This is a genomic window from Lacipirellula parvula, from assembly GCF_009177095.1.
Lineage (GTDB): Bacteria > Planctomycetota > Planctomycetia > Pirellulales > Lacipirellulaceae > Lacipirellula > Lacipirellula parvula.
The window spans coordinates 2822469-3053154 of the sequence record NZ_AP021861.1; the positions used below are offsets into that span (position 1 = coordinate 2822469).

The 230686-nt window shown below is 62.5% G+C and carries 189 protein-coding genes, 1 tRNA gene, 1 pseudogene and 1 riboswitch (2 of these 192 only partly in view); of the genes and pseudogenes, 98 read left to right on the forward strand and 93 right to left on the reverse strand.

Annotation, left to right across the window (positions count from 1 at the left end):
* The 4 genes from PLANPX_RS11100 to PLANPX_RS11110 form a co-directional block, all read left to right on the forward strand.
* Positions 1-193 carry the 3' portion of a hypothetical protein gene (locus PLANPX_RS11100; protein ID WP_152098796.1) on the forward strand. The gene continues 5 nt to the left of window position 1, outside the view, so the window shows 193 of its 198 coding nt (coding positions 6-198); its start codon lies off the left edge, out of view; its stop codon occupies positions 191-193.
* Between the two features lie 116 nt (positions 194-309).
* Positions 310-1125 carry a hypothetical protein gene (locus PLANPX_RS11105; RefSeq protein WP_152098797.1) on the forward strand — a complete coding sequence of 272 codons (816 nt, stop codon included), beginning with the start codon at positions 310-312 and terminating at the stop codon, positions 1123-1125.
* A 39-nt stretch (positions 1126-1164) separates the two neighbouring features.
* Entirely contained in the window at positions 1165-1401 is a 237-nt protein-coding gene (locus PLANPX_RS27970; protein ID WP_232536376.1) for a hypothetical protein, read from the forward strand.
* Between the two features lie 155 nt (positions 1402-1556).
* Complete coding sequence (locus PLANPX_RS11110) at positions 1557-2129, forward strand: hypothetical protein (RefSeq protein ID WP_152098798.1); 573 nt, start codon at positions 1557-1559, stop codon at positions 2127-2129.
* An 826-nt stretch (positions 2130-2955) separates the two neighbouring features.
* Here the strand turns inward: PLANPX_RS11110 and PLANPX_RS11115 are convergent.
* Together PLANPX_RS11115 and PLANPX_RS11120 are read right to left on the reverse strand one after the other, a co-directional pair.
* Positions 2956-3741, reverse strand: a complete 786-nt coding sequence (locus PLANPX_RS11115; RefSeq protein ID WP_152098799.1) for a PEP-CTERM sorting domain-containing protein — start codon at positions 3739-3741, stop codon at positions 2956-2958.
* 244 nt (positions 3742-3985) lie between these two features.
* Complete coding sequence (locus tag PLANPX_RS11120; protein WP_172991988.1) at positions 3986-4468, reverse strand: PEP-CTERM sorting domain-containing protein; 483 nt, start codon at positions 4466-4468, stop codon at positions 3986-3988.
* 562 nt (positions 4469-5030) lie between these two features.
* Here PLANPX_RS11120 and PLANPX_RS11125 point away from each other — a divergent pair.
* From PLANPX_RS11125 to PLANPX_RS11135, 3 genes are all read left to right on the forward strand, one after another.
* Positions 5031-5294 (forward strand): hypothetical protein, encoded by a 264-nt coding sequence (locus tag PLANPX_RS11125; protein ID WP_152098801.1) that lies wholly within the window; start codon positions 5031-5033, stop codon positions 5292-5294.
* Positions 5295-5331: 37 nt separating this feature from the next.
* Complete coding sequence (locus PLANPX_RS11130) at positions 5332-5556, forward strand: hypothetical protein (protein ID WP_152098802.1); 225 nt, start codon at positions 5332-5334, stop codon at positions 5554-5556.
* A gap of 246 nt (positions 5557-5802) precedes the next feature.
* A complete protein-coding gene (locus PLANPX_RS11135) occupies positions 5803-6489 on the forward strand; it encodes a PEP-CTERM sorting domain-containing protein (protein WP_152098803.1) in 687 nt (228 codons plus the stop codon).
* 173 nt (positions 6490-6662) lie between these two features.
* On the opposite strand, the gene PLANPX_RS11140 is transcribed toward PLANPX_RS11135, so the two are convergent.
* Both PLANPX_RS11140 and PLANPX_RS11145 read right to left on the reverse strand, forming a co-directional pair.
* Positions 6663-7265, reverse strand: coding sequence for a Dps family protein (locus tag PLANPX_RS11140; protein WP_152098804.1), 603 nt, complete (start codon positions 7263-7265; stop codon positions 6663-6665).
* Positions 7266-7354: 89 nt separating this feature from the next.
* Positions 7355-8485: a cupin domain-containing protein gene (locus PLANPX_RS11145; protein WP_152098805.1), complete on the reverse strand. Its 1131-nt coding sequence runs from the start codon at positions 8483-8485 to the stop codon at positions 7355-7357.
* A 735-nt stretch (positions 8486-9220) separates the two neighbouring features.
* Between PLANPX_RS11145 and PLANPX_RS11150 the strand changes: the two genes are divergently transcribed.
* The 6 genes from PLANPX_RS11150 (at position 9221) to PLANPX_RS11175 (ending at position 20561) form a co-directional block, all read left to right on the forward strand.
* The gene (locus PLANPX_RS11150) at positions 9221-10525 is read left to right on the forward strand and encodes a DUF1501 domain-containing protein (RefSeq protein ID WP_152098806.1); all 1305 of its coding nucleotides are present in this window, start codon (positions 9221-9223) and stop codon (positions 10523-10525) included.
* A 69-nt stretch (positions 10526-10594) separates the two neighbouring features.
* Positions 10595-12937, forward strand: a complete 2343-nt coding sequence (locus PLANPX_RS11155) for a PPC domain-containing protein (protein ID WP_152098807.1) — start codon at positions 10595-10597, stop codon at positions 12935-12937.
* Complete coding sequence (locus tag PLANPX_RS11160; RefSeq protein ID WP_152098808.1) at positions 12934-15411, forward strand: DUF1549 and DUF1553 domain-containing protein; 2478 nt, start codon at positions 12934-12936, stop codon at positions 15409-15411. Before PLANPX_RS11155 ends, PLANPX_RS11160 begins: the two co-directional genes overlap by 4 nt.
* Before the next feature lie 287 nt (positions 15412-15698).
* Positions 15699-17705 carry a c-type cytochrome domain-containing protein gene (locus PLANPX_RS11165; RefSeq protein WP_172991989.1) on the forward strand — a complete coding sequence of 669 codons (2007 nt, stop codon included), beginning with the start codon at positions 15699-15701 and terminating at the stop codon, positions 17703-17705.
* Positions 17706-17876: 171 nt separating this feature from the next.
* The gene (locus PLANPX_RS11170) at positions 17877-19058 is read left to right on the forward strand and encodes a xylose operon transcription regulator XylR (RefSeq protein WP_172991990.1); all 1182 of its coding nucleotides are present in this window, start codon (positions 17877-17879) and stop codon (positions 19056-19058) included.
* A 192-nt stretch (positions 19059-19250) separates the two neighbouring features.
* Positions 19251-20561, forward strand: a complete 1311-nt coding sequence (locus tag PLANPX_RS11175; protein ID WP_152098811.1) for an aspartate aminotransferase family protein — start codon at positions 19251-19253, stop codon at positions 20559-20561.
* A gap of 202 nt (positions 20562-20763) precedes the next feature.
* On the opposite strand, the gene PLANPX_RS11180 is transcribed toward PLANPX_RS11175, so the two are convergent.
* The 9 genes from PLANPX_RS11180 to PLANPX_RS11220 all read right to left on the reverse strand — a co-directional run bounded on the left by PLANPX_RS11180 (position 20764) and on the right by PLANPX_RS11220 (position 39945).
* Complete coding sequence (locus PLANPX_RS11180) at positions 20764-21897, reverse strand: DUF1559 domain-containing protein (RefSeq protein WP_152098812.1); 1134 nt, start codon at positions 21895-21897, stop codon at positions 20764-20766.
* A 126-nt stretch (positions 21898-22023) separates the two neighbouring features.
* Positions 22024-26253: a PEP-CTERM sorting domain-containing protein gene (locus PLANPX_RS11185; RefSeq protein WP_172991992.1), complete on the reverse strand. Its 4230-nt coding sequence runs from the start codon at positions 26251-26253 to the stop codon at positions 22024-22026.
* Between the two features lie 320 nt (positions 26254-26573).
* The gene (locus PLANPX_RS11190; RefSeq protein WP_172991993.1) at positions 26574-28316 is read right to left on the reverse strand and encodes a PEP-CTERM sorting domain-containing protein; all 1743 of its coding nucleotides are present in this window, start codon (positions 28314-28316) and stop codon (positions 26574-26576) included.
* A 503-nt stretch (positions 28317-28819) separates the two neighbouring features.
* The gene (phnX, locus tag PLANPX_RS11195) at positions 28820-29653 is read right to left on the reverse strand and encodes a phosphonoacetaldehyde hydrolase (RefSeq protein WP_152098815.1); all 834 of its coding nucleotides are present in this window, start codon (positions 29651-29653) and stop codon (positions 28820-28822) included.
* Between the two features lie 105 nt (positions 29654-29758).
* A complete protein-coding gene (locus tag PLANPX_RS11200) occupies positions 29759-30988 on the reverse strand; it encodes a TIGR03364 family FAD-dependent oxidoreductase (protein WP_232536377.1) in 1230 nt (409 codons plus the stop codon).
* A complete protein-coding gene (locus PLANPX_RS11205) occupies positions 30985-31563 on the reverse strand; it encodes a phosphonate degradation HD-domain oxygenase (RefSeq protein ID WP_152098816.1) in 579 nt (192 codons plus the stop codon). Before PLANPX_RS11205 ends, PLANPX_RS11200 begins: the two co-directional genes overlap by 4 nt.
* Positions 31564-31802: 239 nt before the next feature.
* A complete protein-coding gene (locus tag PLANPX_RS11210; protein ID WP_152098817.1) occupies positions 31803-32609 on the reverse strand; it encodes a phosphatidylinositol-specific phospholipase C/glycerophosphodiester phosphodiesterase family protein in 807 nt (268 codons plus the stop codon).
* Positions 32610-32665: 56 nt separating this feature from the next.
* The gene (locus tag PLANPX_RS11215) at positions 32666-36688 is read right to left on the reverse strand and encodes a LamG-like jellyroll fold domain-containing protein (RefSeq protein ID WP_152098818.1); all 4023 of its coding nucleotides are present in this window, start codon (positions 36686-36688) and stop codon (positions 32666-32668) included.
* Between the two features lie 68 nt (positions 36689-36756).
* Complete coding sequence (locus tag PLANPX_RS11220; protein ID WP_152098819.1) at positions 36757-39945, reverse strand: PVC-type heme-binding CxxCH protein; 3189 nt, start codon at positions 39943-39945, stop codon at positions 36757-36759.
* Positions 39946-40220: 275 nt separating this feature from the next.
* Here PLANPX_RS11220 and PLANPX_RS11225 point away from each other — a divergent pair, with 275 nt between their 5' ends.
* From PLANPX_RS11225 to PLANPX_RS11255, 7 genes are all read left to right on the forward strand, one after another.
* The gene (locus tag PLANPX_RS11225; RefSeq protein ID WP_152098820.1) at positions 40221-40919 is read left to right on the forward strand and encodes an orotidine 5'-phosphate decarboxylase / HUMPS family protein; all 699 of its coding nucleotides are present in this window, start codon (positions 40221-40223) and stop codon (positions 40917-40919) included.
* 20 nt (positions 40920-40939) lie between these two features.
* Positions 40940-41965, forward strand: coding sequence for a zinc-binding dehydrogenase (locus PLANPX_RS11230; protein ID WP_152098821.1), 1026 nt, complete (start codon positions 40940-40942; stop codon positions 41963-41965).
* A 94-nt stretch (positions 41966-42059) separates the two neighbouring features.
* The gene (locus PLANPX_RS11235; protein WP_152098822.1) at positions 42060-42836 is read left to right on the forward strand and encodes an SDR family oxidoreductase; all 777 of its coding nucleotides are present in this window, start codon (positions 42060-42062) and stop codon (positions 42834-42836) included.
* On the forward strand, positions 42836-43726 hold the full coding sequence (locus tag PLANPX_RS11240) for a sugar phosphate isomerase/epimerase family protein (RefSeq protein WP_152098823.1): 891 nt from the start codon (positions 42836-42838) through the stop codon (positions 43724-43726). The genes PLANPX_RS11235 and PLANPX_RS11240 overlap by 1 nt, the downstream gene beginning before the upstream one ends.
* 82 nt (positions 43727-43808) lie before the next feature.
* Positions 43809-44762 carry a PfkB family carbohydrate kinase gene (locus PLANPX_RS11245; RefSeq protein WP_152098824.1) on the forward strand — a complete coding sequence of 318 codons (954 nt, stop codon included), beginning with the start codon at positions 43809-43811 and terminating at the stop codon, positions 44760-44762.
* A gap of 176 nt (positions 44763-44938) precedes the next feature.
* On the forward strand, positions 44939-46252 hold the full coding sequence (locus PLANPX_RS11250) for an efflux RND transporter periplasmic adaptor subunit (RefSeq protein WP_152098825.1): 1314 nt from the start codon (positions 44939-44941) through the stop codon (positions 46250-46252).
* Between the two features lie 105 nt (positions 46253-46357).
* Positions 46358-49789, forward strand: coding sequence for an efflux RND transporter permease subunit (locus tag PLANPX_RS11255; protein ID WP_152098826.1), 3432 nt, complete (start codon positions 46358-46360; stop codon positions 49787-49789).
* A 56-nt stretch (positions 49790-49845) separates the two neighbouring features.
* Here PLANPX_RS11255 and PLANPX_RS11260 read toward each other — a convergent pair whose 3' ends face one another.
* Complete coding sequence (locus PLANPX_RS11260; RefSeq protein WP_172991994.1) at positions 49846-51450, reverse strand: efflux transporter outer membrane subunit; 1605 nt, start codon at positions 51448-51450, stop codon at positions 49846-49848.
* Positions 51451-51931: 481 nt separating this feature from the next.
* Between PLANPX_RS11260 and PLANPX_RS11265 the strand changes: the two genes are divergently transcribed.
* Both PLANPX_RS11265 and PLANPX_RS11270 read left to right on the forward strand, forming a co-directional pair.
* The gene (locus tag PLANPX_RS11265; protein WP_152098828.1) at positions 51932-53296 is read left to right on the forward strand and encodes an MFS transporter; all 1365 of its coding nucleotides are present in this window, start codon (positions 51932-51934) and stop codon (positions 53294-53296) included.
* Between the two features lie 345 nt (positions 53297-53641).
* Positions 53642-54292 carry a PEP-CTERM sorting domain-containing protein gene (locus tag PLANPX_RS11270; RefSeq protein ID WP_172991995.1) on the forward strand — a complete coding sequence of 217 codons (651 nt, stop codon included), beginning with the start codon at positions 53642-53644 and terminating at the stop codon, positions 54290-54292.
* Between the two features lie 157 nt (positions 54293-54449).
* Here PLANPX_RS11270 and PLANPX_RS11275 read toward each other — a convergent pair whose 3' ends face one another.
* From PLANPX_RS11275 to PLANPX_RS11310, 8 genes are all read right to left on the reverse strand, one after another.
* Positions 54450-55430 carry a type II secretion system F family protein gene (locus PLANPX_RS11275; protein ID WP_152098830.1) on the reverse strand — a complete coding sequence of 327 codons (981 nt, stop codon included), beginning with the start codon at positions 55428-55430 and terminating at the stop codon, positions 54450-54452.
* Between the two features lie 2 nt (positions 55431-55432).
* On the reverse strand, positions 55433-56395 hold the full coding sequence (locus tag PLANPX_RS11280) for a type II secretion system F family protein (protein ID WP_152098831.1): 963 nt from the start codon (positions 56393-56395) through the stop codon (positions 55433-55435).
* 45 nt (positions 56396-56440) lie between these two features.
* On the reverse strand, positions 56441-57769 hold the full coding sequence (locus PLANPX_RS11285) for a CpaF family protein (protein ID WP_152098832.1): 1329 nt from the start codon (positions 57767-57769) through the stop codon (positions 56441-56443).
* Between the two features lie 309 nt (positions 57770-58078).
* Positions 58079-59284 carry an AAA family ATPase gene (locus PLANPX_RS11290; protein WP_152098833.1) on the reverse strand — a complete coding sequence of 402 codons (1206 nt, stop codon included), beginning with the start codon at positions 59282-59284 and terminating at the stop codon, positions 58079-58081.
* Positions 59285-59404: 120 nt separating this feature from the next.
* Positions 59405-61135 (reverse strand): type II and III secretion system protein family protein, encoded by a 1731-nt coding sequence (locus PLANPX_RS11295; RefSeq protein WP_172991996.1) that lies wholly within the window; start codon positions 61133-61135, stop codon positions 59405-59407.
* Positions 61136-61323: 188 nt separating this feature from the next.
* The gene (gene cpaB, locus PLANPX_RS11300; RefSeq protein ID WP_152098835.1) at positions 61324-62424 is read right to left on the reverse strand and encodes a Flp pilus assembly protein CpaB; all 1101 of its coding nucleotides are present in this window, start codon (positions 62422-62424) and stop codon (positions 61324-61326) included.
* Positions 62425-62603: 179 nt separating this feature from the next.
* Positions 62604-63179, reverse strand: coding sequence for an A24 family peptidase (locus tag PLANPX_RS11305; RefSeq protein WP_152098836.1), 576 nt, complete (start codon positions 63177-63179; stop codon positions 62604-62606).
* Between the two features lie 400 nt (positions 63180-63579).
* Positions 63580-63759, reverse strand: a complete 180-nt coding sequence (locus tag PLANPX_RS11310) for a Flp family type IVb pilin (protein ID WP_152098837.1) — start codon at positions 63757-63759, stop codon at positions 63580-63582.
* A 232-nt stretch (positions 63760-63991) separates the two neighbouring features.
* Positions 63992-64083, reverse strand: a riboswitch (cyclic di-GMP riboswitch).
* A 425-nt stretch (positions 64084-64508) separates the two neighbouring features.
* On the opposite strand from PLANPX_RS11310, the gene PLANPX_RS11315 reads away from it, so the two are divergent.
* The 3 genes from PLANPX_RS11315 (at position 64509) to PLANPX_RS11325 (ending at position 67216) form a co-directional block, all read left to right on the forward strand.
* Complete coding sequence (locus PLANPX_RS11315; protein WP_152098838.1) at positions 64509-65339, forward strand: phosphatase PAP2 family protein; 831 nt, start codon at positions 64509-64511, stop codon at positions 65337-65339.
* A gap of 236 nt (positions 65340-65575) precedes the next feature.
* On the forward strand, positions 65576-66151 hold the full coding sequence (locus PLANPX_RS11320) for a hypothetical protein (protein WP_152098839.1): 576 nt from the start codon (positions 65576-65578) through the stop codon (positions 66149-66151).
* Between the two features lie 60 nt (positions 66152-66211).
* Positions 66212-67216 carry a tetratricopeptide repeat protein gene (locus PLANPX_RS11325; RefSeq protein ID WP_152098840.1) on the forward strand — a complete coding sequence of 335 codons (1005 nt, stop codon included), beginning with the start codon at positions 66212-66214 and terminating at the stop codon, positions 67214-67216.
* Positions 67217-67360: 144 nt separating this feature from the next.
* Here the strand turns inward: PLANPX_RS11325 and PLANPX_RS11330 are convergent, their stop codons facing one another.
* The 3 genes from PLANPX_RS11330 to PLANPX_RS11340 form a co-directional block, all read right to left on the reverse strand.
* Positions 67361-67669, reverse strand: a complete 309-nt coding sequence (locus tag PLANPX_RS11330) for a hypothetical protein (protein WP_152098841.1) — start codon at positions 67667-67669, stop codon at positions 67361-67363.
* Positions 67670-67700: 31 nt separating this feature from the next.
* A complete protein-coding gene (rsmH, locus tag PLANPX_RS11335; protein WP_152098842.1) occupies positions 67701-68585 on the reverse strand; it encodes a 16S rRNA (cytosine(1402)-N(4))-methyltransferase RsmH in 885 nt (294 codons plus the stop codon).
* A 253-nt stretch (positions 68586-68838) separates the two neighbouring features.
* Positions 68839-69357: a division/cell wall cluster transcriptional repressor MraZ gene (locus PLANPX_RS11340; RefSeq protein WP_152098843.1), complete on the reverse strand. Its 519-nt coding sequence runs from the start codon at positions 69355-69357 to the stop codon at positions 68839-68841.
* A 314-nt stretch (positions 69358-69671) separates the two neighbouring features.
* Here PLANPX_RS11340 and queA point away from each other — a divergent pair, with 314 nt between their 5' ends.
* On the forward strand, positions 69672-70733 hold the full coding sequence (queA, locus tag PLANPX_RS11345) for a tRNA preQ1(34) S-adenosylmethionine ribosyltransferase-isomerase QueA (RefSeq protein WP_152098844.1): 1062 nt from the start codon (positions 69672-69674) through the stop codon (positions 70731-70733).
* Between the two features lie 73 nt (positions 70734-70806).
* Here queA and PLANPX_RS11350 read toward each other — a convergent pair whose 3' ends face one another.
* The 4 genes from PLANPX_RS11350 to PLANPX_RS11365 form a co-directional block, all read right to left on the reverse strand.
* Positions 70807-70986, reverse strand: coding sequence for a Flp family type IVb pilin (locus PLANPX_RS11350; protein WP_152098845.1), 180 nt, complete (start codon positions 70984-70986; stop codon positions 70807-70809).
* 305 nt (positions 70987-71291) lie between these two features.
* Positions 71292-71621, reverse strand: a complete 330-nt coding sequence (locus tag PLANPX_RS11355) for a HesB/IscA family protein (protein ID WP_152098846.1) — start codon at positions 71619-71621, stop codon at positions 71292-71294.
* A gap of 142 nt (positions 71622-71763) precedes the next feature.
* The gene (locus PLANPX_RS11360; protein ID WP_152098847.1) at positions 71764-72966 is read right to left on the reverse strand and encodes a cysteine desulfurase family protein; all 1203 of its coding nucleotides are present in this window, start codon (positions 72964-72966) and stop codon (positions 71764-71766) included.
* A gap of 70 nt (positions 72967-73036) precedes the next feature.
* A complete protein-coding gene (locus PLANPX_RS11365; protein ID WP_152098848.1) occupies positions 73037-73660 on the reverse strand; it encodes a phosphoesterase in 624 nt (207 codons plus the stop codon).
* Between the two features lie 307 nt (positions 73661-73967).
* Here PLANPX_RS11365 and PLANPX_RS11370 point away from each other — a divergent pair, with 307 nt between their 5' ends.
* Together PLANPX_RS11370 and PLANPX_RS11375 are read left to right on the forward strand one after the other, a co-directional pair.
* Entirely contained in the window at positions 73968-74354 is a 387-nt protein-coding gene (locus tag PLANPX_RS11370; RefSeq protein WP_152098849.1) for a BlaI/MecI/CopY family transcriptional regulator, read from the forward strand.
* Entirely contained in the window at positions 74355-77147 is a 2793-nt protein-coding gene (locus PLANPX_RS11375; RefSeq protein WP_152098850.1) for a M56 family metallopeptidase, read from the forward strand.
* A gap of 128 nt (positions 77148-77275) precedes the next feature.
* Here the strand turns inward: PLANPX_RS11375 and PLANPX_RS11380 are convergent, their stop codons facing one another.
* The 4 genes from PLANPX_RS11380 to PLANPX_RS11395 form a co-directional block, all read right to left on the reverse strand.
* The gene (locus PLANPX_RS11380; protein WP_152098851.1) at positions 77276-77698 is read right to left on the reverse strand and encodes an aspartyl protease family protein; all 423 of its coding nucleotides are present in this window, start codon (positions 77696-77698) and stop codon (positions 77276-77278) included.
* A complete protein-coding gene (locus tag PLANPX_RS11385; RefSeq protein WP_152098852.1) occupies positions 77695-77898 on the reverse strand; it encodes a hypothetical protein in 204 nt (67 codons plus the stop codon). Before PLANPX_RS11385 ends, PLANPX_RS11380 begins: the two co-directional genes overlap by 4 nt.
* Before the next feature lie 121 nt (positions 77899-78019).
* Entirely contained in the window at positions 78020-78679 is a 660-nt protein-coding gene (locus PLANPX_RS11390; RefSeq protein WP_152098853.1) for a hypothetical protein, read from the reverse strand.
* 101 nt (positions 78680-78780) lie between these two features.
* Entirely contained in the window at positions 78781-85098 is a 6318-nt protein-coding gene (locus PLANPX_RS11395) for an alpha-2-macroglobulin family protein (protein WP_152098854.1), read from the reverse strand.
* 408 nt (positions 85099-85506) lie between these two features.
* Between PLANPX_RS11395 and PLANPX_RS11400 the strand changes: the two genes are divergently transcribed.
* The gene (locus PLANPX_RS11400; RefSeq protein ID WP_232536378.1) at positions 85507-86919 is read left to right on the forward strand and encodes an undecaprenyl-phosphate glucose phosphotransferase; all 1413 of its coding nucleotides are present in this window, start codon (positions 85507-85509) and stop codon (positions 86917-86919) included.
* A gap of 396 nt (positions 86920-87315) precedes the next feature.
* The gene (locus tag PLANPX_RS11405) at positions 87316-87936 is read left to right on the forward strand and encodes a helix-hairpin-helix domain-containing protein (RefSeq protein WP_152098855.1); all 621 of its coding nucleotides are present in this window, start codon (positions 87316-87318) and stop codon (positions 87934-87936) included.
* Positions 87937-88002: 66 nt separating this feature from the next.
* On the opposite strand, the gene PLANPX_RS11410 is transcribed toward PLANPX_RS11405, so the two are convergent.
* The 7 genes from PLANPX_RS11410 to PLANPX_RS11440 all read right to left on the reverse strand — a co-directional run bounded on the left by PLANPX_RS11410 (position 88003) and on the right by PLANPX_RS11440 (position 92702).
* Positions 88003-88362: a hypothetical protein gene (locus PLANPX_RS11410; RefSeq protein ID WP_152098856.1), complete on the reverse strand. Its 360-nt coding sequence runs from the start codon at positions 88360-88362 to the stop codon at positions 88003-88005.
* Between the two features lie 179 nt (positions 88363-88541).
* Positions 88542-88916, reverse strand: coding sequence for a DoxX family protein (locus PLANPX_RS11415; protein WP_152098857.1), 375 nt, complete (start codon positions 88914-88916; stop codon positions 88542-88544).
* Between the two features lie 172 nt (positions 88917-89088).
* Positions 89089-89727: a TlpA family protein disulfide reductase gene (locus PLANPX_RS11420; protein WP_172991997.1), complete on the reverse strand. Its 639-nt coding sequence runs from the start codon at positions 89725-89727 to the stop codon at positions 89089-89091.
* On the reverse strand, positions 89720-90361 hold the full coding sequence (locus PLANPX_RS11425; RefSeq protein ID WP_152098859.1) for a thioredoxin family protein: 642 nt from the start codon (positions 90359-90361) through the stop codon (positions 89720-89722). Before PLANPX_RS11425 ends, PLANPX_RS11420 begins: the two co-directional genes overlap by 8 nt.
* Positions 90362-90639: 278 nt before the next feature.
* A complete protein-coding gene (locus tag PLANPX_RS27975) occupies positions 90640-91116 on the reverse strand; it encodes a four-helix bundle copper-binding protein (RefSeq protein WP_152098860.1) in 477 nt (158 codons plus the stop codon).
* 161 nt (positions 91117-91277) lie between these two features.
* On the reverse strand, positions 91278-92093 hold the full coding sequence (locus PLANPX_RS11435) for a hypothetical protein (RefSeq protein ID WP_152098861.1): 816 nt from the start codon (positions 92091-92093) through the stop codon (positions 91278-91280).
* Positions 92094-92357: 264 nt separating this feature from the next.
* On the reverse strand, positions 92358-92702 hold the full coding sequence (locus PLANPX_RS11440; RefSeq protein WP_152098862.1) for a hypothetical protein: 345 nt from the start codon (positions 92700-92702) through the stop codon (positions 92358-92360).
* A gap of 297 nt (positions 92703-92999) precedes the next feature.
* On the opposite strand from PLANPX_RS11440, the gene PLANPX_RS11445 reads away from it, so the two are divergent.
* Both PLANPX_RS11445 and PLANPX_RS11450 read left to right on the forward strand, forming a co-directional pair.
* Positions 93000-94112, forward strand: coding sequence for a lipid-binding SYLF domain-containing protein (locus PLANPX_RS11445; RefSeq protein ID WP_152098863.1), 1113 nt, complete (start codon positions 93000-93002; stop codon positions 94110-94112).
* 192 nt (positions 94113-94304) lie between these two features.
* A complete protein-coding gene (locus PLANPX_RS11450; protein WP_152098864.1) occupies positions 94305-95030 on the forward strand; it encodes an NAD(P)-dependent oxidoreductase in 726 nt (241 codons plus the stop codon).
* Between the two features lie 61 nt (positions 95031-95091).
* On the opposite strand, the gene PLANPX_RS11455 is transcribed toward PLANPX_RS11450, so the two are convergent.
* The 5 genes from PLANPX_RS11455 to PLANPX_RS11475 all read right to left on the reverse strand — a co-directional run bounded on the left by PLANPX_RS11455 (position 95092) and on the right by PLANPX_RS11475 (position 99735).
* The gene (locus tag PLANPX_RS11455; RefSeq protein ID WP_198421879.1) at positions 95092-95625 is read right to left on the reverse strand and encodes a hypothetical protein; all 534 of its coding nucleotides are present in this window, start codon (positions 95623-95625) and stop codon (positions 95092-95094) included.
* A gap of 524 nt (positions 95626-96149) precedes the next feature.
* Positions 96150-97136 carry an ABC transporter substrate-binding protein gene (locus tag PLANPX_RS11460; RefSeq protein ID WP_152098865.1) on the reverse strand — a complete coding sequence of 329 codons (987 nt, stop codon included), beginning with the start codon at positions 97134-97136 and terminating at the stop codon, positions 96150-96152.
* Between the two features lie 54 nt (positions 97137-97190).
* Positions 97191-97982, reverse strand: a complete 792-nt coding sequence (locus PLANPX_RS11465; RefSeq protein ID WP_152098866.1) for an ABC transporter permease — start codon at positions 97980-97982, stop codon at positions 97191-97193.
* Entirely contained in the window at positions 97979-98797 is an 819-nt protein-coding gene (locus tag PLANPX_RS11470; protein ID WP_152098867.1) for an ABC transporter ATP-binding protein, read from the reverse strand. The genes PLANPX_RS11465 and PLANPX_RS11470 overlap by 4 nt, the downstream gene beginning before the upstream one ends.
* A 71-nt stretch (positions 98798-98868) precedes the next feature.
* A complete protein-coding gene (locus PLANPX_RS11475; protein ID WP_172991998.1) occupies positions 98869-99735 on the reverse strand; it encodes a GGDEF domain-containing protein in 867 nt (288 codons plus the stop codon).
* A 546-nt stretch (positions 99736-100281) separates the two neighbouring features.
* Here PLANPX_RS11475 and PLANPX_RS11480 point away from each other — a divergent pair.
* From PLANPX_RS11480 to PLANPX_RS11560, 17 genes are all read left to right on the forward strand, one after another.
* Positions 100282-101394 carry a sugar transferase gene (locus tag PLANPX_RS11480; RefSeq protein ID WP_152098869.1) on the forward strand — a complete coding sequence of 371 codons (1113 nt, stop codon included), beginning with the start codon at positions 100282-100284 and terminating at the stop codon, positions 101392-101394.
* 30 nt (positions 101395-101424) lie between these two features.
* Positions 101425-102753 carry a glycosyltransferase family 4 protein gene (locus tag PLANPX_RS11485; protein WP_152098870.1) on the forward strand — a complete coding sequence of 443 codons (1329 nt, stop codon included), beginning with the start codon at positions 101425-101427 and terminating at the stop codon, positions 102751-102753.
* A complete protein-coding gene (locus PLANPX_RS11490) occupies positions 102750-104324 on the forward strand; it encodes a GumC family protein (RefSeq protein WP_152098871.1) in 1575 nt (524 codons plus the stop codon). Before PLANPX_RS11485 ends, PLANPX_RS11490 begins: the two co-directional genes overlap by 4 nt.
* Before the next feature lie 54 nt (positions 104325-104378).
* Positions 104379-105806: an O-antigen ligase family protein gene (locus PLANPX_RS11495; protein WP_152098872.1), complete on the forward strand. Its 1428-nt coding sequence runs from the start codon at positions 104379-104381 to the stop codon at positions 105804-105806.
* 16 nt (positions 105807-105822) lie between these two features.
* Positions 105823-106734 carry a glycosyltransferase family 2 protein gene (locus PLANPX_RS11500; RefSeq protein WP_172991999.1) on the forward strand — a complete coding sequence of 304 codons (912 nt, stop codon included), beginning with the start codon at positions 105823-105825 and terminating at the stop codon, positions 106732-106734.
* Positions 106735-106821: 87 nt separating this feature from the next.
* Positions 106822-108165 (forward strand): lipopolysaccharide biosynthesis protein, encoded by a 1344-nt coding sequence (locus tag PLANPX_RS11505; RefSeq protein ID WP_152098874.1) that lies wholly within the window; start codon positions 106822-106824, stop codon positions 108163-108165.
* The gene (locus tag PLANPX_RS11510; RefSeq protein WP_152098875.1) at positions 108162-109442 is read left to right on the forward strand and encodes a glycosyltransferase; all 1281 of its coding nucleotides are present in this window, start codon (positions 108162-108164) and stop codon (positions 109440-109442) included. The genes PLANPX_RS11505 and PLANPX_RS11510 overlap by 4 nt, the downstream gene beginning before the upstream one ends.
* 59 nt (positions 109443-109501) lie before the next feature.
* Positions 109502-110581 carry an NAD-dependent epimerase/dehydratase family protein gene (locus PLANPX_RS11515; RefSeq protein ID WP_152098876.1) on the forward strand — a complete coding sequence of 360 codons (1080 nt, stop codon included), beginning with the start codon at positions 109502-109504 and terminating at the stop codon, positions 110579-110581.
* Positions 110578-111384, forward strand: coding sequence for a WecB/TagA/CpsF family glycosyltransferase (locus tag PLANPX_RS11520; protein WP_152098877.1), 807 nt, complete (start codon positions 110578-110580; stop codon positions 111382-111384). Before PLANPX_RS11515 ends, PLANPX_RS11520 begins: the two co-directional genes overlap by 4 nt.
* Positions 111385-111431: 47 nt before the next feature.
* Positions 111432-112301 (forward strand): glycosyltransferase family 2 protein, encoded by an 870-nt coding sequence (locus tag PLANPX_RS11525; RefSeq protein WP_152098878.1) that lies wholly within the window; start codon positions 111432-111434, stop codon positions 112299-112301.
* A gap of 58 nt (positions 112302-112359) precedes the next feature.
* Positions 112360-113595: a DegT/DnrJ/EryC1/StrS family aminotransferase gene (locus PLANPX_RS11530; RefSeq protein ID WP_232536379.1), complete on the forward strand. Its 1236-nt coding sequence runs from the start codon at positions 112360-112362 to the stop codon at positions 113593-113595.
* A 5-nt stretch (positions 113596-113600) separates the two neighbouring features.
* On the forward strand, positions 113601-114614 hold the full coding sequence (locus tag PLANPX_RS11535; RefSeq protein WP_152098879.1) for a Gfo/Idh/MocA family protein: 1014 nt from the start codon (positions 113601-113603) through the stop codon (positions 114612-114614).
* A gap of 234 nt (positions 114615-114848) precedes the next feature.
* A complete protein-coding gene (locus tag PLANPX_RS11540) occupies positions 114849-115502 on the forward strand; it encodes an acyltransferase (RefSeq protein ID WP_152098880.1) in 654 nt (217 codons plus the stop codon).
* A complete protein-coding gene (locus tag PLANPX_RS11545; protein WP_152098881.1) occupies positions 115499-116998 on the forward strand; it encodes an NAD(P)/FAD-dependent oxidoreductase in 1500 nt (499 codons plus the stop codon). Before PLANPX_RS11540 ends, PLANPX_RS11545 begins: the two co-directional genes overlap by 4 nt.
* Complete coding sequence (locus tag PLANPX_RS11550; RefSeq protein WP_152098882.1) at positions 116995-117987, forward strand: polysaccharide deacetylase family protein; 993 nt, start codon at positions 116995-116997, stop codon at positions 117985-117987. The genes PLANPX_RS11545 and PLANPX_RS11550 overlap by 4 nt, the downstream gene beginning before the upstream one ends.
* 21 nt (positions 117988-118008) lie before the next feature.
* On the forward strand, positions 118009-119025 hold the full coding sequence (locus PLANPX_RS11555; protein WP_152098883.1) for a sulfotransferase: 1017 nt from the start codon (positions 118009-118011) through the stop codon (positions 119023-119025).
* 30 nt (positions 119026-119055) lie between these two features.
* A complete protein-coding gene (locus PLANPX_RS11560; RefSeq protein WP_152098884.1) occupies positions 119056-120570 on the forward strand; it encodes a glycosyltransferase family 39 protein in 1515 nt (504 codons plus the stop codon).
* Here the strand turns inward: PLANPX_RS11560 and PLANPX_RS11565 are convergent.
* Positions 120549-121613, reverse strand: a complete 1065-nt coding sequence (locus tag PLANPX_RS11565) for an FAD:protein FMN transferase (RefSeq protein ID WP_172992000.1) — start codon at positions 121611-121613, stop codon at positions 120549-120551. The two genes, PLANPX_RS11560 and PLANPX_RS11565, sit on opposite strands and share 22 nt — an antisense overlap.
* A 120-nt stretch (positions 121614-121733) precedes the next feature.
* Between PLANPX_RS11565 and sucC the strand changes: the two genes are divergently transcribed.
* The 3 genes from sucC to PLANPX_RS11580 all read left to right on the forward strand — a co-directional run bounded on the left by sucC (position 121734) and on the right by PLANPX_RS11580 (position 126159).
* Positions 121734-122924: an ADP-forming succinate--CoA ligase subunit beta gene (gene sucC, locus PLANPX_RS11570; protein ID WP_152098886.1), complete on the forward strand. Its 1191-nt coding sequence runs from the start codon at positions 121734-121736 to the stop codon at positions 122922-122924.
* Between the two features lie 141 nt (positions 122925-123065).
* Positions 123066-123953 carry a succinate--CoA ligase subunit alpha gene (gene sucD, locus PLANPX_RS11575; RefSeq protein ID WP_152098887.1) on the forward strand — a complete coding sequence of 296 codons (888 nt, stop codon included), beginning with the start codon at positions 123066-123068 and terminating at the stop codon, positions 123951-123953.
* Positions 123954-124569: 616 nt separating this feature from the next.
* Positions 124570-126159 carry an alpha/beta hydrolase gene (locus PLANPX_RS11580; protein WP_152098888.1) on the forward strand — a complete coding sequence of 530 codons (1590 nt, stop codon included), beginning with the start codon at positions 124570-124572 and terminating at the stop codon, positions 126157-126159.
* A gap of 120 nt (positions 126160-126279) precedes the next feature.
* Here PLANPX_RS11580 and PLANPX_RS11585 read toward each other — a convergent pair whose 3' ends face one another.
* Positions 126280-126645, reverse strand: coding sequence for a rhodanese-like domain-containing protein (locus PLANPX_RS11585; RefSeq protein ID WP_152098889.1), 366 nt, complete (start codon positions 126643-126645; stop codon positions 126280-126282).
* Between the two features lie 440 nt (positions 126646-127085).
* Here PLANPX_RS11585 and PLANPX_RS11590 point away from each other — a divergent pair, with 440 nt between their 5' ends.
* Together PLANPX_RS11590 and PLANPX_RS11595 are read left to right on the forward strand one after the other, a co-directional pair.
* Complete coding sequence (locus PLANPX_RS11590; RefSeq protein ID WP_152098890.1) at positions 127086-127598, forward strand: hypothetical protein; 513 nt, start codon at positions 127086-127088, stop codon at positions 127596-127598.
* A gap of 46 nt (positions 127599-127644) precedes the next feature.
* Positions 127645-128178 carry a putative signal transducing protein gene (locus PLANPX_RS11595; RefSeq protein WP_152098891.1) on the forward strand — a complete coding sequence of 178 codons (534 nt, stop codon included), beginning with the start codon at positions 127645-127647 and terminating at the stop codon, positions 128176-128178.
* 29 nt (positions 128179-128207) lie between these two features.
* Here the strand turns inward: PLANPX_RS11595 and PLANPX_RS11600 are convergent, their stop codons facing one another.
* The 3 genes from PLANPX_RS11600 to PLANPX_RS11610 all read right to left on the reverse strand — a co-directional run bounded on the left by PLANPX_RS11600 (position 128208) and on the right by PLANPX_RS11610 (position 132153).
* Positions 128208-129332 (reverse strand): DUF6268 family outer membrane beta-barrel protein, encoded by a 1125-nt coding sequence (locus PLANPX_RS11600; RefSeq protein ID WP_152098892.1) that lies wholly within the window; start codon positions 129330-129332, stop codon positions 128208-128210.
* Between the two features lie 125 nt (positions 129333-129457).
* Entirely contained in the window at positions 129458-130678 is a 1221-nt protein-coding gene (locus tag PLANPX_RS11605; protein WP_152098893.1) for a hypothetical protein, read from the reverse strand.
* Between the two features lie 263 nt (positions 130679-130941).
* The gene (locus PLANPX_RS11610; protein ID WP_172992001.1) at positions 130942-132153 is read right to left on the reverse strand and encodes an SAM-dependent methyltransferase; all 1212 of its coding nucleotides are present in this window, start codon (positions 132151-132153) and stop codon (positions 130942-130944) included.
* 198 nt (positions 132154-132351) lie between these two features.
* Between PLANPX_RS11610 and msrB the strand changes: the two genes are divergently transcribed.
* A complete protein-coding gene (gene msrB, locus PLANPX_RS11615) occupies positions 132352-132744 on the forward strand; it encodes a peptide-methionine (R)-S-oxide reductase MsrB (protein ID WP_152098895.1) in 393 nt (130 codons plus the stop codon).
* A gap of 226 nt (positions 132745-132970) precedes the next feature.
* Here msrB and PLANPX_RS11620 read toward each other — a convergent pair whose 3' ends face one another.
* On the reverse strand, positions 132971-135313 hold the full coding sequence (locus tag PLANPX_RS11620; protein WP_152098896.1) for an ATP-dependent helicase: 2343 nt from the start codon (positions 135311-135313) through the stop codon (positions 132971-132973).
* 587 nt (positions 135314-135900) lie between these two features.
* Here PLANPX_RS11620 and PLANPX_RS11625 point away from each other — a divergent pair.
* Positions 135901-136170 (forward strand): DNA-directed RNA polymerase subunit alpha C-terminal domain-containing protein, encoded by a 270-nt coding sequence (locus PLANPX_RS11625; RefSeq protein WP_152098897.1) that lies wholly within the window; start codon positions 135901-135903, stop codon positions 136168-136170.
* An 836-nt stretch (positions 136171-137006) separates the two neighbouring features.
* Positions 137007-138158: a hypothetical protein gene (locus PLANPX_RS11630; protein ID WP_152098898.1), complete on the forward strand. Its 1152-nt coding sequence runs from the start codon at positions 137007-137009 to the stop codon at positions 138156-138158.
* A gap of 420 nt (positions 138159-138578) precedes the next feature.
* Here the strand turns inward: PLANPX_RS11630 and PLANPX_RS11635 are convergent, their stop codons facing one another.
* Positions 138579-138902 carry a hypothetical protein gene (locus PLANPX_RS11635; RefSeq protein WP_152098899.1) on the reverse strand — a complete coding sequence of 108 codons (324 nt, stop codon included), beginning with the start codon at positions 138900-138902 and terminating at the stop codon, positions 138579-138581.
* 170 nt (positions 138903-139072) lie between these two features.
* On the opposite strand from PLANPX_RS11635, the gene polX reads away from it, so the two are divergent.
* On the forward strand, positions 139073-140806 hold the full coding sequence (gene polX / locus PLANPX_RS11640) for a DNA polymerase/3'-5' exonuclease PolX (protein ID WP_152098900.1): 1734 nt from the start codon (positions 139073-139075) through the stop codon (positions 140804-140806).
* A gap of 194 nt (positions 140807-141000) precedes the next feature.
* Here the strand turns inward: polX and PLANPX_RS11645 are convergent, their stop codons facing one another.
* From PLANPX_RS11645 to PLANPX_RS11655, 3 genes are all read right to left on the reverse strand, one after another.
* The gene (locus PLANPX_RS11645; RefSeq protein WP_198421880.1) at positions 141001-141300 is read right to left on the reverse strand and encodes a DUF167 domain-containing protein; all 300 of its coding nucleotides are present in this window, start codon (positions 141298-141300) and stop codon (positions 141001-141003) included.
* Between the two features lie 3 nt (positions 141301-141303).
* Entirely contained in the window at positions 141304-142008 is a 705-nt protein-coding gene (locus tag PLANPX_RS11650; RefSeq protein ID WP_152098901.1) for a YggS family pyridoxal phosphate-dependent enzyme, read from the reverse strand.
* A 117-nt stretch (positions 142009-142125) separates the two neighbouring features.
* Complete coding sequence (locus PLANPX_RS11655) at positions 142126-144009, reverse strand: hypothetical protein (RefSeq protein WP_152098902.1); 1884 nt, start codon at positions 144007-144009, stop codon at positions 142126-142128.
* Between the two features lie 282 nt (positions 144010-144291).
* On the opposite strand from PLANPX_RS11655, the gene PLANPX_RS11660 reads away from it, so the two are divergent.
* Positions 144292-145059: a YdjY domain-containing protein gene (locus tag PLANPX_RS11660; RefSeq protein ID WP_152098903.1), complete on the forward strand. Its 768-nt coding sequence runs from the start codon at positions 144292-144294 to the stop codon at positions 145057-145059.
* A gap of 281 nt (positions 145060-145340) precedes the next feature.
* Here PLANPX_RS11660 and PLANPX_RS11665 read toward each other — a convergent pair whose 3' ends face one another.
* Entirely contained in the window at positions 145341-146612 is a 1272-nt protein-coding gene (locus PLANPX_RS11665; protein WP_152098904.1) for a PQQ-binding-like beta-propeller repeat protein, read from the reverse strand.
* A 256-nt stretch (positions 146613-146868) separates the two neighbouring features.
* On the opposite strand from PLANPX_RS11665, the gene PLANPX_RS11670 reads away from it, so the two are divergent.
* Together PLANPX_RS11670 and PLANPX_RS11675 are read left to right on the forward strand one after the other, a co-directional pair.
* Positions 146869-147156 (forward strand): DUF5076 domain-containing protein, encoded by a 288-nt coding sequence (locus tag PLANPX_RS11670; protein ID WP_152098905.1) that lies wholly within the window; start codon positions 146869-146871, stop codon positions 147154-147156.
* Positions 147157-147409: 253 nt separating this feature from the next.
* A complete protein-coding gene (locus PLANPX_RS11675; RefSeq protein WP_152098906.1) occupies positions 147410-148666 on the forward strand; it encodes an MFS transporter in 1257 nt (418 codons plus the stop codon).
* Between the two features lie 87 nt (positions 148667-148753).
* On the opposite strand, the gene PLANPX_RS11680 is transcribed toward PLANPX_RS11675, so the two are convergent.
* From PLANPX_RS11680 to PLANPX_RS11700, 5 genes are all read right to left on the reverse strand, one after another.
* Entirely contained in the window at positions 148754-149485 is a 732-nt protein-coding gene (locus PLANPX_RS11680) for a Bax inhibitor-1 family protein (RefSeq protein WP_152098907.1), read from the reverse strand.
* Between the two features lie 191 nt (positions 149486-149676).
* The gene (locus tag PLANPX_RS11685; protein ID WP_152098908.1) at positions 149677-150603 is read right to left on the reverse strand and encodes a DUF1338 domain-containing protein; all 927 of its coding nucleotides are present in this window, start codon (positions 150601-150603) and stop codon (positions 149677-149679) included.
* A 298-nt stretch (positions 150604-150901) separates the two neighbouring features.
* Positions 150902-152383, reverse strand: coding sequence for a matrixin family metalloprotease (locus PLANPX_RS11690; RefSeq protein ID WP_172992002.1), 1482 nt, complete (start codon positions 152381-152383; stop codon positions 150902-150904).
* A 196-nt stretch (positions 152384-152579) separates the two neighbouring features.
* A complete protein-coding gene (locus PLANPX_RS11695) occupies positions 152580-153368 on the reverse strand; it encodes a hypothetical protein (protein WP_152098910.1) in 789 nt (262 codons plus the stop codon).
* Between the two features lie 109 nt (positions 153369-153477).
* Positions 153478-154413, reverse strand: coding sequence for a hypothetical protein (locus tag PLANPX_RS11700; protein WP_152098911.1), 936 nt, complete (start codon positions 154411-154413; stop codon positions 153478-153480).
* A gap of 500 nt (positions 154414-154913) precedes the next feature.
* Here PLANPX_RS11700 and PLANPX_RS11705 point away from each other — a divergent pair, with 500 nt between their 5' ends.
* From PLANPX_RS11705 to PLANPX_RS11715, 3 genes are read left to right on the forward strand one after another with little or no spacing between them, the layout of a single operon-like run.
* Positions 154914-155588, forward strand: a complete 675-nt coding sequence (locus PLANPX_RS11705) for a sigma-70 family RNA polymerase sigma factor (protein WP_152098912.1) — start codon at positions 154914-154916, stop codon at positions 155586-155588.
* Entirely contained in the window at positions 155578-158532 is a 2955-nt protein-coding gene (locus PLANPX_RS11710) for a serine/threonine-protein kinase (protein WP_152098913.1), read from the forward strand. Before PLANPX_RS11705 ends, PLANPX_RS11710 begins: the two co-directional genes overlap by 11 nt.
* A gap of 9 nt (positions 158533-158541) precedes the next feature.
* The gene (locus PLANPX_RS11715; protein WP_152098914.1) at positions 158542-159984 is read left to right on the forward strand and encodes a hypothetical protein; all 1443 of its coding nucleotides are present in this window, start codon (positions 158542-158544) and stop codon (positions 159982-159984) included.
* 99 nt (positions 159985-160083) lie between these two features.
* Here PLANPX_RS11715 and PLANPX_RS11720 read toward each other — a convergent pair whose 3' ends face one another.
* Positions 160084-160710: a hypothetical protein gene (locus tag PLANPX_RS11720; protein ID WP_152098915.1), complete on the reverse strand. Its 627-nt coding sequence runs from the start codon at positions 160708-160710 to the stop codon at positions 160084-160086.
* Between the two features lie 658 nt (positions 160711-161368).
* Between PLANPX_RS11720 and PLANPX_RS28420 the strand changes: the two genes are divergently transcribed.
* From PLANPX_RS28420 to PLANPX_RS11735, 3 genes are read left to right on the forward strand one after another with little or no spacing between them, the layout of a single operon-like run.
* Positions 161369-161575 carry a helix-turn-helix domain-containing protein gene (locus PLANPX_RS28420; protein ID WP_152098916.1) on the forward strand — a complete coding sequence of 69 codons (207 nt, stop codon included), beginning with the start codon at positions 161369-161371 and terminating at the stop codon, positions 161573-161575.
* Entirely contained in the window at positions 161572-161763 is a 192-nt protein-coding gene (locus tag PLANPX_RS11730) for a helix-turn-helix domain-containing protein (protein ID WP_152098917.1), read from the forward strand. Before PLANPX_RS28420 ends, PLANPX_RS11730 begins: the two co-directional genes overlap by 4 nt.
* A gap of 49 nt (positions 161764-161812) precedes the next feature.
* Entirely contained in the window at positions 161813-162592 is a 780-nt protein-coding gene (locus tag PLANPX_RS11735; protein WP_152098918.1) for a hypothetical protein, read from the forward strand.
* 131 nt (positions 162593-162723) lie between these two features.
* Here PLANPX_RS11735 and PLANPX_RS11740 read toward each other — a convergent pair whose 3' ends face one another.
* Positions 162724-162981: a hypothetical protein gene (locus tag PLANPX_RS11740; RefSeq protein WP_152098919.1), complete on the reverse strand. Its 258-nt coding sequence runs from the start codon at positions 162979-162981 to the stop codon at positions 162724-162726.
* A gap of 231 nt (positions 162982-163212) precedes the next feature.
* Between PLANPX_RS11740 and PLANPX_RS11745 the strand changes: the two genes are divergently transcribed.
* The 6 genes from PLANPX_RS11745 to PLANPX_RS11770 all read left to right on the forward strand — a co-directional run bounded on the left by PLANPX_RS11745 (position 163213) and on the right by PLANPX_RS11770 (position 166098).
* On the forward strand, positions 163213-163407 hold the full coding sequence (locus PLANPX_RS11745) for a hypothetical protein (protein ID WP_152098920.1): 195 nt from the start codon (positions 163213-163215) through the stop codon (positions 163405-163407).
* A gap of 59 nt (positions 163408-163466) precedes the next feature.
* Positions 163467-163679: a hypothetical protein gene (locus PLANPX_RS11750; RefSeq protein WP_152098921.1), complete on the forward strand. Its 213-nt coding sequence runs from the start codon at positions 163467-163469 to the stop codon at positions 163677-163679.
* 213 nt (positions 163680-163892) lie between these two features.
* Positions 163893-164099 carry a helix-turn-helix domain-containing protein gene (locus tag PLANPX_RS11755; RefSeq protein ID WP_152098922.1) on the forward strand — a complete coding sequence of 69 codons (207 nt, stop codon included), beginning with the start codon at positions 163893-163895 and terminating at the stop codon, positions 164097-164099.
* A 286-nt stretch (positions 164100-164385) separates the two neighbouring features.
* A complete protein-coding gene (locus PLANPX_RS11760) occupies positions 164386-164715 on the forward strand; it encodes a hypothetical protein (protein ID WP_152098923.1) in 330 nt (109 codons plus the stop codon).
* Positions 164716-164986: 271 nt separating this feature from the next.
* Positions 164987-165622, forward strand: coding sequence for a hypothetical protein (locus PLANPX_RS11765; RefSeq protein ID WP_152098924.1), 636 nt, complete (start codon positions 164987-164989; stop codon positions 165620-165622).
* Positions 165623-165636: 14 nt separating this feature from the next.
* A complete protein-coding gene (locus PLANPX_RS11770; RefSeq protein WP_152098454.1) occupies positions 165637-166098 on the forward strand; it encodes a hypothetical protein in 462 nt (153 codons plus the stop codon).
* Between the two features lie 698 nt (positions 166099-166796).
* On the opposite strand, the gene PLANPX_RS11775 is transcribed toward PLANPX_RS11770, so the two are convergent.
* Complete coding sequence (locus PLANPX_RS11775; RefSeq protein WP_152098453.1) at positions 166797-167030, reverse strand: hypothetical protein; 234 nt, start codon at positions 167028-167030, stop codon at positions 166797-166799.
* Positions 167031-168391: 1361 nt separating this feature from the next.
* Here PLANPX_RS11775 and PLANPX_RS11780 point away from each other — a divergent pair.
* Genes PLANPX_RS11780 through PLANPX_RS11790 form a run of 3 tightly spaced genes read left to right on the forward strand, consistent with a single transcriptional unit; the run spans position 168392 to position 169509 of the window.
* Complete coding sequence (locus tag PLANPX_RS11780) at positions 168392-168688, forward strand: hypothetical protein (protein ID WP_152098925.1); 297 nt, start codon at positions 168392-168394, stop codon at positions 168686-168688.
* Positions 168655-168906 carry a hypothetical protein gene (locus PLANPX_RS11785; protein WP_152098926.1) on the forward strand — a complete coding sequence of 84 codons (252 nt, stop codon included), beginning with the start codon at positions 168655-168657 and terminating at the stop codon, positions 168904-168906. The genes PLANPX_RS11780 and PLANPX_RS11785 overlap by 34 nt, the downstream gene beginning before the upstream one ends.
* A 3-nt stretch (positions 168907-168909) precedes the next feature.
* Complete coding sequence (locus tag PLANPX_RS11790) at positions 168910-169509, forward strand: tyrosine-type recombinase/integrase (protein WP_152098927.1); 600 nt, start codon at positions 168910-168912, stop codon at positions 169507-169509.
* A gap of 218 nt (positions 169510-169727) precedes the next feature.
* On the opposite strand, the gene PLANPX_RS11795 is transcribed toward PLANPX_RS11790, so the two are convergent.
* Positions 169728-169801, reverse strand: a tRNA-Arg gene (locus PLANPX_RS11795).
* Between the two features lie 227 nt (positions 169802-170028).
* Complete coding sequence (locus tag PLANPX_RS11800) at positions 170029-171333, reverse strand: MFS transporter (RefSeq protein WP_172992004.1); 1305 nt, start codon at positions 171331-171333, stop codon at positions 170029-170031.
* A 433-nt stretch (positions 171334-171766) separates the two neighbouring features.
* Here PLANPX_RS11800 and PLANPX_RS11805 point away from each other — a divergent pair, with 433 nt between their 5' ends.
* A complete protein-coding gene (locus tag PLANPX_RS11805; protein ID WP_172992005.1) occupies positions 171767-173962 on the forward strand; it encodes a S9 family peptidase in 2196 nt (731 codons plus the stop codon).
* 18 nt (positions 173963-173980) lie between these two features.
* On the opposite strand, the gene PLANPX_RS11810 is transcribed toward PLANPX_RS11805, so the two are convergent.
* From PLANPX_RS11810 to PLANPX_RS11850, 9 genes are all read right to left on the reverse strand, one after another.
* On the reverse strand, positions 173981-176092 hold the full coding sequence (locus tag PLANPX_RS11810; RefSeq protein WP_152098930.1) for a hypothetical protein: 2112 nt from the start codon (positions 176090-176092) through the stop codon (positions 173981-173983).
* A 151-nt stretch (positions 176093-176243) separates the two neighbouring features.
* Positions 176244-177941, reverse strand: a complete 1698-nt coding sequence (locus tag PLANPX_RS11815; protein WP_152098931.1) for a TadE/TadG family type IV pilus assembly protein — start codon at positions 177939-177941, stop codon at positions 176244-176246.
* Between the two features lie 16 nt (positions 177942-177957).
* Positions 177958-178425, reverse strand: a complete 468-nt coding sequence (locus PLANPX_RS11820; RefSeq protein ID WP_152098932.1) for a TadE family protein — start codon at positions 178423-178425, stop codon at positions 177958-177960.
* Between the two features lie 10 nt (positions 178426-178435).
* The gene (locus PLANPX_RS11825) at positions 178436-178858 is read right to left on the reverse strand and encodes a TadE family protein (protein WP_152098933.1); all 423 of its coding nucleotides are present in this window, start codon (positions 178856-178858) and stop codon (positions 178436-178438) included.
* The gene (locus PLANPX_RS11830) at positions 178855-179784 is read right to left on the reverse strand and encodes a type II secretion system F family protein (protein ID WP_152098934.1); all 930 of its coding nucleotides are present in this window, start codon (positions 179782-179784) and stop codon (positions 178855-178857) included. Before PLANPX_RS11830 ends, PLANPX_RS11825 begins: the two co-directional genes overlap by 4 nt.
* Positions 179785-179802: 18 nt before the next feature.
* The gene (locus PLANPX_RS11835) at positions 179803-180744 is read right to left on the reverse strand and encodes a type II secretion system F family protein (protein ID WP_152098935.1); all 942 of its coding nucleotides are present in this window, start codon (positions 180742-180744) and stop codon (positions 179803-179805) included.
* Positions 180744-182093, reverse strand: a complete 1350-nt coding sequence (locus PLANPX_RS11840; RefSeq protein ID WP_152098936.1) for a CpaF family protein — start codon at positions 182091-182093, stop codon at positions 180744-180746. Before PLANPX_RS11840 ends, PLANPX_RS11835 begins: the two co-directional genes overlap by 1 nt.
* A gap of 39 nt (positions 182094-182132) precedes the next feature.
* Positions 182133-183332, reverse strand: a complete 1200-nt coding sequence (locus PLANPX_RS11845; RefSeq protein ID WP_152098937.1) for an AAA family ATPase — start codon at positions 183330-183332, stop codon at positions 182133-182135.
* A gap of 337 nt (positions 183333-183669) precedes the next feature.
* Positions 183670-184725, reverse strand: coding sequence for a LacI family DNA-binding transcriptional regulator (locus PLANPX_RS11850; protein WP_152098938.1), 1056 nt, complete (start codon positions 184723-184725; stop codon positions 183670-183672).
* Positions 184726-185132: 407 nt separating this feature from the next.
* On the opposite strand from PLANPX_RS11850, the gene PLANPX_RS11855 reads away from it, so the two are divergent.
* The 6 genes from PLANPX_RS11855 to PLANPX_RS11880 all read left to right on the forward strand — a co-directional run bounded on the left by PLANPX_RS11855 (position 185133) and on the right by PLANPX_RS11880 (position 193615).
* The gene (locus tag PLANPX_RS11855) at positions 185133-186365 is read left to right on the forward strand and encodes a hypothetical protein (RefSeq protein ID WP_152098939.1); all 1233 of its coding nucleotides are present in this window, start codon (positions 185133-185135) and stop codon (positions 186363-186365) included.
* A 163-nt stretch (positions 186366-186528) separates the two neighbouring features.
* The gene (locus tag PLANPX_RS27675) at positions 186529-187608 is read left to right on the forward strand and encodes a DUF1559 domain-containing protein (RefSeq protein WP_152101857.1); all 1080 of its coding nucleotides are present in this window, start codon (positions 186529-186531) and stop codon (positions 187606-187608) included.
* Positions 187609-187692: 84 nt separating this feature from the next.
* Positions 187693-188133, forward strand: a complete 441-nt coding sequence (locus PLANPX_RS11865; protein WP_152098940.1) for a hypothetical protein — start codon at positions 187693-187695, stop codon at positions 188131-188133.
* Between the two features lie 53 nt (positions 188134-188186).
* A complete protein-coding gene (locus PLANPX_RS11870) occupies positions 188187-189842 on the forward strand; it encodes a family 16 glycosylhydrolase (RefSeq protein WP_172992007.1) in 1656 nt (551 codons plus the stop codon).
* Positions 189839-192331, forward strand: a complete 2493-nt coding sequence (gene bglX, locus PLANPX_RS11875; protein ID WP_152098942.1) for a beta-glucosidase BglX — start codon at positions 189839-189841, stop codon at positions 192329-192331. Before PLANPX_RS11870 ends, bglX begins: the two co-directional genes overlap by 4 nt.
* Before the next feature lie 159 nt (positions 192332-192490).
* Positions 192491-193615: a hypothetical protein gene (locus PLANPX_RS11880; RefSeq protein WP_194175123.1), complete on the forward strand. Its 1125-nt coding sequence runs from the start codon at positions 192491-192493 to the stop codon at positions 193613-193615.
* Between the two features lie 62 nt (positions 193616-193677).
* Here the strand turns inward: PLANPX_RS11880 and PLANPX_RS11885 are convergent, their stop codons facing one another.
* Positions 193678-195225 (reverse strand): hypothetical protein, encoded by a 1548-nt coding sequence (locus tag PLANPX_RS11885; RefSeq protein WP_152098943.1) that lies wholly within the window; start codon positions 195223-195225, stop codon positions 193678-193680.
* 90 nt (positions 195226-195315) lie between these two features.
* The gene (rnc, locus tag PLANPX_RS11890) at positions 195316-196089 is read right to left on the reverse strand and encodes a ribonuclease III (protein ID WP_152098944.1); all 774 of its coding nucleotides are present in this window, start codon (positions 196087-196089) and stop codon (positions 195316-195318) included.
* A gap of 269 nt (positions 196090-196358) precedes the next feature.
* On the opposite strand from rnc, the gene mgtE reads away from it, so the two are divergent.
* Positions 196359-197720, forward strand: a complete 1362-nt coding sequence (mgtE, locus tag PLANPX_RS11895; RefSeq protein ID WP_152098945.1) for a magnesium transporter — start codon at positions 196359-196361, stop codon at positions 197718-197720.
* An 18-nt stretch (positions 197721-197738) separates the two neighbouring features.
* Here mgtE and PLANPX_RS11900 read toward each other — a convergent pair whose 3' ends face one another.
* Positions 197739-198074 carry a hypothetical protein gene (locus tag PLANPX_RS11900; protein WP_152098946.1) on the reverse strand — a complete coding sequence of 112 codons (336 nt, stop codon included), beginning with the start codon at positions 198072-198074 and terminating at the stop codon, positions 197739-197741.
* 352 nt (positions 198075-198426) lie between these two features.
* Between PLANPX_RS11900 and PLANPX_RS11905 the strand changes: the two genes are divergently transcribed.
* Positions 198427-199149 carry a pyridoxine 5'-phosphate synthase gene (locus PLANPX_RS11905; RefSeq protein ID WP_152098947.1) on the forward strand — a complete coding sequence of 241 codons (723 nt, stop codon included), beginning with the start codon at positions 198427-198429 and terminating at the stop codon, positions 199147-199149.
* A 346-nt stretch (positions 199150-199495) separates the two neighbouring features.
* Positions 199496-201346 carry a SulP family inorganic anion transporter gene (locus tag PLANPX_RS11910; protein ID WP_152098948.1) on the forward strand — a complete coding sequence of 617 codons (1851 nt, stop codon included), beginning with the start codon at positions 199496-199498 and terminating at the stop codon, positions 201344-201346.
* A 240-nt stretch (positions 201347-201586) separates the two neighbouring features.
* On the opposite strand, the gene PLANPX_RS11915 is transcribed toward PLANPX_RS11910, so the two are convergent.
* Entirely contained in the window at positions 201587-201895 is a 309-nt protein-coding gene (locus PLANPX_RS11915) for a hypothetical protein (protein ID WP_152098949.1), read from the reverse strand.
* Between the two features lie 561 nt (positions 201896-202456).
* On the opposite strand from PLANPX_RS11915, the gene PLANPX_RS11920 reads away from it, so the two are divergent.
* The 3 genes from PLANPX_RS11920 (at position 202457) to dapA (ending at position 204931) form a co-directional block, all read left to right on the forward strand.
* Positions 202457-203221: a hypothetical protein gene (locus PLANPX_RS11920; RefSeq protein ID WP_152098950.1), complete on the forward strand. Its 765-nt coding sequence runs from the start codon at positions 202457-202459 to the stop codon at positions 203219-203221.
* Between the two features lie 57 nt (positions 203222-203278).
* On the forward strand, positions 203279-203800 hold the full coding sequence (locus PLANPX_RS11925) for a DUF4112 domain-containing protein (protein ID WP_172992008.1): 522 nt from the start codon (positions 203279-203281) through the stop codon (positions 203798-203800).
* Positions 203801-204043: 243 nt separating this feature from the next.
* A complete protein-coding gene (gene dapA, locus PLANPX_RS11930) occupies positions 204044-204931 on the forward strand; it encodes a 4-hydroxy-tetrahydrodipicolinate synthase (RefSeq protein WP_152098952.1) in 888 nt (295 codons plus the stop codon).
* 31 nt (positions 204932-204962) lie between these two features.
* Here the strand turns inward: dapA and PLANPX_RS11935 are convergent, their stop codons facing one another.
* The 6 genes and pseudogenes from PLANPX_RS11935 to PLANPX_RS11960 all read right to left on the reverse strand — a co-directional run bounded on the left by PLANPX_RS11935 (position 204963) and on the right by PLANPX_RS11960 (position 211033).
* A complete protein-coding gene (locus tag PLANPX_RS11935) occupies positions 204963-205946 on the reverse strand; it encodes a beta-ribofuranosylaminobenzene 5'-phosphate synthase family protein (RefSeq protein WP_172992009.1) in 984 nt (327 codons plus the stop codon).
* 2 nt (positions 205947-205948) lie between these two features.
* Positions 205949-206581 carry a DUF447 domain-containing protein gene (locus PLANPX_RS11940; RefSeq protein WP_152098954.1) on the reverse strand — a complete coding sequence of 211 codons (633 nt, stop codon included), beginning with the start codon at positions 206579-206581 and terminating at the stop codon, positions 205949-205951.
* Positions 206582-206680: 99 nt separating this feature from the next.
* Positions 206681-207253, reverse strand: a pseudogene (locus PLANPX_RS11945) (anthranilate synthase component II); the annotation flags it as partial.
* A gap of 1 nt (position 207254) precedes the next feature.
* On the reverse strand, positions 207255-208703 hold the full coding sequence (locus tag PLANPX_RS11950; protein WP_152098956.1) for an anthranilate synthase component I family protein: 1449 nt from the start codon (positions 208701-208703) through the stop codon (positions 207255-207257).
* The gene (locus PLANPX_RS11955; protein WP_152098957.1) at positions 208700-210151 is read right to left on the reverse strand and encodes a DUF6513 domain-containing protein; all 1452 of its coding nucleotides are present in this window, start codon (positions 210149-210151) and stop codon (positions 208700-208702) included. The genes PLANPX_RS11950 and PLANPX_RS11955 overlap by 4 nt, the downstream gene beginning before the upstream one ends.
* A gap of 123 nt (positions 210152-210274) precedes the next feature.
* Entirely contained in the window at positions 210275-211033 is a 759-nt protein-coding gene (locus PLANPX_RS11960) for an SDR family NAD(P)-dependent oxidoreductase (RefSeq protein WP_152098958.1), read from the reverse strand.
* A gap of 294 nt (positions 211034-211327) precedes the next feature.
* Here PLANPX_RS11960 and PLANPX_RS11965 point away from each other — a divergent pair, with 294 nt between their 5' ends.
* On the forward strand, positions 211328-212935 hold the full coding sequence (locus PLANPX_RS11965; RefSeq protein WP_172992010.1) for a PQQ-binding-like beta-propeller repeat protein: 1608 nt from the start codon (positions 211328-211330) through the stop codon (positions 212933-212935).
* A gap of 107 nt (positions 212936-213042) precedes the next feature.
* Here PLANPX_RS11965 and PLANPX_RS11970 read toward each other — a convergent pair whose 3' ends face one another.
* The gene (locus PLANPX_RS11970) at positions 213043-215703 is read right to left on the reverse strand and encodes a hypothetical protein (protein WP_152098960.1); all 2661 of its coding nucleotides are present in this window, start codon (positions 215701-215703) and stop codon (positions 213043-213045) included.
* A 220-nt stretch (positions 215704-215923) separates the two neighbouring features.
* On the opposite strand from PLANPX_RS11970, the gene PLANPX_RS11975 reads away from it, so the two are divergent.
* From PLANPX_RS11975 to PLANPX_RS11990, 4 genes are read left to right on the forward strand one after another with little or no spacing between them, the layout of a single operon-like run.
* The gene (locus tag PLANPX_RS11975; protein WP_152098961.1) at positions 215924-216223 is read left to right on the forward strand and encodes a hypothetical protein; all 300 of its coding nucleotides are present in this window, start codon (positions 215924-215926) and stop codon (positions 216221-216223) included.
* Between the two features lie 11 nt (positions 216224-216234).
* Entirely contained in the window at positions 216235-218529 is a 2295-nt protein-coding gene (locus tag PLANPX_RS11980; protein ID WP_152098962.1) for a hypothetical protein, read from the forward strand.
* Positions 218530-218531: 2 nt separating this feature from the next.
* A complete protein-coding gene (locus tag PLANPX_RS11985; protein ID WP_152098963.1) occupies positions 218532-219479 on the forward strand; it encodes an ABC transporter ATP-binding protein in 948 nt (315 codons plus the stop codon).
* Entirely contained in the window at positions 219476-221176 is a 1701-nt protein-coding gene (locus PLANPX_RS11990; protein ID WP_152098964.1) for an ABC transporter permease, read from the forward strand. The genes PLANPX_RS11985 and PLANPX_RS11990 overlap by 4 nt, the downstream gene beginning before the upstream one ends.
* Positions 221177-221317: 141 nt before the next feature.
* Here the strand turns inward: PLANPX_RS11990 and PLANPX_RS11995 are convergent, their stop codons facing one another.
* On the reverse strand, positions 221318-221638 hold the full coding sequence (locus PLANPX_RS11995) for a type IV pilin protein (RefSeq protein ID WP_152098965.1): 321 nt from the start codon (positions 221636-221638) through the stop codon (positions 221318-221320).
* Positions 221639-221839: 201 nt separating this feature from the next.
* The gene (locus tag PLANPX_RS12000) at positions 221840-222241 is read right to left on the reverse strand and encodes an HPP family protein (protein ID WP_152098966.1); all 402 of its coding nucleotides are present in this window, start codon (positions 222239-222241) and stop codon (positions 221840-221842) included.
* A 319-nt stretch (positions 222242-222560) separates the two neighbouring features.
* Between PLANPX_RS12000 and PLANPX_RS12005 the strand changes: the two genes are divergently transcribed.
* On the forward strand, positions 222561-223709 hold the full coding sequence (locus PLANPX_RS12005) for an ACP S-malonyltransferase (RefSeq protein ID WP_152098967.1): 1149 nt from the start codon (positions 222561-222563) through the stop codon (positions 223707-223709).
* A gap of 131 nt (positions 223710-223840) precedes the next feature.
* Here the strand turns inward: PLANPX_RS12005 and lipA are convergent, their stop codons facing one another.
* The 4 genes from lipA to PLANPX_RS12025 all read right to left on the reverse strand — a co-directional run bounded on the left by lipA (position 223841) and on the right by PLANPX_RS12025 (position 228378).
* Complete coding sequence (lipA, locus tag PLANPX_RS12010; RefSeq protein ID WP_152098968.1) at positions 223841-224839, reverse strand: lipoyl synthase; 999 nt, start codon at positions 224837-224839, stop codon at positions 223841-223843.
* An 89-nt stretch (positions 224840-224928) separates the two neighbouring features.
* Positions 224929-225870 (reverse strand): cysteine synthase A, encoded by a 942-nt coding sequence (cysK, locus tag PLANPX_RS12015; protein ID WP_152098969.1) that lies wholly within the window; start codon positions 225868-225870, stop codon positions 224929-224931.
* Between the two features lie 288 nt (positions 225871-226158).
* Positions 226159-227283: a pyridoxal phosphate-dependent aminotransferase gene (locus PLANPX_RS12020; protein ID WP_152098970.1), complete on the reverse strand. Its 1125-nt coding sequence runs from the start codon at positions 227281-227283 to the stop codon at positions 226159-226161.
* Positions 227284-227472: 189 nt separating this feature from the next.
* On the reverse strand, positions 227473-228378 hold the full coding sequence (locus tag PLANPX_RS12025) for an alpha/beta fold hydrolase (RefSeq protein ID WP_152101858.1): 906 nt from the start codon (positions 228376-228378) through the stop codon (positions 227473-227475).
* A 341-nt stretch (positions 228379-228719) separates the two neighbouring features.
* Between PLANPX_RS12025 and PLANPX_RS27275 the strand changes: the two genes are divergently transcribed.
* Entirely contained in the window at positions 228720-229007 is a 288-nt protein-coding gene (locus PLANPX_RS27275; RefSeq protein ID WP_172992011.1) for a zinc ribbon domain-containing protein, read from the forward strand.
* Here PLANPX_RS27275 and PLANPX_RS12035 read toward each other — a convergent pair.
* Positions 229004-229645 carry a DUF502 domain-containing protein gene (locus PLANPX_RS12035; protein WP_152098972.1) on the reverse strand — a complete coding sequence of 214 codons (642 nt, stop codon included), beginning with the start codon at positions 229643-229645 and terminating at the stop codon, positions 229004-229006. The genes PLANPX_RS27275 and PLANPX_RS12035 overlap by 4 nt on opposite strands.
* A 394-nt stretch (positions 229646-230039) precedes the next feature.
* Here PLANPX_RS12035 and PLANPX_RS12040 point away from each other — a divergent pair, with 394 nt between their 5' ends.
* On the forward strand, positions 230040-230402 hold the full coding sequence (locus PLANPX_RS12040) for an STAS/SEC14 domain-containing protein (protein ID WP_152098973.1): 363 nt from the start codon (positions 230040-230042) through the stop codon (positions 230400-230402).
* A gap of 81 nt (positions 230403-230483) precedes the next feature.
* On the forward strand, positions 230484-230686 hold the 5' portion of the coding sequence (locus PLANPX_RS12045; RefSeq protein ID WP_152098974.1) for a hypothetical protein. The gene runs 7 nt beyond the window's last position; 203 of the gene's 210 nt are visible here — the first part of the coding sequence; it begins with the start codon at positions 230484-230486; its stop codon lies off the right edge, out of view.

Consider the following 230686-nt stretch of genomic DNA (forward strand, 5'->3'; position numbering starts at 1 on the left):
TGGCCGATTAATACTATCGGGAATGCCGCTGGCGACCGCTGCCATTGGCTTGTGGTTGGCGGGCCGATTTCGCGGCCGCCAACGCAAGGCGACCAAGGAAGAGAAAACTCTCGCGGCGGTCGTGTTGGCGTGGTCTGCTTTGCCGCTACTCATTTATTGCGGACTGTACTGGCTGTCGATTGAAGGCGGCTAGGTCTGCTTTTGCTGGGGAACGGCGGGTTGTGCCGCTACTCCCCTCGCAGCCGACTAGTCTGGCCGATTACAATACTTCCGATGTAGTCCGCCATGCGATTGCTCCAGAGACGTCACATGACTCGATCGCTCTTCTCGCTAATCTGGGCTCTGTCGTCAACGAGCTGTTTTGCAGCGCTCTCGACTGGATTCGAAGACTTGCAGCTGACAACGCCGACAACGCGTTACGCAACCGGAAGTTCTTTTAACTCTCAGGGAATTAAGTTTACGGTCGTCCCCTATCCGGAAAAATTGCAAGTGTCAGTAACGGGCAATAATTATGCGAAGGGCGGCGGTAAGGAACTATACATGGGAGGCGGAGTTGGCGTCGCGATATCAATTCCCCCGCAAACCACAAGCATCGGTTTTAAATTCGGTCAGTACAATTCATATAACGGCCTCACGATTAACGGTCAATCAACGTCAAGGCAGTTGTCGATTAAGTACATGAACGGCATTTCTGTCGGGGGAGTCGCCGTCTCAGTGGTAAGCTCGCCGTCTCTCGCCTATGGCACGGTGACCCTGACGGGAGCAATCGAAACGCTCACGATTGGCGGAACAGAGTTCGCCATCGACGACTTGTCAATCACGGCGCCTGTCGCCGACCCTGCGTTTGCCGATTTCAATGGGGACATGGTCGTGGACGGCACTGACTTCCTGCGATGGCAACGCAACCTCGGTAAAGCGAGCGCGACGCGCTCCGACGGCGATGCCGACAACGACCAGGACGTGGACAGAGCGGATCTCCTTGCATGGCGGTACCACTACAGCAGCGCGGTTTCGGCTGCTGAAGCAGTGGCGGTTGTCCCGGAACCCGCGGCGATCATTATGGCGATGATGGCGACGATCCCTATTGTCGCACTTTCCGGCGTTCGCCGCCCGCGGCTTGCGTAGCTTTTGCCCCGCCCGTCGCCAGCGGATATCGTGGCGGGCATGGAACGACTTGAACGCATACTCCGTTGGGTTGCATTGTTTTCCTGGGGAGTCGCTTTTGTCGTCTTAATTTTCTTCCTGCGCGATCGATCGGGCTTTCCGCTTGGATTGTCGATGAGCTTCGTCGCGGCGTTCGCCGTCGCCCTCACGCTATCGTTTGCTAGTTTCGTCGTCGAACGGGTGGCTCGCCGAAGCTGCACCAAACAGACCACAGGAAACGTCGACGATGATCGCTAAGCTTTGGTTTTCCGCTTTGTTCTGCTGGGGAACGTCATCTACCTGTGGGGTAAGGCAGCTGCTAAGTAGGCGTGATGCCGCGGAACAATTTGCGGCCGGGGAGCGGGGGCGGTAGAGTGGCCGGCTCTGAATCTCACTTGTCGAATAAAGTTCATATGGCAGATGACTTCGATCGAATCGTCGGCGCTCTCGATAGGTTCGATGAATCGCGTCTTCTTGCAGTCTGTTATTTCTGTGTTGGCGCAGTGTCGCCAGTTGTTCACAAGTGGGGCGCGCGTGAGACTACTGCCGCATTTGACGAGATCGTCGACATCTTTGGAGTCGGTGACGAAAAGATTCTTAACGAGAACTACTTAGCGAAACTAGAATCGCTTCCCGAATCAGAGCAAGATGATTCGCATAAACCTGCTTACTACGTAATGAGAGCAATCGGCGTCGCGAGTTATTGCGTGGGTGCGTCGAGCGATCGCACGCGTTTGGATAGAACAAAATCGGCGTGCGTGAGCGTCTTTAATTTAGCACGCGATTTTGACTTCGAGTGCAAAGACGACTGCGATGCAGCCGTGGTGACTGCCTGCTGCACTCTGGAGCTGGATGCCGTTGTCAAACTACTCAGTGGCTCGATGGACGATTCACAGGCTCGACGCCTCGCACGGAATCATTCAAACGCTCTGGCGAAAGCCTTTGATGATGCGTTGCCTGGAGTGGTGCGCAATCACAACTGGTAGCAGGGCGCGCCGGAGGAGCGAGTCGCCCGCAGGAGGCCATTAACGATGAACCTCTCGCCGCCGGCCGGTCGGCTAAGCTAATTGCCGCCAGCCGCTTCCGCGTATCCTCCCGAGCGGCAGTCATCGCTTTCCCGGCCGCGTTGAACGAGGCCTTCGCCATTGCCTTGATCGCCGCCGGCTCGGTGGCGTCGATCGGCCCGTTGAGCGCTACGACTCTACGGGGTCGAGCACATCGGCCGCCGCCTGGGCCTCTGGGCTAATGGTGACGGCGTCGTTGGGCGACGACTGCGGAGTCGAGCGTGGATCTGGGAAGGGGCTAGTCGGGGAAAAGAGTAGTCCATCCTCTGGGTTTGAGAGTGTTGTCGGCGGGCCAGTAATATATCGGTCACGCGCCGAATCCGCGTAATCCGCTGAGGGAATTGGATTTCCGGTTCCGCCCATGACAAGTGCTACGGCCATGTTTGCTGCCACGCGAAAAGAATGAGAGAAGAGGGACAATTGTATAGAAGCCTACTGTGCAAAATGATGCCAAGAAGCAACCGCGGGACGTTGCAAATCGTCACCGCGGAGGTCTGAAAAGATGGGTCGCACAGATTGCGCGGCGGTGCGGCTACGGCGATTGGCGCACAGAATCAGGCCAGCCGCCGGCGGGTTGCGCGAGGGGCGGCGCTGCGGGGTAGCGCTATGAGGCTCAGTCGCGGGCATTCACTCTGCGGTGCGTCAATCCCATCGCGATCGCTGCTGCGGGAGCCAGCGAAAACAGCGATGGTTCGGGGACGGCAGTCACGAAGGAACGCACCGTGAAGGAGGGCGAGCCGCGGCGGGGTTATTGGCGGCGGCGGAGGGCGGCGAAGCTCACGATAGCAACGCTGGCCAGTCCGATTGACGCGGGCTCGGGGACGGCCTCTCGTGAAATACCACTGATGGTGAAACGGGCGCCATCAAGACTGCCTTCTCTCATCGATACCGTTACCTGAGTAACGTCGCTGAAATCGACGCCAGCGTAACCGAGTTCATTGAAGGCGAAAGCGAAGTCGCCGGCAGCAGTGAACGTTTTCGTAATAGAGCCGGTGCGGATCGTGCCACCTGCATGGTCGCCGCTCTCGAATGCGACTGTTAGGTATCCAGTTGAGACAGCGGGAAAGTTGTTGGAGCGGGCGAATGTGACGCCGACTGTCACATTGTCCCACTGGGCATCGAAGTCGATTCCGCCCAAACCGTCAGTCAGGGGGGTAGTGCGGCCATAATCCAACAAGAAAACGCTCGCTTCTTTGAAGCCCAAGCGGCTCGCTGAGGAAAAGGAGATCGAATGCTCACCGCTTTGCTTCCGAACTGTGGGGAGATCCAAAAATCCTCCGCCCGAGATCGAGATGAAGCGTTCTCCGCCGAGCGTAACGGCAGGATCAATTCCGTCGGCAGCAGTTTGGTTGAGGGTGACGGGAATATTCAGCCCAGAAGGGGTCGTCGAAGTCGGGCTTAGATTGAAGCTTGTCGCGTCATCAAAGGTGTCGATTTGATCGGCGCGGAGACTTGAGGCTCCGAAGTCAGTGGACGTGATCACGGCCAGTAGGAGAGCCGTTCCCAAGCGACGATTGATAGTGGAGTGCAGCATGGAGCAGTTCCTTAGAGCGCATCAAAGGGTGCCGAAGTACGACTGAAAAGTCGTCTCCCCGTTCCGGCAGGGAGCCATGACGTCAGAATAGCGGCGGCGAGAGTTCTCCGCAAACTAATATCCTGAAATCCCGAGAATCGTGTAGAGAAACTGGGATTGAATTAGCCCATTTTCATTAACGTCGAGCAGGGAAGCCTTCGAGAGGCCCGCGATGTGAGCGGGACCCGGAGACAGACGAAGGACGCTACGCGCGACCGCGGAGGGCGGCGAGGGCGAGCAGGCCAACGCCAAGAATTGCGATCGTCGACGGCTCAGGGACAACGCGAAGTTCGCGTAGTAAAAGTCCGCGATCGCCCGAGAAGCGTGTGGCGAATTGCAGTTCGTTCAAGTGCGGAGTGAATGGCTGAACGGCGTGCAAGATCGTCAGCGAGTCGAAATTCAACTGTGTCTCACCCGGCGACGGCGTCCACCGAAGGATGTAGCCCGGCCCATTAACGTAAGCGTCGCTGACAACCGGCGCCACGGCATTGGTCGGCGAGTAGTGTGGCGATTGTCCGGCAATCGTCTTGTTGAGTAATCCGTTCTTCGAGTTGAACTGGAATTCGAAGAGGCCGTTGAGTTCTTTCAGAGTTACGTCACCAGTCGCTGGATTGTACTCAGCATACGGTGTCGCAAAGGCCGCCGACGACAAAAGGGCCACTAAGAGAACGAAGAGTAGTTGTCGCATTGCCTCTGTAGCTCCCGTGTTGTTCCCCCACGGTCTACTGCAGCTGAGCATATGCGGTCTGAAATGTCGAGTCAACAGAATTCGGACCATCTCGTGTTTGTTTCTCTTTAACCCCTGGAGGCCCGCCAATGGCACCGCGCGGCGACGACTACATCAATTTCCAAAACGTAAAATTCCGGTTTGCGAATGATACCACAGACTCCACTTCCGCTATTGCCCCGAGAAGCAGCGAAATGGCGTGCAATGGTTTGCAAACGGGGCAGGGGGCTGTAGAATGCCGTAAAGCCAAATTAAAACGCCTAAAAACAGGTTCGCGGAATTCGTCTAGCAGCCAAAAGGTCATCGGTTCGAACCCGTTATCCTCCGCTTCGACGTAAGTCGTGAATCTGTAACGCAACCAAGGCCGCTTGCCCGGACGGGGCAAAGCGGCCTTTACGCTTAACTGGCCGCAATCGATTCCGTCTTTTCTCGTTTGTAGTGCACTCTCGTGGCAGTCGAGCCGGGGCGGCGAGGCTCGTGGTCGACTTGTCGGAGCAGCCTCGCCAGCCGTTAGAATCTGGACATGCCTGAAGAACCTACTCCTGAAATCGAGCTCACCTTCGAGCCGATCCCTCAAGCTCTGGCAGATCTTGGCATCTCTGCGCAGGAGTTCGAGGCGGCTTTGGCCGTCGCGCTCGAAGCGTTCGACGACGATTCGTCGATCGAAGAGGCGCCGATTATCATCAACGGCGTCGAGCACGAACTTGTGAACGTCGCTCGCATCTTCGTGCGGGGCGAGATCCAAACGCTGCGTGAGATGTTCTCGCCTACCGACGTTGCCGATTGACCGACGCGCCGCTTGCCTTCAATGGAGGTCGTTTGCCATGAACCGACGAGCTGCCGGTATCTCGATGTGCGCGCTGGCGCTGTTTTCATTTCTTTCGCGATACGCATTCGCACTCTGGTATCCCGGCGACACTCCGACCCGCTGGGGGGCCGACGATTTCGCGACCCATGTCGGATATGTCGGTCTTGGGCCGTGGTTTGTTGCCGCGGCGCTCTTGCTGGCTGGCATCGCCTTCCTGGCGAGTGCGGAGCGAGAGTCGTAAGTTTTCACCGCGGACCAACGCCAGTCGCGAGAAAACGCGGCCCCACCAAGGCCGGATCGTACTGAACAGTTGCACCCTCGAGTTGTAAAACGGGGCGCCAAGCAACGGCGGGCAGGATTTGTTTAATCACCGACTGTTTTTGTCTGGTTTCTCTTGAGAAAAAGGAGAGTTGAAAACGATCGTCAAATCCACTACTATCTGGGCTGTCTGGTGATCCGCTTTTCAGGAATAGGAAAGGGCCGCTCCATGAGAACTGCAGCTTTGAGTCTTCTTCTCGCGTTGGCATCGACGAACGCCTTCGCAGCGCTCGTGCTCGACCAGGAATACAATCCGGGAGCGCTCGGCAAGGTCGGATCGATGACCTTTATTACTGGCGGGCAGTATAAATCACAGCAAGCTCAGACATTTACGGTCGGCGTGGCGGGCCAATTGAAGGCAGTCGAGATGTATCTCGTGAACACATCCGCCACGCAACCGCTGCAGGTGGAGTTGCGAACGACGGCTGCGGGAAAGCCGACGAGCACCGTGCTGGCTTCCGCCTCCTTGCTCCCCTCGCAGGTTCCCACGATCAGTCAAATCCCGGGAATCATCGGCGACTACACCCCCTGGGGCGGCCCGATGACTCGGTTCGAGTTTCCCGGCGTTGCCGTGACGCCGGGCGACGTGCTGGCCGTGTCGGTCAGAACCACTGATCCGCAAGTCGCTTACCAGTGGATCGTGCCGTCGATGCTGCACATCAGCGATCCGCCCTATCCCAAGTACATGGGCGGCAGCCTGTGGGAAACAAGCACGTTGGATCCCGATTGGGTGACTTCGCCGACGACCAGCGGCGTATTCCGCACGTTCGTCGACGTCGTGCCGGAGCCGGCGTCGCTGGCGCTGCTGCTGCCTGCCGCGATGGGGCTCGCTTTCGCTCGCCGTCGGACCGCCTAGCCTTGGCGGAATCGGTTGGCACGTTTCTAGTCGCCGAGGCAAATGTTTGGTCTCGGTCGGCGTCGTGATTAAAACAAAAAAGGACCGGCGAGCTTAGCTCGCCGGTCCTTATTTTCTTGTCGGCGCGGTTCAAGCGGCCGTCGGCGGGCTGCTTGCTGTAACTTTCCCTTAGATCAACCCCCGCTGTCGGCAACCGCCAGCGGCATGTTGACGAGGTGTTCCGCCAGGAACCAAGCTTGCAGTTCGTTCGGCCGGATCACGCCGCCGACGACCATATCGTTCGTGCCGTCGTCGCCGGCGTCGGCCGCTTCCTTCGCGATCGTATGGCTGAGCTGTAGCACGATCTCGTGGGCCTGCAGCAGCCGCGAGATCTGGACTGGGGCCTCTTCGCGACCTTTCGGCGGACGCGGAATCGTCGTCGTTTCGGCCACATCGTGAGCCATTGCAACGCTCAAGCCGCCGAGCGTCATGATCCGCTCGGCAATCGTGTCGACGATCTCCGACTGTTCCCCGAAGTGCTTATCGAACAGCAGATGGAGTTGGTAGAACGTCGGCCCTGAGACCTGCCAGTGGTGCTTCTTGTACATGTCTCGCAGCGTCATCGTATCGGCGAGCAACTGGTTAAGGTTGTCGACGCTTTGCTTGCGGACTTTCTCGCTCAGTGCGAGCGGCATCGCCACGACGTGGCCGAAGGCTTGGATTTCGTGGGCCTTCTGGTTGGTGATCGGGGTGGCGCGGTTGCCGGCCGTCGGGGCGTTTTTCGTAGCCGTGGTCATATTGAGTCACTCCTGAAACAAGTGATAGAGAACATTGAGCAGTTGCTAAGCATATCAGATGCCAATCTCCCCCTCGGCGTCCCTGCTAATTACGGCTTCGTAATGGCGGGCGAACGACCGGCGATGAACACGTCGCCTTGCGGGAACTTGGCGAAGAATTCCGGCGGCTTGCCAAAGTGGTCGGCTAGCAAGTACGCCGGGTTGCCCGACATCCATTGCGAAATACTGATCGCCGCGTAGACGCCTGTATTGAATGCGATCAACAGCCGCGCGGGAGTCGTCCCGGTGTTCTCGATCGAGTGGCCGTACCCTTGCGGGATGTAACCGACGTCGCCTCCTTGGAGCGTCTCCGTGCGGAAGCGACCATGGGAGCCGAACATGGTGACGCTCACCTCGCCCGAGATGACGTACTGCCATTCGTCGGCGGTCGGATGCCAGTGGAGTTCGCGGAGCGCACCCGGATCGAGATCGAGCACGACGCCGGTGATCGTTTGCGAGATCGGGAACTTATCGGCGCCGAGCCGCCACTCGCGACCCCCTTCGTGCACCGAGTGGGGCGGTTCAGAGAGCAGCGCGTACTTGTGCGTCGACTTGCTAACATTCGCTGCCGCTTGCAGCGGCGGAGCGGGCGTCGCCGGCGGTTGCTGGCCGTGGATAAAGTAAACTTCGGTGGACGGAATGCCGGCGAAGTCCTGCGCGTCGAGGCCGAGGTTTTTGGCCAGCAGTTCCTTCGGCGCGTGGCCGAGCCAGTCGGTGATACTAAACGTGCCGAACTCGCTGAAGTAGCCGTTGTCGAAAATGAGAATGAAGTGGCACGGCTTGTCGCCGAGGCACTCGATCGAGTGGGCATGCCCGCGTGGGAAGTACCAGACGTCGCCTGCCGCGAAGTCGTCAGTCTCGGAGTTGCCCGCGGGATCGACGAGCGTCGTGCGGCAGCGACCTTCCAACACGAAGGCCCACTCCGCTGCGGTGGCGTGCCAGTGGAGTTCGCGCGTCACGCCCGGCTCCAGCCGCATCGAGACGCCAGCGATCCCCTTCGAGATCGGCAGCTGCTCGACGGTCGCTTCTTTGCCGAAGCTGCCGTTATCGACGCGGCCCGTCGTCGCTTCGAGTTCAAACTTGAACGTCGGCAGCGTCTTTCCTGAAAGAAGCGGATCGGGCGTGTTGTTGCGAAATAAAAAGTCGGCGGTGGCTCGCGGCGGAATTCCGAAGTCGGTCATAGCGATTGAAATGAGCGGAAGGGGAGACTAGTTCGCCCGCGATTGGTCGCGCTGCTCGGGTTCGCGGAGGCGACCTGCTGTCGATATCGAATCGCGACGCGGTGCGAATGGAGGGGTTTTAGGTGAAGTCTACCGCTTCCGCGCGGCGGCTGGCGACACATCTGGTTTGAACGGAGCAAACGGCCAGTTGCTGCATCGTCTCGCTGGAGTTACCAGCAAACTCGTTGTTGGCGTCGCGCGGCGCGGCACTGCAGCGCTGATTCGTCTGCGTGCATGCGCAAATCGACAGAGGCTGCCAATCGCTATCGCCTCAAATCGCAACAGCTATACAGATATCGCTAAAATCTAACGATCGTTCCTGCTATGCGTTCGCGCCTCGGCCATCTTCGCCGCTGGAGATGATCTTGCAACACCGCGGAATCTCCGACTGGCGACCACGAGGAACCTGCACAGTTCGCGGCGTTTGCGCTCCATGGGTTCTTTGACAGCCCCAAATCGATTCATTAAGCTGCCAGCTGATTTGTATTATTGGAAACGCCCGCCACTCATCGCGAGCGTCGCTCCCGCCACATCACCTCGCCCATTCCAGGTACTTACCGCGTCGTCTGCAAAGTCTCCACTGGCAAACGTCACTGCTGACTTCCCGCAACGACTGCCTGAACTCTACAGCTCACCAGTGATGGATTCTGCGTGAGTTCTTTTTTGCCCCAGCCGTCCCCAATGGAGGGTGTTCGTATGGCGCTTCTCAGGTCTCCGCTTCGCCGTCGCAGTTTTCTGGCCGTCGGCGTCGCTGGATTCGGATTGGATCTCGTCGACTTCTTCGCGATTCGCAAAGCCCAGGCGGCTGAGAATCAATTCGAGACGCCGCCCGTCGTCGCTGAGAGCATCATTCACATCAACCTGCCGGGCGGCATCGCCGCGCAGGAATCGTTCGACCCCAAGCCCTTCGCCCCGCTGGAGTACCGCGGCGAGCTGAAGGCCATCCCGACCAAAATCGCCGGCGAGTCGTTCAGCGAACTGCTGCCGCTGACGGCCAACATCGCCGACCGACTGACGGTCGTTCGCTCGCTCACCCACGGCGAAGCGGCCCACGAGCGCGGCGAACATAACATGTTCACCGGCTACCGTCCGAGCCCCGCGCTCCTCTACCCCAGCATGGGTAGCGTGGTGAGCCACGAGTTTGGCCCCCGCAACGATTTGCCGCCGTACATCTGCGTGCCGAATGCGGTGACGCCGTACGCGGGGCCTGGTTACTTGAGCTCGTCGTACGCGCCGTTCAGTTTGGGCGACGACCCCGCGCGTGCCGGTTTCAAAGTGCGCGATTTGAATCTGCCCGGAGGCGTCGATCAGGCTCGCTACCAGCGTCGGCTCTCCGCGCTCGAGTCGATCAACGAACACTTCGCCAAGAAGACGCAGGCCGACAACGTCGCCGCGATGAGCACCTTCTACGAGCGGGCGTTCGATCTCATCGGCTCGCCGAAAGCGCAAGAGGCGTTCAACATCGACGCCGAAACGCCGGAGATGCGCGATCGCTACGGTCGCCACGAAGCGGGGCAGCGGATGCTGATCTCGCGCCGCTTGGTTGAAGCCGGCGCCCGTTTCGTTTCGCTCACGTACGGCGGTTGGGATCACCACGTCAACATCATGGCCGGCGTGCGCGGATCGCTGCCCGCGTTCGACCAAGGCTATGCCGCGCTGATCACCGATCTCGACGAACGCGGCTTGCTCGACAAGACGCTCGTGCTCGTGACCACTGAATTCGGCCGCACGCCGAAGATCAACGGCACGGCCGGTCGCGATCACTGGTCGAAGGTGTTTAGCGTCGTGCTGGCCGGCGGCGGCACGAAGCGTGGCGCCGTCATTGGTTCGTCGGGCCCGACGGCGATGGAGCCGGAAGATTGCCCAATCTCGCCTGAAGATTTGGCGACGACCGTCTACAACCAACTCGGCATCGCAGCCGCGAAGGAACTGATGGCGCCAGGCGATCGACCAATCGAAATCGTCGACGGCGGCAAAGTCCGCAAAGAACTGTTGGCCTAGCATCGAACCGCGCGGCGGCTCGTTCGATGCATTGCCGCGCGAGTTCGTCCTTTTGTATTGAGGGCGAGCATGACCAAGTCTGTGGGTTTTATCGTCGCGGTCTGCGGCATTGCGACGGCGACGGCTGTGAATGCGGCTTCGCCGCGGCTTGACCACCTGCAACCGCAGGGGGGGCAGCGCGGCACGGAGGTCGCCGTCACGCTCATCGGCGGCCGCGTCGGGCAAGAGCCGCAGCAGGTGTTGTTTTACGATCCGGGCATCGAGCTGAAGTCGATCGAACGGATCGACGACAACCAAGCGAAGGCGACGTTTGCGATCGCGGCCGATTGCCAGCCCGGCATCCACGGCATTCGCGTTCGCACGGCCACGGGGCTGACTAACCTCCGCACGTTCCATGTTGGGACGCTGCCGGAAATCAACGAGACCGAGCCGAACACCGAGTTCGAAAAACCGCAGCCGATTGCCCTCGGCTCGGTGGTGAACGGCGTCATCACAAATGAAGACGTCGACTACTTCGTCGTCGAAGCGAAAGAGGGCGAGCGGATTTCGGTCGAGGTCGAAGGCCTCCGGCTCGGCAGAACCTTCTTCGACCCGGCGATTGCGATTCTCGATGAAGAACGATTTGAAGTCGCGGCCAGCGACGACGCACCGCTGCTCTTGCAAGATGGCTTTTGCAGCGTCATCGCGCCGAAGACCGGTAAGTACATCGTCGAGATGCGCGAAACTTCCTACCGCGGCGACGATGCGTCGACCTACCGCCTGCATGTGGGCAAATTTCCGCGGCCGACCGTCGCCTTTCCCGGCGGCGGCAAGCCGGGCGAGGAAGTGGAACTCAAACTGCTCGGCGATCCGCTCGGCGAGAAGGTTGCCAAGGTAAAGCTGCCGGAGACGCCGCCGCTCGATTTCCGTTTCGCTGCCGAGGACGAGAATGGCGCCGCCGCGACCGGGCTGCCGCTGCGAGTCGTCGACCTGCCGAACGTTGTCGAAGCCGAGCCGAATCACGAGCTCGACAGCGCGACGCGCGGCGAACTCCCGGCTGCGTTCTGCGGCGTGATCGGCGAGGCAGGCGACCTCGATCGGTTCCGCTTTGCTGCGAAGAAGGGTGAAGTGTGGGACATGAACATCGTCGCCCGCGAGATTCGGTCGCCCCTCGACGCGATTCTCCGCGTGCGGAAAGCGAGCGGCGAAGAACTCGCCGGTTCCGACGACAACGCTGGACGGCCCGACAGCTACATTCGTTTCACTGCCCCTGAGGATGGCGAGTACGTCGCCGACGTCGTCGACCAACTTAACCAAGGCGGCTCGACGTACGCTTACCGCCTGGAAATCACGAAGCCGCGGCTCGCCGTCGACATCGTGCTTGAGGAGCGGAGTCAGTTTGAAACAACCGAAGTCGTCGTCCCGCAAGGAGGCCGCGCGGCGGTGATGGTCACGGCCAATCGCGCGGAGTTCGGCGGCGATCTCAACGTGGCCTTCGGCGCTCTGCCCGAGGGAGTGACGCACGAGACGGTGATGCTCACCGGCGACTACAACCGCCTACCGGTGCTGCTCAAGGCGACGCCCGAAGCGCCCCTCGCGGGCCAGCTGACGACCGTCACCGCCGAACTCACCGACAAGTCGCAGCCGGTGCTCAACCGCTTCCGTCAGCAGACGTGGCTGATTCGCGGCTCGAACAATGTGAACGTTTGGAGCCACTACGCTACGCAAGGCGCCGTCGCGGTGGCGCAGCCGCTGCCGTTCTCGATCAAGATCGTCGAGCCGAAGGCGCCGCTCGTGCAAAGCGGCTCGAAAGACTTGAAGGTCATTGCGGAAAAGAAGGACGGCTTTGACGGCCGCATCGCCGTTCGGATGCTCTACGATCCGCCGGGACTATCGTCGCATCAGGGGATCGGCATCGAGCCAGGCCAAACTGAAGCGGTGATTCCGCTCACCACCAACCCGCAAGCTTGGCCGCGCGACTGGAAGATCATCGTCGTCGCCGAGGCCGACGTGAATGGCACGGTCCGCACGGCGTCGGAATTTGCCACGCTGAAGATCGCGCCGCAGTATCTCGCGATGGCTTATCCGACCGTAGCGACGGAACAGGGCAAGTCGCTTGATTATGCCATCGGCATCACGCAGGCGACGCCATTCAACGGCGCCGCGAAGGTGGAACTCGTCGGCCTCCCGCCGGGCGTGACGACGCAGCCGCAGGAAATCACGAAGGATTCGACCGAAGTGAAGTTCCCGCTGCAAGTCGCCGCCGATGCGCGGGTCGGCCATCACAAGCAACTTTACTGCGTCGTCACCGTCATGGAGAACGACGAACCAGTGGTCCACACGGTCGGCACCGGCGAACTGCGGATCGACGCCCCGCTGCCGCCGCCGCAAACCGCTCAAGAAGGAACTCCTGCGACAGGAGAAGCGTCATGAAGATTCCAGCGACGTTCTTAATTTGTGGGCTCATCACGGCGATGGCGAGCTTTGCCGTCGGCGCGAAGACCTCGTCCCCGCCGAGCGATTTGGCGCCTGCCGGCAAGCCTGCGCTCGTGAACGACGTCGTCAGCCTCGCTGTCTATCCTCCCGAAATCGTGCTCGACGACGGCGACGATTACCAAGGCGTGATCGCCGTCGCCACGCGCGCCAACGGCGTGACGCTCGATGTGAGCGATCAAGTCGACTGGGCGGTCGATGGCGCCGCTCGGTTGGAAGGCAAGCGGCTGCTGCCGGTCGCCGACGGAGCGACTGTGCTCCGCGCCGCCTACGGCACGCACCAAGCCGAGGCGCCGGTGAAGGTGGCCGGCGTCGCCGAGCATCCCGCGGTCAGCTTCCGTCATGATGTGATGCCGATCTTCCTGCGCGGCGGTTGCAACGCCGGCGGTTGCCATGGTTCGTCCCGCGGTAAGGACGGCTTTCGGCTCAGCTTGTTCGGCTTCGATCCGGCCGGCGATCATTTCCGTATCACGCGCGAGCAGGCCGTGCGCCGCGTCAGCGTGAGCATCCCGGAGGAGAGCTTGCTGATCACCAAGGTTGTCGGGCAAGTGCCTCACACCGGCGGCAAGCTATTTGAGCCCGATAGCGTCTATGCCAAGACGCTCCGCGATTGGGTCGCCGCCGGCGCCCAGAGCGACGTTGCCGCCGCGCCGACGGTGACGCGCGTCGACATCTTCCCGCCCCGAGTCGTCATGGAAGGGGAGGGCGTCAAGCAGCAATACATCGCCGTGGCCCACTACTCCGACGGCAAATCGCGAGATGTCGGCGACCTCGCGTTGTTCATGTCGAACAACGAATCGTCCGCGGCGATCGACGCCAATGGCCTCGCGACTGCCGGCGCTCGCGGCGAGGCGTTCGTCATGGCACGCTTCGATACGCACACCGTCGGCAGCCAAACGCTGGTGCTCCCGCAAGGGGTGGAGTTTGTCCCGAAGGAGGAGGCGCCGGCCAACTACATCGACGAACTCGTCGGGGCCAAACTCCGTACGATGCGGATCAACCCAAGTGATCTCTGCAGCGACGAAGAATTTCTCCGCCGCGTCTCGCTCGACGTCGCTGGCCAGCTGCCGACCCGCGCCGAGTACGAGCACTTCATGAACGACTCCAGCCCCCAAAAACGGGCGGCAAAAATCGACGAACTGCTCGAACGCAAAGAGTTCGCCGAGATTTGGGCGCTCAAGTGGTCGGAACTGTTGATGGTCAAAACAGTGCCGAACCGCATCGAGTACAAGCCGATGTTCCTCTACTCGCAGTGGATCACGCGGCAGATTGCCAACGGCGTGCCGCTCGACGAGATGGTGCGCAACCTGCTCGGCGCCAGCGGCGGCTCGTTTTCTAGCCCCGCGGTCAATTTCTACCAAATTGAAGAAACGACGCAGAAGACTGCCGAAAACGTCGCGCAGATTTTCCTTGGCACGCGGTTGCAATGCGCCCAATGCCATAACCATCCGTTCGATCGTTGGACGATGGACGATTACTACTCGTTCACGGCGTTCTTCGCGCAGATCGGTCGTAAGACGGCGGAAGATTACCGCGAGACGATCATTTTCGACCAGCGCGGCGGCGAGGCGACGCACCTTGTCGACGGTCGGCCGATGAAGCCGAAGTTTCTCGGCGCCGCCGAGCCCGACGTTTCGACGCGCGACCGCCGTGTTGTGCTCGCCGAGTGGATCACTTCGCCCGAGAACCCCTACTTCGCGGTGAACGTCGCGAACCGCGTCTGGGCCCACTTCATGGGCGTCGGCGTCGTCGAACCGGTCGACGACGTGCGCGTGAGCAACCCGGCGAGCAACCCGGAGCTGCACGCGAAGCTTGGCGCCAAGCTGGTGGAGTACAAGTACGACCTTCGCCAGTTGATTCGCGACATTTGCAACAGCCACGCGTACCAGCGTTCGTCGCAACCGAACGAGACGAACGACACGGATAGCCGGAACTTTGCCCGCTCGCAGGTGCGCCGCATTCCGGCGGAGGTGCTGCTCGATTGCCTTTGCGCCGTGACTGAAGCCCCCGAAAAGTATCCCGGCCTGCCGATGGGCGCCCGTGCGGTGCAAATCGCCGACGGCGGTCTGAGCACCTACTTCCTCACGACGTTTGGTCGAGCGCCGCGGGTGACTGTGTGCGCGTGCGAGGCCAAAAGCGAGCCGACCCTCTCGCAAGCCCTCCATCTGTTAAACGGCTCGGCCGTGCAAGACAAAATCGTGCAAGGCAAGCTGGTGGAGACGATGCTCGACGGCGGCAAGCAGCCAAACGAAGTAGTCGACGAGATTTACCTCCGCTGTCTCGGCCGCAAGCCGACGGCGGCGGAGGCGACGCGGCTGGCAGAACTTTACGGCGCCGGCGAGAAGCCCGTGGGCGAGTTGCAGGACGTGTTTTGGGCGGTGCTTAATTCACGCGAGTTTTTGTTTAACAAGTAATTAGTAGAAGACCAACCGCCAAGGACGCCAAGAGCGCCAAGGGGATGCCGTTGAATTCAATCACGACGGCACGACGGACACGGCGGATAGACTTAGTGAATATAGGAACCACGAATCACGCGAATTGACGCGAATCGAGAAAGAGCGGAAGAAACAGGCTGACGTTATTCGCGGAGATTCGCGCGATTCGCGGTCAACTCCCCGTACTTCCTTGGCGTCCTTGGCGGTTCAAAAGCACCTCCGCAACTGATCGACCGCTACGAGCAACTAAAGTCATGAGTTTACGAATGAATCTGTTTTTGAACCGCGGACGAAAAGCTGTCGTTAGCGCGATCGCCCTCGGCTGTTGCACTGCTTTTGCTAGCCTTTCGCAGGCCGACGATGCCGCGGAGAAGATCACCTATGCCGATCACATTCAGCCGATTTTCCGCCAGCACTGCTTCGCCTGCCACGGGCCCGATACGAAGAAGAACGACCTCGGGCTCGATTCGTACGCCAACGCGATGACCGGCGGGGCCAGCGGCGAGGTGCTCTTCGCTGAAGATCTCAGCAGCTCGCAACTCTGGCTGATGGTAACTCACGAGATTTCCCCCTCGATGCCGCCCGGCGGCGCGAAGCTCCCCGACGCCGAGTTGGACATGATTCGTAAGTGGATCGAAGGGGGCCTCCTGGAAAAGGGCGATTCGCAAAAGCGGGCGCCGAAGAAAAACGCCGTCGCTGCGTTCACGCCTTCGGCCGACAATCGTCCCACCGGTGAGCCAGCGATGCCGCAAGGCCTGCTGCGCGAGCCGGTGCTTCATGCCGACCATCGCGGCGCGGCAACTTCGCTCGCCGTCAGTCCGTGGGCGCCCGTCGCGGCCGTTGGCGCTCCGTTCCAAATTTCGCTCTACAACACCGACTCAGGCGAGCACCTCGGCGTGCTGCCGTTCGTCGAGGGGATGCCGTTCGTCCTGCAGTTCAGTCGCGACGGAAGCATGTTGCTTGCCGCCGGCGGCGAATCGGCCGCTCGTGGCTTGGCCGTCCTCTATGACGTGAAAACTGGCAAGCGGCTGACCGCCGTCGGCGACGAACTCGACGCCGTGATTGCCGCCGACCTTCGCGCCGACCACGGTCTCATTGCGATCGGCGGACCGCGCAAGGTAGTTCGCGTCTACCGCGTTGCCGACGGTTCGCTCGCTTACGAGATCACGAAGCATACCGACTGGATCACGGCCCTCGAATTCAGCCCCGACGGCAAATTCCTTGTCACCGGCGACCGTAGCGGCGGCCTGCTGCTGTGGGACGCCGAGACCGGCCGCGAGCGCGGCGACCTCCGCGGTCACGCCGAGCAAATCACCAGTGTTTCCTGGCGCGGCGATAGCGCTGTCGTTGCGTCGTCCAGCGAGGACGACACCGTGCGGCTCTGGCAACTCGACGCTCAGCAGATCAAAAGCTGGGCGGCTAACGGCGGCGGCGTTGCTTCAGTCCGTTTCTCGGCAGCAGGCGATCTGACGACGACTGGCCGCGATCAGGTCGTAAAACTCTGGAAGGCCGATGGCGCCCATATTCGCGACCTGACGACGCTCGAGGATCTCGGCCTCGCCGCGCGGTTTACGCACGACGGCGCCCGCGTCGTCGCTTCCGACTGGCGCGGCAATGTGCGGGTGCTCAATGCTGCTGACGGAGCCCAAGTGGCGGCGTTCGATCCCAATCCGCCGACCGTCGCAACTCGCTTGGCAGCCGTCGAAACCGAGGTCGGCCAGCTGCGCACTGAAGCGCAAGCCGCGAGCGAAGGGCTCGTATCCGTCCAATCGCAAGTTGCCGCTGCCGAAGCGGCGCTCGCCAACGCCCGCGCAGCAGCTGAAAGCCAAACCAAATTGCAAGCCGAGAAGGCCGCCCAGCTAGTCGATGCCGAACAGCGTTTGGCCGCCGTAGCCGCGGAGAAAGCTGCAGTCGACAAAGCAGCGACGGCGATGATCGAACAGCTTAGCGCCGCCCAGCAGGAACTCGTCGTCGCTGAAACGGGCGCCGGCGCCGTTCGCGAGACGGTGAAGGCAACCCAGGCCGACGTTGCCAAGCAAGAAGGCGTCGCCGCCGCCGCTGCCGAGCAACTCGCCGCCATCCAGAAGCAAGTCGCCGAGGCTCAGGCGGCGCTCAAGACCCTCAGCGACTCGCTTGCCGCCCAAAGCCAAGGCGCCGCCGAGGCCGACGCGAAGGTTGCCGAAGTCCAGGGAAAAATCGACGACCTCGAACGTCAGAATGCCGAACTCGAAGCGATCCGCAAGCTGCGGGAAGAGCACGCCACGGCCAAGTGACGCCGCTGGCGAGGCCGCTCGACGGCGAAGATTCCATGAAGCTCCTCTCTCGACGAGTTTCAGGCAAAAAGCGTCGCCCTGCTGTTGAAAACAGACGTTCCGCGTTAGATGATGGGAGGGCGGCGGTTTTCTTCTCCCATGGGCGACGCAGGATCGCGTCGTAGTTCGCCGATGAGTAAGCGTGCCAAAGTTGCGCTGCTGATTGACACCGCCACGACGTGGGGCTCCGGCCTCATCGAGGGGATCGCGGAGTACGCCCACGCTCACGAGGATTGGCAGTGCTTCCTCGGCCCGCGCGGCAAATACGACCGCTCGATTCTCCCCGACAATTGGGACGGCGACGGGGTGATCGCCCGCGTCACCAACCAGGAACTGGCCGACCAGCTGATTGCCAAACGGATTCCGGCGGTGAACGTTTCTTGGTACCGCTACGGCGAAGGGCAGATCGCCCGCTGCACCTGTGACGAGGAGAATATCGCCGAGTTGGCGGCCAACTACTTCATCGATCGCGGCTTTCGGCAATTTGCGTACTGCCCGTCGACCACTCGGCCGAATTACGTCGATCGCTTCGGTCAGGCGTTCATCGAATCCCTGCGGCGCCGCACCTTCCCGTGCCATGCCTTCGTGCCGGAGCCGGGGATTGATAATTTCTTCCCAACCGCCTCGGAACTGGCGCGGATGGTGGAGTGGCTGCAATTGCTGCCGAAGCCGGTCGGCCTGCTGGCGTTCGATAGCGTTCAAGCGCGGCAAGTCACCGAATCGTGCCACTTGGCGAAGATCGATGTGCCGCATGAAGTGGCGGTTCTCGGCGGCGAGCACGATTTGCTGAGCTGTACGATCTCCAGCCCGCAGCTGTCGAGCATCGACCACTCGCCGCGTCAGGTAGGCTGGGCCGCCGCCCAACTGCTCTCGCGATTGATTGCCGGCGAAGAAGCCCCGCGCGAGCCGATTTACGTCCCGGCGACGCGCGTCATTACCCGCCAATCGACCGACACTGTCGCGGTGAACGACGATCTTTTGGCGCTGGCCCTCGATTTCATTAAGCAGCACAGCCATCGCCACATTCAGGTGACCGACATTCTCCGCGAGGTGCCGATCAGCCGCCGGGCACTGGAGAAGGGCTTCCGAAAATGCCTGGGGCGTTCGCCCGCTCAGGAGATCCGCCGAGTTCGCGTCGACCACGCGGTTCAGCTCCTGTGCGACACCTCTTGGGCGATGCCGCGAATCGCCGTCGCGTGCGGATTCGAGCGGTCGGAGCTGCTCACGCGGGCCTTCCGTCGCGAATTGAAAACGACGCCGTCGGAGTTCCGCAAACAGCATCGCAAAGACCGCCAGGAACAGGCGGCCCGCTAGGCCGGTTTGCGGCGGCGCGCAGGGGCGTTTGCGGCGCGAACTGTCTCCCCGCGAGACGAACTTCATGCGGCGGTTGCTTGCAGCCGCAAAGCGTCGCAGGCGCTGCGCGTTGTCCTGTCAATTGCCGCGACGATTGCGGCTACTCTGGGGAGAAATTGACGCATTTCGCATGTCACCCCCGGTGAGTTCGCCATGTCGATCCCTTCCGCCGTCGAGCGTTCACTTTCCGTCTTTCCCGCCGGCTGCAACGGCGAGTTCAATCTCCCGCCTCGCCTGTCGAAAGTGATCGTCCGAGGCGCCGGGTGCGAGCTGTGGACCAGCGACGGCGAGCGAATGATCGACTTCTCAATGGGATGGGGATCCGTGCTGCCAGGCCACGCTCACCCGGAGGTCGTCGAGGCCGTTCGCGAGCAAGTCGGCCGCGGAACCAATTTTTCTTACGTAACGGACGCTTCGCTCCAACTCGCTGAAGAGATTCTGGCGGTCAGTCCGGCCTGCGATCAGATTCGCTTCGCCGCCTCGGGGACCGAAGCGACGATGTACTGTTTGCGGCTTGCGCGAGCGTTCACAGGCCGGCCGAAGATTCTCAAATTCGAAGGCGCTTACCACGGGTCGCACGACGTCGGCGTCGTCAGCCTGTTTCCGAGCGATCCCCCTGAGTTTCCGCAGTCCGTCAGCTCATCGGCTGGCATCGAGCCGGGTGCGGGCGAAAACACGCTGGTGGCTCCGTTCAACGACCTAGAGAAGGTCGCAGAAATTCTAGAACGCCACGGCCATGAAATCGCCGGCGTCATCGCCGAGCCGTTTCAACGCTGCATTTCGCCGCTGCCAGGCTTTCTCGCAGGGCTGAAGCAATTGGTGCACCGTGCCGGAGCGTTGCTGATCTTCGACGAAGTAGTGACCGGGTTTCGACTCGCCTACGGCGGCGCCCAGGAGTACTACGGCGTCATTCCCGACCTGGTTGCTTACGGCAAAGCGCTTGGCGGCGGGCTGCCGATCGGGGCCTACGGCGGCCGACGCCAGATCATGGAGCAAGTTTGCGAGGACCAACTCGGCCAGTCGGGCTACGTGTGGACTGCGTCAACGCTGGGCGGCAATCCGGTCTCGACGGCGGCGGCCAGCGCGGCGTTGTCGCTCTATCGCAGCGAAGGCGTCTACGCTCGCCTGCATCGCCTGGGAGCCTATCTGCGGCGAAATATGGCGTCGGTGCTGGCCGAGCAGGGCGTGAAGGCTCAGATTCTCGGCGACGGTCCGATCGCCCAGGTCGCGTTCACCGACGTGACGCCCCGCGACTATCGCACGAGCCGCCATCTCGACGCCCGCATCGGTCGCAAGCTGATGCTTGAGCTCTTCGAGCGCGGCGTGTTCCTCAATCCGATGGGAACGAAACTCTACTTGTCGATGGCGCACACCGAAGCGACCTGCGACGAGTTCTGCGAGCGGTTCGCCCAAGCGCTCAGCGTCGTCACGCGCGACGGGGCGACTGCCACGGCTCTTGCGTAGCGGCCGTAGCGGTGCATTGAACGCCGCGCGGTTGACGCCGGCGGTTGCATGCAAGATGCAATCGGACGCAACGTGGCGGAAGTTCGCACGCGCGTCGCTATGTATCTTGGCAACTGGCAGCCTAAGAGATTCGGTTCAACAAAAAAACGCCCCCGGAGATTCCGGGGGCGTTTTCGTTGAGAGTCGCCATGCTAACGTCTGACTAGCGGCGGATGGCACCGGTATCCAGAACCTGACTGGCCCGCGAGCCGTAGTTGCTCCAGACCAGGGCGTCGACGCTATCCTGAATTTGCTCGACATGCCCGTCGACGAACACCATCTGCACGATGCCGGTATGTTCGCTGCCGAACGCTAGTTGCAGCGATTGGCACTTCGTCGACTCTTCGTTGGTGCACCATTGCTGATGCTCTTCGGGAGTTCCGCGTTGGTAGTTGGGCGCGACTCCCGTTGAGCCGAGAAACTCTGACAGGTCCGATCCTGGGGTGGTGTCAATGTCATCGCTACCCCCCCACCAGTGATCTTTGCGATTCCCGGCCCTCTTCTCGGCGACTCCGCCATTAGCTTCCTGCGTGACGTAGTCGTGAACCGCTTCGCCCACCATCACCGTGTTGGACGTGCCGTCTTCGATCCACGAGTACTTGACGCCTTTGTCAGCGACGTCGTCCTTGTCGATGCCGTAGAGCACGCCGTCGGCGCCGTCATAGAAATCGTTGCCGTCGCCACCCGAGCCCTGGTCGTCTCCTTTTTTAGGATGCCCTTTCAGGAAGTAGACGGAGCCGCCGGCATACTGCTGGGTGACGAGTCCCGACGCGACGCCGATGTAAGAGACAGGCGAACGCTTCATGATCCAGTACTGGTCGGCAGTCACGTCCAGCTGGTGTTCCGGCAAGGCCACTGACGGACAGCGATAAGCCGGCACCACGCTTTCGATAACTGCAACATTGCGTTCGTCCTCAGGCAGCGTCGACGCATCGGTATAGGGACCGCCCTGATGGCCCCACTGCATATTGAAGTTTTTATTGTCGCCGATTTTAAGATTCTTGAAGGCATTGCCGCCCTCGAGGAATGGCAAGGAGTATGCCGACCAGGCGCTGCCTTCGTTCATCAACGCACCAGGCGGTAAATGCTTTTGCGTCCCTTCATAGTTGTTCATCGCCAAGCCAACCTGCTTGAGGTTGTTCATGCATTGGCTCCGTCGCGCGGCCTCGCGAGCAGCTTGCACTGCCGGCAGTAGTAGGGCGACCAAGACGCCGATGATGGCGATCACCACCAATAACTCGACCAGGGTGAAACCTGTCGACCGCCGACGGCGAGGCGAGGGGGAGAAGGAAACCATGTCAGACGCTCCGTGTCGAAACGAGTGTGTTGAAGCTGTTGACGGTAAGTGGACGAATCCAAGCAACGTTTCCGGTAGCTAGTTGTAGTAACTTCGCTGCGCGGACCCCAGTATTTCGTGCGCAGATCAGCAGACGACTTGCGGCCGACGCCGACGGCAATCAGACGGATTGCGCCGCCGGACCGTCGCGACGAGTCCTGCTAGCGAAATCGCCCCCAGCAAGCAGGCGGCCGGCTCCGGTACGCTTTGAATGAGAGCCATCGCTGCGGCGCCCATCGCCGGGTTCGCCTGATTCAAGATCGCCCAATCGGAAAGGTTGACCCGACCGTCGTAATTCAGGTCGCCGATCATCCGTGTGCTCAGATCGCCGACCACAAGCTCGCGGGGATTGCCCGCTTGGCTCCAGGTTAGCTTCTTTTCGTCAAGCCAGTGATTAGCAAAGATCGTCACGTCGGCCATCGTGATCGCGTTGTCGCCAGTCAGGTCGGCGACGTGGGTTGGCTTGAAGAACGCGGCGTACTTGTTGTCGCGCTCGAACTTGAACTCGCCGCGATCTGAAGTCGTGTTGAGGCCCATCACGAACATTTCCAAGTCGTCGACGATGCCGCGATAGTAGCTGTTGTTGGCCAAGCTGAGGGGGGATTCGCTCGTGTTGGCGCCAACGACCAGCGGGCTGTTGTCCTGCTTCGTCGCATCGACTTCGTCATTCGGGGCGTCTTCGCCGAAATAAAGGCCGGTGGCAGCCGCCTCGGCCACGCCGTTGACGTACAGGATCGAGCCGCCGCCCGGACCCGTCGGGCGGACCACCATCAGGTGGTACCAGGTGTTCGGCACGACGGTGGTTTGGCCTACGTAGTCGAGGTTTGAATACCTCATTGAAAACTTGCCGGCCGCGTTGATCAGGACGCCGTGGTTGTTCGTGTCCATCACGATGTGCTGCACCGCGGCCGACACCGCCGGCTGCACCCATAGCTGGAAGCCGCGATCGTTGATGTAGGCGTAGTCGAGCGTGCCGTTGGGAAGCGTGCCGTCCAACGACGACGGCGACTTTTCTGGGAAGTTGAGCGCTTCGTCCGGCGCCGTACGCAGGAAGTTGCGATCAGTCGCCAACGCATTGAGGCGGATGCCCAGGCCAGTGCCGCCGTCAGGGCGTCCGCTAATGGTGACGTAAGTCGGCTTCACGGCCGTCTTGCTCAACGCGGTCATATCGATGAGCTGGTTCTGGCCCGAGGCGCCAGCGCTGTCGTAGGTGACGTTCACCGTACCGCCGTTGGCGGCGCCTGGTTCCACGTCGCCCATCCGATAGTTGCGATCGACGAATGGCGCCGGCACGACTTGGGCTTCGGCGGCCGATGGCGTCAGCGCGACCGTCGAGATCGTCGCCGCTGCGGCGACGGCGGCCGGAGCCAACCGCCGGTTCAAGCGGCGTCGAACGGAGACGACTAAGCCGAGGGCAGCGCCCAGCAACGTGATGCTGGCCGGCTCGGGAACGGCCGCCGTCGCCCCGGTCGCGAGACCGGTCATGCCATACTGCGTCTTCCAGATCGCGAGATCGTCCGCGTCCACGTCGCTGTCTCCATCTGCGTTGCCTTGGGCCAAAGTCGTCCCGGTGCCGAAGCCGCGCTGCCAGCGGAGGAAGTCGGCGCCGTCGACGTCGCCGTCCGCGTCGAAGTCGGCGTTCGCCGGCGTCGAGACGTATTGCACGATGCCGTTGATCACGTCGCCGAAAATCGTCGTGTAGGTAAACTGCAGATCTCGATTCGCCGGGGCCGTGGCGGTGTTAAAGATTTTTCCCAGCGATTCGGTGCGGCTCGACGTGAAGGCGGAGTTGCCGTCGAGGAAGAACTCGGCAAACTGGTTCGGGTTGGCGGCGCCGAGTTGCCACGTTTCATTAATGGAGTTGCCGACGGTCGAATCGGGGTCGGAACCGTCGATCGAGTTCGGCTTCGTGAAGCTCAACCCAACGTTCCCGGTCGGGGCCAGATTGCCGTTGGCGCTGGAGACGTCGAAGCTCGTGATCGACGTACTGATGACGTCGCCACCGACGATCGACGCCGTCCCCGTCGCGGTGTTTACGCGGAGGATGGAAGGTTCGGCGGGAACGAAGACGCGAACGTTGTCGATCGCCCACCACCAGTTGTTCCACGACTTGCCGAGACCGAACTCAAGCTGCACGGAAGTCGCCGTGCCGTTGTAGTTCAGGTCGAGCAGGATCGCTTCGTTCATCGTGTTGGGGTTGCTATCCGGCGCTTCGGGGCCGTGGTAAACGCCCGACGCCGGCGTTGAATCCCACGTCAGCACGGGAGCAAACGCGCCGGCGCCGTACTTTACACGGATGGTCGCGGTTTGATTGTGGAGCGTGCCGATCGGGGCGCCGTAGTCGAGCCCCGCGGGGTTTTCCGGCAGCCAACTCGAATCGAAGGCGAGCTTGATCTTGCCCGCCGGAGTTCCCGCTGGGATCGGAATGACGGGAGTCGTAACGAACGTGTCATAGAAATCCTTCGGCGCTACGTTCTTGTCTTGCCATTCGTCCGAATCGGCAATCATCACGGTGCCGCTGCCGCGGGTGAAGTTGGCGCGGCCTTGGTCGCCCGATGCATTGACCCAAAAATCCTTATCAGCGAACGCCCAGCCCGCCCAATCGGTGACGCCGTCGTTTTCGGGATTGCCAACGCCGGGGACGCCGGTGCGGTCGACGGTCCAACCCGCGGGGCCGCTGCCGTTCCAAACGGCGAGCTTGCTGGGATCTTCGTCAGGGCTCGGACCGAGAACGACTCCTTCAAAATTTTCTACGAGCAGCGGCAAGTTGGCGGACGCCGGCGTCGCAGCGCTGGCGATCAGTACGCCGACGGCCACGGCCGCTGCAGAGGAAAGCCGACGACGGCGCCGACGACCGGCGAAGAGCCCCACCGCTCCGCAGATCATGCCAAGCGCCGCCGTCGACGGCTCAGGAACCGCCGCCAGCGCCGCGGCGAACGCCCCGGCGCCGAGCGCCGCATCGTATTGTCTCTTGAAAATCAAGAAGTCCTTTACCGTGTGCTTTTTATCGCCGTCCAAATCGCCGAGATTGTATTGCTGAGCCACGGTCTTTCCTGTGAGCGAGACGTTGTATCCGGCCAGGAACGCTGCATAGTCGCCGATTTCGATCGATCCGTTGAAATTCAAGTCGAGAGGATTAAACGTTTGGCTGCTATTGCCGACGAATTCGATGATGCCGGTTTGCGGCGTGTTGTTGCCGGCAATCAAGTATTGGAACGAAATGTCGCTAATGTCTTCGTGGAACTTGCGCCATGACGTCCCCAGGTTGATTTTGCCGAGGGTAGGATTCGACGCGAACGTCGGCATGGCGTACTGGTCCGGGATGTAGCCTTCGCTCAGTTCCGAGTGTTCAGGGCTGTCGAAAATCGTCCAATTCGGATTGGCGTCGCCCAGGAAGGTCGCGGCGACTTCGTCGAGGGTTCCCTTGCTTGACTGGATCGAGTAACCCCGCAAGTTCACCACGCCGTTTGTATTGTTAGCGATGCTCACCTGCCCGGTTCCCCGGTCGATGGTGAGCCGCAGCGCGCCATCCTGAGCGGGCGAAGCTCCAGTGAACATATTGAGGTTGTCGATCGCCCACCACCAGTTGTTGTCCGCATCCCACAAACGGAACTCCAGCGACGCCGTCGTGGCGCCGGCTGGATTGAGCATGTTGATGCTCACCGCCTCGTTGACGGCGTCGGGCTTAAAGTTGGGGTCGGATTCGACCGACGCCCACTTGAACAGCTCAATGACGGTGGCGCCGGGATCGTTGTACTTCACCGTCAGCGACGCCTTTTGGTTGTCTTCAGGTCGCCACGACGAGTGAAAGAAGAGCTTGGCGGTGTTCGCCGCGACGCCTTGCAGCGGGATGGCGGAAATCTTGAGCGTGGAATCGTAATCCCGATCAGCGGCCGGCAGGCTATCCAACGTCCCCGTGCCGAAGTCGTCCCATTCGTCTGAGTCGGCGACCGCGATCTTACCGCTGGCGCTGACGAACTTGGCCCGGTCCTGGTCCCCGGCCGTATTAATCCACCAATCGCGATCGACGAACGTCCAGCCTTCGAATTCGGTGACGCCGACCAGCGGGTTGCCCAGCGAGCCCGCCGGCATGCCGGTGTCGTCGATCGACCAGGTTCCCTCGGTTCCTGGACCTGTGGGGACCGATTTCGTCCACGCGGCCCGGCTGCGAATTTCCGTGTCGAACGTGACGATCGGATTGAGCGTCAGGCCTTCGAAATTCTCCGTGAGCAAGTCGACGGCGAAGGAGATGTTGGGGAAGAGCGCCACGCAGGCGATCGGTGCAATGGCTAGATGGCGAATCGTTCGGCGAACCATGGCATTCATCGGAGATTGGCTCATTGAATTAGGGGAGGCCTACGAACAAGCGCGGCTTGTCGATAGGCGGGTGGTGGTGACGCGGCCTCGACGAGCGTGACGCGCGAAATCGAACCGACGACGATCGACGCAGAAGCGTGCGACGACCCCAGAATCCTCCTTGTGACTGAACCGCGTAACCACAATGCACGGGACACAAGTCGCATCCCCGCCGGCGTATTCCAGCCGGGATGCCGATGAACTGCTCAACATGCAGACAAGCGATACCGCATGCGCTGCATCACGCCAAGCAGCGTGATGCAGCGGCATGTCGGCGAACTTTAGCGGCGGCGCCGAGCGGTCGCGCCAGCGACGGCCAACCCGAGTGCTACCAAGCCTAATGAAGCAGGCTCAGGCACGGCGGCCCCGATCTGCACGTTATCGAGGGCCCAGAACCAGTTGTTGCCGCCGGTATACTTGAACCGGACCTTGGCCGTGGTCGCTCCCGCGGGATTGTCGAGATCGACGAGGACCGTTTCATCCAGGTTCGTCCCATGGAACAACGGATCTCCGGAGATCGAGTTCCAATTCAGAACGATCACTTCACCGGCGCCGTAATCGACGGTGATGGCGGCGAGTTGCCCTTCTTCATCCTGCCAGCTCGAATCGAATTGCAGTGCCAACGTTCCCGCAGCCAGGCTGGAGATGTCGATGATCGGCGATTCGAGCACGGTCGTGATCGGCTTGGTGACGCCGTCGGCGCCGGCCAAGTCGTCAAACTCATCCGAGTCGGCGATAACGATGTTGCCGCTGCCCTTGGTGAAGTTGTTGAGGCTTGTCTGCGACGCGAACGCCGAGAAGGCGCGAGTCGTGACGCTCCAACCTTCCCATTCAAACACGCCGATGTTGTTGTCGCCGATCGCAGCGGCAGGAATGCCGGAGTTGTCGATGTTCCAGCCTGCCGGCACGGTGTGCGAGAAGGCGTTCGGATAGGGCGTCGATCCGGCGTCGGTATTAAGGCCAGTGACTTTGGCGAAGGCCGCCACCGTCGAGACCCGCTCGTTGGTGCTCGGGCCGAGCGTCACCGATTCAAAACCTTCCGTCCAGAAAGCCGGATTGGCGCCTTGCGCCAGCGAGAGATTGTCGACCGCCCACCACCAGTCGTTCGCCGCGTTGATGAAGCCGAAGGCGAATTGAACATTCGTCGTGCCGACTGGGATGGCTAGGTTGTACGACAGATTCTCATTGAGCGCATCCGGCTTGTAGTAGTCGGAGGCGGGGCGATCGGGAATTGTGTCGCCCGCGTTCGAATTGCCGGCGTCCGAATCCCAGAAATCAATCGGTTCCGGCGAGCCGCCGTCGTAAATGGCGTAGACGATCGCCGTTTGATTGTTGTCGGGACGGCCCAAGGTGACGTGGTCGTCGTCAAAGCTTTCGGCGCGCCAGCTCGAATCGAACTTGAACGTCAGGTTTTGACCAGCGTAGGCGGAGACGTTCACCGCAGCCGAGGTCATGCCGGTGTTGTAGTAGTTCCCGCCCAAGCCGTCGCCCAAGTCATCGTATTCGTCGGCGTCAGCAACGGCGACGTTGCCAATGGCGCTGGTGAACGCCGATCGGCTTTGATCGTCGACGCTGGCCCAAAATGTTTTGTCGGCGAAGCTCCAGCCTTCCCATTCGTCGACGCCGTGCGCGGCCGAACCTTTGTTGCCGACGCCCTTGTTGCCGACGACGTAGCCGAGATTCGGAACGCGGTAGAGCAGCGCGGGCACGGGATCGGTGCTGATCACGCTCGTGCCGAGAGCGTTCGTCGGGTCAAACAGGCCGTAGTTGTCGAAATCGTTGTCGACGCTCCAGCCGACGGGACCGGTGTGCGTATAGGCGTTGGGACGCGGAGCGGAATTCGGGTCGGTGGCAAGCGCCGTGAGATTGGCGAAGCTCAACGGACCGCGACGCTCGTTGACGCTGTCGCCGAGCGCGATGCTGTCGAAGTTTTCTTGATAGAGAATCGTTCCAATTTGGGCATAGGTAGGACACGCTGCGCCCATTGAACCAGCAACTGCCAAGACTGCCAGATGTCGTCTCATTGTCGACTCCCAGGAGCATCTCAAAGGATTGCTGGGGCCATCGGCTTCGCGGCGCGTTGGATCCGCTCCAACCCAATCAGGCGCCGGCCTCTTCTCATGCAGTTCCTTGCCTGCGGTTGTTCCGTCCGCAAGCAATTCCGATGGGGGTTCGCACCATGCGAACCAATTCCAGGCTGCTGAACGGATTGTAATGACGATATTTGAAGAAACGAAACAAACTTTCCCCGCGACCCGCGCAAAGATTAAGCCGAATTGCGTCGATCGCAAAAGCCTCTCGCACATTGCGCACGCCGGCCCCACGAGAAGCGGGCAAAAGCAGCGCGCATGACCGGAATCGCTATCCGAAATGTGTTGAGATTAACTCTCAACGCAATTCGACGTCCACTCATGAGAGCCACCGGCTCCGCCGGTGAACGAAGTGCGAGTTCGTGTTGTTTTTGTCGCGTCAACGCAGACCGTTGGCGGCTTCCATTGTTGCGAATCGCGATCGTCTTTCGCTTCGCCTATGGGGTTTCGCCGGCTGCAAGCAACTTCTCGATCTGGTCGAGAACCTGCGGCAATTCAGCCACCGAATCAATCACGAAGTGGGCGCCGCTCGCTTCCATTCGTTCCACGGCGGCGCGCCGTTTAGCCGCCAATTCCGCGGCTGGCAGGGCCGCCGTTTCCGCTTCGTTGAGCCCGATCATATTGCCTGATACGGAAAGTCCCACCGACCACATCCCCGCGTTGAGACCCTCCTCGACGCCGACGATCGTGTCGTCGACTTTGACGATCGCCGCCATGGGGTAGACCCCCAGCGTGCGGGCGTTCTCAAAACTCATCCACGGCGCCGGCCGCCCCTCGGCGAAGTCGCTCGCGCAGTACATCGCATCGACTTCCAAGCCCTGTGCACGCGCGGCGGGAACGATCACTTCCATCAGTTCGCGGATGTAGCCGGTCGTCGAACCGATCCGCATGCCGCGCCGGCGACAATCGGCGACGGCCTCCAACGCGCCCGGAATGAGCTGGGCATGATCTGCGAGAAACGTTTTCTGGGTCTCGAGGAAGCGAGCGTAGAGTTTGTCGATCGCGGCTTCGTCGGCTGGCGCGCGATGGATTTCTTGCCAGGCCGCGGCGATCCGCGGCATCTCGAGCATCGTCCGCAGGTGGTCTCGCTTGGCCATTCCCATCGGGCCGCGCGCTTCCTCAATCGAAACGGGGACGTCGAACGAGCGAAAGACGCTCACCACCGCCAGTACCGGCGCCTGGCTGCCGTAGTCGAGCAGCGTCCCCGCCCAATCGAAAACGACCGCTTTTAAGGGACCGACGTGCCGGCGGACTGTGTTGAGGGTGCTCATTCCGCGGAAGATCCTATGCAAAGGGGCAAATCGCTCGCGCCCGCCAGTTGAATTGGCAGCGGCGATTGTTGTCGGGAGAGTGGGCGAACCGAACGTCCGCCGCGATTAGGCCGGTGATTCTACCGTGCCGTTCGCCGTCGTGCGCAGCCGCGCATCGAGCGGATCCCAGCGATCCCACAGTCGATGGGCGAAGCCGAACGACATCGTCATCCCGCATCCGCCGGAGGCGATCACCACCTCGACGTTCGGCTCCGGTTGATTCTCATACTGAATCAGCCCCGGCGACTTCGGATAGATGCCGTGCCACCGCTGTTCGATGGTCCAGTCGGGCAGATCGATCATCCGCCGTAATTCGCGGAGCATCAGCTCGTCGATGTCGCGTTTGTCGAACGGCGTGATCTCGGCGTCGTATTCGTGCGAATCGCCCAGCACGACCTCTCCGAGCCCGTTCTGCGACGCCATCACATGGATGCCGTACTTGTCGAGCTCGGGCGTCTCCGCGGCCACGCGCGCCTTCAGGGCCGGCAGCGAGGGACATTCGGCGAACGCCTCGTAGTGCCGCAGCGTCAGCCCGCCGGCGAGCATCGGCCCCAGCGTCCAGCCGCGCGGCTGGACTGGCGTCCGCATCATTTGCAATTTGCATTGCCGGAAATTAGCTTCGGCGAACAAGTCGGGATAGAGCAACCGGAAATCGGTTCCCGCCGCCACGACAACGCGATCGGCAGCCACCCGACCGCCGTCGGCCAGTGCCACGCCATGCCGATCGACCTTCTCGACCGGCGAATCGAAGCGGAGCTCGACGTTCCAGCGCTGCTCGAGCCAACTCGGCATCTCGCGGATAATTTCGCGCGGATCGACGCAGACTTCGGTCGGGCTCCAGAGCGCGGCGAGCAAGCCTTCCGCCTTGGCTGCCGCCGACATTTTGAGCGCTTCTTGCGGCGGAATGAGCCGACAGTCGTAGTCGAACGCCGGCGCCATCTGGGCGAACTCGTCGAGTACGGCGAGTTCGTCGTCGCGGTAAGCAAGGTGCAAGGCGCCGCACGGGCGCGCCCACAGGCCAGTCTCTCGCGCCAATTCAAGCCAGTATCCACGGCTTTCCACGGCCGTTCGGTAGAGCTGGCCATGCTCTTGGCCAATCGGCCAAACCATCCCGAAATTGCGAATCGAGGCGCCCTGGGCCTGTCGATTTCGCTCGATGAGGATGACTTCCCACCCCCGCTTCGCCGCCGCCCAGGCGTGAGCAAGGCCCACAATCCCGGCGCCCACCACGGCGACGCGCGGACGCTGGCCATTGAAACGCGGAACCGAGTTCAGCGAATGGTTGAGCGCAGTCACGGAATCGCCTCGGCCGCCATCGGCGTGGTTAAGACTTCGCGAAGAATGGGAAGGTAGTGGGCTAGCGGCGGGGTTTGCCGCTCGGGATCTTTCGCCAAATCGTCCCACTTCCGCACGACCAGGCTTTGTTTGTAAAACGGCTCCGTTTCGTATTCCGCCACCTCGCTCGGCGACATCGGTCCGCCCTGGAGCGCTAGACTTTGCACCGAGGGAGGACTCAGCGTTTCAAAGTAGCCGGGTTCCATCGCGCACAGGTAACGCTTGGCCTCGACATGCATGCGGACCGGTTCGGAAACTTCCGGGCCGAACCAGCGGTGCAGGAAGTTGTAGCCAAGCCGCTCGTGAACGTCGTCGACTCCCTCATCGGGGGCGTCGTCCGGCAGACTGTGCAGCAGGTGGCCGACGTCGTGCAGCAGGGCCGCCGCGATCAGCGCGGACGAGGCGCCGCTCTCTTCGGCCAGATGCGCGGCTTGCAGGGCGTGCTGCTCTTGGGTGACCGCTTCGCCCCCGTAGAGCGAGCTTCCCTTGCGCTCGAAGACTTGCTGAATTTTGTCGATGACGTGGAGGCGGGGCATGGCGGGATCACTCCGTGAACCGAAGGCGTGTTCTCAGCATACGCGGGCCGACAAAATAGGGGCGTCGGGCGAAAGCGCAAACTATTGGACTGTTTGCGCAGCATCGAGCCGTCCACACACACTTTGCGTCGCGCCACTCGCCCGCGTGTCGAACCAACCGCTACCCGACTCGCTCCCCACCGTCACCGGACTGGTCGCTTCAGCGACCAGTCGATCGGCTTCCCACTGCGCGAACGAGCTTAGTCACGATCCAAATATCGCTGCAGCGCCCCAAGATCATCGGTTCCAATGACATCGACGCCCGCCCCTTGCAGCACGCCCCAGAACTCCGGCGTATCAGGAGTTCCCCAGAATCGCAGCCGCCGCCCTTGGCCGTGGGCCTTCGTGACAAACGTCTTCAATCGTTCGCGTTCCACCGCAGGAAAGTCCCCTTCGCCGCGCCATTTGAAATGCGATGACCAATTGTCGCTCACCAGCGGCATGGCCTCGGAGCCGTTGGCATCGTCGAGATCGCTTACCCGGCCATCGAGTCCTGCCAATCGCTGCTTGTCGTTCGCTACAAGTTCGATTGGCCGATTGCCGCTGATGATCACGTCAATTTGTCGCGGCGTCCACTTGCCGTCGTGCATGCCGGAAATGAGGTCTTCGTACTTTTTGAGAGTCGCCGCTAGGACGGGATAAGTTTTCTCGCCGTCCGATTTGAAGTCGATGAGCAGCGTCAGCCGTTGATCGCCGGGGAAGAGCTTCCCGCCGTTTTTCTCGACCTGTTCCTTGAGTGGTTCGAGGTAGAGGGCTTCGAGCGTGCGCTGCGGACGCAAATCGATCCAATCGTGGGCAACGAGCAACTTGCCGTCAACGAGGTAGACGTCAGCCTCGACGTTGCAAAACCCGCGGTCCAATGCATCGAGCAGCGGCCGGTCGTGCTCGTAGTCGTTGTGCGAATGAGCCTGCGGCAACGGGCGGGGCGGGGCAGGGGCCTCGCCGCGGCAGAGGCTTGTCGCCAAGGAGAGGACGAAGATGCAAGGCAATGCAATGGTGGAACGCATCGGCAGTGTCGAGCGAAGAGACGAGAAGGGAGTCAATTTTTAACGCGTCGCGCAGATTACAGCGTCTTACGATGCCGGCGCCGAAGCAGACAAGCCACGCCGCCAACGGCCATGAGCGCCGCACCGCACGGTTCCGGCACAGCCGTCACAGGAGACAGGTTCACATACTGAACGAAGCCCGTCGCCTTCTCACCGGCAAGCGTGGTATAGACGAACTGCAAGTCGCGGGCGCCTTGCACCGCATCATAACCGGAGCCGATCGCGCGATCACTCGCAAATGTGGAACTACCCAACAGGTATGATTCGATGAGCTTTGAGTCGTTGGCGAGCAGCGTGAGCCACGTCGAAGCGGGATCGCTCGTCTGACCGAATTGGCGCTGCCAGCGCAAGAAGTCGGCGCCGTCGGTTTTACCATCGCCGTTCGCATCGCCGCCCGCGGAGGCGCCGAACGCGGTTTTCCAAATCGCAAGGTCCGCGGCGTTGACGCCGCCGGCGCCGTTGAAGTCGGCGCTACTTGGCACGGGCGTGCCGACGTTCTGGGCGTCGAGATTGCCGTTCTTCCAACCCGTGGGGTTAAGCGAACCGCTCGGACTGGAAATCTCGTACGCGGTGAGCGCGACGCTGGAATCGCCGAGGATTTTCATCGCGCCCGACTGGGCGTCGACCTGCAGCGTCAGCGGCGTGAAGACTGCGAGATTGTCAACGGCCCACCACCAATTGTTTCCGGCGTTCGTCATGCCGAACGACAACTGCATGCTCGTTGCACCCGCCGGATTGTTGAGCGGAACGACGACGGTTTCATTCGTGTTGGCCTGCTTGTAAAACGCTTGGTTGCCCCCTTCTGATTCCCAACGCAACACCTCCGACGGCGCCCCGCCGTTGTAGGCGACCGTGATCGTCGCGGTCTGCACTCCTTCCGGCATCCAACTGCTGTCGAAGCGGAGCCGCGCCGCGCCGGCGCCCGCCCCGGCGAGCGAAATCGAGGGCGTCTTCAAGAACGAGTTATACGTCCCGGCGGCGTGCGCGATGTCGTCCCACTCGTCAGGGTCGGCGACGGCGATGGCGCCGGTCCCCTTCGTGAACTGCGAACGCCCCTGATCCTCAGCCGCGGCGGCCCACCAACTCGGGCTCGCGAACGACCAACCGCGCCATTCCGTCACTCCGCCCGTCGCCGGCATGCCGGTGTCGTCGATCGACCAACCCACAGGAGGCGTCTTGCTCCACACATTCGTCCCGGCGAGCGTTTCGTCAACCTTCGGCCCCAGCGCCACGCCATTGAAGTCTTGCTGCAGGTAGACGGTCGCCTGAGCAGGGTTCATCGCGAGCATGCACATCGCGACGCTGGCGGCCGCTGCGGCCCCGCGCACGCGGCTTCGCAGGGGCCGCTTGCGGCCAACTCCCAGGAAGATTGTCGCACCGATAGCCAGCAACCCGAGTCCAGTCGGTTCGGGAACTCCCGCCACCATCGCTGCAAAGGCGCCGACGCCATTGGCAGCGTCGAAGTCGAGCCGAAACTGCAGCACGTCGTCAATCGTGAAGGCCCCGTCAGCGTTGAGATCGCCCGAGCGATACCGCTGCGCCGTCGACTTGCCGGCGAAGTTCGAGCCGGAGAGACTTGCAAGCGTCGACCAATCCATCGAATCGAGCCGCCCGTCGAAATTGACGTCGCCACGCACATACGCCGAGCCGCCGTTGCCGACGAATTCGACAATTCCCTCCAGCGGGTTGTCGCCGACGCCGTCAGCGTACAGGAATTTCACATCGCTGTTTTCTTGGTGGTACTTCGCCCACAACCCGTTGCCGAGCGAGATTGACGCGCCGTTGACGAGCGCCCCGACGCCAAGCGACGCCTCGCTAAAGTCCGACACCGAGTTCGCGGCGGTCAACACGACCCAATCATCGTCGACGTCGACGGTGCCGTTGCCCGAATCATCGAGTCGCCCGGCAATTGGCGTCCAGCCTGCTCGGTTAAAGGCGCCGGCGTCGGAGGTGATCTGGTAGCCGATAATCGGCTGCGTGGCTCCCATGTTGTTCTTAATCGTCATCTGGCCGCTGTTGCGATCGATCACCAACCGCAGCCTCGAATCGACCACCTGCGCGCCGAGGTCGATTCCCGCGCCGGTATTCCAAAGTTGGCTCGCCTCGCCCGGCGAGAGTGCACGCCGCCAAATCGCCAACTCGTCGACGGCGCCGGTGAATTCGGGGCCGTAGTTGCCGGTCCCATCCTGCCCGACGTTCCAAGGGAGGCCGCTTTGAAAGGTTCCTTGGGACGAAAGGTTGATTGTGCCCGTGTTGACGCCGTTGATGTAAAGCTTCGTCGGCCCGTCGCGATCGATGGTCATCAGTACGTGGCTCCAGACGCCGACGCCGAGCGGGGCGCTGTTTTGCGCTGTATCGAGGTCGAGCCGATTGCCGCCGCTTGCGCGGGTATTCAGGTCGAAGACCCCGTTCCCTTTGACGGCCCAGTTAATCCCAACGTTGTCGCCGGTCGCCCAGTTCTTGTTGCTGAAGACGGCCGGATCGCTCACGAAGTCGTCCTGTCGAACCCACATCGAAACGGAAAAGTCGGTCGTCGTGCCGAAATTGAGTTCCGTCAGCGTCGCCGGGTTGAGCGACATGTAGTCTTTCACTCCCGGCAGCCACATCGCTTGGCCGATTTTGCCGGCAGTGAACTGGGGGCCGTTGACCGGCGTCCCGTTGCTGAGAAACGGCGATCCGGAACTATCGAGAAAGTTGCCGTCGAATTCGTACAGCGCGACCAGATTGTCGGTGAGCGCCGCCGACGCCGCGATCGGCGTAGCCGCCGTTGCTGCGAGCACCGCAGCGCCCGACAGTCGGCTGGCACGACGGAGTTTGCGGCGCCACGCGGCAAGCGCCGCCACGGCGAAAGCCGCCAGTCCGCAACTGGCGGGCTCCGGAACGCCGCGAATGCTCGCGAGCGCGGCCGACGCCATCGCCGGGTTGAGACGATTAAGAATGATCCAATCCTTCAGGTCGGTGACGCGGTCGAGGTTCAAGTCGCCGCTGCGGTAAGACTCGAGCACCGAGGGATGGTTGCGGGTCAGCCAACCTTGTACGAACGCGGTAACGTCGTCGCTCGCCGCGGGGCCTTTGCCGTTGCCGGCGATGATGCCGTCTTGGTTGACGTCGCCGACAATCCCGTTCGGCGCCCCGAACGTCAGCCCCACGACCTTTCCGTCGACGGGCGTGCTAAACGGATCGACCCCCATGTGCCACAGCGCCGTCGGCACCACGTCCCGCAGCGTCCCTTGCGGCAGTACGGCGCCGTCGGGGATGGCCGGGCCGCTAATCACGAACGGAACGTGCCAGTTAATCGTCCCCTGGCTCGCGTAGTGAGACAGTCCCTGCCCGCCGTGGTCCGCCGTCACCATCACCAGCCACGATTCCGTGCCGTTGACGACGCCGGGCCGGGCGTTGAGCGCGCCCATCACGTTCCCGATAAGACCATCGACAGTTTGCAGTGCTGTGTAGTACGTGCCGGTTCCCCAGCCGATGCTGTGCCCAGCGTGATCGACCTGGTCGAAGTGAAGAAAAATCGCGTCGGGATCGCCGTTGGTGAGCAGGTTGACCGCGGTGCTGGCGACCGTGGCGTCGTCGACCCCTTGCACGGAAAGGTCCGCGGTCGACTTGTCGAGAATCACGTCGTTGATCGGCGCCCAATCAACGATCGACGCCGTGTATAGCGACGGATCTTTCTGCTTGAGATACTCGAAGAAGAAGGGGTATTGATCGAAATGGCTGCCGCCAAAGCTGTTGTCAATGACGCCGTGATGGGCCGCGGAAGCTCCGGTAGTGATCGTCGACCAATTAACCCCGCTGGCGCCGTACCCTTCGGGCGGATTCTCGTAGAGGGCGCCCTCGTTCAACCAGTCGTAACGAGCCCCGCCCGCCGCGGCGAGGGCGTCGAGATTCGGCATGTTCGCGGTTTGCGTGTAGCTGCCGCCCGCCCCGTCGACGCCGATGATGAGAACGCGTTTGCTGACAGCGGCGGAAGAGGCGTCGATGCACAGAGCGAGGGAGAGCAGCGCGAGGCAGAGGCTCAATCGATGGCTACGCATGCTGGTTTCCAGGGGGAGCTTGTCGTCGATGGGTCTGTTCGAGGAAGCCGTTGGATCCGCGTGAAGTTTTACTTGGCGTTCTTTAAGAATGCGACAAGATCGGCAAGTTCTTGGACGGTGAGCTGTTTGTCGAGGCCGGCAGGCATCACGGAGATCGTGTTGGGCTGCACTTCTTCGACGATGTCGCGCGGTAAGCGGACTTCTTCATTCGGGCCGGTGGCGATGACGTACTCGTGCTCAGTTTCGTTGCGAATAACGCCGGAGACAGCGCGGCCGTCGCTCGTGACGAGCAGCATCGGTTCGTAGCTGCGGACGAAGCTGAGGCTGGGGAAAAGGATCGATTCGAGCAGGTCGCGCTCGGTGCGGATTTCGCCGATTTTGGAGAGTTCGGGGCCGGTGACGCCGCCTCCGTAGCCCATGCGATGGCAGGCGGAGCAAGAGGCTTTCGCGCTGTTGAAGACAGCGTGGCCGCGGCGCACGTCGCCCGAAGCCATCGCCGGGAGCAACTCTTCGATGCGGGCCCGCTGCGCGGCGGCGTCGACGTTCACCAGCGCTTCGATCGCAGCGATGCGGTCGGTGACCGCGGCGTCGTAGTCCTTGAGCGTGATTCGCAACAGATCGAGGCGAAGCGAGGAGAGGGCAGGGGAGTCTTCGAGCGCGTCGAGCAAGGCGCGGCCGATGGCGGCGTCGTTGGTTTTGGCGAAGGCGCCGACGAGTTTGTTCAGCTCCAGCGGCCCCGCCGCGGCGATGGCCGCGACGAGCTGGGCGAACTGATCGGGGTTGAGGGGCGCAGCGGCGAGGGCGTCGGCGGCTGCGGTGCGATCGGTGTTGGGCGAATCTTCGTTGAGGGCGCCGGTGAGGAACGCGAACTGCGGGGCGCTGAGCGACGGGAGCGTCGGCGCGACGAGGGCCGCGGCGGCGAGGCGTTCAGAGGCGGCGGCCCCTGGATTGTTAAAAAGTTCGACTAGAGCAACGTGCAGCGGCGAATCGTTCGGCGACTGCGGGGCCTGCCGACGCGCGGCGGCGAGGGCTGCGGCGTGGAACGCGTGCTCGTCGCTGCTGAGGATGGCCGCAAGGGCGGCGGACCACGCGGCGGCATCGGCGGGCGGGGCTTGTTGCATCGCCATCAAAGAGATGAGGCGTGCAGGCTGAGGCGCGGTGGCGTCTTGAGCCGTGGCGGCGATGAGCGCTTGGATGTTTGCATCGCCGCTCAGAGCGGCGAGCATTTTTACCAGCAGCGAGAAATTATCTCTGTCCGAGGTATTGTCGTTGGCCGCTCGCGGAGCAGAGTCGCTGGGAGTCGTGGCTAGCACGCGGCGGAACCAATCAGCGAGTTGGCTTCCCCATTCAGGATGGTGAGTGACGATCCAATTCGCGGCGACACTGAGCTGCGGGTTCTGGGCGTCAAGCTGGGCGAGGGCGTAGCCGGCGTCGAGGTTACCGCCAGGCATTTGGTCGAGCGCGAGTAGCGCAATGGCGATGGTGCTAGGAGCATCGCTGACGATGCCGATACTGGTGGCCTCTGCGTCGCCCAGCTCGATGAGAGCATAGGTAATTGAATGCTGCAAAACGCGATCATCAGCCTTCGCGGCGGCGTTCAACAAGTGGGGAATGGCCATGGGATCCGCGAGCCTGCCGCTCGCTTCGGCGGCCGTGCGGCGGACGGCGGGGTCTGAATCGGTGAGGAGTGCAAAGACTTGCGGCGCCGCGGCGCCGTCGCGATGGAGACTGACGCCGTGGAGAGCGGCCTGTCGAACGCGCGGATGGGGATGGTTCAGTAAAACGCGGACCAGTTGCTGAGCTGCGGGGCGTTCGACTTGGATGAGCGCCCAAGTGCGGGCGAGGTCGGCGATGAGTTGGTCGCAGTCGTCGGCGATGTTCCCGCCCAGCGGTTCGTCTTCGGGGCGGCTGGCGAGGAAGTTGGCGACGCCGGCCGAATCGCGTTGCCGGGCGAACGAGCGTGCCGCCCGATGGCGTACCGCTGGGCGGGCGTCGCCGAGAAGTTTCCAAAGCTCGGCAGGCGTTTGCTGGTTCCAGTCGATAGCGAGGCCGCGCGGGTCTTCAACCGACTGACCATCGTCACGGCGAACGCGGTAGATGCCGCCGAGCACGTCGGGCTTCCACAGCTGCGACGTCGGGCAACAAAGCTTGTACCAACCGCCGGTGTCGACGACCAGCAGCGTGCCGTCGGCGTCCATCAGCACGTCGGTCGGGTGGAAGTCGACGCTGTCGCCCCAGACGAAGTCGCTGCTGGCGGCGGCGAACGTGCTGCCCGCCGGGGTGAGCGCCTGTCGCGAGACTTTGCGGGTGTTGAATTCGGCGACGAAGAGGTTGTCGCGGTAGTCGTCGCCAAAATGGTTCGACTCGTAACTTTCCAAGCCCGCAGGGGCGGCGGAGTTCATCAGCAACAGCGCTGGCATCAGTTCGCCGGTGCGGGGATGGCCGTCGAGAACGCCGTGGTTCTTGCCGTAGACGCCGCCGTAAATGGCGTGGGCGAGCCCGTCGCGACGGCCGTCGCTTTCGAGAAACGTGGCGGAGAAGATCCGCTCGCCACTGGGGGTGAACACCACGTCGACGGGGTTGTCCATGCCGCCGGTCATCACCGGTTCGAGGCCGCTGCCATCGGGGCGGCTGCGCCAGATGTGGGCGGCGCGGCTGCGGAACTCGCGGCCGTTCACCTGGTGAACCTGCTCGGCGAAGGCGCCTTTGCACCAGTAGATCCAGCCGTCGCGGCCGGCGTAGGGGCCGTGGAGGTCGTTCGCGCAGCCGGTGAGGGTTCCCTTGAACCACTCCTCGCGCTGTTCGGCGACGCCATCGCCATCGGCGTCGGTCAGCTTCCAGATACTCGGCGGGGCCGAAACGTAGAGCGAACCATCGAGAAACATCGTGCCTTCGGGAAACATCATCCGGTCGGCGAAAACGACGCGCTTGTCGTAGCGGCCGTCGCCGTCGGTATCGGTGAGGCGGACGATGCGGTGAGGCTTCTCGGCGAGTTGTTGCTCGACGGGATCGTTTGAGCCGGAGGACTCGGCGACGTAGAGGTGGCCGGCGTCGTCGAAGGCGGCGGTGATGGGGCGCTCGACCAGTGGCGGGCCGGCGACGAGCTCAATGGAGAAGCCGTCGGCGACGTGGATGGTCGGTGGAGCGTCGGCGGAAGGTGACGCTGCGGGGGGCGCCTGCGCGCGGGCGCGAATGGGCGAAACGGCGAGAGACGCAACAAGCGCGAGCAGCCAAAGCCAACGAGCGGTGAGTCGCATGCTGCCAACGCCGAGGAGTGGGGTGACCGCGGCGCGCCCCCGGCCGCGGATCTGGCGCGTAGTATAGCGACCCAACGCTCAAAACCAAAAAACCGCCACAACGCGGACGCAAAGACGCTGCGCGCGAACGCAAACGACCATTGTTGTCTGAAACCGGAGCATGGCGCGGGCTTCTCGCGGAGCCCAAGTAGCAGTGCGACGCTCGCACGTAGCGCTTCGTTTGACGCCGCTGCGGCGAAGTTGACATCGAGCAATGCCCCCCGTACCTTCCGGTGATGCGCGCCACCGTTCAAATCTCGCTTGATGTACTCTCGATTGACGAAGCTCTCGCGACCGCCGAGATGGCGATCCGCGCGGGCGTCGATTGGCTGGAAGCAGGCACCCCGCTGATCATCGCCGAAGGCATGCACGGCGTGCGAGCGCTGCGATCTGCGTTCCCGGACGTGCCGATCGTCGCTGATCTCAAGACGATGGATGGGGGGTACCTCGAAGCCGAGGTGATGGCCAAGGCAGGGGCGACCCACGTTGTCGTCATGGCTCGCGCGCACGAAGAGACGATCCACATGGTGGTGAAGGCTGGCCGTGACCTGGGCATCAAAGTGATGGGCGACAATCTCGGCTGCGAGGATATGGTCGCCGGAGCGCGCCGTCTGGAAGACCTCGGCTGCGACTACGTCATCCATCACATCGGCTACGACGAACGCCGCGGCATTGCCGCGCGCGGCCTGCCGATGCCGAGCCCGCTCGACCAACTCCGCGAAGTCGTCGCCGCCTGCAGCGTGCCGGTGCAGGCAGTAGGAGGGCTGACGCTGGAGCAAGCGGTGCGGACTCCCGAGTATGGCGCGCCCCTGGTGGTGCTCGGCGCCCCGCTGACGATCGACGCCGATGCGTTCAAAACGGCTAGCGGCGATCTCGAATCATCGCTGCGACTTATCTGCGAAAAAGTGCACGCCTACGGCGATGTTGCCAAGTAGGCAGTAACCCAGGCTAGATCATGCAAGATCTCGGACTCGTCAACTTCTCGCCCGAGCCCCATAGCGTCGAACTTCGCGACATCCCCCGCGCGACGATCGCCGACGATCAGGTGCTGCTCGAAGTGCAAGCCGTCGGCGTCTGCGGCAGCGACCTCCATATGTGGACCGCTCAGCAGAGCTGGCAAGTCAACTACCCGGTGGTCTTGGGCCACGAGTTCTGCGGTGTCATCCGCGAAGTCGGTCGCAATGTGAGCGGTTGGCAAGAAGGCGATCGGGTCGTCAGCGAGACGGCGGCGGTGATCGACCCGACGAGCCCGCTGAGTCGCCAAGGACTCTACAATCTCGACCCGAACCGTCGCGGTTACGGGGCGATGATCGACGGCGCCATGCGGAGCTTCGTGCCGGTGCCGGCGCGGATTCTGCACCGCATGCCCGACGGCATGGCCTTCGAGCAGGCGGCGCTCACCGAACCTTGCTGCGTGGCGTTCAACGCCGTGGTGAACAACGTGCGGATCCGCCCTGGCGATCGCGTCGTGGTGCTTGGCCCGGGGCCGATTGGCATTTTGGCCGCGGCGATGGCTCGCCTCTGCGGAGCGAGCGTGGCGATCGTCGGCTTGGAGAACGATCGCACGCGCTTGGAAGTCGCCCGTGCGTATGGCTGCGAGCCAATTGTCGGTAACCCTGCGGCTTGGGCGCGAGAAGTTGACGGCCTCGGCGCCGACGGCGTCGTCGACGCGACCGGCGTTTCGGTCGCGCTGGCGACGGCGCTCGACGTCGTGCGTCCCGGCGGCTGGATCAGCAAAGTCGGCTGGGGCCCGCAGCCGGTCGGTTTTTCGCTCGATCCGCTCGTGCAAAAGAACGTGACGCTACAGGGGAGCTTCAGCCACAACTGGCCGGTTTGGGAGCGCGTGATCCACCTCATCGCCAGCGGCACGCTCGACGTGCGGCCCATCACCGGCGGCGTCTGGAAGCTCGCCGATTGGCACGAAGCGTTCGAAATGATGCACTCGGGGCGGATCGTCAAGGCGGTGCTGACGCCGCAGTAGCGGTCAGCTGTCAGCGTTCGGCGAGCAGCTAAGTGCGGGAACCGAACACGCTAGCTCCCCACCTACTCACTTAAACACCTACTCACCTCCTCTCATGCGACTCCAAAACAAATCCATCATCGTCACCGGCAGCACGACCGGCATCGGCGAAGCGATTGCACGGCGGGCGATTGCCGAGGGAGCTCGGGTACTCATTCATGGTCGTGATGAGGAACGAGGCCGAGCGCTCGTCACGAAACTCGGCGACCGCGCCACGCTCGCCATCGCCGATTTAGCTGATCCCGCCGCAGCGCCGCAGCTCATCGATGCCGCCATCGAGGCTTATGGGCAGTTAGACGCCATCGTCAACAACGCCGCGTGGGTTGTTCGCAGCGAACTAAAAAACACCGACGCCGCGATGTTCGACAAGGTGATGGCGATCAACGTCCGCGCCCCGATGCTGCTCGTGCAGGCGGCGTACCCGCACCTGAAAAAGTCGCGTGGCGCTGTGCTCAACATCGGGTCGATCAATGCCTACACGGGCGAAGGGAACTTGCTCGCGTACAGCGTCTCGAAGGGGGCGCTGATGACCCTCTCCCGCAACCTGGCCGACTACCTCTGCTACGACCACATCCGCGTGAACCACTTCAACGTCGGCTGGGTGCTCACCCCCAACGAATACGAAACGAAGATCAAAGACGGTTTGCCCGAGAATTGGCCGAACGAGGTCGAGCCGCAGTTCGCGCCGTCGGGACGGATCTTGAAGCCCGAGGAAATCGCCGCCGCGTCGGTCTACTGGCTGAGCGACGAGAGTCGCCCCATTAGCGGCAGCGTCGTCGAGTTGGAGCAGTATCCGATCATCGGCCGCAACCCGACGAAGCGAGGCGATTGATGCCCCAACTCGCTGCATTTCCAAAAGCGTTCATGGACGAACTCTGTTTGTCTGGCGCCATGACGATCCGCCAATGGATTGAATTGGCGGCAACGCTCGAAGTCCCCGGCCTCGAGTTCTACAGCGGATTTCTCGAGTTGCGCGAGCGCGCGGCCTGGGTCGAGTCGCGCCGCATTGCCGCTGACTTGGGGATGACGATTCCCATGCTCTGCTGCTCGCCCGATTTTACGCACCCCGACGCGGCTTTTCGCCAGCGGCAGATCGAACAGCAACGCGGCTGGATCGAGATGTGCGCGGAACTCGGCGGCGGGTACTGCCGCGTGCTGAGCGGCCAGCGCCGGCCCGAAGTCAGCCGTGCGGACGGCTTGCGTTACGCCGCCGACTGCATCAAGGCGTGCCTCCCCGCAGCGGCGGAGCGGGGCGTGACGCTGATCATCGAGAACCACTACAAGGACAACTACTGGGAGTTCCCGGAGTTTGCCCAGCGGATGGACGACTTCTGCGACTTGGTGGCGATGATCGACTCGCCCCACTTCGGCGTGAACTACGACCCCAGCAACGCCCTGCTGGCGGGCGACGACCCGCTCGAACTGCTGCGCCGAGTGAAGCATCGCGTCGTCACGATGCACGCGAGCGATCGCTATCTGGCCGAGGGAACGCTCGCCGATCTGCAGCGCGAGGAGGGCTCGGTCGGCTACGCCAAACGCCTGCGGCATGGCGTCATCGGCCGGGGCATGATCGACTACGACGGCGTCTTCAGTGAACTGAGCGGCGTCGGCTTCGATGGATGGATTAGCATCGAAGACGGCGTCGACGGCATGGAGCAGCTTCACGAGAGTGTGGCATTCCTTCGCAGAAAGATTGCACAACATTGGGGAGCGGACCGCTGAGCCCCACGCTCAAGTAGCCCCTAGCCGGAGGGCCACGCCTTCCGGGTGGCGTTGCGACTGAATTTCCACACAATGGGCGGGCATGACGAACTCTTCTCCACGCACGCCTCCCCTGATTCTCGGTTTTGGCGAGGCCCTGTTCGACGTCGTCGACGGCGTCGCGATCCTCGGTGGCGCCCCGTGCAATTTTGCCGTCCATGCGCAGCAGTTGTTGGCAGCCGACGGCGGCGACAGTTCCGCAGGCCGTGCGATGCCGGTCAGCCGGGTCGGCAACGACGCACTGGGGCAACGGCTGCGCGGCGAAGTCGCGGAGCGAGGCGTTGCGGTCGATCAGCTTCAGGTTGATTCCGCGCTGCCGACGGGGACGGTCGAGGTCGAACTCAACTCCGAGGGGCACCCCGCCTACGACATCCGCCAAGGCGTCGCTTGGGACAACATCGAGCTGACGCCCGCGCTCGCTGAACTCGGTTCCCGCGCTGCTGCCATCTGCTACGGAACGCTCGTGCAACGGACCGCCGCGAGTCGGACGGCACTCCGACAATTGCTCGAAGTCACGCCGCAGGCGCTCCGCGTCTGCGATCTCAATCTGCGGGCGCCCCACTACACGCCGGAAACGATCGAAACGTCAGTTCGTCTGGCGACGGTGCTCAAACTGAACGGCGACGAGCTCGTGATCGTGGCTGAAGTGCTCGGGCTCAACGTCGCGAGCGGGGCCTCGAGCGACTTGCCGGCCCTCATCGAAGCCGTCGCCGCACGGTTCCCGCACCTGACGACGATCGCAGTGACCGAAGGAGCCGCCGGCGCGCGATTGTGGCAACAAGGCCGCCACGAAACTGCCGCTCCGCCGCGCTGCGCAGTCGTCGCGGGGGCCGATTCCATCGGCGCCGGCGATTCGTGGTGCGCGGCGCTGGTCATCGGGTTGCTGCGCGGTTTGCCGCCGCTCGCCATTCTCAACTGGGCGAACCGCGTCGCGTCGTTTGTCGCCTCGCAGCGGGGCGCCACTCCCGTGCTGCCGCGTGAATTGCGTACGCCCTAACTGCGTATTGGGGCCACGAGCCTATGCGTCGTAACGGTTGCGCCGATCGCAGCGCTTGCGCCCATCGCGTCATCTAGGCATTCTTGTGAAGAGGTTCCCGTGGGGCGCCTTGCGCGGGTTATATTTTTGCCGACCCGCGATGTTTACAAAACTCCCCATCGGTTAGCGCACGAGCCATGACTGCTCGCATTTTTACGTTCGTTTTGCTGACGCTGGTCTTGGCCGGATGTCGCGAAAAAGCAACGCCCCCGTCGGCGGCGCCCCCGGTCGTCCGGACCGAAACGCCGTTCAGTCGCGAGGTGGGCGACTATGTCTACTTCACCGGCCGTTTGGAAGCGGTCGAGTCGGTGGAAGTCCGTTCGCGCGTCACCGGTTACTTGGTGAACATCGACTTCCAGTCGGGAAAGCCGGTGAAAGCGGGCGACCGGTTGTTCAAGATCGATCCGCGACCCTATCAGGCGCAGCTTGACGAAGCGAACGGCCAGGTGGCGCTAGCCAAGGCGAAGCTGCAACTCGCAGTGGCTGACAACGCTCGCGCGAAAGAAGTCGCCAAGACGCCTGGCGCCATCAGCCAACAAGACGTCGACAAATACCAGGCGGCGGAAGAAGCCGCGGCCGCCCAAGTGACTGCCGCTGAAGCCGCATCCGAAGTGGCTGCCCTCAATCTCAGCTTCACCGACGTCGTGTCGGCCGTCGACGGCATCGTCAGCCGCAACCTGCTAACGATCGGCAACCTCGTCACGCAAGACCAGACGCTGCTGACCACCGTCGTTTCGCAAGACCCGATCTACGCCTACTTCGATGTCGACGAACTTACCCTATTGCGGGCCGAGCGGCTGATCCAGCAGAAGAAGATCCAATCGACTTCCCAAGGCGCTGTGCTGCCGGTGGAATTCGGCCTCGCGAACGAAGGGAACGACTTCCCCCACGCGGGTACGGTCGACTTCATTAACAACCAGATCGATCCCTCGACGGGAACCCTGGAACTACGCGGCATTTTTGCGAACCCGCTGCTCACGGCGGTCGGCCCGCGGATGTTCAAGCCGGGCGAGTTCGTGCGAATTCGCCTGCCGCTAGGACCGAAGTACGACGCGTTGATCGTCTCGCAAGCCGCGATCGGCAGCGATCAGGGCAAGAAGTACCTGCTCACGGTGAACAAAGAAAACGTCGTCGAGTACTCGCCAGTGACGCTCGGGCCGCAGCAGCCGAACGGTTTGGTGGTAGTTAACCCGGTGAACATCCAACGAACTCCGGCCGGCGTGCGGTTCGCGCTCGAAGGCGAACCAAGCGAACCCAGCATCACCGCCGACAGTGTGATCATCGCCGAGGGGCTGCAACGGGTCCGCCCCGGTGCGAAGGTAACGCCGAAGCCGATGGAGCGAGACACGCTCCTAACGCTCCCTGCCGAAAAGCCCGCGGAGACGTCCGCTGCGAAGCCTGAAGCGAAGGCCGCGGCGCCGCCAGCGACGAAGCCCGCCGCCGCGAAATAACCTGAGGCAAGCTTGCCTCAGGCTAGCAGTTCACAAGACTCGCAGATTGTTTTGACGCACCGCCAGTTCTAAGTCCGTTCTCCCCACCCTCGCGACCTGTTTGCCATGTTAGCCCGATTCTTCATCGAGCGGCCGATCTTCGCCTGGGTGCTGTCGATCGTCATTTTATTGGCGGGCGGCGTTTCGGTGGTTACGCTGCCGGTGGCGCAGTACCCCGACATCACGCCGCCGACGGTGCAGGTGACGGCGTCGTACCCTGGCGCCAGCGCGCAAGTCGTGTGCGACGCGGTCGCCGCTCCGATCGAAGAGCAGGTCAACGGCGTCGAAGGCCTGCTCTACATGTCGTCGCAATGCACCAACGACGGCGCGTACAACTTGACGCTCACGTTCGAGCTTGGCACCGACCTCGACATGGCGACGGTGCTCGTGCAGAACCGCGTGTCGTGGGCGATGGCGCAACTGCCGGTGCAGGTGCAGATGCAAGGCATCAACACGAAGAAGAAGTCGCCGAGCATTTTGCTCGCGATCAATCTGATTTCGCCCGGCGGCACCTACGACGACATCTACCTGAGCAACTACGCCACGATCCAGGTGAAAGACGAAATCTTCCGCCTCGACGGCGTCGGCGACATCACCTATCTCGGCGAGCGCGACTACAGCATGCGGGCGTGGCTTGATCCGCAGAAGCTCACCAGTCGCAACATCTCGGTGAACGAGGTCATTTCGGCAGTTCAAAACCAAAACATGCAGGTCGCAGCCGGCACGATCGGCCGGCAACCGGTGCCGGAAGGGCAGCAGTTTCAGCTGACGCTCACCACGCTCGGCCGGTTACAAGATCCCGATCAGTTTGGCGACATCATCATCAAGACGAGCCAAGGGAACGACCAAACGGGTCGTCCCTCGACGCAGGTGGTACGGCTCCGCGACGTCGCGCGCGTGGAACTTGGCGCTCAGCAATACGATCAGATTTGCAAGCTCGACGGCATGCCGTCGGTAGCGTTAGCCATTTTCCAGCAACCTGGCTCCAACGCGATGAAGGTCGCCAAGGAGATCAAGGAAAAGATGGAAGAGCTCAAAAAGAGCTTCCCCGCGGATCTTGACTACCGCATCGTCTACGACACGACGCCGTTCATTCAGGAGTCGGTCAACGAAGTGTTCAAAACGCTTCGCGACGCCGTGATCCTCGTCGCCATCGTCGTGCTGTTCTTCCTGCAAGATTGGAAGGCGATGATTTTGCCGATGATCGACGTGCCGGTGTCGCTCGTCGGCGCCTTCGCCGTGCTCGCGGTGATGGGCTTTAGCTTGAATAACCTGACGCTGTTCGGGTTGGTGCTTGCGATCGGCATCGTCGTCGACGACGCGATCGTGGTGCTCGAGAACGTCGAACGGCAAATGGCGACCGGTCTCGACGCCAAAACCGCCACGATCAAGGCGATGGACGAAATCACCGGTCCGATCGTGGCGATCACGCTCGTGCTGTCGTCGGTGTTCTTGCCGAGCGTGTTTATGCCGAGCATCACCGGTCAATTTTACCGCCAGTTCGCGCTCACGATCTCCGCGGCGATGGTGATCTCCGCGATGAACGCGATGACGCTTACCCCGTCGCGGGCGGCGTCGGTCTTCAGCACCGAGCACGTCGACGAGCATGGCGAACCAATGCGCGAAGCGCTGCCGTGGTGGATCTTCTGCCTGTTCGGCGGGCTGCTCACTTACTGGCTCGGCGCCAACTTCCTGGGCGGCGTGTTCGGCCACGACGCGCCCCCTGCCGATGGGCATGGCGAAGGCGGGCACGGCTGGGGGATGTCGATCGCATACTTCGCCGTTGGCTTCGTCCTCGGCGGCTACGTCGGCAAGATGATCATCCTGCCCGTGAACCGCGTCCTGGCGAAGTTCTTTGGCGCGTTCAATCGGTTGTTCGATCGCATCACCGACGGCTACAGCAGCATCGTCAAACGCTCGATCCGCGTGAGCCTGATGGTGCTGGCGATCTACGGCGGGTTGCTCTATCTGACGGCTCACGAACTTGTCGTGGCGCCGAAAGGTTTTATTCCTACGCAAGACCAAGGCTATCTACTGGTGAACGTGCAACTGCCTGACTCGGCGTCTGTGCAGCGCACCGAAGCGGTGATGGATAAACTCGCGCAACTTGCGCTCGGCGATCCCGACGACCCAAACAAGCCCGGCATCCCCGGCGTGCAGCACATGATGTCGGTCGCCGGCCAGTCGGTGCTGCTCAGCGCCAACGCCAGCAACTTCGGCTCATGCTTCTGTATTTTGAAGCCGTTTGAAGAACGCCATTCGCACGACGAGTACGACGCGGTGGTCGCCGAGAAGTTGCGGGCGATCGTCGCTCAAGAAATCCCCGAAGCGCAAATCAACATCTTCCGCGCTCCGCCGATTCAGGGCCTCGGCACGTCGGCCGGTTTCAAGATGCAGATCGAGCAGCGTGGCTACATCGACTTGCACCAACTGCAGAGCGATGCCGACGAAATGGTGGCCGAAGCGGCCAAGAATCCTGATTTGCTCGGCGTCTCGACGATGTTCCGCGCCGAAACGCCGCAGATTTATCTCGACATCGACCGCACCAAGTGCGAATCGCTCGGCGTGGCGATGAACGACGCATTCACCGCGCTGCAGGTTTACATGGGCGGTTACTACGTCAACTTGTTTAACGAGTTCGGCCGTACCTGGCAGGTGAACCTGCTCGCTGAGCCGAGCTTCCGCACGCAGGTCGACGATCTCAATCAGCTGTACGTCCGCAATCGCCTCGGCGACATGGTGCCGCTCGCGACGCTCATGCAAGAGCAAGACGTCGGCGGGCCCGTGATGGTGAACCGCTACAACATGTACGCCTCGGCGTCGATTCAGGGGCTTCCCGCTCAGGGGACCAGCTCCGGCACGGCGATGGAGATGATGGAAGAGCTCGCCGATAACCTCGGCCTCTCTTTCCAATGGACCGAAATTGCCTTCATGCAGCAGGAACCAGTTACCGTCGGTACGTTCGAAATCTCCGCCGGCCTCGTCGGCATCTTCGTCTTCGCGCTCGGAGCCATCCTGGTCTTCCTGGTGCTCGCGGCGAAGTACGAAAGCTGGAAGCTGCCGTTCTCCGTGATCCTCGTCGTGCCGATGTGCTTGCTCTGCTCAGTGACGGGCATGCTCATCGCCGCGATGCCGGTCGACATCTTTGTGCAGATCGGTTTCATCGTGCTCGTCGGTCTCGCGGCGAAGAACGCAATTCTCATTGTCGAGTTCGCTCACCAACTCCATTTGGAAGGCAAGCCGCTCGACGAAGCGACGGTCGAAGCGTGCCGCTTGCGGCTGCGGCCGATCATCATGACCAGCTTCGCGTTCATCCTCGGCGTCGTACCGCTGGTGCTCGGCACCGGGGCAGGGGCCGAGATGCGGAACTCGCTCGGCACGGCCGTGTTCAGCGGCATGATCGGCGTGACGTTCTTCGGCATCTTCCTGACGCCGGTGTTCTTCTACGTGATGGAACGCTTCGGCCGGAAGAAGAAGGCCGCGGAGCCACCCCACTAGTAGCAGTGCCCAAATAGCCGGACCGCCACGCGGTCCGGTAGTGGCTCCGTCACACGCTAAGAACCGAGTTCTAAAGCTACCGGTTGCACAAGCGAAGGCCCGCCGCGCGAATCAGCCGCCGGGGGCGTCGGCACGACCGGCCCAGGACCTGGCGCAGGCAGCGGCAAATTCTCTGGGTGATCCGACTCTGTTGGAGCCTGGTCCACGCCCGCTCCATCAGTTGGCGGCAGCGCCACGGGCCCCTGCGACGCTTCGAGCCGAATCTGCCAACCGCCGCCGAGCGCGCGGTAGACCTCGATCAGCCCGAGCGCAATATCGCCTTCCGCCTGAGCATACAGATCTTGCTGCTGCACCAGGTTCTGTTCAATGAGCACGACGCGATTGAAGTCAATCATGCCGAACTCGTACTGCTTGAGCGACACGTTGGTCGCCCGCACCGAGGCGTCGACGCTCTCGTTCAGGAATCGCGCCTGCTCCTGCGAACGCAAGAACTGCACAAGCCCCGATTCGACTTCGGCGTTCGCCTTCAAGACCGTGTTCTGGTAGAAGGCGATCAACTCAGCGAGGCGCGCATCTTGCGCCCGTACGGCGTTGAGCAACCGGCCATAGTTGAGGACGTTCCACTGGAAGCTTGGGCCGATCGTCCCCTGCAGCGCGTCGCTTGTGAACAGGTTGCTGAATTCTTTCGACGACACGCCGACGGCGCCGGTGATGCCAATATGCGGGTAGAGGTCAGACTCCGCGACGCCGACGCGAGCGCTCTGCGCGGCGACTTCGCGTTCAGCCCGCCGCACGTCGGGCCGCTGCGTCAGCAAACTCGCGGGGATGCCCACGGCCACCGCTGGCGCCGCCGTCGGAATCGCCCCTTTGCCGATCATCCGATCCAAATCGGTCGGCGGAATGCCCATCAAAATGCAGAGCCGCAACTCGGCCTGCCGCAGCGGAATTTCTAGCTGTGGTTCGAGCGCCTGCGTCTGAGCGAGGTTGCTCTTCGCCTGATCGACGTCGAGTTCGCTCACCATGCCGCCCGAGAATTTCGCGCTGACGATCTTCAGCGTCTCGGTTTGCAGCGTTGCATTCGCCCGCACGAGTTCAATTTGCTTCTGGAACGTGCGGACTTCGACGTATGCCGCGGCGACGTCGGCCAGCATTGTCACCAGCACGTCGTCGTAGTTTTCCACCGACGCGTCGAGATCGGCGTCAGCCGCTTCGATCGCCCGGCGATAGCGGCCCCAGAAATCGAGTTCCCAACCGAGGTTGAAGCCACCTTCGTATTGATCGAAGAACCGGTCCTGCAGGAAGCCGGTGTTCGCTGCCTGATTGCTCATCGCGTTGCGCGAGTAGCCGCCGGCGACGTCTTGCTGCTGCGGGAAGAACTCGCCGACGGTCACGGCCCGTACGGCGCGGGCTCGCATTACGCGGAAGCCCGCTTCACGCAGCGAAAGGTTTTGATTGACGGCGTTGTTGATCAGCGCATCAAGCGCCGGGTCGTTGAAGACGGTCCACCACCGTTCGAGGTGGGGCGATTCCTCGCGGATGCGAACGTCGGCGGCGTCGATCCAGTCGGCCGCCACCGGGGCGACTGGCTTATTATAGTTAGGGCCGACCTTGAAGCCGTTCTGGACGTACTCGCGCATCGGCGTGCAGCCGCACGTCGCCACGAGCACACCCGTCAGTAACGGCGATCGCCGAAATCCCCCCCGCATCGGTCGAACGTCCCCCCCGAGACTTCGTCGATTGGCGTCAGCTGCACCGCGACCTGCTGGCCGCGCGAAGAGTGCGCACCTGTACCGCCGTTCGTCACTATCGGCACGACCGCCAGAGTCGATCTAGTTTTTCGCCAGTGGGGAGCCGGCTGCTGGCAGGACCGCGCCCGGGCGGACGGGGGGGCGCGGCGCCGGTAAGCCGCGCAGAACACGCCATCTATTCGCATTGCGGAATTGAGGCGGGCTCTTAGAATGCGGAAGTCAACGCTGGCAGCCAGCGGCGACCCGGCCAGCAAGCCCTCGTTTGGCCGGCATTCCCACGGCTCGGATTCTCTCCCTTGAATCATCTTCAGCGATCCGTTCGCCGCTCCGCTCGCGTGGCGGGAGTCAGTCTCGGCAGTCGGCCAGCGGTATTCGCCGGCGAGGCGGGCAGCCGATGAGCACTGCTCCCGACGACGATCCCGAGTCGCTCCTTACGGTCGTTCCGCCGGAGCAGATCCCCGTTCCGGCTCCGGTGCCCGAGGAGGTCACGCACGTTGGCGTTACCTTACGGTCGAAGATCGGCGTGAAACTCGCCATTGTGATGTTCCTGCACCACTTCTCGGTAGGAGCATGGATCGTCACGCTTAGCAGCTATGTCAACGCGAACGCCGGCGACGCCGGGCTGGCGATTTTTGCCGCTGGCTTCGTGGGCAAGGTCTACAGTGCGGGCCCCTTGGGCGGCATGATTTCCCCGTTTATCACGGGATTTTTAGCTGACCACTACTTCTCGACTGAGCGGCTAATGGTGCTGCTCAACATCGGCGCCGCGACAGCCCTCTACGGCGCGATCAACGCCGATTCGCAGTCGACGTTCTACTTGGCGGCGCTCGCCTACCACGTCTGTTTTATTCCGAGTTTCGCCTTGGCGACCTCGATGGCGCTTCACCACCTGAAACAGCCGGAACGCGACTTTCCCGCGATCCGCGCTTGCAGCACTTCGGGGTGGGTCACCGCCGGATTTTTCGTCGGCTGGTTTTGGCCTTGGATGACGGGGAGCTCGATCGAAGCGACCGCGACCCCCATGAAAATCGCGATGGTCGGCCAACTAGTAACGGCAGCATTTTGTCTCGTACTCCCCCACACGCCTCCCACCAATCGGCAACCGGCGGGGCAGGGGGGAGGATTCTCGCTGGCGGCCACCGTCGACCTCCTAAAAAACCCCCGCTTCCTGTTCCTACTCGCCTTGGCCGTGCTGGCGCACGCGCCGCCGCAGTTTTACTATTCCTATCTGAACGTCTACCTCAACACCTGGATCGATATGACCGACACCGCCGCCAAGATGGCGCTCGGGCAGGTCGTGGAAGTCTGCTGCATGATTTTCCTGCCCGCACTGCTACTGCGGATCAGCGTGAAAACCTCGATTTTGATCGGCTTGGCGATCTGGACGCTGCGGCTTTGCATCCTGTCAGCTAGCGCCTCGCCCGAGATGTGGGGCCGGACGGGCTGGATCTATTTCGTCATCCTGATTCACGGGTTCGCGTTCACGCTGGTGTCGATTTCCCTGCAACTCGACGTCGACCGCTGCGCCGGCCGGAAGCGGCGGGCGACCGCTCAAGGATTGCTAGCAATGTCGATGTCGGGGTTCGGCTCGTTTATCGGGGCAGAGATTTCGGGCGAAGCTGGCGCCCGCTGGCTGCCTGCGGAATTGGAGCAAGCTACCGCGGGCGGTTGGCATTCTTTCTGGCTCCTGCCAGCGGTTCTGATGGGCGGGGTCTTCTTCATCACGGCCCTGTTTCTGCCGCAAGACAAGAAGCAGTAATGGCTTAGCGATTTCGGAACCAACCGTTGCACACCGCCACATCGGCTTACGAGATTTTCACCTAATTTGGTAAGCGTTAGGTTTGCACTTTCCCGAATTGCTGATACAATCGACACCAAGGGTCGGACTACATCTTGCTTATCATCCGGATCACGCGCTCGGGCAACAGCGCGTCATTACATCGTTGAGGAGAGCGTTCTAATGATGTTGAGAACTCGAAAAGCTTTCTCGGCAAGCGCCGCTGCGCTTGTTCTGGCCCTCTTGGCCTTCGCCCCAGTAGCTCGGGCGGCTTCTATCAACTACGGGAACTTCGGCCCAATCGCGCCGGGGCTTACCTTCACGGCTGTGACCGAGTCCTCTGGCACTGATGTCGTGCCGCTGTACGGTCCTCCGGTTCCATTCGTCACTGGGCTCGACTTCGACCCCAAGAGTTTTGTCGCTTCGGGCGCCGGCGGTTCTGCCGACATTACCGACGGGCAGATGAACTTTGGGGTTTCCGGCCAGGTGAGCGGAAACAACATCGTCGCGATCGGCGGCATCAGCCTCAACGAAGGCGGTGATTACACGGTCGTCGGTACCGGAACGGCTGCGACTCAAGTGGTCGGCGGCGCCATCCTCGCCGTGAAGGTCACTGAGATTGACGGCGTCGCGGTCGCCCCGATTAGCCTGTCGCCAACCAATGCGTCGGTGACTTACAATCTCGTGGCGAATGCCGGCGTCGTCAAACCATGGTCGCTGGGAGTCTTCGTCGACGTCGAAGCTCAACTGACCACGCTTGGCGTGCCATTCGTCGTTGGCGCCACCAAGGCTGAGGTCGTGATCAACAATCAGTTGGTCGCCATCAGCGAGGCAGCCAGCGTCTCCTTCATTGCGAAGAAAGATTTTGTGATCGGCGTTGTGCCGGAGCTTGGCACCTTGCCTGAGCCGGGCACGCTCGGCATGGCCGGCCTCGCCCTCTGCGGCATCGGCGCCGTTTCCCGCCGGAAGCGCAGCTAAGTTGCCAAACGCTGCTTCCTGAACAGATCTCCTCAAAAGGCCTCCTTCGTTTGAAGGAGGCCTTTTTTTATTGTCCGAAACGCCGCCGCAATGCTGCCTCTGCCGGTCCCTGAGCTGAATCGCGGCAATGAGCTTCGACGAACCTTCGGCGTTGCGGTTACTGGGCGCCCATCGTCGGGAACAACTCGTTGACCATCGTGATGGCCGCCGGCCCGACGAGCACCACGAAGATCGCCGGGAAGATGAACAGCACGAGCGGGAAGATCAGCTTCACCGCCGTCTTCGCGGCCTTCTCTTCGGCCAGTTGGCGACGCCGCGTCCGCATCGAATCGCTTTGCACGCGCAGCGCCTGAGCCACGCTGGAACCGAATTTATCGGCTTGAATCAGAATCGCCGCGAGCGCCTTCAAGTCGTCGACGCCCGTGCGCGACCCGAGATCGTGCAGCACTTCAGTCCGCGCGCGGCCCATCTGCAACTGCATGTTGCTCAGCGCGAATTCTTCCGAGATGACCTTGTAGGTCTTCTTCATTTCATCGGTGACCTTCCGCATGGCTTGGTCGAGACCGAGGCCGGCTTCCACGCACACCACCATCAAGTCGAGTGCATCCGGCAGGCCGTAGAAGATGTTGTCTTGCCGACCCTTTCTGATAACCCACAGAATGACTTCCGGGAGGTAGAAGCAAACGCCGGCGATGATGCCGGTGTAAGTGAGCGCATCTTTGTTGACGCCCTTGGTGAGCAGCATGACGCCGCCGCCCAGGAAGAAACCGGCCCCCAGGGCGAGAATCTTCAGCGACCAGTACATCTGCGGCGCGTTGGCGCCGCGGAAGCCGGCCATATTCAGCTTTTCGCGGACTTTGCTAACTTCGGCCTCGGTCTTCGGCTGCAGCGGAGCCGAGAGCGCGGGTGACGCCTTCTCCAGCACCTTCGAGATCGCGCCGACTTTGCTCGATTTGCCGCTCAGCAGATCGCTCTTACGCGAGTTCGGTTCGCGGTACTCCTCAAGGCGCTGCTCAGCGCGCGGCTTGCTGCGCGACATCGTGTCGAGCACCCACCACGCGACGGCGGCGACGGCGCCGAACACGGCCATCTGCGTGATCGTCGATTGGCTGACCAAAGCGGCGAGTAGTGGTTCCATTGTCAGACTCGAATGTTGATGATCTTGCGGATGACCAAAGCGCCGACGAACTGCAGGATGATGCCTCCGATGAGCATCTTCTTGCCGAGTTCATCGGTGAACAGGACCATCAAATAGTCCGGATTCATCCGATATACGGCGAGGAACAACAGCGGCGGCAATGCGAGCAACACGATGCCCGACAAACGGCCTTCGCCAGTAAGGGCCTGCACTTGACCCCAGATTTTGAACCGCTCGCGGACGAGCGTGCCGATCTTGTCGAGAATTTCCGCTAAGTCGCCGCCCGTCTGGCGTTGCAGAATCACGGCGGTGACGAAGAACTTCAAATCGAGATTCGGCACCCGTTCGGTAAGGGCGTCGAGGGCTTCTTCAAACGGCAGGCCCAGGTTTTGCTCTTCGAACACGCGGCCGAATTCTCGTCCGATTGGTTCGGCCATCTCCGTGGAGACAAGACGGAAGCCCGCTGCCAAGCTGTGACCGGCGCGCAACGCCCGTGAAACAAGTTCCAGGGCCTCGGGCAACTGAGCAGCGAACTTGCCCAACCGCCGTTTACGCATGAACATCAGCCACGCCATCGGCAACAGCGCGAAGCCGAAGCCAACGACGGGGGCAAAGGCATAGTGGACGCCAACGTAGGCACACGCGAGAAACGCCACGAATCCAAGTGCGGCGGAAATCGCCACGAACTTCGTCACCGACATATGGACGTCGGCCTGGCTAAACACACGCGGCAGATTGAACCAACGCGAGACGACCGATTCCAGGAAGCCTTTGCCGGCGCCCCGTTCTTTGGCCAATATCTGCGTTAGCTCGGCGAGCGTGCCTTCGCCGCCGCCCTTGCCGGTCAGCGTGTTAAGCCGCCCCTCCATTTGCGAGATCGACTTGTCGCGCATCAGCGCCGCGATCGCGACGACGAGTAGCGTCACGCCGACGAACACCGCGCCGATGATCAGGATTGTAAGCATGAACGTCTCGCTGACTTAGGAATGGCTCTTCTGCCGACGGCTCGATCAATCTCGGAGCATGATCCGTTCGCGGAACACGCTCGCGGGCAATCGGACGCCGTGCGACTCGAAGCGCGGAATGAACGACGGGCGGATGCCGGTTGCTTCGAACCGACCGACGCCGCGGCCGTTCTCGTTCACGCCTTCGAGAACGTACTTGAAAATGTCTTGCATGATGATGGTGTCTTGCTCCATCCCCATGATTTCGGTAATCGCAGTCACCTTACGCGGCCCGCCCGGCAGCCGGTTGACCTGCACGATCAAGTCGACGGCGCTCGAGATCTGCTGCCGCATCGCTTTGATGGGCATTTCGAAGCCCGCCATCATGATCATCGTTTCCAAGCGAGCGATCGCGTCGCGCGGCGTATTGGCGTGGCACGTCGTGAGCGAACCTTCGTGGCCCGTATTCATCGCTTGCAGCATGTCGAGCGTTTCCGGACCGCGACACTCGCCGATGATGATCCGGTCTGGCCGCATACGCAGACAGTTGCGCACGAGGTCGGTCGCCGTGATGCGTCCCTTACCTTCAATGTTCGGCGGGCGCGTTTCCAGCCGCACGATGTGTTGTTGCTGCAGCTGCAGTTCCGCCGCGTCCTCGATCGTCACGATGCGGTCGTGATTCGAAATAAAGCTTGACAGCGTGTTGAGCAGCGTCGTCTTACCGGAGCCGGTGCCGCCGGAGATGATAATGTTCAGCCGCGCCTTCATGGCGCCTTCGAGCAGCATGACCATTTCGGGCGTCATGCTTTTGTAGTTCAACAGGTCTTCGAGCTTCAGCGGATTCGAGCCGAACCGCCGAATCGTCACGCTCGGGCCGTCGAGCGCGAGCGGCGGGATGATCGCGTTCACGCGGGAGCCGTCGGGCAAGCGGGCGTCGACCATCGGGCAGACTTCGTCGACGCGCCGGCCCACCTTCGAGACGATGCGGTCGATGATCTGCATCAAATGCTTGTCATCGCGAAAAGTCACGGTAGATCGTTCGAGCTTGCCGCCGTTTTCAATGAAGATCGCCTTCGGGCCGTTGATCATGATTTCGCTGATCGCCGGATCCTTTAGCAACATTTCAAGAGGTCCGAGTCCGAAAGTTTCGTCGAGCACCTCGTCGATCAGCCGGTCGCGCTCGTTGCGATTGAGGAAGGTGTCTTCCGTATCGCATAAGTGTTCGACGACGAGACGAATTTCGCGGCGCAGGACTTCGCCTTCGAGGTCGCCGATATGCGACAGATCCAATTTATCGACGAGCTTGGAATGGATCCGCTGCTTGAGCTTCTCGAACTCGGCTTCGCGATCTTTATTGGCGGGCTGCTGTTGAGCCTGAGTAGCGAGTCGTGTCATGGCGGTCGTCTTTTGCTACAAGCTGTTCCGGGAATGCGCACGATCCCCGCATGCGTTGGGGAAATACCCCGCGCAACGCCGCTGGGGCGTCAGAAAAGGATAGTTCACGCTGGCGGCCCATGGCGCAAACCCGCAGCCGGCGGAGAATTCGCGGCAGATCGCACAAGCGGAATGTTCCGCGTGGAGCGATTGAGTGGCCGTAGGTCAGGCGTTCAGCCTGACAGAAGCGCCGGCAAGGCTGGCGCGTAATCAAGCGACCCGCCGTCGGGCAGGAATGCCCAACCTACGCATCGGGCAACAATACCCAGCCTACGAGCGGCTCGACCAGAGATTGAGCCAACGCCGACTCTTGCCGTCTCCGGCTCCTTCGTCGTCGCTCTTCTTGCCGCACAGCGAGTCGGCCAACTGCCCGATCGATTGCGTGATCGCAGCCTTCGGAGCGTGCTGCAGCAGCGGCACGCCGTTGTTGCGCACCTCGACCATCACGCGGTAGTCGTTCGGGATTTGCCAATAAACGTCGCGGCCGATCGTATCGCGGGCCTTCTTCAGGCTGATCTGGCCCGAGTCCTGGCCGTAGCGGTTGACGATCACCTTCGTCTTCGAACGCAGGCCTTCGTCTTCGTCGAAAGTCATCAGCAAACGGACGACGTTTCGCAAGCAGGGCAGGTCGAGCTGCGTCAACATCAGCACGTCGTCGGCCGTGCGGAGCGCGAGCATATCGAGTTCGCTGAAACTCTTCGACGTGTCGATCACCATGTGGGTGAACGACGTTTTCAGCAGGCCGAGCACCCGCTGCAGTTTGTCGGGCGTGATCTGTTTGATCTCGTCGAGCTGCATCGGCCGCGGCAGCAAATGGACGCCCGTCGAATGGACGGTCAGCGATTTGCGGAGCAGCGTCAGGTCGAGGCGCTCGACGTTCTGAGCGATGTCGGCGAGCGTATATTCGGGGATCGTGTCGAGGAAGACGTCGTCGTCGCCCAGGGCCACGTCGAGATCCACCAAAACGACGGAGTTGGCGGGATCCGCAGCTAGGGCACACGCCAGATTGACGGCGACGCTCGATGAACCCACGCCCCCCGTCGCGCCGGCGACGGCGAATACCTGGCAACCATCCTTCGCGGTGGGCGAGGCGTTGCCGCTCGATTGCCGCTTCACGCGCTGCAGCGCGGCCGAAAGATCTTCGGTCCGCAATGGTTCCGTGAGAAACTCTTTGGCGCCGGCCCGCATCGATTCGAGAATCAAGCGGCCGTCGGTCGAGCTGCTGGAAACGAGGATCGAGCAATTCGGCGATTTGGCGAGCGTTTCTTGGATCAGTTTCACCGCCCGCGGCGGGTCGCTGTCCATGGCGATGAAGCCGATGTCGGGCTTCGTTTGTTCAACGACGTCGACGAAAAAGGCGTACCGCGAGCACTCCGCCTCTAACCAGACGGTTTCCAACCCCAAGAGAACCGATTTAAGGTTCTCGCGTGAGGCGTCGTTCGGGTCGACGATCGCTATCCGCAGTACGTTTGCCATGCCCAGTTGCTGACTAGGGTCATTGCTCGACGGCTCCCACTCACACGGCAGTTGGCCGGAGCGGAATCGACTATCGAGTCGGTGACCTGCTTGGAGCCCTTCTCTCCGAGCAAAATTAGCTTATTTCTGCACGTCGTAGCCGATCGGCCCAATCAATCCCGGAGTACTTGTCGCTCGAGCCGACGTTTGCCGAACCTGGTTCGGTTGGCGCTGATTAACCGGGCTGTAGTGGGCCGCTGGCGCCGCCCGGAACTGCGGCCCTTGGATGCTCGCCGCCGGGTCGGGTAGCGTAGCAGGGGCAAGTTCCGGTTGTAAGGGCTGTATCGGCATGCCGCCGGAAGGCACGGCCTGAATTGGGCCCTGGTAGATCTCGCCTTCGTACTGCGGTCCAGCGTTTTGGTAGTTTTGGCCACGATAGACTTGGTTCGGAGCCATTCCGCCGCCGTCGGACGCCATCGCTGGGCCGCCCCCGGAGCCACCGCACGGACCGAAGCCATTCATGTTGCAATCGAGGCCCGGAGCGTTGCAGTAGCAGGGATCGCTCGCTCCGCATGGACCGCAGGCCGGAACTTCGAGCATGCCTTTGCAATAGAGTTCGCCGCCGGACGGAGACATCGTTTCCATGCCCGGTCCGCACAGCGGGACTTCGTGCGGATCCATCGCTTCCGCGAACTCAGGAGTGACAAGGATCAAGAGTTCGATTTCTTCGACCTCTTCTTTCACCTTACGGAACGCTGCACCGACGACCGGGACGTCCATCAAGTAGGGCAGGCCGCGGCGTTGGGCTTTGACGCGCGTCTGCTTCAGACCGGCCAAGGCCAGCGTTTGTCCTGCCTGCATTTCGACGCCGGTGTCGACGTAGCTGACCTTCGTCCGGAACAGTTCATTTCCGAGCGGCACCGTATTGTCGATCTCGCTGATCTTCGGGCGGACTTCGAGCCTGATTCGGCCGTTGCCCATGACGATTGGCAAAAAGTCGACTTGCGTACCGAAGTCTTCCGACTGGACGGTGCTGCCAGAGATGCCGTTGTTGATTTGGAAGAAGATTTCACCGCCCGCGTTGAAGGCGGCAGGACGACCGCTCACCGTCACCAGCGTTGGATTGGCGAGCGTCTTCACCAAGTTGTCTTGCTGCAACGCTTCCAGCGTTCCAAGGAACTGCGTGTTGCCGTTGACGATGTCAAACGTCACGGTGGAACTTGGCGCGACGAAGGTCTGTCCGCTGCGGTTGATCGAGGTCAGCACGCCCGACGCCGTTTGCGTCAGGAAGCCGCCCGTGCTACTCAGGTCGAAGTCGAAGCCCAAGCTGCGGAGCTTGGTGCGGTTGACTTCCATGATCTTCACCTTCAGCAAGATCTGCTGAGCTCCCCCGACGGTGATGTTGTTGACGACCTTCGGGGCGTAGTCTTCCGCAAGTTGCCGAATCGTGCTGACGATTTCCGGCCGATCGACCTGACCTTCCAGCACCAGGCTGTTAGTCAGACGAATCACCCGCACCGACGACGATGGAAACATCCGCTGCAAGTTCACCTCAAGCTCGCGAACATCGCCGAAAATCAGCAAGTCGACGGTGTAAATCTCGCCGTTCTCGTCCCACAGGTTGATCTGCGTCACGCCAGGCTTGCGCGCCGCGATCTGCACTTGCGTATCGCTCACGGGCGTGGCGGTCACCAGATCGGGATTGTTGACGACGATTCGCGGGATCCGCGTCCCCAGCGTCAGAATCTGGCTGGTGTTAACCGTCATCTCCAGCCGCTCGTTGGCCTGCGACAAGTTGCGCACTACCGAGGCGCCTTGCTGAGCAAACGCGGGCCCCGCGAGCGTCGTGTTCGTCAACAACGCCACTGCCATGACGAGTCGAATGCCAGAACGGCGTGAGAAACGAGTTAAGTACATCCGTGTACATCCTTCGCAGGTGGAGGGCAGGGGAGCGAGAATCCGCTCCTCCCGACCCCGGCTCCGGAACGTCCTTGTTCCGCAGGATTTGTCGATCTAGCTCTGGCCGGCCGGGCGTCGCAGCGACGACGCGCCATGCCGGGCTACTTACTCAATTTCAGATCAATCGGGAAACCAGCCGGCGTCGATGCATCGCCGGTATCGGTCGACACGGGAGCCGGAGCAGGCGCCGGTGCGGCTGGCGCGGTCGCGAACGGACCCGCTACCGGTAACGGCAACGTCGTCTCAGGCGTGTTCGTCTCGCTGATCGGATCGCCGTTCTCCGAGAACTGCACGGTCGAGATTTCGTTCGGGTAGATGATCTTCATCTGGAACTGCGGCTTCTTCGGTTGCGGGTTCGAAGCCGCGGCCGCCGCCGCGCTGCTCAGCGCCTGCTGCATCAGCGATTGGAAACCAGACATCGCGCCGTCGGACGGTTCTTCCGTCGCGGCGGCGTTTTGTTCGTTCTCACGATTGTTCGTGGTGCTGCGGCCGAATAGCTCGTCGGCGCCTTGCTCGGAGTCCTCGACGACGGCGTCGTCGTCAGGATTGCGCGGGATGAGGCTGATTTCGCCCATGTTCTCCGCGAGGTTAATCCGGTTTGCCTGGGCCGGCGTCACGATCAGCGAGACTGTCTTCGCGACGTTGCGGGCTTCTTCGCCGTCGGTCGATTTGTCGATGGTTTGGTCGACCGCGTAGACGCGGATGTTCTGCAAGAAAATCTTCGTAAAGGGGCTGGCGATCCCGTGTTCGGGGTTCGCTCGCACGAAGATCTGCACGTCAACGCGATCGCCAGGGCTGAGCAAACCGGCGGCGCTCTTGCGCGCATCGACCTGAATTGTCTTCAGCCGCATGCCGGCCGGCACGCCTTGGATCGGATCGCTGCGCTGCCCCTTGGCCAGCAACTTGTTGTCCAGCAGGGGTTCGCCCTGGTAGATATTGCTGCGCGGACGACGATCTTCGAGCTCTTCCCACTTGGAAATCGCGCCGAGCGGAACCTTGTCCTTCGGCCATTCCTCAAGGGCGACCATCTTCTCCGTCAGCGGGTCGCCGACGTTGACGTTCTTGAGAGCGACGTAGATCGGCGCCGTTTCCACAGCCGCCGGGCGATTGCTGCCGTCGAGAACCTGGCTAATGCCAATCGACGCAACCAGGCCGCAGCCTAGCGCAAGCGCAAGCAGAATTAATGATTTCGGACGCATCATACCCCCCTGGCATGAAGCGATAGACGTTCACCGGCAATGCGCCGGCTTACAATCCGCGCCTCGTCGTTGTTTTCGGCGCCCTCGTCACAATCGGTTCAATCTAAACTTCCGACAAAGGCCGAATCGCCGAGTGCTAGCGGCGATCCAGGCCTTGTTCGGTCGTTTCGTTGAGTCGTTACCTAGACCAGCATCCCGGCCCACGCGAAGTAGGCGATCGAGCCGATGGCCATCGGAATTCCATAAGGCAGCAGGAACATCCGCGGCTTTCGCTCGGCGGCGATGGTCGCCAGCTGCTCAGGGTCTTTGATCGTGGTGAATTCGTTAAGGATCGAGAAGAACTGAGTGCGGTGCTTCTGCCAGGCGCCTTGCGACAGCACCATGCCGACGGCGATCACGCCGCCGACGATAGCGGACACAGCGAAGGCGTACAGGGCGACGGTGGCGCCCAACCAGGCGCCAACGCCAGCCATCAGTTTCACGTCCCCTGCGCCCATGCCGCCAACGGCGTAAGCAGGCAGCAACACGGCCAAGCCGACCGCCGTACCGCCGAGGCTGTAGAGCAACCCTTCCCAGCCGGCGTACGGCGAGAAGAACGTGCCGTAAATCCAGCCCGAGGCAATCATCGGGAAGGTGATCCAGTTCGGCACCTTGAGCTCTCTGCCGTCGATGATAGCGGCGACGACGAGCGTAATCGTGACGACCCAGCAGGCCCAGTTTTCAGCCAAGCGAGAGCCAAGTTCCTGATAATCGGACATGTCGGACTTCCCTATCAGTGCTGCGGAATGATTCGGATTGTTGTCTTACCAGCGCGGCGTGAACATCACCGCGGCGAACGCGGTGAACGCTGCGAAACCGTAGCATGCCAATTGAACCGCGCTGCGAACGACGTCTTCGGGCAACAAGCTGAACATGGCAGAAACTCCGGAATCAGCGATTCAAACGTCCTCAGCCGACAAGGAGAGGGCGCGCCGCTATACAAACCTAGCTCATAAAAACGGCAGGCGTTCCGGCTGCGCGCCGCCGGGGAAAATCAAAATCACTCCAAAAAAACCAGCCAATTTGGCCGCGCGCAGAAAAAACCTCTCGGAACGCCGGAGCGTTCCGAGAGGGTCGTTGACGCAACTGTGATCTTGGCGTCGTCAGACGCAGATCAGATTAGGTGCCGCCAAGCTGAGTGGCGACCTTGTTGAACGTGGTGTTCGCGTTGCTGCCGATGGCGCCAATCGCCGTCAGACAGACGATCACGATGAGGGCCAGCATCACGGCGTATTCGACCGCGGTGGGGCCATCTTCCGACTTGAGGAAACGTTGTACCTTCAGAGCGAGATTCTTCATAGCATCCTCCGATTCTCGAGCCGTCGACCTTTGAAGTCGACCGCGCTCTACTGGTTGTCGAGAGCCGTAACGCTCTCGGTGGTTGGTTTGGACAGTTGCCTCTGTTCGTCGCCGAACCTAGGAGCCTGCTTACGTTGCCCCCGTCCAAACCGAAAAAAGTGAAACGATAAGTTTTCCTGCGTCACATCTCGGTGAACTCATTTCGTTGCGCCGCTGCTACGACGCGGATCCCTTCGGCGGCCGAGCTAACGTCAACTTGCTTTCGCAAGCCGCCGTCCTCTAGCTTTGCGTCCCGGCCTTGCGACCGGTTTGCCTTTATCGAGGATGAAAACGCAGCAGGCTCGGCGTCATACGCCTCTTCGCCCGGCTTCGTCCAATGAAGCGTCCGGTGAACCCGGAACCCAAGAGAAGAGAGGTCATTCGCCGGCGAACGCCTGCTTGCATTCGCCTTCGAGTCGCCGCCGCTTGCACGGCTTTGACTCTGCATGAAACCTATGTCGAGTTCTCAGGGTGTCAAAAGAAAATGCCCAGGATGCTCCCGATTTCAAACTCTTCCCTGTCGTTACAACCGGCCCCGCCGAACCAACCCGATCCAGCTACCTCAGAACCGCTATATCCTGAGCACGCGCGCCCCTCCGCGACCTAAGATTGGGGCGTTAGCGGGCCGCATGGCGGAACGATTGGCTGCGCTATCTACGCTATTTGATTGACGGTCGAGAGTAAGAGAGTAAGAGAGTAAGGGCGAAGTAATGCTTGCGACGGCGTTGGCTGCGGCTGCAATGATCTGGGCGCTAGGCGTCCCGTTGCCCAACGTCTGGCTTCCGCTCGCGGCCAGCGCCTTGCTGTGGGCCGTCAGCTTGAAGTGGCAGCCGAATTTACTACGCGGCCTCGCCACGTTAGTCGCGTTCTCCGTCTCTTTCACGCTACTGATGGAGGCCGCGGCGTTCGCCAAACTTCCTCTCGCCGACGGCACGCTAGCATCAATCGACGCCGCGCTCGGGCTCAGTGCCCCAGGCTTGGTGGCTTGGGTCGCGAAGCATCCTTGGATTGCGCTGCTGATGAAGTGCGCATACTTCTCGGTGATGCCCCAGACCTGCCTGCTGATTTTGATGAACGCCGAGAAGCCTGAACTATGGGTCTTCCTGCGGCGATTCTTTCTGGCGGCGCAGATTTCCCTCTGTCTCTTCTTTTTCTTCCCGGCAGAAGGCGTGGAGACATGCCTCTCGCCGCCCGTGATGGCGCGCTTTCACGCGCTCCGCGGCGGGGCGCCCCTCGATTGGCAGCAAGCCCAAGGGATTGTCACCTTTCCCAGCTTCCATGTGGCTTGGGGGCTGATCCTTCTCGCCTCGTTCTGGAATTCGCCGCTCCGCTGGCCAGCGGCGGTGCTCAACGGACTGATGATCGCCTCAACCGTGACCACGGGCGGGCATTACTTCATCGACGTCCCCGGCGGCGCTCTCGTCGGCCTCGTCGCCATCCTGCAACCGAGCACGGCCACTGCTCCCGGCGCCTGGGTGAGCGGCGTTTGGAAGCAATTGACGAGGCGAGTTGCGAAACTCCCTTCAGCCGGCACTGGTTGACGCTCCCTGCGACGATCGCCAGTCGTTGCTGCCATTGCTAGCGGCGTGTGCCGACTTTGATGTCTGGGCAACTCCTAGCAGTCTCGCAAAAAGCTGGGCAGCGACCTTCCGGTTCGTGTCGATACTGACGACGGTAACGCTTCCACGGCGGCTTCGCGCCGACGCAGCGCTATCCCGACTGCCTTCGAACACCTCGGCCGTTGGCCTCGCCACGTCCCGCTCCGCAGGATCGATCGATGAAACACTTCGCCGTTTGGACCGCATTGCCGGCCGCGATGCTGCTTGCCGCATCAGCTCAAGCTCAACAGTGCGCTCACCGGGGCGGCGGATGCGTCGTCGGGCCGAATCATCACTACACCTGCGAAGAGGCGTACTACCAAAATTCGATTTGGCCCCGGCAGTATATTAGCCCGGCTCGCCGCGGCATCTGCACGGCGTTCGACACGATGACGACCAACGGCTGGCGTCGGCAGAACTTGCTGGGCCCGTACCACTTCGAAGCCGACGGCGTCCAACTCAATGAAGCCGGCCGCTTGAAGGCCGAGTGGGTGATGACGCAGGCGCCGCCACAGCAGCGAGTGCTCTACGTCCAGCGGGTCGCCAACCAAGAACGTACGGCAGGCCGAGTCGAAGCGGTGCAAGAATACCTCGCCAGCATCCAGGGCATGGGTGGTCCTGGCGACGTCCAAGAAACATTGGTTCGCGACGACGGCTATCCGGCCGGCATGGTCGACGCCGTGTTCACGGGCTTCAAAGCCAACCAGCCGATTCCTGCGCTGCCGGCCGCCGGCGCGCTCGAATCATCAAACTAACGCCGACCGCTCTCCATCCCTTCGTCTGCCGATACGACCAACCGTTCAGGGAACGCCACCATGCGAAAGTTTTGGTTCGCAAACTGCATGCTCGCGGTCGCCGCTCTCGGCTGCTCGAGCACGAACGGACCCGGCGTTTCCGGCGGTTACGTCTCGAAGGGGGGACCGCCCGGTGCGCCTGGCGCCGTCATCGCCGAGGCGGGTTGGACCGATAAGTTCGTCGCGTCGATGAAAGAGTACTCGCCAAGCATGTTTGGCGACGCAAAGCCGAACGCCGTCGCCCCCGCTGCTCCGTCGAGCGACGTGCCGTTCGACCCGAAGAAGGCGACGCCTGAACTTCACGTCTCGCTCGCTCACTTCGCGCATCGCGCCGGTCAGATTCCGCAAGCTCGTCAGCACTACCAGAAAGCGCTGGCGATGGACCCGAAGAACCTCGACGCCTTACTGGGCGCCGCACGGTTGGAAGATCGCGAAGGACGGCTCGACGTCGCGCAAATGCTCTACGAGCGCGCCGCCAAGGCTCATCCGCAGAGCGCCACCGCGCAGAACGACCTCGCGCTCTGCTACGCCCGCCGCGGCGATCTGCCGACCGCGGCCCGCGTCCTCGACCAAGCCGTCCGGTTGGAACCGCGCAAGGCTCTTTACCGCAACAACTCGGCCAAGGTGTTGGTTGAGATGAATCAGGTGAAGCCCGCCATGGATCACCTCATGGCCGTCCACACGCCGGCCGTCGCCAACTACAACATGGCCGTCCTGCTGAACGACCGCGGCCGCAGCGCCGAGGCCGTGCCGTTCCTGTCTCAGGCGACTTCACTCGATCCGACGATGCAGCCGGCTCATCAAATGCTCGCGCAACTGACGGCGCCGATGACGCCGCAATACGAGCACTCGATCGTCGCTCAGCAACAACCTGCAATGCAGGCCCCCGCGGCTGACGGCGCTGAATCGATCTTGCCGACCCCCGAAGCGGTCGCCGCAGTGCCGAACACGCCGTGGATCGCCCCCGCCGCTGCCACGCAGCCTGCGGAATCCGCGCCGATGTTGCTCCCGCCAATCAACCAATAATGCAAGAACGGGGCGAGATCGCCCTGGCCCTGGGCTCCGCCCGGGGGGCGGTAACCATTCCGATTGGCGTCGCGTCGCGTACTGCGACCCCCGGGCGGAGCCCGAGGCTAGAAATGCGATGCAGCGGGTTGCAATCGCACTACCTTATCGCGCAGACGGCGCGACAAACGTCGGCTGAGCAGCGCTGCTCGGCTCGGCGGTCGCACTCTCCGTTAACGGCGCCTCAAACGCCACGGCGTCGACTTGCCCGTCGACAAGCACTGGCGTCGCCGCCAGCGGAGCGACTTCGATTGGCGCTTCAGCAATCAGCGGAGCCGAAGCACGCGGGCTAATGCCATGCTTCGCTTCCAGGATCCGGTAGACGATCGTTGCTGACAGCAGAGCGAGCAACACGCTTAGAAAGCTGACGCCAATCACCGCGTCGCGGCGACTGATTCCATCTTGTTGATCCATAAATGATCCGTGGGGTTTCCGTCCCGCTGCACTACACCGACGTTCGCTCGGCGACTCGCAACTTGGCGCTGCGAGCACGCGGATTTCGACTCGACTCCTCCTCGCTGGCAATGATCGGCTTCCGGGTCACCGCGTTCAACCGGTCATCTGTTCGAAACGCTTCCTTGACGATTCGATCCTCCAGCGAGTGGAAGCTTATGATCGCAAGTCGCCCGCCCGGCTTCAAGTAGTTCGGCAGCCGCCGTAGTGCCGACTGCAGGGCGTCGAGTTCGCCATTGACGGCAATTCGGAGGGCTTGGAACGTTCGCGTGGCCGGATCGATGTTGTGGCCGCGGCTGCGCGGGACGCAACTTCGTACTAGCTCCGCTAGCTGTGCGGCGGTCTTGACCGGATCGGTTCGTCGCTGCTCGACGATCTTGCGCGCGATCCGCCGGCTGAAACGCTCCTCGCCATAATGGTAAATCACGTCCGCCAAGTGTTCTTCACTCATGCGGGCGATCATCTTCCATGCCGGTTCGCCGTTGTCGGCGTCGAATCGCATATCAAGATCGCCGTCGGCCATGTAGCTGAAGCCGCGGTTCGGGTCGGCGAGCTGATCGCTCGACAGGCCAAGATCAAGCAGCACGCCGTCGACGGCGGCGACGCCGATCTCATCAAGAACTTCAGGGATGTCGGCGTAGCTGGCGTTTGCGACGGATACAGGTAGGCCGGCCAGCGTTTCGGAAGCGCGCTCCACAGCAACGGCATCGAGATCAACCGAGATGACGCGACCGGCATCGCCGACTCGCTCAGCCAGCGCCCGCGTGTGTCCGCCGCCGCCTAGCGTACCGTCGACGAAAACGCCGCCAGCGGCAGGGCGAAGCTGTTCCAGCACTTCATCGAACAGAACTGGAATATGGACGGTCGCATCATTCATCGCTCCAGCTTAATGGCTGGCGCGGGCAATAAAAATGCCCCATTCCAAAGCACGTCCCTGCGCCTTGGATGAGGCCGCGGATTGGAGCGACGAATTTCGCCGATCCAACCCAATTTCCGCTCCGTGACATCCATGCCGCGAGCGGATCATCGAATTCCCCAAAGGCGACGCCAGACTGTGGCCTCGCCAGCGTCGCCCCAGGGAAATCGAAATGAACGGTGGTCGTGGTTCCTCCACGCAGGTCTGCTGTTCGTTACCGCGGCGCCCGCGGCATCGCCTCGTGGGGGCTCTCTTCCCCATTGGGAGCGTTGTTCTGTTGCAAGAGCTGCGTGGCAGCCCCGCCCATTAGCGCTGCTTCCGCCAGTTGCTCGTACTGTCCGTCGCACTGGGCGACGTAGGCCTCCCAGCGGTCGGCGGCCCAAACTTCGATGTGATCGCGAACGCCCACGATCATCGCCTCGCCGCTGAGCTTCGCCCAATGGATCAGTTCTGTCGGAACGCGCAGCCGCCACTGTGAATCTGGACTAACTGTCGCCGACTGAGAGAAAAACAGCCGGCTGTAATCGCGAACTTCCCGAGTCGCGGGAGAGGTCACTGCCAAACGATCGGCCAGCGCCGCAAACGCTGCGGGCGGGTAAATAGCCAAGCAGCCATCCAGCCCGGGAGTCAAATAGAGCGGCCCATCGGCCGCCAATTGGTCACGGAGAGGTTTGGGAATCGCCAGCCGCAGCTTGTCATCGAGGGCGCGACGATACGACCCCGTAAACAGCATGACCTGGCCCCCATTTTTCCCCAATCATCACCAACGGTCCCCAAGATACCCCCGCTAAGCCACTCGTCAACGCCGAACTTCCCCCTTCCGCGCGAACGACGAACGGCAGACGGAACCTTTCTGTTACTCGTGCAACGAGTTACGGCCGATCGCGAAATTTCAAAATTCGCCGCCGCGCTCGTTCGCGGCGCCGGCAGTGCTGATCGAGCGGCGCGACCGGCCGGCGATTGCGGTAGCCGGTAAACTATTGCCCGGCATATACTTGCACGTTTTCGATCTGTTCGCGTTGCTTCGTCTGCAGGAACTTGCCCCGCATGGAACCTTGGTTCGATTACGATCTGCCCCAAGAACTCATCGCCCAGGAGCCGCTCCACAATCGGGTCGACGCCCGTTTGATGATTGTCGACCGCGCGCGGGGCACGATCGATCATGCCCATATTCGCGATATCCCTGACTTCATCCATCGCGGTGATCGAGTCGTTTTGAACGACACCAAAGTGATTCCAGCCCAGCTCCGCGGCAAACGCATCGAGACGGGCGGCCAATGGCAAGGGCTGTTCCTCGGGTCGACCACGGAAGGGGACTGGAAGCTCGTCTGCAAGACGCGTGGGCATTTGAAGGAACCTGAAGCGGTTCATCTGCTCGATCGCGAAGGCCGCGTCGCGGCGAAGCTCTGGATGGTCGAACGGCTCGACGACGGCCAGTGGCGGGCTCGTCTCGACGAACCCATCGAGACGCTGGCGTTGCTCGAACGCGTCGGCCGCGTGCCGCTGCCGCCGTATATCCGCGACGGCAAGATGGTCGACGCCGACGTCGAACGCTATCAAACCGTGTTCGCCCGCCGGCCCGGTGCGGTGGCGGCGCCGACGGCGGGGCTCCACTTCACGCCCGACCTGCTCCGCTCGGTCGCCCAGCGAGGCGCCGACGTTTCGGCGGTGACGCTGCATGTCGGCATGGGAACCTTCCGCCCGATCGCCGTGGAGAACCCAGCCGATCACCCGATGCACGCCGAGTGGGCGGAAGTGACCGCCTCAGCCGCTCGCGAAATCTGCGCCGCCCGTGCCGCTGAAGGTCGCATCGTCAACGTCGGCACCACTGTCGTCCGCACGCTAGAAACAGTAGCCGCGGCTCAACGAGCCGCCGGAGCCCCCGACCTGGTGGCGCCCTGGCAAGGCGAATCACGCCTCTACATCCGCCCGCCGTACGAATTCCTGGCTACCGACGCGATGGTCACCAACTTTCACTTCCCGCGGACGACGCTGCTGCTACTTGTGCAGGCGTTCGGCGGCGTCGAACTCATCCGGGAAGCCTATGCGAAGGCGATCGAGCAACAGTATCGCTTCTATAGCTACGGCGACGCGATGCTCATCCAATGACAAGCGTCGCATCGCCGTGGCGTCTCTAGAAGTTAAAGCTCGTTGGAGCTGGCTGTCGCCGATCGCAAACGCGTTACGAACCCCAAACGCTCGACAGATTGGCAGCGGAAGTGTTGAAGCTTTCGCCTGTCCGTTGAGCCAGGGCCGTGACCGACGTGATGCAGACCCCGACAATCAGCGCTAACATGACGGCGTATTCAACGGCCGTGGGGCCATCTTCTTCCGTCAGGAAGCGTCGAATGAAGTCGCGCATGGGACACGTCACAAGAAAAGGGGGAAAAGAGGAGGGGATGTGCAGGACCGCAGGCATTCGCCTTCAATCCCGACATCTAAACTCTATGTCGCACCCGGCCGTGTGCCGGCGATTGTTTGTGGGAATCGCAGACTTTTGGAATTATTTTTCGTCGCCGGTCCGTTTGTAACGCCCCGTGACGATCAAGGCATGATCGGCCGCTTGCCCCTTAGCGCGAACGCCCCAATGGCCGCTGCGCAACAAAAAAGGGCCCGTCCCGCAGGACAGGCCCTTCGTGTCTGATTCGCTTCTCGCTGCCGATGCGTTTAGGCCTGGAACGAGCTGCCGCAACCGCAGCTCTTCACGGCGTTCGGATTGTCGAACGTGAAGCCACGGCGATCGATGCCTTCGTAGAAATCGACCGTCGTGCCGTCGAGGTAGAGGGCGCTCTTCTTGTCGACGACGACCGGCACGCCGTGGAACTCGTACTTCGCATCGACCGTTTCGTCGAAGTCCTTGGCAAAGCCCAGGGCATAGCTGAAGCCGCTGCAGCCGCCGCCGGCGACGCCGACCCGCAGCACGTGGTCTTCGTACTTCTGGGCTTCCATGATCCGCTTGACTTCGTGGGCTGCTTTTTCGGTGAGAACGATGCTCATGGGAGACCCCTTTTTCCGTCTTTCGATGACTTTAACAAGCCGCCCACGCGACGGGGCGGAGATTTGCTTCATTCGCCGGCGACGCCTTACAGCGCCGCCAGCCGAGTACATTATACCACTTTTACGTCCGGGAAAAGACGCGTTATCGTAGCTCCCGCAATCTGGCGACGGCAGCCGCAACGGTTTCCGCCGCCGCTTCGACCTCCGCGATCGTATTAAACCGCCCCAGGCCGAAGCGGAGCGTGCTGCGGGCCAAATCCTCGGTCAAACCAAGGGCCAGCAGGACATGGCTGGGGCTCGGATCGGTCGAACTGCAGGCCGCCCCGGAGCTGACGGCCAGGTTTCCCATCGCCAGGAGCAGGGCCTCGCCGTCGACGTTGCCGAAGGCCACATCGAGGTTGCCGGGAAGCCGCAACGGGCCGCCGGTCGCTGCCTGCCCTGTCAAATTCGGTCCGCAGAGTTCGGCGCCGTCGATCCGGCTCCGCAGCAATTGCCACAGGCGGTCGCGAAGTTTTGCCAATCGCTCGATCTCCGCCGGCAACTCCAGCGTGCAAAGTTGCAGTGCCGCCGCAAACCCGACGATTCCCGCGACGTTGAGCGTGCCGCTCCGCAGCCCATCTTGCTGCCCGCCGCCGGTGATCTGGGCTTCCAGTCGCACCGCCGGCCGGGTGCGCCGCACGTAAAGGGCGCCGATTCCTTTCGGGCCGTACATTTTGTGCGCGGTGAAACTCATCAAATCAACGCCGAGCGTCCGGACGTCGACCGGCAGCTTGCCGACCGCTTGCGTCGCATCGCAGTGAAAGGTCACGCCGCGCTCGCGGCAGATGGCCGCAATTTCGGCGATCGGTTGGAGGACGCCGATCTCATTGTTGGCGAGCATCACGCTCACGAGCGCCGTGTCGTCGCGCAAAACATCGGCGACGCGCTGCCGATCGAGCCACCCAGCTCGCGAGCTTCCATGCGGTTCCACTTCTAGCAGCGTCACGTCGTAACCGCGTCGCGCGAGTCGCGCGAGCGGATCGAGCACCGCTTTGTGCTCGGTCTGCACGCTGACGAGGTGGTCGCCGCGGCGCTTCGGCCGTTCGGCAACGCCGCGGATGGCGAGGTTGTTGCTCTCGGTGGCGCCACTCGTGAAAACAATTTCTTCCGGCTCGGCGCCAATCGCGCTGGCTATCACGGTGCGAGACTGCTCGACTGCTTCGCGCGCCGCTTCGCCGAAGGCATGACCGATGCTCCCGGCGTTGCCGTACTGCTCCGTGAAGTAGGGGAACATCGCCTCGACGACGCGCGGGTCGACCCGCGTCGTGGCGTGGTTGTCCATGTAGATCGGAACAGAAGCGGGCATGGATGGTTCGCGGCAGCCTCGGATCGCAACGAGCTGAATCAGGCTTCCATCCTAGCTGGTGCGGCCCGCCCTACGCAAAGAGCGCCTTCAGCACGATTTGCGACCACGTTTCGCAGCGGTCGATTTCGGCCAGCAACTCGTGCACCGGGCGGAAACCGGCGTCGAGGATGTCTTCCTCGCGCGGCCGGACGCCGGGGTTGTCGACGTCACAGATGTGAACCACGCCGAGGTGAACCTGCCCGACCGGCGTTTCGTCGTCGTTGATCAGCCCGACGCACTTTTCGCGGTACTGCGTTTCGATGATCACCTCTTCGGTCAGCTCGCGAAGCATCCCTTCGCGGTAGACGTCGCTGGTGGTCGTCTTCTTCGCGGCGTCGTCGGAAGAGATGTGCCCGCCGATGCCGACGCTCCGCTTCGCGTGCAGCCGCTTCTCCCCCTGACCGCCGCCGCGGGTGTACTGGAACAACTGCACTGCGCCGTGCGGATCCTTGAACCGAAACAGCACGTAGGGGATGAGCTGCTTGAAGCTGGGGTCTTGCTCCATCTCGCTCCGCGGGCGATAGCCGAGGTCGCCCCCCTCGAGCAGCGCCGGCAGGTACTTGTCCATCTCCGCCGAGAAGCCCTGAAAATGCCCGAGCGAATGAAAACGTTTCGTGGGAACGACCAACACGCGTTCTTCAGCGACGGCAGGCATCAGAGAATCCTATTGGCAGGGCAAGGCAGGCGGTAGCAGAGCCGCAAGTGTAAGCGCTCCGCCGCAAAACGTCGACCCGCTGGTTCAGCTCCGCTCAGTAGCCGAACTTCTTTGCGCCTTCGCGCCTTTGCGTGAGATCTAAATCGAGATGATCTCACGCAAAGGCGCGAAGGCGCAAAGGAAAGTGCGGGAATTAAGAAAAGACATGAGGGCCGTCGCGAGTTCATTGGAGATTTGCTTGACTTGACAACTTGAAAACTATAAAACCAAATCTAATGAACCAAATAACTGACTGCGGGGGCCGCGCATGGCACGACCAAAAGCTTCTGATCTCACCGAACGCGAACTCGAAGTGATGCACGTCTTCTGGGAGGCCAGCGAGGCGCCGCTCACCGCCGCCGATGCGCAGCAGCGGCTGGCGAAGGCAGGCCGCGAGCTGGCCTATACCACCGTTGCCACGCTCGTGCGGATTCTTGTCGAGAAAGAATTCCTCCTTCAAACCAACGAGCAGCGGCCGTTCGCCTACAAGCCGGCCCGTTCGTTTGAAGACGTCTCGCGGAGCATCGTCGGCAATCTCGTCGACCGCGTGTTCCAGGGCTCGCGCGAGCAACTGCTGCTGCGTCTTGTCGAAACCAAACGCCTCTCTGCCAGAGAGCGGGCGCTCCTCGAAGAAGTGCTCAAGGAGAAGAAATAGATGGCTGCGATTTTTTCCACGCTGTTTTGGTGTGCATTGCAGGTGTCGCTGTTTCTGCTGCTTGCGACGCCGGTCTACTTGCTGGTGCGGCGGCGAAACCCATCGGCGGGAACCGCGGTCGCGGCGAGTGCGCTAACGGCGGTTGTTGTGTTGAGCGCCTTGGCGATCAGCCCGTGGCCGCGGTGGTCGCTGGAGTGGCCGACGGCAACTAACGCAGCTGCTGAGCAAGTCGCGGCAGTGAAAGGGGGTGGAGAAGCAAATGTGAACGCTGCCGCAATCGACGATGAATCGCCGACGCCTGTTTTGAGCGGCGCTGCCTCCGCGAACGATGATTCGCTACTCGCCGTGTTCTGGCGAGTCGCGCAGTATAGCGGCGATCCTGCTGCGACGTCGGCCGGGAGCGCAGCGCTCGCCGACGAACGCGTCGCTTGGCCGAATTGGATCGTCTGGGCCATCGCCGCCGGCGTCGTGCTCGGCGCAGCGCATTTGCTCATCAGCCTCGCGGCCGTGCGGCGATTGATCGATCGTAGCGCGCCGCTCGACGATCCCGCCACGCAGCAAGAACTCGACGACCTGCGGCGGCAACTCGACGTGACGCGACCGATTTCGCTTCACGTCTCCGCGGAGATCTCGACCCCCGCGACGGTCGGTATGCTCCGCCCGGCGATCATCCTGCCGACGAGTTGGGGCACGTGGACTTCGGTCGAACGTCGCGCCGTCCTCGCCCACGAACTCGCCCACATCGCCGGCCGCGACTTCGCCGCGTGGCTCGTCGCCCGGGGAGCGGTCGTGCTCCACTTCTATCACCCGCTCGTGCGATGGTTCGTCGGCCGGCTGCAGCTCGATCAAGAACTCGCGGCCGACGACACGGCGGCGCGGCTGCTGGGCGATCGCAAGGCGTACCTGCAAGCCTTAGCCAGCCTCGCCCTTGCCACGCCGCACGAGCGGCTCGCCGGATCGTTGCGTACGTTTATTCCTACTCGCTCCCTTCTTGTCAGGAGAGTTGAAATGCTTCGCACGAATGAAAGTCGATTGGCGTCGAATCGAACTCGACCGAAGTGGCGGTGGGCGACGTTGCCGCTGATCGGAGCGCTCGCGCTGTTGGCGGCGGGGCTGCGGCCTTCGGCGCCGGCGAGCGCGGTGGCGGCTGAGTCACCCGCTAGTGCTGGCTTGAGCGTGCCCGTCGTCGCGCCTGCTGCGACGGCCGGGCAGTACGACTTTGCGTACCTTCCGAAGGAGTTCCTGTTCTTTGTCGCGATGCGGCCCAGCGAAATCGCTGCGTCGCCTCGGCTTGCTCCGCTTGCGGAACTGTTCAATGACGTCGTCAGACCAAGCATTCCGGCGGAGTCGATGGGGCAGATGACTTTTGCGATGGCTGTCGAGAAAAATGTGGCGTTCGGCGACAGTGCTTTGCCGGCGGCAGGTGAGTACACCGTGTGGCGCACGCTTGAGCCGGTCGATTTTAAAGAATCAATCGCTGCAGGATACGGCGATGTCCGCGTCAGAATAGTCGATGGCCATCCGCTGTATTTCCAGCCGGGAGACGACGAGCTCGCATCCCCCGAGCGCGGCGGACTCATGGCCTACTACGCACCTGATGAGACGACGCTCGTCGGTGCGCCCCGCTGGTTGCTCCGCGACTTGGTTAAGAATCCCAGCGACGGCGGGCTGCCTGCCGACGCTGCTACGTGGAATCGCGAAGCGAAGGGCCCGGTTTTCATCAAAGTTGACTTGCCGGCCGTGAAAGCGATGAACATCGGCCTGATGGGCGGAGCGCCGCTGCAGATGTTCCAGCCTGTCATCGACTTAGCGGACGACATTTTCATCACGATCGAAGATCAGGATCCGCTGCTCTTGCACATGCGAGTCGCGTGCAAGTCGGCGGAGGATGCCGTCGCGGTTGAAAAAACCGTGAACGCGGTGCTAGTGCTGATCGAGAACGTAGTGAATACGCAATTGAAGTTGCTCGAGCAGCAACTACCCGTGACGGCGAAATATCACAGCGGGCGCGATCTGGTGGAACTTTTGGTGCTCGGCCGGAAAATTCTCGACACTGCGAAAGTGAACGTCGACGGCGCCTCGGTGAGCGTGACGGCGTCGGTGGACGACCCGCGGCGGACGATTAGCGAATCGCTCATTCCACAGCTTCGTCGCGCGCGGCAAGCGGCCCAGCGGGCGCAAGCGCAGAATAATCTCAAACAGTTAGCGCTGGCGGCGCTGAATTACAACGACACGTTCAACGACGGATATCCGCCGGCGGTCGTCTACGGCAAGTCGGCGTTTCCGGGCTTGAACGCCAGCGGCGACAAGAAGGCTCACGTGCCGCGTAGCTGGCGCGTGGAACTATTGCCGCTACTAGGGCAGGAAGAGCTCTACAAGCAGTATCGTCTCGACCAACCCTGGGATAGCGAAGCAAATCTCAAAGTCCTGCAGCAAATGCCCGCGGTGTATCGTTCGCCGTTCGACGCCCCGAATTCCACTAACGCTTCGTACTTCGCGGTGACCGGACCTGGAACGGTCTTCGACGGCGAAGAGGGAACGCCGCTGACGGCGATTGCCGATGGAACCTCGAATACGATCCTCTGGGTCGAAGCGAAGCGAGAAATTCCGTGGACGAAGCCGGAAGATATTGCGTACGCGCCTGACGAGGCGGCGCCGACGTTCGGCGGTTGGACGAAGGAGGGGGAATTCAACGTCGCACACTGCGATGGGAGCGTCCGGATTCTCAAGGACGTATCCGAGCCGGCGTTGAGGCAGTTCATCGAAAAGGCTGATAGCGGCGTGGCGAAGTGAGCGGATGCTCGCTAGGCATCGGTACTTGCGAGTAGAGCAGCCCCGACCAAGCTTGGTCGGGGCTGTTTGCTTGCGCTTGACGCGATGACTCAACCCGGAGGGCGTGGCCCTCCGGCTCCTGGTTGGCGTCAACCGTTGGGGAGGAGCTCAAGCATCTTCTGCGACCAATCAAACGTCGCTCTGAATTGCTCCAAGAATCCTTCATTGCCGAGCAGCAGATAGTCCTGATCTGCGAAGTAAGCGCGGCCTTGCCAACGGACTGTCTCTTCCCCTTGGCGGAGCTCGAATGCTACCGTTGCCGGCGAAGCCGAAATCACCGCTTCGCCAATGCCCGTTAGCTCAATCATATTTTGAGCATCGAACGCCACTCCAAGTTCCTGGCCTAAACTCGACGGCAGCAGGGTGAAGTCAGCCCCGGTGTCGACTAGCGCCATCCGCCGCACCATCGCTCGCGGGCCGTGGATGGCGAGCGGAACGACCGGTCTGTAGACGGTCGCCGGTCCGGCGCCGTCAGCATATTGGACTCGGTAACGACGATAGTTGAACTTCATAGCCGGCCGACGAAGCCGCTGTCGGCTGGCGGGGCTTTTTCGATGATTGGCTCCGCGACCCCTGCAGCTTTCGCTGCGGCAGTCGCCGCCTCAGCGCTGTCACCCGAGGCGATGATCTTCAGCCCTGCGTCGTCCCAGGCGATCCATTGACCGCCCAACTCCAGCGGCACGACTTCGGCGAATGGCAGTGGATCGGGCATGGCGGCGAATTCTCCAGGAGATGTGCCGGCGTTGAGCGTACTCTGAATTATACACGATTCAGGGATTGTGGCCTCCAGGTCGCCTGCACCGCCTGTCACAACTAGCCCTGACCAAGCTTGGTCAGGGCTGTTTCTTGCGATTGGCTTCAAGCTTTTCAGCCGCCTGCAAAGCACGCAGCAAGTAGGGACGTTCGTCGGGAACAACGTTTGGCGGTAGGAAATCGCGGATCGCCAGGTACACCCGCAACGCTCGAGCTGACTCCTCGACCTTCGCCGCATTGAAGTACGGATCGCTTGGATCCCAGCGGAGGTAGGCCAGGTTGACCGACTTGGCATGGTCGCCAATGACCACGGTAAGCGTTTTGCTGCCGCCGTCGGGGACAAGATCGCCGTAGCGATCGTCGAGTTCGAAAAACCGGTCGGTGACGAGCAGATCGCGAATCACCTGCTGCTGCTCATTCGTGAAATTGAAGGATTGGGGGGCTGCGGGCTCGTAGACGCCCGGGTGCAACGTCGCGGCGCCGGCGGCGTTGACGCTCAGTTGCCAGTTGGACTCAATCGTGGAGCCTTCGCTGCTGATGGCGATGGTGACGGGGAACGTTTTCAGGACGTGGTCGTTGGGGGGAAGCGGTTCCTCGGGAATGAGCGACAAGATCTCGTGACGCTCCGCCGCCCAACGTCCTGACGCGGCGGCCCAACCAACGGCTAGCGCGACGACGCTTCCCAAGGCGAGTAGCGTCAGCAGCGAGTAACGCGGCCTGGCTCTCTGCTCGGTTTCCATGCGTGATCTCAGGGAAGCTCACATAGAGTTGTCGTTCAAACCTTCGCCCCTAGCCCCGACCAAGCTTGGTCGGGGCTGTTTGCTTGCGCTCAGCGTTTCGCTCAGTCCGCGATCTGCACCTTGAACTCATCCGAATTCGCCCGCAGTTCTGGCGCGTACATGCCTGAACCCTTCGCCGGCAGGGCGCTGAAGCGGCCGGGAATCTCCGCTCGCAAGCGGTAGCTCACGCTATGCTGCCCGCGGGCGAGCGTGCGGCAGAACAGCACGACTCGTTCGTCGCGGAACTCGACGTAGGCGCCAAGTTCGTTGCCGTTGTAGCCGCTGCGGACTTCGAGCGCTTCGAAGCCAGCCGCCTTCATGTCTTCGAGCATCACGTACTCGTAATCGTTCTTGCTGTCGACCGTGAGCTCGACCTCAACGAGGTCGCCGCTCTTCAGTTCTTGTAGGCTGGTGATTTCGCTGCGGTCGTACTTTTCGACCTGCTGCTCAACCACTTCGCCTCGACCGCCCGCGACGGCGGCCGTCTTTTCGGCGGGCGTGAGCTTGTAGAACTTGCGGTTCACCTTCAGCTCGAGGCCGGCGGCTTTGATGTCGTCTTCCAGCGTAAAGTTGGTGAGGTAGCCGTTGAAGTAGATCGGACCATCGCCTTTCTTGCGGAGTTCGACGGTATGCTCGCCGGCGGCGAGGGCCGCCCCTTCGAGCACGAGCGCGTTGTCGAACGTAAACAGCGTCTCGGCGGTGATCTCGACCGCCTTCTTCAGTTCGCCGTCGACGAGGACTTCCAGCGACAGGTTCGGCTTCGCTTCGCCAGTCGCCTTGAGGTAATCGGCAAACGCTTCGACCACGAGGGCCGTGTCGCGGGTGCTGTTCCAGTAGGTGCCATGCTTGCGGTTGTTGAGCAGGTACTTCACGAGCCGCGGGGCGACTTCGCTCTTCGGCTCGTTGGCGACGAGCAGCTTGAGGTAGTAAGCCATCGCCTCGTTCTCGCTGCCATACCAGTACCACCAGATGCCGCCGGGCAGGTCGAGCCACGCGGTTTGATTGTCGTCGTCTTGCTTGACGTACTGCGAGAGGTTTTGCATGACCATCTTCAGCATGTCGGCGACTGCGATAGCAGATTCCGACTTCTGATCGGCGACACCTGCTTTCTCGATCTCAAGTGCCAAGCCGAATGTTGCCAGGCTGTAGACGGCGAGCTTCGTGCGGTCTTGATAGAGGTAGCCTCGCATGCGGTTGCGCGTGGTGGCGGTGTTGTCGGCGGGGTCGACTGATTCCTCTGTCGGTACGCCGGCCGGGGGCGGGGACGCCCCGGCTCGCTCGGCTTCGGTGAGGACTAGGTAAACAAGCGCGTCGAGGTTGTCGGCCTCCGACTTTGCTGGCGCGCCTTCGTTGCGGCGCTTCTTCGCTTCGCGGTCCCAGTTGTCGAGCTTCGCCAGCTCTTCGCGCTGGTAGCGCTGCAGCCATTCAACGCCGCGCTCGACGACGCCTGGCACGATGGCCACGTCGTTTTGCTTCGCGACGAGTAACCCGCGGACGACGGTCGCCGTCGTGTGAGCGGTCGAGTGCTCGCCCCAGCCGCTGAACCAACCCCAGCCGCCGTCGCTCAGTTGCATCTCAGTGAGACGGTTCACGCCTGCCTTCACGACGTTCGTCAGCTCGGCTTCGTCGAACACCGAGTTGCGGTCAAACCGCTTCCACTGCTCGGCCCGCGCCTTGTCGTCGCCGATTTCTTGCGCGTTGAGGTTCGTGCGCTTCTCCTGAATCGCCTTCAGGTCGACGCCCATTTGCTGCAGCGTCTTTTGCGTCAGCACCGCCGGCAGGAACCGGTTGAGCGTCTGCTCGGTGCAGCCGTAGGGGTAGTCGACGAGGTAGGGGAGGGCGTCGACCATCGCCCCGGCCAGCGTCGGCGAGTAACGAACCTCGAGCCGCGTTTGCTCGGCCCGCCGCTTCTCCGGCACGTTGATCGTGAACTTGCCGCTCTCCTCGCTCGGGCGGATAACGCCGCTGTAAGACTCGGTTTTCAGCATGCCGTGCACGAGCACGGGGAAGCTTTGCTGCATCGCGTCCGACTCGGCGTCGGTGAGGGCCGACATGCGAATCGTCGCTTCGCCTTCGCGGACGGCCTTCACGCGCCAATCGACTCTTTGTTCTCCCCCTGCCGGGATTTCGTACTGAATCTCGCTGAACTGCGGAATCTTATTACCCGCTTCGCTCTTGCTGTCATGCAGTTCCAGCGTATTGCCCTGAAGATCAAGTCGGACTCGGACCTGCTTCGCTTCCTTCAGGTAGTTGTGCACCACCGCCGACAGCACGACTTCATCGGTCTCGACGAAGAACCGCGGGGCCTGCAGGCGGACGATGATGTTCTTGCGCGTCACCGTCTCGGCCGAACCTTCGCCGACGCGCGTGCCGAGGCCCATGCTCCAAACGTTGATCTTCCAGGCGGTGAGATTCTCGGGCATCGTCAGTTCAACTTCGGCGAGACCCTCGGCGTTGGTTTCGAGGTTCGCCACCCACAGCGCGGTGTCGGCGAAGTTTTGGCGAACGGTCGGTTGAGCCATCTCGCCGCCGCCGTCGCTCGGAGCGTTCTGCGTCCGGGCGTCGGCCAACTCGGCTTTGAACATCGCTCCCTCGGGAGCGGGCGCTGCGGGCGCCATCGGGGCGCCGAGCGCCATCGCCATTGGCTGTCCTCCGCTACGCATCATGCGGCCATCGGCCAACGCCGCCCCAGCCATGGCGCCGCCGGAGGCGAAACTCAGCGACTGCCCTACATCCACCGTGCTCCCGCCGAACACGCCCAAATCCTGCATCACCTTTTCATTCGGCTTCGTCACCGGATACTCAACGCGGCTGAGGCTCGTCTCGCTCTGCGGCGAGTGGCTCCGCCGCCACTTCCAGAAGAACTCGCGAATATCGGGCACGTTGCCGCCGCCCGAAATGTATTCGAGCGCTTTGTCGTACATCGCGATCACCGTCGACGCGACGACCGGCTTGCCGTCGGCGCCGGTGAGCTTCACCTGCACCTTCGCCTTCTGGCCCGGCAGGAACGCATCGGACGACGGCACGACTTCCACGTTGACGATCCGCTTCGCCGGCGGCACGAAAATCTCTCGCACGGCCGTGTGGAGCTTGCCCCCGTGCACGGTCATCGCCTCGACGAAGAAGTTCGGCATGTCTCGCAGCTCGACCGGCACTTCGACGACGGTGCTCTTTCCCTTGAGCGTCACCACTTGCGGCGGCAAGTAGACGCCGTTGGCCGGCCGCAGGAACAGCAACACCGTCGAACCCGCGCGGTTCGAACTCACCTGCAATTGCACCTTCTCGCCCGGCGCATACTCGCGTTTGTCGGCGATCACTTCCACGGCGTTGAACCGGAAGTCGGTTCCGTCGAATCCTTCGCCGCGCACGACGATTACCTGGCCCCCTTCGATGGCCACGCTCTCATCGCCGCGCTTCTTCGTCACCTTGTAGGAAAGGCGGTACTGGCCCGGTTCGGACGCCTTCACTTGGAAGCTCGCCCGCCCTTGCGCGTCGGTTGGCACATCCCACTTGGCGACTTCGTTCTCAACAGGCTTGCCTTCTTCATAGTTGATCTTCAGCAGCTGCAACTCGCCGCGGGCCTTCACCGGCTTGCCGTCGATGGTGCGGGCCGCCATGTCGAGCTCCATCGTCTCGCCCGTGCGGTAGAAGCCGCGGTTGGTCCAGACGTAAACCTTGAACGGCTCGCGCGCCACCAGCACGCGGCCCTCGGCGACGATGCTCCGCCGCGATTGGTCGACCACTTCAGCCTGAATTTGGTAGCTGTGATCGGTGTTCGGGTGGAACTGCTTCGCCGCCGCCGTGTCGATCGTGATTTCGTACGTTCCGTCGGGGCGCAGCTCCGCCTCCTGCTCAGCGACGACTTCCGGCTGTTCCGGCGCCTGCCAGAACCACGGCGGCTGCGGCCGCATGCAGCCCCAATGCCGCCACCCGGGGAACCAGGTGTAGTTCTCGCCAAACCACCAGTAGCCAGGCCCGTACAACCAATCCCACGGCGCCGGCGGGAACCACGGTTCGTTGAACGACGTCCGCAGCACCTTGTACTTCACCGTGCCTTCGGTCACTGGCGAGCCGAAGTAGTACTTCGCAGAAATCTTCGCCGTGATTTTGTCGCCGAGCTTCACCGGCTCGCTCGGCGCGTCGACGGTCACTTCAAACTCAGGCTTCTTATATTCCTCGACGCGGAAACTGCCGCCGCCGTGATTGACGACGTTGAGCTGGTACTGCCCCAGCGCCGCCCCTTGCGGCAACTTGAAGACGCCGTCGATGCCGCCGTACGCGCCGGCGACGAGTGACTTCGTATAAACTTTCTCGCCGCGAGCGTCGAGAATCTCCACCACAAACGACTGCCCCGCATACGGCGACGCATCGGGTTGATCGAACTGCGCGTTCGCCACCCAGAACTTAAACTTCACTTCCTGATCGGGCCGATAAACCGGCCGATCGGTAATCGTGAAGACTTTGACTTGCTTGTACTGCTCGTCGATGTATTGTCCCGACCAGACGCCGCTGAAGCCGAGGTAGGCGAGCCGGCCGTCCGGCGTCGACGCCGTGGCGATCCACTGGAAGCGGCGATTCGCTTCGTCGGCCGGCAGCTTCACCATGCCGGCGGCGTCGGTCTTCTCAGCAAAGTTCTTCGTATTGACGCGGTAGCTCGCGCCTTGGTCGACCGGTTCGTTCCAATAGCCGAAGAACTCGACGTTGCACTTGGGAATCGGCTGCCCCGTCACCGCATCGGCGACGTAGTAGAGGGCTTCGTTCTCGAGCGGCTTCTTGACGATCGCCGTATCGGCGACCCACACGACGACGTTGTGGGTATTCCCTTTCTCCATCTTTGCGGTGAGCAGGTAGGCGCCCGCCTTTTGCAGCGGCGTCGTCACCGTCACTCGGCGATCGAAGTGGGCTTCGCGCGGCTCGAGTTCCAGCGACCAACGGGCCGCCTCGGCGCCGAGGTACTTTTCCTGGCCGTTCACCACGAGCCGATGCCCAAGGTTCTCCAGATTCATCTGGTCCCAATCGAGCTGCTTCGGCTGGCTCTGCAGATACTTCTTCATATCTGCGAGCAATTCCGGCACCTTGATCGCCCGCGCGGTGAATTCCACCCGCTTGCCGTTGCGGTAGCGATACTCAAGCGTCGCCCCCTTCCACGCCGGCTGCGTTTCGACCGGTTCAAGCCGGCCCCAATTGCCCACAATCTGCTCGAACCGCTCGCGGTACGGCGTCGACGTCGGTGACGACGCGAACAGTTCCTTCCACTCTTGCGCGGCCCGCGGATACTGCCGGCGATTCTCGAACTCCTGCGCGAGCGCCGACTTCGCCTGCTGCCAATCGTGCGCGGGCGCTTCCGTATTCTCGACGATGCGCTTCCGCAGCGCGATGTAGTTCTGCTCTTCCGGCAGCTTGAACCGCTTGATCCCCGTGGCGAGCTTCGCCATCGTTTCGTCGTCGGCGAGCGTGTGAAGCGCGAACATGCTCTTCGTCACTTCGGCGTCGTCCGAGTTCTGAGCAAACCACCAGCCGTAGTCGGCCATCGTTTGCACGCCGAACTGGCTCACCAGAAAATCGGCCCGCTCGCGCCACTCGTCGATTCCTGCACCAGGTTGCCAAACAGTTCGCTCGGCCAGCAACCAACGCCAACGCTCGCCGTCGTTCCTCGCGGATTTCCAATCGGCCGGCACGTCGTAAAAAATCGGGTTGCCCGCCTCGTCGACCGGCGCTCCCTGCGGGCCGCTGTTGTAGCGGTAGCCCCAGCCATCCTCGTAATCGGGGAGCGTGCCGACGTCGGTAAGCATTTGCAGCAAGAACGGCTGGCGATACGAACCGCCATTGAGCACCGCGTTGGCGTACCCGCTGAGCAGCCGACGAGCTTCCTCGGTCTTGCGAGCATCGGGCGCCTTCGCCGCCAACTCAAACGCTTGCTGATAGAGTTGCAGCGCGCGAACGCGGTCGCGCTCCACGGCGTTCACCACCTTGCCGCCGCCGCGATGTTGCCCGCGGCGGAACTCGCCGGCGATCATGAATCCTTGGTGATCAATCGTCGTGTAACTCTCGGCAACGGCGGTGAGCACGATCCAATCGTCCTCATGCGCCGCAACGACGTCGGCGCGATAGGCGTCGATCGCGTGCATCTCGTTGAGCTGCTGCAGGCAAGAGAGGGCGCTGTAAAAGTCTTCCGCCAGCGCGCGAGAGTCGTCGGCCTTGTCGTTAAGCGTAATCGCGCGGAACTTAACGAGCGCATCCTTGAAATTGCCATCCTTCATCAATTGCCGCGCTTGTTCGCGCTCCGTTGCCGGCGGCGCTGCTCCGTTCAACTGGTGAACGCTGGCAGCCGTCGCCGCCAAAACCGTCAGAATCGCCGCGACCTTGAAAAAATTCGTCATGAGTTGCCGCCCGTATGTTGAACTCCCGCAGGCTCCGCCGCGTGGAGAATTTCAGCCGATTGATTGGCTTGCTACGCCCTAGTTTTATGCCACCGCTGTGGGACTGGTCCACCCGAACCGTTCGCTTCCTGTTTGCTTACGCCTGTGTCCTGCGAAGGTCATTCGCTGGAGCGCGAGCGATATTTTCGACGCCCGCTCCGCCAAAAAGTTCCCCGCCACGGCCAAAAACGCCCATTGTGCGGGTTGTACCCGCCAAACGGCTCGCCACATTTCCGGCTCCCTGATCCCCGCTTCCCCGCCATTCCCCACGAAAAACCTAGATTTGCAAGCGCTCCGGCGACCCGTCTGCAACGTCGCCGTCGGCGTGAGCTTCAGGCCAGTCCACCACCGCTCCCGGGCCATCGAACCGTGTCAGGCAACGACAACGTCCGCTTTCGCTCACATCGTTCGATCGTCGATCTCGCGTACCGTCTGTCGGACGCGGCGGCGATCATCGCGGCTGCGCTGGTTGCCATCGAGTTCACGCCCGACGCGCCTATTTCCAGTCTCGCCATCGTCGTCGGCACGACGCTGCTGATTCATGTCGTTGCGATCGAGGTCAGCGGCCTCTACCGCAATTGGCGCGGTTCGAAAATCGCTCGCGAACTCTGGTGCGTTATCATCACCTGGGTGTATGTGGCGCCGACGGTCCTCGGCATCGGGTTGCTCACCCAAACGAACGCCGAGTTCAGCTACGCTAGCAAAATTTGTTGGCTCGCGCTCACGCCGGTCGCCATGGCCGCCGGCCGCATCGTGATGCGCATGTTGTTGCGGCAACTTCGCATGCGCGGCTTCAACTCCCGCAAGTTCGCCATTTGCGGCATGAACCGCCTCGGCATGCAACTAGCCGCCAACATTCAAAATTCCCCCGAACTTGGTTTGCAGTTCGTCGGCTACTTCGACGACCGCCCCGAACGCCGCACCAACGAAGCCACCGGCGCCCAACTCCATCAGGCCGGCAACCTCACGCAACTCGTCGAACTCGCCCGCACCGGCGAGGTCGACATGATCTACATCACCTTCCCGATGCGGGCCGAAGAACGGATTCGCACCTACCTCGGCAAACTAGGCGATACCACCGCCTCGGTCTACATCGTTCCCGACTTCTTCGTGTTCCAGATGCTCAGCGCCCGCTGGAACCAGATCGACGGCTTGCCGGTCGTCAGCGTGTTCGAAACGCCGATGAGCGGCATCGACGGCGTCTTCAAGCGGCTGTTCGATTTGGTCGTCGGCACGTGCGTGCTGGCGCTCGTCGCCGTGCCGATGCTGATCATCGCCGCCGCGATCAAGCTCACCTCGCCCGGCCCCGTCTTCTTCCGCCAGAAGCGTTACGGCCTCAGCGGCGAGCAGATCGGCGTCTGGAAGTTCCGCAGCATGCGCGTCTGCGAAAACGGCGCCGAGGTGAAACAAGCCTCGCGCACCGATGATCGCATCACCCCCTTGGGCCGCATCCTCCGCAAAACGTCACTCGACGAACTGCCGCAACTGTTCAACGTCCTCGACGGCAGCATGTCGCTCGTCGGCCCGCGCCCGCACGCGAACGCCCACAACGAGCAGTACCGCCCGCTGATCGACGGCTACATGCTCCGGCACAAGGTGAAGCCGGGCATCACCGGCCTGGCCCAAGTGAGCGGCGCCCGCGGCGAGACCGAAACGCTCGACAAGATGGAACGCCGCATCGAGTTCGACCACCGCTACATCCGCGAATGGTCGCTGTGGATGGACTGCAAAATTCTCATCAAGACGTTCCTCGTCGTCTTCCGCCAAGAGAACGCGTACTAATCGCGCTGCTGCGGCAGCGTTTTTTGTGGGAGGCGTCTCCGACGCCGATTTCGCGTTGCCTTTCAAGCGAGCCGGGTCGTCCCGACCCCGGCGCGCCTCCGCTACGTAGTAACAGCAGCGAAGACGCACCGCTAATAAACGCTAACAAGCGCTAATAAAAAGAAAGAGTGTGTGCGAATCACTGTCATGTGATGGCTGCCGCATCTCATTTCAACTTTCGTATTCGCATTTTGTTAGCGACCGATCAGCGTCAATCAGCGGTGCCAGTAGCTTGCCCATCTTCACACCCCCTAGGCACGCCATTCGCTCCCCAAATTTCCCTAACCAAAAGACTTCCCCAATTCCGCGGCCTGCATAGAATGGAAATGTACACCAGTACACTAATGGAGCCGCCCGATGATTCGCACCAATCAGAGCCGCCGTTCCGCTAACGTCCCCGTCGTCACGAATGAGGAGATCGCCCAGACCTTGGTCGAAATCTCCGACCTCCTCGAACGGCAGGGGGCCAATCCCTACCGCATCCGCGCCTACCGGCAAGGCGCCGAGACGATCGCGATGTGTCCGACGCCGCTGCAGATGATTCTCGCCCGCGGCGGCATTCGCGGGCTCATGGAACTCCGCGGTATCGGCGATTCGCTCGCCGCCGCGGTGCAAAAAATCATCCACGCCAAACGCCTGCCGCTGCTTGAGCGACTGCGCGGCGGCGGGGCGCCCGAACGGCTCTTCAGCACGGTCGCCGACATCGGCCCGAAGTTGGCAACGAGGATTCACGAACAACTCGGCATCCGCACGCTCACGCAGCTCGAAGCCGCAGCGTGGGACGGCCGTTTGGCCCGCGTCCCCGGCATGGGCGAGAAGCGGATTCGTGCCGTGCGAGAATCGATCGCCGGCCGCTTCCGCCGCAGCGCGAACCCGACGCCACCACCCGTGCCGCTGCCCACGAACTCGCAGGTGGCGGCTGCCGCTGATCCCACGAAGCCCGCCGAAGCCCCGCGCCATCAGGGCATGCTCTGGTAATCGCTGCGGGAAGTCTCTCGCAGAGGCGCAGAGACGCAGAGGATCGGCAGCGACGTCTCCTTCTTCTTACTCGACCGGTGACTCGAACCGACTACGGCGGGGGAACTGCGGCGGCTCTCTTAGTGATCGCCACGCGGCCCAAAACGGGATGGTAACGAGACCGAGTATGTCTTGAGTCCACCATGGCGGCGCCTTATCCTCGGCCGCCTCTTGGATTCCGTCCGCCAACCATACGGGATCATTCGCCACAATCACTCGGCTATACCCGTACTCTCGCAGGAAGGCGCGCATCTCGTCCTTCGTGCGGACTGCTCGCAGTTCCTGGTACTGCTGATAGTTGAAGTACAAACCAACGATGTGCCGCTTGCCAAACTCGGCAATTAATCTGGCGCCTAGCGAGTGCGTGGGTTGAGCTTCTGCAGCCATCAAGATTCGACCATCTAGAAACGATAATTGGCCTCTTGGCCGCTAGTTCTCACACAGCGAACAGATGATAAATCTCATGCTGACCCGCGAAGGGCGTTGCCTACTGTCGAAAGCAGCGCGTTATCTCTCTGCGCCTTTGCGCCTCTGCGAGAGAATTGCATTTAAAATGCCGCGGAATCTCAGCGTCCTCGCGTGCCCCACCATGCCATCCAAATCATGACGGCCTGCAGCGGCAGCCGCAACAGATGTCCCCACAGCGGCACATCGTGGCCCGCTACCGGGATATCGTTCATCGCGATGTGGATATTGGCAGGAAAAATCGCAATCAGCAAGGCGATGACGCCCAGGCCGGCCCAACGCCGCGTCCAAGGGAGCAGCATTCCGACGCCGCCGGCGATTTCAAAGACGCCGCTCAGGTAAACGAGCGGCAGATGCGCCGGAAGATAGGGCGGCATCATCGGCAAATAGACTCCGGGCCGCAGCAGGTGCAGAGTCCCGGACGCAATCAGCAGGGCTGACAGCGTTCCTACGGCGATCCACTTGCCGATTGTCATCCGAACGAATTCCCCTCGAGTAAGGCAGCCGCAAGCTAGTATGCGCTCAGATGAGAGAGAAGAAGTCTCACGCAAAGGCGCGAAGGCGCAAAGATAAATTCAAAGACATTTGCGATCGTTTCTTTGCGCCTTCGCGCCTTTGCGTGAGATGTTTTTTTAGCAACCAAGTAACTCAGCCCGCTTCCTTTAGCAGTTTTTCGACGGCCGCGTCGATATCCTCCGCCGTGAACGCCCGTTCGGCAGCCGGATCGACTTCGAATACTTCCCGCAGCTTGCCGCTGCGGTCGTACAGTTTGTAGTGGGGCGCCGAGCCGCTCGTGATCTCAAACGCCTCCATCGCCTCCGACCCGCCGCCGAGATTGCTGTGCAGGTGCATCACCGGGGCGTCGCCGACGCGCTTCGCAAGTTGCGCCGCCGCTTTCGCGCCGTCCTCCGGTTCGTCGAGACTGACGGTCATCACGACGAGGCCGTCGTCGGCATGCTTCTTAGCGACTTCGGCTGTGTGCGGCAGTTGAGCGAGGCAAGGAATACACCACGTCGCCCAAAAGTCGACGAGCACCACCTTTCCTTTTTGCTCCGCGACGAGGGCGTCGAAGGCTGCGCGATCGACCGGTTGCAATTCGATAGCCACATCCGCCGCTGGCGGCTTAACTTCGCCCTGCTCATGACTCACAGTCGATGAAACGGCAACCGAGTCGGCGGCGGCCGGCGCACTCGCCGGCCCGCCGCAACCCGTACTACTCAGCGTCGCCGCGCCGCACGCGACGGCAATCATCGTTGCCGCCAACCGCGGCCAAGCTCGCTCAATCATAGTGAATTCCGCAACCAAACTGCTTCGTTTCCGCGACTTGCGGCTTCTTCCCCCCGAGCACCGCTTCAACAGCGTCGCGCACATGGTGCTTCGACGCCTTCGCCGCGTCTTGGCTGTCATCGATGGCGCCCTTGTACACGACGTTCCGCTCCTTATCGAGCACGAACGCATGCGGCGTTACCGCGGCCCCGAAGGCCCGGCCGATCTCTTGCGACGGATCGTACAGGTAGGCAAACTCAAAGCCCTTCGCTTCGCCGCGCTCTTTCATCGCCGGCAGCTTGTCGGCGTCGGCGTTGCTGACGTTGATCGCGACGAGTTCGACCTTCTTGTCCTTGAAGTCGTGATCGAACTCAACCAGCCGCTCTTCGTAGGCCTTGGCCACAGGGCAGTGGTTGCAGGTGAAGACGACCACCACGGCGTCGGCGTCCTTCAGATCAGCGAGCGCGTGCTTCTTGCCGTCGATCCCTTCGAGGTCGCTCCAGGCCGGAGCGGCGTCGCCGATCGCGAGGCCCTTCTTGGCTTCTTTCTTCGCTGCGGGCGTATCAGCCTGAACCGCGGGCGCTGCGAGCGATCCGCCTACCATCGCCAGCGCGGCGGCGATAATCGCAGCACGCAGGCCAAAAAACTTCCTCATCTCTCAATCTCCTGGGGTGAGAACGAAGTCGTCAACGTATGACGCTGAGAGTTATACCCCGCGCGCATGGCATCGGCCACGCGACGGCGACGAACAACGGCAAAAAATTACCGCGAACCCCGCTGCGTTTGCTGGCGACGCGCGCACAACGACGACGAAGAGTTGATTCTTTCGACATCTGAAGAACGCCCCGAACCAAAGCTTCAAGGTGTGCGTACAGACTCGTTCAGCCAAGCGCAAGCTTGCAGCGGTTCAACGCATCGCATCGATCCGCTTCGTTAGCCGGCGTTCTTCAACATCGATCGACAAGCCGCCTCGCACGCGCGACACGACTCCGCGCACTGCTGCATGTGCTCGTCGTCTTTGAACGCACCGCAAGCATCGCCGCACTTCTTGCACGCGTCCGCGCACGCCTTGCAGCTGATCTCCACGAACGGCCCGCCGCGCGCCATGATGCGCGCCGCCGCACTACATAGCTCAGCGCAATCGCGGCAAGTCATCAGCGTTTCGAGATGCTTCGCATGACCTTCGGCCACATGCTTCGCGCAATGCGTTGAGCAGCTTTCGCACTCCCGCGCGCAGTCGCTACACGCCGTGGAGCAGGCGAGCATCTCGGCCGACAGGCCCTCGTGAGCATGCACATGGTCGGCATGCGCATCGCCTTCATGCTCATGTTCGCCGCGGACGACGCCAGCGCCCGCGAGGCCCGCTGCGAACGCCGCTGCGCCAGCAGCGCTAAAGTGACGCCGATTCATGATTATTCCTCCGCTCAAGGGTGGGAAAAGAGACGGCGGAAGCGCTGGGCACGCGGCGCCAACGCTTCCGCCGCTAGTGAGCGAAAGAATTTACGAGCAAATTTCACGCCGCCATCTTCCGAGCACGGCGCGATCGGCACAGATCAGCGAGTACGGCGGATTTACGGGTTCGACTCCGCCGGCTGCTCGATCGCCGCCGGTTCGGCTTCGTCCTCGCTGGTCGCTTCGTCAGCTGGCGCGGCGTTCTCCCCGGCCGGAGCCTTGCCTCCTTCTTCGAGCGTCTTGTCGACAAGCCGCTTGAACTCATCCGAAGGATCGACTTCCGGCACCTCTGCCGGCACGCCCGCCGCGTCCGCGTCGGCCTTGGCGTTCGTGAGGAACGCCCGCAACTCGTCGTCGGTTACCTGATTCTTCAACTGCACGTTGCCGTTCTTGTCCTTCGTCGAGACCGGCTCCATCGCCTTATTCATCTGCGCTTGGGTGATCTTCTTGTCGATCGATCCGCGCATGAACCGCTGAATCGTCACTCGCGCCTCGGCCTTTTCTTCGTCGCTGAGTCCCGACGGCGTAATGTACTTCTTGTCGATCACCGACATCACCAGCGTCGTCAACAGCGGCGATTCGACGAGCTCCGTGAAGAACGACTCAATTTGATCGCCCGAAACTTTTCCGTCTTTCGCGGCCGTCGCCAAGCGATCGATCTGGAAGTTAATGTCGGCCTTCTCCTCAGCCGGCAACTCCGTCTGGTTGATCACTTCCTTCGCGAACGTCGAACCGAGCGACGCAGCGAGCGTGCCGATGTTTTTGTACGCCCACCAGATAGCGATGGCGCCGAGCACCAACATCACGACGAACGCGATCAAGCACCCCGTCAGGCAGGTCGCGAACGCGCTCCGCTTCTTCGGCGGCGCCGGCGCGTACGCCTCGCCTTCGAACCGATCATCCTGAACGCGAAACTGCTGCGGGTCGTTGGCCATCGTGCGAAACCTTCAACGTCGTGTTGGTGTGCGGGAGATTCAAACGATCGGCTAAAGAGTAGCAGATCGCGAGAAAATCTGAAGATTGCCGACGGCAATTATTTTGCAGCGCCGGTGCACGCTGGCTGGCTGGCGGGCGGCCAATTGAAAGGGGGATTCTGTCAGTGGTCCGTCGTCAGTTGTCCGTGGTCAGTTGCTGAAAAACGAGGGCGCATGCTCCTGCGACAGCAGCAACTGACCACGGACAACTGACGACGGACGCATTCAGCCCCCATCCTCCCCCATCAGCAGCCCAATCACCTTCATCACGGCCAGCATCCGCAGTGGTTGCTGCACCGTCTGCCGGGAGAGAAACTGCCAGGTGCTGCGCGCGTAGCGCAAATATTCAGAACGCGACTCCGCGACCACTTCGGGCCCCAACTCGGCGACCGCTTCCCGCCAGAGCGGCTCGGAAGCTTCGACGGCCGTCATGTCGCCGTCGATCGCCGGAAAAATAACGTCATCCAGCGTTTCGAGTTTCGCCACGGCCGCCGGCGACAAGTTTAGAGCGTCGCCGCCGCCAACGAGCCTTAACTCAGGCCCGCGGCACGCACTTTCCGGTTCACCCATCGCGAAATCTCCCTGCTACGGATTTCCCCCAGAAATCGAGCCGTCCCCTCTCTACGGAAGGGGGGCGCCACTTGGTTCGGCGGTGACAAGAAATTAAGATTCGACCGGAAAACGCCCTAAAAACCGCCAATCTCGCGCATCCCAAACCACCCAACTAGGCTAAATTCGGCACATGTCAGTGGTCCGTAGTCAGTTGTCAGTTGCTGAAAAACGCGGGTGCACGCCTCTGCGACAGCCGCAACGGACCACGGACCACTGACAACGGACGTCCTTCCCAGAAACGGAGTTCAACCCAACATGCCCCGCCTGCTCTTCCTGATCGCGATCGCCTCAGCGGCGCTCGCTTCCTTCGCCCCCGTTCGTTTCGCGGTCGCCAACGACCCGAACGTCACGATCCAGGAAGCTGAGCAAGTCCTCGCCGAGCAACTCGCGATCCCCGTCCGCCGCATCCCGCAGAAGCTGCTCGCAGAAGCTCAAGCGATCGCGATCATCCCGCGCGTCATCAAGGTCGGCTTCGTGGTCGGCGTTCGCCGTGGCCACGGCGTCGTCCTCATTCGCGACGCCGACGGCGAGTGGAGCCTGCCGCAGTTCATCACCCTCACCGGCGGCAGCGTCGGCTGGCAAGCTGGCATCCAAGGGACCGACGTCGTCCTTGTCTTCCGCACCCGCACCAGCGTCGAGAACCTGATGCGCGGCAAGTTCACCATCGGCGCCGACGCCGCGGCCGCCGCGGGCCCGGTCGGTCGCAACGCTTCGGCCGCCACCGACGCGCAACTTCGCGCCGAGATTCTGTCTTACTCGCGCAGCCGCGGCCTGTTCGTCGGCGTCTCGCTCGACGGCACGGTGCTTGAGGTCAACCAAATGGCCAACACCGCCTTCTACGGCGCCCCGAGCACGCAGATGCCGCAGATCGTTCCGCAGTCGGCGTATGATCTCCGTGCGTACCTCAACGAACTCACCGGCGGCGCCACGGCCGTCGGCGCCCCGCCCGCCGCAGTGGCCGGCGGCCCGCCGACCCCTCCGCCCGGCACGGTTTCGGTCGCCCCAGGCGTAGCAGTGCCGACCACTCCGCCAACCGGCGTCGTGCAAACCTCGCTCGTCACGCCGACGCGGCTCGAAGCCATTCAAAGTGCGCTCTACTCCGAGGGCGCGCAGCTCCACGCGGTCCTCTCGCCCGAGTGGCAGAAGTTTCTTGCGCTTCCTGCCGAAGTTGAACCTGCCACCGCGATCGACCGCAACGCCCTCGCGTCGGTCTACGCTCGTTTCAATCGCGTGAACGCTTCGAACGAATTCAAGGAACTCACCAGCCGGCCCGAGTTCCAAACAACGCTGCAACTCCTCACCGAGTACAGCGCCGCCCTCGACGCGAACCCCGCGATCCTACGGCTCCCGGCCCCGCCGACGGAGTAACGCGTCGCATCGTCGATGCGCTTCCCCTAGCCCCTGGCTCCGCCAGGGGGTCGGCCACCACACCGATGGGCGCCCCCTCGCGAAGTGCTACCCCCTGGCGGAGCCAGGGGCTACAGGACGATTTTGTGGGAGGCGTCTCCGACGCCGATTCCGCGCACCACAGCGAGCGCACCAGTGCGCCCAAACTCCCCAATGATCATCGTCCTCGGAGCCACAGGCGCCACCGGCCGACTCGTCGTCGCCGAGCTCCTCAATCGCGGCGAAACCGTCCGAGCTGTCGTTCGCCCCGGCTCAAAACTCCCCGACGCGCTCGCCCACCGCGAGCGGCTAAGCGTCACGCGCTGCGATCTCCTCAAGCTCAGCGAGTACGAACTCGAAACCCTCGTCGCCGGCGCCACGGCCATCGTCTCCTGCCTCGGCCACACGATGTCACTCCACGGCATCTTCGGCCCGCCGCGCCGCTTGGTCGCCGACTCGCTCCGCCGCGTCTGCCGCGCCGTTCAATTACAACCCCAATCGACTCCCGTGCGCATTGTCCTGATGAACACGGCCGGCGTCTCGAACCGCGACATCGGCGAGCAAGTCTCGATGCCGCAGCGCGTCGTGATCACGCTGCTGCGACTCTTCCTCCCGCCGCACGCCGACAACGAACTCGCGGCCAACTACCTCCGCCTGATGTTCCCTCCCGACGACGCCGCGCTCGAATGGGTCGTCGTCCGCCCCGACACGCTCCACAACGACGCCGAGCCGAGGGCGTACGAACTCCACGCCTCGCCCACCCGCAGCGCGATCTTCAACGCCGGTAAGACCAGCCGCCCCAACGTCGCCCGCTGCATGGCCGACCTGCTGACGAACGCAGCGCTCTGGCACGAGTGGAAATCAAAGATGCCAGTCATCTACGACGCCGCGTCGAGCTAACTCGCCCGCAATGCAACGTCCGCCCCGTTGGCCGGACCGCAACGCGGTGCGGTTGGCGCCATCATCGGGCGTCACTCAAGAACGTCTTCAACTCCCGCATCGAGCGAATCACAATCACGCGTAGGTGCGCGCACTCCGGAGTCGCAAACAGCGCCGCGTACTCCCGTCGCCGTTCTCGGTACGTCCGCAGCACCCACCATGGGATCCAGTACGAGTGCAAGAAGCCGAGCAGTGGTTCGCGGTTGCCGTTGAAGAGTTGTTCGCGAGTGACCAGCCGCCAGAAGGTGCGGCGGACGGCCCGAGGCCAGAGCGTCCGCAGCGGCAAGTCGAGCCAGATCGCCGCCGTCGCTCGTCGCAACACGAGGGCTCGCGTTGCGGCGTAGTTGCCGTCGACGATCCATCGCTCGGCAGACGTTGCTCCGTCGACGCTGTCGGCGAATTCTTCGGCAGGTCGCGCCGTCCAGTTCGGCCCCCAGTACAGCTCGTCGAGATTGACGTGCGGCGCGCCGGTCCGCTCGCTCAGCTCGCGCGCGAGCGTCGACTTGCCGGCGCAACTCGTGCCGACGATCGCGATGCGTTCGAGTCGATCGTTCAATATCGTCAAGTCCTTGCTTCGCGCCTCGCGCCAGACGACAAGTCAAGCTGGCAGATTTGGCCAGCTCAACAAACTGGATGAAGGCGAGGATAATGAACGACGCTCAGAGTTCCAACGCGACCGTTGGCTAGCCGATCGGGGGTAGCCCAGGTTGGCGTCCAGCCTACCTGAGCGGCGCAGCCGCAGGAGGCTTTGCATCGAGTGAATTGCTTGGGTGGATCAGCCAGTCGTAGTTGCCTCTTGCGGCTGCGCCGACCCGGTAGCCGCTTGGGGCGGCAACCGGGGCCACCCGCTACCCACAAACGAAGTTGGTGTCGCCTAAAACACAACAACACGACACATGCGACACGACATCACACGACACAAGGCGACATCAAGCGACATAAGCTTACGCCGCCGCCGCGTACCGCAACCGCCAACGCAGAAGCAACTTACTCCACACAACAACGCCGCAACCGCGAGCCAAAGAGTTTGGATGTCGCCTAAAACAGCAAAAGCGACACATACGACAGATGCGACACGACTCACTTCACCCCGACGCCCTTATTCACAAACTCCGTCGTCACGGCCCGCGTCGGATCGATCGTCATCTCCTCGTACATCCCCGCCGCCACCATTTTCGCGTAGAACGACTTCACCCGTTCCGCGTCGATCGCCCCGATTCCTTGCTTCCGGGCGTCGCCGCCGCGCAGGAGTTCCAACTCGCCCATCTTCCGCCGCGAGAAGTTGATGAGGTCGTCGCTCATCGACGGGTTGTCCTTCTTGATGAGCGCGTCGGCCGCGTCGGTATCTTCGGCGTCGAGATAGGTATTCCAGCCGACGATCGACGCGTCGACGAACCTTTGCACAAGGGCAGGATTCTTCGCGATGAGATCGTCGCGCGTTTCGAGCACCGTCGAGTAGCTGTTCCAACCATGGTCGGCCAGCAAGAAGACCCGCGGTTCCTTGCCGCCGGCGAGGCGAATCCGTTCAGGCTCGGCGGTCGCAAAGCCCTGCATTGCCATTTGCTTGTCGTTCAAAAACGGCGCGAGGCTGTGGTTGTAGGGCCGCAGGTTGGCCCGGGGGAATCCATAGGCGTCGTGCATCCACAAGAAAAACGTCTGCCGCCCAGAGTTGCCCATCAGCACCGGCGCCTGCTTCAGATCGTCCCAAGTCTTCCACGGCCCGTCGGCGTGCGCGAGCATACACTGCGGATCTTTTTGGAAGAACGCCGCGACCACCCGCGTCGGAATTTGTTGCTTCAGTGCGTCGAAAGGCTGAATGAGATTCGTCCCGATGAGGAAGTCGACCTTCCCGAACGCGAGCAGCGGCCGATTGTTGATCAACGGGCCGCCTGGCTTGATCGTCACGTCGAGGCCATGCCGTGCGTAGGTGCCATCGGCCAGCGCCTGATAGAAACCGCCCAACTCCGGCTGCGCGAGCCAATTAGTGGCCAGCGTCACCTTGTCGGCTGCATGCGAACTAGCCGCGATGCCGAGCAGACAGATAAGGAGGAGAAACGCACGCTTCATATTGAGGACTCCTACTCTACTTCCACCCACCGATCACGGATCCCCGATCCCCGATCACCCACTCCCCACCGCACTCGCATGCCAGCGCCGCAACAGCAACCAACTCACCCACTCCATCGCAAAGAAAGTGACGATCCCCGTGAGCGAAATGAGCGCGAGGGCTGCGAACATCAGCGGCGTGTTGGTATTGAGTTGACTCGTAAAGATTGTCGACGCCAACCCCGGATTCTCGACTTGCGACCCAATGACGAACTCCGCCACCACCGCGCCGACGAGGGCGAGGTTCGCCGAGACTTTCAGTCCGGCCAGAAAATAAGGAAGCGCCGAGGGCGCGAGCAACAACCGCAACCGCTGCCAAGGAGACGCGCCGTAGAGCGCGAACAAATCGCGCAAGCCGCTATCGGCGCTTCGCAAGCCAACGGTCGTGTTCGCCAAGATCGGGAAGAACGCGACGATCCACGCACACACGAGTTGCGTCAGCCAGATCCGCTCCCAACCGACCCAAATCACAATGAACGGCGCCACTGCCACGAGCGGCGTCACTTGCAAGATCACTGCGTAGGGATAAAGGCTGGTTTCGATGAGACGCGACGAAGCGAACAACGCGGCCGCCGCCACGCCGAGCAAGACCGCCGCGGCGAGCGCGACGAGCATTGTCTTCAGCGTCACCCACCACGCCGGCGCGAGCTGCGACCATTGGGCCGCGATCGTCGAGGCCACGTCGCTTGGCGCCGGTAGCAAGTATCGCGGCACTTCCGCGTACCGTACCCAGGCTTCCCAGGCCACGAGCAAGATCATGCCGAGTAGCACTGGAGCAGCAATGCGAAACGCGAGTCGATCGCTCATGCCGACCTCCCTGCGCTCGCGCCGCCCGACATTGCTCGCTCAAGCGCCTGCGACGCTTGTCGGCAGAGCTCGTTGTAGCGGACGCTCGTCCGCAACTCGGCCGTGCGCTCCTCTGGCAGATCGACGACGATCTCTTCGACGATGCGTCCCGGCCGCGACGACATCACCAGCACGCGATTCGAGAGGTAAACCGATTCAAACACGCTATGGGTAATGAACAAGGCGCCCCACTGCCGTTGTCGCCAGAGGTGGTGGAGATCGTCGTTGAGGCGGAACCGCGTGATCTCGTCGAGCGCGGCAAACGGTTCGTCGAGCAAGAGGAGCTGCGGCTCGGTGACGAGCGCTCGCGCGACCGAGGCTCGCATCTTCATGCCGCCCGAGAGTTCGCGGGGATAAGCCTGCTCGAATCCTTGCAGGCCGACGAGCTTGATCGCTTCCTCCACCCGCGACTTCGCCGCCGCCCGGCCGACGCCGCGCAACCGCAGCGGCAAGTAGACGTTGTTCCAGACCGAACTCCACGGCAGCAGCGTCGGCTCTTGGAAGACGCAGCCGACGGGATGCGACCAAGCGACGCGGCAATCGCGCCCGGCGGTCGGCTGCGGCGCGACATCCCACGCGCGCGTCACGCGGCCGCTCGTCGGCGCGGTGAGGTTGGCAATCAACCGTAGCGCCGTGCTCTTGCCGCAACCTGAAGGACCGAGCAGGCTGACGAATTCGCCGCGGCGGATCGAGAGACTAGCTCCCGCGAGCGCGACGGCGCCGTTGGGAAACGTCTTTCCGACGTCGGTGAGTTCAACCAAAGGCGCGGCATCCATGGCGGGCTGTGGCGGAGTGGCGGTAGAGATAGGTGCGGCAGGGCAGGGGAGCGATCGCCGCTTAACTTACCCTATTTCGGCCGATGATGCTGCGGCGCTTTCGCCTTCTGCGCGTACATGTCCGCGTCGGCGGCGGCGATCAGCCGTGCCTGTTCGTTGCCATCGCGTTCGCTCAAGGCCACGCCGATGGTGACCGAGAGTTGCACCGCAACGCCTCCAGCTTCGATCGGCGCGCTCGTCGCTTTGCGTAACCGCTCGACGATCGGCGCCGCCTCGCCGCGGGTGCGAATGCCGCTGAGCAGCAGCACGAACTCATCGCCGCCGTATCGCGTGAGTAGGTCGCCGTCGCGAATCGCGGCGGACCAACGCTCGGCGAGTGTGGCGAGAACCTCGTCGCCCACGGCATGCCCATGCTGGTCGTTGACTTGCTTGAACTCATTGAGATCGAGAAAGAGCAACGCAAACGGCGCGACCGCCCTGCTCGCCTCCCGCCGCCGCGCGGCGATCCAGGTTTCGACTGCCGTGCGATCGGCAAGCCCCGTAAGCGGATCGCAACGCCCCGGTTCGCTAGTCGGCGCCGGCCGGACGATCGCCAGCAACAGCGGGCCGTCGGCGCTCTCCAAGCGGCGGAGTTCGACCTCGCGAGGCGGCTCATCGCCCACGGGACCCACAAGCGCGGTCACGATCCGATCGGCCGACTGTTGGGAGAGCAACTCCTCCAAAATCAGCTCGGCCCGCGGCTCTCCCACCAGGTCCTTTAACGAGGCGACTCCTCGCGGGCCGTTTGGGCGAATCGTGGCCGCCCACGACGCGGCCGTGGGATCGGCCGCCACCAGCCGACCAATCCTGTCGAAAAGGTAAGTCCCCCCGGCCGCCAAATCGCCGTCTGCCGGGGGCGATTCCGGTGCGTCGGCGATGTTTGCAACTCGTTTCAGCATGGGAGATTGCGGCTGGCGAAATGAATGAAGACGGGGCTTAGGTCCGATCGTAACGGCCCACCGCGGCTCCCCGCAGGCCCTGGATGCGGGAAAAGTCCCGGCTTTTCGTTCGACTCGATAACTTCCCTCATTATAATCGACACCGTGCGTGTTGCCCCCGCGGCAGCACGTGGCGAGGTTCCGGGGCGATGCGCGTCCGGAACAGAGTGAGTCGCCGACGCCGCACACGTCACATTGAGCATGGATACCCGCCCGCACGCGCACGCCCGCCCCATCGATGAACGCTTGGTTCTGAGTCGCGTCATGAACCTCGCGAGAATGCATCGCTTTTTTTGATTAGTAATAGGCGATTTCGAGGAAAGTCTGCGCGTTGGTTCCCAACGCCGTGGGCGATCGTCGAGGCCGCCGTCAGGATGGCAGCGTCTCCTCCAGGGTCGAGGGAGGAGCCGTTCAGTTTGATTCCGCGCGCTCACGTCGCGCGGCGTCCGGCTGTCAGGATGATTCTGCAACTTTGAATTAGCACCGCAGCAGGATAGTCGACACCAAATGCCACAGGACACCGCTGTGCGCCGGCTCCATGCCCGCGTGCTTGCTCGGCGAAGCGCGCCCGCGCCGAGCTTCCTACTCAATGACGAAGAGTTCCGCTTCGCCGCGGATTGCGAGCGAATGCGCGTCGACCGGAATGGTTCGGTCTTGTCGTTGCTGCTCATTCGCCTGCCGCGCGGGCATGCGGCGACGACCGACGTGACGTTCATGGCTCGCCTGCTGGAGGGGCGACTCCGCCTGACCGACACGCCGGGCGAACTGAGCGACGGCCGCATCGCGGTTCTCCTCCCCGATACGCCGAGCGAAGGCGCTTGGAAAGTCGCCACCGACCTCAGCGAGGTCTACCCGCCCGGCCCCGCGCGGCCCGAGTGCGACGTCCTTGTTTACCCGCCCCATCGCAAGCTCCGCGATGATGACTCCGAACTCGAAGAAGAAGCCAGCGAAGCGCCCACCGAACTTGCCAGCGAGGGCGAAGCGGCCGAGCCGACCGACAGCGAGTTCTTCTTCGCGAAGAGCACGCCACCCTGGAAGCGGGCGATCGACGTCCTCGGTGCCATCGTCGGACTCACGCTGGCCAGCCCGGTGATTCTCACCGCGGCAGCGGCCATCAAAGCGACTTCGCCCGGCCCCGCCTTTTTCGTACAGAAACGCGAAGGCCTCGGCGGACGGACCTTCCCGATGTGGAAGCTCCGCACGATGCACCAAGGCGCCGACGATCTCAAGGAACAGCTCCTGGAGCTGAGTCAGCAAGATGGCCCGGCGTTCAAGATGCGCAAAGATCCCCGCACCACGCGGCTTGGCCGGCTGTTGCGGTGGACCAGCATCGACGAACTGCCGCAGTTCTGGAACGTCCTCCGCGGCGAGATGTCGCTCGTCGGCCCGCGGCCGCTCCCCGTGGCCGAATCGCAGGCCTGCGATACATGGCACCGCCGGCGGTTGTCGGTGAACCCCGGCATGACCTGCACCTGGCAAGTCTCCGGACGCGGCGCTGTGAGCTTCGACGAGTGGGTGCGGATGGACCTCCAGTACGCCCGCAAACGGAGTGCCTGGCAGGACGTCAAGTTGATTGTCATGACGGTTCCAGCGCTCCTCTTTCACCGCGGCATGCGGTAGCGATCTCGTCACTCCTCTGTCACCACGCGTATGAACTCATCGACTCCAGAATTGGCGCCGCGGCGGGGGCTGTTGATCACGGCTTACCACTACGACCGCCTGTATTCGATGGAATCGCGGCTGTCGTGGCAGCGGGCCGAGCAGGCTGCGCAAGGGTACGATGTGACGGTGCTGTGCGCCCGGGCGCCGATGGATTGGGATGGCCGCAAGTCGGAGGCATCGGCCTCGTCGCGCGGCGTGCGATTGGAACTTCTGCCGCTCAACGGGCTTGAACGGCGGTTGATGCGGACGCCGGGACTCTACTATCTCGGCTACCGGATGTGGCACCGCCGCGCCCTACGACGCGCGCAAGCCCTCCACCTCAAGCAGCGCTTCGCCCTGGTCCATCATGTGAGCTTCTGCGGCTACCGCGAACCGAGCGAGATGTGGCAGCTCGACGCGCCCTTCGTTTGGGGCCCGGTCGGCGGCACGCAACCGCTGCCGAGCGCCTTTCTTGGCGAACTTTCGACGCTCGACGCCCTGCGCGAGCGGATTCGCGCGAGGGTCGACGCCATTCAGATTCGCTTTGATCGCCGAGTTCGCCGGGCCGCTAAGCATGCGAAGTGCGTGCTCGCCGCGAATCAAGCGGTTGCCGCCGACTTGGCGCAGGCGCTCCACGTAAAACCGCTCGTGCAGTTGGAAACCGGCGTGGAACCGATCGCCGATGTTCAGCCGCGGAGCGCCGATGGCACGCAGCCGTTACGCATTCTGTGGTCGGGCCGCCTCCAGGCTTGGAAGGGCCTTTCGCTGTTGCTGAAAGGCTTGGCGGCGCTCCCCGCCGATGTCCGCTATGAGGTCCGCGTGATGGGGCAGGGCCCATGCGAGACGCGTTGGCGGGGGCTGGCCGAGCAACTCGGCGTCGCGGCGAACATCCACTGGATCGGTTGGCCCGACTACGACGGCCAGCTTCCCCACTATCAGTGGGCCGACGTCTTCGCCTTCACGAGCCTGCGCGATACCTCGGGCACGGGTTTGCTCGAAGCGCTCGCGGCCGGCGCCGTCATTGTCGGACTCGATCACCAAGGCGCGGCCGACGTGATGACCGGCAACTGTGCGATTCCGGTTGTCGCCGATTCGCCGACGACGGCGATCGAAGGTTTTCGTTGGGCGATCTCGCGACTCGCGAACGATCGCCAACTGCTTGCCGAACTTAGCGCCCACGCCATCGAACGGGCCCGCGACTTTACGTGGGAACGCCAGTGGAACGTGACGCAAGAAATTTACACCCAGGCCCAGCGATGGGCCGTCGCGACGAGCGCCGAGGCGGCGCTTCCCGAACCGCTTGTTCGTGAACTTCAGTTAGTCGAGACCTTTTCATGATGAACCATTCTTCCGACCGCACCGCGACCAACTTCTTCGGTCCGATGGAACTGCTCCGCACGTTCTATCGCCACAAGAAGAAGGCGATTTTTTGCGTCGCCTCGATCATGGCGTTGGCTACGCTGGTGCTGCTGTACGCGCCGCGGACGTACCGCTCCGAAGCGAGGCTCTTCCTGCAAGTTGGTCGCGAAAGCGTCCGGCTCGACCCGACGGCCACGACTGGTAAGACAATCGCCTATCAGCAAAGCGGCCGCGACAACGAAATCGCTACGGCGATCGAAGTGATGAAGAGCCGCGCGATCGTCGAGAAGGCGGTCGATCAGCTCACGCCCGAAGTCGTGCTCGGCTGGGGCGGCAGCGGCGCTGGCAGCGGCAGCGAACCGAACCAAGTCGCCGACACGGTGATGGCCCCGTTGCATTACGTGGTCGGCGCCATCAAGAGCATCGACCCGATCTCGCCCCGCGAGGAAGCGATCATCCAGATCATGCGGAACCTGGAAGTCGACGCCGAGTTCGACTCGACGGTGATTGTGCTCACTTACGACGCCGAAACGCCGCAGTTGGCGCAGCAGGTAATGACTTCTGTGGTCGATGCGTTCCGCACGGAGCATGTGCGGCTCCACCGCACGACCGGGTCGAAGCCGTTCTTCGAAGAACAACGGGCGTCTCTTGAGGCCTCGCTGAAGCAGTCGGAAGGAAAGCTGCGCGACGCGAAGAACAAAATGGGCGTCGCCTCGATCGAAGCTCGTCGCTCGACGCTCGAGACGCACCTCAGCACGATCGAGCTGCGGCGGAACTCGGCGATCCAGCAGATTGCCGCGGCCGAGGCCCGCATCAAGTCGTTGCAGGCTCATACCGACGCGATGCCCGAGCGGCTCCACACCTCGACCCGCAAGATGCCGAACACCGGCACCGATGCGTTGCGGTCGCAACTTTACACAGTGCAGGTGAAGCTGCTCGATCTCGAGTCGAAGTACAGCGCCGATCATCCGTTGGTCACCTCGGCCCGCGCCCAGATGAAAGAGGCTCAGGAGATGCTCAAGGGCGAGGTCGCCGAACGCGAAGAGACGGTCGACAGCCTCAACGAGAATCACCGGACGCTGACGCTCGACTTGGCCCAAGCCGAGAGCCAACTCGCTGGCCTCGAGGCTGAGATGACCGAGCTCAATTCTCAGCGCGAGCAAGCCGTCGGCGATCTCAAGCAACTGAATGAGTTCGAGGTCGAACTCGATCAGCTGGAGCGCGATCGCACGCTCGCGAAGACCAACTTCTTCCTCTACGCCGAAGCGCTGGAGCAGACGCGGATGGATGAAGCGCTCGACGCCCAGTCGATTTCGAACGTCAACCAGGCCCAGGCGCCGACGCTGTCGGAGAAGCCGGTCAGCCCGTCGAAGCTGATGGTCGGGGCGCTGTCGCTGATGTTCGCCGCCACCGGAACGACCGCGCTGGTGCTGGGCTGCGAGAAGCTCCGGACCGACAAGTTGCAGCGACAGCAGGGCGAATCGCCGGCGGCTCAGGTCAACGGAGTTCGCGCCGAACGGCACGAGTACGTTCCCGCCAACCCTCGTTAGTCCGTAACATTTTCCCCCACAGAGACCTAAGGCTCGCGAGCCGATAGGCAGTTGATGACACCAGACTGGCACTACCCATCGTCGACGCGGCCTGCCGCGTGGAACGCCCGCCTCGCGGCGGCGGCGACGATCGTGCTGTCGTTTTGGGTCGTCGGGCACTCGTTGGGGCAAAGCCGGACGTTGTTCGAGCAAAGTACGCTCGATGCGAATCGCGTCGAGAACCGCTTCGCCGCGCAACAAGGCGTGACGACGACCAGCTCCGCGGTCGGCTTCTTCCTGCTCGGCGGGATGGGGTTCGTCTGCTGGGCGACTTCGTCGTCGGCAGGGATCAATTGGCGCCACCCGCTCATGTTCTTCTGCGCAGCCTACGTCGGCTGGTGCGTGCTGAGCCTCGCGTGGTCGGCCGATTCGGCTCAAACCGTTCGCAAGCTCGCGATTCTCGCGCTAATGCTCGTCGGAGCCTACGGCGCGGCGACGCGGTTCGATCTCGACGATTTGCTCGCGATCACCATGCTCGCGCTCGGCGGGCTGGTGGGCGTCGGCTTACTCGCAGAACTCGCCCTCGGCATGTTCCGGCCGTGGCGGAGCGACTACCGCTTCTGCGGTACGTGCCATCCGAACGATCAAGCCGTGCAGTGTGCGCTACTGACGCTTGCCGCAGCCGGGGCAACCTGGCTCAAGCGAGATCACATCTGGCTGCGCCGGCTGATCATCGCTGGCGGGTTGGTCGGCCTCGCCCTGACGAAGTCGCGGACGACGCTGCTCGCGCTCATTGTGGCCGCGGCGATTGCCGCCGTGCTCAGCGCCAAAGGTCTCCACCGCTGGCTGGTGCTGTGCGGAGGCATCGCGCTCCTTTGCCTGGCGGGCATCGCCTCGAACTTCATTTCAGTCTCGGATATCGACCGCTCGATGGACGTTGCCTCGATGGGGCGCCGCGAGAACGTCAGCTCGCTTACCGGACGGTTGCCGCTGTGGAATGAACTTTGGAAGTCGGCCGTCAAGGAACCGATCGTCGGTCATGGTTACGGCGGCTTCTGGGGCGAGCGGAACGTACTGAAGTACTCGGCGATTTTCGCCTGGCATATTCCGCACGCGCACAACGGGTATCTCGACTTGATGTTAGCCGTCGGCGTGATCGGCGCCGTGCTGTATGTGGCGTGGGTGGTCGCGACGGCGGCCGTGGCGGCGTGGCGGTTTGAACGCACGGAGTGGGCGGCGGAGCTGTTCGTCGTCTGCTTGCTGGCGTTTTCGCTGATCCATGCCGTGACGGAATCAAAGTTTCCCGGCGCCGGCATCGGCGCATACTTCGTGCTGATGATGATGGCCGCGGTCGCGATTCGTCGACCAGTGCTGAGCGGTGCGCTCGGCGCTCTGCAACCGAGCCATTCATTCGGCAATGACGGGGCCCACCAGACGTGGCCGCTGGGAATGAACCCTGCGTCGATCATTAGCGCCCATCGTGGCGATCAACTTAGCAACTAGCGAAAGAGCTCGAAGCGTGTCAGAGATTTCCACTTTGTCGACCGCTGCCGCAACGCAAGACGTTGCCGTGCTGCTCACCTGCTTCAACCGTCGCGAGACGACTTTGCGCTGCTTGCGGGCGCTCTACGAGCAGGAACTACCGGCCGGCTTTACGCTCCGGGTGGCGCTCACCGACGACGGCAGCTCCGACGGCACCGGCGACGCGGTGCGCAGCGAGTTCCCCGGCGTGACGGTGCTGCAAGGCGACGGCAACCAGTACTGGGTCGGCGGCACGATGATGGCGTGGGAAGCAGCGCGCCCCTCGGCCTTCTACCTCTGGCTGAACGACGACGTGAAGTTGCGTCCCGGCGCCATTCGGAAGTTGATTGAAGTGCAAGCCGCGTCGGGCGATCCGGCCACGATCGCCGTTGGCGCCACGTGCGATCCCGACGAAGGGAAGACCTGCACCGGCGGCATGGAACGTCGTGGTTGGTACGACGTTCGCGTGATGGAACCGACCGACCAGCCGCAAATGTGCGACAGCATCAACGGCAACATCGTGCTCATCCCGCGCGTTGCCGAGGAGCGGATCGGCGCCCTCGACGTGGCCTACACCCACTTCTTCGCCGACGGCGACTACGGCATCCGCGCCCGCCAGCATGGGATCCCGGTGCTGTTGGCGCCGGGGCATCTCGGCGAGTGCAAGTTGAACCCGATCGCCAATTCGTCGTTCGACGCCAAGCTGCCGCTGCGGCAGCGGTGGCGGCGGATGCTCGGCCCGAAGGGGTACCGCCCTCCGCGGCAGTGGTGGGCGTTCGTGCGAACCCACGCGCCGCGGCCGAAGACGGCCTACTGGTTGGCGCCTTACCTACTGTTCGGCTTGGAGAGCCTCACCGGCGGCCGGATGCGGCTGCGGCGGAATGTCCGCCGGCCGATGAAGGTGACCTAACCCGTAGACCTGCAGCGGCCGTTTCAATGCGAGCCGCTGGCGCCAGCAACTCGCCTTTCCGCTTCGAAGAAACTTGTTAACGACTTGATGAGACTTCCTCGCTTCAATCTTGCAACCGCTTCGCTCGCCGGCACGGCGATCGTCGAGCGTGCGCTGCTGGGAGCGACGACGTTTGCGGTGACGATTCTGCTGGGACGCTGCGGCGGGCCGGCCGAACTTGGCTTGTTCAGCATCTTCTTCCCACTGCTGTTCATCGCGATTGCGGTGCAAGAGTCGTTGATCACGGCGCCCTACACCGTCTATTCGGCGAACCATGCCGACGCCCAAGCTCGTCGCGGATACCTCGGCGGTGTGTTGACGCACACGTTGCTGCTGAGCATGGCGACCTCCGCGGCGTTTGCTGCGGGCGCCATCGCATTGTTTGCGATGGAAAAGCCGCAAATGGCGTGTGTGTCGGCGGCGCTCGGCGCGGCGGCGCCCTTTATTCTGCTGCGGGAGTTCGCGCGGCGCGTCGTTTACGCCGAGCTCAACCCCATGGCGGCGGTTGCCATCAGCGGCAGCGTGAGCTTGCTCCAACTCGCGATGATGGCGGCCCTCCACTGGAACGGCAACCTGAACGCCGCGTCGTGCTTTGCCGCGATGGGGGCGTCGAGTGCCATTGTCGGCGGATTCTGGTTCGTGATGAACCGGCGGTTGATTCAGTTCCGCAACGCCCCCGCAGCGGCGGCCTTCCGGCAGAATTGGAGCCTCGGCAGCTGGAGCGTGGCGACGCAAATCGGCGAGATCGTGCGGACGCAGATGTTCCCCTGGCTGCTGGCGATCGTGGCGAACGATGCGACCGCGGGGCTGTTTGGCGCCTGTGCGATCGTCGCCGCGCTGCCGACGCCGCTGCATGTGGCGCTCAGCAACATTTTGCTGCCGCAGTTCGCACGCGAGCTGAAAGAGCGCGGCCCCGCTGGCGCCGATGGACTAATGTGGCAAGCGACCGGCTGGCTGAGCGGCGTGATGGCCGTCTACTTTGCGATCATCGTCGCGACGAGCGCCTGGATCGTGCCGGCGATTTACGGCGCCGATTATCAGGGAACGCAGCACGCGCTTATCGTGCTCACGTTGGCGCAAGTCTTCGCCGGGGCGTCGTTGCCTGCGGCGCGGGCTCTGTTTGTGCTGCACCGGCCGGAGCAGGTGTTTTATGCCCACCTCGCTGGGATTGTGATTAACCTTACGCTCGGCGTGTCGTTCGTCCATTCGTGGGGCATCACCGGCGCCGCGTATGCAACGTTGGCGGGCGCGGTGTTCAAGGCGGGGCTCGGACTGTGGTGGTACCTCGTCGAGGCGCGGCGCCAGTTGAAAGAACAAGGTCTCGGCGAGCTACGGCCGCATGCCTTCGGCGGCATCGGCGTCGCGGAAGCCGCGCTGGAGGAGACCGCATGAGAGTCCTCCTCTGCCATAGCTACTACACGCAACGCGGCGGCGAAGATCGTTCGTTCGAGGAAGAACGCGAGTTGCTGCAAGCGAACGGGCATGAAGTGATCGAGTATGTCCGCCGCAATGAGGAACTTGTCGGCCGCGGCAAGCTCGCCGCGGCGGCGACGACGCTCTGGAATCGCCAAGCGGGCCGCGAGGTCGCCGCAATCATCGAACGCCATCGGCCCGACGTGCTGCATGCGACGAACACCTTCCCGCTGATCTCGCCGTCAGTCTGCGATGTCGCTCATCGCGCCGGCGTGGCCGTAGTGCAGGCGCTGCGGAACTACCGCCTCCTGTGTGCGAACTCATACCTGATGCGCGACGGCCAGCCGTGCGAAGCGTGCGTTGGCAAGGCCGTTCCGCTGCCTGCCATTCAGCACCGTTGCTACCGCGACAGCGCCGCCGCGAGCGCCGTCGTGGCGGCGATGCAAGTTTATCACCGCACGGTCGGCGTCTGGCGGAATCGCGTCGACGCCTTCTTCACGCTCACGCACTTCGCGCGGCAGAAGTTCGTCGATGCGGGACTGCCGGCTGATCGCGTCCATGTGAAATACAACTCGGTGTCACCCGACCCCGGCGTCGGCGATGGGAGCGGCGGGTATGCCGTGTTCGTCGGTCGGCTCTCGCCGGAGAAGGGCGTCGGGACGGTGCTCGCCGCTTGGGAAGCGAACCGAGAGTTGCCGCCGCTGGTGATCGTCGGCGACGGCCCGCTGCGCGCCGCCGTTGAAGCGGCCGCTAGCCGCGATGCTCGCATCACGATTCGCGGCGAGCTCTCGAACGCTGAAGCCCAACGCGTTATCGGCGCGGCGAACCTACTCGTGATGCCGTCACTGTGGTACGAAACGTTTGGCCGCACGATTGCCGAGGCTTACGCCACCGGGACGCCGGTCGTGGCGTCGCGACTTGGAGCGATGGCCGAACTGGTCGAAGAGGGCGTCGCCGGCTCGTTATTCAATCCGGGCCATGCGGCCGACTTGGCCCAGCGGGTTGCCGAACTCACGTTGCGGCCTGCCGACGAGCAGCAAGCGATTCGACGTCGCGCGCGACAGGCGTACGAGCAGCAATTTACCCCCGCGCACAACTACCGCCGCTTGCTCGAAATCTACGAAATCGCCCTGACCAGTGCTCGTGAGCGCTGCGGGGCGTCGTCGCACGCCGCGAAAGCATCGCAACCGAATGAGTTGAGTGAAATGCAGCCCCAGGCCATCGAACCGCTGAAACATCCAATGGCTGTTGGATAACCGTACGAAGTAAGTCTCACTGACACCGCACCGTTTGAATTGCACCTGAAGACACCGCTATGAGCATCGCCATTGTTACCGGCTCGGCCGGACTGATCGGCTCGGAAGCCGCCCGTTATTTTGCCGAGAAGGGCATGGAAGTCGTCGGCGTCGACAACGACATGCGCCGTCGCTTCTTCGGCGACGAAGCCTCGACGCTTTGGAACCGCGACCGCCTACAAGCCGACCTCGGCCAGCGCTACGAGCATGCGTCGCTCGACATCCGCGACGATGAAGCGATTGAAGCGCTCTTCGCTCGTTACGGCAACGCGATCGAGCTGGTGATCCACACCGCCGCGCAGCCCTCGCATGATTGGGCCGCACGCGAGCCGAAGACCGATTTTTCGGTGAACGCCAACGGCACGCTGAACCTGCTCGAAGCCGTGCGAAGCAACTGCCCCGACGCGACGTTTATCTTCACCTCGACGAACAAGGTCTACGGCGACGCCCCGAATCGCTTGCCGCTCATCGAGCAGGCGACCCGCTGGGAAATCGATCCGACGCACCAGTACGCCGACGGCATCGGCGAAGATTTTTCAATCGACCAATCGATGCACAGCCTCTTCGGCGCCTCGAAGGTCGCGGCTGACATGCTCGTGCAGGAGTATGGCCGTTACTTCGGCATGAAGACTGTCTGTTTCCGCGGCGGATGCCTCACCGGGCCGAGCCATTCCGGCACGCAGCTTCATGGGTTTCTCGCGTACCTGATGAAGTGCATCGTCACCGGCCGGGCCTACACGGTGTTCGGCTACGGCGGCAAGCAAGTGCGCGACAACATCCACAGCCTCGACCTCATCCGCGCGTTCGAAGCGTTCCACGCGAATCCTCGCAGCGGCGCGGTCTACAACATCGGCGGCGGTCGCGAGAGCAACTGCTCGATGCTCGAAGCGATCGGCCTCTGCGAACAAATCTCCGGCCGCGAGGCCCAGTGGACCTACGCCGAAGAGAACCGCGCCGGCGATCACCAGTGGTGGATCAGCGGGTTGCAGCGGTTCAAGGCCGACTACGCCGGGTGGCGGTTGGAGTACGACGTCGCCGAGATCTTGCAAGAAATCTACGACGCCAACGTCGAACGCTGGACGGAGGCGGCCGTCGCATGATCGATCGCGGGAAGCACAATTTGCTCGGCGTGGGAATCGACGCCGTCGACTACGACGGCGCGGTGAACCGCATTATCACGGCGGCGCGCGAGCGGCGGCCGCTGGCGGTGTCGGCGCTCGCCGTGCATGGCGTCATGACTGGCGTGCTCGACGCTGAGCATCGCTATCGCCTCAACAAGCTCGACCTCGTCTGCCCCGACGGGCAGCCGGTGCGGTGGGGGCTCAATCTGCTCCATCGCGCAGGGCTCAACGAACGCGTCTACGGCCCGCGGTTGATGCTAGAAGTTTGCGGCGCCGCGGCGGAGGCAGAACTACCGATCTTCTTGTTTGGCGGCGACGAAACGCTGCTGGCGACGCTCTCGCAGAGCTTGCTCGAACGTCACCCCGCGCTGCAGATCGCCGGCATGCGGTCGTCCAAGTTCCGCAAGCTCGACGCTGCCGAGTGGGACGAACTAATGAGCGAGGTCCGCGACAGCGGCGCTCGCATCTTGTTCGTCGGGCTTGGCTGTCCGCGGCAGGAAGTCTTTGCGTTCGAAGCCCGCGAGGCGGTCTCGATGCCAACGCTCGCCGTCGGCGCCGCGTTCAACTTTCACAGCGGCCTGTTGCCGCAGGCCCCGCCGCTGATGCAGCGGTGGGGGCTTGAGTGGCTCTTCCGGCTCGTGCAAGAACCGCGTCGCTTGTGGCGTCGCTATGTGCTGCTCAATCCGGCGTACGTCACGTTGCTCGTCGCTCAGAAGCTCGGGCTACGGCGGTTTGATCGCGAGTCGCTCGATCCGCCCGAGAACAGCGTCCTTTACGGCTAACCTTTTCACCCTAGCGACCGCACTCGCCTCCGAAGTTTTCAGATTCAATGCAGTCCTCACTAAACCAGCATTCGAGTTCGACGTTGACGCCCGTGAGCGTCGTCGTGCCGATGTTCAACGAGCGCGAGTGCGTGGCCAGCCTTATGGCGTCGCTCGCTGGCGTCGAAGCGCAGTTGGGTGATCGCTATGCGTTCGAGTTCGTGCTGGTCGACGACGGTAGCCGCGATGAGACGGTCGCGCTGTTGAACGCTGCGATCGCCGGCCGGCCGAACTACCGGCTCATCGAGCATGGCGTCAATCGCGGCATCGGCGCCGCGATCGGCACCGGCATCGCTGCGGCGTCGCACGAGTTCGTCGTCTCGATGGATTGCGACGGTTCGTACGATCCGCTCCTCATGGGCGAGTTGCTGCCGCTGCTCGCCGACAGGGTCGATCTCGTCACCGCCTCGCCGTACCACCGAGCCGGCGGAGTCGAGAACGTCCCGCTCTGGCGGCTACGGCTCTCGCGACTCGCCTCGCAACTGTATGGTTTGGCCTGCCGTCACAAGCTTTCGTGCTACACGAGTTGCTTCCGCGTCTATCGTCGCTCGGCCGTCGTCAACCTGCAGCTCGAGAACCCCGGCTTTGTCGGCGTCGCCGAGTTGCTCTGCCAAGTACTGCACCAGGGCGGCGTCGTTGTCGAGCATCCCGCCATGCTGCGGTCGCGCGTCGCCGGGCATTCGAAGATGCGGGTCGTCCGCGCGTCGCTGGGGCACCTCCGGCTGATCGGAAAGGTCGTTGCCGCCCGCTTCGGCTCGGCCGAGAACGCTCCGATGGGCGTCGCGAAGCATGCAGATCAGACGCTCCATCAACTCCGAGAAACTACAACGTCCGATAGTCACACCACCGAAGAAACCCCAGCCGTCCAGCTTGCCTGACGGTTTCTGTTCAATTTGCATCTCTGATTCACCTCTTTTGACACCAGGAACCAGATTCGTGGCCACCGACCTGAAAGCTCCTCTCGAAAAGATTCAACTCCCCTCCGATCAAGACGCGACCGGTCGCGAGCTCGGCGACGACGAAATGGTCGCGCTCGCCGAAGCGATCGAAAGCGGCACGCTGACGAGCACCAAAGGCAAGTTCGTCAAGCGACTCGAAGAAGAGTTCGCCGCCTACATGGGCGTCGAATCGGCCTACGCCTGCTCGCACGGCACCGCGGCGCTCCACACGGCGCTCGCCGCGATCGATCCCGAGCCGGGCGACGAAGTGATCACCACCGCGATCACCGACATGGGCGCCCTCACGCCGATTCTCTACCAGTCGGCGATCCCCGTCTTCGCCGACGTCGATCCGCTTACCTACAACCTCACCGCCGAAACGATCGAGAAGGCGATCAGCCCGAAGACCAAAGCGATCATGGTCACTCACCTCTTCGGCAATCCGGCGCGGATGGGCGAGATCATGGAACTCGCCCGCAGCCGCAACATTCCGGTGATCGAAGACTGTGCGCAGGCCTTCGGAGCTGAACTCGACGGCGTGAAAGTCGGCGCCTGGGGCGACATCGGCTGCTTCAGCCTCCAACAAGGCAAGCACATCACCACTGGCGAGGGTGGCATCGTCACCTCGAACGATCCCGACCTGGCCCGGCGCATGTACTTGTTCATCAACAAGGCCTGGGGGTACGGCGATGCGAAGCCGGACCACTACTTCCTGGCACTCAACTACCGCATGAACGAGCTGACTGGCGCCGTCGCGGTTGCCCAGATGCAAAAGCTTGGCGACTTCGTCGAACGCCGCACGCGGATGGCGGCGCAGCTTACCGCTGGCTTGTCGGATCTACCCGGTCTTAGCACGCCGGCGGTCGACGCCAACGCGAAGCACACTTACTGGAAGTACTGTCTCCGCGTTGACGGCGACAAGTTCGAAGGAGGTATCGACGGTCTGGCGAAGGGGCTCCGCGAACGCGACATCCTGTGCGCACCGCGTTACATCCAGAAGCCGGCGTTCGAATGCCAGGTGATCCGCGATCAGCGGACGTTTGGCAACAGCCGATTCCCCTTCACGCTGGCTCGGCCGGAAGCGGTCGACTACAGCCGCGACAAGTTCCCGGGCACCTACGAAGCGCTCGCTTCGGTCTTGGTCTTGCCGCTGAACGAGAAGTACACCGATCAGCACGTCAATTACGTCATCGACTCGATTCGCGACGCCGCGACTCAACTCTTCAAGGGCTAACATCCATGAGCAACTCCCAAGAACCAGTCCGATTCGGCTTGGTCGGCGCCGGCGCCATCGCGCAGGCGTACGCCCAGGCCTTCACGCAAACCACCGCGGCCAAATTGGTCGCGGTGGCCGACTCGCGCCGTGAAGCGGCCGAGAAAATGGCCGACGCCGCTCAGTGTCAGGCGTTTACCGACGCCGAGTCGATGGCCGACGCCGTCGAACTCGACGCGGTCCTCGTCTGCACGCCGCCGTCGACGCATCGCGAAATTTGCTGTGCGTTGCTGGAGCGCGGCATTCACGTGCTGTGCGAAAAGCCGCTCGCCATTTCGAGCGTCGATGCGGAAGCGATGATCGCCGCCGCCGAGGCCCGCGGTCTGCATTTCACGATGGCGTCGAAGTTCCGCTACGTCGCCGATGTGCAAAAGGCGAAGGAGCTGATCGCCAACGGCACGATCGGCGAGGTGGTGCTGTTCGAGAATGTCTTCACCGGCCGCGTCGACATGAGCACTCGCTGGAACTCGAACCCCGAGATCGCCGGCGGCGGCGTGCTGATCGACAACGGTACCCACTCGGTCGACGTCGCCCGCTTCTGCCTCGGCGAACTTGCCGAGGTGCAGGCGATGGAAGGGAATCGCATCCAACTGCTGCCGGTCGAAGATACGGCGAAGATGTTTATCCGCAGCCGCAAGGGCGTCCTCGGCAGCATCGACTTGTCGTGGAGCGTTAGCAAGGAGCTGCCCTACTTCATCGCCGTCTACGGTAGCGAAGGGACGATCCTCGTCGGTTGGCGGGAATCGAAGTTCCGCCGCGCCGGCGACGCCGAGTGGACGGTCTTCGGCGCCGGTTACGACAAGTTCGCGGCGTTCCGCGGGCAGATCGAAAACTTCGCCGGCGTCGTCCGCGGCGAAGAATCGCTCGTCGTCACGCCCGAGGATGCGCTGGCGTCGGTGCAGGTGATCGAAGCTGCGTACCGTTCGCTGGCGCGCGGCGCTTGGGAGCCAATCACGGAACCGACCGCTGAACTGGCGTAGCGCGTTGACGATTTGAATTGAACCGCCAAGGACGCCAAGGTACGCCAAGGAAATGCGGGAACAGATACAAGAACATGGAACCGCCGATAGACGCCGATGAACGCAGATAGTTCTTCATCAGCGTTTATCTGCGTTCATCAGCGGTTCCAGAATTGATTTTGTATTTACTTGGCGAACCTTGGCGTCCTTGGCGGTTAGTCTTCTGCATTACAACCCGATTTAACTGAGCCGATCATGGCCACTGCTCCAGACGTTCGCATTCACCCCACCGCCATCATCGAGGCTGGCGTGCAGCTTGGTCGCGGGACGAGCGTGTGGGATAACGTCCACATTCGTCGCGATACCCAGCTCGGCGAAGAGTGCATCGTGGGCGAGAAGACCCACATCGCCTACGAAGTTCGCATCGGCCATCGGGTGAAGATCAACGCAATGGTCTACATCTGCTACGGCGTGACGATCGAAGACGGCGTGATGATTTCCGCGGGGACGATTTTTACCAACGACGTCTTCCCGCGGGCAACGACGCCCGACCTCTCGCAGCTTCGCTCATCCGATCCAGACGAAGAGACGCGCGAGACGCTCGTCGACGCCGGCGCGACGATTGGCGCCGGTTGCACGATCGGCAGCAACCTGCGAATCGGCCGGTTCGCGATGGTCGGCATGGGAAGCGTCGTCACGCGCAGCGTTCCCGATTTTCATTTGGTCGTCGGCAATCCGGCCCGCTCTGTCGGTGCCGTTTGCCGTTGCGGGCATCCGATCGCTCGTTGGCAAGCCGGGGAAACGCCGCTCGACGCGGACGTGACGTGCCAGAAATGCGAATCGCTCTATCGCATTGAGGCCGGGGTCGTCAACGAACTCGCCCCTCAACCCGCGGCGGTGAACGCATGACGCAGGTCGTTGAATCACCGAGTTTGCGCTGGGCGGTCGTCGGCGGCGGCATGCTGGGGCTAACGCTTGCGCACCGCTTGCAGCAAGCGGGCCAGCAGGTGACGCTGCTCGAAGCGGGCTCGGAGATTGGCGGTCTCGCCGGCGCCTGGCAAATCGGCGATGCGACCTGGGATCGTCACTATCACGTGACGCTCCTCTCCGACCTGCGGCTCCGCGGGCTGTTGAAAGAGCTCGACCTCGAAGCCGACATGCGGTGGGTCGAAACCCGCACCGGTTTTTACACCGACGGGCAGCTTTACTCGATGTCGAACACCATCGAGTTCCTTCGCTTCCCGCCGCTCGGGCTGATCGACAAGCTGCGACTTGGCGCGACGATCTTCATGGCTTCCCGCCGCAAGGATTGGCAAGCGCTCGAGCGGATCCACGTAGCCAACTGGCTGCGACGTTGGTCCGGCAGCCGCACGTTCAACAAGATTTGGTTGCCGCTGCTCAAGGCAAAGCTCGGCGAGTGCTATCGCCGCACGTCGGCGTCGTTCATCTGGGCGACGATCGCGCGGATGTACGCCGCCCGCCAGAGCGGCCTCAAGAAGGAAATGTTCGGCTATGTCTCCGGCGGCTACGCGACGATCTTGCAGCGGTTTGCCGAGTCGCTGTCGGCGGCCGGCGTGACGTTGCAAACGAACGCCGCGGTCTCGCGCGTCGCCGTGGAAGACGATGGCACGGTGACCGTCCATTCGAATGCAGGCGAGCAGCAGTTCGATCGAGTCGTCCTCACGGCGCCGTCGCCGATCATCGCGAAGCTTTGCCCGCAGCTCGGCGCCGATGAACGCGAGCGGCATGAAGCGATCGAGTACCTCGGCATCGTTTGCGCGTCGGTGCTGCTGAAGCGGCCGCTCGCCAGCTACTACGTAACGAACATTACCGACGAGGGGCTGCCGTTCACCGCGGTGATCGAGATGACGACCCTCGTCGATCCGGCGGAACTTGGCGGTCACTCGCTCGCCTACCTGCCGCGATATGCGGCCGCCGATGACGAAATCTGGACGCTTGGTGACGCCGAGATTGAAGAGCGTTTTCTCGCGGGGCTGGAGCGGATGTACCCCGGCTTCACCCGCGACGACGTGGCGGCGTTTCGCATCTCGCGGGCCCGCCACGTGATGGCGTTGCCGACGCTCGAATACTCGACGCAGCTCCCGCCGCTGCAAACGGCCTTGCCGGGCGTGTTCGCGGTCAACTCGACGCACATCGTCAAGGGAACGCTCAACGTCAACGAGGTCGTCACGCTCGCCGAGACGGCTCTCCGCGATGTGCTGCTACCGTCGACAGAAGTTCTGTGGGAGGGGTCTCCGACCTCGAAGCCGGTAAGCGAGCCGACCCGCGCGTGGAGTGAAGTCGAACTCGGCGTCGGAGACGCCTCCCACAAACAATCGCATGCCCACGCGTCGGCGGACGCCGGCCACACGCCTGAGCCGCTGCAATGCGAGGGCTCCCGATGAGCAAAGAAAAACCACTCGCGAGCTTGTCGCTCGATCTTGATAACCAGTGGTCTTACATGAAGACCCATGGCGATGCGGGGTGGGAGGCGTTTCCCAGCTACCTCGACATTGTCGTGCCGCGCGTGCTCAAGTTGCTTGATCGCCGCAACTTGAAGATCACCTTCTTCGTCGTCGGGCAAGACGCCGCGCTCGAGCAAAATCGCGCGGCGCTGCAGTCGATCGCCGACGCCGGGCATGAAGTCGGTAATCACTCGTTCCATCATGAGCCGTGGCTCCACCTCTACTCGCCGGAGCAGATTGCCGAGGAACTTGGCGCCGCCGAGGAGGCGATCGCCGCGGCGACCGGCGCGCGGCCGACCGGCTTCCGCGGCCCCGGTTTTAGTTTTTCGCCCGACGTGCTCGCCGAACTCGCTCGCCGCGACTACGACTACGACGCCTCGACCTTCCCGACGTTCCTTGGGCCGATCGCGCGACTCTACTACTTCTTCACCAGCAGTCTCTCGCGTGAGGAGATGGCCGACCGTAAGCAGTTGTTCGGCAAATTCTCGGAAGGGTTTCGCTCACTCAAGCCATATGTTTGGCGGGAGTTCTCGCGGCCGCTGATCGAGATCCCCGTGACGACGATGCCGATCTTCAAGCTGCCGATCCATGTGAGTTACCTGCTCTACCTCGGGCAGTATTCGCCGGCGCTCGCGGCGTTTTACTTTCGGCTGGCGCTCACGCTCTGCCGTGTCATGCGGGTCGAGCCGTCGATCTTGTTGCATCCGCTCGACTTCCTTGGCTGCGACGATGTGAGCGAGCTGTCGTTCTTCCCGGCGATGGGGCTACCAGCGGCGCGGAAGCTCGCCATTGCCGAGCGGGCGATCGATCAACTCGCCGCCAGTTATGAGATCATCACGATGGAGCAGCATGCCGCGGCGATTCGCCGGCGGCTGGGAGTTCGCGAGGAACGCGAAGCGTCGTCGCCTCGAATCCCCGCCACCGTCTAGACCTGAAAGCTGCAGAGAGTCGTGAGCCGCATCCTCCGACGTTACGTGCCGGGACACTTTCGCCAACCATGGCGGTTGGCTGGTCGGCTGCTGCAAACGCGCGATCCGGCCGCGTTCGCAGCGATGTCGTTCGCGGCGCTGGGGGTGGCGTTCTCGCCGTTAGATCTGCTGCTGTCGCTGCTCGAGTCGAACGGTCAGGGCGCCGTCGCCGGCGAAACGGGGCCGCTGCTGTTTATTTGCGGGGCGCCGCGCGTGGGGACGACGCTCGTTCACCAAACGCTGGTGAAGCACCTGCCGGTTAGCCATTTCACGAACCTGACGTCGCTCTTCCCGAGCGCGCCGATTGCGGCGACCCGGTTGTTCGGGCGCTTTCTTGGCGAGCCGGTGCGGGAGTACCGCAGCTTCTACGGCCGCACGACGCGGCTGTCGGGGCTCAACGATGCGCTCTACTTGTGGGACCGCTGGTTGGGACACGATCGGCTTGATCCCGAACCGCAGCTGACCGACGAGGCGGGCCGCGAAATGCGCGAGTTCTTCGTTGCTTGGCGGGGACTCACCGAGCGGCCGCTCGTTGCCAAGTGCAATCGGCTCAATGCGGCGGCGGCGACGGTGGCGGAAGCGTTGCCGCAGGCGCGGTTCATTTGCATTGAGCGAGAGCCAGTGTGGCATGCCCAGTCGCTGCTACAAGCGCGGGCGATGATCACCGGCGATCCGCGGGCTCCGTACGGACTCACTGGCGAGGCCGGTGAGATTGCGGACGACCCGATCGCGAGCGTGGTAGAGCAGGTGCGGTTCCATCGCGCGCTCGCGGAGAAGCAGGAGCAACTTGTGGGGGCGGAGCGGTTTTGGCGCGTGCCGTACGAGGAGTTTTGCCGCGATCCGCGGGCGCTGCTCGGGCGTACGGCGGAGACGCTGTGGCCGGCGCACGCGCGGCCGCAGCTTCCGGCAGAGGTTGAGCCGCATCGGGTGGCGAATCGGCGGACTGTGGATGCGGAGACGTTCGAGCACATTGAGAAGTCTTTGGCGGAAGCGGCCTAGTGCGGCGCGTGAGGCGGAGCGGCGGCAGTAATGAGTAGTGCGAACAGCGAGCAAGTCACCGAGATCGAACGCAGCAGCGATGCGCGCATCCCGTGGCTGCTGGTGATCGGCGTGATCGCCCTCGGCTTTCTACTGCGCGGTTGGAACCTCCACGGCCGCGGCTACACGGCCGACGAAGTGACGGAGCTGTTGCTCGCGCGCAAGCCGCTAGCGTCGGTGGTGATGGACGAGGACGACGATCGCTTCCCGCCGCTATACCGCACGATTCTTGTCATTTGGGACAATGCGTGGGGATCGGAGGAAGCGGCGCGGTGGTTGAGCGTCGTCGCGGGCGGACTGACGGTGATTGTCGTCTGGCGGGCCGGGGCGGCGCTGCTCGACGAGCGCGACGCCGTGTGGCCGGCGCTGCTGATGGCGTGCTGCCCGTTCAATATTCACTTCGCCCGCGAGGGTCGGGCGTACGCCGTATACGGGCTGTTCGCGGCGATGATGTTCTGGGCGGCGCTACGCCTCCTGCGGCGCGGCGAGCGGCGTGATTGGGCGCTGATGGTCGCCTCGACGATTGCGGCGGTTTACTGCCACTGGTATGCCGTACCGCTCGGCTGCGTGCTGTGGTTGTTTGTGTTCTACGCGGGATGGCGCCGCGATGGTTGGCGGCGGCCGATCGGGGCGGCGATCGCTACGGCGGTGTTGCTGATCCCGGCGCCAATCCTGTTGATTCGCGCCTCGGCCGATTTGCCGGACGAGGAGTTGTACGCCGGGTTTGATCTCGAGGCGCTCGGCTACACGTTTGTTTCGCTAGTGGGCGGATTCACCATCGGACCCGCGATGAAGGAGCTCCGCTCGATGCCGGCGGCTGACGGGATTCGCCAATTTCTGCCGTGGCTCGCGGCGGTCGGGTTCGCTGGGCTCACGCTCGTTTGGCAGGCCGTTCGTCGGTTGGGGATCGGGCTGCCGCTGGCGATGCTTGTCGCCTCCTCCGCGTTGCTGGTTCCTGTGCTTGGTTACCTCGGCAACGTCAGTGGCTCGGGCTTCGTATACCGCTACGTCGTGTGGCTCGCCGTTCCTTATGCGTTGATTCTCGGAGCGGGCGCAGCGCGCTGTCGCGTGAGTTGGTTCGCGCGTCTCGCCGTGGTCGTGCTGCTCGCGGTAAACGCCGCTGCCCTCTACAACCGAGCGTATGATGCTCGGTACGACGAAGAAGACTTCCGCGCCGTGGCGGCGAAGCTCGAAGAACTCGGCGCCGCGGAGGCGCCGGTGCTCGTCGCTTCGAACTATATGGGCCACGCGCTGCAGCACTATTGGCCGGCGGATCGCTCGCTTACTAGTTTCCCTATCTTCGCCCACCATGGCGAGCAGCGTGCTGAGCGGCTCGCCGAGTTCCAGGCCGCCCATCCGGCGGGGACAAAGTATTGGATCGTCTCGCAGTGGCTGCCGGAGGATGATGTGCGGCGCGAGACCCGCGATGCGGTGCTTACGGAACTAGGCGCGAAGCGTGAAGCGGAATTGGTGCAGATGGAAATCTACTCGGCAGAGGTGCGTTGAGGTTCAGGTTTGGTTGGCGCTTGCGGCGCGAGTTCGTCGAACCACTCCGTCGTCTTCGTGACGATCCCGCCGTCGGCAGTTCGCGTTTGAAACAGCGCAGCGATCCGGTGCTCAACGCACCACTTGTAGCCATCATCTGGCCCCATGATAAGGAGCGGCGTGTCGAGCGCATCGGCCTCGGTGCAAGTCTTCGCGACGACCGTCACCGACGCGCCGACGTACGGCAACGCCCGCCCCGTGCGTGGATCAATGATGTGCGTAAACCGCCCGCCATCGGCTGTGCGAAAGTTGCGATAGTCGCCGGCCGTGCTGAGGGCCATGTCGTGCAGCGGCACGATGCGGGCGAGCGTGCCGTCGGTCGCATCGACTTGCTCGACGCCGATCCGCCACGGCTTGCCGTCGGGACGTAGTCCGACGCCGCGCACTTCGCCGCCGATCTCGACCATCGCATTCGCGAAGCCGAGCTCCTGCAGCTTCGCGATGATGAGGTCGACGGCGTAGCCGGGAGCGATCGACGAGAGGTCGACCTCGACGCCGGCAAAATCTTTCTTGAGCGCCGGCGGTTCTGTTTGCACGTGAATGTGTTGCGAACCAACGAGTCGTCTAGCGGCTAAAAGCGCCTTTGGCTCGGGCGGAACGATCGGCTCGTCACGCTTCGCCCCAGCACTAAAGTTCCACAGCCGCAACAGCGGCGGCACCGTTACGTCGAGCACCCCGTCCGTATCGCGATAGTACCGCAGCGACTCCTCGACGACTCGCGCCGTATCAGCCGACACGGGAAACCACTCGCCCGCCGCGGCGCGGTTGAACTGCGACAGTTCCGAGTCGTCGCGGTACGTCGACATCTGCCGATCGAACTCGGCCAGCAACTCGTCGATCGTCGCCTTCACCTTGGGCGGATCGTTCGGCTGGTCGCCCCAATATTTAATGTGGTAGGTCGTCCCCATCGTCGGGCCGGTGAGGGAGGCCAGCGGCGGCTGGGCGGCGGCCTTGCCGGTGATGAGGGCGAGCAGCAGAAATGCTGCGGCAAAGTGACTTTTCATTGCGCTAGGACGGCGGTTGGCCGGTTGTCTGCCGGGGCGGCGGGGGGCTATACTCGGTCGCTTCCCATGCATTCTTCTATGAGCGACCGCCGCTGCGGGGCTCGTTTCCTCGAGATTTCCATGAAAATTCACGAATTCCAAGGTAAGGACCTGCTGCGGAAGGCCGGGATCAGCGTTCCGGTCGGTTTCGCCGCCAAATCGGGCGCTGAAGCGGCCGATGCGTTCGATAAGCTCGGCGGCAAGCTCGCCGTGGTGAAGGCTCAGATTCACGCCGGCGGTCGCGGCAAGGGAACGATTAAGGGCAACGAGTCGCAGCGCGGCGTTGAACTCGTGAAGACCCGCGAAGATGCGAAGCGGGTCGCCGACGCGCTGCTCGGCAAGGAATTGGTGACGATTCAGACAGGTCCCGAAGGGAAGAAGGTCCAACAGGTCCTCGTCGAAGCGGGCTGCGACATCGATCGCGAGCTCTACCTCGGCATCGTCGTCGATCGCGCCTGCAGCTTGCCGGTGCTGATGTGCTCGAACGAAGGCGGCATGAACATCGAAGAGGTCGCCGCGGAAACGCCGGAGAAGATCTTCCTCGAACCGTTCCACCCGACCGACGGTCTCCAGTCGTACCAAGTACGCAAGCTGTGCCACAAGCTCGGCATCGCGGGCGACAGCGTTCGCTCGGCCGAGAAGCTGATGAAGGGCTTGTGCAAGCTGTTCGTCGACCTCGACTGCAGCATCGTGGAAGTCAACCCGCTCGTCGTCACAAAGCAAGGCGAGCTGATCGCGCTCGATGCGAAGATCAACTTCGACGACAACGCGATGTTCCGCCACAAGGATCTCGTGGAGCTCCGCGACCTCTCCGAAGAAGATCCCGCGGAAGTTCGCGCTGGCAACGCCGGGCTGAGCTACGTCCAGCTTGAAGGGAACATCGGCTGCCTGGTGAATGGCGCCGGCCTCGCGATGAGCACGATGGACCTCGTGAAGCTCCACGGCGGCCAGCCGTCGAACTTCCTCGACGTCGGCGGCGGCGCCCAGGTCGATCAGGTCACCGAGGCGTTCCGCATCTTGCTTGCCGACAAGAACGTCAAGGCCGTGCTCGTAAATATCTTCGGCGGCATCATGCGGTGCACGACGATCGCCAACGCGATTCTCGAAGCCTACAAGCAAGTCGATTTCAACGTCCCGCTGGTCGTCCGGCTCGAAGGGACCGAAGTCGAAGAAGGCAAGAAGATCCTCGCCAACAGCGGTATCGCTGTCATTACTGCCGAAGGCCTCACCGACGCGGCGAAGAAAGTCGTCGCCGCGGCAGGGGCTGCTTAATCCATACAACGAACATTGAACCACAACGGCACAACGAGCACGAAGGAAATACAGTAAGCACGATCGGCTAAGCCCATTCGTCTTCGTTCCTTCGTCGTGTCCTTCGTGTCGTCGTGGTAAATCTTCCGACGGAATAAACCAATGAGTATCCTGGTCGATAAGAACACTCGCGTCATTTGTCAGGGCATCACCGGCAAGGCTGGCGAGTTCCACTCGAAGAACTGCCTCGAATACGGCACGAAGATGGTCGCTGGCGTCACGCCGGGTCGCGGCGGGCAGTCGGTGCTCGGCTTGCCGGTCTACGACACGGTTGCCGAATCGGTTGAGAAGAATGGCGCCGAGGCGACAATGATCTTCGTCCCAGCGCCGTTCACCGCCGACGCGATTCTGGAAGCGGCCGACGCCGGCATTCGCCTGATCATCGCGATTACTGAAGGCGTGCCGGTCCTCGACATGGCCCGCGTGTACGCCCGCCTGAAGGCCGACTACCCGAACTCGCGGCTCGTCGGCCCGAACTGCCCCGGCGTCATCACCGCCGGCGAATGCAAGATCGGCATTATGCCGGGCTACATCCACAAGCGCGGCAAGGTGGGCGTCATGAGCCGCAGCGGCACGCTCACCTACGAAGCGGTGTGGCAACTCACGGGTCTCGGCCTCGGCCAGACGACCTGCGTCGGCCTCGGCGGCGACCCGATCGTCGGCACGTCGTTCATCGACACGCTCGCGATGTTCCAGGAAGATCCTGAAACCGAAGCGATTATCATGATGGGCGAAATCGGCGGCACCGCCGAAGAAGAAGCCGCCGCGTTCGTGAAGGCGAACGTCACGAAGCCGGTCGCCGCGTTCATCGCCGGCCGCACGGCGCCTCCCGGCAAGCGGATGGGCCACGCCGGCGCCATCATCAGCGGCGGCAAGGGGACCGCGGCCGAAAAGGTCGCCGCCCTGCAAGACGCCGGGATCGAAGTCGCCGAGAGCCCCGCCGACATGGGCGAGGCGGTCGTGCGGGCGATCAAGCGGGCCGGGAAGTAGCTTCCCGCCGCCATTCGATATTTGTCGCATTGACCCTTTCTGTCGCCTCAGCGCATTTTTGGCGACAGAAAGGGTCTTTTTCGTTGGCTTTCGGCGATGCGTCGATTTGTAAATGGCGGTAGCCATTCGAGTTGTCGTGTCGTGAAGCGGCGTAAGCTTTGTGTCGCATGGTGTCGCGTCGTGTCGCATTTTTCGATTTTGGGCGACATTAACGTTGGGTAGTCGGCAGGGAGCAGTGAATCGCGTTTCATGCTCCATGCCGTTGCGGCCATTTAGCCGCGGGCGGTAGCCCGCTGCGGAGCGTTTGAGTTACGGCGCACCGCCGCACTGTTACGCCGATACGCCCGCCGCGAGCGGACGGGGCTAAATGGGCGTGGCGGGATGGCGAACCTCACGCAGCGGCCTTGGCGTTATTGTCCGAAATTGGGTGGCCTAGTTTCAACACAAAAATTGGCTGAACGCGCCGATTCTCTGAATGCGTTCATTTGCTTGAATCTGCTCTCTGTGGCCGATTTGTGGTGCTTGACAGCGAGGTCACTACAATCCGGGGATGGCGTTTGCCCGTGGCTTTGATCTGGGCTTTCGTCGGAACGGAACAGCGGATGAGGAGCGGAGAATGGCTGGTCGCACGATTCGATCACGCCTCCTATGGGCGGCGTGTTCACTGTTAGCATTGTGTTGCGGCATCGCCGTGGGAACGGTGCAAGCTCAGGAGTTCGAGTACGCGCGGAAGCTGAGCGTGCAGGAGCCAACGGCGCTCGATTGGGTCTACCCGCTCGCCATGAAGAGTCCGGCGACGACGCCAAAGCAGATCGCGGAGGAGTCGCTCCGCGGCGGCGATTTTACCTACGAGTTCTGCGGGCCGCGCGACGGCGGCGATCGAGCGTGGCCGCTCGTGATCTTTGTGTCGCCGGAGAATCGGCCGGTCGGCTGGCCGTTCTGGGAGGCGACGTGCCGCGATCGTGGCGTATTGTTCGCCGGGATTCGCGATGCGGGAAACGGCGTCGTCAAAGCGCGGCGGGTGCGGGCCGTCGTCGAAGTGCTGGGTGATTTGCGGCAGCGGTATCGGATCGATCCAGATCGGACGTACTTGGCCGGATTTTCTGGCGGCGGGTACATTGCGTCGGAAGTGGCGATGGCGCTGCCCGAGTATTTTGGCGGGGTCGTGAGTTACGGGCATTCGACGGGACCGCCGCCGAGCCCGTGGGGGCGGCAGCGGGCGAGCGAGCGGCTGAGCGTGGCGATTGTGTGCGGCGAGCGCGAGTCGGCGGCAGTGTGGGCGAAAGAACTCCACGCGCCGCAACTGCAATGCTTGGGATTCCGCACAGACTTGCAACTGATCGACGGGATGGGGCACACGATGCCGGGGCCCGCCGCAACGGAGGAGGCGTTTGCGTGGCTGGAGCAAGGACTAGCCGAGCGGCGTGGTGCGCGGCGGAATGGGGCGGTAGATCTTGATGGGGCGATGGGCCGCGAAGAGATGGCGGCGGCGTGGCTAAATGCAGCGAAGGCGTGGTTGGAACAGCCGGAAACGATTGGGAAGGGGCTTATGCAACTGCAGGGAGTGGACTCAAGGTGGCATGATCTCCCTGCTGCGGCCGAAGCGAAGAAACTGCTGGAGGAATACGAGCGGCGGGCAGAGCGACCATGGATTGAAGAGCAGCGTCGCGCGAAGCTGGCGATCGATCAGATTGACGCGGAAGGATATGCTCGGCTGGCGGCGTATCCCGCGAGCGCGCTGGCCGTCGACCGCGGCAGCGTACTGCGGTTCGCGCTCTCGGCTTGGCGGCAATTGGAGAAGCAGGCTAAGACGGCGGAGGATCGCGCGGCAGCTGCGGCGCAGATTGCAGAACTCGAACGGTTGACAACGGAGGCGCCGAAGCAGGATCTGGAATCGAAACCCATGCCCTTGGCGAAAGTTCGCTTTCGGATGGTGGCGGACGTGACGCTGGCAGAGGGAATCGATTACTACGGCAAGGTGCTTGCGCAACTTGGATATCGGCTGGAGGTCGACGAAAGCGCGAAATCGACCATCGCCGCGGGCAGGGAGCGAATCATCAAACTCAACCTGCCCGCGGCAAGCTTTAGCGACGTCGACCGGCAGTTCTTGCGGAGGAATGGATTGAAGTCGGTGCGGAAGGGGAGGGAAGTGCGGTTGTTGCCGTCGGAGGCGAAGGCTGTGAAGGTTGTTGAGGTTGTTGAGTAGTCCGAATTTTAAGAATAAATTCCTTTGCGCCTTCGCGCCTTTGCGTGAGACATTCTTCGTTTAATTTTCACGCAAAGGCGCGAAGGCGCAAAGAGAATTGCAAGCATAGTGCTGAGGAAACTACCGTTTCACCGGGGCGTCTTCCTTGGCTTTGCGGCCGCCCTCTTTCTCTTTATTGATTTGCTGCCAGCCTTCGTAGCCGTCGGCGAAGTCGAAGACGTTCGTGAAGCCAGCGCGTTCGAGTTTCTCGGCGCCCTTGGTCGACGAATCGCAGCGGACGTTTGCGCAGTAAACGACCACCGTGCGGTTCTTGCCGCCAGCGCGCTGCTCAACTTGGTTGAGGAAGTCGCTAGCACTTTGCGGAATGCTGGCGGCCCCGGGGATCTTTGTTTTCTCGAAGTGTTCGCCGTCGAGGGTGTTTACCAGCAGGAACTCCTCTTCGGCGTCGCGCATCTTCCGAAGTTCGCGGGCGGTAATGGTTTTCATCGCTCACTCCTTTGTTAACTGCCCTTTGAGAATGTTGACGTCGGCGTCACGCGGCCGGCGTCTGTTAGGGCAGATGCTTCATCCCGGTCTGGCGTGAAGAAGGCGTCGGTGATCGCGGGGATGGATCGGACAGCAGAGCGCGTGCGAATGGCGTACCTGAGGCGGTGCTGGCATGTTTGCCAGGTTGAATAGAAGCCACCGGCTCTGCCGGTGGACGTCGTGGGGCGGCGTTAACTCGCGGTTCGTCCACCGGCGGAGCCGGGGGCCTTGATTAGGTCGGATTCAGCTTACTCTTGAGCATCGCTAGGCTTTTACCGCCGCCGTAGAGAAGTTCAGTGGGAGGGTTCGCCGTCGTTTGATATATTGTCGATCTCGTTGACCAAGAAGTCCGCAAGACGCGGACGTATCAAGAGACTGGAAGAGCGATGCGGGATGACCTCGTGACGGTGGCGAGCTTCGACAATGACCTCGATGCAAGGCTAGCCCGGGAGTGCCTGGCGGGCGCGGGGATTCGGGCCTTTCTGGCGGACCATTCGCTGGTCGGTACGGCGTGGCATCTCGCGGGGGCGCTGGGCGGGGTGAAGTTGCAGGTCTCCGCCAGCCAGCGCAACGAGGCGGCGGCGATTTTGGCCAAAGCCCAGGCGGGGGAACTCGAAATCGACGAGCAAGATTGGCCGGAGGACGACGAAGAAGCTGACGACGAGACGGTAGCAGAAAGAAGCGAACGCGATCAAATCGTCGACCGAGCCGGTCGGTCGTTGGTGCTCTCACTGTTGTTCTTGCCCGTTGCGTTCTACACGGGGTGGTTATTGCTGGATGTGAGCACGAAAGAAGGGCCGCTGAGCGCAAAACACGGGCGCCGAGCGATTTGGATTGGCGTCGGGACGGCCGTGGCGCTCGCAATTTTTCTGCTATTCTTGAGAGAGATAGTGCGTTCGCTCATTGCAGACTGATGGCGAACCATCGGCGCGGGGCGGACAACTTGCAAGCGAGCCGGGCATGATTCAGACTTCTGCTCCTAATCTCGTGACGGTAGCGTCCTTCGGCAGCGTGACCGAAGCGGAGATCGCGCAGCAGTGCCTCGCGGCGGCGGGGATCGAGTCGTACCTCGTCGACGCCGCGATGGTTGGGACGATGTGGCATCTGGGCGTGGCGATGGGCGGCGTTAAGCTGCAGGTGGCCGAGACGGACGCATTAGAAGCGGCGGAGCTACTGACTGAAGCTCGCGCGGGGCGGTTGGAATTCGAGTTTGACGACTCCAGCGCAGCGGAGTCGGAGACCGAAATGCAGCGCGAGGCGCTCTCCGAACGCGAAGCGTTGGCGAATCGAGCGTTCAAGGCGACGTTCTTCTCGATGCTGCTCGAGCCGCTCGCGTTCTATGCGGCGTGGCTGCTGCTGCGAGTCGCCGTGGCTGAGGGGCCGTTGCGCCAGCCCTACCGTGGCCGAGCGATCGCCGCTGCGGTACTGTGCCCGCTCATCGTGGGATTCGCAGCGACGCTGCTGTGGTTTTTCGTCACCGGATCATCGTTCTGACAGACGCTGCGAGCGCCTGCGGAACGCAATCAGTAAGTAACGCCGACGCGGGCCATCATCGTGTCGTCGAGCGAGACGTCGGGCGTGGCGCTCTGGTAGTCGAGTTCGCGCGCGAAGACGTAGCCGGTTTCGAAGCGGGTAGCGAGCCCGTTGAGAATCTTCCGTTCGAAGCCGACGACGACGCGGATGTCGCTGTAGCTGATCGTATCGATCTCTTGATCGGAGGGGCGGGTAATGCTCCAAATGCCGCCGCCGAATTCGCCGCCGATGTAGAACCAGCGTTCGTCTTCGGGGGTGCTCGCGGCGGTTTGCCAAGAGAACCGCGGCCGCGGGAAGACGAGGTCGAGACGCGTCCGCGGCATTTCGGCGGGTTCGATGATCAGGCCGGCAATCGGCAGCACAGTGGCGCCAGCGCGGTTGAGGTACGCGACGCCGAAGATCCACTTCTTGCCGGGCGTGGCCTCGTAGACGCCGATGCCGCGGCCAGTGACGCGGGTGGCGTTACTGTAGCTTTGTTCGAAGTCGCTGTAGTAGCCGACGCCAACGCCGACGTCCATCGCCCAGGGGCCGTCGCCGAATTTGCGGAGATGGCGGAAGTCGACCGAGGCGTCGTAAAGCGTGCTCGGGATGTCGAGGGCGGCGGCGTTCTCCAGCAGGTGCGTGCCGAAGTGGGGCGTCACGAGCAGCGGCGTGTCGCGGCGGAAGAAGGGAAAGCCGAGGACGACGCCGGCTTCGATGTCGCCCATGCCGAGGGTATCGGGCTCGTCGCTCATCCGCGGGAGCCAGGTGCCGGTGAAGTAAATCTTCTGGAAGACGCCGGCGCGGGCGCCGGGGGGAAGTTCGCTCGCCGCCTCGGGCGCCATTTGGTTTTCGGGGGCGACGGTTTCTTCGGCGAGATTGGCAACGCGAAGGTTCGGATCGACGCCGGGCGTGAGCGTGGCAGGAAGCTGGTCGATATCGATCGGCGTGATCGGCTCGGGCGTCCAGGGCGTCGGCGTGATCACCGACGACGCGGGAGGCTGGTTGCCGTTGGCGTTCGATTGCGTCTGCAGCGTAGAGTACGCGGGGTGCGGTACGCCGGCGAACGGGGAGTCGGACGCCGTCGCTGTGTAGGGCTCCGCGGTTTGTGCGGTCGCAACGAGTGGCGCGAACATTAGCGCGGCGCCTGCAGCGGCTGCTAGCAAGCGACGGGTAACGCCGGCTAATTTTGCGGCGCGTCGCCGCCCTGAGCGCGTGGCGAGCGCTGGATCTGCTAGCAATTTGAAGAGTGGGGCGACGCTCAAAAATCAAATCCCAGTCGGAACATGATCGTATCGTCGAGGTTATATTCGGGCGGCAGGTTCGTCTGGGAGTAGACAATCTCGCGATCGAAGACGTAACCGATCTCGGCGTGGCCGTGCAGGCGGGTTTGCGTTTCCCATTCAAGGCCGAGCATCACGCGAATGTCGTTGTAGTCGATGTCGTCCCGGGCGCCGTCGGCGGGGCCGTCTTCGGAGCGGGTAATCGTCCAGGCGCCGCCGCCGTATTCGCCGGCGACGTACCACCACCATTGGATTTGGCCGAGGTTCTGGAATCGCTTGCGGATCTTGGGGTTCGGGAACAGGAGCCACAGGTCCCACTCAGGATTCGGGCGCCAGTAGACGCCGCCAGCCGGCAAGATTTTGACTTTGTTGCGGTCGAGGTACCAGACGCCGGCATGGACGTCCATCTTCGGCGAGAGCGTGTAGACGCCCAAGCCGCGACCCATAAAACGCATCGAGCGGCTATCGAAGTAAGAGAAGTCGCTCCAGACGCCGGTGCGGAAGCCGAGGTCGGCGCTCAGGCGTTCGGTGAGCTTCGGACTCCAGGCGGTGTCGAGGTAGGCGTCGTAGACGCGCGGCGGCAGGTCGGCGTTCGGGCCGCTGGGGCCTTCGAGCCAGTTGAAGGCGAAGCCGGGGGTGATCAGGAGCGGCGTGTCGGGATTGCGGAAGATGGGGACGCCGAACGTGGCGGCCATTTCGAGCCGATTCCATGCGAGCTGGTCGGGGTTGTGATTGCCCATCAGGTACGTCGACTCGACCGTGAGCTGCTGCATGAACCGCTGCAGCCGCGAGGTGGAGCCGTCGGGATTCGTGTAGTCGTAAGTGCCGCGATTCCACTGCACTGTCGGCATGTTCTGCAGGATGTTGCTGTTCGGCGGCGGAGCGTACGGAATGCCCTGCATCGGCGGCGCGACGGTGGCGGGATTCATGCCGTAGGGCGTGACGGTTGGGGGCGCGGCGCCGAAGTTCGGCGTGAGCGCCGGCGCCGAGTACGGAACGTCGATCGGCGGGGCCGCCATGCCGGGAGCGGCGTAGGGATCGAAGCTTTGGATGGCTGGCGTGAGCGAAGGCTGCGGCGTCGCGGGGTAGACGGGCGACGGCGCCGCTGCGAACGGACTGGCGGGGGCGACGCTTGATGGAAATTGGACGCGTTGCGCGTGAATTTTTGTTGCAGCGAGCGCGCACCAACAGCCGATCACTGAAATGATGAGGGTGAATGCGCGCCGATGGTGGACGGATGCTGGCAACTCGGAGCGGCCTCGAACGGTCGGAATCTGCAAGATGCGGAATTTCGCGGCAGATTAGTACCAATCGAAGCGGGTTGGCGTCAAGGTTGGCGCGTGGCCCTGGCGGAATACACGGCGCTGCTAGCGGCGTTCTTAGCCCGGGCTCCGCCCGGGGGTAGCACAACGCGCGACGACGTCGACCGGTATGGCGGCCGACCCCCGGGCGGAGCCCGGGGCTAAATGGGCGATTCGGGGTGGTCGCTCGGTGCTGGCGCGGCGGGTGGCGTCGAAATGCCGGGGCCGCTGGGCCGTTTGCCTGTCGGTCGCTTGCGCGTGCCGGCGGTGCGGAGGACGCGGCGTTGGCCGCGGCTGCGGAGCGCGGCCAAGCAGATCTCTTGGCGGTTGAATGCTAGCTGCCGGAGTCGCACGTCGCGGTAGCCCCAACTGCGGACGCGCTCCACGAACGCGGGGAACTCGTCGACGAGCGCCAGGTCAGGCAGCTTCAGCGTCAGCAGCATTCCGCGAATCGAGATGCCGGGGTGCTTCACGACCGCTTCGACGGCGTCGAGCGTGAACGACGGCGCCACGTTCATATCGGCGGCGAGCCACTGCACATGGCGGAAGACCTTGCGCGAGGTCTCGACCGAGCGGCTGCGAACGTGCGTGAAGTTGGGGTCGGCCAGAACTGATTCGTCCACCTCGGCGGGGTCAACGCCGATCACTTCGAGCCCCGCATCGAGCAGCGCCTGCGACGCGCCGCCGGGGGCGCAGCCGAGTTCAACGACCCGCTCGCCGCGAGACATCGGCAGCGAGGCCCAACTCATCGCTTCGGCCATCTTCAAGTAGGCACGCGAGACGGCGTGTTCGGGGAGTTCTAAATCGGGGACGCCCCCTGGCCACGAGGCGACGCGGCTGGTCGTCCGATGGCAGCCGACGAACCATTGATTCGGTTCGATGAGCGACACGTCGAGCACCCATCGATTGCGCGGCGTCGACCGGCCGGCGGCGGAATCGGGGCGGAGCGACTCGATGGGCGAGAGCTCGCGGATGGCCTCTTCGGCCTCGTCCGCAAGAATGGTAGGGCCGGGTTCGAAGCCGCGCTCGCCGGGAGTCCGTTCGTCGCGTTGCCAGACGTGCAGGCCGGCGACTTCGTGCGACTCGAGAAACGCCTGCACGTCAGGGAGTTGCCAGAGTTGCGCGGCGAGATCGTGGAGGCGCTCGCCTTTGACCGATCCAAGTGAGAAGCCGCTCGTGCGGGCGAAGACCGCGGGAAGGGCGAACTTCTCGGGATCGGTGCACGGAGCGTCGAGCTTGAACGTGACGAACCCCGGCCGCGAGAAGGCTGGGCGGAGTTGCGGGGCGCGGACAGCGAGTTCGCGCTTGAGGACGGCCTCGGCCCCGTGTTGGCAGACGGCGTAGAGGAACTGAGGTTGCCAGGGGGTGGGCATGAGAGGCGGGGGCAGTGCTTGGGTGAGTCGGGGCTTAGGTGGCAAACGGGCGCGGATATTGCGGGTGGGCTCACCCACCATATCGCCAGAGAGCGTGGCTCTCCGGCTTGCTGGGCGTCTCCCAGCGTCGCTGAATTTGGGGTAACCTCACATTGTAGCAGACGGTTGCCAGGCAGATAGTTACGGAGGTTTTCAGGCATGAGCGAGCAAACGAAGTCAAATGACGCCGAATTGCGGGCCCGGCTAACCCCCGAGCAGTACCACGTCACTCAGGAAAAAGGAACCGAGCGGGCCTTCACTGGGAAGTACTGGAACCATAAGGAAGACGGCAAATACCACTGCATCGTCTGCGGCGAGTTGCTGTTCGACTCGTCGACGAAGTTCGATTCTGGCTGCGGGTGGCCGAGCTTCAACCAACAAGTGACGCCCGAGGCGATCGACGTCCACGCGGACCATAGCCACGGGATGGTGCGGGAGGAGATTGTGTGCCACAAGTGCGGGGCGCATTTGGGGCATGTCTTTCCTGACGGGCCGAAGCCGACGGGGCTGCGGTATTGCGTGAACTCGGCTTCGATTCAGTTTGAGAAGTAGAGCGAAGAGGATTAACCGCCAAGGATGCCAAGGTGCGCCAAGGAAATGCAAAGGAACTAATTACCACGACGACACAACGATCACGACGAAAAACTAATAAGAAAAAGTTTTGAGCGGATTTCCTCTCACGAAGTCTTTCCTTCGTGTCCGTTGTGTCGTCGTGGTAAATATCTTTCCTGTATTTCCTTGGCGAACCTTGGCGTCCTTGGCGGTTCGATTCCTTTCTTCACCGCCCCGCGGGTCGTAGGGGGCTGTGGGCGAGGACGAAGCGGCGTTCGCCGGCTGTAGCGAATTTCACTGTCGCGCGGCGGTTGGCGCCGCTGCCGCTGAGGGCGACGATCTTACCCGGGCCATGCTCGGGGTGCATCACCGTCATTCCCTGTGCGAAGGCATCGGGCGAGATGCCTGAGGCGGCGAGCGGTTTCGCGCCGGCGAGACGGGCGGCCGTCGTGACTTGCGACGCGGGGATCGACTTGGCGGGAGCGGGCGCGGCGTTGGCGCCGAATGCGAACGAGTCGTCGTCTTCCGTTGGCGCTTCTGCTTCGACGCCGTGATCGTCGACGGCCGGGTCGATTTCGAAGTGGTGCGAGTCGTCGTGCAGGTCGTGAACGTCCTCCCAGTCCGTCGGCACGTCCCAGCCGCCGGGGGCGCCGATCGAGACCAACTCCATCTCTTCACGCGGCATTTCTAATAGGAACGGGCTCGGCACGGTGCGACGGCGTTGGCCGCGGAAGTCGCGGTGGACGGCGTAGCTGAGTTGCAGGTGCTCCTTCGCGCGGGTAATGCCGACGAACGCTAGCCGCCGTTCTTCTTCCATTTGCTCGTCGTCGTTGAGACTCCGCTCGTGCGGGAGCAGGCCTTGCTCGAACGCGACGACGAACACGACGGGAAACTCGAGCCCCTTCGCGGCGTGTAGGGTCATCATCGTCACTTTGTCGCTCTCGGTCTCCCAACTGTCTGTCTCGTTGACGAGCCAAGCGTTCTCGAGGTACTCCTCCAAGTGGCCGCCGCCGGGGTGGGCTTCGTCGAACTGCCGCGCGTCGGTGAGGAGTTCTTCGATGTTGGCGAGGCGATTGAGGTCGTCTTCCGATTCGCTGTCTTGCAGGCCCTCGCGATATTTCGTTTCCGTGAGGATGGTGCCGAGGATTTCCTCGAGTGCGGCGCCGGCCAGCAAGCTGAGTCTATCGATTAAGGCTGCGAACTGGGCAACCGACTTGATCGCGCGGGCGTTCAGCCCTTCGACTTGCCCCGCTTCGCGGCAGGCGTCGAGGAGCGAGATGCCGTGCTGGTAGGCGAACTCGCTGAGGCGGTCGATCGTCTTGCGGCCGATGCCGCGGACCGGCGTGTTGATCGTACGGAGCGTCGCCTGATCGTCGCGCGGGTTGTTGATCAGTTGGCAGTAGGCCAGCACGTCCTTGATTTCTTTGCGCTGATAGAACTCTTGGCCGCGGATCATCTGGTAGGGGATGCCATGCTCGCGGAGCCCACGCTCAAGCACGCGCGAGAGGGCGTTGACGCGGTAGAAGATCGCAAAGTCGCGCGGTCGACGGCCGGCGGCGATACCTGCCGCGATCTGATCGGCGATGCCGCGGGCTTCGTCGTCTTGCGTCGAATACTGCACGAGCTTCACCGGATCGCCTTCGGCGTTGTCGGTGAAGAGCGACTTCGCCTTGCGGCGCATGTTCGAGCGAATGAGCTGATCGGCGACGCGGAGCACCGCCTTCGTGCTGCGGTAGTTTTGCTCGAGCCGAACGACGCGGACCTGCGGGAAGTCGGTCTCGAACTGCAGGATGTTTTTGATGTCGGCGCCGCGCCAACCGTAGATCGATTGATCGGGGTCGCCCGTGGCGGCGAGATTCGGGTGGTCGACCGACATTGCGCGAACCATCACGTATTGCGCCCGGTTCGTGTCTTGATACTCATCGACGAGGATGAAGCGATAGCGTTCGTCGAGCTCGGCGCGGACGTCGTCGTTTACGTAGAGCATGTTCGCGACGTGCAGCAGCAAGTCGTCGAAGTCGACTGCCGACGAGGCGAGCAAGCGTTGCTGGTAAGCGGGGTAAACCTCGGCGACGATTTGGCTGAGCGGGCTGCCGATGCGGGGTTCGTAGCGATCGGCGGTAATGAGCTGGTTCTTCGCGGCGCTGATCGCGGCGGCGATGCGGTCGGGCGAGTAATGGGCCGTGCGGATCTTGCCGGCCTCGATGACGCGCTTGAGCGTTTGGCGGGAGTCGTCGGTGTCGTAGATCGTGAAGTTGGGCGTCAGGCCGACGAAGCCGGCGTACTCGCGCAGCAGCCGGGCGCCGAAGCGATGGAAGGTGCTAACCCAGACGCGCGAGCCGGGGGACATCGTCTCGACGCGGAGCTTCATCTCCTCCGACGCTTTGTTCGTGAAGGTGAGGGCGAGAATCTCGCGCGGGCGGACCCCTTCGCGCAGCAGGTGAGCGATGCGGTGGGTGACGACGCGGGTCTTGCCGCTGCCGGGGCCGGCGAGGACGAGCATCGGCCCTTCGACGTGGCGGACGGCTTCGCATTGGGCGGGATTGAGGTTGGCGAACAGCGGGTCCACGGGCGATCCTTCGAGGCGGCTTTCGATTGCAGTAGCTAGCAATAGGTATGGTACGCCTGTCCAGTTCGGTGCGCCAATGCTCGCGGTACTGTCGCGGGCTGAATGCGGGGAGGTTTAACCACGAAACACACGAAACAGACGAAAAGAAGGAGGGAGATTTGCTGTTCGAATAGCTCGAAGAATGGGAAGCGGATTTACGCGAATGAGCGCGGAGTTTCGCGGATTGTTGCAGGCTGGAATCTCATTGATTGAGAGCCGGTGCTGTCGTCACGGGCGCGCTCGAACGCGGGTTCCTTCTTCTCTCTTCTTCTTTCGTTCCTTTCGTGTGTTTCGTGGTTAATCTCTTCGCCCCCTCGCGCGAGTTGGCCTGCTAGCATCGTCGCGACGCCGGTGAGGCAAGTTTGAAAAAATGATGCGGTTTGGGAGAGATTTACGCGCGCAAGACGAGAGTCGTTTGATATATTGCCACGCAAGTCAGGGCTGTCGCATCGGAGGCGACTTCGCGATCCCGGTGCAGGATGACGGCCGCCGCTATCGTGCCGGCGCATGGGGCACTGGGTTTCTTACGTTAGGGGAGGGATTCCCGCATGTCGCGCATACCGCTCAATCAAGTCGAACTAGCCAACCAAGGTCTCAAGGATCGGTTGGAGATGAGCACGGCCGAAATCGGCCTCGCAGTTCGCACCACCAACTGCCTCGAAGAGCGGGGCATCTTCACGGTGAACGATTTGCTGCATTGCACTCGCGATGACTTGCTCAGCATTTCGAACTTCGGCGAGAAGACGTTGGAAGAGGTTTACAAGTCGCTGGAGAAGATCGGCTTCTGCCGTCCGGTTCGCCCGGGTCGGCCTCGCTAGTTGCTGATCGCTGGTCATTGACCGCAGCGTTGGTTCTTTGAATGCGGGGAGGTTGGCCACGAAACACACGAAAAGACACGAAACAAAGAATTGAGTTAGTGGGGGAGAACGTTCTTTAGCTTCTCTCTGTTCCCAGTTTTTTCTTTCGTGTCATTTCGTGTGTTTCGTGGTTAAAAATCTCCCCGCATTTTTTAATGGCTCAAAGGCAACCGCCAAGGACTCCAAGGACAGGGAATGCAGGTAGTAGTCGCAGCGCCGCTATCAACGCAGCAGTGCGTTTGGTAGAGGGTTTCGAATTGATTGGCGTTTATCTGCGTTCATCGGCGGTTCCATTTCTTTTCCCGATTCCCCTCCGCGAATCGAACACGCCGGGCGTGTGGTTCGTACGGGGCGGTGTGCGCGGGCGGCTGATTTGAGTGCTGTCTGAGTGCAACGCGCCCAGGGGGGCCGCGTTGCGTTTTGGCAACATCGCCGCCAATTGGGTCCCTTTTCGGGCCTCTTCTCGCCAGGATGGCGTCGCGGCGCAGCGGGGCAAGCTACGCTTTCACCAATGAGCGGCCGATCGGCTGCCGGCATGCGGGTTGCTCTGTTTGCGGGGGCGTTCACGAGAATTCAATGAATTCGCGATGGCGCCGCTGGCAGATGGAGATGAATTTCGCGGTTGGCGTCGAGCGCCGTGCAAGCTTTTCCCAGAGCGCAGATTCTCCCCAGAATGTATTGACGACCAAATGGCGCGGCGGGAACGAATAATCGTTGCCAACGGGCCGGTCGGCAGAGTAAAGATGAAGGTTGGGGGATCAACTCTCCTCGTACACTTTTGCGAGAAGGCAGAAATCATGACTCGTTTGTCTTTAGCCATGTGGAGCCTCGCCGCGACGCTCGTCGTCGGGGCGACTGCCGTGGAACCAGTGCGAGCTCAGTGCTCGACGTGCGGAACGCAAACCGTGTTTTCGCCCGTGATCGCGCAGCCACAGCAGGTCGTGGCGTTTTCTCCCGTCGTTTCGACGCCTGTGATGTCGACCCCGGTCGTCGTCGCTCAGCCGGCGCGGACTGGTTGGTATCCAGGCCGGATGCTCGACAACATGCGGATGAACCACTGGGCGCGGCACTCGGGCTGGGGAACCACGGCCGTTCCGGTTGGAGTTCCGACGGTGCAGACCGTTAACTTCGCGCCGACGCCTGTCGTCCAAACCGTGGGCTTCGCTCCAACGGCGACCGTGCAGACGGTGAACTTTGCCCCATCCGCATCGTTTGTCACGCCGTTCGCGCCGATGCAGCGGACGGTCGTCGGTTTCGCGCCGATGGCGACGACGGTGTTTAGCCCTGCGGTAATCGAACCGGTAATGACCGCGAGCCCTTGCTCGTCGTGTGCGGCCGCGGCGCCGTGCTCGGCGTGTGCCGGCGGGACGACGGTGGTGGAACAGGCGGCGTACACGTCGCCGGTGACGACGGTTGTTCCCGAGAGCGGCTGCTCGTCGTGTGCGGCGGCAACGACTAGTGTTCCTGCGGTCCAATATGTGACGCCGGGTTCCGTGCCGACGCCTGCTGGTCCGCCGCCGTCGGCGATCAGCGCTGGTCCAGAGACGCCGCAGCCGTCGTTGGCTCCGAATGAAGGGGCTCCTGCTGCTGGATCGCAAAACTATGGCGCCCAGTATCCTGGCACGAAGGTTGACGGAACCACCAACGGCACGCCCGCTGCGACGCCGGAAGCGAAGACGGAGGCTGAGAAGAGCGTGATCGAACCGAAGCCGATGGGCGACGCGGACCCTGCCGGCGATAGTGCGACGTTCCAAGCCCCGCCATTGCTGGGCCCGCAGAACAACCCGACCGCCAATCGGCCGACCGTCGACATCCACGACGCGGTCTACCGCCAACCGGCCCGTAAGGCGAACGTCAACACGACGACCGTCGCCAAGCCGGCGACCCCCGTGAGCACCGGCTCGGCTCCGCAAACGGACGCCTACGGTTGGTATCCGGTGGCTGAGTAATCGACGGTGAGAACCGTCACTTGATCGACCCGGACGCCCCCCTGGTAATTGCTCGGGGGGCGTTTTTATGCGCCGCAATGATGGGAACCGGCGGCGAGTGCTTCGTATCAGGTGTCGCTTGCTAGCTCTGCGTCGGTTACGATACGACGATGCGCATCCACGGCGGGCGTCATCCGTCGACAACTCATTAAATTTGGAAAGGACCTTCCGATGGCAAACAAAGACCAGTCGAACAAGAAGGCGAAGACCAATCAGCCGAAGCTGACGACCAAGCAAAAGAAAGAAAAGAAGGCGGCGAAGGCTGCCAAGGGCGATCGCAGCTAGCGACGCCTAGCGTCCGCTCAGTTCGCAGAACTTGCAGGGGCCGTCGCCAGCGCGACGGCCCTTGTCGTTGATGCGTGATTGCTCGCTTCGGTTGCGCTAGGTCGCGATGGCGGCGTTGTCGTTTGCGGCCGGCGGTTCGAAAACTTCGCCGCGGGCAGTCGCGGCGGCGGCCTTCATCAGTTGCAAGGCTTCGCATTCGCCGATCTGACGGGAGACCATCGAGGCGACTTCATCGAGTTCGCGAGCGACTTCTTCGCCTACTCGTTCGCCCTGGGCTACCGAGTCGGCGATCAGTACGCCATTCGCAATGTAGCGGGCGTCTTGTTCCTTGCGGCAGGTGTGCCATTGGTCGCCGCTTAGTAGGACTTGCCATCCGACGGTGGCGACGTTGCGAATCGTGACGGCAGGTTCACTCGGCATGAAAACTCCGGAGGGGCAGCTTAATAGGTAGCCTCATCGTGACGTTGTGACGCGGGAATAGCAAGCGAGGCTGGTTGGCCGCTCGGTCTTGCTCTGCGCGAATCAGAGTGCTCATGCCGGCAGGCAAGCGCCCCTGGCCCCGGGCTGCCGACCTCTTCTAAACTGGTAGCATGACGAACCAAGAAATTGCCGCCGTGTTTGAGCAGATCGCCGATCTGCTGGAGTACCAGAGCGCCAACCCGTTTCGCGTACGGGCCTACCGCAACGGGGCGAAGAAGATCAGCGAGCTGGCGGAGCCGCTGGCCGCGATCGTGGCCGATTCTGGGCGGTCGCTGACCGACCTCGACGGCATCGGCAAAGATCTGGCGGAGAAGATCGAAACGCTGCTCGCGACCGGCACGCTGCCGCTGCTGGAGGAACTGCAGGAAGCCATTCCGGCCGGCGTGCTGACGCTGGCGCGCATCCCCGGCGTCGGGCCGAAGAAGGCGGCGGCACTGCACAAGGAGCTGGGGATCAGCTCGCTGCAGGAACTGCGGCTCGCCTGCGAGCAGCAGCGCATTCGCGGGCTGAAGGGCTTTGGCGCCAAGACCGAAGAGACGATCCTCAAAGGGCTGTCGATCGCGGAAGAGGCGGCGGTGCGCGTGCGGTGGGCCGACGCCGAGCAGATCGTCGACGAGTTGCTCGACCACATGCGGAGCGAGCCGGCGATCAAGCAAATGGAGATCGCTGGCAGCTACCGTCGCGGTCGCGACACGATCGGCGATCTCGATTTGCTCGTCGACGCCACCGATGTGACGGCGGTGATGGACCGCTTTGGATCGTTCGCTCAGGTGGGCGAGACAATCGCTCGCGGCGAAACGAAGATGGCCGTGCGGCTCAAGTCGGGGCTGCAGGTTGATCTGCGGGTGGTGCCGGCCGAGTCGTTCGGGGCGGCGCTCCAGTATTTCACCGGGTCGAAAGACCACAACGTCGTCATGCGCGGCCGTGCGAAGCAGCAGGGGCTGAAGGTCAGCGACTGGGGCGTTTTTCGCGTCGCCGACGACGGCAGCGAAACTTACATCGCCGGGCGGAACGAAGAAGAGGTTTACGCGGCGATTGGGTTGCCGTGGTTTCCGCCGGAGATGCGCGAGGCCCGCGAAGAATACAACTGGGCGGCGGCGGGCGAGTTGCCGACGCTGGTGACGCTCGAAGATATTCGCGGCGACCTCCACATGCACACGACCGCGAGCGACGGTCACGACTCGATCGAAGACATGGTCGCCGCGGCGCTGGCGCGAGGGCTCAGTTACATCGCGATTACCGATCACTCGAAGCGGGTGTCGATGGCCCACGGGCTCGACGGCGAGCGGCTTCGGCGGCAGTGGCTGGAAGTCGACCAGGTGAATCGGCAGACCGAGGGGATTGAAGTCCTCAAGGGGATCGAGTGTGACATCCTCGAAAAAGGGGGCATGGATCTGCCCGACGACGTGCTGGCCGAGGCCGACTGGGTGATCGCGAGCGTTCACTACGGGCAGAACCAATCGCGGCAGCAGATTACCGAGCGGATTTTGGAAGCGCTCGAGAACCCGCACGTCGATATGCTGGCCCATCCGACGGGGCGGCTGATCAATCGCCGCGATCCGTACGAGGTCGATCTCGACCAGGTGATGGCGGCGGCCGTGAAGCATCGCAAGCTGCTGGAGCTCAATGCGAATCCGGCGCGGCTCGATTTGAACGACATCTATTGCGCAGCAGCGAAGCGGCTGGGCATTCCGATCGTCATCAACACCGACGCCCACACGACTGATGGGATGGAGGTGATGCGGTTCGGCATCCTGCAGGCGCGGCGCGGCGGGCTGACGGCGGCCGATGTGGCGAATACGCGGCCGTGGGCGGAGTTCAAGAAACTGATCGGCGGCTCGTGAATGCGGGGAGATTAACCACGAAACAGACGAAAGGAACGAAAAGGGAATAATACAGGCCCGCGAATCACGCGAATCGGCGCGAATTAATAAAAGCGAGATCACTAAAAACTCATTCGCGCCGATTCGCGGGCTGCTTTTTCTTAATTTCTCTTTCGTTCTTTTCGTCTGTTTCGTGGTTAAAAAGCGTAGCACGTTCAAGCAAGAGCCTTCGCAAGCAATTCTTCGGCAACGGCGAGATCGATGCCCGTGATAAGGAATCGCTTCTGCGAATTTGTGGGGCTGCTGATTAGTTCAATTTGCGACTTGGCGGCACCGAACGCCTCGGCCAACAGCGCGATGATCGCTTCGTTGGCTTTGCCTTTCTCCGGCGCGGCAGTAACGTCGACGCGGAGGGCGTCGGCGTGGATGCCGGCGAAGCCGTTGCGGCGGGCGCTGGGGCGGGCCTTCATGCGGATGACGACGCCCGACGGATGGGGTTCGATTGGCGAGGCCATATGCTACAACACGCCGTCGAAGAGTGACGAACCGATGCGGACGATCGTGGCGCCCTCGGCGATCGCCGCGGGGAAGTCGCCGCTCATGCCCATCGAGAGTTCGGTGAGCATGACGTTTGGCGGGGCGTTTGGTGCGAGTTCGTCGCGCAGCCGCCGCAGCGAGGCGAAGTTGGCTCGCGCGGTGATTTCATCGCCGTCGAGGGCGGCCATCGTCATCATGCCGGCGATCGAGAGGCGACTGTAGTTCGCGAGCGTTGGCAATAGCCGGCGGACTTCTTCGGGCGCGAAGCCTTGTTTCGCCGTGTCGCCAGAGCAGTTCACTTCGAGGAGCAACTGCGGCGCGAGATTCGCGGCGGCCGCTTCTTCATCGAGCGCGGCGAGAAGCCGTGCGCTATCGACGCTGTGGATGAGCGAGGCGAGCGGCAGCGTGCGGCGGATCTTGTTGCGCTGCAATCGGCCGATGAGGTGCCATTCGACGCCTGCCAGGCTGGGGGCTTCGGCCTTCTCCCATAATTGTTGCGGTCGGGCTTCGCCGAGTGAGCGGCAGCCGGCTTGCACCAATAGCGCGGCGGTGTCGGCGTCGACGTATTTTGAGACGGCGACGAGTTTGATCTCGCCGGAGTCGCGACCTGCCGCGCGGGCTGCCACACCGATTTCATCCCGCACGCGAGCGACGTTGTCGGCGATCAACTGTTGGGCGGTGGGCATGGGCGTGCGAAGAGAGAATGCAGATTTCCTGAAAATGACGAATGACGAAATCCGAATGACGAATGAAATACAATTCGGCTTCGAGTATTCGTCATTCGGATTTCGTCATTCACCGCCTTAGCCTTCGATCTCCATCAACTCTTCGACCTCGCCGTCGGGAGCGGCGAAGCGGGCGATGTAGCATTCCGACGAGGTGTTCTGCCCCATGAAGGTGCGATTCCCGCGCTGGCCTTGCGAGCGATAGAACACCCACTGATCGGGGCCCGACTGGACGCGGTAGCTAACGGCGACGTCGGTCGTTTGGATGGCGAGCGCCTGGGCGACCGTCAGTTGCCGCCACGTGGAAGCTTCGGTCGAACGCTTCGAGCGAAGGTCGATGAACAACGGGCAAGCGACGCTGCGGCCGACGACTTTCTGCGTGAGCCGCAACGAGTTCCCTTCGGCGGTAAGCTCGCCGACGCGGGGGTCGATCCGCCACTCGGGCAAGGCGAGCGGCATCACGCGGGCGAGCGGCTTGCCGTCGACGAGCAGCGCGTCGCGGGTTTCGCCTTCGCCGCAGAAGAGGACGGCGTTGCCGAGCGGCAGCTGCCAGGTGTGTTCGAGCGTTGCTTCGCTTCCGCCGTAGAAGTTATCGCAGAGGTAGAGAAAACCATCGCGGCGGGCGAGCAAAATCTGGCGGTCGATGCGGGCGCCGTCGGCGAGGAACCGCGTGAGCTCCATGTAGTCGACGTCGACGTCGTTGAACCAGCACGTTTCTTCCCAGTCGCCGTCGGCGGCCACGGGGACGCCGTCGATCAGCGATTCGGTCGTCCAATCGCCGCCGAGCAGCCGGCGGCCTTCGGCCCAGGCCTCCAGGCGAACATTGTCGCCTGAGTAGTCGACGCCGACGACCTCGTTCTCGGACGACCAACCGGTGCGGAGCAGGGCGAGGCGGGACCAATCACACTGGTAGGGCGCCTCGGGCGTCTTGCCCGACTCATCGAGATCTTTCGCGACGAACTTCTTGCCGAGCAGTTCGCGAGCGGCCGCGACGTCCTTCTTCTTGCCGGCGAGTTGCAGCGCGGCGTGAAGAAAATCGGGCTGCCAGGCGTCGCTGGTCGGGCGAAGGATTTCGGCGCCGGTCGGCGCGGTCCAGCGGAGGGCGTTCCGCACGAGGTGGCGATACTGGCGCGTTCCTTCGGCGGTGAAGGGGCGCTGCTTGTCTGCGGCGGCGATTGCCGCGCACCGCGTCCAGCTGGCGAGCAGCGGACGGAGTAGGCCGAGACGCTGGCCATGCGGCAGGCCCTCGCCGTTGTGGAGTTCGACCAACCCCTCGCTCAGTCGTTCGCGCGCCTCGGCACGCAGAGCGTGGAGCGGTTTCATCTCGTCGAGGATGTACGACAGCGTCAGCGGCAACTCGCCGGCGAGCAGCTGTTGAGCCAGGACTTGCGGGTCGGCGGCCTCGGGGTTCCAGGCTTGAGCGTGGCGGGCGAGATCGGTCAGGAAGTCGACGAGCTTCCACCCAAGTTCGGCCGGCAACGCTCCGCCGACGGCGCCGAGCAGGTGAGCGGCGGCCAGGGCGCCGAGCGCAAGTTGCGGATCGGCGGCGGCCCGCTTTGATTCGGCCAACCAGTCGCTGAGCGCGGCTTGGAGTTCCTTATTCTTCTTGCTCTTCGCGAACTTGGCAGCGTCGGCCGGGGCGGTAGCGGCGGCGAGCAGGTCGAGCAGCCGTTGTGTCGTGCCGCTGGGGCTCGCGACGATGGGCGCCCACTGCAACGGCTTGGCATTGCTGTTGAGCTTGGCGCCAAACGTGGAGCGGGCGGCGCGTTCGGCCCAGTAGAGCTGCCACGCTTCGTGGGCGGGGTGCTTGCCCTTCTTCAAGACGGCGGGCGCCGAGCTGCGCCAAAAGCCGCTGCGCGTGGCGGCTTGCGAAGGGGGCGTGTCGAGCTTGCCGTTGCTGCGGGCGGAGGCATCGGGGTGGCGGAGGCCGGCTTCGGCGGTGGGGTCGAACGTGGTGGACATACGGCGAGAGCGCTCCGCGACGGTGCTGGGTGTGCTTCCTGGCTCGAACGGCAGACTGGCCGGCATTGTACGGGGTTTAGGGAAGAGAATCACGGGGCGCCGGCGGGGAATTTCCACAGGTTGCTGAGCGGGGATTTACCGGCTGAGTATGAAGGCGTCGCGTGGCGAGATGCTGCTTGCCGCGGTCGCTAAGATGGGCGGCGACTTCTAGAATGAGCAATGTAAATCGCCCGCACTGCTGGCGAAGGATCTCAGCCCGCCAAACGTAGGAAACGACGGATCATGCGAACTGCTTGGAATCGAGTCGACGGCTCGCTGTGTTGCGTCGCGTTGGCGGCGTTCGTGCTGCTGGCGGCGCCGGCACGGGGACAGTTCCCAGGCGGCGGAGGTCCGCAAGAGGCGCCTGGCGAAGGTGGCAAGAAGGCCGACCTGCCGAAGCTGCCGGAGCCCGAGGGGGCGAAGCGGCTCACGAAGACCGACGAAGTCTGGATCGACGTGAAAAAGCACGAGGTCATGGTCGACGGGTATATCGCGCTGCGAGAGGGGTACCTCGAAATGCTGTCGTGCCTCACCGGGACGAAGGAGCACGAAGCGATCATCGGGGCGCAGACAAAGGCCCAAACGGTTCATGCCGCGCTGTTGGCCGTGGGGGCCAAGTCGGGGCACCCGGTGAAGTTCCGGCCGAAGTTCGAGCCGCCGACCGGCACGGAGATTGAGATCGAAGTCCGCTGGCTCGACGACAAAGGGAAGTGGCAAACGGCCAAGGCGCAGGACTGGATCCGCGACTCGAAGACGAAGAAGACGATGACGCAGCCGTGGGTCTTCGCCGGCAGCGGCTTTTGGAAGGACGACAAGGGAAAAGACTTTTACATGGCGGAGTCGGGCGACTTCATTTGCGTGTCGAACTTCACGACTGCGATGCTCGATATTCCGATCGAGAGCAGTCAATCAAACGAGGGGTTGTTGTTCGAGGCGAACACCGTGAAGATCCCGCCGCTGGCGACGCCGGTGCGGATGGTGCTGCGGCCGAAGTTGGAGAAGAAGCCGTAGGAATGCGGGGAGATTAACCACGAAACACACGAAAAGGACGAAATCAATACAGGAGAAGTTTGTTCTTCAGCGGCTGAGTTAAAGTTCTAGAGCGGCTGTCAATCAGCAGTAGCGTCATTCCGAGCGAAGCGAAGAATCTGGAAGATCGCTTGAGCTACTAGATCCCTCGCTCCGCTCGGGATGACAGACGCTACGCTTAAACAAAGCTCGCACCAACCACTTGGCTTCCCGTTCTCATTTTTCGTTCATTTCGTGTGTTTCGTGGTTAACTCTTCTACTCATTACTTTCCTGCGGCAGCGTCGCCATTCTCGCTGATGTCGTAGCAGTAGATGAGATTCTGGTCGCGGAGGTAGAGCTTGCCGTTGTTGATGACGGGGTGCGTCCAAATCTTCCCTGCTTCCTTCCGCTGATCAGTTTGCGGATCGAGCTTGAATCGGCCATGCTCCTCCCAACCTTCGGGCGAGGCTTCGATGAGGACGACTTCTCCCTCGTCTTCGCTGAGGCAGTAGAACCGGCCGTCGGCGTAGGCGATGGCGCCTTTGCCGAGTTTGGAGCGTTCCCGCCAAACTTCCTCGCCGGTTTTCAGATCTTGGCAGGCCCAGCCGCCCGGGTCGGTGTGACCGTAGACGTGGTCGCCGATGAGGATCACCCCGCCGTGGTGATTCTTCATCACTTTGTTGTCGTAGAGCTCGGTGACTTTGTCGTCCGCGCCGATTTCGATCGCCTTGCAGCCGACGCCGTAGCCGGAGGTGACGTAGACGTAATCGTCTTTCACGATCGGCGTCGGAATCACCGCGACTTTGCCGGGCCACGGGCTCGACCAGAGAACTTTGCCGGTCTTCGGCTCGAGGCCGACGATTTGGTCGGGGAGTAGTTGGACGAGTTCAGGTCCGTTATTGCCGGGGCGAACGACCAGCGACGAGTAGTGGGCGCCGGTGGTGATGTCGGACGTTTGCCAAATGACTTCGCCGGTGTTTTTGTCGAGCGCGGCAATCGCGCCTTTTTCACCGCCCGGGGTGCAGAGGACCATGTTTTCGTAGATGAGCGGCGACTCGGTGAAGCCCCAGGTGGGAACTGTGCCGCCGAGCTCGATCATCGACTGCCGCCATTTCTCCTTGCCGGTAGCGGCGTCGACGCAAATGAGATTTCCCTGGGCGCCAAGGGCGTAGATAATTCCATCTTCGACGGTGGGGGTGCCGCGCGGGCCGTCGCCCCAGTTGTTTTCGAGTACCTCGCCGATCTCAACGGCGGCCAGTTCCTCGCCAGTGTTGGCGTCGAGTGTGAGCAGTAATTCTTTGCCGTCGCGGGCGCCCATCGTGTAGAGCTTATCGCCGACAATCGCGGGACCGGAGTAGCCGACGCCGGCGTTCTCGAACATCCACACCCGCTTGGGGCCCCCCTCAGGCCACTCCTGCAGAAGGTTTTCTTCCTTGGAGACGTCGTCACGATTAGCGCCGCGCCATTGGGGCCAATCGGCTAGGACGGGGACGGTCGCTAGCAGGACTGCGGCGACAGAAAGTAGTAGAACCACCGGAAACTGGCTGCGACGCATCGCGATTGCGCTCCATCGTGGCGGGCGGGGAGGGGAGACGCCGAGCCCGTTGGCCAGAGCTTTAGGGCAGGGCGTTTTCCCCAGTAGTTGAGGCGCATGCTACCAGATTCGACGATTCGGAAGCAACCAGCGAGGCCTCGGTGGCGGGGGCATGCCGCAGGGCCACAAAACTGTCGTTGCCGCAACTTGGCAACTCAGTACGATGGCGGTCCTTCGACATGCGTCTGATAGCTAATTGCCCGAGAAAGGATTCCCGATGGCCAACGAAAATGCGCTCAAGGTTCCCGGTCCCGCGATGCGCGACCCGAAGTCGTTCGAAGTCGTGCGGGCGTGGATTGCCGAGAGCAGCCTGCAAGTGAGCCTCCGCACCGGCGTCTGGGACAACCCGGCCGACTACGGCGTGCTGTTGTTCGACATCATGCAGCAAGTCGCGATCGCCTACGAAGAGAACGAAGGCTACAACCAGTGGGAAATCCTGGAAAAAATCAAAGCGGGGCTCGATGAAGAGTTTGCCGCGGCGTTCAAGAAGCGGAAGAGCGCCTAAGCAATTCTGCTTAGGATCAAATCTAGTCAGCCAGATCCAAGCCGCCGGCTTTGCCGGTGGACGAAGTGCTTGCACGCGGTGCTTTTGCTTCGTCCACCGGCGGAGCCGGCGGCTTTTATTCGTTTTGGAGTCTGCGTTTTTTCGAATCGTTGCTAATTGAGAGTGCGGGAGACCAGCGAACCGGCTGAGGCGGTGCGTTGTCTCTGTTGTCGCGTCGCCTGTTTGCCAATTTCCTGGCTCCTTCGCGCCGACGATGATTAGCGCTGCGCTGACACGCTATCGGAACGCCTACGCCGGGCTTCCCCGCGAAGTCTGGTGGTTGGCGTTTGCGCTATTCGTCAATCGCTGCGGCACCATGGTGCTGCCGTTTCTGACGCTGTACCTCACCCAGCGGCTCGGGATGAGCGAGTCGCTCGCCGGGCGGATGGTGAGCGTCTACGGACTGGGGGCGGTATGCGGCGCTTATCTTGGCGGCCGACTGGCGGAGCGCTTTGGCGCGATCCGCTTTCAGACGGTGTGCATGTTCGCGGCTGCGCCAGGGTTCACGCTGATTCCGCTCTGGCAGAGTTGGCAGGCGATCGCCATCAATCTGTTCCTCGTGAGCATGGTCGCCGAAGCGGTGCGGCCCGCGAACGCCGCGGCAGTGACGCAGCTAACGCCGCCCGACAAACGCCTGCGGGCGTTCGCGCTGCAGCGGTTGGCGGCGAACTTTGGCTTCTCGTTCGGGCCAGCGCTTGGCGGGTTGTTGGCGACGATCGACTTCCAGTGGCTATTCTTCGTCGATGCGCTGACGACGGCGTTGGCGGCGGGAGCGCTCTTGGCGGCGTTTCGATTGCGGCAGATTGCGCGCGTGGGACACTTGGCACAAGCGGCGAGCGATGCTCCGTCGCCGCTGACCGACCGAGTCTTTGCTGGCTTTCTACTACTGATGCTGGTTAATTCGATGGTCTTCTTTCAGTTCGGATCCACGTACCCCCTCTACCTGAAAGATCACTTTGGCTTCGACACCAAGTGGATTGGCGCGATGTTCGCCGTGAACACGAGCGTTATCGTGTTGTTCGAGATGCTGCTCGTCGATGCGATTCAGGCGTGGCCGCTATTGCGGACGATTGGGTGGGGCTGCCTGATTTCGTGCGTTGGTTTCGGGATGCTGCCCTTCGGGCAGTCGGCGCCGTACGCGGTGCTGGCGATGTTGGTGCTGACGATGGGCGAGATGCTGTCGTTGGCGCTGTCGACGGGCTTTGTCGCCAATCGGAGTCGACGAGGCAACGAGGGCGCCTACATGGGGTGGTATATGGTGATGCTCGCGACGGCGACTGTCGCGGGGCCGGCGATCGGCTCGGCTATTTACCAAGTGAGGCCCGCTGCGGTCTGGTACGTCGCCGTGTCGGTGGGCGTCGCGGTGCTGGCCGGCTTTCAATGGCTCGCCCGGCGGGAAACTCGGCCGAGCGAAATGCATGACGCCCCGCCTGAGTGGCCTGAGGCGATGCCGCAGCTTCACGATGCGTGAGCAACAAAAAACGGCGTCGGAGAGCGTGAACCCTCCGACGCCGTTGCAGGTTTTAGCGGTGGCGAAAATCGGCGGCCGGGGCCGTGATTAGCGCCGGTTGAGCGACATCAGCAACTGCAGGACATACCAGAACATCAGCGCGACCGACGCGAACAGGGCAAGGGCGGCGGCGACGTGTTGGCCGACCTGGTAGTGGTGCAGCACGTTGCTGGTGTCGTACAGGATGTAGCCGGCGCAAAGCAGCAACATCGCGGCGATGAAGATGATGCCGAGATTGAAGCCGAACAGCGCGCTGCAGACGATAACGCCCATCGCGGCGAAGCCGCCGACGATTAGCGCAGAACGCAGGAACGAGAAATCGGCGCCCGAGACGAACACCGCGCCGGTGAGGGCGATGAAGATGAAGCCGGTCAGCAGAGCGGCATTCATGATGATGCCGGGGCCCTGCATTGCGAGCGCCATGTAGATCAGCGGCAGCGTGATCACCGCTTGCGCAACGACGTACAGGCTCAGGCCAGCGTATTGCTTGCCTAGGCTCGTGGATGACATCGCCCAGGCGTTGGCTAACCAGCTGACGCCCATGAAGGCGCCGAGGATGATCAGCCAGCCGAAGCGGCCATTGCCGCTCATGAACTGGAACATCAGGTCGGCGAGGCCTGTCTGCAGAAGCACCGCTTCGATCGCACAGAAGGCGACGACGGCGCCGAGCAGGTGGAGGTAGGTCTTGCGAATAAAGCTCGCGCGCGACGTCGAGTCGGCTTGCGCGGCGCTGAGGCCCCAATTCTGGTACGGATTGTTGTTGTCGTCCGCGTAGTTCATCGCATTCTCTCCTGAATGGCTGGAATCGAATCCTGTCTGGCAGGGGAGGGGACGCGGCGTGCGCACCCTCTCCGCAGTTTCGTCCCAGAATTCTACCTCATTCTGGGGATGCGGGTCATGCCAGTCGCGCCGATTGGGGATAATTCCCAGTTTCGGGCGCTAGATTGCGACGAATTAGCGGCCCGAATCGGCTATCGCCGACCGGTTTGGTCGCGGAAGGTGCTCTCGAAAATCTTATCCGCATTGGCCGTTTCAAAGCCGTCGCGGCGATGTTCGCGGCGGATTTCGGCCGGCGGCAGCGTCGCAAACTGCGGCAGGACGCGGCGTTCGGCGAACTCGACGTACGAGCCGGCGATTTGCTGCGTCGTTTCGCCCCCGGCGGCGAGCGGGAACGTGGCGTCGACCATTTCAGCGACGGTGGAGCTCTGAAGCAGCAGCTCGTCGCCGCTGATCTTCACTTCGCCGCCGGCGTTGTTCAGGTGAATGCCGTGCGACTTCAGGAACTCGTTGAACTTCGCCACGGTGTCGTACTGCGCCGGCAGGTTGTGGACGCTGACGGTGAAATGGTTGAGATAGTACCGGTTGTAGATCACCCACGAAGCGTATTCGCTCTCCTCGGCAAGAACCTGATAGTCTTCCCAGGTCGGCGTCCGCCAGAGGGGGCTGTGGAGGAATTCGTCGACCGCCGGACCGTTGTCGAGATCGAGCGAGTCGGCCGGATCGCTGGTCACCTCGTCGGTGTAGGAGTGAATGATTCGCTGGACGTTGTCCGAAAGTTCATCCACGCAAAGCTCGCTGATGAAAATCCGCGGATACTTGGCCACCGGCGGAGCGTACCAGTAGGCGTCGAGCTTCTTGCCATCGAAGCGGAGGAAGTCGCGCTTCTCGTAGCCGTAGTGGAGGAAGATTTTCTCGAACGAGGCGATGCCGAGATTCGGGACGCCCATCGTGCGGAACGCGATGTGGTCGTTTTCGATGCCGCCGACCGAATCGACGAGGCCTGCCTTGACCATCGCTTTGACGACGCAATCGACGTCGGGGACGCGTTCGCGGTAACGACGCATCAGGCCATCAAGCACGAAGTCGAGGGGAGCGGCGGTGGAGGCGGTGTGGATCATCGGCGGGAGCCCTGGGGCGGGTGGAGAAACGCGATCGGCCATGCAACGCGCGGCTGGCGAACGCCCCGCAGCGGAGCGACTGGCTAGCGAGCCCAGCGGCGGATGGCGTCTCGTATCGCCTGCGGGGTTTGCGCGTTCGAGAGAACAATTCTCACTATAGCTATTATTGCCGAAGAACGTGAGCCGGCGAGTGGGGATTTAAGCAACTTCCCCGAAGAGTTCCGCGCGTGCCGATTTTTCCAGGGTTTGCCGACGACTTTGCGTGCCGGCGATCTCGAGCGCCGCCGGGCCAGTTGATCTATTCGCGCACTAGCCGCTTCGCTTTGCGCGGAACGAACATGGTCGCGGCGAAGAGCAGCAGCGTCGCAGCAGCGGGCTCGGGGACCGCCATGGTCGCCGCGACGACACTGCCCAGCGACTCGCCGAAGTGCTGCTTGAAAATGGCTAGGTCGAGGGCGTCGACTTGCCCGTCGCTGTTGCCATCGGCGGCGAGTCCCGTCCCGCTGGTTCCGAAGGCGCGTTGCCAAACCAGAAAGTCGTCGCCGTCGACGACGCCGTCGCCGTCGAAGTCGCCCGGCTGCGTGACGATGGCGTTCGCGACGGAGAGCTGAAGTTCGTAGAGCTGAACGTTGGCGGTCGAACCGGCGACGCGGACGTAATATTGGCCCGCGGCGGGGAGGCTGATGCCGGCGAGCGATTCCGCGAAGCCGGCGGCCGTGTTGTTCGCCGTGCCGAGCAGCGTCGTGCCGTTCGTGCCGTAGATTGCCAGAGAGAGATCGTTCCGCGCGTTCGCATCGAACGTCGACTGCGCACCACCTTCGGCGCCTTGCGTGAAGACACCGCCGAGCGGCGTCAGGGTGACGTTGAGCAGCGAGGCTGAGTTGACCGTGAAGCTGAAGAAATCAAAATCGTTGGAGTTCGCGATGCTGACGAAGTCGGTCTCGTCGGGGCCGACTGCTTGGCCCGATGCGGCGGATGTGCCGATCGCCTTCGACGCGCCGGCGGCAATGGCGCCGAGGCTGGTGGCGAGGCTGTACGAATCGTTGCCGGCGCCGTTGTTGGTTTTCTCAAGGGCGTCGCCGTAGAGGCCATGCAGTCCGCGGATGTCGTCGAGCTGCGGGCCATCGAAGGTCGTGTCGATGTAGGGCTCCATCAGCAGGTGGTCGCTGGACGATTCGATGTGGAGCAAGCCGAACGCGTGCCCCAACTCGTGCGTGATCGTATTGCGAAGCTGCAGATAGTTGTTCGCTGAATTGTTGTAAAAGTTGGTTTCGCCCGTATCGACGACCATATCGCCGTTGTTCGGCAAGTAAGTGTAGGCGAGCGTGCCGTTGGGGCCGTCGATGTTCGCTCCGCCGATGCGAATGTCGCCGCGGACGCCCAAGACTCCGGCCGTGTTGCCGCCCATCTGCACGCCATTGTCATTTGGCTCGTAGACAAACTTGATGCCGCCGAGTTCAGTCCAGCGATCGAACGATTCTTGAAAGAGACTGAACCAGGGGCGCGTCGTGAGATTGCTCCCCCCTGAAGAGCCGAAGAGCCCGTCCATGTAGGAGACTAAGTTACTGGGGCCCTCGCTGACGATGGAGGTGCCGTCGGCGACCAGGCTCCAGGTGATCGTGGCGATGTCGCCGTTCGTCCCCGTCGAGCCGGAAGCGGTGGTGCTCCAGCGGTCGTCGGGGACGTACGCGGAAGCGCCGTCTGGGGAGGCGAACGCCCCGAGAATCGCCGCGATGGCGACAACGAGGGACTGCGTGCGTTGGCTTTGGAGATGGTGCATGGTGCGGTTCATTTATCGTAACACAGGCGCGTGAAACTCGTGGCTTGGCTGCTGGTTAAAAAACGTTCAGTTGCCCGGCGCCTGGCCTGTTGAAATGCGTGAATGCAAAAAAAAGCGGGACGGCGGGCCCTCGTTGGAAGGGCAACGGCGCTGTCGGAAGGCGCCGACGGGAACGACCCGCCGCCCGCGGCCATGTTTAGGCGGCGAGTCGGCTGCTCCGCCGCAGCGCTCGCCAACCAATCGTTGTCAGAATCGCGGAGGCGAGGCCCGCCGCTGCCGAGGGCTCGGGCACGACCGTCGCTGTGGGCGGCGCAGCTCCCAACGAGCCGCAGCCGCCCGCCTCGCCGAAAGCGAGTGCACGGAGGGCAGCTGAGTCGCCGTCGTCCGCCAATGTTCCTCCCCCGGCCGTGACGATCTCGTCGAGGTAGCTGGTGAGATCCGTCTGAAACGTCGTGAAATTAGCGAGGTCTTCGGTGAGCGAGGTCTGCTTGTAAGTGAGCGTTTCGATCTGCAGCGTAAGCATGTCCTGCGCAGCGTTGATCCAATCGACAATCCGGTTGAGGCGCGTTTCCGAAAGATCGTCGCGCGCCTCGTAGTCGGCCAGCAGGTCGTCATAGAAGGCGAGGTCGTCATTCGCGCTGGCGATGTAGTCGTCGAGACGCCCGATGGTTCGTTCGACTCCCGTGACGAACCAGTCATAGCTGTCTACGAGCCACTCCGTCTTGCCGACGAGATCGGAGTAGTCGTCGCTGCTGTAATAGTCCTCGCTCGCCGCGACGCCTTCGTCGTACGCAGAGGTGATGTCGGCGAGTTGCTCTTCGAAGCTGCTCTGGATCGCGTCAACGCTCACGCCGCCATGTCGCGGGCCGCCGTGGGGAGGACCGCCTCCCATTCGGTTGCCGGAGAAGCTCATCGTCCCGGCCGACGCCTGTGCGGAGGCGAGCACGAGAATGCAAGCAGCGGAATACAAAGCTAAACGTTTCATGATGCTGTTCCTTCGCGTAACCAACATTGTTCGACCCCAAGGCGGGCGAGCGTTCGCATGAGGCGGGGGGAGGATAAACGATGCGCGGGCGATTCTTTACCAACCGGACTTACCGGCGAAAGCCACGATAGAAAAAGCCCATCGCGCGACCGTCGACGCCGAAGACTCCAAAGCCGCCGCCGCCGTGACCGCAGCCGCCGAGCAGCTCTTGCTGCTCGCCGAGTCCGAGGTTCGTAGCGCCGCCGATGATGGCCGTTTCGGCGACCGTTACCGTGTCGTCCTCGTTCGCGCTGACGACGCTGAGATCGCCGTCGATTTGGCCGTCGTGCGTGAGCGAATTGTCGCCGTCGCCAAGTCGCGCCACGACGTCGTTTGCGATGATCGCCGTTTCCGCGATGGCGACGAGGTCGTCGCCGTCGCGACCGTCGTACAGCACGGAACCGTCGATCGTGCCGGCGATCGTCGTCGAGTTGTCGCCGTCGCCCAGGGTGAGTTTGAGGTTGCGTTCGATTTCGGCCGCGGCATCGATCGTCACTTGGTCGTCGCCGTCGCCCCCTCGAATGGTCAGACGGCCGATCGCGCCGGAGATTTCAACGACATTGTCTCCGTCGCCGAGCTGCAATGAAGCGGAGCCGTCGATGGTCGCATCGAGCGTGACGAAGTCGTCGCCTTCCCCGCCGCGGTAACTGACGTCGTCGATCGCCGTGCCGGTCAGTTGGAACGTGTTGTCTCCATCGCCGAGACGGGCGTACACGGCGTCGACCACGTTGCTGTCGAGGTTGACCGTCACGGAGTCGTCGGCGCCGGCGGTCTTGTCGATGTTGATGCGAATGTCGTCCGTGACGCCGGTGAGAACGTCGGCGTCGGCGATCACGACGCCGTTGTCGGTCACCCGGTAGGCGCCTTCGCTGACGGCCACGATCTCGACGGCTCCGTCGGCGTCGCCCGAAACGATCAGGTCGCCGCCGGCGGAGACGGTCGCGGTGACGGCCAGCGCCCGGCGGTTTTCCAAAGTTTCGAAGGTTGTCAGTCGTCGGATGCTCATCACCGTTGCTCCTCTCGTTGGGTGTGTTGCAGTCGTCCGTTGCGGGACCGGAGGCGAGCTAAGAGGGAACGAAGTCGCCATGCAACTTTGCTCGCCTGCAAGTCGCTGAGCGGCTGTTGCCGGCGTCCGCGAGTCGCCCAAGCCTCTCTGGTCGACTTCGTCCCTGGGGTGAAGTGACCGGTAAAGCGAGCGGAGCGCAACGGCGCCGCGGGCCGCGGAAAAGGCAGGAGCCGGGTAATGGGAATCGCGGGGGACCGCAATGACGCGACAAACCCGCCCGAGCGGGGTTGAAAGAGCTGTCCGCCGGTGAATTATTCCTTTAAATGAGGAGGCTTCAGCCCCCCAACCACTACACAGCCGGCGAAAATGCCGAGAAAGCGGCTATTTCGCCAAACCGTTGCGCCAGACTGAGAGAATCGGTCTTACAAGCAGGTTTCCAAACAGCGGGCCGTCCGCAGGCACGTTTTGACGAGTAATTTGCCATGGGAATGATCGCCGCCATGTCCGCAGACTCCGCCAACGGCTCACACGGGTTCGCGGGGGATGATTCACGCGACAATATCGCTGCGCTGATCAGCAGCGCCCGCCGGGGAAGCGCTGATAGTTTAGGCCGGCTGCTGCAGATGTACCGCAACTACCTAACGGTGCTGGCAGGAACGCAGATCGAGCGGCGGCTGCAGCCTCGAATGAGCCCCTCCGACGTCGTGCAGGAAACGATGCTGCGGGCTCACGCCAACTTTGCCCAGTTCCGCGGTGCTTCCGAACCGGAGCTGGTCAGCTGGCTGCGGCAAATCTTGGTGAACAACTTGGCCCGGTTTGTCGAACAGCATGTCCTGGCGGCGCGCCGCGACGTGCGGCGCGAGGTGTCGATCGAGCGGCTCGGCAACGCGCTTGAGCAATCGACGATTCAGCTCGCCGCGCTACTACCCGCGGGAAGTCGTTCGCCAAGCGCTGCTGCGCAACAGCGTGAAGAGGCGGTCGTGCTGGCCGATCGATTAGCGTTACTCGCGGCGGACTACCGCGAAGTGCTGATGCTGCGTAACCTGCAGGGGTTGCCGTTCGAAACCATCGCCGAGCAAATGGGGCGCTCCGTAAGTGCGACGCGGATGCTCTGGCTGCGGGCCATCGAGAAGCTTCGCGGATTGTATTCTGGGGATCAACTGGATGAAGGCTGAAGCTTCCACCGAGAACTTCTCCGCTGCATCTCTCCCGCCCGAGGAGCAGGAACGGCTCGCCTGCATCCTCGACGAGTACCTTGCTGCGCTCGAACGCGGCAAACCGATCACCCCGGAACAATTGCTTGCCGCGCATCCCGGCGACGCGTCGCGGCTGCGGGCCTATCTCAGCGGGTTGCAGCTATTTCACGCGGCCGGCCCGGCGGCAGTGGCGGGGCTCGCCGTCGATCGCCCGCGGGCTGGTCGTACGATTGGCGACTACGAGTTGCTGCGCGAGATCGGTCGCGGCGGGATGGGAGTCGTCTACGACGCGATGCAGCGCTCGTTGCGGCGGCGGGTCGCTCTCAAAATCTTGCCGATGACCTCCGCCCAAGATCCACGACATATCGCGCGGTTCAAAAATGAAGCGCAGGCGGCTGCTCAGGCTCAGCACCCGAACATCGTGCCCGTGTTCGCCGTCGGCGAGGCCGAGGGCGTCCACTACTACGCGATGCAGTTGATCGAGGGCGAGTCGCTGGCCTGTTTCGTGCGCCGGGGCTCAAACGCTCCTGATCAACCGGCGCCAAGTACGCTGCTCAACAATACGCAAACAGCCTGGGAAGCGGCGACGCAGCCGTTTCTGATTCCTTCAAGCGTTAGCGAAGCTCCCGTCGCCGGCCCCTCGCGGCGTAGCGTGAGCGGAATTCTGAAAACGGCGTCGCACGTGGAGTGGGCGGCTCAGCTTGCCGTACAGGCGGCGCGAGGCCTGCACGCGGCCCACGAGTTCGGCGTCATCCATCGCGACGTGAAGCCGTCGAATCTGCTCGTTGATCGCAACGGCAAGCTGTGGATTACCGACTTCGGCTTGGCGCGGATGCGCGAGGCGGAGGCGCTCACCCACACGGGCGATATCCTCGGCACGATGCGCTATATGAGCCCCGAGCAGGCGCTGGGGCGAACGACGCTCGTCGACCATCGGACCGACGTTTATTCGCTGGGAGTGACGCTCTACGAGTTGGCGACCTTCGTTCATCCCGCGGGGGAAGCCGGCGACGTTCAGCTGTTCTTCGAACGGACGCGGCAGAGCTATCGATCGTTGCGGCATTGGAACCCGCATGTGCCTGTCGATTTCGAGACGATTGTCTTGAAGGCGATGGGCGAGTTTCCGCAGGATCGTTATGCAACGGCGGCGGAGATGGCGGACGACCTCGAGCGATTCCTACGGGGGGAACCGATCCAGGCCTGTCGCCCGAGCGTGGCCACCCGTGCGGCAAAGTGGGCTCGCCGGCATCGCGGGGCGGTGATGACCGCCGTGGGTTGCGCCTGCCTGGCCTTCGTCGGGCTATCGGTGAGCGTCGTGAAAATCGCCGCAGAAAAAGCCAACGTCGTCGCTGAAAGCGAGTTGCGCGAGAACGCCTTGCGCGTCACCCGCGAAGCGCTCGATGAGTTTACGATGCTTTACGGCGAGCAGCTCGCCGGTATCAACGGCGCCGAAGGCGTACGCCGACACGCCTACGAACGTGGCATCAAGTACTACGAGCAAGTCGCCCAGCAATCCGCCGATGATCCACGGTTGGCCGCGGACCATGGAATGGCTCTCGGCAAGCTGGGTTCGCTCAAAGCCAAGCTCGGGGCCGACGAAGAAGCGCTCAAACTCCTGCAACAAGCGCAGCGGAAGTACGAGCAGCTCGTCGCCGACGAACCGGCGAACTCCGAGTATATTCGCCGGCTGGCATTGATCTATAACAACGTCGGCCTGCATCTTGGGAAGATTGGACGCAGCGCTGACGCGCTCGCGTTGCTTCGGCAAGCCGACGCGCTGCAGTCGCAGTTGGCAGCCTCGGCCGACGACGCGACGGAGTTGTCGGCCGACGTTGCCGCGACGCAGAGCAACCTCGGAATACTCCTCGGCGGCAGCGGCGATCAGGCAGAGGCCGCGCGGCACTTCGTCGAGTCGGTTCGGCTGCAGACGGAAGCACTAGAACGCTCGCCTCACGATCAGTTGGCGATGGCGGATCTTGCCGCCGGGTTGAGCAATCTCGGCGCACAGCAGCAGAAACAAGGCGATCTCGCTGCGGCCGTTGCTTCGTTCGAGCGCGCGATGGCGTTGCGCGAAAAGTTGCTCGCACTGGCGCCGCTCAATCAGAACTACCAGGCGGAGCTCGCCGGGGCGCTTAACAACGTTGGATATGCGCTGTCGGTGCAAAAGGAGTGGGCGCTTGCCGAGCGACACTACGCGGACGCGATCGAATTTCAAAAACAGCTGGTCGCCGCCTCGCCGCTAACGCTACAGCATCAGCGAAATTTGGCGGTGACGTACAACAATCTCGGCCAAGTTCAGCTACAGCGAGATCGCAACTCGGCGGAACGCCGCTCGGCCGCGGAACAATCGTTTAGGACGGCGCTTGAGTGGCAACTGAAGGTTCTTGCCGCTGAGCCGAACGACGTCGCCACGTTGAGCCATCTGGGGGGCGTTTACAACAACCTGGCGATGCTGCATGAAGCGGCCGGCCGAGCCGCCGATGCCGAGGGTAACTTCAAGCTCGCCATTGAACGTCAGCGTCAGGCGCTCGAGCGGGCTGCGAATCATCAACTCATCCGCCAGATGCTTGGCAAGCACTATTACAACTACGCTGAATTTCTGGCGAAAGAAAGCCGGCACGAGGAAGCGCGCCGAGTCGCGTTGCAGCGTCGCGATCTGTGGGCGAACAATCACGCGCTGCTATTCTCCGCCGCTGAGCAACTCGCCGCCCTTAGCGGTCGCGCGGCTGAGAGCGAGCAGGACGCGGAGGCTGCCGCGATTGCCGCCGTTGACACGCTGCGGAGCGCCGTCGCAGCCGGATTGGATGCGTCGTGGCTCAAGTCGGCGACGCTGACGCCGCTGGCGGCGCGCGGCGATTTCGAGCGGTTGGTGCGCACCGCGCCGGTGACGACGCAGACTCCCGAGAATCTTGTCAGAGAATAAGCAACGACGATGTGGCAACGCATTGAACGACTGATGAGGTCTCTGCGGCGGGCAACTCCCGACCGCGATGGCGCGAGTGCGCGCCCCACCCGGCTAGAGATCGAGACGCTCGAGCAGCGCACTGTGCTCTCCGCGAACTTCGTGGGCGACGAGGACGTTTTGGAACGTTTGGCGACGCGCGAACCGCCGCGAATGGATCTGTTTCACGACGCGACGGACGCCCCGTTCGCGCTGTTCGCGGAGGGGGCGCCAAAGTTGTTCGTCGCGGACCGAGGAGTGCCGCGCGACGCAGGCGATACGCCATTCCTCGGCGATTTTGCAGAAAACGGTTCTGCAGAAAACTACGAAGAGCAGCGTTTTTCGAGCACTGATCGGCAGGACTACAAGGGGCCGCTGGGGTTGAGAAACGGCGGCGCCGCGATTGGCGGAAACATCGGCGGTGGAATCTTCGAAGACTTGCAAACCGGAGCCGCAGGCGCCGACGAAGATCCGCCGCCGCTGATGATGAGATCGCCGGGTAGCGCGAGCGACGAGCGCGACCAGAGAAGCGTCGAAGACAACTTCGTCGCCAGCACCTTCAGTTCGCTGCAACCGCCGCCGATCGGGGCGCTGGTGGAACGGATTGCCAACGCACGGCACACGGCGCTGTTGCCGATGGTGGTAACCACCGGCAACGATGCGCTCGAAGGCGATGTGAAAGCGAGCGATGACGCCTCGTTGCTCGCTTCTTCCATGACGCTGGCCAACTCGACCGTCGAAAGTCGCTTGGGGGCTGCGGAACGCGATTCGGCGTTCGAGGGATACTCGCCGCTGAGCAGCGACGAAACAGAATCCGACGCGTACTTGCAACAACTCGCCGAAGATCAGATGCGCGATGCGTCTGCCGCTGATGCGGGCGGGCTCGCCGATGCAGTCGACGACGACGTTTTCGATTCAGAAAGCCGCTCCAATGCCGCCGCCGATAAGCAAGTCGCGGCGATCGAGGAAGCATTGCGTTCGCTGGCGGCGCGACGGGGCGACGCCCGGCCGCCGTCGCTTGCGTCGCAATCGGAGTATTCGTGGCAACCTCGCACGGCTAGCAAAAACGGAGAGGCTAAAGGCAAGCCAGGCATTGAAGATCCAGGGGGAATGATCTTGCTGCAGACGCTGGCCGCCGCCGACGAACTGCTTCCAGGAGGCGATGCGAGCCAAATTGTCGAAACGGCCATCGAAATGGAAGCGACAATCGGCGTCTACCAGGCCTTCGACGTGTCGGTCGATGCGGCGCCGTCCGCCGCTATCGAGACCATTCCCGCGGCAGATCCGAGCCAAGCGCACGGGGGCGACGCCCAGCAGTCGAGCGGCGCAACCGGCCGCCAAGCGTCGGCTGGACTGGGCGGCATAGCCGTCGGGGCGATGATCTTGGCCGCCAATCGGCAGCGGAACGCGAAACGCCGTCGGCCGCAGGCGTAGCGTTTGGGGGGCGGCGCAGTCGCTGTCCTGCAGCTTCCAGCGGCCATGCTTCGGGTTAGCTGGGCCCTCTGATCGCTTGTATGATCGTGGCCGGTGCGCCTAGTTTCGGCGACGCAGAGCGACGAGACCGACAATCGCCATTCCCGCAAGTGCGACGGCCGTAGGCTCAGGCAGTGCGCGAAAATAGATCTCGTCGAAAACGACGCCGTCGCTCAGCGCACCTCGGTAGAAAGTAATGGATGTGAACGGCGAGCCTAGAAGTCCAAAAAACTGTTCACTGTCGATGGCGTCGATTGCGACGGCCGCGACGCCGCTGTCGCCGGCGTTCGTCGAAAACGTCAGGGGCGTCGAGTGCGTTGGGTAACCGTAGTCGACGATATTCAACCCGAAGGCCGCCAAAGGCGCCGGGAACGTGAACGTCAGCGACGCGGAGGTCGTCAGGCCATACCAAACCAAATACTTGTCGCCGTGCGTAGCATGCCCCGCCGACGCCGGCTGATCCCAAATATCAAAATCACCCGTGGCGGTTGAGTTGGTGATGGTGACTTGCCCGGAGGCGATCGACGCCACGCCGGGAGACGGACTTGTGGCCGGCAGAGCCTCGAAGCTTTCAAGTGCAACCAGGCCGGCGCTGCCCAAAAAGCTCGCCTCGTTGTTGAACGTCGTTGCGCCCTTGGCTGTGATGACTGGAAACGTCATGAGGCAGAAAATCATGATCAAACGCATGAGCGGATCTCCGAAGATGCAGAACTTGCCGACGTTTCACTGCGAAGGCGCAAGTCGACCCAGTCGCACCAGCAGGTAACGTAAATTGCCAGTTTATCAGAAGGGAAGTCCGAAAATAGGGTGGCGCAGCTCTTCTGCTGCGCCACGCGCGGCGATCAATCGCGAGATGTGAACTCCGTCTTCCTAATCACTGCGAGCGGAGCACCGCACATGCGGGACCGGAGAATTGGTCAAGCTTCCTCAGAATCTCCACGGGCGTCTGAGAGTAGAGGCCAGAAGATCCGCATTGCGCAGCAATGTGTCGCGTAAAACGCTCTGGCAGGTCATCATCCCTGGCTGAGAGAAGGCTGCAGCCCTGTGGTAGAATGCGGTGCAGGCAGTAGCCGTCAGCGAATGTCGCGACCAGTCCCCGGAGCCAGAGTTTGCAGCGATGTGTAGCAATTCCGGGGGATTTGGTGTAAATCAGTACACCCCACAGGAGTCGAACCTGTAACCTTCGGATTCGTAGTCTCCCCGAGACAAATAGGTCTGAATAGTATCACGTCGCCGAGCCTAGGAATCCCCGCGATTTCTAGGCTCGGCGTCTTTTCATTGATAGGGTCGGATAGCGTCGCGTAGTAGAACAGTGGAGGGTTATTGGAGGGTCGTGGAGGGTGAAATGCTAAAGCGAAATCCAGAACCAGAGCCGCCTATTCTCGTCACCCGGCGCGAAGCTGCACGGCTTCTGGCCGTAACCGAACGCCATCTACAAAACCTTGATAGGGCAGGGGTGTTTAAGCCTGTTCGCTTGGGGACTGCGGTCAGGTATCGACGCTGCGACATCGAAGCCACGATTGCCAAGCTGGCGGAAGGCGGCGACCAATGAAAAAGCCCGAACCCGAAAAGCCGATTCTGCTGAGCCGCAAGGAAACCGCCCGGCTACTCGGCGTCAGCGAGTCGCATGTTAAGTCGCTGACGAAGTCCGGCGTGCTGGTTGCGATCCACCTTGGCCGCACCCTGCGTTATCGACGCGACGCGATAGAAGCCGCCCTGAAGCGACTGGAGGGCCGCTAACGAAACGAAAGCCCCATTCCGATCCGCTGCTCATTTCCCGTCCGGAGGCGTGGCGGCGAAAATTGACCACCGTCGCCCGGTGCAATATCCTATTATCTGCACCGCAGAACAGGGGAATTGCATGATCCAGCGAATACTCGCCGCCGCAACGCTACTTGCGGCGCTGCATGCCAGCGAAATCTCGGCGGCGACAGTTGACCTAACAACCGCGACGATGGCCGGCCCCGATGCCCATTTGCACGGATCGCTAACCGATGAGGCCCAAGTTAACCCCGGCTCATTTTCAATTCTGAAAAGTTTGCCCGCCGCGGGAGGAGTATATGAATTCCGCGGATACCTTGTGTTCAACGTCAGCGGCATCCAAGGCCACGTTTCGGACGCGGCGTTATTACTGCCAAACGGGACGCTATCAACCGAAGGTCAGCAAAGCGGTCTTGCAACAATTCAACTGCGTGATTTCTATTCGCCGGTTACAGAGATTTTTAACCACCCCACGAAAGCAATGTTCGATGATCTCGGTGCAGGAATTCTTTATGGCGAAAACTCAGAGTTTTCTACCTCCGCACCTCCTACAACTGTGAGGATCATTCCGCTGAACGTTGCGGCGATCACGGCAATCAATTCGCCGATCGACGGCCGGTTTATGATGGGCGTATCCATATCTTCGGAGGGGCAGCAAGCCCCGTGGTTCCGCTGGCTCAACCTAACGAGAGATGTTCGGAACATTACGTTACGTCTGACCGTCATTCCCGAACCAACTGCCGCCATGCTTGCCGCTTCTGCGGTGATTGGCTTAGCAGCGCTTCGCCGCAGAGCAGTCACTGCGTAGCGCACAAAAATGCCCCGCACCCAACTGAATGGGGCGGGGCTAGGCGGCGACGAGCCTCTGACGTGAGGCGTGAGACGCTACGAGCGTCCCGGGCGAAGTTACATCCCCCGCGTCAGCGATTGCGTTGCCGCTTAGTCGTGAGCCGCATTAAACCCCTCAACGAACGCCCTAATCTCCGCGTACCGGGATTGCGAAAGCTTCACCTTTGGCGTCACCAACGCCCGGTAGCCTTGTTGGTCGCCGCCGACTGTCAGCGACACGCCGAACCGGCGATTGACCATCACCGCCACCGCCGTCGCGTCACCCGCGGCGACGTGGCCGAAGCTGTGAACGGCCGCGAATAGCGGCCAACCGTGCTTGGAATACTTGGGTCTGGCGACGGCCGGCATTGTGCTTGCTCCCTTGCAAAGCCCTGTTTTCCCCGGCGAAAACGTCCGCCGGATACCGGGGCGCCAGCATAGCCATTGGCGATTTCGGCGCCAAGAGGTCGGATTGTAACGACGCGCGGAAGTCACAACTTTTTCACTTTTGCAAAGCGAGGCCCAAAAGAAAGATGCCGGGGGAAGAGTTAAATGCAGGGGCAGAATGTCCCCTAACTTCTCTCCCCGCGAGCGTCTTGCATGAAGCCTTTTCTTTCGCTGCTGACCGTGTCGTTGCTTTGCGGCGTCGCCGTCTTTTCTTTCGCGGGCGAAGGGTCTGCCATCCTGGCGAACCCGGCAATCTCCGCGGCGGTGCAAGTCGAGTGTGTGCGGCCGGAAGGCCGCCGCATGTTGTCGAGCCTAGGTAGCGGCACCTTGATTAGCGGGCGAGTGTGACCGCGGTTTTTATTTGTCCCGTGCAAGTTGCTAACCAACTAGGAAAGGAGAAATCGGCAATGGCAGTTTTGGGAGTCGGCGAAATGGCCCGCGAGATCTCTGCGGAATTCGGCGTGGCAGTTCACCCGAAGACGCTGAGCGACTTGTTTTACTTCGGCCATCTGAACACGACGGTTTGCCCGATCATCGGCGGGCGGCGGCTCATCCCCCGCCACTACAAAGAGCAAGTCGTTTGGGCGCTTCGCCGCGCCGGGAAGCTTCGATCCGCATGAACAGGTGCGTAGCAATCACGAACTTCGCCAGCCGTTGCGATTCAATCGCGTCGGTTCATCCCCTTTGCTTCGGAATAGTTGGTGGCCTACATGGTGAACCGCTTCAATCGCCGCCCAAGTGAGCCACTTTTGAGCCCGACAGGCTCAATTTGAAAACGTCGAAATTGCCTTATTCCAGCCGCTTCTGCAATTCACGAAGGAAGACACGCGAACATGAATAGCCCCTCTCCGCAGCCTGATCGCCGGCCAACATTGTCGGATGCAAGGCTCGCGTTTTCCGAAGCCGAGACGGCTGAAATGCTCGGAATCGCCAAGCACGTTCTGCGCGATGCCCGATATCGCGGCGAGATTCGCGCCAAGAAAATTGGCAGGTGTTGGCACTACCCCAAAGACGCGATTCACGAATTCCTAGCCTGCTAGTTACTTCCCACCCTGAGTTACTACCTTTGCCCCTTCCCCAAGCCAGCTTCGGCCAATCACGGAGATTTGCGAGAAGCACGGCGCGACGTTAATCGTCGCCCACCACACCGTTAAATCAGGCCGCCGCGGCTCGCTTGACTTGCAATCGCTCGTCGGGGCTGGTGTCGCGGAGTGGGCACGGTCGTGGGTCATCTTGGACCCCTTGGCGGCGTTTCGGCCGGCGACCGGCGAGCACCGTCTACGGCTGTCGATTGGCGGTTCTAGTGGCCACTGTTCGGAATGGGTGGTGGATGTACGAGAGGGCCGGCAGGACGAGCCCGGGGGCCGCGTTTGGGACGTTCGGACGCAACCGGGCAAAGAGCCCAAGGCGTCGGGCCGCAAAGCCGTGGAGGCTGGCAGCGGCGACGAAGCGGCCGTCCTGGCTGCAATGCAGTCGCTCGGCACCGCTGAGACGAAGGGGATTATCAGCGCGGCGGCCAAGCGAAGTGGCAAGCAGGTTGGCACCGCCCTGGAAGCGATGATCGCGTCCGGCAAGGTTCGGAAGTGCCGAATCGCCAAAGGCACCCGCCCTTACGACGGCTTCGAATTGGTGGAGGGCGTGGTCCATGCGACTTAATGTCGCGCGATGGCTCGGCCGTCCTTTGCGGAGCGGCGACCCTTCATGCAACACGCGGACTTTCAAAGAACTTGGGGCCCGCCAATTGGCGTTGCCGGTTCGTTCGAAGCGCCTTCCGAGTTGGATGACAATTATGCCTCCGATCCTGCAATTTCTAGTACGCTGCGATAGCAAAACGCCAGCTATCCTACCGCTTTTCAATTCTCAATCCAACAACCCGATCCGCTATAATGGCTTCCCGTCAAATCCACTCTTCCCCCGGAGTCTCCCCATGAAACCCCTCTACCTGTTAGCCGTTGGCGTCGTTGTCGGTTGGGCCGCGTCGGGCGTCGATTGGAACCGCGAAGCGGTGGGGCAAGAATCCTCCCCGCCCGCAGCCGCAGAGCGACCGATCCGCCGTGGCGAAGGCGTGCTGCGTGGTCGTCTTATGCGGCAGACAGAAGCGGCCGCGCCCGCTCTCGCTCCGGCAAATGACGCACCTGCGTTTACCCCGAACGACGGTGCCACGGCCGTTGCCGACGCCCCGAAACCTGAAGCTAGTCCTTCTATGAGCAACTTCATCACTGTTCCGAGACAAGAGGTCGACAGTGAGGGGCGCACGATAACCGTTTACGAGCAACATCACGCGCGCGAAGCCGGGCGGCCGAGTACCTCCGCGAATCCGGTCGGTCGCTTCCAAGTCTCGGCCTACGGTTCGCCGAACGGAACTGGCTGCTACGTTGTTGATTCGACGACGGGGCAAACCTGGCTAATTCGCAACGGTCAACCGCCGGAAGTAGTTACGAAGGCTCTGCTAGGCGTGGCGTCTGCACCGGCGGTCGTTGCGCCTACGCCGGTGCTCTTTCCGCCTACGGCGGCCCCGCCACAAGTGCAATACGGCGAGCCTACGCCGCAGAACGCCAACTAGTCCCGGCCCCATCGATGCTGAAAGCCCTACGCTACACCTTGGCGGCGATTTGTCTAGCGGCGAGCGTGGGCTGCTTGGCGTTGTGGTGGCGTAGCCATGCGGCTTGGGACTTCATCAATGTTCCGTCGTACGTCTATCGCACACGCACAGTAAATTTGCAATCAATGCCGGGAACGGTTTCCGTTCAGCTATTAGACAAGGAAGCGTCTGCGTATCTCGCCGCAAACAACCTCCTGTGGCGACACTCAGTGGCGTTTGAGTCCACAATCGATGATCGTTTGCTATCCCTCATACACGCCAGCGGAGCATTCGGCCGTCTGAGCTATGGGGTCTACTTCCCACATTGGTACGCCGCACTCGTCTTCGCCCTCGCCGCCGTCGCGGCGATTCGCATCGGCCGCCAGTTCACGCTGCGGTCGGCATTGGTGGGAATGAGCGTCGTCGCCGCGTTGTTGGGGATGGTGGTGGCGTTGTAGATCGCGATTGCATCAGCAATTGCGTCGAAGCCGTACTTGCGCGATACATGGGCTAGGCGCGCTAAGGCCCCCCGATCGTCGAGCCCAGCAAATCGTGCCGTTGCGATATGCTCAGCCACCTTGATCGCGAATGCGTCGGCTAAAGTCGCACATTGAATTAATCGCCCATCGACTTCGACGGTGTGCGGTTCCGCAGTCTTCGCGCCAATGACTGATGACGACATCTCGTCTGCCTGCAATAGTTACGGGAAAGTAAGCTACTGCGGGAGTATAAGTAAGACAATTATCGCCGGCGACTGCAATTTGTGGCGGAAGATTGCAGTATTCTACTGACCCCTCGCCCGGCCGTTCCAAGGCATGGCGTCGCGCACGAAGACGCCGCTCGTGCCTCGATTAATGGAAAGTACATTCGCTGTTCCGTCATTGAAACAGCGAGCCTCTACGGCTTCAGGCGGGGCGGCAGTTCGATCTTGTACGAAATACCACTGTCCTGCCTGTTCCCAAGCGAAGACGTTTGGCAACTGGTCATAGATTGGCATTGATGCGAAGTAGAGAACGGCCGCTGCGCATAATCCGACGTACCACTGGCTGAACTTGTAGCAGTTCCGCTAGAGATAGCAAAGACTGCGCATAAAAAGACCGTCGCCAGTCCCCCTAGAAACTTGCGACGGTCTCCTGCGACGCGATTAAGTACGCAGCTACTGCAAAGCTTCAATCGCATCGGCGATGGCTTCGAAGCCGTATTTCCGAGCAATCTTGCTAAGATTCTCAGGCGTTAGTTCCTCAAGCAGGTCCAGCTTGCCAACCGTGGCGGCGTGTTCTGCGATCTTCAAGGCGATGGCGTCCGCAAGCGTTTCGCAATTGATCTTTCGGCCATCGACCTTCGCGGTGTGAGCCTCGGCGTTACTCCCACCTACTACTGACGAGTCCATTCCACCTGCCCTGCAATTCTTGGTGGCAGCGTTCCTTTTGAATAAGCATCGCGCGAGCCGCAACTCGCGCGATGCCCTGAGCGCTCGCAGGAACCGCAGGCCGCGCAAGGCGGCTTCGGCAAGGACCACTGCGAGTGCGACCAGATTACCGACGTTCAACTTTGACGGAATGCCAAGAACCGCGATTGTAACACAATTTCTGTAAAACCTGACAACGGAAGAATAAAACCTTTTAGGTCATCAATCCGCGCCGGCGTACAGGTTACTTGGTCGCGATCTTAGCGCTGCAATTCCCCGGTCGGCCTCGCCCATATCTAAGGCCGACCGCTACATCTCGGAGCGAAATCGCTTTGAGACTGATGATGCGATCTATTTCTGCATGCAATGCGATTTCCGCGTCATCGAATCGATCGAACTTTCGACGCGGCCGGTTGACTTTCCACTTGCACCCCACGAGACGTACAACGCTGAATCGAAACGCGCCGTTCAGTGCTAAAAATACGCGGCCGGCGACTTGCCGATTTACCGTCGCATACCAAGCGCAACCTATCTCAAGTTCCCCACGGACGGCCTCAGAGGTAATTTGAGTAAAATGATCATGGGTAATCGCCTGTATTTCCATGGCAAGCACTCCGTTGGCCGTGAAGTACGAGAATGGCTCGACGCCGTCGTCCGTAAGGGTGCCACGCCGCCCCGGAATGAGCAGAAGCGGAGCGGCGCGGCTTCCTAAGCGGTCGCCCTGGGGTTATCTGGGCTCCGCCCGGACGCCAACCTACCGAGAGGTGAATCCGTTGCAACGACTTCACAGCGACGCCAGTCGCGATTTCTGATAACCCTGACAGCGTTGCGCGCAAAGCCCTACATCACGGCTCGCCAATTAGAGCGTATGCTTGGATTGCCAAGGAATTCCGCTCAACGGAGGCAATCGATGGTGACACCATCCAATGCTTGCAAGACTTGCAATAACTCGGGCCGCTGTTCCGTTTGCGAGGGAGTAGGTTCGCATCCTGCGAGGGATGGGGAGCCAATCGATGCGCGTCGGGTTTGCCGCGTATGCCACGCCACCGGGCGATGCGACAATTGCGGAAGCCAGTTTCCGAAAGTGTCAGACGGTAGTAGTCGCGCGCTCGCAGTGAGTGGGTAGCGGTGGCGGTCGAACTACCGGACGCAAACGGATGCCGGTTCGGTAGAGGTTTGCCTAGTCCACCCATCGGGCGCCCGTTACCCATGGGCGCCCGCCACCCCAATGGGCGCCGCCTCCCCGCCTAACCATCTACAAGACTTGGTATTCCGCTCTGTTCCGATGCGCGTATATTGGGCGCCCGTTTGGGTGACCCGAATATCACACCAGCGAGTCGGAAATGGAAATCTGCAAGCTCCGCGGCTTCACGCCGCAGACCCAGTGGCGCGAAGCTCGCCAGCAATTCGAGCGACGCCATACCCCGCCAACGCTCATCGCCCGAATGGAGGCGTTGGCGCTCGACGACTTCGAACGCCTCTGCGGCGAGCCTTCGCTGCCAGACGTGCCGAGCATGGTCGACGGCTTCGTTGAAGCCTTGCGCCTTGAAGGCGTCGACCGCGTGTCTCTGGCGATCTACCGCGAAGCCGTCGAAGGGGTGGTGCAATGGGCGACACAAAGCCTCAAAGCGGCGGCGTGAACTTCAGGTCGCTCGGTTGGTTCACGCTCGCCACCGCTCGGAAGCTGCTTGGCGACGAGGATTATCGCCAGCTGCGCGAAGCGATTCAGTTCAAGGAAATTCGCATCACGCGGTTTGGCAATGAGTACCTACTCGACCACCAAGACTGGTTGGCGTGGGTGGCGAGTCGGTTGCCCGCCGGTCGACATTGTGAAATTCATCTAACTGGAAAGGGCTAAGTAATGAACCAAGCCGCCGCGCAATCTTGGAAATTGTTCCTGCAGGGGCTTTGGTCAAGCGGACTGCGGCTCGGCGAGGCGATGCTGTTGCGGTGGGACCATCGACCAGGCGGCGTGTCAGTTCAACTGGACGGGAAGTATTCTGTGCTGGCGTTCGATGGCGAATCGCAAAAGTCGGGCCGCACTCAGATGGTTCCGCTGGCACCAGAGGCCGTGCAGCTGCTCACGCCCCTTCAGAAGTCGAGGGGGTTCGTCTTCGAGCCTCTCACCAAGCGTGGCCTTCCGATGGCGCGAGACCACCAGAAGGCAGGAAAGATCATCGCGAAGATTGGAGAGGCCGCTAAGGTTGTGACTGACCACGCTGCCGGCCGTACAGCTACGGCACACGACCTGCGTCGAGCGTTCGGAGCCCGCTGGTCAAAGCGAGTGATGCCGGCCGTCTTGAAGGAGATCATGCGGCATGCTGACATCCAGACGACCATGACGTACTACGTCACGCAAAACGCCAAGGTCACCGCGAGCGAGCTTTGGGCAGCCGCTACTCCATCAGAGCAGCGTCTCGAAACGCCTCAGCCAGAGGAAGACGCTCGTCCTTCGCCCTAATGATCGCTAGGTCGAACTTATCTAACTCACCAGTTGCAACCTTGCCATCGGCAAGCGTGACCGTCAGGCTCTTCCCAATTACCTGGACGACGCAATCGAGATGACCAGCGTCGGCCAGAATGGCCTGAAGCTTCTCACGATCGGCGAATGGATCGCTTGTTGCCATACACCCAAGAGAGTTGGGTAACATTTTGGGTAACAGAGACCCAAGAAATCAGTACACCCCACAGGAGTCGAACCTGTAACCTTCGGATTCGTAGTCCGATGCTCTATCCAATTGAGCTAGGGGTGCAACCTATCGCACGTAGCGCAACTGCCGGGAGGGCAGCTCGCTTCGTGCCATCGCTGCGGGAAATGCCGAGGCCTTAATCGGCCGCTGGCGTCTCTCACAGATGAGTTAGTCTATCAACTTTCGAGGGCCCATCTAGGGGGGCGACGCCGCTCAATTCGCTAGTTTTCTCGGCTCGATAGTTCAGTATTTCCGGATCGAAGCGGTGGTGACGCGAAAATTTGCGGCGTTCAGGCGCCGATCATTGGTTCGCCGGCGTCGACGGCGGCTTCAGCGGCGGCGGGGAGGCTGATTTCCTCGGCGGAAACCGGGGCTCCGTCGGCGACGCGCAGTCGGCCTGCCAGCCAGAGGCTCACGAGCGTCGCGCCGGCGGCGATCCAGCCGACCGTGCCGAAGTGCTGCAGCGGTTCGCCCGGATTCTGGGAGACGATCTTCCCGCCGAGAAACGCGCCGATGCCGCTGGCCACGTGCTGCACCGAGGAATTGGCGCTGAGAAAACCGCCCCGGCGGCGCGGTTCGACGCTGCTGGTGACCATGGCCATGGCGGGAATCATGCGGCCGACATTGCACATCATTAGGCCGCCGAACACCGCGAGCGCGACGATCATGGGAACGCGCGGCAGGTGAGTGATCACCACCAGGAGCACCATCGAGAAGGGAGCGATGACCCGATAAACGGCCAGCTTGCCGAACCGATCGGCGAGCCTACCAACGACCGGCGCCGTCAGGAGCGTGAGTGCGCCGCCGGCGAGGTAGGCCAGCGAAAGCTCCTTTTCGCTGAGGCCGACATTTGAGACCAGGTAGGGACTTAGGTACGGAAAGACGGTGAAGCTGCCGATCATCAGCGTGACGATCAGCGTGAACGCGCGTATGTGGTTGCTGTGCGTAAACGTTTCGGCCAGCGATCGCAGCGGATGATCGTGCGACTTGCCGACGTGAGCATCGAGCGGCGGCAACGCGGCCGGAGTCAGCAGGAGTGCCGGAACTCCGGCAGCCGCGAGCACGAAGAAGGGGATGTGCCAGCCGTACTCGGTGCCGAGGTACTGGCCGAGCGGCACGCCGGCGACCGATGCGATTGCAAAGCCGGTCATCAACGAGCCGGTGGCTCGGCCGCGGCGTTCTTCAGGGAAGACGTCGCCGATGATGGCCATCGACATCCCGCCGATGATGCCGCCGAAGGCGCCGGTGACGATCCGCGCCACCACCAACCAAAAGTAACTCGGCGCCAATCCGCAGCAGAGCGTCCCAATGAGAAACCCCGCGTTGAGCACCATGAACGTCGTGCGGCGCGCGAAGCGATCGACGATGGAGGACGCGACCAGCCCGGCGGCGCCAGCGGCGAAGGTGTATGAAGAAACGATCGTGCCAAACTGGCTGGGGTTGATTCCCAGCGTCCGCATCAACTGCGGCCCGAGCGGCATGACGATCATGAAGTCGACGATGGTCGTGAACTGGACGGCGGCCAGAATCAGCACGACCAATCGTTCACGACGTAAATTGCTTGGCGAATTCAACTCCGCCCCGGCGACTGCCATTGCTTGCCTCATTCCCACTGCTGCGAATCCGCGCCAGGACGCTGGACCTCTTGGTGCGGAGAGACCATTGTAGGCGCTGGTGGAATTCTGGTTGAGGACTTGACCCGAGCGATCGAGGTTCGCGGGCATTTTTTGCGGCGATTGTCCTAAGGTTGCGGCAGGCCGAACCTATTGCCAAGCACAAGCATACGGCTCGATGCGAGGCGACTGCTTGCGCAGAAGCGGATCGATCTCGGCCGGAAAACGCCGACTGTCGGCGTTGCGGGCGGCTAGAATGCCGGCTTGGGCTCCCATCACAGCGAGGGTTGAGCGGTTCTTTTGGGCAGGCAAACTGATCATCACACCTATGCGATTACAAGTGCGTAACTTTTTTCGGCGCTGTCACGCGGCAGCGGCGATGACGGCAGTCGCGGCGATTTTTTGGGGAAGTTCCGTGTCACTCCATGCTGAACCAGCCGATTGGACCGCCGATTTTCTGCAGCGCTACGCTGAGACCTACCGCTTCTCGCACGGGCGACCCGCAGCGATTGTGGTGACGCCGCAAGAAGATGCCATTCTCTACTTGCGTTCGGGGCCGCGGAGCTTCGTCCGCGATTTGTACTCATTCGATCCGGCGACCGGCAAGGAAAGCGTCCTTGCTACGGCCGACAAGCTGCTGGGCGGCGGCGAGGAATCGCTCACGCCGGAAGAAGCTGCGCGTCGCGAGCGGATGCGCGTCGCGGCGCGCGGGATCGCGTCGTTTCAACTGTCGAAAGATGGAGATCAGGTACTGCTGCCGATCTCGGGTCGGCTCTTCGTGCTCAATCGTCAGGATGGGAAAGTCACGGAACTAAAGAGCGACGCTGGCGACCCGCTCGACCCGCAGTTCTCGCCAGGCGGAAAATCGATCGCCTGCGTTCGCGATGGCGATCTTTACGTCATCGATGTGTCCAGCGGCGCCGAGCGTCGGCTGACGACAGGGGGCGGCGGATTAATTTCCCACGGGCTGGCGGAATTCGTCGCCCAAGAAGAAATGAACCGGATGCACGGTTTCTGGTGGTCGCCTGATAGCAAAAAGATTGCGTACCAAGAAACCGACGAGACCGGCGTTGAAGAGCTCTTCATTTCTGATCCGGCGAATCCGAGCAAGCCGCCGCAAAGTTGGCGGTACCCCCGGCCAGGGCGGGCAAACGCTGCCGTGCGATTGGCAGTCGTCTCGGTTGAGGGAGGCGCGCCGCGGCAAGTCGAATGGGATCGCGAGCAGTTTCCTTACCTCGCAGCGGTGACTTGGGCGAAAGGAGCGCCGTTTACGATTGTCGTGCAAAATCGCCGACAGACCGAAGAACTGATTCTTGCGGTTGACGATCGTACGGGAGTGACGCGCGAGTTGCATCGCGAACGCGACGACGTCTGGTTGAATCTCGTTGATGAAATGCCACGTTGGATCGACGACGGGAAGTCGTTTCTATGGATGACCGAAAGGGGAGGGGCCTGGCAACTCGAGCTGCGCGGGCCGACCGGCGATTTGCTGGGAACGCTCACGACGCCAGAGTTGGGCTTGCGCGGCATCGTCGCGGTACATGAAGATCGGAACGAAGCGATCGTTGTCGCTGGAGAGAATCCGACGGAAGTACAACTCTATCGAGTCTCGCTTGATCCGCAGAATCCACATGCCGAGCGTATTACGACAGAGTCGGGAATTCACGGCGGCGTCTGGGCTGCGGATGGCGGCGGCATCTACGTGCACTCGTTTGCCAATTTGCGGGGCGAGAACCGCTTGGATGTTTGTCGTAGCGATGGAGAGAAGATCGGAACGCTACCGAGCGTGGCCGAAGCGCCCGGTTTTGTTCCCAATGTGACGATCGAGCGGGTGAGCGCCGATCCCGAGCTCTACGCGGCGATCACGCGCCCGCTCGACTTTAATAAGAACAAGCAATACCCTGTCATCGTCAGCGTCTACGGCGGTCCGCACGCGCAAACCGTCGTCAGCAATTCGGCGAAGTACCTGCTCGATCAATGGCTCGCTGAACACGGCTTCATCGTCGTGTCGATCGATGGCCGTGGCACGCCGTCACGCGGCCGCGAGTTCGAGCGTGCGATTCACGGCGACTTCATTACGCTGCCGCTAAAAGATCAGGTGGCAGGGCTGAAGGCGCTAGCGAAGCAACATCCAGAGATGGACCTCGATCGCGTCGGCATCCATGGTTGGTCGTTCGGCGGCTATTTCACCGCGATGGCGCTGTTGCAACAGCCTGAGCTGTTCCGCGTTGGCGTTGCTGGCGCCCCCGTGGTGGATTGGGCCGACTACGATACGCATTACACCGAGCGGTATCTCGGCCTTCCCGACGAGAACATCGAGGGCTATCGCCGTAGCAATGTGCTCACGTACGCGGATCGACTGGCGGCGAAGCTGCTATTGGTCCACGGTACGGCTGACGACAACGTCTACTTTCAGCACAGCGTGAAACTTGCCGACGCCCTGTTCCGCGCGGGACAGCCGTTCGAGTTCTTGCCGCTGCGCGGGATGACCCATATGACGCCGGAACCGCTGGTGAATGAGCGGCTTCACGAGCGGATGATCGACCACTTTCAGCGGTATCTTCAGCCGCAGGATGATGCGGCAGAGGGGGCGGCGTCGAGCGGAAAGTGATGACTCGCGAGCGGTGCGTCAGGGAGCGGCCGGCAACGGCGCGCTTGGCTTGATTTCGTAGGTTCCATCTGCGCGACCGGTGACGTCGACAATCTGGTCGTGCAGGTAGACCCTAGTCACCGTGAGTTCCGGCCAAGCCTGCGGCAACTGCGGGCGGACATTGCAGCCATCGACCGTCGGCTCGAAGCCAAGGAAGCCGTAGAGCATCACCTGCGGCACGAGAATGCTCTCGAAGAACTCGTGATCGAGTCCCAAGCCGCCGGCGACATTGCCCCCTTGTTGGGTGCCGCGAGTCGAATCCTTCGCGTAGTAGGGGCGGTATCCCCCTTCGGCTTCGACCTCTTCAAACCACTTGGCAATCTCCGCCAACCGCGCCGCGGTTGCGTCGGGGCCATCGGTGCGCAGTCGCACCATCAAGTCGTGGTACGAAAAGCCAAGCACGGCGCCGCCGTCTTGTACTTGGCTTCCCCACGGGATGTCTTCGGGATTCGACCAAACCCACGAGTAGTAATCGAGGTTTCGCCGCGTCGTTGAGCGCGGCCCGAATCGCCAGCGGTAGATGTCGGGCCCCGTCGACGTATCGCCGTCAACAATCCGCTGGCCGCTGATCCAGGCGTTGATCGATTTGGCTTGCTCCGCAGTTGCGAAGCCGTGGTAAATCGCCTCGTTGTTCAGGAACGTGAATCCGTAATCGTGCAGGACGCCCTCGAGGTCGCGCGTGCCGAATCGTCCGGTCGCCGCGTTCCAAAACCGTTCGCTGCCGTAGGCTTTCACCTCTTCAGCGTGGCGACGGAGGTCCGCAGGATCGTAGGCAGCGGGTTGCGCGTCGCTCGGAATCTGCCACTCAGGATGCTGAGCGATCGCTTCCTCCAACGCCGCGAGATCGTGAAGCGCGTCGTAGTAATAAACGGTCGCGAGCGCATCTTCGCCGCCGAACGGCAGCAAATCCCAGTAGTTGCTGCCGACGCCCTCGCCCGGCACGACGGTCTTCGCCCCATCGGCGACGCGGACGCCGCTGCGGCCTTCATGGCCGGGCCAGGTGGTGTAGATGCATTTTCGCTCGCGCGTCTGGAATTCTCGCTCCACGAACTTCATCGCGGCGCGAATCCGTTCGATTTGGCTTTTCAGGAACTCAACGTCCCGCGTCCACATGAAGTAGTCGTGGGCACCGCGAATGAAATTGAGATTGTTGACGTTGTGTCGCGTATCGACGGCGGTATGGATCGATTTGAACAAAACAGCCGCTGGTCCCTGGTTGCCAAAGCCGATTCGCAGTCCGGTGATCGTCCCTTTCCATTCCGGGTGGCGGTAGAGCGCCACCATTGTTCGCGTTTCGCGACTCGAAGCATCGACGCCGCCCTCGCTGCGGAACGCGCCGTCCGCCGCAGCAAACGCGATTCGCCGGTCGGTCGACCACTCGGGCGCAGTTTCGGTCGTCCATTCAACATAGGGCGCGGCGCCATTAAGCCCGGCCGCCCACCAGCTGATACGCAGCCACGGCGATCGCGCCGCTGCGATCGAAAACGGCGGCGCGGTGATCGTCGCCTTCGGTTGCTCCAGCATCACCGGCCACCCTTGCGGCGTGAGAGCTGCGCCAGTTCCATGCTCGACGCGCCAACCTTCGGCTGTCGTGGTGGGCGCCTCGTAGCCGGCGCCGACGCCGATCGGAGCGAAGTGCCAGCCGATGCCGCCGGCGTGCATCCAAAACGGAAAAGGCCAGCCCTCGGCATGCGCCGGACCGTCGTGTTGCTCGGTGAGGAGATAGCCTTCGGCATTGAGCGTGCGCGCCGACAACGCAGCGCGCCAGCGGCGCCGCATCTCGTTGAGCGCGTCGGTCGTCCCCGCCACCGACGTCGTCGGCGTGCCCTGGCCGACGGCTGGCCACAGCGTCGACTTCGGCATCCACTCGTCCCAGAGCGGAATCAGCGGACCCGCCGGCGCGTAATGCAGCCAGAAGAGGCGGCGCACCGTGTCCATCTCTGGCTGGTCGCCCGGAACCACGAACCGCGGAAAGTCCGCTGGCGGTTCCGCCTGCCCCTCGGCGACCAACGAGAGAGTCGCACCAAACGCACAAAGGATCGCCGCGAGCAACCGCGACGAACGTGCGGTAGAAAAATAGTATCCGGACATCTGTATTCGGCACTCCGTTCGAAGTAACGTTCTGCCGGCTATTGTGACAGATGGATGCCGCTGCGGCGAGCCGCAAGCCAAGGCGTCGCGCACGCGTCGCGAGGGTTACGTTTCGACGTAATTGATTGCAGCTTTATCTGTGCGAGCGCAATCATTCGACGAGAAAGACGTCCTGCGCGGCGGGCAGCTTTTTCGTCGGCGCTAACGTGGTCTCGCCGACGGTTAGCACGCGCATCGTCCCGCATACGAATCGCAAGTCGTACGTGCCGAGCCCGCTCAGAAAAATGACGTGGCCCCATTTGGCATAGATAGAACCCGAAATCGCACCGCCCCCCAGCAGTTTCAGGCCGCTCAAAATGATCGGGCGCCGATCGATGCGACGCTGGTAGATCAGCATGCCGTCAAACGGGCTACTTGCACTCTTCAGCCCCGCGATCGTTGATCCCGGCAGTAACGGAGCGAGTAGCACGCTTGGCACGACGCTGCCGAGCAAGTTCGCCGGCGTCGCCGTTTGACTATCGGAAGCGTCGGGCGAACCGGTCGCCGCGTTGTAGGTGGGTGACTCGGTGATGTAGAACATCACGCCGTCCGCCTTGATCCAGCCGCCGACCACGCACAGCGACATTTGCGTGATCGGGCTCCGGCTACGAATGATGTAGACGCCGGGATTGAACTTTACTTCGCCGAGCGACACGATGGTCAGCGAATCGTAAACGCCAGGATTAAGCGTCCCTGGATTGAGCAAAACAGGATCGAGCACCGGCTGCAGAATTCCTTGCAGCAGCGCCGACAGCGATCCAAGCACCGGTCCCAAAGAGACGAGCTTGATGAGAACCTTGTGGCCATTTTGCGTCGCGCCTGCAAGCGTTGGCTGCGGCAGGTCTTTGTAGGGATCGGCGACCGCCAGTCGACTCGCCTGCAGCGGATGCGAACCGCCGTTCTGATACGCACCGTAGTTGTTGACCGCATCGACGCCGCCTACCACGCGCAGATCGCGGGCGAGCACCTTTGTCGTCGCCAGCAGTGGCATGCAGGCGACGCCGTAGGGCAGGGGCGAGTTAATTCCGGCAGTGGCGCCATGCTCGTCCTTGCCGCCCCATTCGGTATTCACCAAGATCGCGCCGTCGACCTTGAGACGGCCGAGGCCTTCAACTTCGAAGCCGGCTGTGAGCGTGGGCAGCGCTGGCAGCGTGAGATCGCCGAGGAGGCTCGGTAGGACGCCGTTGAGCGCGGTGACGATGTTGTTGCGTAGCGTATTTAGCAGTCCACCCAAGCCGAGCGGCGTCAGCAGCGAATTCAGCGGCAGTTGATTCACCAAAGATGCGAGATTGATGTTGGCGACAATCGTCGCGGCGCTCGCCACGGAGATTCCGGAGGGATTGGGGTCGAGAATGACGATCGCCGCTTGCGCCGTCGCGTCGCGAACGCCCGCGACCGAGCGGACCTGCAGTGTGCGATTGATCGCTCCGCCCAGCACCGGCATCAAGTGCGTTTTGTAGGTCGACTCGGAGATGACCTCCACGTAGTTGGAATTCCCGGCAAACGGCCCCGTCGTCGGCGGGATATGAACGGTGACGTCGGCGTCGGCCTTTTCGTGGGCGATTTGCACGGCACTGGTTGCGGCAGATCGGGCTGCGGTTGCGCCATGCGCGAGGCGCAATTCGGTCGCGGCGGTCGTCGCGCCCGCGTCGCTGGCATGCTGCAGATCGCGATACTGGTCCATCATCATGCCGCCGTCGATGACGAGTCCGACGATGCCAATCAGGACGGGCAGCAAGATCGCCAGCAGCACCAGCACATTGCCGTGACGGCGCTTCTTGGCGTTGATCCGATTGCTGTTGGGGTTCATCTCGTCACCTAACGGGTTAATTCACGATGCGCATCTGCGAGCTTGATTCCAGGTTGATCGGCCCCCAGGGCGTCAGTCCCGGCACCAATGGCTGATGCTGATACTTGAGCTCGACGCGCACGCGACTACGGGAATTGTTGGTGGTATCGGGCCAGGTGAGGCGAATCCCCACGTCGGCTGGATTCATCGTCGGCAGCAACGGGTGAATCGTTACCGCCGGATCGATCGAGTCGGCGGCGGTAGCGACGATCGTTTCAGGTCCCCAGTCGCCGCCGATTTCGGATGGCGTGTCGTCGCCTCGCATGACGGCTGCCCGCGCCAGCCGCCGCGCTGCTTCCGCTAACGCGTTGTACCGCAGCGAGGCAAGGCCCAGATCGAGGATCACGAACAGCGCAAGCAGCGCGATCGGCAGGACGATGGCCGTCTCGATGGCCGTCGCGCCGTTGGATCGCCGCTCCACGATGATTGTGCGCCTCGTGTTCATTATCTCTCGATTACCTGAATTGCCGCACTCGCGACAACGCTTTCATGTCGAGTTCATGCGGCAGGCCTGGCCAGGAGACCGCCGATGTGAACGGGTACGAGATCTCGATTTCAACCGTCGCCAAATTGTTGGCGTCCGTCGTCGTACTCAGCGCGTAGTCCAGCGAGCCTTCGTTGAAATCGGGCAGCCCAGCGAGCTCCTCGACGACTGCTTGGCGTACTTCGTTCTCCCACTCGGTGCGGGTCAGCGTCGTGAATTTGCGCATCGCGCCTGTCTCAGCGCCGGTGCGCGCGGCATTTGACACGATTTGGTAGTGATGCATTACGCGCCCGAAATCGGCGCACGCGAGAGCCATCAGCATCAAAATCGGCAGCGAGACCGCCAATTCGGTCGCCGCGATGCCGCTGCAGTTGCGAGATCGTGAGACGCTCATTTCGCAAACGCCTCCTGGATTTGGATCATCGCGGGGCCGACCAATACGACGAATACGGCGGGGAAGATCAACAATAGCGTCGGTAGTAGGATCGCGACGGCCGCTTTCTGGGCTTGTTCTTCGGCCGCTTCTTCACGCTGCAGACGCAGCATTTCAGCGTGAAGCCGCAACGCCTCGGTCAGTTGCGTGCCAAATCGCTGCGATTCTCGCACGAAGGTGCTCAGCGTGCGGACGCCTTCGTAATCGCTGCGCAGTGCGAAGCGGCGAAAGGCTTGATCGACGGTCGCGCCGAGTTCGACGTCGCGCTGGACGATCGAGAGCTCGCCAGCGAGTATAGGATGCGCCAGTCTAAGCTCATCGCCCACGCGCCGAATCGTCTCCTGAATACTCAAGCCGCCCTGCAGGCAGACGACCATCAGGTCGAGGAAATCTGGGAGTGACCGGCGCAGAAGCAAGTGACGTTCTTTCACCGCTCGATCGAGCCAGAGGCCAGGAGCTAGCCATCCCGCGGCGGCGGCGAGGCCGCCAGCGGCGAGCGCGAATGAGAGCGACCAGTTGAAGAACAGAGCGCCGAGGATCGCGACGACGGCTGGCGTCAGCGTGAGCAGCGTTTGCACGCCCAGGAAGGTAGAAGACGCAGACGGATTGTAGATTCCACCCTTGGACAAGCGGGCTTGCAGCGTGCCGGAAGCCGACGAAGTCGAAGGCAACATCGAAGCCAGTCGCCCAACCAGCGACGTCGCTGTGTCTCTGCGCTGCCCGCGAGCGGTGCGCCGACGCTTGTGCTGCCCGTAGCGTTCTTCGAATTCGGCGACGCGCGAATTGATCTTGTGCGCCGCTGGGTCGAGCCAAGCGGCGGCCACGGCGATCGTCACCGCGATCAGCCCGACGGCGATCCAGATAAAGAGGTATTCTCGTTCGAACATGTTGCAGTTCCCCCGGAACTAGACCTCGAAGTTCACGATGCGGCGGATCCACAGGGCGCCGAGTGTTTGGGCGCCCGCCGCGACTCCGAGCAACCACGGCCGGTCGAGCAAGCTTTGTGCGTATTCGGGCGACAGCACGAGCATGGCGCCTAGCGCGGCAATTGGCAGCACAATCAGCACGATCGCCTGCATGCGGCCTTCGCCGGTGAGCGCCCGAATGCGATTCTGAAGCTTGAGTCGTTTGCGGATCATCGTCGCCAGATTATCTAGCAACCCGACAAGGTCGCCGCCCGATCGCTCCTGCACCAATAGAGCGACCACGAACAGTTGCAATTCCATAATGCCCGTGCGCTGCGCCAGTTTACGCAGCGCGGTTTCGCGACTCATGCCAAGGTTCTGCTGCTCGTAGCAAAGTGCGAACTCTTCCGAAATCGGTTCGTCGAAGTCGTCGGCGATAATGCGCAGCGCCGCCGGCACCGTCTGGCCGGCGGTTACCGATCGGCTGATCATCTGAAAGGCCTCAGGCAGTTGCTGGCTCAGCTTCTTCTGCCGAGAAAATCGCTTGACGTACAGCGCCAACGGGACGAGCAAGAAGCCGATGCACGCGGCGAGCGGGATCGTCAGCGGCGCGAACAGCGCCGCCGGCAAGCTAAAGCCAACGGCCAGTCCCAGCGCCAGTGCAATGCCTTGGCGTAGCGTTAGCGTCGTCGCAGACTGTTCGAACAGCTGATCGACCATTTCGCGAAACGTTCGCCGCTGGATGCTTTGATCGGCGAGTCGCTTCAAATCTTTGAACAGCGACGCCGAGCGCGTCGAGTCGCCGATGCCCGAGAGTTCTTTGACCCGTTCCTGCACGGCCAGTCGGTTGCGCAGGTAATGGTCGTAGAACATCGACCCCGCGCAGGCGACGGCGGCGGCGACGGCGGCGAACACCAAGATGATGATCCAGAGCGTCGACATCAGCGAATCCTCAACGATTGAAGTCGATCGGCCGCATCGAGCGGGCGCTGCTCTGCTATTGGCGCCTGGAGCCCGTATCGCGAGAGCCGTTCCGCACACTGCGGCGGAATGCCGGTTGTGTGGAATTGCCCGACGACTTGTCCCTGGGCATCGACGCCCGTTTGTTTAAACACGAACAAGTCGTGCATGTTGATGGTGTTGCCGTTCATGCCGGTGATCTCAGAGATCTGCGTGATCTTGCGCGAGCCGTCGGACATGCGCGCCACTTGCACGATGATGTGAATGGCCGAGGCAATTTGCCGGTGGATGAACCACATTGGCAGTTCAGGCGCCGCCATGCCGACCAACATTTCTAGGCGACTGAGCGCGTCGCGCGTTTCATTCGCGTGGATCGTCGTCATGCCCCCTTCGTGCCCGGTGTTCATCGCCTGGAGCATATCGAACGCCTCGGCGCCGCGGCATTCGCCCACGATGATTCGGTCAGGACGCATCCGCAGTGCGTTCCGCAAGAGGTCGCGCGCCGTGACGGCGCCGTTCCCTTCGAGATTGGCCGGCCGGGTTTCCATGCGGGCGACATGCGGCTGTTGCAGTTGCAGTTCAGCGGCGTCTTCGATCGTCGCGATCCGCTCGTTCTGCGAGATGAAGCTGGAAAGAACATTGAGCAGCGTCGTCTTCCCGCTGCCGGTGCCGCCCGAGATCATGATGTTCAAACGCGCGCGGGCGCACGCGGCGAGCAGATCGAGCATTTCTGGAGCGGCGGCGCGTCGTTGGAGCAACTCGCCAGTCGTCATCGGCTTTGACGGAAAGCGGCGGATCGACACGAGCGCCCCGTCGAGCGCCAACGGCTTGATGACGGCGTTCAACCGGCTGCCGTCCGGGAGTCGGGCGTCGACCATCGGGCTCGATTCATCGATGCGCCGCCCTACGCGCCCCGCGATCCGCTGCACGATGCCGATGAGGTGATCGAGGTCGCGAAACTGAACGGGCACGCGCTCCAGTTTGCCGCGGCGTTCAACGTACACGCACTTGGCGCCGTTGATGAGGATGTCGGAGACCGTCGGATCGTGCATCAACGTTTCGAGCGGGCCGAGGCCCAGCGTTTCGTCGACCAGCTCCTCGATCAGTTGGTTTCGCTCGGCGCGAGTCAGCAAATCGGCGTGCAGGCTGCAGAGTTCTTCGGCGCCGCGCCGAATTTCCGCCCGCAATCGCTCCGGATCGACGGAGCGCAGGACGTCGAAATCCATCCCGCTGATCAGCTGCTCATGCAGCTCAACCTTCAGTTGATGCCATGGCTGCTGCTGATCGTTAGTCGTCGTCGGCGTCGGCAGATCGCACTTGGCTCCTAGCATGTCATGACTCTTTCTTGATTACTGGGCCGTTGGGCGACGCTATTTCGCCGTCGTCGTTGAAGTCTGCAGACCAAACAACGCCGCCGCATTGAAAGGCAAAAGGCCCCTGCGTACGGCGGCCTTCGCTGGCGCGACCGCCGGGGTCAGCAGGGCGGCTAACTTTGTGATCGCACGCGATGCCTTTGATTGCGGACATTCCCTGACCGCGGGATTCCCAATGTTCAGCGACACGGTGACCGCCGAGGGATCGTCCGGAATCTGGTGCACGACCGGGACTTGCAAGATGCGGCACGCGGCGCGCGGCGGAACTTCGCCGGCACAGCCGGTTCCGGCGGCCACCACCACCGTCCGTTCGATCGCGTTCGTGCTTTTGCGGATGTAGTCGAGATGTCGTTGCGTCCGGTACAGCGAAACAAGGTCAAGCCGGGTCGCAACCAGGACTCGATCGCTCTCCGAGAGGATCCCGATTTGCTCTGCATGCTGCAGGTCTTCAATGCTGACGACGCAGTACGCCTGGGCTGCTTGTGAATGGGCGACCACTTGTCGGCACAGCGCTGGATCAATCTCATGCGTGTCGGCAAATAGATCGGGGCCGGCAAGTAACTCGATCCCGGACTCATGTTTTACTACAGCCTGCTCGAACATCATCTGATCGACAGACTGCCGCCGTCGCACGAGATCGAGCAGCGTGTGACGCGGCGCCAGCTTCAGCATCAAGGCGGCATCGCCGCCGCGCAGGTTGAAGTCGAGCAGTCCGCATTTGCCGTGAAGCGCTGCGATCGCCGCGGCGAGGTTCACGGCCAGGAAGGCGCCGTCGCCCACGTCGCGCGAGGGAATGACGGTGAGCAGCAATCCGCCCGTCTTCTTGTCGACCGCGGCTGACAGCCGCTGGAACGCATTGGCCAACTCTGGACCGAACTGTTCGTCGAGTTTGACGAAATCATCGGCGCCGGCTCGCACGGACTGGATCACCGCTGAATGATCGGCGGCAATGGCGGCGACGATCAGCTTCGCGGCGCTGCCGGCCCGCAGCTGGCGGACGATTTGCAGTACGGGCTCGTCGACCCGCATCGCCGCAATCAGCATCAAGTGCGGCGCCGCATCGACGCTCATCACTTCTGTGAGCGCCGATGTCGTCGACAGGACCCGCGCCGGCGACGAGCGTAGCTGGAGCGCATCGACTTGCGATTTGACGCTGCCGCCGAGGTCGGTATTGTCGCTGATGATCCAAACGCCCATCGTCGCCGCACTGCATCTTCCGCTGACTGCCAAGCGCCGCGCCGCCTCACAGGGAGTGCGGCGCCGGCGTGGTGAAATCTGCCGCAAACCTAGGTTTGCCGGCCGGGCAGTCAATTAGCGCGACAGCTGCAGGAGACGAGGGGAAACCGCCGTGGAGGGAAACCTCTAACGGCGTACGGGCGACTTCCGGAAAAGTACCGCCCATGGGGGGAAACGCGTCAATTCCCAGGCTAAGAAAACCTCGTAAGACCCCGAACGGATTGGGTGGGCGTCGAGGGACTGCAGGGCACGCGACCGCTGCGGGCGGAGTGCTGCCGCCAAGCGAGCACAATCGCGTTCAGCCCACCCGCGGCGCCGTGGCGAGTCGCGTCCGATTGGGAAGAACGTGGTAGGCAATTTCAGGCGGCGGGGCCGTCGTTTCGTTAATTTCGAGCCATGCCGTCTGTTTCCGCGCCGTCGTCGCCTCCGCCTCGCTGCCGGCGATTCTCGCCAACAATCGCTCGAACGCCACCTGCCCTAGCATCCGCGAATCTTGGCAAATCGCGGTCATCTTGGGGTAGATCAGCGTTCGCATGTCGGTGTCGTCGAAGCCGACGATCGACAAGTCTTCGGGGATCTTCACCCCCATTTTATGGGCTTCATTAATAGCGCCGACGGCGACCAGCGGATCGGCGATGAACACTGCCGTCGGCCGATCGGGCATGCCCATCAAGTTTCGGATAAGCTTTTCTCCATCCAAGCGATGGGGCGGAATCCTGCCGATGAGATCGGGATACAGCAGGCCGCGCGATTCGAGGGTCGAGCGATAAGCCTCGAAGCGGTCGCGGTGATCGCCATCTTCGCGCTCGCACGCGGCGAACGCGATCCGCGTGTGCCCCAGCGACAGCAAATGCTCAATGGCTTGCCGGCTCGCCGCCGCCGATTCTGAGAAAATGAAGGGGAGCCCGGGGCGATGGAAATGGTCTCCCAACACCACGATTGGCAAGCCCTCATCGGCGATTTGCTCAACGATATCGCGTTCGGCCGCCGTGGAGCGTAGCACAGCGCCGCAAATCCCCTTGCGGGCGAAAAATTGCCGGAACGTCTCGCCACGCGCTTTGTCGCGGCGAATATCGACAATCGTCAGGTCGTGCTGGCTGCCGCGCATCGCTTCGACCATGCCGTCGATGCACGCCGAGTCATACGGCGAACCAGGCGTGAAGGGGCCAGTGTAGATCAGGGCGACCGCATGCTGAGTCCGCACGCCGACCGCGGGGGCGTATTCGCAGCGATTGACGGCTTCCATCACCTGCTGCCGTAGATGCGCAGCGACTGTTTCTCGGCCGTTAATGACGCGAGAAACGGTGGCAATCGACACGCCTGCTTCCTTGGCAACGTCGCGAATAGAGGCCATGGGTGGTCCGGGAGTTACAAGTATTGAAACTGTTTCACTTGTTGCATGGTACGAACGAAATGGTCAGAGATCAATCAAAAATGGGCAACTAAAATGCTTGTTTTCTCGGTTGTAATGCTGCGGTCGCGAAAGTAACGATTCTGCGGAAAAATCGTTGACAGGCATTGTGATTCAGGATACAAGAGAAAACGTTACGGATTTGTTACTCGCTGTTGCTCAAAGGCCGCCCGCGGCGCTGAGCATCGACGCGAGGCGATCCCGGCGGCCTTATCAGCACTCTATTCAGCAAGTCAGTTCGAAGCGGACGTTTTGCGTCCGGCCTACTCGCGATTGACCATGCGTGGCGCATGACCTAGCGGCGGTCTACTCGCCCAGCTTCTCCCCTCATTCAGCTATTGGAGTACCCCATGCGATTCTCGGCGGGAACCAGCGCAATCGTTCCATTGGCGTGCAGCGCGATTGCCGGATTGTGCATCAGCGCCTCGACGCTCTTCGGCGCCAACGCCACGGTCCTCGACACTGACCCGAACGCCGACGGCCTGGGCTTTGGCAAGACCGACGCTTTTGCGTACGGAGGGGTTTACAGTCAAACCGACACGGCCGTTTACAACGGCAACCAGATCCTGGTGCAGACGCAAGCGGGCGCCTCCGGCAACTCGGGTGCTGGCATTTCGGTCCCCGTTTCGAACGGCGAGAATGGACGTAATCAGTCGCTCGACGGTGGTTCGAATCAGGACGTGAACATCGACGTCCCGAATGCCACCGCGCCGAATTCTGTTTTCGCGACGATCGGCAACACGCCGGTGACGGACCCGCTCCACGGCCAAGTCGCCAAGCTGCAGAACGGCAACGTCCTGCGATTTTCGATGTGGGTCCGCGAAGATCCCAACAGCCACATCACCGCCGCCCCGCAAATTGAACCCGTCATCAAGTTCGAATTCTGGAAAGAGGCGTTGAGCACGAACGCCGACACCAGCGGCGGCGTGCCCCAGCCGAGCTATGGCGACAAGATCGTCGATACCGATCAGCATCTTGGCCAAGGCATTTGGATCGATCTCAACAAGAATGGCTCGGTCATCGACGGCGCGGCGGCCTCCCAGGGACGTATCCGCACGGTGAACACGACGAGCTGGACGCTTATCGAAGCTTCGTACACCGTCAACGACGCCGATTGGTGGGGCATCGCCGATGATGTTTACACGGTCGCCGACGTCGAAGAAGTCCGTGCCGTCATGTTCTGGGGCGATTTCGCGAACACGAACCTCGGCGGTAGCTTGTGGTTCGATAACCTGCAGTTCGAAGTCTTCGCAAACGTCGCCGCCGTGACGCCGAACGCCAATCCGAACCCCACGCTCAGCGAAGGCGTGAGCAGCGCCGATTTCAACAAGAACGGCATCGTCGATGGCGCCGACTTCCTGGCGTGGCAACGCGGCTACGGCATGACGACCGGCGCCGTAGCAGCCAACGGCGACGCTGATTCCGATGGTGACGTTGATGCGAACGATCTCACCGTCTGGAAGAACCAGTTCGGCACGCCTGGGGCGGCGCCGGCGATCGCCAGCGTACCGGAGCCGACCGCGTTGGCGCTGGTGACGGTAACGAGCCTGTGCATCGGCGCCGTTTGCCGCCGCCGGCGTTAGCAGTAGCAAACGGAAGTCTGGCTGCCGGGGGCTGCGCCAGGCTTCGATGGCGTGACGTCGGCGGGGGGCAGCCGCCGACGTCTCTCCCATTTGGTCTCTGGAAAAGCGTGCGAGTTTTGCTCAAACCGCGACTGTTCAGTCAATCTGTAGGATTCTCAAGATCATGAACGTCGACTCCCCCGCCACGAATGGCCAAGCCTATCGCCGCGGCTTCACGCTCGTGGAACTGCTCGTCGTGATCGCCATCATCGGCGTCCTGGTCGCGCTGCTCCTGCCAGCGGTCCAGGCGGCGCGCGAAGCAGCCCGCCGGATGTCGTGCGGCAACAACGTGAAGAACATCGCGCTGGCGATTCACAACTTTCACGATACGAAGAAGCACATTCCGTTTAGCGTTCTTTTCAAAGCGGACGTCGGCAAGGAGGCATACCGTCTGCCAGGAGGCGGCGAAGAAGCTGCGTCTCCCTCAAAATACTATTCTTCAAATCTTAATGGGAAGGGATGGATCGTCGACATTCTTCCGCAACTTGAGCAGCAAGCAATGTACGTTGGGATGAGGCCCGGCTTCGAGCAGCCTGCGGGCACGTACAATACGTTCTCAATCACCGGAAGCGGCAATGGTATGGGGCGTACCGAGATTCGCCAATTCATGGATGATCAGTTGCCGGTCTTGACGTGTCCCTCGGACGCGTCTGCGGCGCCTCGGATTGGGAATTACCATTGGGGAAATGTGGCCGGCACTGCAGGCGCTCTGACCGCGACCACGAGTTACAAAGGAGTGGCTGGCGATACGGCAGTGGGGGAAGTATTCAATGCCGGCGGTCTGTGGAGTAACAGCCAGTGGGGGTCGGTTCCAGATTGCTTCCAGAATCTTGGCTGCAACGGGCTCTTCTGGAAGATGAGTTACTACGACCCAATCAACTTCCGAGAGATTTCAGACGGTCTTAGCAATACCTTGATGGTGGGCGAAGCTGTGGCCGATCAAGATTTTCACGCGATGGCGTACTTCTCCGAAGGCGATTGGGCGTCTGCGAACATGCAACTCAATTATTTTCAATTGGGTGAAAAAGAACTGATTATTCAAAATTGGTGGGATGTTCGCGGCTTCCGTAGCTTGCATCCTGGCGGTGTTCAATTCGCGATGGCTGACGCCTCCATTCAATTTGTTTCAGAGGGGATCGACCACGCACTCTACCGTGCGCTCTCCACGCGAAACGGCGGCGAAACGGCTTCACTCCCTAGATAGTTTGGCGCCCTCGTTCCGCGTGTCACGGCGCATGTGAACAGTGAGTCAACTTTTGCTTCGCTTAACACGGAAATCCGAAAGTTGATGATGCCCTTACGAACTGCCTGGCACTGCGTTCAACTTGGCATCGTCGCGATCTTGCTGATCGGCTGCGGCGGCAAGCCTTCGCAAGTCTCGGGCACTGTGACGCTTGACGGTAAAGCCATCGAACGAGGTATGGTCGGCTTCACACCAGCGAACGGCGGCATGCGGGCATCCGGCGTCATCGAAAGCGACGGCACTTACAGCCTAACCACGAATCGCGATTCCGGGCTTGAGCCGGGCGAATACATGGTCACCGTCGTTTCGCGCGAGCCAGGCCCGCCGGCGACCACCGGCCCGCCGGCTCCCGGTCCCTATATCACGCCGCAGCACTACGCCGCCGAAGCAACTTCCGGCCTCAAGTTCACCGTCGAACGCGGGAGCAACAAAATAGATCTAGCGCTAACCACCGCAGGCGCTCCCGCGGCGTCTGGGCGTAAATAGAAATTGATCGACGGGCAGTGGCGAAACAGACCATGACTGTAGTGAACACGACCATGACGCGAACACCGATCAATCGTCTCGCCCGCGCGCAAGCCTTCGCCGTTATCGCATGGCTCGCCGCGGCGTCGACGGCCGTCGCCGCCCCTCCTGGCTACACGCAAATCTGGAACGACGAGTTCGACGGCACAACGCTCGATCAATCAAAGTGGACCCCCGAGACGGTTCAAAATCCCCACAACAACGAGCGGCAAGCTTACCTGCCCGAGATGATCACCGTAGCTAACGGCGACATGGTCATCACCTCGACCAATCAGCCCTCCGGCAACAAGCAGTACCGCTCGGGCCGCGTCCACAGCGATTGGACCCACCAGTATGGCCGCTGGGAAATTCGCGCGGACCTGCCAACCTCGAAAGGGATGTGGCCCGCGATTTGGCTCTTGCCCGATACGACGCAGTACACTTGGCCGAATCAGGGCGAAATCGACATCATGGAGAACCGCGGCAGCCAGCCGCAGCTCACGAGCAGTGCGTATCACTACGGCACCTTTTCGCCCTACAACCATCAGTACAAGTACAGCGAGCAGACGGCGGCACGCTTCGGCCAACCGGTGAACTTTCACCAAGGCTACCATACCTTCGCCGTCGATTGGGACGAGACGAAGCTTCGCTTCTACGTCGACGACGTTCACTACTACACGCTATACAATTCCGACGTCGGCGGCTTCATTGGCAACCAGACGGCGCCGATGCAGACGATTCTCAACACGGCCGTTGGCGGCGACTTTCTTGGCGACCAGCAACCCGATGCCTCGACCGTTTGGCCGCAAAAGTTTCTGATCGACTACGTCCGCGTTTTCGAGCGAAACGACGATCCCCTCCGCCTGCAAAATGGTCGCTTCGAAGCAAACGACGGCAGCCTTGCCGGGTGGACGGTTTTCGGCAATCGGCTTAACACTAACAATGTCTCCGTCCACAACGAGGCGGTCGCCGATGGCATCGCATCGCTAAAACTCTTCGGCCAATCGGCCGGCGGTACGAACTATAGCGGCGTGAGCCAAGGAATCTCGGTTTCCGGCGGCGACCAAGTCACCGCCGCCGTCGAGTCGTTCATCCGCTCGCAAGATTCGATTTCTGGCACGAACAACTCGGTGCAACTGAAGATCGAGTTCTACAATGACTTCGGCGGAAAGTACGGCACGCCGGCGATGCTGGGCGAGTTCGTCGAAACGATCGTCAATGGCTCGACAGCCAACAATGTCTGGCAGCCGCACGATCTCACGGCCACAGCTCCCGCGGGCGCCGTCGAAGCCCGCGTCGCGCTCGTCTTTACGCAAACCGGCAACGCCGCCGGCGCGGTTCACTTCGACAACCTCTCGTTCAAGAACCTCAGCCTGCCCGACTACGCCGACGCCGACGGTAACGGCACGATCGACGGCGCCGACTTCCTGATCTGGCAACGCAACATGGGGAAGGAATCGCCAGTCGGTCCCGCGGAAGGCGACTTCAACTTCGACGGCGTCGTCGACGCGGCCGACCTCGAAATTTGGAAGTCGCAGGACGGAACCACCGTGCCGCCTGACAACCATGGCGCCTCGCTCCAAATCCCGGAGCCCTCGTCGGCGATGCTCACGATCACCACCCTCGTCGGTCTGATGCACTGGCGCAGCGGACGCTTGCCGGCAGTCGCTGCTGAAGCGAGCCCGGTATGAAGGCGAGCATCGGGTTCAAGTTTCGGCAATGCTGCGCCCTTCTCGCAACCGCGCTGATTGGTTTGAGCAACGGTTCGCCCCAGCTCCTCGCAGACGAGGCGCTGGTTACCGCCGAGAAAACCGCAGCATTGCAAGATGCATCCGCGGAGCCTCGTGAGTCGATCGCGAAATTCAACTCCGCGGCCGCTGATCGAGCCGCAGAAGTTGATCGCCTTCTCGCGGCGATGACGCTCGACGAAAAAATCGGCCAGATGTGCCAAGTGTGGCCAGAGCAGGGCGAGCTAACGCCGGCACTCGTCGAATCGCTCCGCCAAGGCGAGGTTGGTTCGCTAATCAATTGCCCCGATTCCAAATTCATCGTCGAAGTCCAGCGAATCGCTCAAACAGAAAGCCGACTCGGTATTCCGCTGCTCATCGGTCGTGACGTCGTCCACGGTTACCGCACGATTTTTCCCATCCCGCTTGGACAAGCCGCGAGTTGGAATCCGGAGCTTGTCGAGCAGGCCGCACGCATCGCCGCTAACGAGGCGAGCAGCGAGGGAATCAACTGGACGTTTGCGCCAATGGTCGACGTCGGCCGCGATCCGCGGTGGGGACGCATCGCCGAAACTTTTGGTGAAGATCCGCGCCTGTCCGCCGCCCTGTCGTCAGCCGTTGTTCACGGCTTTCAGCAAGAAGACGACGAAGGTCTGCATGGTCTCGTCGCTTGCGCCAAGCATTTCGCCGCGTACGGTCTGTCGGAAGGAGGCCGCGACTACAACCGGGCCTCGCTCTCCATCGCCGACCTCCACAACATCCATCTACCAGCATTCAAATCATCGCTCGACGTCGGTTGCCGCACGTTCATGACGACGTTCAGCGAAGTGAACGGCATCCCCGGCACCGCCCATGCCTACCTGCTGCAGGATGTCCTCTGCGACAGTTGGAAATTCTCCGGCGTCGTGGTGAGCGATTGGAACTCGGTAATCGAAATGGTCGCTCATGGATTCAGCGCTGACGAAGCGGAAGCCGCCCAGCAGGCGGTGAACGCTGGCGTACACATGGAGATGGTGAGCCCGACGTTCCATGACAATCTCTCTCGGTTGGTGGAGCAGGGGAGGGTCGACGAAGCCGCACTCGATAACGCCGTGCGCCGCGTACTGCGTTTGAAGTTAGAGCTCGCTCGGAACGATTCGGCGAATCAGTCCGCAGAGAAATCAGTTGCTACAGGGGCAACCGCGCCGCGGCCGGGCGCCAAGCTCTTGCATCCGCGCTCGCTTGAGTTGGCGCGTCGCGCCGCACGCGAAAGCATCGTGCTGCTGAAGAACGCGGAGCAGACGTTGCCGTTGCATCGCGAAGAGCTCCGCCGCGTCGCCGTCATTGGCCCGCTCGCGGATGCGCCGCTGAGCCAACTTGGCTGCTGGTCGGTCGATGGTTCTCCGGCCGATGCGATCACACCGCTCGCCGCCATTCGCAACGCGGTGGGCGATACCGTGGAAATCGCCTACGTCGCTGGCATGACGTCGAGTTATGCGAACAGGCTGACTGAACTTGCGAAAGCGCAGAAAGCGGCCGAGCAGGCTGACGTCGTGCTGCTGTTCGTCGGCGAAGACGCGGTCCTCAGCGGCGAAGCTCGCAGTCGGATGACGCTCGATCTGCCGGGAGCGCAGGCGAAGCTCGTCGAAGCCGTTGCTGCGTCAGGCACGCCGGTGGCGATGGTCGTCCTTGCCGGTCGCCCGCTCGCGATCGGCGCCGAGATCGACGCCGCCGCCGCCGTGCTTTATGCGTGGCACCCGGGCACGATGGGGGGGCCAGCGATCGTCGACCTGCTGCTCGGCGATGCGGCTCCCACCGGCCGACTGCCGGTGACGATGCCGAAGCATGTCGGCCAAGTGCCGCTTTACTACAGCCATTCGAACACCGGCCGACCTAGCCCTGCCGACTTCCGCCCGCTATCGCAATCGCAGGGCAAAGATCTTCCGGCAGAGTTCCAATACCGTTCGCACTACGTGGACGGCGATCCTTTCCCGCTCTTTCCGTTCGGCTACGGCCTCACGTACACGACGTTCTGCTACGACGGCTTCGAACTTGGCGCCGCCGCGATTGGGCCGCAGCAAACGTTGGCGGTGCGGGCTCGCATCACGAACACCGGCACGCGCAGCGGCGTTGAAACGGCGCAACTCTACGTGCGCGATTTGGCCGCCAGCATCGTCCGCCCGGTACGCGAGTTGAAGGCGTTCCGCCGCGTCCATCTGCGTCCCGGCGAGTCGCAGGCGGTGGAGTTTGCCCTCACTGCGGATGATTTGCGCTACTTCGATAACCAAGGGAAAAGCGTCCTGGAGCCGGGCAAGTTCGCGGTGTGGGTCGGCGGCGATTCGACCGCCGCTCTGGGGGGCGAGTTCGAACTGACGACGGCGAGCGACCCGTCCTCGCAGTCGGCTCCCGCCGTCGCGCGGGCGCCCAAAGTCGAGACGACGAAGCAGCCCGTGCGGGCCGACAGCGGAACGTGATTTCGCATGCTGGCGATGCTAGCGTCTCGTTACGTGATCTTCGCCAAAGACGCTCCCCGCTCTCTGCCGATACCAGCGGTACGACCCAAACTTCTTCGCGCACTTTTGTTTGACCCGCATTCAGGGTGCGCGCCCGCCCAAAACCCGCTGGGTGACGATATGTCTCGCCTCGTTCGCCGCCGCATCGCGGCCGGTTTGTGCACGTTCGCGCTGTTCGGAGCCAATGCGCTACCCGTCCGGTCGGCGCCGCCGCAGCAACAAGCGAAGCCTGCCATGCAGCGGAGCGCTACCGCGTTCGTTCCCGGTAACGGCGCCTGCATCAATTTCGTCGGCGACGACTTTGAAGAAGCGGGTTGGTCGTACGACCATCGCCATCCCAAGAGCTCGCGAGAGCAAGACGAGCAAGTTCGCTACCCGATGGGCAAGTCGCTCAACGACAAGTGGCATGAAGGGCCGGAGCGCGGTCAGCCCGATCAGCTGCAAGTGATCAAGCTCCCTGAACCGGGCCTCGAAGGGAGCGAGCACGGTCTGCTGATGCGGACGCGTAACTCGTATATTCCGGGCCGCAACATTCGTGAAGTCCACCAAGACGACTTGATCGCGAACTGCGTCTCGCGGCTTAGCGGCGGCATCCCCGTCTCCGAGCGTCCCAGCGTCGTCACCCGAGTTTATCTGCCGCCGGCGGAGCAATGGGAGCAACGTTCAGGCCCACACTTCGGTTACCGTTCCAGCGTTTCGACGATGACCGTCGGCAAAACGAAGGGCCTGTTCAGCCTGTCGCGGGAAAACGAAGTCGAGCCTTACTGGCCCGGCATGTGGATCCATTTCCGTCCGGCTGGCACGCGCGGCGCGAAGGAGGCCTCGGCCTATCTCACCGTCCGCAGCAATCGCCTGGGGCACGACTTCCCGGCCAAGGAAATCACCGAGTTTGGCTGGTGGACGCTCGGCATGTCGTTCTCGCCCGACGGCATGGTCCACTACTACGCGAAGCAAGGCGTCGAAGATCTCACCGAAGCCGACTACCTAACTTCGCAGTTTCCCTACGGCTACCAAGCGAAGCAATTCCGCACGTACTTCTTCGACGTCTGCAATCGCAGCGACGGCCAGACCTGGTCGACGCCGTTCGTGATCGACGACCCGAAGCTGTACGTCGGTAGCCCTGGTCGCATCAACGCGATCGTCGCTAACAAGGAGCGGCAGGCCGAGCAAATGGCCGCTCGTCGGGCTGCTGCGCAGGAGCGGGCCGCGATGCAGAAGTCGTCACGCTCGACGCAGAAACGCTAACGCTATGAGCCAGCAGTGGCACGCGCTCGAGTGGAGTTCCGTCGCGCTGAAAGCCCGACCTATTAAAACGTCAGCTTGAACTTCTCCGTGAGGTTCTTGCGAACCGTCTCGGTGTTCTTCTGCAGCTCGGCCATTGTCTTCTGCGCTTCCTGCATCATCGCGTAGGTTGCGTCGGCGTTTTTCTGCGCCGTTTCACGGTCGGCCTGAGCGTTGTACGTCGCCTTGTAATAGGGGGCGTACTGTCGCATGAAGTAGCCGCCCCAATTCACCGTGCGAAACGTCGGGATATAACCCGTTTCGTAAGTCATGGCCTGTTCGGGCTGCTCTGATTGAGCGATTTTGTCTTCGATTCCATAGGCCTGGTCGACCACGTAGCGGAACGTTTGCGATACGTAGGCGCCAAACTTCACTAGATCCGGGTCGACGTTGCGCGTCGACAGATTGTCGATCCGCCGGGCGAAGTTCTCCAGCCACAGCGCCGCTTGCTGTAGCGAACCGGCGCGGTTGAGATTCTTCGAATCTTCGATGTACTTGTCGACAGCTTTGAAGTAACGGAGCGACGCCTTCGCGGCGATTTCCTCCGGCGTTTGCGGCGGCGTTTTCTTCGGCGGCGCGACCGGCAGCGTCTGGGCGGCGACCACCGGGTCGCTACCGCGGATCACCGAGGCGTCGATCGACAGCAAGCTAAAAATCCGCCGCAGGCCGGTCGGCGTCAACTCGCCTTCGAGCGAGAGGCTCGTCCCCTTCGCTTCGGCTTTCCAATCGCTGAACTCGTCGAGCATCGCTCCCGCGCTGCCGACGATCGCCAGAATCAGCGGCTTCGCCACCGGAGCGAGCGCCGAGGCGTCCCCTTCGAAATCGAACTGCAGCTTGCCGTTGAGCTTGTCGGTGACGATGACGCCGAACTTTACCCCCTGCAAGCCGTCGAACAGCTTGGCCGTGGCCGCTTCATCAAGCGGATCGAGAATCTTCGATTCAGCGACCTGGGCGCGAATCGCGTCGGTCCGCAAGGCGCCCGCCAAATCGACGGCCAGGATCATTTGCGTGCCGGCGGTGTCGGCGTAGCTGACCGAATGTTCGAGATAGGCCGAGAGCGGCTCTTCCTTCGCGTCGGTCGCTTCCTTGATCCACCGCGTCGCTTCTTGGCGGTTCGCGTTGGTCAGCATGGAGAACAGCTTCGGCCCGAACTTCACCACGCAAACGTCGGCGGGCAGCCACACGGCGGCCACGTTGCCGATGTTGTCGACCATCCCATGATGCCGCTCCGCGACTTGCTGAAGCGTCGGATCGACCGACAGCGTCATCACGGCCGATTCCCACTCGGGCCGCAGCGACGCAATGTCGAGTTCCGCCGCCAGGACGGCCCGCTCGGTCGACGGCGGCAGCATCAGCGGCGACGACTCGGCGGCGTCGGCGAACTTCTCCCGCCAGTTTTCTTTCTTCCCCAACGGACTGTCGTACATCGCCGTAGCGTTGACGACGATCACCGCATTGGCGTCGGAGGGCAAGCGGCGGCTCAGTTCAACGAACGTCTGGGCGTCGACGGTCGCCGTCACGGCGAGCGAACCGACGCAGGCGATCATCGCGACGGAGCGGCGGAAGAAACTCATCAATTCAATCTCCGGATGGCGTAGCGAAAGACAGGGAAGCCGATGCCGCGGCGAACGTCGGCGGCATCTATCGTGAGCGGCGAGCTCCGCTCAATCCGCGGCGTCATCCGAGACGTTCCCCGCGCTGTCCTCGCACGGGTAGGGCGCCGACTCTTCACGCAATTCGCTGATCGCGTTGTGGGCCGCCCGTTGTTCCGATTCTTTCTTGCTCTTGCCCCACGCAGCCGTGAAGCGCCGCGAGCCGATCTGGGCCGAGATCTTGAAGCACTTGCTGTGATCCGGACCCTTCTCGTCGAGCATGATGTAGTTGGGAGTCACGCCGAACTCGCGCTGGGCGAGCTGTTGCAGCAGCGACTTGAAGTTGCCGCCGAATTCGCACGACACGGCCGCTTCGATCTCGCCGTCGACGTGACGCAAGATGAACTGCTCGGCCGCCGGCATGCCGCCATCAAGGTAGATCGCGGCGATGAGCGACTCAAAGGCAGCGGCGAGCACCGAACGGGGAACGGTGGGATCGGCGGCCATCCCTTTGCCGAGAATGAGGTGGACATCGAGCCCGAGCGCTTCGCTCATCCGTGCGCACGTATCGCGACTAACGACGACTGATTTGATCTTCGTCAGTTCCCCTTCGGAGTATTCGGGGTATTGCTGAAACAGCCGTTCGCAAACGACCATGCCGAGGATCGCGTCGCCGAAGAATTCCATCCGCTCGTTGGAGGAGAGCCGATGCTGCACGCCCGAAGCGTGGGTGAGGGCGCCTTCCAGCAGCTGCGGCTCGCGAAACGCATAGCCAATTTGCTGCTGACAAACTTCAAGATCGCCACGGCGCACATCGCTGGCGTCAGACACAGTATTTGTACTCATCGCAATGGTGTATTGCGGAGGCTTCGCTGACGCAGCCTGCGGGGATGAACCCGTGCGGCTGCAGCGGCAGAGCCCTCGCGGAGGATAAGGATGGTACGGGAGAGAACGCCCCTCGCCGACCCATCCGTGAAATCCGGCCGAGAACCAAGTTGTAGGCTAAACTGGGCGGCCCCAAACGTCAACGACAGGGGCAAAGACGCCTGCCGTCCGGGCCAGCGTTAGCGTACACTTACCGGGCTACAGTCCGGCCCCGTTTTCACGCAGACGGCATGATCAACACCCTCCTACTCCCAGAGCTTCGGGAAATGCTCGCGACGCACGACGCCGCGGGGCTGGAGGATTTTTGCGACGCCATGCACCCCGCCCGGGCGGCGGAGTTTATGGAGGGGCTCACCGCCGCCGAAACCTGGGAAGTTCTCCAGGCCGCCGAGCCGACCGAGCGGGTCGAGATCTTCGAATATCTCGATGGGGAGCGGCAGGTCGAGATTCTCCAAACGGCCCCCCCCGAGGAGACGTGCCAGGTCATTGCCCGGATGGCGCCGGACGATCGCGTCGACTTGCTCAAACTGATCGACCCGGCGATCGTCGAGCGGTTGCTGCCGCTGCTGCCGAGCGAAGAACGCCGCGACATCACTCGGCTGAGCCAGTACCCGGAGGGGACGGCCGGCTCGCTGATGACCACCAGCGTCGCCCGGCTGCCGGAATCGGTGACTGTCGGCCAGGCGCTGGAAGAGATCGCCCTCCAAACCAAGAACCACGAGACGATCTACTACATCTACATCGTCGACGCCGAGAATCACCTGCGCGGGCTGATCACCGCTCGGCAGTTGCTGATGCATCTTGGGACGCCCGATGAGAACGTCACCGACCTGATGCAGCGAGACTTGGTCACGGTCGAAGCGACCGACGATCAAGAAGTCGTCGCCTCGAAGGTGGCCGACTACAACTTCATGGCGATCCCGGTCGTCGACCATGAGCATCACCTCGTCGGCATCATCACGCACGACGACGTCATCGACGTGCTCCGGGAGGAGGCTGAAGAAGACGCCTATCGCGCGGGCGCCATCGCGCCGTTGCAAGAGACCTACCTCAATACGCCAATCCACACGCTTTCGTGGAAGCGGGGGATGTGGCTCAGCGCGTTGCTCGCGGCTTCGTTCCTCACGGTCTACGCGCTGCAGTCATTTCATGAGACGCTTGACGCCGTGAAGTGGTTGCCGCTCTTCCTGCCGCTGATTGTGTCGTGCGGCGGCAATTCGGGCGGTCAGTCGGCGACGCTGATTATCACCTCGCTCACCGGCGGCGATTTGACGCTGAAAGATTGGTGGCGCGTGTTGCGTCGCGAGCTGCTAATGGGGCTGCTGCTGGGCGCTTGGCTTGGAGCGATTGCCTACATGGGGGCGTTGCTCGTAGTCGACGGGCCGACGCCGGTCGACAAACTCGTCGTCCCGATCACGCTACTCTTGGTCGTCACCTGTAGTACGATCGTCGGCGGCGCCTTGCCGCTGATCTTCAAGCGACTGGGGCTCGACCCCGCCTTGATGAGCAACCCGTTCGTCGCGGGGATCATCGACATCACCGGGATCGTTATTTACATGTCGATCTGCTGGCTGATGCTCGCCGAAATCTGACTCGCGCCGAATCCAACTCTAAACGTCCAGCACGGGCTGCCCAACGTACATCTGTAGCACCTGGCTTTGCACCTTGATCGCGCGAATCAGCACCCACACCTGCTCCTGCGAGAACTTCTCTGGATCGGAACCGGCGAGTTCTTCCAACTCTTGCGTCATCGCCGCGTGCTGATCGGTCGCCAACTGCATCTTCAGCGACGTCGACTGGCAGGCCGACTTCAACTTCGCGTCGTCCTGCAGAAACTCGAGATCCGCGTGATCGTTCGCCAGCAACAAGCAAATCCGGGCGACGTCTTGCGGCGAGGCGTCGGGCTCCAACGCTTTGACGCGTTGAGCCAATTCGTGGCAATTCATTAGGCGATTCTCCGGGGACGCAGGGCCGGCCAATTCGAGTGCTCTTCAGTCGATTTCCGAAAACTCTGCGGAACCTTAGGTCACGAACCTGAAGCCCTGCGGAACGCTCCTTTGCGTCATACCGCGAGCCTGCCGCAGGCGTTCGCATCGGGCCGGTTATGCGACGCTCGCCGCCGCTAGACAATCGGCCTGTTGCCGCCGTAAAACGGCGATGTTGCGGCAATCGGGCGTTCCCATTCCCGATGTTGCAATTGTGAAACACCAGCCTGAATGTGGTGTTTGACGAATCGACACCCCCCGAACGGCGGCCCCCCGGCGGCAGCCCGAGCCCTCCATCGATCACGAGCAAGATATGGCCCTCCTCGGCGTTAACATCGACCACGTCGCCACCGTCCGCGAAGCCCGCAAGACGAACGAGCCCGATCCCGTGTGGGCTGCGTCGCTGGCTGAACTCGGCGGCGCCGACGGCATCACGCTGCACCTTCGTGAAGATCGCCGCCACATCCAAGAACGCGACCTGCATCTGCTCAGCCAGACGGTGACGGTGAAGCTCAACCTTGAGCTCGCCTGCGACGACGACGTGTTGAAGATCGCCTGCCAGGCCAAGCCGTTCCAAGCGACGCTCGTCCCGGAACGCCGCGAGGAAGTGACGACCGAAGGAGGCCTCGACGCCGCAGGGCAGGGGGCCCGCGTCGGCGACGCGGTGAAGCGGCTCCGCGACGCCGGCATCGTCGTGAGCCTGTTCCTCGATCCCGATCCAAAACAAATCGAAGCCGCCGCGAAGATGGGCGCCCAGGCCGTCGAACTCCATACCGGGGCTTACGCCCACGCTACGGCGAAGTTTGCCGGCGAGGACGAACTGGCAGCGCTCACAGTAGCCGCGAAGCACATCGTCGACGCCGGCCTTACGCTACACGCGGGCCACGGCCTCACCTACCGCAACGTGAAGCCAGTGGCCGCGATCCCCGACATGTGCGAGCTCAACATCGGCCACAGCATCATCGCCCGCGCGATCATGGTTGGCCTGGAGCAAGCTGTTCGGGATATGAAGCGGCTGATATCCGAACCCCGCTAGCCTGCCAAGGAAAATGCTTTAACCGCCAAGAGTGCCAAGGGAGTACAAATTCAGTTTAGTGGAACCCCAGATGCACGCCGATGAACGCAAATGAGGGCAGGGCAGGATTTGAAGGCACGAGATCCACGCCAATTTGCGTGTATCGGCGTGCATCGGCGGTTCCAAGTTCCGCTGTTTGCATTCACTTGGCGCTTTTGGCGTCCTTGGCGGTTCAATTCCGCGGGCATCGCGGCAATCCTCGGATTGCGTTTACCCGCCGCTCCAATGATGATAAGGAGCCCTGTCCAGCGTGACGTGACGCAACGAGCGCAGCCTGGGACAGAATCGCTTTCGGCTACTCTGAGTGATGTCGCAACACGCCCCGCCCCGCGCCAACTCGTCCGCGAGAGGCGCTAGCGCAGATCTCTCGCTTCCGCTCTGGAAGCGGCGACTCTACACGCTCGTGCCGGCGTTCGACTCGCTCCGCACCTACACGCCCAACTCGTTCCGCCGAGACCTCATCGCCGGCATCACCGTCGCCGCGGTTGCGGTGCCGCAGGCGATGGCCTACGCCAGCATCTTCGGCATGCCGGTGCAGTACGGCCTCTACACGGCAATCGTGATGACCGCCGTCGGCGCCTTGCTCGATTCGTCGAAGCAACTCATCAACGGCCCGACCAATGCCATTTCGATCGCCATGCTTAGCGCGCTGGCGTTCGTTCCCTCGGATCAACGTATTCCCGCCGCGATGCTGATGGCGGCCCTCATTGGGCTGTTTCAAACCGGCATCACGCTGCTAAGGCTCGGCGACCTCTCGCGATTCATCTCGCACGCCGTCATCGTCGGCTTCACCGCCGGCGCCTCGGTGCTGCTGGTCCTCGATCAGCTAAAGAACGTTCTCGGCCTGAAGGCCCAGGGTGAGCATCACGATCACTTCGTGAAACGCTGGATCCTCACGATGTACTACGGCGGGCCCGTTCATCTGCCGACCATGTACGTCGCGCTTGGGACGATTGCCGTCGCACTCGGCTTGCGCTGGATCAATCGTCGCTACAAGCTCGCCTTGCCGGAACTGCTGCTGGCGATCATCGCGGCGGGCTTGGCCGTCTGGCACTGGGAACTCGCCGACCAAGGGGTGAAGCTGATCGACAAGGTGCCGCGGATTCTGCCTCACTTCGAGTCGCCCCAGTGGGATTGGGGGCTGATTCGCCAACTCGCCCCCAGCGCCGCGGCCGTGGGCATGCTTGGCCTGCTCGAAGCGATCGCCATGGCGAAAAGTATCGCGGCGAAGACCGAACAAAAACTCGACATCAATCAGCAGTGCCTTAGCGAAGGACTCGCCAACCTCACCGGCAGCTTCTTCCAGTGCTTCCCTGGTTCCGGATCGCTCACCCGGTCGTATATCAACCACCAGGCCGGCGCGGCGACGCAGTGGTCTGGCGTGATTTGCGCGGCCATGGTCGGCCTGACGATTCTCCTGTTCGCGCCGCTCGCGCAGTTCATTCCGAAGGCCGCCCTCGCCGGCGTCCTGATGGTCACCGCGACCCGGATGGTCGACGTCGCCGGCATTCGCTACCACTGCCGGGCGACCAAGTTCGACGCGATCATCGTTGCCGCGACGGCCCTCTCGGCAGTCCTGGTCTCGGTCGAATTTTGCATCCTCGTCGGCACGATTCTTTCGTTCCTGATGTACGTTCCCCGCGCGGCCCGCGTGGAAATGCAGGAACTTGTCATTACCTCCAATCACCGCATCCGCGAACGCAACGACGAGGATGTGCCGAGCGACCAGTTGCGGATCTATAACTTCGAAGGCGAGCTATTTTTCGGCTCGTCGCCGGAGTTTGAATCGCATCTGGAGCAGATCGAAGAGGAAATCGACGACCAGCTGCGGATCCTCATCCTCCGTGTGAAGCACCTTCGCAACCCCGACGCTGTCTGCATGCACCTGCTCGCCGAGTTCATCGCAGAGACGGAAGCCCGGGGCGTGGTGGTCTGTCTCACAGGCGTCCGCGGCGGGTTCTACGCGACGCTGAAGAAGGTGGGCATCGTCGAACTGCTGGGTGACGAACGCGTCTTCCGCGAAGTGCCCCGCGACTGGACCAGCACTGTCGCCGCCATCGAATGGGCGCACCGCCAACTAGGCGACGAACTGAGCGGCGGCGCCCTCCCGCCCGACGAAGAATCGGTCGCCGTTCGCGACTGGCACTTCACCATCTAGCCGCGTCGCAACGCGACGCAGTAGCCGCGGTCAACGACCCGCCGGAGCGGCGCACATAAACGCTATAGAGCCAAGGCAAAGAGTAGTACGCGGATTTTCACGGGTTTAACGGATCTGCGCGGATGCAAAACGGCCTGACGCGGTGATGCCTCGGCACTCATAACAATCCGCGCTCATCCGCTTAATCAGCGAAAATCCGCGTCCCATTCGTTCTTTAGCGTCAGTGAAGTCTCACAAGAGTTACCCGCGGATCGACTCGACGCACTTTTCAGCCACCCACTCCGGCAGCCCATGCGATTCGCTGAACCGCAGCACGTAGGATTCAAGTTCACGAATCCGTGAGGGGAAAATATCACCCTGCACCAGAATGTCGGCGCCTGGATCAGCGTCGATGTAGATCAAAGTTCGACCATCGTCGTGTCGTCGAACGATCAGCTTCTCGGCAACATAGCCGCCGTGTTGCACGCTTGTGCGGCAGGCTGAACCGATTTCGGGCCATTCGACCGGGTCGAGCTCGATCTTCAATCCACTCGACAACCGGATGGTCATGATCCGTGACACCATACTCCACTCCCCTTGTGCTAAAGGCTCGCGGGTGATCCAGAAGAGATTTGCATTTTACGAGCGGCAGCAAACAAACCAAACGAATTCGCGAATTTGCCGCAATTTTCGCAAATTAAACCAGCATGACTTTTCGGAAGAGCAGCGTTGGCAACCTGCAGTGCAGGACCGCACGTTGCCAACGCGTTTGATCTCGTCAGACCGATGAGCGGCTGATATCGTCACTCCTTCCCGCCACTGTCGACACAATCGGAGCGGCGGAACGAGGCGACGGTTACAATCGCGGTTGCTGGCATTGCAACTCGCGTGCCCGGTCATCGAGAACCGATTTTGTCGGTTGCAGCATGGCCGGCGCGGAAATCTGTGGGAGGGGTCTCCGACCCCGAAGCAGCGCGGAGCTGTTGAAACCGCTCGTGGTGGTGACCGGAATCGGCGTCGGAGACGCCTCCCACAAGCAGTCTCGGCAATTTCATTAGGCACTTCGAATAGATGCAACTAGGAGCGAGTGAACGGATGACGGAGACGGAGGGGGTACAGGAACAAGTATCGTTGGGGCAGACTCTCGCGCGGCAACTGCCGCCGCTCGATCCACAGGCGGCCGCGTCGGCGCCCCCTGTCGCCGGCGCCGTCACGCGGGCGATGAAGTGGCTCGGCGACGAAATCGAAAAACTCCTCGGCGTTGCCAAGGGGGGCGACTGCGACGCCTTCCTCACCGTGTTCGAAGACGTCCGCCGCCGCGCTCGCGCGCTGGAGCCGGTTGTTCAGCAACTCCGCCCCCGTTGGGTTGCATCGGGTTCTACTGCCGCCGACGTCGACGACGGCAGCGAAGCCGTCGGCCATCTCGGCCACTACCAATGGTGCCGCCAGGTGATCCTTACCGTTTGGGCCGCGGCGATGCCGAAGAAGCTCAAGGCCGCCATCGCAGCGAGCAACGGCGCGCTCGTCGACTTCGACGTCGCCCCGCTGAAGGCCCACTGGCCAAGCGTCCGCGCCGCACTCGATGCGCTCCCAGAGATCAACGCCTCAAAGTTCCACACCGCGATGGAAGCCGAGCTCCGCACGATGACGAATGCGCCGACCGTGGCGCCCGTCGCGAAGCCGAAGCCGGGCGAAATTCCGCGTGAGCACCTCAGCCGACCGATCGGCAAGGCCGAGGCCGCTAAGCTCCACAGCGGCGCCAGCGTCCCCGACCCTGCCGCCTACTTCCGCGACCTGGTCGCGCAGAACTTGATGAAGCCGCCGATCGTCAACGGCCGCAGCTTGCAGTTTGACGTCCGCGACTTCCCGGCGAGCAAGCGGGAGTCGATGCGGTAGGATTTCGCGAGCCAGTTGGTCCCGCGGGATGGTATGAGGTTTGCCAAGGAAGCTCTCATGCGCAAACCCCAAGCCATCCCGCCATCCACTGCGGACGAGCAACTCCCGCAGCTCGCGCCAGAATTGCAGCTACTCGCCGACTGGATGGACGGCGTCTTCCGCGTGCCGGGCGTCGGCTGGCGGTTTGGGCTCGATGCGATTCTCGGGTTCATCCCCGGCATCGGCGACACGGCCACCTCGGTCGCCTCGCTCTATATCCTCACCGCGGCGCATCGCTACGGCGTGACGCGGACGACGCTGCTGCGCATGGCGCTCAACGTCGTGCTCGACGCCGTCGTCGGGGCGATCCCGCTGATCGGCGACATTTTCGACGTCTACTGGAAATCGAACCAGCGAAACGTTGCCATCCTCAAGCGGCACATGCTCGCCGTACCGGCCGAGCAACGCCACTTGCAGCGAGCCGACCGCTGGTTCGTCGTGCTGCTGGTGACGGTGCTCGCCCTGCTGCTGATCGGTAGCGTCATCGTCGCCGCCATGCTGCTTACATGGCTAATAAGAACCCTCGCCCAAGCTTTCTAATCTCGTTCCCACGCTCTGCGTGGGAACGCCCTCTCCCGACGCTCCGCGTCGCGCATTGTCCGCCGTTTCGCAAGAATGCCGCAGAGCGGCGACAACGCCATTCCCACGCGGAGCGTGGGAACGAGGGGCAGCAGGGCTCCACCCAATTGCACGCCAGCCCCCGTCGCCGTATCATTGCCCCCCACGGCGCAACTTGCGCCTTTCATTGCTTGGCTTGCGCAAACGTAAGGAGAATTCTGCTCGATGAGCACCAAAGGAGAAGCATTCGCCGGCCTGTCGGTCGCGGTAGTCACGCCATTCAAGGGAGATGAGGTCGACTACGACGCCTTCCGTGCTCAGATCGAGTTCCAGATCGATGCGGGAACCAACTGCATTTGCCCCGTCGGCACCACCGGCGAATCGCCGACGCTGACCCACCCCGAACACGAACGGGTCATCAACTTCGTTTGCGAAGTCGCGAACAAGCGGATCAAGGTGATGCCGGGCGTCGGCTCGAATAGCACCGCCGAAGCCCTCCGCCTCACCAAAGTCGCCGAAGCCGCCGGCGCCGACGCCGCGCTGCAGGTCGCCCCGTACTACAACAAGCCGACCCAGGAAGGCTTTTACCAGCACTTCAAGCGGATCGCCGAAGAGTCGGGCCTGCCGCAGTGCATTTACAACATCCCCGGCCGTACCGGGAAGAATGTCGAGCCCGAGACAATCATCCGCCTCGCCGAACTCCAGAACGTGACGATGGTCAAGGAAGCGACCGGTTCGCTCGACCAAGCGTCGACAATTCTCGGCGCCACGAACCTCACCGTCCTTAGCGGCGACGACAGCCTCACCCTCCCGCTGATGGCCGTCGGCGCCCGCGGCATCATCTCGGTGGTTGGCAACATCGTCCCGCGTGACATGATCGCGCTCATCGACGCCGTCGACCGCGGCGACCTCGTGCAAGCGCTCAAGTGGCACCGCAAGCTGTTCCAACTCTGCCGTGACATGCTGGGCCTCTCGACGAACCCGATCCCGCTCAAGGCCGCGATGAAGATGCTCGGCCGCGACACGGGCGAGATGCGGCTGCCGATGACGCCGCTCGAACCGGGGCAAGAGGCTTCGCTGCGCAAGACGCTGACCGCCTACGGGTTGCTGTAGTCGCACTTAGCCCCCGGTCACTGACCGGGGGCTAAACCGCGGCGGAATCGATCGTCGCTCCACGATTATCAGCTCGAGTGATCTGCATCGCGTGGCCTTGCCACGCCGTCATCGCGCGCATGCGGGTGACGATCTCGTCCGCGTGCGCCTCATCGGCCGCAAACGCGAACACCGTCGGCCCCCACGACGATTGCCCGACGCCTCGCACGCCGAGGCTGCGGAGCGTCTCAACGCACGCCGCGATCTCTGCGGAGGCATATGGCCCGCCTTGGACGCTCGCGAAGCACTCGCCCGCGAGGCGGCCGTACTCGAAGAGCGCTTCCCCGAACGAGGTGAGATCGCGATTCCACGTTGCCGGCAGGATCGACTGTTCGGCGAGTTGAGCGAGCCGTGCCGTCGTCGCAGCGGGAACCGGCGGCAACTGGCCGAACGCGCTCACTTCAGGCTCACCGCTCAGCCCCGCCGAAGTCGATGCGGCGACGAGGATGACTCGCCATTCGGCTGGAACTTCCACGCGCTGGGCTAATCTTCCCAATGGCTCGTTAGGCAGGCTGCCGAGTTCGTAGAGCAGTCCGCCCTGCAAGAACCCGTGGCAGCCGATTGCGCTGCGTCGACCGCGGCCGACCATCGCGGCGAGGTCCTCGGCACTGGCCGGCGCGAGGTCGTAGAGCGATCGAACACCCGCGGCAACCGCGAGGGCAAGTTGGGTGCCGCTGCCGAGGCCTTGGTGGGGTGGGATCGAGTCGAGAACCTCGATGTGGAGGGCTTGGGGCGTTTGCTGGTACGCTCCGGCCGGTCGTTGACCGGCGGCTACTAGATGCTCCAGCGACTGACGCGCGTGGGCGAGAGCGCGTTCGGCATCAGGGCCGGTGGCTTGCCATTCGGTCGACGTAGCGAGCCGCAGCGTGCAGCGCGGTTCGGCGATCATCATCCCGAGGCCGCCGAAGCTTGGACCGTCGGTTTGTTCGAACCGCAGCAGCCCGAAGTGGAGGCGGCTCGGCGTGGAGATTGTCACGCTCACTGTTGCTGCCCCGCTTGCTCGCCGGCGCGACTGACATGTGAACGCAAGAATGCCAGCGCCCGGTGCTCGGCAGCGGCGCCCGTTTTATCGACGGCAATCTGCAAGCGGTCGTACTCCGCCAGCACCACTGCCGCTCCGGTGAGGTGCACTCGCGTCGCCAGAATCGCCGCTTCGAGCACCGCATGCTGGGCACGGTTAAATCCCAAAAACTCCCGCAGCGTCCCGCGATCGGTCACCTTCGCGACGATGCTCGTCCGCTCCTCCGCATCATCGAGTGATTCAATCTCGAACGCATACCAGCGGCAAGCGCCCGCCAGAATGATCGCGTCGCCTGCCGGCGTCGTTGCGAAGCGGGGCAGCGGAGTCGGCTGTCCGACCGCCGCTTGGGCCAGCAGCTCCACGTCGTCGGTGACATGAAACACGCCGCGGCCAGTTCGCTTGAGATTCCGATACGTCGTCGACGTTCGAAACGGCCGCAGCCAAAGGCGGTCAAGCGAGTCGTCGACGATCGGCCCCATCGGCGAGACGTTGACGCCGCCGACGGCGTTCAGCGTCGTGACGATTCCCTCCAAGATGCGGCCATCGGCGCCCAGCGTGGGCGGCGTTCGTGGAGTTTCTTCGGCAGGCATCGCGAACTAGAACGTGAGAGGTTTTTTCGGCGGCGTGTAGGGCGGCGTGATCGGGCTGCGATCCTCGCTCGCGGCAAGCACCGCCACGTCAGCAGCGACCGTACAACCAGCCAGCCGCAGGAAGTTGGCGAGCATCGCGTAGCCATGCTCGGTGAGCGTCGCTTCCGGGTGAAATTGTAACCCAAACAGCGGGGCCGTGGCGTGCTGCACCGCCATAATCACCCCGTCGGGCGTGCGGGCCGTCACGCGCAGCGCCGGCGGCAGCGTCGCCTCGTCGATGATGAGCGAGTGGTACCGGCAAACGGTGAGCGGCGACGGCAAGCCGGCGAACAGCCCGCTGCCGTCATGTTCGATCGGCGAAGTCCGGCCATGCCGCGGTTCGGCTGCGCGGATCACCGCGCCGCCGAACGCCGCTGCGAGCGCCTGATGACCCAGGCATACTCCAAGAATCGGCACATCGCGGTGCAACTCACGAACCACGTCAACCGAACACCCCGCCTCCGCCGGCGTGCACGGCCCCGGCGAGATGACGATCGCCTGCGGATTCAAGCGACGAATCTCTGCAAGGCTCAACTCATCGTTCCGCGCGACGCGCGTTTCCGCTCCCAGCCGCACGAAGTAGCGTGCGAGGTTGTGAACGAAACTGTCGTAGTTATCGATAAGCAGGATCATGTTAGACGAGCGCCTTCAACATCCCCCGGGCTTTGTGCCAAGTCTCGCGGTACTCGTCATCCGGATCACTCTGAGCCACGATGCCGCCGCCGACCGGCAGTTGCCACCAGCCGCGGCCGGCGGTGATCGTGCGAATGAGGATGCTCGCATCCATCGCGCCGTCGAAGCCGAGGTACATCAGCGAACCGCAGTAGGGGCCGCGAGCCGTTGGCTCAAGTTCGGCGATGATCTCCATCGCCCGCACCTTAGGAGCGCCGGTGATCGAGCCGCCGGGAAAACTCGCCCGCAGCAAATCGAGCGGCGAACATTCCGGCCGCAACTCGCCCCGCACCACCGACACCAGATGCTTGACGAACGCATAGGTTTCCAAGCGGCAGAGTTGCTCGATGTGGACGCTCTCGGCGGTGCAGACCCGCGACAGGTCGTTCCGCATGAGGTCGACGATCATTACGTTTTCGGCGCGATCCTTTTCGCTACTCTCCAGATCGTCGCCGGCGAACAGGTCGGCTTCCGGAATCGGCGAGCGGCCGCGCGTCCCCTTGATCGGTCGTGTTTCGACTTGGCGGTCGCGGACAGTAAGAAAACATTCGGGGGACGCGCTGCAGATTTGCCACTCGCCGAGGTCGAAGTAGCCGGCATACGGCGCCGGGTTCCGCTCGCGTAGCCGCAGGTAGAGGTCGCGAGAGGAACTGGTTGCCGCATGGAGCAATCGCTGCGAAAGATTCACCTGAAACACGTCGCCAGCATGGATATACTCGACGCCGCGACGAACCATCTCGCGGTAGGCCGCGGCCGACATATTGCTGCTGACGCCGAGCATCGGCATATCGAATTGCGGCGCCAGTTGCTCCGCGCTCACCGGAGCGTGCGAATCGTCGCTGCCAGATTTCCCCGCACCGCCCGTCGTTGACGTCGCCGGTAGATTGCCAAACAGCAGTCGCCTGAATTCCGCCAGCCGTGCTTCGGCCCGTTCGCGCCGCGCTCGCGGCTCCACCTCCGGCAGCCCTTGCGAGATCAGCCACGCACGGTGCTCAACATGATCGAAGGCGACGATCACGTCGTACGCTCCGATGGCGAGGGCCGGCGTTTGCAAATCTTCGAAACGCGGCCGCGCGATTCGTTCCAAGCTGCGGTTGAGGTCGTACGATAGCAGCCCCGCGACCCCGCCTTGAAACGGCGGCAGGTTGGGCTGAATCGCGGCATGCGGAGCGAACTTCCGCCATAGCGTTTCGACCTCGGCGAGCGCATCGCGACCATCAGCAGGGCATTCAATCCAAGCGAACGGATCGGCCGCGACGAACGAATAGCGCCCCAGCCGCGGGTCGCGCGCGGCGCTATCGAAGAACACAACGTGCGGCAGCGCCGCCAGCCGTTCGAACGCGACCACAGCCGACGCGCCGCTGGGCAGCGGTTCGATGAGGGGCAGGGGAGGGGAGGCCGATCCGCTCATGTCGCCTCCTCTGCGTCCAGAGCGTCTAACTCCGCGCCGCTCGAAGCCGCTTTCGCGGAGGGCCGTTTGAGATAGTGTCGCGCTTCCTCACGCGTCGCGAACCCCCAGTCGAGCGGCTCGTCTTGCCGGTACGTTTTCCAGAGCGTCAGCGCGGTGAGCGCTTTGCACATTTCGTAACCGAGATAAAAAGCGTGGCCTGGATCAAGATTTTTCGGCAGCCCGCCGTCGGGACCGGAACGCCGCAGTTGTTCGACCACCACAAACGGATCAGCGTCGTGCAAATGCAACCCGACGCCAACGAGGTGCACCTCTCCATCGGTGGCGTAGATGCGATAGTTATTGTCGCGGACCTGCGTCGCCAGTTCAGCGATCGACGCGACGGGCGTCTCCAGAACCTCGGCGTCGCGCAGCATCACCAGGCGCGGGTCGAGATGCTTCGGCAACACGCGATGCGTCACCGCGTGGTGCATCACCCGCCGCGCGACGTCGCATTCGGCGACGCTGGTTCGCGCCCAGTTGATTACTTGCGTTGTGAGGACGCTGCGAATTCCCTGTTCCTGGCAGAAGCCCATCAGCGTTGCATTGACGCCGGCCGAGTCGACGTCGGTCAACTCGGTAAGGTTGCCGATCCCCATCATCATCTCGGCGTCGGGATACCGGCGACGGACGTCGAGATACCTGCCGAGGCTACTGGCGAAGCCAAATCCGATCGGCTCAAGAATCGGATCAATCCGCAGCCGCACGCCGCGCTGAGCTAAAAAGTCGATCGTCTCGTCGAGTCCTTCGAGCGTCGCCGGCACATCGGGGGTGACGATCACCTCCACGCCCCAGTCAACCGCCGCCTCGCGATTGGTGCTGTTGACGCTCAGCACCAACTCGGCTCCTGCTTGTACCGCAGGACCGATCTCCGCCGGATTGAGGCTATCGACCGAGACGCGATGCCCCGCGTCGCGGAGCGCCCGCACGACGTCGGCCACGCCGCTCCACGTGCCGCCCGGATGACAGCCGACGTCGATGAGGTCCGCGCCGTCACGCTGCAGCAGCGCTGCCTGCCGCAAGATTTCCGCCAGCGGCAACCGCGGGCAGTGGTTAATCTCGGCGATGATCTCAATATCGAACGCCCCGTAATCGCTCGGCGGCGGCTGACGCTTGAAGTACGAGTGGAGTTGCCGCAGGTCGCGCGGCCCAACTTCTACGGGCGTCTCCGTGGTCGCCGTTAGCGGCGCAAGATCGCCACCGCAGTAGCCGGGCAGAATGACGCGATTTGCCGCCGTCGGCACATGCCAGTGCCGCGCAATCCAAGCGGGCGACATTAGCGCCGCCACCGTGATCGGCAGCACTTCTACCGAATAATCAAACCCCACATCCGTCGCCAACGGCGCGACGACCGACTTGAGCGCGTGCTCAGCCAATCGACCGGTAACAAAATGGATGTGATCGCGATGCATGAACAGTAAGCAGTCGCGGGTCAACGACCCGCCGGAACGGCGTAATCAGATGTGCAACAACAAACAAAACTATCGACGCCGATAAGCGGATTGATCACTGCCGTTGCGCAATCCAACACCGCCTCATCGCCGCCCCCCGTTCACCGCAATGACCTGCCCATTCACAAACGAAGCCGCATCCGACGCCAAGAACCGCGCCACATGGGCAATGTCTTCCACCTCGCCCCATCGTGCCAACAGCGATTCGCCTTTCGCTCGTCCCTGCCAATAGTCGGAAGCGTCGGCGCCCCATGCGGTGCGAATCCAACCAGGCGCGATGCAGTTCACCCGCACCGCCGGCGCCAGCGACTTGGCCAGGCTGCGGGTGAAGTTCATGATCCCCCCCTTCGTCACGACGAACATCTCGCCGCTGTCGCCTTCCATCCCCGACTCGGCTTGGTCCCAGCCGATATTGATGATCGCGCCATGGCCCCGCTCCTTCATCCGCCCGCCAATCTCGCGGGCGAGCTCGATCGTTCCCAGGACGTCGACGTTCCACAACTGCTCGAACTTTTCAGCGAACGATTGCTCAACCCCGTCGCCCGTGAGGACATCGACGCCGGCGTTATTCACCCAAATGTCGATCGGCCGCCGCTGCCACAAGTCGGATGCCAGTTGGCGACGGTCATCCGCATCAGCCAGATCGGTAACAGCCGCCTCGGCCTGTCGCTTTAGTTGGCGGATTGCGGTGCAAACTTCCTCGGCCGCCTCGCGGTTTCGACCATGAACAACGACGTTCGCACCAGCCGCGGCCAGTTCGAGGGCAATTGCCTTGCCGATTCCGCGGGTGCTGCCGGTCACAACGGCCCAGCGATCGTCGAGTCGGTAGTCGGAGTCGGGCATAGCAGGCGGAAACTGGGCGCCAGCATGGCGTCTGGCAGGGCGGGGAACAGCGTCGAGCTACTCTTCGGTTGTAGTTTGGCCGCTGGCGGGCCGCAACCGAACGGCCCTGGCGGACGTATTAACGCTAGAACCGACGCAGTTTGGCAGAACTCGGCTGGCCGCGGCGTTCGGCTCGCCGCTGAGGCGCCGGGGTTGGTTGCCTGTCGCAAAAAGCAACTTTACGATTGACCATACTCCAGACCGTTTCTCCGTGACATGAGCTGCGTGGCGCCTGCCCAATCACCAAGCCTGAACATGCTCCCCAGCGCCAAGCCGCGGCTGCGCCGTGCCAGGTCGCTCGTGGCGTGGGTGCTGCTGCTGGCAGTCGTCACCGCCGGCGTCTGGTCGACCGACATCTCGAAAGACTACAAGAACATCACTCTCCAGGTGACGCTCGTGCTGGCTGTGGCCGGCCTCTCGGTTTGGATGCTCCGCCATAGCCTCTTGCCGCGACGGCTGCGGCTGATGACGGCCGCTCTGGTCTGGCTCCCCGTCTGGGCGGTGACGCCGCTCGGGCCGGTGCAACTCATCAACAACGGCAACAGCGGTTTCGTCGACTGGCGGTGGCGGTGGGCGGCAACGCACGACCAATCGCTTGCAGGAGTCGCGGCGCCGCCGCAGGTGCGGCTCGACTGGCAAGAAACCGAGCGCGACTACCCCCGCTTCCTCGGCAACGGCTACTGGGCCGAAGCCAAGGGAATCAATCTCGACGCCGATTGGAAGGCGAACCCGCCGAAGCTCCTGTGGAAGCAACCAATCGGCGCCGGCTGGTCGGCGTTCATCATCGTCGGCGACTACGCCGTCACGCAAGAGCAGCGCGGCAATCAAGAAATGGTCGTCTGCTACGAGCTGAAGACCGGCCAAGTCGCTTGGTCGCACGCCGACGACGCCCGTTGGGATCCTTCCGGCCCCGGCGCGCTCGGCGGCATCGGCCCGCGTGCGACGCCGACAATCCACGACGGCCGCGTCTACACGCATGGCGCCACCGGGATCGTCAATTGCATCGACGCCGCCACCGGAAAACGCCTCTGGTCGCACGATACCCTAAAAGAATACGGCGCCGAGAACATCAGTTGGGGTAAGGCTGATTCGCCGCTGATCGTCGACGGCAACGTCATCATCAGCGTCGGCGCCCTCGACGACCGCTCACTCGTCGCCTTCGACGCAAAGACTGGCGAGCAAGTTTGGGCCGCCGGTGCGAGACGGTCGTCATACGCCTCGCCGATACTCACGGAACTTGCCGGCGTTCGCCAGATTTTGGTCGTCAACGAAAACTTTCTCACGTCGCATGACGCGACTACTGGCGAAATCTTGTGGGAACATCCTTGGGACGGCGACAGCAACGGCAATGCCTCCGCCTCGCAACCTGTACCGGTCGGCGACGACCGCGTTTTCCTATCGAAAGGCTACGGCATCATGTCGCAGCTATTCCAGGTGACGCACGACGAATCGGCGGAGCCTGAGAAGCAGTGGTCGACCGAGGTGCTATGGTCGAAGCCGGTCCTCCGCACGAAGCTCGGCAACGTCGTCATTCGCGACGGCGTCATTTACGGCATCGACGACATCGACATGGACTGTGCCGACCTCGAAACGGGCCGCCGCCGCTGGAAGAAACGCCGCCGTCCGGAACTTGGTCATGGCCAGATCATTCTGGTCGGCGACAAGATTCTGGTGATCAGCGAATCGGGCGAGCTGGTGCTCCTCGCCGCTGACGCGAAGAAGTATCGCGAGCTCGCCCAAGTGCAGGCAATCGAGGGGATCACCTGGAACAACCCCGCGATCTCGGGGCGGTACTTGCTCGTCCGCAACGGCCAAGAAGCGGCTTGCTTCGAGCTCCCCGTCGCTGCATCGCCAGCGCTCTAGCCCTGGGCTCCGCCCGGGGGTGGGTTTCCACTCCGGTAGACGTCGCCTCACGCCACGCAACCCCCGGGCGGAGCCCGAAGCTAAAAGTACGAAACGTACGCCAGCATCTACGGCGTCACCGTCTCCGCCATGTCGATCTCGACATGCGCCTCAATCGCGGCGCTATCGAGCCGCGCTTCCGCTCGCAGCCCTCGGAACCACGTGAGCAGCGGCAGCTGAAAATCCTCCGGCGCCGCCGTCAGTTGAAACCGGTTCTGCGGCAAGATCGCCGTCGAAGTCCACATCGGTTCGCCGCCCGGCGCCTCGACCAGCTCGTACGTGCCGCCGAGCGGGCAGACGAACTTCCCATCCATCAGCCGCTCGGCCACGCTCAGGCATTCCTCACGCGGCACATGGAGCTGATTCGCCAGGGTGTTCATCAACCGACAAGCTGCGACGGAGGTTTCGCGTGTTCGCATGTAGCCGAACGCGCTCACCGTCGCGGCCAGTTGCTTGTCGCTCAAGTCGGCGACGTCGATCCAGAGTTGCCCTGGCTTCTCGGCAGGCACCATTTGCAGTTGTGGTAACACCTCGCGCACGAGGTCGGGCTTGAAGCTGATCAACAGAAAATCGTCGCGCTTGGCTTGCCACGTCGATTGGGCGCCCGGAATCGGTTGCTCGCCTTGCGCCAGCGAATCGCCCATGAAGAGTCGTAAGATTCCCGGCTTGGGCCACGCGCCGACGTACATGCGAACCAGCTCCGCCGGCGCCGCGCCGGCAGCGACGCTGCCGTTGTCGACAACCAGCGGCGTGCGGAAGTCGCGGATGCCCAGAAACATGTGATTCGGCTCCGCCGCGGCGGAGCCGAATGGCAGCGGCGAATCGAGCACCGCCTCCGCACTAATGACGTTGCCGACGATCGGTCCTAAGCGCTCACTGCTCGGCGGACCGAAGGTCGTCGGCAGCCGGCCAAGCTTCACGTCATTCAGCGGCGTGGCGACGACGTCGACGGCGATCGTCTCGCCGCCGCCTTCGATGGGGACGCGCGCGATGCCGGCGCCAATCGGCGGCAGTTGACCAATCTCTTGTCGAAAGCGTTCACTGAAATCGCGATACGCTGCCACTTCAGCTGCGGAGGCGGCCGTCACTTCAACTTCGCCAGTCGGCAAGAACAATCCCGGTCGACCGCGCACAGAATCCGACGCCGCATCGCCCAGCACCACCAACTGCGATCCGTCAAAACGCTGTCCAAATCCGGCTGGCAGCAATCCCGCCGCGATCAACTGCTCGACCGTCGTCGCATCGATTCCCTCTGCCCGCGCTTCGAGCTGGGCGAGCTCAAGCAGCTTCACTTCGCGGGCTGAGCGTGCGCGACGCTGCGACTCGATCCACATCCCGGGGCTCGACAACGATTGGAAAAACTCCGGCGGAATGTACGCGAAGACCGCATCATTCCGGCTCATCGGCAGCCGCTTCCGCATGCCGAGAAACCCGATCGACGCCGCAAGCGAGCGTTCCCCTTGCCCCGCGAGCAAGAACAACTGCACCAGCCGCTCCGAAGTCGTCACCAAGTGGAAATCGCCATCCTGCACGTAGTACGATCGAACCTCTCCTCCCGGCGTCGCCACCAGCGACACGTCGCGCTCGGCAATCTTGACGGTCGATTCCGCCGCGTCGGGATAATTCTTCAGCGCCTGTCGCCGCTGCGTGTTGAGGTCGTTCGCCAGCAGCGGATTCGCCTTCGCCTGAAACAAAATCCCCGCCGCGCCACCTTGAGCGATGTACGGATCGAGCCCAATCATCGCCACGTCGGCAATCACTTGCGGCCCCAGGAACTTGGCGAGCGCGTTTTCCCGCAGCGAGAGCTGTTGCTCAAGTCGCTGCGTCGCCGCGCGATCAATCCCGCGGCGCATCAGCATGTTGCCGAGGTCGCCTTGCCACTTCTTATTGAGGTCGCGGAACCAAAGGTAGTTTGTAAAGTTGCCGAACCGCACGTAGAAACACTCCACCGGTACATGGAGCGCGATCGGTTCCACTTCGACGCCGTTCAGTTCCTCGCCGCCTTCCGGTAGCGCGAACCACGGCATCGGCGCTGGCAATGGCTGCGGCTCACCGGCAGCGGCTGGCGTGGCGGCGAGGATCTGTTGATCAAGCGCCAACTGATGCGACTCGGTGTTGAAAAGTTCGTCCCACACCGTCGCTTTCGGCGACGAGAGCGAGGCGAGCAGCCCGCCCGATGGCTCCGGCAGCGGCTTGCCGAGTCGGCGCGAGAGATTAGCCGCCAGGAAATTCTCTACCACCGGCGGGAACTGCGGGTTTTGCCGCAGGTTCTTCCACCGGGTCGAGTATTGCTGCCACCACTGGTCGAGTAGCGCCTGCCGACCCGCCGGATTGATTCGCGGCGTCACGCGAATCTTCTGCTCCGTCGGCGCGAAAGCTTCCAGCTCGAACGGCTGATCGCCGTGAAAGAGGAAGTACATCGTCACCTGCCGCGGCGAGTCGACCTCCAGCAACCGTCGCAACAGCCGTCGCACCGGCGCGTCCTGGATCACCGGGTACAAAACTCGCCCACCGGGCGACGCCACCGTGAAACGCTCATCCTCGCCTGGCGTGACGGGCCGATCCGCCGCCACGGCGACCGTAACGCGGCCGACCCCGAACGGTTCCCCCGCGTAGGCTTCGACTTCTGCGGACTTCGCCGACGTGGCGACGATGCTGCCGCAAAGGAGCGTCAGCAAGCTCAGGCCGAAAACGTGGGCGGGAACAAGGAGTGGAGAGGCAAGTTTCATGGCGTCCGAGCGAAGAATGCTCACCGAGGCGAATTACATGAGGAAAACCTTGGTATCATGCTACCGAGTTGTCGGCTCGGGGGCACGACGCGGTGCTGGCTTCGCGACTGGCGCCCGTTGTGAGAGGCCTCTCCGGCTGCGACCTCGGTCGCCATCGGGAGCAACGATTCCTCAACGCGCAACTTGCAACCTACCAACAAGTTCTGGCAAAATCAGCGGCATGACGAAACCCCGACTTTCCATTCGCCGCCTGGCGCTGATCGTGCTCGTCGCAGCGATTGTCTTTGCCATCGCTTCCCAGCCCCCGGTCATCGCGGGGATCGTCATTGGACTGCTGAGTTTCCCGCTCGCCTTTCTCGTGCAGGCGGCGTTCTTCACGGTCGGCTCGGCGTTCGGTCGCTGGTTAGGTCCCGTCGACGTCGTCGCGCGAACCAATCGCGGCGGCATCGAGCACTCCTCGCTCGCCACGGCGGCCAACGCGCGCGACACGGCGGCTGACCCATCTTCCGGCGCCCCATGAAGGACTCCGCATTGGTCTGCACTCGATTCAAACTGGTTGGCTTGCTGGCGCTTTGCGCAACCTGCTGCATGGCGAGCGGGCTTCACGCTCAGACGGGTCGCTCGCGCCAGCCGGCGGCTCCCCAACTCGCCAACTCGCCTTTCGCGGCGATTCGATCAGTCATTGCCGCCGTTGGTCCGAATGGCCTCGTCGATGTCGGCGTTGATGGCGACGGCCTGACGCTTCCGATGGGGCCGAACGGCGCCGAGTACTCGACCCCCAATCGATACCGCCTTTCTGTGAAGAGCAACTGGCCCGGGATGTACGGCTACCGCCCCGTGCAGGTGAAGATTCGCGCCGAGAATCCGGCTGCGAGCGATCACGAGCTCGAATTTCGCTTCGTCGGCGGCGATTGGAATCTCCGCTACAACTCGATCACGGCTCGCACGAAGTTCATGCTCCGCCAGGGCGAACAAGAAGCTTCAACGACGTTACTCGTTCCCCAGTTTCAGTCATGGTACCGCTGTAGTTGGCAACTAAACGTCGATGGCACGCGCGACGATGACCTGACCCTGATTTCCTTCGATGCCAACGATCTCGTGGCGAATCGCGGGAACAACGGCAACGACGTGGCGGCGGCCGGCGTCTTGCTGAGTAGCTCGCAGCAGCTTGCAGCGATCGAGAATTTGAGCCAAACGCATTCCAACGCCACGGTGGCGCTGGAGATGCTCAAGCCCGAGGAAATGCCGACCGACTGGCTTGCGTACACCTCGCTGAACGTCGTCTTTGTGCCGGCCGCTCAGTTGCAGACGCTGATCGACGATCATCCGCAGCAGGCGACGGCGCTGCTCCGTTGGGTGTCGATGGGCGGAAACCTTTGGCTCGTCAGTGCTGGCTCGCGTTGGCAAGAAGTGACCAACGTCGAGCAGTTGCTGGCCGCTCGTGAGGGGCGCGACCGACCGCAGCCTAACGAGGCGTCGCCCGCGTCGAACGAGAGCTCCCTACCCGTGCGTTGGAAATTCGCACAACTCGACGGCCGCGCCCTCGATCCCGACCAAGGCGCCCTCTTGCTCACTGACTACGAGATTGCGGAAGTCCCTGTCGCCGAAACGCCCGTCAATCCGGCTAATCCCGCCGCCGCTGCGGCGGCCGCTGCGCAAGCGATGATCCAGCCCATGATTGACCCCAAGCTTCCGAAAGACTCGGCCGAATGGTTCGCCGTGCGCGGGTGGGGGTTGGGAACCATCGTCGCCTTCCGTCGCAACCTTCACGGCAGAAGCGAAATGGACAACCAAGAAGCGACGCGCGTCTTCTCGCAGTCGCTGCTCGCCCCGCGACAACTTTGGGGCGGACGCTTCGGCAGCACCCCCGACGACGGCAACGTCGAGTTTAACGACTGGCTCATTCCCGGCGTCGGCCTGGCGCCTGTCGGCAGCTTTCAAATCTTGATTACGCTGTTCGTGCTGGCGATCGGGCCGCTCACCTATTGGCTCTTGCGTCGCGCCGGCAAGCTGCCGATGTTGATCGCCATCGTGCCCGCCGCCGCGTTCCTGGCGACGTGCGGGCTGTTCGCTTACGGCATCCTTGCCGACGGGCTCGGGGCCCGCGTCCGGGGACGTAGCGTGACGCTGCTCGACCAACACACCGGCGCGTCCGCCAGTTGGGGACGCTACTCGTACTACGCCGGCATCGCGCCGCGCAGCGGGCTGAGCGTCCCCGTCGATCAGGCAATGTTTCCGATTCTCCCCAATTGGTCGCCGGTCTTCGGTTTCGGCGGCCGGCGTTCGGCAAACGACCGCGAAATCGTTTGGTACGACCGGCAGGAACTGACGCGCGGGTGGATTGCATCGCGCACGCCCACGCAATTCCACGCACTCGCGGCGCGTAAATCCTCGAAGCAACTGCAGCTGCGCCCGACCTCCGCCGGGATGCGCGCCACGAACAAGTTGGAAGTCCCAATCATGGGCATCGCCATCCACGATTATGACGGCAAGTTCTACTGGTGCGAACCGCTGGCGCCGGATGAAGTTCGCGTCGTTCAGCCGCTTGAGCAGACGGAGGTCGCGTCGAGAGTGCGGCGCCTGTTCACCGAAAACTTGCCGGAGCTCCCCGCCGGCGATGATGGTCGGCAGCCCGGCAGCTACATGGGCTACGCGATCTCCGACAGCATCATGGAAGCGCGGTTGGCAGCCATCAATTCGCCGCAAGTCGCCGGTTGGGGACCAGGCCGATACATCGCGTTCACGGAACGTGCGATCGAACTCGACCCCGGGTTGGAAGAGGTCAGCGAAGAACGAAGTTTCCACGTCGTCGAAGGGAGCTGGTAACCATGTTCCTCCCCCGACGCCCTCTCATTGAAGTCCGCGGCCTCCATCGCTACTTCGGCCCCACCAAGGCCGTCGTCGATATGAACTTCGAGGTCTACGCCGGCGAGGTTTTCGGCTACATCGGCCCGAACGGCGCCGGCAAGACCACCAGTATGCGGATTATCTCAACACTTGATGAGCCGACCTACGGCGACGCGCTCGTCGACGGTTTTTCGGTGGTCGACGACCCCGACCGCGTTCGCCGACGGTTAGGCTTCATGCCCGACTATTTCGGCACTTACCAGAATATGAACGTCGTCGAGTACCTCGACTTCTTCGCCCGCGCGTACGGACTACGGGCGTACGATCGCAAGCGGGCGATCGACTATGCGATGGAGTTCACGCTGCTCGACCGCCTCGCCGACAAGCCGATCAACGGCCTGTCGAAAGGCATGAAGCAGCGGCTCGCCCTCGGCCGCACGATGATCCACGACCCGGCGGTGCTGATTCTCGACGAACCAGCGGCAGGCCTTGACCCGCGGGCCCGCATCGAACTCCGCGAAATGATCGGCCGCCTCGCCGAAAGTCAAAAGACGGTGCTGATCAGTTCGCACATCCTCACCGAGCTTGCCGAGATGTGCCACCGCGTCGGCATCATCGAGCAAGGCCGCCTGCTTGCGGTCGGCACGGTCGACGAGATCAGCGGCCAGACCGAAACCCGCAGCGAGGTGCGGCTCCGGGTTCTCGACGATCCAACGGCGGTGTTGAACTTCCTCGAAGCTCGGGGTGACGTGCGCGACCTCACGATTCGCAACGGGCAGGTGATTCTCACTCACGACGGCGGCCCTGAGGATCAGGCGAACCTCCTGCGCGTAATCGTCGACAGCGGTTTTAAGGTCGTGGAATTCGCCAGCAAAACCAAAAGTTTGGAAGACGTCTTCATGCACGTCACCGAAGGACGAGTGCAATGACCCCCTTTTTAGCCGCTGCCGATACGGTAGACGCCCCGCCGCGCGCTTCGGGTTGGGGGCGCGCGTGGAACTCGCTCGAAAATCGCCTCGCCGCGATCGCCGATCACGCGAATCCGATTCTCGTGAAGGAAACGCGGCAAGCTCTCAAAAGCCGACAGTTCATCGTCACGTTTCTCGTCGTTCTCTTGGGCTGCTGGATCGTCAGCTTCGTCGGCATCGCCGTCGTTGGCCCACAGATCTACTTCGCCGCCGCCGGGCCGGGCATGCTTGCGGCCTACTACACGATTCTCATCGTGCCGCTGACGCTGATCGTCCCGTTCACCGCGTTCCGATCGCTCGCCGCCGAACAAGAAGAAAACACGTTCGACCTCCTTTCGATCACCGCTCTCGGTTCGCGGCAGATTGTCACGGGCAAGCTTTCCAGCTCCCTGGTGCAAATGGTCGTCTACCTGTCGGCGGTCAGCCCCTGCATTGCGTTCACGTTCTTGCTCCGCGGCGTCGATGCGGTGACCGTCGCCGTCCTGATGATCGTAGCAGTCCTCGCTTCGGTTGGTTTGTCGATGATCGCGCTAATGGTTGGCGCTATCGCTCGCGTCCGCAATTCGCAGGTGATCATTTCCGTGGCGCTTGTACTGGCGCTGGCCGGCGCCTGCTACGGCATGTGGTACGTCGGCATCGGAATCATCAGCAGCGGATCGGCGACGTTCCGCGATCCGGAATTTCTGGCCGTGGCCGTCATGATGTTCGCGTTCTATGTCGCGACGTTTGGCATCATCCACGCGGCCGCGGCCGCCCAGGTGGCGTTCGTCAGCGAGAACCGTTCGACGCCGCTCCGTTGGTGGATGCTGGCTCACCAGGCATGCCTAGTCGGGGCCCTGGCGGGGCTCGCTGTCGCGTTGCGATCGGACGGCTCCGCCGCGCCGCACCTAGGCAACGCGATCGCGATTACCGGCTGCGCAGTCGGCGCCGGCTACTGGTACCTGATGGGGGCGCTGATGACCGGCGAATGGCCTCATCTTTCGCGGCGCGTCCAGCGCTCGCTTCCTGTGTCGGCGGTGGGGCGCCCCTTCTTCAGCCTGCTCAATCCAGGGCCTGGTTCCGGCTATCTATTCGCCGTCGCCAATCTTTCAGCCATTAGCTTATTTGGTTTTGCTGCCGTGATCCTGCTAGACGGCGGCAGCAGCTCCGGCCGACCGTCGACCGAGCAAGCGGTCTATTTCGCGATCTTCTCCTGGTCGTACCTCGTCGCCTTCCTGGGCTTTGGCTGCCTGATCATCAACGCACTCCGTAAGTGGGTTTTCGTGCCGATGACGGCGGCGTTTCTCGTTCACGCCGTGCTGTTCCTTACCGCGATCGGCGTACCGACCGTCATCCAAATGACCTCTCGCGAACTCCGCAACAGCGGCTACACGCTCTGGCAGATAACAAATCCAGTGTGGACGCTGAGCGAACTAGCCACCAGGAACCAAGGCGTCGACAACGTCCAGGCGGGCGTCCTGATCTACATTCTGCCGACCGCGGCAATCATCGCCCTGATGCTCAACATGCGAGCGATCGGAACCGAGTTACTGCTCCAGCGGATTCCGGTGCCAGTACGGATCGTGGAAGACGAGGCCGAACTGAAGGCCGCCACGTCGCGCGGGCCCAGCAGTCCGTGGGACGTCGATGATGAGGATGCAACCGCAGCCACCTCTTAGAACGAGTTGCGCGGACGCATCTAGCCCCGGGCTCCGTCCGGGGGTAGGCCGCCGCTCCGGTCAACGTTGCCCTAGGTAGTAGTGCTATCCACAGTCGAAGCCGACGATTGCTCGCGAAGCAACGACGACGCGACGGCCGCTCTATTGCGCCTGACCCGTTTCCTCGTTCAGCACAAACGGCTGTCCCGTCACCGGGTTGAGCGGCAGCCCGTCGGGAAAGAACTCAGGATCGTTGGCCAGATCCGCCATCGCCGTCGGCCATGTGCCATGCTCCGCGTGATAACGCTTGACGGCGACGTCGATCGCGGCGGCGTAGTGGTCGCGAATTTTCTCTTTCCCCAACGATTCGTCGATCACCACGCGCGGCACGACGATCGCGGCCAGAATTCCGACAATCGTCGACACAGCGAAAAATTCAATCAACGAGAAGCCGTAGCGCAGCGGCCATTTCACGCGGATCATGACAATGTTCCCCCTAGGCGACGCTGACTCGAACGCGGCTCCAACGGAGCGGCGCAGCACGGCGTCGAAAAAATGTACGTCGCCCAGCCCGCATGCGGATGCGTGACGCTAGGGACGAGCGGGGGCCTGGTCGCTGACCGCGATGAAGCTGCCGACTGTAGCGATTGCAACGCCGCGCGGCGTTGAGTCGGCAAACGCCGACTAGCGCCGCAAGCCGCACGCCTGCGGCTGCGATTCGTACACCGCCTTCAGCACGTCGCGTCGCGAAATCAACCCCACCAGCCGCCCGCGGTCGAGCACCGGCACGCGGCGGACGCGGTGGACGATGAACTGGTCGGCAACCTTGCGAATCGGGTCGTCCGCGTTCACCGACAGCACTTCCGCCGTCATATGCTGGTCCACCTTGTCGCACGCCGTCTTCGGGTCGTAGGCGGTCGTCAGCAGCGCGAATTCCGTGATGATTCCGACCAGTCGATGGCTTTCGTCGACCACGGGCAACCCGCTCACTTCTCGCAGCATGATCAGTTCGATCGCCTCTTGCAGGAAGGCGTCAGGGCCAATCGTAACGACGCGATCGGTCATAATGTCGCGGGCGGTGAGCATACGGCATTCCTTGCGGGTTGCGGCGAGCGTTCAGGACGAACGTCGCGGATGAAAAGGTTGGCCGCGCGGCGCGGGCCGTTGCGGCATTAGGAAACATAGTTCAAGAATTTGCGATGGCGAGACTGCCGAAAGAGAGTTTTCGCGTCCCGTCGGCGCTTGCCCGGCGACGCGGCGCGGGCCCTCCCAAACGGCACAATCCGCTCATGCAACGCCCACCCGCCGGCAACATCCTCGTTCGCGCGAGGCGACCAATCGCTCGGTTCTGCCTATGATGGGAGTATCTCGCTCCTCCCTCGCCCTTCATCGCGTCACGCGCCCCATGCCAACGCCGCTGGGTACCGATCTCGAAGACGTCGCACTCGCTTATCGCGGGTACAACGTCACGAATTTGGGTCGCACCCGCGAGTTGCTGCACATTCCGGCGTACGCCCGGATCGTCAGCGAAGAACTCGTCCGCTACGGCCGCATTTGCAGCGAAGTGACCCGCCAGCCGTGCGACCTGCTGGCGTTGACCGAAACCAACGTCGAGCCGGGCCTCGATCAGTACGCTCACGCGATCGCGCTAATCGTCGCCGCCGAGGTTGCGCAGCTGCGACTGCTCCGCGAACTCCATGGCGTCGAATACACGCAAGCTCGACTTGCCTTCGGTTACAGCCTCGGCGAGATGATCGCGATTTGCCAATCTGGCGGGTTCGCGACGGAGGACTTAGTCCGCGTTCCGCTGGCGATGGCGGCCGATTGCGCCGATCTCGCTCGCGACGCCGAGATGGGCGTGCTGTTTTCGCGCGGCGGCGCCATTTCCGAACACGACGTCCGCCGCCTGTGCACCGACATCACCCGCCAAGGTCGCGGCACGATCGGCCTCTCGTCGATCCTCTCGCCGAACACTTACCTGCTCATCGGCCAGGGGTACACGGTCGACCGCTTCAAAGAAGCGATGAAGGATGCATTGCCGGCCGCCGCTCACCTTCGCATCAACGAACACCGTTGGCCGCCGCTGCACACGCCGATCATTCGCCAGCGATACATCACCGACCGCGCGGCACTGATGCTCGACCAACTCGCCCCCGGCAAGTTTCCGCCGAAGCCGCCCGTCTTCTCGTTGGCGACGGGCAAACTGAACTACGACGAGTACTCCGCTCGCGACGTGCTAAGGCAGTGGATCGATCACCCGCAACGCCTGTGGGACGCGGTGGTCGAAACGCTTAACTGCGGAGCGACGACGGTGCTCCACATTGGCCCCGAGCCGAACCTAATTCTCGCGACATTCGCCCGTCTGGCCGAGAACGTCAAGCAGCAAACAAACGGCAAGACGTTCGACAGTTACCGCATGAAAGCGATGTCGGGCCTCGCGTCCCGGCCATGGTTGGCGTCGCTGCTGCCGAAGCGGGCTGCACTGCTCCGCGCACCACAGCTAAAACATATCGTCCTCGAAGACTGGCTCGTCGAGAACGCGCCGAAGCGATAATGGCGACTGGTCGCCATTGCACCCTAGCCCCGGGCTCCGCCCGGGGGTGAATCACCATGCCGGTCGGCATCGTCGCGCGTTGTGCCACCCCCGGGCAGAGCCCGCGGCGATCCGAAAATGCGAGCAGCGCTCTACGAACCTAGCTGCACGTCATGCAACTGCACCGCCGGCGGCAAAATTCGCTTGCCCGTGCGAGCCTCTTCCAACAGCGTCTCCGCCCGGTACGAGCTCCGCACCAGTGGCCCCGACGCAACGCCCTTGAAGCCCATTTCGCGGGCAAGCATTTCATACTCAAGAAACTGTCGCGGTTCAACGTACCGATCGACCGGCAAGAACCGCGTTCCCGGCCGACCCGGCGCGAGGTATTGACCGAGCGTCAGCAACTCGACGCCCGCGCTCTGCAGTTGCCGCATCGCATCCACGACTTCGTCGTCAGTTTCGCCGACGCCAACCATCAGGCTGCTCTTCGTCGGGATGTCGGGCCGCAACGCTCGCGCTCGTGAAAGAACCTCCAGGCTCTGTGTGAACGACGCCCGCGGATCACGCACCACTTTATCCATCCGCGGCACGCACTCGACGTTGTGCGCGAACACCGAGAGCGGAATCCCCTCAACCAGCGCCAGCAACGCGTCCCAGTTGCCGGCGAGATCGCTCGACAGCAACTCGATTCCCGTCTGTGGCAGCCGACGGTGAACTGCCTCGACGCAGCGGCGGTAATGGCCCGCCCCGCCGTCCGGCATGTCGTCGCGATTCACGACGGTGATGACGACGTAGTCGAGCTTCAATCGCTCCACCGCATCGGCCAGCCGTTTCGGTTCGTCGAAATCGGGCAGCGGCGGCGCCTTGAGCGTCTCCACCGAACAGAACCGACAACCCCGCGTGCAGCTTTGCCCGGCGACCATGAACGTCGCCGTTCCGCGAGCCCAGCAGTCGTGAATGTTCGGGCAGCGGGCCTCTTCGCAAACCGTGTGGAGCTGATTCCCCGCTACGGCGCCCTGCGTGATGTTGAACACTTCCTGCCCGCGACCGGCAGGCAAGTTCACGCGCAGCCACTCCGGCAACCGCCGACGGGGCGGATCGACCACAGGCAACGGATTAGCGACGGGCAAGGCGGCGGCGGGCTCAGTCATGCGATTCGGCAGGCTCCTTAACCACCCATTATCCTCGACTCTAGGTCGACGACAATAGGCCTAAGAAGCCCGCCAATGCTCGATCGCGATCAGCCCGTCAGCCCCTCGAACAGCGGCGTTGAGAGATACCGCTCGCCCAGGCTCGGCATGATCGCGACGATCCGCTTCCCCTTCCACTCGGGGCGGGCCGCCAGCTTGGCCGCGGCGCAGATGTTGGCGCCGCTCGAAATGCCGGCCATGATTCCCTCTTCCTTCGCCAGCCGTCGCGCCCATTGGAACGCTTCTTCGTTGCTGACGGTGATCGTCTCGTCGACGAGCGACGTGTCGAGGTTCTTCGGAATGAACCCGGCGCCGATGCCCTGAATCTTGTGCGGGCCCGGGTTGCCGCCCGAGATCACCGGCGAATCGGCCGGCTCGACGGCGATCGCTTTGAAGTTCGGATTCTTCGACTTGATGAACCGGGCGACGCCGGTGAGCGTGCCGCCCGTGCCAACGCCCGCGACGATCGCGTCGATGTTGTGTCCCGAGTCTTCCCAGATTTCAACGCCGGTCGTCTTCTCGTGAATCGCTGGGTTGGCGGGATTTTCGAACTGTTGCGGCATCCAGGCGTTCTTTTCTTCCGCGACGATCGCCGCGGCGCGGGCGATGGCGCCCTTCATCCCTTCGCTCGCCGGCGTGAGGACCAACTCGGCGCCGAGCGCCCGCAGCAGTGCGCGGCGTTCGACCGACATCGACTCAGGCATCGTCAGCGTCAGCCGCAGCCCCTTCGCCGCACACACAAACGCCAGGGCAATGCCCGTGTTGCCGCTCGTCGGTTCGACGATGTGCGTGTCGGCCTTCACCTTGCCTTCGCGTTCGCCCGCTTCGATCATCGCGACGCCGATACGATCCTTCACGCTGTTGAGCGGGTTGAAGAATTCGCACTTGGCGAAGACGGTCGCCTGACCCGCGGGGATCAGGCGATTGATGCGGATCATCGGCGTATCGCCGATGGCGACGGTGACGTTGTCAAAGGTGCGATTGCGAGGCATCGGTTTATTCCATGTTTCAGGTCGGGCGAACGCCGCCAATCGGTCGTCGGCCCAAGACTCAAAGTGAAGTCAGACTGCCCCGTGCAGGCTCGTCGACAATATCTGCCAGTTCAGGCGCGACCGATTATCAACGTTCCCCGCCTCGCCGACAACCCCGGTCGCGCTCGATCCCCCTCCCTTGCAGGAGCAACCGAGCACGCTCGCCAGTGGCGAGCGAGCGCAGGGCGGTAGTCTTGTGGAGCGAATGACTTAAAGTGCAAAAAAACGTACCCACCGCCGCCGTCAACTTCACCCAATCGCCCGCAACCCCCGCCGCAGCCGAGCGAGCCCCTCCACCAAAGCAACTTCGTCGCCCCCAAACCCAATCCGCAACGCCATCCCTTCGGCGGGATAAAAGAACTCCCCCGGCGCCACGACTACGCCAAACTCATCGATCAGCCGTTCCACCAGTTCCATCGGAGGCGTCTTCCCCAACCACTGCGGAAAGACAATGCAACTCTCGCCAATCGGCGCCGGCGACAGCAGCCCCTCGTCCGCCACGGCCCCGAGCCATGCCGCCATGATCGACCGGACGCTCGTCAGCTTCTTACCCACGAGCGGTCGCCAGCGATCGAATTGATCGATCGCCCGCGATCCCAAAATCTCCGTCCAGGGACAGCCGATGTTTTCGAGGTCGATCCAAGCATCGAGCGCATCGGGAATACGCCGCCGATCAACTGTCGCCCACCCGCAACGCAGCGAGCCGAGCCCATAGCACTTCGTCAGTCCGTTGATCGTGATGATCCGCTCGTCGATGTTGCCCATCGGCCAACCTGCCAGCGAGGAGAGATCAGCAAACGTTTCGTCGACGACCACGACGCCGGCTTGCGTCCGCGCGCCAACAGCCTCAGCCAATCGCCGCAGGTCAGCGGCGCTCAACAGATCGCCGCTCGGATTGTGCGGGTTCGTCAGCACCACCGCGGCCGTCGTTGGCGTGAGCCGACCGGAGACTTCATCGACGAACTGACGCCCGCCGCCGCGTGGCGCGAGCTCGACAGTCGCCCCGAGCCGTTTTGCCACGCTCAGCAGCGGTTCATAGATCGGCTGCTCAGCGATGAAGTGCTTCGGCCGGTCGCCCGCCAGCAGCAGTTGGAATACAAACCGAATCGCTCCCGACGATCCGCTCGTGAGCAAGATTTCGCGCTCCGGCGGAACCTGGTAGGCCGCGCGGATGCGATCTTTCAGTTCAACCAGCCCGAATTCGTTCGAACTTCGCGTCGCGGCCGCCACGAGCGCATCGCCTCGTTCGCTGATCTCCGTTTGCAACCAAGCCGTTGCCTCTGGTAAATGAAACGCCGACCCCGCGAGATTGATGACATCCCGCCGACCCTGCAACCGTTCCGTCAGCTCTTTCACCCACCGCAAGTAAAGCATTGGCGCTCTGCAGAACTTCGAAGGAAGAGAGTTAACCACGAAACGCACGAAAGTAACGGAAGAAAGGCAAAGAACGAGGAGCTTGTTCTCAACTCCGCTTATTCCTCTCCCCCTTTCTTCTTTCGTGTCATTTAGTGTGTTTCGTGGTTAAAAAAGCATTTGCATTAGCAGCAAGGCAAGACAACAAGCTCACTTCTCTTGCAGATGCTCGTCAAACCAATCCGCCAGCGTCTCCAAGTCCTTCGGCAAGTCGGGCCAGCCATGCCCCGCCCCCGGCTTCGTGACTAGCTTCGCTTCGACGCCAGCCTTCTCCAGCGCCGCCACCATGATCTCGGCCTGCTGAATCGGCACCAGCTCGTCGGCGTCGCCATGAATGATCAACGTCGGCGGATCATCATTCGATACTTGATTCACCGGCGAAATCGCTTTGCCGATTTCTTGCAACTTCGCTTCGTCGGTAATCTCGACGAACCGCTTCGTGTCGTTGTCCATCTCTTCAAAATCAAACGGCGCCCGGAACCCCTTCAAGATGCCGCGGCCCAGCGCATCTTCACCCGGCTTGCCGTAATTAAAAAAATCGGTCGGCGGAAAGAAGCACGCCACCGCGGCCACGCGGCTGCTCTCGCGATCGACTTCATCCTTAGCGTTCGGATCGCCTGCAACGCCCGCCGTCCCCTGCATCAGCGACAAATGTCCGCCCGCCGAAGCCCCCATGATGCCGAGCCGCTCAGGATCGACGCCATACTCAGCCGCATGATGTCGGATGTAGCGCACCGCGCGGTGCATGTCGCCCAGGATCTCGGTAATGTTGAACTTCGGCTGGCTGCCGTGAACGACCGCGAAGACCGTGTAGCCACGATCCAGAAACGGCTTCATGAATCCTTCGTTGATCACCGCGTGGTCTGAGTACCACCCGCCGCTGACGACGAAGATTAGCCCGACGCCATTCGGCTTCGCCGGCTTGAAGACGTCCATCGTCAGCGCCGTCCCGAATTTCCGGCCATAGATCACGTCTTCCGTCCGCTGAAACGCCGGCGGCTCGTCGGCCCGCAGCGTGGGAGCGAACATTGCCAGTAAGCAGAGCAGTAATGCCATGCGGCAATTGGTGGACCCCATCGCGCTAGCCTCCTCGACCATAGAATTGAGAAGAAAAGAATTGAACCGCCAAGGACGCCAAGAGCGCCAAGAAGGAACAGAATACAGATTTCCCGCTAATGACGCGAATCGGCGGTAATGCCAATTGGCTGCAGTAGCGTCCGGAGATTCACTGCAGCACCGCTGATGAAAGAGGGTATTTATGATTTGTTGTCAGCGCATATTAGCGGTTTCAACGTTCCCCGTATTCCCTTGGCGCTCTTGGCGTCCTTGGCGGTTCAATTCGAAAATATTCCAATAGAGAGAAGAGTCCAACCTTCCGAGCAAGCAGCACCGAATCGATGCCGAACATCCGTGAAACCTGGCAAGATCCCGATGAAGATTGGGATGACGAAGACGACGACTTCGAAGAGCACGACGAGGACGACCAGGAAGAGCCGACCGTCACCTGCCCGTACTGCCGCGCCGAGGTGTGGGAAGAAGCGTCGCAATGCCCCAAGTGCGGCGAGTATCTCTCGCTCGAAGATGGGCGAGCCCGCCACCAGTGGCAACCGCGGTGGATCGTCCTCACCGCGGCGCTGCTGCTTGGCCTGATTCTGCTCGGATACCTTTCGAGCCTTGGCGGCTAGCGGGCCGCCGTTAAAAACTGCGGCGCCGACATCCCCATCGACACGTACATGCTCATGAACGCGTCGACGCTCAGGTTCGCCGGCTTCACCGACGCCGCGGGGACGAAGATGAGACTACCCCCCATCGGCACCGGCGCCGAAGGAATGAGGACGGCATGGTACTCCATCTCGCCAATGCGAAACCGCTCCGGCGTCGGTAGCAGGGCGAGAAACATCGCCCCCGAGTCACCGCCAAAGGTGCAGAACACGACGCTCATCCCTTTGAGGTCGCTGTTCTCCTTATCCATCATTCCCATCATCTGTCGCACGGTGCCGTAAACGCCGCCGAGCATCGGCAGCTTCCGCCCGATGCGGTCGAGGTTCCCCTGGACGAACCGCTTGGCGCCGAATTCTACGAGCACGCCAAGCCCGAAGATCAACGCCAACACAAATCCCCACCCGACCGTGTAAGCAATCCACGGCGCCGTGGTCGGAGAAACGACAAAACCCATCTGGGCCAGCAGCCCGCCGAGCAAGGTCCGCGGGCCAAGGAGCCCAGTAACCGTCTGAGCCACCCAACCGACCACCGCCACGGTGATCACCAGCGGCAACACCGTCACCACGCCGGCCAGAAAACACTTCACAATCTTGCGGATCATCGTGCGGAGGCTCCGAGGAAATTGAAAACGCCGCGAGCGTTATAACAATTTCCTTTCGTCCCGCCGCCCCGAATATTTCCATCGTGGGCGCCCCTCGTTCCCACGCTCCGCGTGGGAACGTCGCCTCCGCCGCTCCGCGGCAGTCAAGTTGGCGTCTGTCTCAAAATCTCTCGGCTGCGGCCGCGCGACGCAGAGCGTCGGCCCTTACATTCCCACGCAGAGCGTGGGAACGAGACGCTGCCTCGCAAAATCAGGCCGTACTTTCAGGCCAAAAACGCCCAATCAGTCCAACCGAACCAAGGCCTACAGTCAGCGACGCCCCGGCGCGTGTATATTACCGAGCAGCATCCCACGGCAAGGTGCGTACCCCGTCTCCCCGTTCCAGGAGCCCAACATGGTCGAAGCAATCCCCACCGGGCACGAACAGGTCCTCGGCTTCAAGATGAGCGGCAAGCTCCACGACGGGGACTACAAGTTCTTCGTCCCGCAGGTCGAAGCTGCCGTCGCTCAGTTCGGCAAGGTCCGCATGCTCGCTCAGTTCCACGACTTCCATGGCTGGGACTTGCACGCGCTGTGGGACGACATCAAGTTTTCCACCAAGGAATGCACCCACATCGAGCGGATCGCCCTCGTCGGCGAAAAGACGTGGGAGAAGTACATGGCGAAGGTTTGCAAACCGTTTACCTTGGCCAAGATCGAATACTTCGACGCCGCCGACATCGAGAAGGCAAAGGCCTGGCTCGCCGAAGGCGTTTGACGTAAGCTGCCGCCCAATCTCACCATCAATCGGCATGGTCGGATCACCGGCCGTGAGCTAACGAGTCACCGCAGAAACGATATGAGCAAAGAAAACCACGGCAACCACCACGGGCACCACGATCACGGCCATGTCCAGCATCCGAAGAGCCGCGGCCTTCACAAAGATTGGCGGGCCTGGACCGTGGTCGTCCTGATGCTCGCCGCGATGGCGGGTTACATTCTGTCGGTCGACGAATCGGTCGAACCGGGCGAGCCCGATCAACAGCAAGTTCCCGCCGCCGC

What these genes read in the sequence shown, in the direction of transcription:
- PLANPX_RS11750 (WP_152098921.1), top strand. Translation starts at nt 163,467, where the DNA reads ATGGCAGTTTTGGGAGTCGGCGAAATGGCCCGCGAGATCTCTGCGGAA.
- PLANPX_RS11170 (WP_172991990.1), top strand. Translation starts at nt 17,877, where the DNA reads ATGAGTAAGCGTGCCAAAGTTGCGCTGCTGATTGACACCGCCACGACG.
- PLANPX_RS11415 (WP_152098857.1), bottom strand. Translation starts at nt 88,916, where the DNA reads ATGACAATCGGCAAGTGGATCGCCGTAGGAACGCTGTCAGCCCTGCTG.
- PLANPX_RS11650 (WP_152098901.1), bottom strand. Translation starts at nt 142,008, where the DNA reads ATGCCCACCGCCCAACAGTTGATCGCCGACAACGTCGCTCGCGTGCGG.
- PLANPX_RS11320 (WP_152098839.1), top strand. Translation starts at nt 65,576, where the DNA reads ATGAAACACTTCGCCGTTTGGACCGCATTGCCGGCCGCGATGCTGCTT.
- PLANPX_RS11870 (WP_172992007.1), top strand. Translation starts at nt 188,187, where the DNA reads ATGACGCGAACACCGATCAATCGTCTCGCCCGCGCGCAAGCCTTCGCC.
- PLANPX_RS11790 (WP_152098927.1), top strand. Translation starts at nt 168,910, where the DNA reads ATGAACCAAGCCGCCGCGCAATCTTGGAAATTGTTCCTGCAGGGGCTT.
- PLANPX_RS11855 (WP_152098939.1), top strand. Translation starts at nt 185,133, where the DNA reads ATGCGATTCTCGGCGGGAACCAGCGCAATCGTTCCATTGGCGTGCAGC.
- PLANPX_RS11340 (WP_152098843.1), bottom strand. Translation starts at nt 69,357, where the DNA reads ATGCTGTTTACGGGGTCGTATCGTCGCGCCCTCGATGACAAGCTGCGG.
- PLANPX_RS11475 (WP_172991998.1), bottom strand. Translation starts at nt 99,735, where the DNA reads ATGCTGAAACGAGTTGCAAACATCGCCGACGCACCGGAATCGCCCCCG.
- PLANPX_RS12000 (WP_152098966.1), bottom strand. Translation starts at nt 222,241, where the DNA reads ATGCTCACCGCCCGCGACATTATGACCGATCGCGTCGTTACGATTGGC.
- PLANPX_RS11390 (WP_152098853.1), bottom strand. Translation starts at nt 78,679, where the DNA reads ATGGAAACCGAGCAGAGAGCCAGGCCGCGTTACTCGCTGCTGACGCTA.
- PLANPX_RS12035 (WP_152098972.1), bottom strand. Translation starts at nt 229,645, where the DNA reads ATGATCCGCAAGATTGTGAAGTGTTTTCTGGCCGGCGTGGTGACGGTG.
- PLANPX_RS11730 (WP_152098917.1), top strand. Translation starts at nt 161,572, where the DNA reads ATGAAAAAGCCCGAACCCGAAAAGCCGATTCTGCTGAGCCGCAAGGAA.
- PLANPX_RS11450 (WP_152098864.1), top strand. Translation starts at nt 94,305, where the DNA reads ATGATCATCGTCCTCGGAGCCACAGGCGCCACCGGCCGACTCGTCGTC.
- PLANPX_RS11110 (WP_152098798.1), top strand. Translation starts at nt 1,557, where the DNA reads ATGGCAGATGACTTCGATCGAATCGTCGGCGCTCTCGATAGGTTCGAT.
- PLANPX_RS11540 (WP_152098880.1), top strand. Translation starts at nt 114,849, where the DNA reads ATGGCCACTGCTCCAGACGTTCGCATTCACCCCACCGCCATCATCGAG.
- PLANPX_RS11745 (WP_152098920.1), top strand. Translation starts at nt 163,213, where the DNA reads ATGAAGCCTTTTCTTTCGCTGCTGACCGTGTCGTTGCTTTGCGGCGTC.
- PLANPX_RS11720 (WP_152098915.1), bottom strand. Translation starts at nt 160,710, where the DNA reads ATGCGTTTGATCATGATTTTCTGCCTCATGACGTTTCCAGTCATCACA.
- PLANPX_RS11635 (WP_152098899.1), bottom strand. Translation starts at nt 138,902, where the DNA reads ATGCCGAGTGAACCTGCCGTCACGATTCGCAACGTCGCCACCGTCGGA.
- PLANPX_RS11625 (WP_152098897.1), top strand. Translation starts at nt 135,901, where the DNA reads ATGTCGCGCATACCGCTCAATCAAGTCGAACTAGCCAACCAAGGTCTC.
- PLANPX_RS11810 (WP_152098930.1), bottom strand. Translation starts at nt 176,092, where the DNA reads ATGTCCGGATACTATTTTTCTACCGCACGTTCGTCGCGGTTGCTCGCG.
- cysK (WP_152098969.1), bottom strand. Translation starts at nt 225,870, where the DNA reads ATGCCTCGCAATCGCACCTTTGACAACGTCACCGTCGCCATCGGCGAT.
- PLANPX_RS11705 (WP_152098912.1), top strand. Translation starts at nt 154,914, where the DNA reads ATGTCCGCAGACTCCGCCAACGGCTCACACGGGTTCGCGGGGGATGAT.
- PLANPX_RS11355 (WP_152098846.1), bottom strand. Translation starts at nt 71,621, where the DNA reads ATGAGCATCGTTCTCACCGAAAAAGCAGCCCACGAAGTCAAGCGGATC.
- PLANPX_RS11240 (WP_152098823.1), top strand. Translation starts at nt 42,836, where the DNA reads ATGCCCCAACTCGCTGCATTTCCAAAAGCGTTCATGGACGAACTCTGT.
- PLANPX_RS12005 (WP_152098967.1), top strand. Translation starts at nt 222,561, where the DNA reads ATGCCAACGCCGCTGGGTACCGATCTCGAAGACGTCGCACTCGCTTAT.
- polX (WP_152098900.1), top strand. Translation starts at nt 139,073, where the DNA reads ATGACGAACCAAGAAATTGCCGCCGTGTTTGAGCAGATCGCCGATCTG.
- PLANPX_RS11465 (WP_152098866.1), bottom strand. Translation starts at nt 97,982, where the DNA reads ATGAGCGATCGACTCGCGTTTCGCATTGCTGCTCCAGTGCTACTCGGC.
- PLANPX_RS11435 (WP_152098861.1), bottom strand. Translation starts at nt 92,093, where the DNA reads ATGGCCAACGACCCGCAGCAGTTTCGCGTTCAGGATGATCGGTTCGAA.
- PLANPX_RS11985 (WP_152098963.1), top strand. Translation starts at nt 218,532, where the DNA reads ATGTTCCTCCCCCGACGCCCTCTCATTGAAGTCCGCGGCCTCCATCGC.
- PLANPX_RS11740 (WP_152098919.1), bottom strand. Translation starts at nt 162,981, where the DNA reads ATGCCGGCCGTCGCCAGACCCAAGTATTCCAAGCACGGTTGGCCGCTA.
- PLANPX_RS11230 (WP_152098821.1), top strand. Translation starts at nt 40,940, where the DNA reads ATGCAAGATCTCGGACTCGTCAACTTCTCGCCCGAGCCCCATAGCGTC.
- PLANPX_RS11910 (WP_152098948.1), top strand. Translation starts at nt 199,496, where the DNA reads ATGTCGCAACACGCCCCGCCCCGCGCCAACTCGTCCGCGAGAGGCGCT.
- PLANPX_RS11440 (WP_152098862.1), bottom strand. Translation starts at nt 92,702, where the DNA reads ATGGGTGAACCGGAAAGTGCGTGCCGCGGGCCTGAGTTAAGGCTCGTT.
- PLANPX_RS11700 (WP_152098911.1), bottom strand. Translation starts at nt 154,413, where the DNA reads ATGAGCATCCGACGACTGACAACCTTCGAAACTTTGGAAAACCGCCGG.
- PLANPX_RS11670 (WP_152098905.1), top strand. Translation starts at nt 146,869, where the DNA reads ATGGCCAACGAAAATGCGCTCAAGGTTCCCGGTCCCGCGATGCGCGAC.
- PLANPX_RS11410 (WP_152098856.1), bottom strand. Translation starts at nt 88,362, where the DNA reads ATGGCTGCAGAAGCTCAACCCACGCACTCGCTAGGCGCCAGATTAATT.
- PLANPX_RS11915 (WP_152098949.1), bottom strand. Translation starts at nt 201,895, where the DNA reads ATGACCATCCGGTTGTCGAGTGGATTGAAGATCGAGCTCGACCCGGTC.
- PLANPX_RS11505 (WP_152098874.1), top strand. Translation starts at nt 106,822, where the DNA reads ATGAGACTTCCTCGCTTCAATCTTGCAACCGCTTCGCTCGCCGGCACG.
- PLANPX_RS11815 (WP_152098931.1), bottom strand. Translation starts at nt 177,941, where the DNA reads ATGAACCCCAACAGCAATCGGATCAACGCCAAGAAGCGCCGTCACGGC.
- PLANPX_RS11310 (WP_152098837.1), bottom strand. Translation starts at nt 63,759, where the DNA reads ATGAAGAATCTCGCTCTGAAGGTACAACGTTTCCTCAAGTCGGAAGAT.
- phnX (WP_152098815.1), bottom strand. Translation starts at nt 29,653, where the DNA reads ATGAGCACCCTCAACACAGTCCGCCGGCACGTCGGTCCCTTAAAAGCG.
- PLANPX_RS11880 (WP_194175123.1), top strand. Translation starts at nt 192,491, where the DNA reads ATGTCTCGCCTCGTTCGCCGCCGCATCGCGGCCGGTTTGTGCACGTTC.
- dapA (WP_152098952.1), top strand. Translation starts at nt 204,044, where the DNA reads ATGAGCACCAAAGGAGAAGCATTCGCCGGCCTGTCGGTCGCGGTAGTC.
- PLANPX_RS11525 (WP_152098878.1), top strand. Translation starts at nt 111,432, where the DNA reads ATGCAGTCCTCACTAAACCAGCATTCGAGTTCGACGTTGACGCCCGTG.
- PLANPX_RS11375 (WP_152098850.1), top strand. Translation starts at nt 74,355, where the DNA reads ATGGCTGCGATTTTTTCCACGCTGTTTTGGTGTGCATTGCAGGTGTCG.
- PLANPX_RS11950 (WP_152098956.1), bottom strand. Translation starts at nt 208,703, where the DNA reads ATGAGCGGATCGGCCTCCCCTCCCCTGCCCCTCATCGAACCGCTGCCC.
- PLANPX_RS11600 (WP_152098892.1), bottom strand. Translation starts at nt 129,332, where the DNA reads ATGTTCGCGCCACTCGTTGCGACCGCACAAACCGCGGAGCCCTACACA.
- sucD (WP_152098887.1), top strand. Translation starts at nt 123,066, where the DNA reads ATGAGTATCCTGGTCGATAAGAACACTCGCGTCATTTGTCAGGGCATC.
- PLANPX_RS11180 (WP_152098812.1), bottom strand. Translation starts at nt 21,897, where the DNA reads ATGGTTTCCTTCTCCCCCTCGCCTCGCCGTCGGCGGTCGACAGGTTTC.
- PLANPX_RS11495 (WP_152098872.1), top strand. Translation starts at nt 104,379, where the DNA reads ATGACACCAGACTGGCACTACCCATCGTCGACGCGGCCTGCCGCGTGG.
- PLANPX_RS11325 (WP_152098840.1), top strand. Translation starts at nt 66,212, where the DNA reads ATGCGAAAGTTTTGGTTCGCAAACTGCATGCTCGCGGTCGCCGCTCTC.
- PLANPX_RS11485 (WP_152098870.1), top strand. Translation starts at nt 101,425, where the DNA reads ATGAACTCATCGACTCCAGAATTGGCGCCGCGGCGGGGGCTGTTGATC.
- PLANPX_RS11685 (WP_152098908.1), bottom strand. Translation starts at nt 150,603, where the DNA reads ATGATCCACACCGCCTCCACCGCCGCTCCCCTCGACTTCGTGCTTGAT.
- lipA (WP_152098968.1), bottom strand. Translation starts at nt 224,839, where the DNA reads ATGACTGAGCCCGCCGCCGCCTTGCCCGTCGCTAATCCGTTGCCTGTG.
- PLANPX_RS11835 (WP_152098935.1), bottom strand. Translation starts at nt 180,744, where the DNA reads ATGTCGACGCTCTGGATCATCATCTTGGTGTTCGCCGCCGTCGCCGCC.
- PLANPX_RS11420 (WP_172991997.1), bottom strand. Translation starts at nt 89,727, where the DNA reads ATGATTGAGCGAGCTTGGCCGCGGTTGGCGGCAACGATGATTGCCGTC.
- PLANPX_RS11425 (WP_152098859.1), bottom strand. Translation starts at nt 90,361, where the DNA reads ATGAGGAAGTTTTTTGGCCTGCGTGCTGCGATTATCGCCGCCGCGCTG.
- sucC (WP_152098886.1), top strand. Translation starts at nt 121,734, where the DNA reads ATGAAAATTCACGAATTCCAAGGTAAGGACCTGCTGCGGAAGGCCGGG.
- PLANPX_RS11690 (WP_172992002.1), bottom strand. Translation starts at nt 152,383, where the DNA reads ATGCACCATCTCCAAAGCCAACGCACGCAGTCCCTCGTTGTCGCCATC.
- PLANPX_RS27675 (WP_152101857.1), top strand. Translation starts at nt 186,529, where the DNA reads ATGAACGTCGACTCCCCCGCCACGAATGGCCAAGCCTATCGCCGCGGC.
- PLANPX_RS11380 (WP_152098851.1), bottom strand. Translation starts at nt 77,698, where the DNA reads ATGAAGTTCAACTATCGTCGTTACCGAGTCCAATATGCTGACGGCGCC.
- PLANPX_RS11395 (WP_152098854.1), bottom strand. Translation starts at nt 85,098, where the DNA reads ATGACGAATTTTTTCAAGGTCGCGGCGATTCTGACGGTTTTGGCGGCG.
- queA (WP_152098844.1), top strand. Translation starts at nt 69,672, where the DNA reads ATGGAACCTTGGTTCGATTACGATCTGCCCCAAGAACTCATCGCCCAG.
- PLANPX_RS11630 (WP_152098898.1), top strand. Translation starts at nt 137,007, where the DNA reads ATGACTCGTTTGTCTTTAGCCATGTGGAGCCTCGCCGCGACGCTCGTC.
- PLANPX_RS11965 (WP_172992010.1), top strand. Translation starts at nt 211,328, where the DNA reads ATGCTCCCCAGCGCCAAGCCGCGGCTGCGCCGTGCCAGGTCGCTCGTG.
- PLANPX_RS11960 (WP_152098958.1), bottom strand. Translation starts at nt 211,033, where the DNA reads ATGCCCGACTCCGACTACCGACTCGACGATCGCTGGGCCGTTGTGACC.
- PLANPX_RS11595 (WP_152098891.1), top strand. Translation starts at nt 127,645, where the DNA reads ATGATTCAGACTTCTGCTCCTAATCTCGTGACGGTAGCGTCCTTCGGC.
- PLANPX_RS12025 (WP_152101858.1), bottom strand. Translation starts at nt 228,378, where the DNA reads ATGGCATTACTGCTCTGCTTACTGGCAATGTTCGCTCCCACGCTGCGG.
- PLANPX_RS11715 (WP_152098914.1), top strand. Translation starts at nt 158,542, where the DNA reads ATGTGGCAACGCATTGAACGACTGATGAGGTCTCTGCGGCGGGCAACT.
- PLANPX_RS11150 (WP_152098806.1), top strand. Translation starts at nt 9,221, where the DNA reads ATGGCGCTTCTCAGGTCTCCGCTTCGCCGTCGCAGTTTTCTGGCCGTC.
- PLANPX_RS11550 (WP_152098882.1), top strand. Translation starts at nt 116,995, where the DNA reads ATGAGCAAAGAAAAACCACTCGCGAGCTTGTCGCTCGATCTTGATAAC.
- PLANPX_RS11285 (WP_152098832.1), bottom strand. Translation starts at nt 57,769, where the DNA reads ATGACACGACTCGCTACTCAGGCTCAACAGCAGCCCGCCAATAAAGAT.
- PLANPX_RS11120 (WP_172991988.1), bottom strand. Translation starts at nt 4,468, where the DNA reads ATGCGACAACTACTCTTCGTTCTCTTAGTGGCCCTTTTGTCGTCGGCG.
- PLANPX_RS11165 (WP_172991989.1), top strand. Translation starts at nt 15,699, where the DNA reads ATGAATCTGTTTTTGAACCGCGGACGAAAAGCTGTCGTTAGCGCGATC.
- PLANPX_RS11365 (WP_152098848.1), bottom strand. Translation starts at nt 73,660, where the DNA reads ATGCCTGCCGTCGCTGAAGAACGCGTGTTGGTCGTTCCCACGAAACGT.
- PLANPX_RS11995 (WP_152098965.1), bottom strand. Translation starts at nt 221,638, where the DNA reads ATGATCCGCGTGAAATGGCCGCTGCGCTACGGCTTCTCGTTGATTGAA.
- PLANPX_RS11480 (WP_152098869.1), top strand. Translation starts at nt 100,282, where the DNA reads ATGCCACAGGACACCGCTGTGCGCCGGCTCCATGCCCGCGTGCTTGCT.
- PLANPX_RS11350 (WP_152098845.1), bottom strand. Translation starts at nt 70,986, where the DNA reads ATGCGCGACTTCATTCGACGCTTCCTGACGGAAGAAGATGGCCCCACG.
- PLANPX_RS11405 (WP_152098855.1), top strand. Translation starts at nt 87,316, where the DNA reads ATGATTCGCACCAATCAGAGCCGCCGTTCCGCTAACGTCCCCGTCGTC.
- PLANPX_RS11295 (WP_172991996.1), bottom strand. Translation starts at nt 61,135, where the DNA reads ATGGCAGTGGCGTTGTTGACGAACACGACGCTCGCGGGGCCCGCGTTT.
- PLANPX_RS11130 (WP_152098802.1), top strand. Translation starts at nt 5,332, where the DNA reads ATGAACCGACGAGCTGCCGGTATCTCGATGTGCGCGCTGGCGCTGTTT.
- PLANPX_RS27970 (WP_232536376.1), top strand. Translation starts at nt 1,165, where the DNA reads ATGGAACGACTTGAACGCATACTCCGTTGGGTTGCATTGTTTTCCTGG.
- PLANPX_RS11290 (WP_152098833.1), bottom strand. Translation starts at nt 59,284, where the DNA reads ATGGCAAACGTACTGCGGATAGCGATCGTCGACCCGAACGACGCCTCA.
- PLANPX_RS11800 (WP_172992004.1), bottom strand. Translation starts at nt 171,333, where the DNA reads ATGGCAGTCGCCGGGGCGGAGTTGAATTCGCCAAGCAATTTACGTCGT.
- PLANPX_RS12040 (WP_152098973.1), top strand. Translation starts at nt 230,040, where the DNA reads ATGGTCGAAGCAATCCCCACCGGGCACGAACAGGTCCTCGGCTTCAAG.
- PLANPX_RS27975 (WP_152098860.1), bottom strand. Translation starts at nt 91,116, where the DNA reads ATGAATCGGCGTCACTTTAGCGCTGCTGGCGCAGCGGCGTTCGCAGCG.
- PLANPX_RS11865 (WP_152098940.1), top strand. Translation starts at nt 187,693, where the DNA reads ATGATGCCCTTACGAACTGCCTGGCACTGCGTTCAACTTGGCATCGTC.
- PLANPX_RS11510 (WP_152098875.1), top strand. Translation starts at nt 108,162, where the DNA reads ATGAGAGTCCTCCTCTGCCATAGCTACTACACGCAACGCGGCGGCGAA.
- PLANPX_RS11955 (WP_152098957.1), bottom strand. Translation starts at nt 210,151, where the DNA reads ATGCATCGCGATCACATCCATTTTGTTACCGGTCGATTGGCTGAGCAC.
- PLANPX_RS11155 (WP_152098807.1), top strand. Translation starts at nt 10,595, where the DNA reads ATGACCAAGTCTGTGGGTTTTATCGTCGCGGTCTGCGGCATTGCGACG.
- PLANPX_RS11135 (WP_152098803.1), top strand. Translation starts at nt 5,803, where the DNA reads ATGAGAACTGCAGCTTTGAGTCTTCTTCTCGCGTTGGCATCGACGAAC.
- PLANPX_RS11775 (WP_152098453.1), bottom strand. Translation starts at nt 167,030, where the DNA reads ATGGACTCGTCAGTAGTAGGTGGGAGTAACGCCGAGGCTCACACCGCG.
- PLANPX_RS11545 (WP_152098881.1), top strand. Translation starts at nt 115,499, where the DNA reads ATGACGCAGGTCGTTGAATCACCGAGTTTGCGCTGGGCGGTCGTCGGC.
- PLANPX_RS11660 (WP_152098903.1), top strand. Translation starts at nt 144,292, where the DNA reads ATGCGAACTGCTTGGAATCGAGTCGACGGCTCGCTGTGTTGCGTCGCG.
- PLANPX_RS11990 (WP_152098964.1), top strand. Translation starts at nt 219,476, where the DNA reads ATGACCCCCTTTTTAGCCGCTGCCGATACGGTAGACGCCCCGCCGCGC.
- PLANPX_RS11850 (WP_152098938.1), bottom strand. Translation starts at nt 184,725, where the DNA reads ATGGCCTCTATTCGCGACGTTGCCAAGGAAGCAGGCGTGTCGATTGCC.
- PLANPX_RS11900 (WP_152098946.1), bottom strand. Translation starts at nt 198,074, where the DNA reads ATGAATTGCCACGAATTGGCTCAACGCGTCAAAGCGTTGGAGCCCGAC.
- PLANPX_RS11765 (WP_152098924.1), top strand. Translation starts at nt 164,987, where the DNA reads ATGAAACCCCTCTACCTGTTAGCCGTTGGCGTCGTTGTCGGTTGGGCC.
- PLANPX_RS11675 (WP_152098906.1), top strand. Translation starts at nt 147,410, where the DNA reads ATGATTAGCGCTGCGCTGACACGCTATCGGAACGCCTACGCCGGGCTT.
- PLANPX_RS11820 (WP_152098932.1), bottom strand. Translation starts at nt 178,425, where the DNA reads ATGAACACGAGGCGCACAATCATCGTGGAGCGGCGATCCAACGGCGCG.
- PLANPX_RS11175 (WP_152098811.1), top strand. Translation starts at nt 19,251, where the DNA reads ATGTCGATCCCTTCCGCCGTCGAGCGTTCACTTTCCGTCTTTCCCGCC.
- PLANPX_RS28420 (WP_152098916.1), top strand. Translation starts at nt 161,369, where the DNA reads ATGCTAAAGCGAAATCCAGAACCAGAGCCGCCTATTCTCGTCACCCGG.
- PLANPX_RS11585 (WP_152098889.1), bottom strand. Translation starts at nt 126,645, where the DNA reads ATGAAAACCATTACCGCCCGCGAACTTCGGAAGATGCGCGACGCCGAA.
- PLANPX_RS11255 (WP_152098826.1), top strand. Translation starts at nt 46,358, where the DNA reads ATGTTAGCCCGATTCTTCATCGAGCGGCCGATCTTCGCCTGGGTGCTG.
- PLANPX_RS11205 (WP_152098816.1), bottom strand. Translation starts at nt 31,563, where the DNA reads ATGCCCCGCCTCCACGTCATCGACAAAATTCAGCAAGTCTTCGAGCGC.
- PLANPX_RS11560 (WP_152098884.1), top strand. Translation starts at nt 119,056, where the DNA reads ATGAGTAGTGCGAACAGCGAGCAAGTCACCGAGATCGAACGCAGCAGC.
- PLANPX_RS11580 (WP_152098888.1), top strand. Translation starts at nt 124,570, where the DNA reads ATGGCTGGTCGCACGATTCGATCACGCCTCCTATGGGCGGCGTGTTCA.
- PLANPX_RS11655 (WP_152098902.1), bottom strand. Translation starts at nt 144,009, where the DNA reads ATGTCCACCACGTTCGACCCCACCGCCGAAGCCGGCCTCCGCCACCCC.
- PLANPX_RS11305 (WP_152098836.1), bottom strand. Translation starts at nt 63,179, where the DNA reads ATGTCCGATTATCAGGAACTTGGCTCTCGCTTGGCTGAAAACTGGGCC.
- PLANPX_RS11515 (WP_152098876.1), top strand. Translation starts at nt 109,502, where the DNA reads ATGAGCATCGCCATTGTTACCGGCTCGGCCGGACTGATCGGCTCGGAA.
- PLANPX_RS11225 (WP_152098820.1), top strand. Translation starts at nt 40,221, where the DNA reads ATGCGCGCCACCGTTCAAATCTCGCTTGATGTACTCTCGATTGACGAA.
- PLANPX_RS11125 (WP_152098801.1), top strand. Translation starts at nt 5,031, where the DNA reads ATGCCTGAAGAACCTACTCCTGAAATCGAGCTCACCTTCGAGCCGATC.
- PLANPX_RS11840 (WP_152098936.1), bottom strand. Translation starts at nt 182,093, where the DNA reads ATGCTAGGAGCCAAGTGCGATCTGCCGACGCCGACGACGACTAACGAT.
- PLANPX_RS11235 (WP_152098822.1), top strand. Translation starts at nt 42,060, where the DNA reads ATGCGACTCCAAAACAAATCCATCATCGTCACCGGCAGCACGACCGGC.
- PLANPX_RS11245 (WP_152098824.1), top strand. Translation starts at nt 43,809, where the DNA reads ATGACGAACTCTTCTCCACGCACGCCTCCCCTGATTCTCGGTTTTGGC.
- PLANPX_RS11315 (WP_152098838.1), top strand. Translation starts at nt 64,509, where the DNA reads ATGCTTGCGACGGCGTTGGCTGCGGCTGCAATGATCTGGGCGCTAGGC.
- PLANPX_RS11470 (WP_152098867.1), bottom strand. Translation starts at nt 98,797, where the DNA reads ATGGATGCCGCGCCTTTGGTTGAACTCACCGACGTCGGAAAGACGTTT.
- PLANPX_RS11210 (WP_152098817.1), bottom strand. Translation starts at nt 32,609, where the DNA reads ATGCGTTCCACCATTGCATTGCCTTGCATCTTCGTCCTCTCCTTGGCG.
- PLANPX_RS11250 (WP_152098825.1), top strand. Translation starts at nt 44,939, where the DNA reads ATGACTGCTCGCATTTTTACGTTCGTTTTGCTGACGCTGGTCTTGGCC.
- PLANPX_RS11330 (WP_152098841.1), bottom strand. Translation starts at nt 67,669, where the DNA reads ATGGATCAACAAGATGGAATCAGTCGCCGCGACGCGGTGATTGGCGTC.
- PLANPX_RS11970 (WP_152098960.1), bottom strand. Translation starts at nt 215,703, where the DNA reads ATGAAACTTGCCTCTCCACTCCTTGTTCCCGCCCACGTTTTCGGCCTG.
- PLANPX_RS11925 (WP_172992008.1), top strand. Translation starts at nt 203,279, where the DNA reads ATGCGCAAACCCCAAGCCATCCCGCCATCCACTGCGGACGAGCAACTC.
- PLANPX_RS11905 (WP_152098947.1), top strand. Translation starts at nt 198,427, where the DNA reads ATGGCCCTCCTCGGCGTTAACATCGACCACGTCGCCACCGTCCGCGAA.
- PLANPX_RS11940 (WP_152098954.1), bottom strand. Translation starts at nt 206,581, where the DNA reads ATGCCTGCCGAAGAAACTCCACGAACGCCGCCCACGCTGGGCGCCGAT.
- rnc (WP_152098944.1), bottom strand. Translation starts at nt 196,089, where the DNA reads ATGAGTACAAATACTGTGTCTGACGCCAGCGATGTGCGCCGTGGCGAT.
- PLANPX_RS11520 (WP_152098877.1), top strand. Translation starts at nt 110,578, where the DNA reads ATGATCGATCGCGGGAAGCACAATTTGCTCGGCGTGGGAATCGACGCC.
- PLANPX_RS11215 (WP_152098818.1), bottom strand. Translation starts at nt 36,688, where the DNA reads ATGCGTAGCCATCGATTGAGCCTCTGCCTCGCGCTGCTCTCCCTCGCT.
- PLANPX_RS11445 (WP_152098863.1), top strand. Translation starts at nt 93,000, where the DNA reads ATGCCCCGCCTGCTCTTCCTGATCGCGATCGCCTCAGCGGCGCTCGCT.
- PLANPX_RS11680 (WP_152098907.1), bottom strand. Translation starts at nt 149,485, where the DNA reads ATGAACTACGCGGACGACAACAACAATCCGTACCAGAATTGGGGCCTC.
- bglX (WP_152098942.1), top strand. Translation starts at nt 189,839, where the DNA reads ATGAAGGCGAGCATCGGGTTCAAGTTTCGGCAATGCTGCGCCCTTCTC.
- PLANPX_RS11755 (WP_152098922.1), top strand. Translation starts at nt 163,893, where the DNA reads ATGAATAGCCCCTCTCCGCAGCCTGATCGCCGGCCAACATTGTCGGAT.
- PLANPX_RS11645 (WP_198421880.1), bottom strand. Translation starts at nt 141,300, where the DNA reads ATGGCCTCGCCAATCGAACCCCATCCGTCGGGCGTCGTCATCCGCATG.
- PLANPX_RS11770 (WP_152098454.1), top strand. Translation starts at nt 165,637, where the DNA reads ATGCTGAAAGCCCTACGCTACACCTTGGCGGCGATTTGTCTAGCGGCG.
- PLANPX_RS11185 (WP_172991992.1), bottom strand. Translation starts at nt 26,253, where the DNA reads ATGGTTCGCCGAACGATTCGCCATCTAGCCATTGCACCGATCGCCTGC.
- PLANPX_RS11385 (WP_152098852.1), bottom strand. Translation starts at nt 77,898, where the DNA reads ATGCCCGATCCACTGCCATTCGCCGAAGTCGTGCCGCTGGAGTTGGGC.
- cpaB (WP_152098835.1), bottom strand. Translation starts at nt 62,424, where the DNA reads ATGATGCGTCCGAAATCATTAATTCTGCTTGCGCTTGCGCTAGGCTGC.
- PLANPX_RS11695 (WP_152098910.1), bottom strand. Translation starts at nt 153,368, where the DNA reads ATGAAACGTTTAGCTTTGTATTCCGCTGCTTGCATTCTCGTGCTCGCC.
- PLANPX_RS11535 (WP_152098879.1), top strand. Translation starts at nt 113,601, where the DNA reads ATGAGCAACTCCCAAGAACCAGTCCGATTCGGCTTGGTCGGCGCCGGC.
- PLANPX_RS11145 (WP_152098805.1), bottom strand. Translation starts at nt 8,485, where the DNA reads ATGACCGACTTCGGAATTCCGCCGCGAGCCACCGCCGACTTTTTATTT.
- PLANPX_RS11220 (WP_152098819.1), bottom strand. Translation starts at nt 39,945, where the DNA reads ATGCGACTCACCGCTCGTTGGCTTTGGCTGCTCGCGCTTGTTGCGTCT.
- PLANPX_RS11885 (WP_152098943.1), bottom strand. Translation starts at nt 195,225, where the DNA reads ATGAGTTTCTTCCGCCGCTCCGTCGCGATGATCGCCTGCGTCGGTTCG.
- PLANPX_RS11610 (WP_172992001.1), bottom strand. Translation starts at nt 132,153, where the DNA reads ATGCCCACCCCCTGGCAACCTCAGTTCCTCTACGCCGTCTGCCAACAC.
- PLANPX_RS11265 (WP_152098828.1), top strand. Translation starts at nt 51,932, where the DNA reads ATGAGCACTGCTCCCGACGACGATCCCGAGTCGCTCCTTACGGTCGTT.
- PLANPX_RS11665 (WP_152098904.1), bottom strand. Translation starts at nt 146,612, where the DNA reads ATGCGTCGCAGCCAGTTTCCGGTGGTTCTACTACTTTCTGTCGCCGCA.
- PLANPX_RS11370 (WP_152098849.1), top strand. Translation starts at nt 73,968, where the DNA reads ATGGCACGACCAAAAGCTTCTGATCTCACCGAACGCGAACTCGAAGTG.
- PLANPX_RS11115 (WP_152098799.1), bottom strand. Translation starts at nt 3,741, where the DNA reads ATGCTGCACTCCACTATCAATCGTCGCTTGGGAACGGCTCTCCTACTG.
- PLANPX_RS11160 (WP_152098808.1), top strand. Translation starts at nt 12,934, where the DNA reads ATGAAGATTCCAGCGACGTTCTTAATTTGTGGGCTCATCACGGCGATG.
- mgtE (WP_152098945.1), top strand. Translation starts at nt 196,359, where the DNA reads ATGATCAACACCCTCCTACTCCCAGAGCTTCGGGAAATGCTCGCGACG.
- PLANPX_RS11825 (WP_152098933.1), bottom strand. Translation starts at nt 178,858, where the DNA reads ATGAGCGTCTCACGATCTCGCAACTGCAGCGGCATCGCGGCGACCGAA.
- PLANPX_RS11280 (WP_152098831.1), bottom strand. Translation starts at nt 56,395, where the DNA reads ATGCTTACAATCCTGATCATCGGCGCGGTGTTCGTCGGCGTGACGCTA.
- PLANPX_RS11780 (WP_152098925.1), top strand. Translation starts at nt 168,392, where the DNA reads ATGGAAATCTGCAAGCTCCGCGGCTTCACGCCGCAGACCCAGTGGCGC.
- PLANPX_RS11710 (WP_152098913.1), top strand. Translation starts at nt 155,578, where the DNA reads ATGAAGGCTGAAGCTTCCACCGAGAACTTCTCCGCTGCATCTCTCCCG.
- PLANPX_RS11975 (WP_152098961.1), top strand. Translation starts at nt 215,924, where the DNA reads ATGACGAAACCCCGACTTTCCATTCGCCGCCTGGCGCTGATCGTGCTC.
- PLANPX_RS11360 (WP_152098847.1), bottom strand. Translation starts at nt 72,966, where the DNA reads ATGCCCGCTTCTGTTCCGATCTACATGGACAACCACGCCACGACGCGG.
- PLANPX_RS11460 (WP_152098865.1), bottom strand. Translation starts at nt 97,136, where the DNA reads ATGAAGCGTGCGTTTCTCCTCCTTATCTGTCTGCTCGGCATCGCGGCT.
- PLANPX_RS11490 (WP_152098871.1), top strand. Translation starts at nt 102,750, where the DNA reads ATGATGAACCATTCTTCCGACCGCACCGCGACCAACTTCTTCGGTCCG.
- PLANPX_RS12020 (WP_152098970.1), bottom strand. Translation starts at nt 227,283, where the DNA reads ATGCTTTACTTGCGGTGGGTGAAAGAGCTGACGGAACGGTTGCAGGGT.
- PLANPX_RS27275 (WP_172992011.1), top strand. Translation starts at nt 228,720, where the DNA reads ATGCCGAACATCCGTGAAACCTGGCAAGATCCCGATGAAGATTGGGAT.
- msrB (WP_152098895.1), top strand. Translation starts at nt 132,352, where the DNA reads ATGAGCGAGCAAACGAAGTCAAATGACGCCGAATTGCGGGCCCGGCTA.
- PLANPX_RS11105 (WP_152098797.1), top strand. Translation starts at nt 310, where the DNA reads ATGACTCGATCGCTCTTCTCGCTAATCTGGGCTCTGTCGTCAACGAGC.
- PLANPX_RS11785 (WP_152098926.1), top strand. Translation starts at nt 168,655, where the DNA reads ATGGGCGACACAAAGCCTCAAAGCGGCGGCGTGAACTTCAGGTCGCTC.
- PLANPX_RS11565 (WP_172992000.1), bottom strand. Translation starts at nt 121,613, where the DNA reads ATGAAAAGTCACTTTGCCGCAGCATTTCTGCTGCTCGCCCTCATCACC.
- PLANPX_RS11140 (WP_152098804.1), bottom strand. Translation starts at nt 7,265, where the DNA reads ATGACCACGGCTACGAAAAACGCCCCGACGGCCGGCAACCGCGCCACC.
- PLANPX_RS11275 (WP_152098830.1), bottom strand. Translation starts at nt 55,430, where the DNA reads ATGGAACCACTACTCGCCGCTTTGGTCAGCCAATCGACGATCACGCAG.
- PLANPX_RS11190 (WP_172991993.1), bottom strand. Translation starts at nt 28,316, where the DNA reads ATGAGACGACATCTGGCAGTCTTGGCAGTTGCTGGTTCAATGGGCGCA.
- rsmH (WP_152098842.1), bottom strand. Translation starts at nt 68,585, where the DNA reads ATGAATGATGCGACCGTCCATATTCCAGTTCTGTTCGATGAAGTGCTG.
- PLANPX_RS11845 (WP_152098937.1), bottom strand. Translation starts at nt 183,332, where the DNA reads ATGGGCGTTTGGATCATCAGCGACAATACCGACCTCGGCGGCAGCGTC.
- PLANPX_RS11830 (WP_152098934.1), bottom strand. Translation starts at nt 179,784, where the DNA reads ATGTTCGAACGAGAATACCTCTTTATCTGGATCGCCGTCGGGCTGATC.